We start from the raw sequence: 228,484 nt of genomic DNA, 5'->3' as shown, positions 1-228,484 counted from the left end.
CTCGAGCTGAACACGAACGTCCATGCCTACGTCAAGAACGACCACCTCGGCTTCACGATCCCGTATGTCCACAAGGGCAGGAGCCATTCCTACGTCCCCGACTTCCTCGTCAGACTGATCAAACATGACGAGGACGACGTCGAGCGAACGCTGATCATCGAGGTGTCTGGCAGCCAGAAGAGCCCCGGCCCGACCCAGCAGAAGGCGACTACCGCTCGGGACTCGTGGTGCGTCGCGGTCAACAACCACGGCGGCTTCGGACGCTGGGGCTACATCGAAATGACAGACCCCAACAGCTTCAAGGTCCGCATCGCCGAAGCGATCCAAGCTCTGTACGACGACCAGCCGATCATCGGCGATCCCGACCTCCTCGACTTCGACGAGACGCACGCAGATAGGAGCGCTCGTGGCGCGTAACACTTCCAAGGGCCCCACACCGGTCAGCTCGATCACGCATGACGAGAAGCGAGTCAACAACCCAACTGCCGAGATCGCTGAGCAGTTCGGAGGCGCGACACTCGAAGAAGTCCGGCAGGTCCGCTATGCCCGCGACGAGTCCCTCGACCCGCAACTCGTCTGGCGAGGCAAGTATCCCAAGGCTGACGAGATTGAGGGTTACGACTCCGACCTGGTGACTGATGCGCCCCCGATCTACATTCAGGAGAAGATCGATCCCCGCGTCCTGATCGAGAACCTGCGACGCACCGCTGCGCGCTCCGAGGATGAGCCTGAGCTCACACTCTTCGACTCGTTCGATGGGCTGGACGACCTTCAGCAGATCGAGTTCTACGAGCACGATGCCAACTGGTCGAACCGGATGATCCTCGGCGACAGCCTCCAGGTCATGTCCTCGCTTGCCGAGCGAGAGAAGCTCCGCGGCAAGGTGCAGATGGTTTACATCGACCCTCCGTATGGCATTAAGTTCGGGTCCAACTGGCAGGTGTCGACCCGTAACCGGACTGTTCGCGACGGCAAACTGGAAGACGCAGTCCGCGAAGCTGAGCAGATCAAGGCGTTCCGAGATACATGGGAACTGGGGATCCACTCCTACCTGGCGCACCTCCGCGACCGTCTTATCACGGCTCGGGAACTCCTCGCAGAGTCAGGGTCCTGCTTTGTCCAGATCGGGGACGAGAACGTCCACCTTGTGCGATCCCTTATGGACGAAGTATTTGGTTCCGAGAACTTCGTGAGCCAGATCGTCTTCAAGACGACCACAGGTGCCGGGAGTTTCGCGGGCGGAACGAACGTTCTTGCGAGTGTTGCGGATCACATCGTTTGGTTCGCCAAGGACCTTGAGAGAATCAAGTACCGCCCACTGTTCGGCGCTAAGGGAGCCGGCGGGGCCGGTGCCTCTGGATACTCGAGGATTGAGCTCGCGGACGGAACGCGCCGTACAGCGACCTCTGACGAGTTGCACTCTCCGCCCCGTGGATCGCGGATCTTCGCTCCGGACAACCTCGTCTCGCAAACGACTCGTGTCGGGCAGACAACGGTCTTCCCCGTCGAACTGAATGGGCAGCGCTTTATGCCTCGCAACGGCGGATGGAAGACTAACCGCGGGGGGATGGATCGTCTGGCGGCAGCGCGGCGCCTGATCGCCGCCGGTAACACGCTTCGGTATGTTCGCTACCTCGACGATTTCGCGGCCTTTCCGCTCGCAAACGTCTGGGACGACACCACCACTGCTGGTTTCGCGTCCGACAAACTCTATGTGGTTCAGACCAACACTAAGGTGATCGAGCGGTGTGTGCTGATGTGCACGGACCCTGGGGATCTGGTCCTCGACCCGACCTGTGGATCGGGCACCAGCGCCTACGTGGCGGAGCAATGGGGGCGTCGATGGATCACCATCGACACCTCGCGGGTGTCACTTGCCCTCGCTCGACAGCGCATCATGGGCTCGCGTTACCCGTGGTACCTCTTGGCGGACTCGGCCGAAGGCCACAAGAAGGAGCAGAGCCTGACGGCACAGACGCTTCCTCGGGCTGAGTTTGGCAACGACATTCGGCAGGGCTTCGTCTACGACCGAGTTCCTCATGTGATGTTGAAGTCGATCGCGAACAACCCGGACATCAGAGAGGGAATGAGCCGAGCTGAGGTCGACGCAGCTATCAAGAGGCACGCGGACTTTGAACCCCTTTACGACAAGCCGTTCGAGGACACGAAGAAGGTCCGGGTCGCCGGGCCGTTCACTGTCGAGTCTCTGAGCCCCCACCGTGCGCTGTCGTTCAAGGACTGGGACGAGCCCGTCTCCGCGACTGAGGCGGCAAAGGACGCTGACGCTCCCAACTTCGAGCAGTCGATCCTGGACAACCTGTCCAAGGCGGGGATCCAGAACGGCACCAAGGCAGAGCGAATCAAGTTCGCGGCGTTCGAGAACTACGCAGGCGCGTACATCCAGGCGATCGGCGAGCAGGTCCCGAGCGGCGATCACGCCAAGCCGTCGCGGGTCGGCATAGCAGTGGGCCCGCAGTACGGAACGGTCAGCGCGGCGTACGTGAAGAACGCCGCCAAGGAAGCGATCCAGGCCGAGAACGTCGATCTCCTCTGCATCCTCGGCTTCGCTTTCGACCCGAACGTCACCAACGTGACGGAGACGGACGGCGTCACTGTCGAGGCATCCGCTGATGGGTTCGCACAGGTCGAGGGCGCACGGCTACTCGGCAAGCTTCCGGTCCTGATGGTCCGGATGAACGCGGACCTGCTGATGGGGGAGGAGCTCAAGAAGACCGGTGCCGGCAACCTCTTCACGGTCTTCGGCGAACCCGACATCGACATCTCGAAGACCTCGGATGGCTATGTCGTCGATCTGAAGGGCGTCGACATCTATGACCCGACTACGGGTGAAGTTCGGAGCAACGACACCAGTCAGATCGCTCTCTGGATGATCGACACCGATTACAATGGCGAGTCGTTCTTCGTCCGGCACTGCTACTTCTCGGGCGGCAACGACCCGTACAAGCGGCTGAAGACGGCCTTGAAGGCAGACATCGACCAAGACGCCTGGGAGTCGATGTACCAGACGGTTTCGCGACCGTTCCCCGCGCCCGAAGACGACAACAAGATTGCAGTCAAGGTGATCAACGACTACGGCGACGAAGTGATGAAGGTCTTCGAGGTATGAAGCTTACCCATGTACGCATCAAGGACTTTCGCAGTTTCGTGGGCGAGCATGATTTCGACTTGACATCGGGAGTGAACTACTTCGTCGGTCCCAACAACAGCGGGAAGTCGAACTTGCTCAGAGCCATTGAGTTGGTGCTGGACCCTGATGCGGAGTACGTGGCGGAGCGCGATCGACCTGCGTCGACCGTGGGTATCGGCCAACCCCGAGTCACACGAATCACTCTCACCTTCCATGTCGGGACGACTGCGCCAGAGTCCACTTTGCTTCGGCGGGCAAAGAAGTACGAACTTGCGGTGAAGAAGAAAGGGAAGGCCGGCAAGACCTACGCCGATGATCGCCAGGTAAAGATTATCGCGTCATTTGCGGGCGGTGTACGCCAGACGACGTTCGGGGCGCGGGGTGCAGGAGCGGCGTCGTTACCGGCAGAGAGCGACGAGCACAAGAAGTTGGAAGAGCAACTGCGAAGCGTCGTTCGTTTCGCTGTGATTCACAGCGGTGAGGATCTGGAGTCCCTGCTCAGGGGAAAGTTTCGAGAGATCTTGCAATTGGTGATTGGGGACCACCTCGGCAACGCCTTGGCCGAGGCCGAAGAGGCGCGGAGCAAGTACCTTGAACATCTGCAGACCAAATTGCTCGAGCCGCTACGGACGCAGGTTCGTGACCGCGTCTCTGTCATCTTTCCGGAAGTTACGCTTGCCGAACTCGTCCCCGATGTCCCAACAGTTGAACGAACGCTCTCCTCCGTGGACGTTCGGTTGGGCGACGTCATCACAACAGGGCTTTCTGACAAAGGAACGGGTTTGCGCGGCGGAGTTCTAGTTGCCATGCTTCAGTATCTCGCTGAGCAGAGTCGGCGGTCTCTTGTGCTGGCGGTGGAAGAACCTGAAGCTTTTCTGCATCCTGGTGCGCAAGAGGCGATCCGGGATGAGCTTGGCGCCCTGGCGAGACGCTCAGATGTGACGCTCCTGGTCAACACTCATTCGCCGTACGTCATCTCGCGAGATGCTGAAGCGCTGGTGACAGAGGTGGGCAAGGCGACCGACGGTGGATCGAGCCGTATCCGCACTGCCGTAGGAGACAGCAGTCATGCTCAGGTGCTCGGCTCTCTCTATCGCGACGCAGGTATGGCCGCTGTCCTCGACCGATCGCTGACCATCCCGACCGGCCGCAAGGGCGTCGTCATCACGGAGGGATACACCGACGGCGAGTTCATTCGGGTCGCGTGTGATGCGGCGGGTCGGCAGGAGCTGATGAACGGCCTCCACGTCATTGACGCGGGCGGTGCCAAACGGATCATCGTCCAGGCTGTGCTTGCTCGTGCGGCGACCGATCTGCCGGTCGTGGCGTTACTCGACTTCGACGACGAAGGCAAGCGTGCGCAGAGTCAGCTTGAGGCGTTTGGGTGGTCGAAGAATCGGGAAATCGTGAGCCTCGGGACGTGGACCGGCAAATGCAAGCATAACCACCAGGTCGAGATTGAAGACCTGATTCCCCAGAGCATCGCAGCGAAGCTTATCGACCAACTCGGCGAGTCCATCGCGGTCACGGCGAAGAGACAGTGCGACGGAGTGTGGCACTACGAGTTCAGTGAGGCGTGGAAGCAGCGGGCGGTCGAAGAGTTGCCAAGGCTCATGAAGGCCTCGGACAGCGCGGACCTGGTCTGGCTCGCTGAGCAGTTGAACGAGCGACTTGAGAAGGTTCAGGCGTCGAAGGAGTCGGCGGCCCAGCATCTTGCATCCAAGGAGGCGACGTGACGGCATACACGGCCGCTCAGGCCGAGGCGATCGCGTGTCTGGATGAGCCTCTCCAGATCATTGCCTGCGCTGGCTCCGGGAAAACGCAGGTGATTTCGCAGCGCCTCGCCGAGATCCTCACGCAGCCAGGCGTTGAGCCGCGCAACATCGTGGCTTTCACCTTCACCGAGAGGGCCGCCGCAGAGCTCAAGGAGCGCATCCATACCGTGCTGGACGCCGAAGGCGTCAGCACCCAGGGCATCGCCGAGATGTACGTCGGCACGATGCATGGCTACGCGCTGGACCTCGTCCAGCGGCTGGTTCCCGAGACCTTCAAGTTCTCCGTACTCACGGATATCACCAGCCGGCTACTCATCGATCGCAATAGCAAGAAATCGGGTCTCACGACCTGCCCTACGCTCTCGCCGGGCACGCCGTACCTCAGGAGATTTCTGCACTCGAAGCTCTACATGCAAGCGACCAGCGTGCTGCGCGAGGACACGGTGGACGAAGACCTCGTGCCAGCTGGCGTGCACGCGGCATTCGCGGCGTACATGCAACTGCTCTACAAGAACGCCTTCTTCGACTTCACCGAGATGATCAACCTCGCGGTGCAACTTCTCGAAGCTGACCCCGAAGACGACGAGGCCGCCGATGTCGTTCAGCGACACATCCGCGACGACATCCGTTACGTGATCGTCGACGAGTACCAGGACGTCAACCCGCTCCAGGAGCGGCTGGTGCACGGCCTGACCGGGTTCGGTGCCAACCTCTGTGTCGTCGGTGATGATGACCAGACGATCTACCAGTGGCGCGGCAGCGAGGTCAGCAACATCGTGACCTTTCAGGACCGTTACGACGGCGTACGCCAGGTAACCCTCGACGACAACTTCCGCTCCACGCGCGGTGTTGTCGAGGTCGGACGGTCCGTGGCGGAGCGCATCCCGACCGGGGAACGGCTGCCCAAAGCGATGGTTGCCAGCGGACACCAGAGGTACGAGCGCGGCGACTTGCTCGCACTTGAGTTCGCTGATCCTGAAGCCGAAGCAGCCTGGATCTGCGACCGCATCCAGGCGATGCGCGGGCTCGCATTCCAAGATACTGGTTCCTCCGAGCCGCGTGGCCTGTCGCGGTCGGACTTCGCAGTGCTCTTCCGCTCCGTTGCTCAGGACGCTGGCCCGCTGGTCGAGGAGATGCGGAAGCGCGACATCCCATACATGGTGAAGGGTCTCAACCGGCTCTTCGAGAGCCCCGAAATCAAAGCCATCGTAGGCATCTTCAGCTACATGAACTCGGAGATCGCCGAGGCTGACCTTCGGCAGCTCTTCGAAGACGGCCAGCTGATCCCGAAGGACGGGAACTGGGCGGCCGCCGTTGCGGTGCTCGATGACGGCCGAGACTTCGACCGAGGTCAGCGGTGGGGCATCTACAACATCCAGCGTCTCTACCTCGAGTTCCTCGAGGCGCTTGGCATCCGAGAGGAGACTGTGCCCGGTGACCCGGTGCGAGCTGAACTCGTCTTCTACCAGCTCGGCAAGTTCAGTCAGGCCATCTCGGACTTCGAGGCCATCTACTTCAACACCGAACCCGCTCAGAAGTACAAGGCCTTTGCCGACTGGCTCACGCACCAGGCGCCCGACTATTACGCAGATGCGGATGCCGACGTCGGCTACGCGTCGCCTGACGCCGTCGTACTGACCACTGTCCACCAGGCCAAGGGCATGCAATGGGCGGCGGTCTTCGTGCCGTGCCTCCGGGCCAACCGGTTCCCAGGCAAGCGCCACGGTGGCCTCGGCCTCTTCCACGTCATACCCCAAGAGGCCGTGACGAGTCCTGACCGTTACCGAGGCACCGTCGAGGACGAGACTCGGCTCTTCTACGTCGCGGTCACTCGCGCCCAGAAGTACCTCTTCACCACCTTCTCGCCGCACCCCACCAACCGGCTCTACAAGAAGCGGTCGATCTTCTTCGACCACTGCTCGAGCCAACAGTGGTTCCTCACCCGGGAGACGCCGGTCAACGGGGACAAGCTGGAGCCGCACGCGAGGCATGAGACGCCCAACGTCACGCTCTCGTTCTCAGAGCTCAAGTACCTCTTCGAGTGCTCATATCAGTTCAAGCTGCGGTTCCTCTACGGCTTCAACCCGCCGCTTCATGAGGCGCTCGGCTTCGGGAAGGGCCTCCATGACGCGCTCGCTGAGGCACACAAACGGGCCCTCGAAGGCGACATCCTAAAGCCGTCTGCCGCCGAGGACCTCGTTGATCGGCACCTCCACGCACCGTATGCCTATCCCGAGCTTCGCGAGACGTTGCGAAACGCGGCGATCAAGGCGGTCAGCCGATACCTCACCGAGCATGGAGACGACCTCGAGCGCACTCTCCACAGCGAGAAGCAGATCCAGGTCCACGTCGCCCCAGGCATCACCGTTGATGGGCGGATCGATCTTGTCCGCCGCCTCGACACTGACGAGACCGCGATCGTTGACTTCAAGTCCACCGCTCGTGCCCAGGATGAGGACGTCACCCGTGACCAGCTCCATGTGTACGCCGTCGGCTACCAGGAGCTCACCGGGGAGAAGGCGGACCTCGTCGAAGTGCTCAACCTGGACGAAGAAGGGAAGACGATCCGCGAGCTCGTCGACGACCCGCTGCTCACCGAAGTCCGTGGCCGGATCAAGCAGGCTGGAGACGCGCTCCGCGAGAACGACCTGCCTCGACTGCCGGTCTGGGAGGAGAAGTGCTCCAAATGCGACCTCGCGGAGCTGTGCCGGGAGGTCCCGGCCGCAGAGCAGAAGGCTCGCCGAATTTCGGTAGGTCGCTGACCAAACACGCAGGAGACAGTAAGTTGTCGGTGGTCTCTGGCAGTCTCACCACGTCACCCCAACGTACGTTGCATGAGGACACATGGCCGACTTGATTCCCGGCATTGGCGCCGGTTCCCTGCTCTACTCCCAACTCTTGGCAGACGACCGCTCGACCAGGATCGGGGCGATCCACCGCATCGACTACAACGAAGCGGTGGTCCTCACCCACGATCGCTGGAAGTACGACGCTGGCGGCATTCCGCAGTTCTCCTTCTTGCTCGCGACCGCTCAGGACCTCAACACGCCTCAGGTCGACGACGACGAGGTCCTGCTGCTGCGTGTCGAGGGCACCGCGTCGCTGAGCATGGAGAACGACCTTCACGCGGTCCGCGAGGAGTCGCTCCGCACCGCGCTGGCGAAGAACAACGACCCGCTGCCATCGGCTGTGCTCGACGTCGACATGGACCCGTTCACGCGTAACCGGGTCTCTTTCACCGGCCTGCGCTGCCGGATCCTCGGCACGTTCTACGAGGACGAGGTGGAGGGCACGAAGGTGCTCGAGTTCGGCGCCGACGTCGACAACTTCTACGCCACGTCGACCTACCGTGTGCTGAAGCCGGTTGGCGAGGGGCTGTCGACGGTTGCCTCGTACCTCAAGCCCCCGCCCCCAGGGCGCGAACAGAAGCGGGTCCGCATCGGCGCCGTTCGCTACTCCGCCACCCGGAGGCGGGCGAAGACCTCGAAGCAGGCCGACGCCGCGGTCGCGGTCAACATCCATGACTTCATAGGGAACAAGACCGCGCTGCTCGGTATGACCCGCATGGGCAAGTCCAACACCGCGAAGACCATTATCGCCCGCACCTTCGTCGTCTCCGAGCAGCGCCGCAACGCTGGCAAGCCACCGGTCGGGCAACTGATCTTCGACCCTCAGGGTGAGTACGCGAATCCCAACACCCAGGACGGCACCGAGATCGCAGCCATCGGGCCGACGCACGTCCGGATCTTCAAGTTCGGTGCAGACGGGTCTGAGCCTCACGTCAAGCCGCTGAACATCAACTTCTACTCCGAGAATCAGATCGACGCAGTACAGAGCCTCATCGCTGACGCGCTCGCCACTGACGAGGCCGGCTACATCAAGGACTTCGCGGGCACGACATACGGTGATGTGAAGGGCGACCAGTCGGCCACGACGCACGCCCAGCGCGCCCGGCTCGCCCTGTATGGCGCGCTCATGCGCGCCGGGTTCGACGTGCCCGATGGCTTCCGCGCTCGCATCAACATGAAGTCCGCCTTCCAGCAGACGATTGTGGCCGAGCTGGGACGCAATCCGTTCCAGCAGGCTGGCCCGACCGCCAACCTTGTGTCGATCGGTGCGAAGGACATCGAAGATGTCGTCGATGCCATCGTGCAACTCAAGGAGGGCGGTGATGCGGCGGCCGCAGACTTTGCCAAGAATGTCCGCTGGTCGAGTGTCGAGCCGATCTTCACTACGAAGAGCCAAGGCCGAAACGTCCGGGGTTGGAAGAACCTGAACCCGCTGCGCCCGTTCCACAGCCCTCATACCCAGAACGACCCTGCGATCGAGATTTACGACGAGCTCGTCGCCGGGCGCATCGTTATCGTCGACCTGCACGTCGGTGCAGCGTCGATCACCAAGGCCTTGAGTGAGTCGATCACTGCCCGGTTGCTTGAGAAGCAGACCGAGATCTTCACCTCCGGCAAGGATGCGCCTGCGATCCAGGTCATGCTTGAGGAGGCCCACAACCTGTTCGACTCAGACCGTTACAAGAACGACCGCGATGTGTGGGTGCGCCTTGCCAAGGAGGCGAGCAAGCTCAACCTCGGCATGACATACGCGACCCAGGAGGTCTCCGGCGTGGCTCACCAGGTCAAGGCGAACACCGCGAATTGGGTCGTCGCCCATCTGAACAACACGAAGGAGGTCAAGGAGCTCGCCCAGTTCTACGACTTCCGTTCCTTCTCCGAAGCGATCATCGCCTCGGAGGACCGTGGCTACGTACGCCTCAAGACCCTCTCCTCGCCCTACATCGTGCCGGTCCAGATCGACCGCTACGACCAGGAGCTGGTCAACGAGGCGCGTAAGGCCGCAGGTGACCCGCCGCTCGACGTAGGCCTCTTCTGATGCCTTACGAGACTGTTGTCGGTACCTACGAGACGGCCTCTCGCCTTGGCCATTCCACTGCGGCGGTGCGAGCAATCGCCGACCAGCGCACCTTCCACGTGCCGGCGGAGGCGCTCCGAGACCTCGATGAGGTTGAGAAGCGCATCCGGCGCCGGACCGACTTCGTGTTCCCTGAGCCGGAACGCTCTCTTACGTCGGCGATCGCAGTCGACGGCTCGTACGTCGTGGAGCCCATCCGAGACGGTTTGCCCTCGGTCCTTTACGGCTTCGCCCAAGCGGCGGCCGCGTATGTCGACCTCGTCATCATGGAGACGCAGAGGGCGGAGCGTTTCGTCGACCCCTACGAGATCGACAGAGCCGTCAACTCGGCCCTGGTGACGCTCGACCTGCCGGTCGCTGGCGCCTACACCCGGCCCGGCGTCGACATCGCGACCTCGTGGCGGGAGGCCATCGACCAACTCTTCCGAATCAAGAAGATCGAGATGAACCGCCTCGATCAGACCCTGCTCGACCTCCTCTTCCTGCTTAAGGGCAAGCCAGGCGAACCCGCGCCACGCCTCCCAGTGAACTGCCCGACCCCGGATTGCCAGAAGGACGTCCCGGTTCCGCCTGCTGGCTCGGAGTGCGACGCCTGCGGCGAGCACCTCTTCCCGACTGACGTCCTCCGCATTCATGAGGAAGTCGGTGAGGAAGGGACCAACCAATCTGCGCTGAGCCGCCTGATGTCAGTGGTTGAACTCCTGATCCTCGTCGGCCTCGCGACGCTGCTCTGGAGCCAGTCGCGGCAGCAGATCCTGCCGCAGACCCTTTTCATCGTCGACGGCCCGCTCGCGATGTACGGCCCGCCAGCGAAGCTGCGCGGATGGTCGCTCGACTACTTCCAAGAGATGGCCAAGACCTCCCCGATGAACGCGCCGTACGTCTGTGGGCTGGAGAAGACAGGTGCCGTGGTCGACTACGCCCGTCAGCTGGCCCGCCACGACGTTCTCAAGCCCGGGGACCTGCTCGTCTGCGATGAGGACATCATCGCTCGGGTCACGAACAGCGCGAACGCGCGCTCCTACGGGAAGGAGACGTACTGGGGCCGGAAGTTCGTCTACCGAGCCCTGGACGGCCGTGTGGTCGTCCCTACCGTGATGCCTCCAGTTGGCGCTCCGTATGATTCCAGCGGCGGCATGCCGGATCCCAAGGACTACCCCACGCTGCCCGCGATCCTCGATGTGATCGACCGGACCGGCTCGTCGATGTATCTCGACGGCATCATCCCTGTGGCCGCGGCGCACGGCAAGGCCGCATTCCCGATCGGCGTTGGAACCGACGTCCTTCGGCTGGTAGCCACGCAGCGTCTTGGACTCGGTCCCAAGACTCCGAATCCGGTACCTTCTACGCCGTGATGAATGCGGTTGACAGCGAGGTTTCACAGGCCCCCGAACCGCGTCTAACCGCGATCGGGGAACGGCCTCGCAAGATCACCTCGGACGCTCTAGAGATCACGCATCCACTAGCGGAGGGTCGGTATCAGAGTCCCCTTCGCTACCCCGGGGCGAAGAGTGCCTTGGCCCCGATCATCGGCGAGCTGATCCATGCGGCGACCGTGTCGTCGGAGGTGCAGCGCGTTGACCTCTTCGTCGAGCCATTCGCGGGCGGCGCCTCGACAACGCTGCGGCTAGTCGGGGCGGGCATCGTCGAGCGCGCTCTTCTTGCAGACGCCGATCCTCTGGTCGCAGCGTTTTGGCGGGTAGCTGCCAGCAGGACTGCGGAACTGATCGACCGCGTGTCTGACGAGCACGCTCGCTACATCTCTGCCGGAGGCGTTACTGCCTTGGATCGCTGGGACTACTGGCGAGCATGGGATTCCAAGCCCGGGAGCTCACGGGCTGAGAACGACCTTGAGTTGGCCACGAAATGCATGTTCCTGAACAGGACGACCTTCTCGGGGATCCTGCACGGTCAGGCGGGGCCGATCGGCGGCCGCGCCCAGACATCTGCGTATGGAATCGGCTGTCGGTTCACCCTTGACCCACTTGTCGAGCGGCTCGAGTACATCGGCCATCTCTACGACACGGGACGGATCGTGGACGTCTGGTGTTCTGACTGGCGTGAGACGCTCGGAGGAGTTGCCACGCACTACAAGACGCTGCTCCCGAACCGGGTGGTCGCCTACCTCGACCCGCCGTATCTTTCGAAGTCCGGGAAGCTCTACCGTCGCTCGTTCGACCGCACGAACAAGCACGCCGCAGACCTCGACTGGATGTCGATGTTCCAGCACGAGAACCTTGCGGAATACCTCCGCCACAAGATGCAGTTCCGCTGGATCCTTTCCTACGACTTCGATGACCGACTGCTGCAGGACGATGCCCTGTACGCATCCAAGTGCATGCGTCCGGACGACGACGCGCGTGCGCTGCTAGACGTTAAGGCGTGGAGGATCGTGAGGAGGTCCGTGATCCTGAACTACACCGCGTCGTCGAAGACCGGTCGCGGTCCGGCACAGGAGCTTCTGCTCACGACGCTGCCAGCGGGCACGGTACCGTCGAATGACCGCCTTCGGGTTGTCGACTGACCAAGGAGCTCGGCGGGCATGCGAGCGGCTCACGTACGGCCTGGCGGCCAGGTCGGTCTTGGACATCCGGAAGGACTGCTCGACGTGCCACAGGTCGTGGTAGCTGCCGATGACCTCGGCGGCGGGCATGAGGCCGGGCCCACCGGCGTACCCACGAACTCCGAACACGAACCCCCTCGATCATCCAGCACCGACACGACCGCGGCCATCGTCATGAAAGACCGGGCTAACGCAACACGTTTGATCCCAGCGTCGCGGTGACGCTGCGGAGACCAGACGGTTGAGGGGCCGTTGCTCTGAGAGACGATCGGGCAGCCGGTGCAGGTGGACAAGAGCTATCCTGCTGGAGACAACACAACAGCGGGTCTGTGCGCCGATCTGCCCTACGGCTGCCCTACCGGGTGATCCTGAGGTCTCGTGAAATGAGAGAAACCCCAGGTCTCCCTGGGGTTTCTCTCTGTGCGCGAGGGGGGACTTGAACCCCCACCCACTAATACGTGGACTAGCACCTCAAGCTAGCGCGTCTGCCTATTCCGCCACCCGCGCGCAACAGAAAGAACATTATCAGGACGGGGCCGGGGTGCCGAATCGGGGGAGGCTGTGTCGGCCCCGGGATCAGGCTTCGTTCTTGCGGTCGCTGTGACCGAGTGGCTTGCCGGGCGCGATGAGGTCGCGTACGCGGCGTTTCAGGTCGGTGATCTCCGGGAAGCCGCCGTCGCGTTTGCGGTTCCACACGCTGGTCTCGCGGCCGTCGAGGGTGACGTCGATGCGGAAGACGCCGCCCTTGGCGGGGGCCAGGGCCACCTCGCCGACCTCCTCGGCGAAGGTCTGCAGCAGCTCGCCTGCGTACCACTGGGCGCGCAGGAGCCAGTTGCACTGGGTGCAGTACGTGATGGTGATGCGTGGGTTCACGGCACTACTGCACCACACGGCTGGTTTCGACGGGGTCGACCGCTGAGGCTTCAGGCCCGGAGCAGGGCGCGGGCGGGGTGGTTGCTGGTGACCATCCAGACGCGTTTGTCGTAGACGAAACGGCGCAGCCGGCCGGGGTTGTCGACGGTCCAGACGAGGACCTTGATGTTGCGGCGGTGGGCCCAGCGGAGCAGCCACACGTCGGCGAGGCGCTGCTCGACGACGACCAGGTTGGAGCGGCAGCGACGGATGCGGCCCTCGGGGAAGAACTCGGAGAGCTTCAGTCGGAGCAGCTTGAACGGGTGGTGACGGAAGTCGACGCCACCGAGGGAGAGACCGACCAACGTCGAGGGGGAGCGGAGGTCGGCCCAGTCGCGCAGGACGCGTACGGACTCGTCGACCATCGTGGTCACGATGAAGCTCTCGTTCATCACCTCGAGGGCGATCTCGGCGGCATCGACCTCGTGCGGGAGTCCGAGGTGGCGCGTCGGCGAGGCGAACTTGAGGTCGATGTGGGCGTGCTTGCCGTGGGCGGCGAGCAGCTCGAGGGCCTCCCGGTAGCGCACCAGGCGGAACGGTGCGAGCCTCGACAGCGCTGCGTACGTCCTGCCCGCGATCTTGACCTTGCGGCCGATCCGGTCACGGATGTGGCCGTCGTGGTGGAGGACGAACTCGCCGTCGCGGGTGCGGTGCACGTCGAACTCGACGTAGTCGACCTCCATCCGCACGGCCTCCAGAAGTGACTCCCAGGAGTTGTCACGGTGCCCCGACTGGCGCGCCGCGGCGCGGTGAGCGGACAGGAGGGCACGCTTCTGCATGCGCCCATGGAAACCCACGCATCCGACCACAACGAAATCCTTTGCCATCGCATAGGTGGACGTCAGGCGGCTGTTTGTCGTCACCGGTCGATACGGTGGCTGTATGACCAGCGCCGAGACCGAGGTCGTCGACCTCTGCCGTGACCTGATCCGGATCGACACCAGCAACTACGGCAACGACCCGGGACCGGGGGAGCGGAAGGCGGCCGAGTACGTCGCGGCCCAGCTCGACGAGGTCGGGATCTCCTCCGAGATCTACGAGTCCGAGTCGGGCCGGGCCTCGGTCGTCGCCCAGTGGGGCGGCTCGGCCGGCGACGGCCTGCTGCTCCACGGCCACCTCGACGTCGTCCCGGCCGCGGCCGAGGACTGGCGGATCGACCCGTTCTCCGGTGAGATCGTCGACGGGTACGTCTGGGGCCGGGGCGCGGTCGACATGAAGGACTTCGACGCGATGCTGCTGGCAGTGGTCCGGGAGCGCCAGCGCACCGGACGGATCCCCGAGCGTCCGATCACCCTCGCCTTCACCGCCGACGAGGAGGCGGGCGGGATGAAGGGCGCCCACGTGCTCGTCGAGGACCACCCCGACCTGCTCGCCCACTGCACCGAGGCGGTCGGCGAGGTCGGCGGCTTCTCGACCACGGTGAAGGGACGCCGTCTCTATCTGATCGAGGCGGCCGAGAAGGGCATGGCCTGGATGAAGCTGACCGCCCGCGGCACCGCCGGGCACGGCTCGATGATCAACCGTGACAACCCGATCACCCGGCTCTCCGGCGCGATCGCGCGCATCGGCGCCCACGAGTGGCCGGTGCAGCTGACCCCGACGATGCAGACGCTGCTCGCCGCGGTCGGCGAGATCGCGGGGGAGGAGCCGACCCCGGAGAACGCCGAGCGCCTGGTCGAGGAGTTCGGCCCGGCCGCCCGGATGATCGGCGCCACCCTGCGCAACGTCACCAACCCGACGATGACCAGCGCCGGCTACAAGGTCAACGTCATCCCCACCGAGGCCACCGCCCACGTCGACGGCCGCTTCCTGCCCGGCTTCGAGGACGACTTCTTCGAGACGCTGCGCAAGCTGTGCGGCGAGGGGATCGACATCGAGTTCGACCAGAACCAGATGCCCTGGGAGACCCCCTACGACGGTGCGCTCGTCGCCGCCATGGAGCGCTCGCTGGTCGCCGAGGATCCCGATGCGCTCGTCGCTCCCTATCTGATGAGTGCCGGCACGGACGCCAAGCACTTCAAGCGGCTCGGGATGAGGACGTACGGCTTTGCTCCCCTACGGCTCCCCGAGGACCTCGACTTCACTGCGCTGTTCCATGGCGTCGACGAGCGGGTGCCGGTCGACGCGCTCCAGTTCGGGGCGCGCGTCATGGACCGCTTCCTGGACCAGATCTGACTGTCGGCGACGGTCAGGGGACGAGGGAGGTGAGGGTCGCCTCGCTCAGGGCGGCGACCTCGGCGTGGCCGGTGCGGTGGGCCCAGGCTGCGACCGAGATGGCGTCGCGGACCTGGAGCCGGTGCCAGGCGTCGGGCTCGCGCGGGTCGGAGCCGTAGCCCTCGAGGAACGCCTTCTCGAAGGTGTCGTTGCGGGGGAAGTCCTGCGCGGAGAGGCGGGAGAGGTCGTAGAGGGCGGGGCGGAAGCCGAAGCGGCCGGAGTCGATCACGCGCAGGGTGCCGGCGTCGATGACCCAGCTGGTCGGCTGCCAGTCGCCGTGGGTGGGGACGAGCACCGTCGTCGGGGTCGGCCACGAGGCGATCTCGGCGCGGAGGCGCTCGGTGAGATCGGCCTCCAGACCGGCCACGTCGAGCCAGCCGAGGGCGCGCTCGTCGAGCTCGGGCTCGTAGTCCTCGTCCTCGACGCTCGCCTGTCGGTGGAAGGTCGCCAGCAGCTCGCCCGCCTGACGGTAGACCTCGGGGTCGTGGATCGCGTCCGAGGTGCTCGCCGGCTCGCCGTCGAGGTGGGTCATCACGATGATGCGGGCATCCAGGTCGGCCTCGACGAGGCTCGGCGCGCGGCCGGCGTCGGTCCACGGGGCCAGCCAGCTGCGGAAGGCCGCGAGCTCGCGGTCGAGGTGGCGCACGCCTTCTCCTGCGGTCTTCACCAGGAAACGGTCGTCGCCGGCTGAGAGCACGAGAGCGGTGGTGCCGGCGCGGTGCAGATCGCTGCGGTCGGCGACCAGCTCGGCTCCGGGGAGCCACTGGTCGAGGAGGTCGCGCTGGGCGGGGGTCAGGGTGTCGAGTGCCGAGATCACGGGCGGATCCTGCCAGCGTGAGGAAGGTTCACGACACCGTGTCGCGGGCAGATATCCGTGTTGTTGGCGCCTTGTGGGCGCCGCTTGGCTCAGATCGGCAGGACGACCTCGGCGTTGAACGTCTCGACCACCGGCTCACCGGCGATGTTCGGCCCGATGCTGGTCAGGGTCGCGTTGCCGATCGGGCCGATCCGCATCCAGGTCGCGGGCGGCGCGTTGAGGACCTCGCGTACGAACCAGGCGACCACGAACGCGTGGGTGACCAGCACGACCTCCTCGTCGTGGTGCTCGAACCAGAGCTTGTGCCAGGCAGCGGTGAGATCCGTGCCGTCGAGGTCGCGCTCCGCCTCCGGGACGTCGTGGAACCACTCCCAGCGGTGGGTCGGGTAGTCGCTGCTGCGCTCCGAAGACGGCACCGGGGTGCGGTCGGCGAGGAGGTCGGAGACGGTCGCGCCGGCGCCGAGGTTCTCGGTGAGGATGGAGGCCGTCTCGGTCGTACGCCGGCTGGGGCCGTGCAGCACCTGGCGGACGGGACGGAACGCGAGTCGGTTGGCGAGCGCCTGGACCTGGCGGCGGCCGAGCTCGGAGAGGCCGGGGTCGGCCCCCGCCAGGTCCATGCGCTCGCCGGCGGCTTCGCCGTGGCGTACGAGATGGATCACCCGCAGGACCCTAATCTCTGGACGCGCGAGGAGCGCGGAGACGCGCTCAGACCGTCAGCCGCTGGCGGATGATCTTGCGGCGAAGCGTCACCCGGCGGGTGCCGTCGGCGGTGATCCGCACCCGGTCGAGCTCCCAGCCGCCATGCTCGGCGCGCTCGACGAGGAGCTTGGTGACGATGTTGCGGGAGAACTCACGCGAGAAGGTCACCTTGTCGTACTCCCACATCACTCCCGGGCGGGGCGGACGGCGTTCGGCTCGGGCCAAGGCAGCACTCCTTCTGCTGGACTACTCAGGAGAACCAGTGTGCCGGAAGAGATGTTCCCGCGCGGGCAGTTAGACCGCGGAGACGTCGTCCAGTGCGAGCGCGATCTCGGGAGGCAGGGTCAGGTCGGCGACCTGGAGGGCCTCCTTGAGCTGGGCGGCCGTACGTGCCCCCAGGATCGGCGCGGTGACGCCCGGCCGGTCGCGTACCCAGGCCAGCGCGACCTGCAGCGGTGTCCACTCCAGACCCTCGGCGGCCTTGGCGACGGCGGTGACGATCCCGCGGGAGCGCTCGTCGTCGAAGGCGTCCACCCGGGCCGAGAAGCCCGGGTCGGCGCCACGGGAGTTCGACGGGATGCCGGTGCGGTACTTCCCGGTCAGCACGCCACCGCCGAGCGGCGACCAGGCCAGCAGGCCCATCCCCATCGCCTCGGCGGCGGGCAGGATCTCGTACTCGACGTCGCGGGCCAGCAGGGAGTACTCCACCTGCGTCGAGGCCAGCGTCGCGCGACCCGGGACCGACCGCTGCCAGGTCGCCGCCTGGGCGGTCTGCCATCCGGTGTAGTTGGAGACCCCGACGTACGCCGCGCGGCCGCTGCTCAGCGCCATGTCGAGCGCGGTGAGCGTCTCCTCGAGCGGCACCTCGGGGGACCAGACGTGCACCTGCCAGAGATCGACGTGGTCCACGCCGAGCCGCTTCAGGGAGGCGTCGAGGCCGGTGAGGAGGCCTCCACGGGAGGTGTCGACCCCGCGGTTGCCGCCGCGCCAGGTGATCCCGCCCTTGGTCGCCAGCACGATGTCGTCACGGGCCACGACGTTCTCGGCCAGAAGTGAGCCGACCAGCTTCTCGGAGGCGCCGTCGCCGTAGCCGGCGGCCGTGTCGAGGAGCGTGCCGCCGGCCTCGGTGAAGCCGGCCAGCTGCTCACGGGCCTCGTGCTCATCGGTCACGCTGCCCCAGGTCATGGTGCCCAGGGCGAGAGACGAGACTCGCAGCCCAGTGGCTCCGAGGAGTCGGCTCTGCATGAGGACAATCTATCGGTGCCCTGCGCGACGCCCCGGCCGGACACGCTGGCGTGACGGCGGACACACCGAGAGGGAGGCAGCGGTCGGGTGCTGCGTACATGCCCCTTAGAGTTTCCGCCCGTGGATTATCTGCAGGCGATCGCACTGGGCATCATTCAGGCACTCACCGAGTTCCTGCCGATCTCGTCGAGCGCACACCTGCGCATCTTCCCCGAGCTGCTCGGCTGGGGCGACCCCGGCGCGGCGTTCACCGCCGTGATCCAGATCGGCACCGAGCTGGCAGTGGTCGCCTACTTGGGCCGGCACATCTGGAGCATCATCTCCACCTGGGCCCGCAGCCTGTTCAAGCCGGAGCTCCGCAGCCACACCGACGCCCGGATGGGCTGGTTCATCATCGTCGGGTCGATCCCGATCGTGGTCATGGGGATCCTGTTCCAGGACATCATCGAGAAGGACCTGCGCAGCCTCTACATCGTCGGCACGATGCTGGTCGTGATGGGCATCGTGCTCGGGATCGCCGACCGGATCGGAGCCAACCGCAAGCGCTTCGACGACCTGTCCTGGCGCGACGCGATCCTGATGGGCTGCGCCCAGGCCTGTGCGCTGATCCCCGGCGTCTCCCGCTCGGGCGCGACGATCTCGATGGGCCGCGCGCTCGGCTACGAGCGAGCCACGGCGACGGAGTACGCCTTCCTGCTGGCGCTCCCGGCGGTCTTCGGAGCCGGTCTGTTCGAGATGAAGGACATCGCCCACGAGGACAACCTCTACGGCTGGGGTCCCACGATCGTGGCCACGATCGTCTCGTTCGTCCTCGGCTACGCGGTGATCGCGTGGCTGCTGAAGTACCTCTCGCGCAACACCTACACCCCGTTCGTGATCTACCGCGTCGTCCTCGGTGTCGCCGTTCTGGTTCTCGTCGGCGTGGGTGTGCTCACCGAGTGGTGATCGTGACAAACTCAGGCATGTGTCTGAGTCTGGCAAGAAGCCTGCCGTAACACCCGCTGCGATCGAGGAAGCCGCTGCGCGCACGATCGCCACGCGCACGGCCGTCGAGCGCTCGGTCAGACTCTCGGAGAGGTACGCCGCCGAGGTCCTGCTCAAGCGCGAGGACCTGCAGCTGGGGCGCTCCTACAAGGTCCGCGGTGCCTACAACCTGATGAGCTCGCTGACGCCCGAGGAGCTCGAGCGGGGCGTCGTGTGCGCGTCTGCCGGGAATCACGCCCAAGGTGTCGCGATCTCGTGCGCCCGCCTCGGCGTGCCCGGCCACATCGTGGTGCCGACCAACACGCCCAAGCAGAAGCGCGACCGGATCACCGCCCTCGGCGGCTCGCACGTGACGCTCACCCTGCACGGCTCGACCTACGACGAGGCCTCGGCCTACGCCTACGAGCTCGGGCGCGGGCTCGGAGCCACCTACGTCTCCGCCTTCGACGACCCGCGCACGATCGCCGGGCAGGGCACCGTCGGCTACGAGCTGACCTCCCAGATCACCGAGCCGCTGGACGTGCTGCTGCTGCCGGTCGGCGGCGGCGGGCTCGCCTCGGGTGTGGCGACCTGGGTGCGCGAGGTCTGGCCGCAGACGCGGATCATCGGGGTGGAGCCCGCCGGCGCCGCCTCGATGGCGGCCGCGATCGAGGCCGGTGGGCCGGTCCGGCTGGACACGCTCGACACCTTCGTGGACGGCGCCGCCGTCGCGACCGCGGGGAAGGTGACGTACCCGATCGTCAAGGAGTACGTCGACGAGCTCGTCACCGTGCCGGTCGGCGCGATCTGCGTGGAGATGCTCGAGCTCTACCAGACCGAGGGGATCATCGCCGAGCCCGCCGGAGCGCTCGCGGTGGCCGCCCTGGGGCAGATCGACCTGCGCGGCGCCTCGCGCGTCGGGGCCGTCCTCTCCGGTGGCAACAACGACGTCTCCCGCTACGCCGACGTGCTCGAGCGGGCGCTGATCCACCAGGGGCTGCGCCACTACTTCCTGGTCTCGTTCCCGCAGGCTCCCGGCGCGCTGCGCGGCTTCCTCGACGACGTCCTGGCCGACGGTGAGGACATCGTCGTCTTCGAGTACGTCAAGAAGTCCAACCGCGAGCACGGGCCCGCGCTGATCGGCATCGACCTCGACTCCGCCGACGGGCTCGACGGACTGCTCGAGCGGATGGGTGCCAGCGACCTGCTCATCGAGCGGATCGAGCCCGACTCCCCGCTGTTCACCTTCCTGCACTGATGGGCATGTCCACCAAGGTCGCCGTCGCCGGCGTGACGGTCGCCGTCGGATTGCTCTCGGCGTGCTCCGGCGAGGCCGTCGATGCCGGCGGCGAGCCCGGCCGGATCACCCACCGCGCGGTCGCCGCGGTCGCGCTCGAGCACCTCCCGACCGACACCTCCAGCCGGGCCGCGTCCTACACCTCCGAGTCGACGCCTCCCGAGCAGGTCTCGGTCGACCTCCGCTACGGCGCCGACGGGGAGTATGACGGCGACCTGGTGAGCGTCGCGGTCTCGGCTCGTCCGCCCGAGGACGGTCGCGGGTGCCGGAGCGAGCTCGGGCAGCACTGCGTCGACCTGCCGACCGATGTCAAGGGCGCCGAGATGCAGCTCCGCTGGACCGAGGAGGAGCCCGAGGAGGACCCCGGCGACGTCGGGGTGGTGCTGCTGCGCGACGGCGGTGAGACCGCCACGATCGGCTACTCCGGTCCCACGATCACCGGCGACCCGCGCAAGCTCGACCTGCCGATCGACGTCGAGAAGCTGGTCGCCGTCGTCGAGGACCCGCGCCTGCGCTACCAGGCGACCTCCGAGACGCTCGCGCTCGGCGAGGAGCTCGACGACTGGAAGGGCGGCGAGCCCGACCCCGACGCGTACGAGCTGGTGCACAACACCGACCACGGCATCGCCCAGGCCTACGTCGGGGGCCGGGGTGGCTATGGCTACTACAAGGGGGTCATCCGGTCGCCGCTGCGCGAGAGATTCGGGCCCGACGCCATCGGCGGGCGGCTGCTGCAGCGCTCCTCACCCGGCTTCACGGGCATGCCCGACGCCGACATCGACGTCCTCGCCGCGCCCTCTCCTCCCGCCTGGATGACCCGGGAACCCTGCTCGGCGCCCGCGCTGCGCGCGCACTGTGTCACCACGAAGGGCAAGCGTGGCCCGCTGGTCTTCGCCTGGAAGCCCGCCCTGGGCGACGACGTGGGCTGGGCCTGGATGATCTCGATGCGCAAGGACGAGGTCGTCGCGGTCCGTTACCGGGGTCCGCGGATGCCGGCCGGCTACGACGACGCCGCGGCGCTCACCGAGTGGTATCAGGGTGAGCAGCTCGACGCGCAGGGCGGCGAGGCCGAGTCGGAGTTCGCCGACGACCTGTCCTTGTGGTGCGACCGGGAGCACCTCGACGCTCGCCCGGTCAAACAGCTCGACTAGAACCAGCCGGACTTCCGGAAGAAGATCCACAGCCCAGCCACGACGGCGACCATGAGGAGCAGCGAGAACGGGTAGCCGAAGGTCCACGACAGCTCGGGCATATGGGTGAAGTTCATCCCGTAGATCCCGGCGATCAGCGTCGGCACCACGACCAGCGCGGCACCGGCGGAGATGCGGCGCATGTCCTCGTTCTGCTGCAGCGAGAGCTGGGCGAGGTGGGCCTCGAAGGCGGAGGAGAGCAGCGTCTCCAGGTTCTCGATCGACTCCACGATCGAGGAGAGATGGTCGAGTACGTCGCGGAAGTAGGGGCGCAGGTCGGGGTCGATGTCACCCTCGCCGTTGGCGAAGCGGCGCACCGGCTCCCGCAGTGGCATCACCGCGCGGCGTACCTCTGCCAGCTCGCGACGCAGACGGTAGATCCGGGCCGAGTCGTGGGTGCGCTCGTCGGAGAAGACCGAGGTCTCGACCTCGTCGACGTCCTTGGTGAGCTCGTTGGCGACGTCCACGTAGCCGTCGACGATGTAGTCGACGACCGCGTAGACCGCCGAGTAGGAACCCTCGGTGAGAAGCTGCTCGTCACTGGTCTCCAGCAGCTCGCGGGCGGGCGCGAGCCGGGAGCCACGACCGTGGCGGACCGTGATCACGTAGTCGGGACCGATGAAGAAGGCGACCTCACCGGTCTCGACCGCATCCTCGGCGTCGACGTACCAGAGCGTCTTGACGACCAGGAACATCCCGCCCTCGTAGCGCTCCAGCTTGGGCCGCTGGTGGGCGGTGAGCGCATCCTCGACGGCGAGAGGGTGCAGCCCGAAGGCCTCGGCGACCTCGTCGAGCTCGTACTGGCTGGGCTGGTAGAGCCCGAGCCAGACGAAGTCGCCCTCGTCCTTCACACCGCTGCGCAGCGTCGCGTAGTCGTGGGGCGCGCAGTCGATCCGGTCGCGCGCGCCGGCGCGGTAGAGAGCGCTGTCGACGATCACGTTGTCAGGTTAGGCCATGCTGCCCCGCATTGCTGGCCGGCTCCACCGGGGCGGATAGGGTCGCCAATCGTGGCGACGATGATCCTGGTGAGGCACGGCCGTACGACGGCGAACGCATCCGGCACGCTGGCCGGCCGGCTTCCCGGGGTGAGGCTGGACGAGCGCGGCCTGGAGCAGGCTCAGAAGGCGGGGGAGCGGATCTCCCCGGTGCCGCTGGCGTTGGCGGTCACCAGCCCGATGGAGCGCTGCCAGCAGACCCTGTCGGTGATCCTGGACGGGCGCTCGGAGCTTCCCGCGGTCGTCGTCGAGGACGGCGTCGCCGAGTGCGACTACGGCGAGTGGCAGGGGGAGAAGATCACCACGCTGGCGCGCCGCAAGCTGTGGAAGACCGTCCAGGCCCAGCCCTCCGCGGTCACCTTCCCCGGCGGTGAGTCGATGCCGGCGATGCAGGCGCGAGCAGTCGAGGCCGTACGCCGCCACGACGCCGCCGTCACGGCCGCGCACGGCGACGCGGCGGTCTGGCTGTGCGTGAGCCACGGCGACCTGATCAAGTCGATCCTGGCCGACGCGCTCGGCATGCACCTGGACCTCTTTCAGCGGCTGCACGTCGACCCGGCCTCCATCTCCGTGGTCCGCTACGGCGATGGACGGCCGACCGTACTGGCGACCAACACGAATGCCGGCGATCTGTCCTGGCTCGCGCCGCAGAAGGGCCGGAAGGGCTCGAAGAAGCGGAACGATGCCATTCTGGGCGGCGGTGCGGGGCCGACGGATGCTGTTTCGGACTAGCGTCTTGTCTGTTATGCGGGGTTGTGTGGGTCGAACAGGTGGAGGTTGGGTTTGCGTGCCATATCGGCGAGGTCGGCGATCTCGATGACCTCGCGTCCAGCGGCTTCAAGTGTCTCGGCGCCAATGCAGTCGACGAAGATCGACGGTTCGCGCCACGCGTACACGATGCGAGGGATGCCTTCGTCGAGTATGTGCTGTGTGCAAGTGACTGGTCGTGAGGCGCGGGTGCTGCAGGGCTCGAGAGACGTGTAGATCGTTGCCTCAGACAGCAATGCTCGGTCCTCAGCCGACACGTCGGCGAGCGCTGCTTCCTCGGCGTGTTCGTGAGGATTTCCCTTGCGAGACCAGCCCTGTCCGATGACTCGTCCATCGGCCGTTGCGATGAGGGAGCCGACGGCGAATGCGGTGGCCGATGGTGGACAGCGGTCGGCGAGCGAAATGGCACGCAGTAAGAGGTCGCTGTCTAAGCCGGTGGGATTGCTCATGGGTGCTGGGGAAGGTAGCGCAGGAGCACGCAGTCGCCGATCTGGCGAGCTTCGGCGAGCTGCATCCGGTGGCTGGGATCCTGTGGGAATGCAGAGGGGTTAACGAATCGCGGCGCCGCCGAGTCGCCGACGAAGAACGGGGCGAAGACGAGGTGGAGCTCGTCGGCGAGGCCGGCGGTGAGGAACATGGTGTGGATCGTCCCGCCACCTTCGACCATCAGGCGTTGTACGCCGCGGGCAGCCAGGTCGCCCACGACCGCTTGAGGGGTCACCGTGTCACCGACACCCACCACGGTTGCTGAGTCAGCGAGTCGATCAGCGAGAGCGGCTGCCTCGGTGTCGGTCGTGTAGACGATCTTGTCGACCTCGCCGGTTGCGAAGAACTTCGCGTTTGGGTCGAGGTCGCCGGAGGTGGTGATGGTGACCTTGATCGGTGTCGCTGTGAGGCCGTCGGCCTCGCGCTTCTCGCGCCGTTCGTCGGAGCGGACCATGAGGCGTGGGTTGTCGGCGCGGATGGTGTTGGCCCCGACGAGGATCGCGTCGACCCCCGCCCGGACCTCATCGACTCGGTCGAAGTCCTCGTCGTTGGACAACAGCAGCCGCTCCGAGGTGGCGTCGTCGATGTAGCCATCGAGGGACGCAGCGACGGAGAGTAGGACGTAGGGGCGAGTCACAACTGGGTTCCAATCTCGTTCATCGCACGCTCGGTGATCGCGGTGAACTGGGTAGGGGTTACGCACTCGGTGAGTTCGGCGACGAGCCCAGTGCCCGTCCCGTTTACAGCGCAGAGGGCTTCTAACGTACGTGCAGCAGTGCCGCCGGTCGGACCGTAGGGCAGGACTGGTATACCGAGTGCTTGGGCGATGCTGACCTCGGCCGCGGTGCCTGATGCTCCGCCGACGACGATCATCAGGTCAGCGCCATGGACGACGTTCTCCCGACCGAACCGGGCGGTGCTCATCGCGAACCCTGCGGGTCGGAACTGATCGGCGACGTAGGTGACCACCTCGATCCCGATGCCTACGGGGCCGTGGTTCACAGCGATGCCTGAGAAAGCTACGAGTCGGGCGAGCGCGGCGACGGTCGCGTCGAGCAGTTGGTCGTCACATCCCGGCGCGCGGCTGCCGCTGATGACGACGCACGGCGGGCTCGAGGCGGGTTCCGCACCCTCGATGAGCATTCTCTCGAGTTCAGCCGGTGTGACGTTCAGAAGCTTGGCGAGCTGCGGGCGGAAGGTGGCCAGGGGAGTAGCCTCGCCTGCTTCCCATCGCGCGATCGTGGAGCGGTCCACCTCCATCGCGTACGCCAGTCGCTCCTGGGAGAAGCCGGCGAGCTTGCGTTGACGCACGAGGTCGTTACGCCGTGCCATGCACCCTCCCAAGCCGGATCGAACCTTCTGTACGCACGTGCTGTGTGGCCTCTCTGCAGAGATGCGGCAACAGTGCGACATCGGTGCCATGTCCTCAGCGTCCAGCCTCGCGTTGACTGGATCTCAGTAATCGAACTGCCCTGATCACCAGCCAGAATCCGGAGGCGCGCGTCGACATGGACAAAGCTAGCGCAATCCCATCATCGTCGGCGCGGACCACGCCCGCGGTCTACAAGACCGTGTACGGGAGCTTCTGGCACTACGAGGCTGTCGGACGGCGAAGGAGCAGCTATCTGCGCACCGCATGCGGGCGGCGTCTCGGCCGTTGGCATGTCGAACCCGCGCAGCCGGCCGCAGCGATCCCGAGCGAGGACATCTGCGCCGGGTGTCTTCGAAAGCTGACGTCTTAGCAGAGCCGCCCTGCGACTCACCCCGCCGTATCCACGGAGATCCACGACCAACGACGCCGGTTGGCGTCGTCGGGTCCGCCGTGCAGCAACACCCCATCACCTGCTGATCTCGAGGAGCACCACGATGAGCGTCGCCACACTTCCACCCCCGATCACCACGGCGCCCCGCACCGGGGCCGCCGAGGAACTTGAAGACCTTCTTCGCTCGCACGGCCCGGACCGGGACCGTCGCTGGCGGAAGTGGGCCCACCAGCTCGCCGGCGCTACGACAACCACACCGGCTGACCTCGTCGACCTGTGGAAGACGGTGGTCGACTTCGATCCGGTGTTGCGTGAGCACCTCGCCGACCCGATCGACCTTGGTCCGGACACCGTGCTGGTTGCCGGCAGCGGCAAAGAGACCCTGAAGACCTTCAACGTGTCCACAGCCGCCGCTCTCCTGGCGTCCTCAGCCGGTGCCCGCGTCGTGAAAGGGATCTCCGCCTCCGTGTCGGCCGTCAGCGGCTCCGCTGACGTTCTCGGAACCCTCGGGATCGAGCCGGTGAAGAGCGTCGGAGAGCTCAGGTGCGTCGTCGCTGAGGTGGGCATCGCGTTCGTGCCGTACGCGATGTTCTGTCCCGGGTATGCCGCCGAGTACGACGACGTCTTCACCGAGGTGAACCCGTTCAGCTTCATGATGCCGATCGCCGTGCTTGCTGTTCGTGCCGGCTCCTTCGTTTACGGCATCGCTGATCCGCGCGTCGGTCTGTCGGCGCATGCCATCAGCGCGTGCCGACCCGATCTGCCTCACGGAAGCGTGGTCATGACCGAGCCCCGGCCGGGCGGGATCATCGACGAGAGCGTGCCGTACGGACGGGCGCGCCACGCGCTCGCGGGTGACGGATCGGTGAGCGTCCGGGGGAGGACGTACCCGGACGCGCCACCGCACTGGGTTCGGGCCGTAGCGCACGGAAACGACCATGATGCCAACGCCGCCCGTCTGGCCGCCTCCCTCGCACCTCGCAACTCGGGTCCGAGCTGCGAGCTCGTCGAGGCGAACGCCGCTCTCATCTGGTGGGAGTCCACAGGCCGTCTCAGCAGCCTCGCCGATGCGCACCACCACGTTCGCGAGGCGCGGATCTCCGGACGTGCCCAGAGTCTGCTGATCACGCTCCAGGAAAGGGGCCTGTGATGACCGCCGCCACGTCGCCCATCAACTCGACGGTCCAGCCGATCTCACGGCCGGTGCATGATCGTCTGGGACCGCTCGCCCGCCGATTCTCCCACGAGGACGGCGCCGCCGGTGTCCTTCCCGCAGACCTCACTGATCTCGAGGTCGTCACAGGGTTCGGGCCGACCAACGCTCCCACGGCCGGAACGTTGTCGGTCATGATCGGGATCATCGAGCTGCAGCAGCGACTCGACGTCCCGATGACGGTGATCGTCTCCGAGCTCGGGGCATGGAACTCCCGCAACGTCGCCTGGGCAGACCTGCTCCGGGTGCGCGACCAGATGCTGGCCTTCCTTCGGGCCATCGGGTTCGACGAGAACCGCGGAGAGCTGCGAACCCATCTGCACGAGGGAAACCTCACCCGTGCCGGTCGGATCGCCCGCTATCTGACCCCCGCGGACCTGGCCGAGAATTGCGAAGACCTCAACGACCTCTACGACTTCCATGGGTTGCTCGGTAGCGAGGTCGGCCTGACGATCGACTCGCTCTATACCGTCGCCGACATCCTCGGACCCGCCGAGAACGGTGCACGCAACATCTTGATGGTCTCCGGTATGGAGGAGGCCTACTTCACCCAGCTCGCGCGCATCGTCCTCGAGCGGCAGCGCACCGCGGGAGATCTCAGTCTCGGCTGGGAGGCCGACGTCGGAGCGGTCTACTTCCGAGTCATTGAAGGACTCGGGGGTTATCCGAAAATGTCCAAGAGCATCCCCGCATCGTCCATCCACCTCGGTATGAACGCTGATGATTTCAGAGCCAGGATCCTTAGCGATGCCCCAGCGGACCAGCCAGCCCTGTTCTCGGCAATCGACCTGGCCAGCGGATGGAGTGACGAACAGATCCGCGAAGCGCGCGCTTCCTACGATGCGCGCGACGCCGATCCGGGCGCCTGGGCGCGGGTGAAGTCGAATTACCTGGACACCTTCGTCGAGTACGCGGACCAGTGGAAGCGCTGCGCACGATGAGCGCCGCAGCCATGGCGAGCGACCCGCTCGCCCACCCCCGCCAACGCAACCGGACCCGACTCCTCAACGACGGTTCCGGCAGGCCCAGTGTCTTGAAGGAATACACGCACATGTGCGGCGAGGACGTCCGAACACTGTCCAAGATCGAACGTCGGCTCCGCTCTGCCGGCGTGCCGATGCCCGAGATGCTCGACTGGTCAGCAGAGCCGCCCGCCACGGTCCACGCATACGTCAACGGCGAGCACCGCACCGACCCCACCTCGGAGATGATCGATGCCGCAGCCGAGGTCTTCGCGAAGCAGCTCAAGGTGCTACCTCGTACGAGTGCACCCTGGGTTCCTCGTCGCCCGGTCGGGCTGCCCGCGCGGAGCCGAGAAGCGGCACACGTCGCTCGTTCGAGTTCCCTGAGGGACGCCATTGTCGGGTCGTGGTACCGGATCAGCGAGCTCGCAGCCTCCCAGCCTTGGACCACGACCCATGGCGACTGGCGAGCCGACAACCTTCTCTATGGCGAGAACGCGGTCCTGGCCGTCCTGGACTGGGAGATCCTCATCTCCGTGCCCGTCGCCGAGGCGGTCGGCTATGCGGCAGCATCGCTGACCCACAGCTGGCGCCCGGACCTGCGCAAGCCTCTCGATCCCAGCACCGTGGTCACGTTCATCCATAGCGCCGAGAGGCATCACGCACTGGCGCCCGGCGAGACCGGGCACGCGCGCCTTGCCGCGCTCCATGTGGCTGCCGTACGCCTGGCCGAGGATGAGGCCGACGGGATCGACGCCCCCACCCTCTCCGAACTCACCCGACACCTGGGAGCCCGACGATGACGATGCCCAACGTGCTGCAGATCCCGTCACACATGACCTACGCCAAGGCGCTCGGCCCCGCCCACACGGCCCCTGAGGTGGCTAGCCCGACTCTTCGGATCGCCGACCTCCTCGCCCAACCACGGTGGGACTTCGACATCGTTCACCTCCACTCGCTGGAGTTGGTGACCCTCGATGAGTTGATCCGGCTGCGCCAGCGCGCGGTCGCTGAGGGCGTACGTCTTGTGGCTACGATCCACGACCTCGTGCCCAACATCGAGGCCAGCGTCGGTGACTTCCTGGTCAAGGTCGCCTATATCGCGTCCGAGGCCGATCACGTGTTCACCCTCACTCCACAGGCGGCCGACCAGATCGCAGCGCTAGCACCTCACGCCGAGCCCGCCGAAGCCTTACCCCATGGCGCCGCCGTCGCGATCGATTCGATTCCGGCCGTTCCAGTCAGCGGCGACGGTGGGCTCGCCGTGTTCGGTGCGTTTCGCCCCTACCGCGAGCTCGAGATCTTGGTGCGGGCGTGGCAGTGCCTGGGGGAGGAGCGCCCCAAACTTCGAGTGCTCCTTCGATCGGTCACCCGGGCCGACCAAGAACGAGACGCCGCGCTGCTCGACCTGCTCGAAGAGACCGCACGCACTGATCGACGACTCCACCTGACTGTCGCGCACACCATGCTCGGCGACGACGACTTGGTGGACTGGCTCACCGGCGCGTCCGCACTCGTACTGCCCTACTCCCACATCACCCACTCCGGGCAGCTCGAGCTCGCCCGAGACCTCGGCCTCCCCGTCATCGCGCCCGACATCGCGAGCCTGCACGGCCAGCTCACCGCGGGCCCACGAAAGGACCTGCCCGTGGTCTGGTTTGCACCCGACACGCTCACCATCGACGCCTTCCCGACATGCCTGTGCCACGCCAGCGAACTCGCCCTCGACACCGCCGACCGCAGCAGCGCGATCGCAACGGAGGACCAGGACCATGTGAGGGCGGTTCGACTGGGCGAGCGCACCGAGATCACCGAACGTCACGCCGAGGTCTACGCGGACCTCCTGACCAAGACCGGAGAGCGAGTATGACCACAGAGTCGAACCTGACCGCCCCTAGACTCCACCCCATGTCGCAGACAGACGCCAAGGTCTCCCTGACCGGAATCAAGCCGACAGGCGAGCCACACCTCGGGAACTACATCGGCGCGATCCGACCTGCGCTCGAGCTGACCAAGCAGCACGAGTCGATCTACTTCATCGCCGACTATCACGCACTGACCAGCATCAGGGACCCCGAGCTCCTGCGCCACTACACCCGCTCGGTCGCCGCGACCTGGCTCGCCGCCGGCCTCGACCCGACCGAGACCCTCATCTACCGCCAGTCCGATGTGCCCGAGATCTTCGAGATGCACTGGGTGATGTCCTGCATCACCGCCAAGGGCCTGATGAACCGCGCCCACGCCTACAAGGCTGCCCGGGATCAGAACGCCGCAGCCGGACGCGACGAGCTCGACGCCGGCATCAACATGGGCCTGTACAACTACCCGGTCCTCATGGCCGTCGACATCCTCATCATGGGCTCCGACATCGTCCCGGTCGGCAAGGACCAGATGCAGCACGTCGAGTACGCAGCCGACATCGCCGGCACGTTCAACCACCTCTACGGCAAGGCCTACACCCTCAAGATCCCAGAAGCCTCCGTGCCAGCTGAGGACTCCGGGCGTACGCTGCCTGGCCTCGACGGTCGCAAGATGAGCAAGTCCTACGGCAACACCATCCCGCTCTTCCTGCCCGAGGCGAAGCTCCGGAAGATGGTCCGCAAGATCCCCACCGACAGCACGCCGGTTGAGGAACCCAAGGACCCCGAGACCTCCCACGTCTTCCAGATCCTCGCTCAGTTCGCCACCCCGGCAGAGACGGAAGAGACTCGACGGCGACTGACGGCCGGCGGGTATGGGTGGGGACAGCTCAAGAACGACCTCGCCGACATCCTTGAACGCGAGCTCGGTCCGATGAGGAAGCGCTACGACACCCTCATGGAGCCCGGAAGCGACCTCGACGGCATCCTGCACAACGGAGCCGAGGAAGCCAGAAAGCGCGCCCGCCCCGTCCTGGACGGCGTACGTGCCGCAATCGGCATCTGACGGAAGCTACGAGCCATCCCGGTCGACCGCGTGTGGCGGTGCGTGTTGCCATTCGACTCCGACAGGAGACAGTGATCATGATCGATGCAGTGATCTTTGACCTCTTCGGAACACTCGTCGACGCGCCCACACACGGCCACCGAACCGGCGCCGTTGCCGAACTCGCCCGCGCCGCGCATAGACCTGAGGACGTCGTCGACGCCTATCTGTCGAACTCTTGGACCGCACGTCATGATGGCACGCTGGCGACCGTTGGAGATCTGGCCGAGCACTGCGTTGTCCACACCGGGAGCTGCGCAACGGTCGACGGCGTTGCCCAGACTTGGCGCGCTCTCGCCACAGCACGTCTGGTGCCTGACCCGACGGTGATCGCAGCGCTGCAGGCATTGCGTGACGTCGGTGTCGAAGTCGGGCTGATCTCTGACGCCGGCGCTGAGGTCGCAGAGGCATGGCCGGACAGCCCGTTGGCCGGGCTTGTTGATCACGCGGTCTTCTCGTGCACCTCTCACGCGATAAAGCCAGCTCCCGATCTCTACCTAAGAGCGCTCTCGGCCCTTGGCGCGGAGTCAGCAACGAGCTTGTATGTGGGCGATGGTGGGGGAGACGAGCTCCACGGCGCCGAGACACTCGGTATCAGCGCCATCAAGGTGATGCGCCGCGGTGGCGACCGCGCCCTCGCATACGGTGAATCCAACCTGTGGGCCGGCCCCGTTATCGCAGGTGTTGAAGAGCTTCCAGGTCTCGTGCGAGTCGGCGCATGAACTGCATCGACAACGCCACCTAAACATCTGAAGCCGTATTCACAGCAGGGGCCACAGCACGGCTCCGACCTCGGCCATGTGGTAGCCGGCTACGAGATCATCGACAATCTGCTTAGCTGTCTGCGCAGGTTGGCTACGGCGCTTGGACATCTGTTCGACAGCGCGGACACCGAGCCGGGGATCAAGATGCAGGATCTGAGCTACGAAATCGGGCGCTGTAACGACCTTCACGCCGATTGCATTCAACGGCCCACATGTTTTGAAGCCCGCCTGTCTGTCATCCGTCACCAGAAACGATGCTCCAGTCGTGACTGCGGCGTGGGCAACGTGGCCGTCGTCGGGATCCGCCAGGCCGTACGGGTAACTCTGGTCGCGGGCGGCAACGACGGTTGACCGCGGAAACGCCCGTTTCATCTCTGTTATCAGGTGTTGTCGCCTCCGGGGGTCATCGGCCTTCCCCTGCCTTGCCCAGATACGCCCGAGGACGTCATTGAGTTCGTCGAGGATGCCGCTGCTCCAGACGGGACGAAAGCCGCCTTCGGCGGCGAGCTGCAACAGAAAGTCGCGCTGACCGCCAGGGATGAGCGTGCAGGTGTCAAGGACGGCAGCTGGCCTGTGGATGTCTGCAGGGCCGGTCACCGTGATCGCCGCTCCTGACGGAGCTCGGCGAGAACTGCAGCAGCCTCAGCAGGGTCGATTTCGCCGAACTCAGCCGACGACTCGGCGATGAAGGCGCTTTGGCGCTCGTAAAGCAGGTCCTGCGGCGTTGGCACGTCCCGCAGAAGGGTGTCCTCGGCCATTCTCTCGGCCTGCTTGAGGATGAGCTCGGTAGCCCCGGGCTCATCGTCGGGTGGGTAGCCGTGCTTGAGCAACAATCGCTTGATCCGCGTGCGAAGCTTCGCTCGGACCGTCTCTTTCATCTGCCAGTCGGTCTTGGCGTCGTTGCGGACGATGTCGGTCAGGTTGTGCGCGATCGATCGGAGCGTGGCGTCGGCCATCGCCTGACGCGCGGACTCGTTGGTCAGCATCGCGTCGTAGAAAGCCAGCTCGTTCTCGGTGAGGCCCGTCTCCTCCCCACGCTGACGCTGCTCCTGGATGGCCTTTGCGATCTCGACGATCTCGGCGATGACCTGCGCCGCGTCGATGGTGCGGTTCTGATAGCGGTTGAGAGCGTCTGACAGCATCTCCGAGAATCGGCGCCCGGCAACCACATTGCTGCGCTCGATGACCTTGACCTCATTCGAGATCAGCCGCCGCACCGCCTCGAGCTGCAGGTTCTTCTGATCGGACTCCTCGAACTTCCGGCGGAAATCGTCGTCGATCACCGAGATGTCGGGCTTCTCCAGCCCGGCCTCGGCGAAGATGTCGATCACCCCGGTGCCGGACATGTGCTCGCTGACGATCTGCCGCACCGCGACGTCGAGGGTAGCCTCGCCGTCGACGCCGCGGTCCACGGCTTCGATCTTCGCGATCGACTGCCTCACTGCGTCGAAGAACGCGACATCGTCGCGGATGGCGGTCGCCTCCTGAGACGTGGGAACGAGGGAGAACAATCGCTTGAGGCGCCCCGTGTGGGCCATGAACCGCTTCTTGAGTGACGGTCGTTCAGCCTTGTCGGTGTCGAACTCGTCAGGCGCGACATCATCGCCGCCTTCGCCAGCGCCGCGTTCGGACTCGAGCAGATGGTCCACGGTTGCCGTCACGGCGTAGACGAACGCCCGGGCGTCGCCGCTGTCGAGGATGGTCACCCAGTCGATGTCGTGGAGTAGGTCGGAGACGACGGCGTGCTCGGTCAAGAGCTCGGGGATCGCCGACTGCCGGACATCTTCGCCGATCGCGCGGTCCTGCTTGTCGCGGTCGGTGTAGGTGGCGAGTGCATCCTTGAGGTTTTCGGCGATCCCGATGTAATCGACGATGAGACCGGACGGCTTGTCCTTGAAGGTTCGGTTGACCCTGGTGATCGCCTGCATCAGGCCGGCCGAGCGCATCGGTTTGTCGACGTACATCGTGTGCATGGGCGGGGAGTCGAAGCCCGTGAGCCACATGTCCCGCACGATCACGAGCTCGAGCGGATCGGCCGGGTCGGAGGCTCGCGCCTTCATCGCGCGACGCTCGGCTTTGTTGCGGATATGGGGTTGGAACGCTGCGGGATCGGTGGCGTTGCCGGTGATGATCACCTTCAAGACGCCGGCCTTGTCGTCGTCGCTGTGCCAACCGGGCCGCAGGGCGATGATCTCGTCGTACAGCTCGACGGCGATACGACGTGACATCGTCACGATCATCGCCTTGCCGGAAAGGACGTCTCGGCGAGCTTCCCAGTGAGTCACGATGTCGACAGCGAGATCCCTGATCCGTTTCTTGGAGCCGACGATCGCTTCGACCTTCGCCCACTTGCTCTTGGTGCGCTCACTGATCTCGTCCTCGGCGCCTTGGATGGCGTCCTCGAACTGGTCGTCGATCTCCTCCTTCACATCCTCCGGCAGCTCGACGCGGACCAAGCGGGGCTCGTAAAAAACCTTGACGGTGACGCCGTCCTCGATCGCCTGGGTCATGTCGTAGACATCGATGTACTCACCGAAGATCTCGGCCGTCGAACGGTCCTTCTCGTCGATCGGGGTGCCGGTGAACCCGATGAACGACGCCCCGGGCAGCGCGTCGCGCACGTTGCGGGCGAACCCGTCGATGACGTCGTAGTTCGACCGGTGTGCCTCATCGACCATGACCACGATGTTCGTGCGGTCCGTGAGCAGGGGGAAGGCCCGGCCGGCCTCGCGGTCCTCCTTGGACAGGCCGAACTTCTGCAGCGTGGTGAAGATGATCCCGCCCGACTCCCGCCCAGCCAAGAGCTCCTTCAGATGAGCACGCGACTCGGCCTTGACCGGCGCCTCGGGGAGTGGTGAGCCAGGCTTCGACGACGCGAACGTCTCCTCGAAGAGCTGGTCGTCGAGGTCGTTGCGGTCGGTAAGTACGACGACCGTCGGGTTTTCCATCGCCGGTTCGCTCATCACCTTGCCCGCGTAGTACGCCATCTCCAGCGATTTGCCCGAGCCTTGGGTGTGCCACACGACGCCGATCCGCCCGTCGAGCTCAGCCGGTTCGACGGTCTGGTTGACCGCCTTCATAACTGCCCAGTACTGGTGATACTTCGCGACCGCCTTGCGCGTGTCGACCCCATCGCCGAACGTGGCGATGAAGTGCCGCACCATGTCGAAGAAGACCTCCGAGCGGAACATCCCGCGTGTGAGCACCTCGATCTGAGGGATCCGCAACCCATCGGCGTCCCTCGGGTCGCGGACGGTGCCGTCGATCGTCTTCCACGCCGCCCAGTGGTTCCAAGGTGCCGAGAACGACCCCGCCAGGGCCTCGATGCCGTCGGAGACGACAGCGACCTGGTTCCACTTGAACACGTCTGGAATCTGATTGCGATAGGTCTGGAGTTGACGATAAGCACCGTTGACCTTCGCGTATGCCTTCCCGGGCCGCTTCAGTTCGAAGATCGCCATCGGCAGGCCGTTGACGAACAACAGCACGTCCGGCCGGCGTGTTCGCTTCGGCCCTTCGATCGAGTATTGGTTGATCGCAGTCCTGTCGTTCGCAAGTGGATCGTCCCAGTCGACCAACCGCGCGCGGTCGTAGCGAAGCTGCCCGTCGGCGTCGCGAAACTCGACGGGCACGCCCTGGATCAGGTAGCGATAGGCGTTCCAGTTCTCCGACTCGATCAACGGAGAATCGATGCGCAGTACTGTCGCGACGACGTCGTCCAGTGCTGGTGCGGGCAGCGTTGGGTTGAGTCGCATCACGGCGGAGCGAAGTCGACCGACCAAGACGACGTCACGGTAGTCCGATCGCTCCGCCCTCGACTCGCCTGGTGCGATGTCGGGGCCATAGACGTGAGACCAGCCGAGCTCCTCCAGGATCTCCAGCACCCAGCGCTCGAGATCGTCCTCCGTCGGGCCCACCATCACGCCACCGCCAGGTTCTCGGAGACTCGCACCTTGCCGGACATCAGTAGGGGGCGGAGCTCGTCGCGAGTACGAGTGAGGTCGGCTGCCGCTAACTCGTCCGCCCATGCGGACTCCAGGAGGCTTTGGGCCGCGCGAAGCGACGGGTGGTCCTCCGGTGGTGCTGGGAACACAAGGTTCTCGACCACGTCGATGGGCAGGTTGGCGACAGTAGTCCCGCGGATCGAGCCGTTGAACCTGGCGCGTGCCTCATCGGTGAAGAGGTAAGCCCAGAGCGGAAGGCGCATCCAGCGCATCTCTGGCGTGAAGTCGACCAGGTAGGTGTGGTGGGTGAAAAGCGCCTCCCGAACGTCCCCAGGCACGAGCATCGGCCAGCCGATGATCTCCTGCCGCCACGTTTGCTCGGTATTGGTGATGATGAGATCGCCAGCGCGGGCGACGTGGCGTGGTTTGTAGTCACCGACGTAGAACTTCCACCCGTCCCTCTTTAGCCATCCGAAGTTCGCGGCGCTCCCCATGTTCACCATCGGGATGCCGGTGTCAGCAAGTCCGGCACCCTTGTAGGACAAGCCGCGTCGCGCTTCAGCGACATCGCCAACCCGCACCTGCGCATCAGCCGGTGCGTCTATGAGTGTTGCCTTCGCGAGGCCAACCGCTGCGCTGCTCATGGACCTATGGTTCTCGATCAGGTCGTCTAGGGCGCCGAGAACCGAGGAGATCCGCCGCTGCTCGTCCACGTCTGGGACAGAGACCGGAATCTGTGCTAGGTAGTTCCGGTTTAGTGAGGGCTGGGCGCTGCCGCTGTTGTATGCAGTGAAGTCAATGAGGTCGAGGGTGTGGAACACCCACCGCGGGTCATTGTCCTTGAAGTCCGTCACGTAGAGGCATGTGTTCAAAGGCCAATAGTCCTGTGCGACGTAGACCGCCTTCCCAATGGATGCACCACTGCGCCCAATCGTCACTCCCGGCCCCGGGGCCTTTGCTTCGTCATGCCAACCGGTGACGCCAAACGAACCGATGACCGGGACCGTGCCGGAGCGCCGCGTCTGCGTCGGGAGGTCGTGGCCCCGCTGCAGCGAAACAATGTCACTCAGCGGGCGGGTCCCCCAGTCACTCATCCGCCACCGCCAGCGAGTCGAGCGCACCAAGGACATCCGTCTGCAGGTCATCGCGTTTCTTGAAGCCGTCGCGGATCTCCGCGGCAATCCGGGCGATCTTGGCGTCGAGTGGCTCGCTGTCGTCCTCGACTTCCTCGCTGCCGACGTAGCGGCCGGGGGTGAGGACGTAGCCGTGTTCGGCAATCTCGGACGTGGTGACGGCGCGGCAGAAGCCGGGGATGTCGCCGTACTCCTGGCCCCGGCTGGTCTCAGTGCCGCGCCAGGCGTGATAGGTGTCAGCAATCTTCAGGACGTCAGCCTCGGAGAAGGCACGCAGGGTGCGGGTCTCCATGAAGCCGATCTGGCGGGCGTCGATGAATAGGGTCTCGTGCTGGCGCGGTCGGGTCTTCATGCCGTTGGGGACACCGGCCTTGTTCTTGGTGAGGAACCAGAGACAGACCGGAATAGCCGTTCCATAGAAGAGCTGTGGAGGCAGCGCGACGATGCACTCGACAACATCGGCGTCGACCATCGCCTTGCGGATCTCGCCCTCGCCGTTCTGCTGGGACGAGAGCGAGCCATTCGCCAGCACCGTCCCGACTGCGCCGGTCGGGGAACAGTGGTGCAGGAAGTGCTGGAGCCAGGCGTAGTTGGCGTTCTGGACCGGCGGGACGCCGTACCTCCACCGCACGTCCTGCCTCAGCCGGTCGCCGCCCCACTTGCTGTCGTTGAAAGGTGGGTTCGCGATCACGAAGTCAGCACGGAGATCGGCGTGGGTGTCGGCATGGAACGTGTCGCCCCACTGGGGCCCGAGGTTCCCCTCGATGCCGCGGAGGGCGAGGTTCATCTTGGCCAGTCGCCAGGTGGTCGGGTTGGATTCCTGGCCGAAGACCGACAGATCGTTGCGGTTACCGCCGTGGGCGGCGAGGAACTTGTCGGCTTGGACGAACATGCCGCCGGAGCCGCACGCGGGGTCGAGCACGCGGCCGTGGTAGGGCTGCAGCATCTCGACGAGGAGCTGCACGACTGAGCGCGGTGTGTAGAACTCGCCAGCCTTCTTGCCCTCCTTGGAGGCGAACTGGCTGAGGAAGTACTCATAGACCCGCCCCAGCACATCAAGGCCCTTGTACTCCTCGGCAGCGAGGTCTTGGCGGGAGAAGGTGTCGATCAGACCGCCGACGTTCTCCTGGCTCAGCTCGCGCTGTGTGTAGTTCTTCGGCAAGACGCCTTTCAGCGTCGGATTCTCCCGTTCGATCGCTCCCATTGCCTCATCGACCCGCTTGCCGATGTCGGGCTGCTTGGCTGCCTTGCGCAGGTCCTCCCACCGATGTCCCTCGGGGATCCAGAACACACCCTCGGCGGTGTATTCGTCGCGGTCCTCCAGCACCGACATCTTCGCGGCCTCGGTCGGCATGAAGTAGTCCGAGTCCGGGTCGTTGACCAGCCGCGTGAGTTCGTCGTGGCGGACCTTGAACGTGTCGGATACGTACTTGAGGAAGATCAGACCTAGGACGACGTGCTTGTACTGCGCTGAATCCATCTTGCCGCGCAACTCGTCGGCGGCGTCCCACAGCGTCGCCTCGAGGCTCTTCGCCGGCTTGGCCTTCTTCTTGGGCGGCACTGCTCTCCTTCTCATGGGTTCGGGCTGGTGCGATGCATCGGCCCGCATCGGTAAACGCGATCAACATTAGCCGCCCAAGTGCATGTTCGTGGCCATGTGGGCGATGGCCACGACGATCGCCTCGGATGGGTAGATAAGGTTTGACCATGCCTGTGATGCACGCCTTCGACCCGCCCGAGCGATTCGTCGTCGGGACCGTCGGCGAGCCCGGTGCGCGTACGTTCTTCCTCCAGGCGCGTGAAGGAGCCCGGGTCGTCTCCGTGGCCCTGGAGAAGCAGCAGGTCACGGTGCTGGCCGAGCGGCTCGACGAGCTCCTCGACGAGGTGATGAAGTCGGCGCCCGCCGTGGTGCCTGCGATGGCGCCCTACGAGCTCGACGACAACGGCCCGCTGGAGCAGCCGATCGAGGAGGAGTTCCGGGCGGGCACGATGACGCTGGCCTGGGATCCCGACGAGGACAAGGTCGTCCTCGAGGTCTTCCCGATCAGCGAGGCCGAGATCGTCGCCGAGGTCGACGAGACCGGCCAGCTGGTCGACGAGGACGCCGTCGCGGCCATCGAGCTGGAGGAGCCGGAGCCCGACGAGGTGCTCCTGGTCCGCATCGCCGCGCGCAACGCCCGTGCCTTCGTCAAGCGGGCCGAGGCGGTGCTGGGCGCCGGACGTCCCAACTGCCCGTTCTGCGGCAACCCGATCGACCCCGAGGGGCACCTGTGCGTCCGGGCGAACGGGTTCAAGCGGCGCGACCCGGTCTGACCCCATGTCGGTGACCGAGTCGCTCATCGGGTCCGATGATGAGCTGGTTCTCGTCGGGCGGCTGACCACAGCCTCGAACGCGACCTTCCTGGCGACCATCGGCGGGACCGAGGTCGTCTACAAGCCGATCGCGGGCGAGCGGCCGCTGTGGGACTTCCCCGACGGACGGCTGGCGCACCGCGAGGTCGCCGCCTACGTCGTCTCCGAGGCCCTCGGCTGGTCCGTGGTGCCCGAGACCTGGCTGCGTGATGGCCCGCACGGTCTCGGGATGGTGCAGCGCTGGGTCACCGCCGACGAGACCGTCGAGCCGGTGACGATCGTGCCGGAGGGTTCGGTGCCGCCGGGCTACCGTCATGTCTTCGACGGCTACGACGCGCTCGACCGGGCCGTCTCGCTCGCCCACGAGGACACGCCCGCACTGCGCCGGATGGCGGTCTTCGACGCGATCACCAACAACGCCGACCGCAAGGGCGGGCACGTGCTGCCGGTGGCCTCCGGCCACCGGTTCGGCTGTGACCACGGACTGACCTTCCACGACGAGCCGAAGCTACGCACCATCCTGTGGGGATGGCAGGGGCTGGGCTTCACCGAGGAGGAGCTCGCCGGTGTCCGGACGGTGCTCGCGGGGCTGTCGGGTCCGCTGGGGCGGGGGCTGGCTGCGTACCTCTCGGGTCGGGATCTCGAGGCGCTCGGTCTGCGCTGCGAGGAGCTCCTCGCCGGGGGGGTCTTCCCCCAGCCCGAGCACGACCGACATGTCATCCCGTGGCCGCCCTTCTGAGACTCGTGGGTGGCGCCAAGTAGGCTGCACCCATGCGCGCATGGTCTGCACCCGAAGTCCCAGAACTGTCCGTCAAAGGGCCCGAGGTGCGCCTCTACGACCATCAGCGGGACGAGGTCGTCTCGACACAGGGTCAGGGACGCCGTTCGCTGTACGTGTGTGGCATCACGCCCTACGACGCGACCCACATGGGCCACGCCAACACCTACGTCGCCTTCGACCTGCTCCACCGGGCGTGGCTGAACGCGGGCTACGAGGTCGGCTTCACCCAGAACGTCACCGACGTCGACGACCCGCTGCTCGAGCGGGCCGACAAGGTCGGGATCGAGTGGGAGGCCCTCGCCGAGCGCGAGACCGAGCTCTTCCGCCAGGACATGGAGGCGCTGCGGGTCGTGCCCCCGCAGAACTACATCGGCGCGGTCGAGTCGATCCCGCTGGTGCTCTCGCTGATCGGCGAGCTCGAGGAGGCCGGCGCGATCTACAAGGTCGACGACGACGTCTACGCCTCGGTGGCCGTCGACGAGGAGTTCGGCGCCGAGTCGCGGATGTCGCGCTCGGAGATGCTGGAGATCTTCGGGGAGCGCGGTGGCGACCCCGAGCGGGCCGGCAAGAAGGACCCGCTCGACCCGCTGCTGTGGCGCGCCGAGCGTCCCGGTGAGCCGTCCTGGCCCTCGCCCTACGGTCCCGGTCGTCCCGGGTGGCACATCGAGTGCACCGCGATCGCCCTGGAGCACCTCGGCGCCGGGTTCACCGTCCAGGCCGGCGGCTCCGACCTGGTCTTCCCGCACCACGAGATGTCCGGCTCGCACGCCCGCTCGGCGGGTCAGCGGTTCGCCGAGATCTACACCCACGGCGGGATGGTGGCCTATGACGGCCACAAGATGTCCAAGTCGCGCGGCAACCTCGTCTTCGTCTCCGCCCTGCGCAACTCCGAGATCGACCCGATGGCGATCCGGCTGGTCCTCCTGGGCCACCACTACCGCGACGACTGGGAGTGGACCGACGCCAAGCTCTTCGACGCCGTCGACAAGATCGCCGAGTGGCGCAAGGCGGTCGCCCTCGGTCGCGGCGCCCCCGCGGCCCCGGTCGTCGAGACCGTCCTGGGCGCCCTGGCCGACAACCTGGATGCGCCGCGCGCCGTCCAGGCCGTCGACGCCTGGGTCGCGGCCACGCTGGGCGAGGGCGGTCTCGCCGAGACCTCCGACGCCCTCGCCGGCGAGACGATCGCGAAGGTCGTCGACGCGGCGCTGGGCATCAAGCTCTGACCGCTGGCCCCAGGAGCCACATGCGTCACACTGCTCAGGCTTTTCCTGCGCCCGGTTCTAGGACTCGTCGGTGCGACGCTTGAGGTAGCGCTCGAACTCCCGGGCGATCGCGTCGCCGGAGGCCTCGGGGAGGTCGGCGGTGTCGCGGGCCTCCTCCAGGGAGCGTACGTAGTCGGAGACGTCCTCGTCCTCCTCGGCGAGGTCGTTGACGCCGCGCTCCCAGGCTCGGGCGTCCTCGGGGAGGTCACCGAGAGGGATGGAGCACTGCAGGAGGTCCTCGAGCTTGTTGATGATCGCGAGGGTGGCCTTGGGGCAGGGCGGGGCGGCGACGTAGTGGGGGACCGCGGCCCAGTAGGAGACCGCGGGGATGTCGGCCTGGACACAGGCCTCCTGGATCACCCCGACGATGCCGGTCGGGCCCTCGTACGACGGCGAGTCGAGCTTGAGCCGGTCGACGATGTCGGGCTCGGTGGCGGTGCCCGATACCGGGATGGGGCGGGTGTGGGGCGCGTCGGCGAGAAGGGCACCGAGGGTCACCACGAGCTGGCCGCCGAGGTCGTCGACGCACTCCAGGATCTCGCTGACGAACTGCTTCCAGCGCATGTTGGGCTCGATGCCGCGCACCAGGATGATGTCGCGGTCCAGGTCGGGCGGGGAGCAGACGGCGACCTGGGTGGTGGGCCAGGTGATCGTGCGGAAGCCGTTCTCGTCGGTGCCGGTGACCGGCCGGTTGACCTGGTAGTCGTAGAAGTCCTCGGGGTCGATCTCGGCCACGACGCGCGCGCCCCAGACGTCCATCAGATGGTCAACGGTGCCGGAGGCGGCATCGGCCGCGTCGTTCCATCCCTCGAACGCGGCGATCACCACAGGATCGACCAGGTCGCGGGTCTCTTCGATCTCGATCACATCTCCACCCTAGTCATGTGCACCAGCCCGACGGTGTCGTTCACCCGGCGTACACCTTATGAATTCCCACCTGGTGGACTGCCGGTGTCAGGATTCGGAATGAAATGGCGTCGCCCGCACACCTACGCCGTAGCGTGTTTCGGGCAAGGCCGAGCAATCCGCCGGGAGAGGAAACAAGAGTGAGTCTGCGCCCTGATGTCACCGAGACCCTGACCGCCGCCCTCAAGGAGCGGATCATGGTGCTCGACGGTGCGATGGGCACTGCGATCCAGCGTGACCGTCCCGACGAGGCCGGCTATCGCGGCGAGCGGTTCAAGGACTGGCCGACCGACCTGATCGGCAACAACGACCTGCTCAACCTGACCCAGCCGCAGATCATCGAGGGCATCCACCGCGAATACCTCGAGGCCGGCGCCGACATCATCGAGACCAACACGTTCAACGCCAACGCGGTCTCGCTGAGCGACTACGACCTGGCCGACCTCGCCTACGAGATCAACTTCGAGGCGGCGCGCCTGGCTCGTGCGGCCGCGGACATCTACTCGACCCCCGAGAAGCCTCGCTACGTCGCCGGCGCGCTCGGCCCGACGACGCGTACGGCCTCCATCAGCCCGGACGTGAACGACCCCGGCGCCCGCAACGTCACCTACGAGCAGCTCCGCGACGCCTACGCCGACGCGACCCGCGCGCTCCTCGAGGGCGGCTCGGACCTGATCTTCATCGAGACCATCTTCGACACCCTCAACGCCAAGGCGGCGATCTTCGCCGTCCAGCAGGTCTTCGAGGAGTACGGCCGTCGTTGGCCCGTCGTCATCTCCGGAACGATCACGGACGCCAGTGGCCGGACCCTGTCCGGGCAGGTCACCGAGGCGTTCTGGGATTCCGTACGCCACGCCGACCCGCTCCTCGTCGGCCTCAATTGCGCGCTCGGCGCGCAGGAGATGCGCCCCTACATCGCCGAGCTCTCCCGGGTCGCGGACGCGTTCGTCTCCTGCTACCCCAACGCCGGGCTGCCGAACGCTTTCGGCGAGTACGACGAGGGGCCCTCCGACACGGCGGGTCATGTCCACGAGTTCGCCACCGCCGGGTTCGTGAACCTGGTCGGCGGCTGCTGCGGCACCACGCCGGCCCACATCGCCGAGATCGCCAAGCAGGTCGAGGGGGTCGCGCCGCGCAACGTCCCGACCGTCGAGCCCGCGCTGCGGCTCTCCGGCCTGGAGCCGTTCACCGTGACCGAGGAGAGCCTCTTCGTCAACGTCGGGGAGCGCACCAACATCACCGGGTCGGCGAAGTTCCGCAACCTGATCAAGTCCGGCGACTACGACACCGCGCTCTCGGTGGCCGCGCAGCAGGTCGAGAACGGCGCCCAGGTCATCGACGTCAACATGGACGAGGGCATGATCGACGGGGTCGCCGCGATGACCCGGTTCCTGACCCTGGTCGCCTCCGAGCCCGACATCTCCCGGGTCCCGATCATGATCGACTCCTCCAAGTGGGAGGTCATCGAGGCCGGTCTGAAGCTCGTCCAGGGCAAGCCGATCGTCAACTCGATCTCGCTCAAGGAGGGCGTGGAGTCCTTTGTCGAGCACGCCCGCGCGTGCAAGCGCTACGGTGCCGCCGCGGTCGTGATGGCCTTCGACGAGGACGGCCAGGCCGACTCCTACGAGCGCCGGATCGCGGTGTGCGAGCGGGCCTATCGGATCCTGGTCGACGAGGTCGGCTTCGATCCCGACGACATCATCTTCGACCCCAACGTGTTCGCGGTCGCGACCGGCATCGAGGAGCACGCGACGTACGGCGCCGACTTCATCGAGGCCGTCCGCTGGATCAAGCAGAACCTCCCCGGGGCGAAGGTCTCCGGCGGCATCTCGAACGTGAGCTTCTCCTTCCGCGGCAACAACCCCGTGCGCGAGGCGATCCACGCGGTCTTCCTCTACCACGCGATCGAGGCGGGCCTGGACATGGGCATCGTCAACGCCGGTGCGTTGGTGCCCTACTCCGAGGTCGACCCGGAGCTGCGGGATCGGATCGAGGACGTGGTGCTCAACCGGCGCGCCGACGCGGCCGAGCGGCTGCTGGAGATCGCCTCGAAGTACAACAAGGACTCGCCCGAGGCGGAGGCCAAGGCCGAGGCCTGGCGCGAGCTGCCGGTCGGCGAGCGGATCACGCACGCACTGGTCAAAGGCCTGGACGCCTACGTCGAGGCCGACACCGAGGAGCTCCGCGCCGAGATCTCGGCGCGCGGCGGTCGCCCGATCGAGGTCATCGAGGGGCCGCTGATGGACGGCATGAACGTCGTCGGTGACCTGTTCGGCGCAGGCAAGATGTTCCTGCCACAGGTGGTCAAGAGCGCCCGGGTGATGAAGAAGGCGGTCGCCTACCTGATCCCGTTCATCGAGGCCGAGAAGAAGCCCGGCGACGCGGAGACGACCAACGGCACGATCATCATGGCCACGGTCAAGGGCGACGTCCACGACATCGGCAAGAACATCGTCGGCGTGGTGCTGCAGTGCAACAACTACGAGGTGATCGACCTCGGCGTGATGGTCCCGGCGCAGAAGATCCTCGACGCCGCCAAGGAGCACGACGCCGACATCATCGGTCTCTCCGGCCTCATCACCCCGAGCCTGGACGAGATGGTCGGCTTCGCCACCGAGATGCAGCGCGTCGGGCTCGACCTGCCGCTGCTCATCGGCGGCGCGACCACCTCGAGGGCGCACACCGCGGTCAAGATCGACAAGGCCTACGACGGCCCGGTCGTCTGGGTCAAGGACGCCTCCCGGTCGGTGCCGACCGCGGCTGCCCTCCTCGATGCCGGTCGGCGCGAGAAGCTGATGGCCGAGGTCAAGGTCGACTACGACTCGCTGCGCGCTCGGCATGCCGAGCGGAGCGAGCGGGCGTCCCTGACGTACGTCCAGGCGAAGGCCAACAAGCCTGAGATCGACTTCGCCACGCTGCCGGTAGCCCCGGCCCAGCCCGGCGTGCACACGCTCGCCGACTACCCGATCGCCGAGCTGCGCGACTACATCGACTGGCAGCCGTTCTTCAACGCCTGGGAGATGAAGGGGCGCTTCCCCGACATCCTCAACAACCCGGCGACCGGCGAGGCCGCGCGCAAGCTCTTCGACGACGCGCAGGAGATGCTCGACAAGATCATCGAGGAGAAATGGCTCGAGGCGCGTGGCGTCTTCGGGCTCTTCCCGGCGAACTCGACCGGTGAGGACGTGGTCGTCTACACCGACGACTCGCGCACCGAGGAGCGGGCCACGCTGTTCCAGCTGCGCCAGCAGGGTCAGCACCGCGAGGGTGTCGCCAACAAGTCGATGGCCGACTTCGTCGCGCCGGTGGGTGCGGGCGCGGACCACGTCGGGGCCTTCGCGGTCACCGCCGGGATCGGCCTTCCCGAGCGGGTCCAGGCGTTCAAGGACGACATCGACGACTACTCCGCGATCATGCTGGAAGCCCTTGCCGACCGCCTCGCCGAGGCGTTCGCGGAGCGGCTCCACCAGCGCGTACGCACCGAGTTCTGGGGCTACGCGGCTGACGAGGGCGGCGACGGCCAGCTGCCCAACGAGGACCTGATCGCGGAGAAGTATTCCGGCATCCGTCCCGCTCCGGGCTACCCGGCCTGCCCCGACCACACCGAGAAGCAGACCATCTGGTCGCTCCTCGATGTCGAGGCGAACACCGGCATCGAGCTCACCGAGTCGATGGCGATGTGGCCCGGTGCGTCGGTCTCTGGCCTCTACTACGCCCACCCCGACTCGCAGTACTTCGTCGTCGGCCGCCTCGGCCAGGACCAGGTCGCCGACTACGCCCGCCGCAAGGGCTGGACGATGGTCGAGGCAGAGCGCTGGCTCTCGCCGAACCTGGGCTACGACCCGGAGGACTGATTCTCCACGGCGAACGAAAATTCATTCGGCGACGCGGAGTCGAATGAATTTTCGTTCGGGTCCTGCGGGTGAATGAACTTTCACTCGGCTCCGATGCGCGAATGAATTTTCATTCGCTCCCAGGGGACGAATGAAAATTCGTTCGCCCCGGTGGCGGCACCGTTCGATCGGCTCCCGTCATCGACCGGTCGGCCCGCCGTCGATGGGCCCGCCGTCGATGGGCCCGCCGTCGAGCCAGGCCGGGGGAACCCGGCCGAGGCTGGCGACGTTCCAGAAGGCCGTACGCCGCGTCAGGATCGTGACGAGGTGGTAGCCGTCCGGGTGCCGGGTGAGCACGCCCGCCACCGGGTCGTGCTCGGGATCCAGCACGAGCGGGATGACGTGAGCCCAGGTCTCGGTGGCGGGATGCCAGTAGACGCCGACGGTGGAGGTGTCCCAGGAGCCGAGTGACGCGTTGGCCCGGGCGACCGCCGGCCGGAGCCGGGCCAGGAGCTCCGCAGGCTCCATGCCGGCGCGGTCGGCGTGGTCGTAGGCGATGTGGAGGCCGCCGACGGACGTGATCCGGGCAGCACCGTCGAAGGCCGGTGGCACCCAGCCCTCCAGCGCTGTGCGGCAGCGCTGACAGTCGTCGTCACGGCTCCAGTCGGCGAACTCGACGTCGTCGACGGCCAGATCCTCGCCGCGGCTGGTGATGAGGACCAGCCGCAGCCCGTCCTGGTCGGGCAGGGGCAGCGGGTTGTGCTCCAGCCCGTCGCGGAAGTGCAGCAGCGCGGAGGCCTCGTTGACTCCGATCCGATGGACGACCGCGCTGCGCAGTCCCTGCAGCTGCGCCTTCGGTGACTCCTGGCGGAGCAGCGCCGGATCGACCAGGTCGGCGAGCCACTCGACCAGGTCGGCGGTGAGCAGCCGCTCGGCCTCAGCCGGCAGCACGGGGGAGAAGGTCGGAGCGCATGCGGGACACCGTAGCCGCAGGACACCGGCTCGCCCGCCCCGGCGTGGATAGGCTCGAGCGGTGCGACACGACGAACAGTGGGCCAGGGAACGGTTCGCCGACGCCCGGGTGGCGCGGCTGGCGACGGTCTCGGCCGACGGTGCGCCGCGGATCGTGCCGACCGTGTTCGCCCTGGCAGACGAGGAGATCCTCACCGCGGTCGACCACAAACCGAAGTCGACCACCCGGCTGCGTCGCCTGCAGGACATCGCGGCGCACCCGGCGGTGTCGCTCCTGGCCGACGCCTACGACGACGACTGGTCGCAGCTGTGGTGGGCCCGTGCCGACGGCGTCGCGCGGGTGCATGAGACGTACGACCTCGGTCCGCTGGTCGCGAAATACGCCGACTACCGCGAACGACCGCCGGCCGGGCCGGTGATCGTCATCGAGGTCACGCGGTGGTCGGGCTGGTCGGCGACCTGAGCCCGAGGAGTCAGCGCGACTGGCGCCGGAAGGGGCGCAGGATCTCCCCGCTGGGGGACGGACCGCGAGAGCGCATCGCCGGGGCAGCCCCAGCCCAGGGGGTGCGTACGTCCAGGACGGTGGCCCACTGCGACGCGGTCGGGCGGAGCCCGGGAGGGCCGGCCGCCTGGTCCATCAACCGGGTGAGCGGGCCGACCAGGATGCCGGCCTGGCCGGCGAAGGTCAGGTCGGGGCGCATCCCCGGGGCGGCGTTGCGGTCGCCGGTGAGGACGCGGGCGATGGTGAGGGCCAGCTTGAAGCGGTCGCTGTCCGCGGTCGGCGGGTGGCCGACGTTGCTGGGGTCCTCCCAGCCGCGGGTGTCGGCCGGCGGCAGCACGCCGTCCTCGCCGGCCGGCCGGATCCCGTCGCAGTCGAGCAGCATCACCCGGGGCACGGGTGAGACCGACCAGGCGATGTTGCGCGGCGAGAGATCGCCGAGGACGAGGCCCTGACGGTGCAGCGCGTCCATCACCGCGGCCAGGGCCCGCATCAGCAGCACCCGCTCGTAGACCCCGGGACTGGCGACATCGCCGGCGTCCACCAGCAGCCCCAGTTCCGCCAGCGACGTGGCGGGACCGAACCCGGCCAGGAACGGCTCGTGGATCCGCTGCATCAGGAAGCCCGCCGTACGCAGCCCGTCGAGCACGACCGTGTGCGGCCAGGCGGCGAAGTGGTCCACCAGCAGACCCTCGCTCTCGACGAACCCGCGAATGCGCACCAGCTCCGCCAGAGCACGGCCGTCCACGAGACCCAGCTCTCGGGTGCGGTAGAGCTTCGCGACCGTCCCGGGGTGGTCGGCCAGCTCTATGATGCGGCCCTGCGAGCCCTCGGCGATATGGCGTCCAAGACTCAGGTCGCTGAGCTGGATTTCGTTCACGGAACCTCCGGCACCAGTCGTGGGTAGGCAGATCGTACGTGGCTGAGCGATCCCGTGCCGAGTCGACGGCTCAACTGGTGGCACCCCGCTGGTGACAGGATGGTCCCGGGACCGACGAAGACCGACGTGGGAGGGCGTGTGACACGACCGGAGGGACGACTTCAGCTCGCGGCCTGGGCGGAGAAGAACATCGCCCGGCTCGCCGACGACGCGTGCGCGCAGGTCGCCGACCGGATCGCGACCTACTACCGCGACCGGGAGAGCGGCCTGGTCTCGCTCGACGAGCTGCGGCAGTCCTTCGCTCACAACCTCCGTTCCGTGGTGGCGGCGATCGGTGACCCGCACGCCGAGCTCGACCTGGAGGCCTCGGACCGCATCGGCAGGCGGCGGGCGAAGCAGGGGGTGCCGCTGCCGGAGGTGCTGCGGGCCTACCGGATCTGCTTCGCGGCGCTCTGGGAGGCGTTGGTCGAGCATGTGCAGCAGACCCGGCAGCCGGCGCTGACCGATGCCCTGATCGCCACCGCCGGTGTCATCTGGCGCTTCACCGACGAGCACGCCGTCGTGCTGACCGAGGCCTACCGGGCGGCCACGGCCGAGCTCATGCTGGCCGAGCAGCGGCGACGCTCGGCGGTCGTCGAGGCCGTGCTCACCGGACGTCCGGGTCCTGAGTCGGGCCCTTGGGAGGCCGCTGCACTGCTCGGCTTCCCGGCCGACGCACTGCTGATCGTGGTCGCCGCCGAGACGCACGGGCTCGCCAAGGAGAGCCTGGTCAACGTCGAGCAGCGGCTTGCCGAGAAGGGGTTCGTCTCCGGATGGCGGCTGACCCCGGCCCAGCAGCTCGGCATCGTCTCCTTCCCGGCGGAGCGCGAGGAGGAGGTCCTGGAGACGCTGCGCGGCTTCACCGCCGCCCGCACCGGGGTGAGCCCGCCCTACGCCTCGCTGCCCGAGACTCCGCGCGCACTCCGCCTGGCCCGGGCGGCGCTGGCCGGGCTGGAGCCGGGCAGCGCCGGCCTGCGTACCTTCGACCACAGCCCCCTCGCCGCGCTGGTCGTCTACGAGCCCGCCGAGGGACGCCGGCTCGCCGAGAACGTGCTCGGCGAGGTGCTGCGCCAGCCGGCCGAGGACCGCGACCTGCTGCTCGAGACACTCGACATGTACCTGGAGCAGTCCGGGTCCGCCGACCGAGCCGCGACCTTGCTCTACTGCCACCCCAACACCGTGCGCAACCGGCTGCGCCGGATCCAGGAGCTGACCGGCCGGTCCCTGACCGAGCCGATGGACGTCGCCGAGCTGGCGGCTGCCGCCTATGCGCTCCGGGTGGCCTCGGCGACCGAGCTGTGGGCGCCCAACGCGCGGAAGCGGACCGGCGTCAGCCCACAGCGATCCCGGCCACCAGGTTGATCGTGCTCGCCAGCACCACCGCACCGAAGACGTACGAGAGCAAGGTGTGTCTCAGCACGACGGCACGGATCACGGAGCTGGTCACTGACGTGTCGGAGACCTGGTAGGTCATCCCGAGGTTGTAGCTGAAGTAGAAGAAGTCGCGGTAGGCCGGCGCCTCGTCGGCGTTGAAGTCGATGCCGCCGGCGGTGCCGGAGTAGTAGAGGTGCGCGTAGCGCGCGGCGTACATCAGGTGCAGGCTCGCCCAGGCCAGGAAGACGCCGACGAGCGCGATCGCGGCGGCGACGCGGCCCTGGGCCGAGTCACCGACGACCAGCAGCATCACGATCCCGAGCAGCCCGCACAGCGAGATGGCGACCACGACGAGCTCCTCTGCCGTCGGCCGGAAGTCCTCACGCTGGGTGTTGGTACGGGTCGTGTCCGCGTCCAGCGACCACAGCGAGACCCAGCCGGAGGCGACGAACACCGCGTGGGTCACGGCGACACCGAGCAGGGTGCCGATCTGCGCGTCGACGAGGAGTACGCCGGCCACGGCTGCCACCGCTCCGGCCAGCAGCGAGCCGGCCAGCCGCACCCCGGCGGCCGAGGGGAGGCGCGTCTGGGAGCTCGTCCGACTCACGCCTGCAGGTTACCTGTCGTCGTCGCCCGCCACAGCGACCGGTGTGTGAGTCGACAGCGATCCTGGTCAGCGACGACGTGGGCGGATACCGCGGCGTACCGTGGTGCTGTCAGGACCGGCAGAGAGAACGAGAAGAGGACAGGTGCCCTTCACCCGGATCGAGGAGTCGACGACCCGTGACGAGAACGGGGTCGAGTTCGGCGGTGGGCGGCAGGCCCACGCGCCGGGCGAGGCGACCGTGGCCGACGCCATGGTCCACCGGCCGAAGCTGCTCCCCGCGACCGCGACCGGGCGCGACGTACGCGAGCTCTTCCTCGACGACCACGTCCACGCCGCGCTGGTCTGCGACGGGGAGAGGCTGCTGACCGTCATCGAACGGCAGGACCTCACCGAGGCACGAGACGACGAGCCGGCGACGGCGCTCGGGACGCTGTCGGGAAGGACCGTCGACCCGGGCGCCGACCTGTGGTCGACCTGGACCTGGATGACGGGTGCCGGCGTCCGCCGGCTGGCGGTGGTCGAGGACGGACGCTGCGTCGGCCTGCTCTGCCTGAAGCGCAGCGGCCGGGGCTTCTGCTGCGACGCCGGCGTCTGGGCGCGGGTCCAGGAGCTGTCCGGCAGAGGTTGCGTCCCCCGGTCGTGACCGAGCCTGCCACAAGCCGCGACCCGCAGGACCTGGCACAGGTCGTACGGCTCGGCGCCGCCCAGCGCCCGGCCGGGCTGCACCGCGCCCTGGTCGCCGAGGCCCTGGTGGCCGCGGGCTGGGGCGCGAACCAGTTCACGCCGCTCTCGGTGGTCTACCGGCTCGAGGCGGGCTGGTCGACGATGGCGGTGGTCCTGGTGTTCACGACCTACCTTGCCGGCCTGGTGCCGGCGCTGCTCCTCGGCTGCCGGACCGCCGACAGGTTCGGCCACCGCCGGGTCGTACGTCTCGCCCTGGCCGTCACCACAGCCGGGAGCCTCCTGCTGGCGCTGGCCGAGGCGTCCCTCGTGGCGGTCTTCGTGAGCCGCTTGGCGACCGGGGTCGCGGCCGGGCTGATCGTCTCGGCCGGAGCCGCCTGGCTCCGCGCGCTCTCACCCGGCGACGACCGCGGCACCCGCTTCGCGGTGTACGCCACCGGCGCCGGCTTCGCCTGCGGCCCGTTGGTCGCCGGCACCCTGGCCGCCTGGCTCCCGGCGCCGTCCGTGGTGCCGTGCCTGGTCCACGGCGGCTTCGCGCTGCTGGTGCTCGCGCTCACCGCGCGCATCCCGGAGATGTGCTCGATCCCCGGACCGCCGCCCGCCGCGCCGCCCGGCGACCGCTGGTCGGCCATCACCCACCCGCGTTTCGTGGGGATCGTGCTGCCGGCCAGTCCGGCGATCTTCGCGGCCGTGACGGTGTCCTACGTGGTGCTGCCGCCGTTCGTGCTCGACCGCGTGCGGGACCACGCGCCGCTGTTCAGCGGCCTGGTCGCGGCGCTCACGCTGCTGGTCGGGCTGGCGGTGCAGCCGCTGGCGGCCCGGATCGACCGGCCCGGAAGCGCTCGCGCGACCCTGGTCGCAATGGGCACCGTCGTCGTCGGTCTGCTGCTCGGCGCGCTCGCCATCGAGGAGGTCTCACCCCTGCTGGTGCTGGGCGCGGCAGTCTTCCTCGGTGCGGGCTACGGCCTGACCCTGGAGTCCGGCCTGGCCGAGATCGGTCGGCTGGCGTCTCCCGGCGCGCTGCCGACGGTGTCGGCGCTGTTCCAGGGGGTGGCCCACAGCGGGTTCCTCGCGCCGCTGCTGCTGGCGGTCATGGCCAGGTCCGCGTCCTATCCTGAACTGCTGGGGGGCCTTGCCCTGATCGGCTTCATACTGCTCATCGGGGCAGCCGTGCGCGCGGCCCGGCACGCCCACCAGGACCCCTTCCGACCCGACCCCACACCACAGGAGCTGACATGGGACGAGTGACAGTTGGACGACCCGTGCTGCGGGTCCGCGACGGCGTCATCTCGCGACGGCCGGACAAGCTGGCCGCGGAGGAGCCGATGGAGATCAGGGTCAACGGCCGGCCGCTGACCGTCACGATGCGCACGCCCGGAGGCGACTTCGACCTGGCCGTCGGCTTCCTGGTCAGCGAGGGCGTCGTGCACTCCGCCGACGAGGTCGCCAGCGTCCGCTACTGCGCCGGTGCCACCGCCGACGGCGGCAACACCTACAACGTGGTCGACGTCGGCCTGGCCGCGCACGTCCCGCCGCCCGACGCCTCGCTGGAGCGCAGCTTCTACACGACCTCCTCGTGCGGACTGTGCGGGAAGGCGTCCCTCGAGGCGGTGAGTACGTCCTCGGCCTGGTCGGTCGCCGAGGACACCCTGCGCGTGACGCCGGAGCTCCTCGCCGTGCTGCCGGAGCGGCTGCGGGAGGCGCAGAGCGTCTTCGACAGCACCGGCGGCCTGCACGCGGCCGGGCTGTTCGACGCCGAGGGCAACCTGCTCTGCGTACGCGAGGACGTGGGCCGCCACAACGCCGTCGACAAGGTGATCGGGCACGCGCTGCGCGAGGGCATGGTGCCGCTGCGCAACAGCATGCTGATGGTGAGCGGGCGCGCCTCGTTCGAGCTCGTCCAGAAGGCCGTGATGGCCGGCATCCCGCTGCTCGCCGCGGTCTCGGCGCCCTCCTCGCTCGCGGTCGACCTGGCCGACGACAACGGCCTGACCCTGGTCGGCTTCCTGCGGGGCTCCTCGATGAACATCTACGCAGGCACCGACCGCATCGAGCCCGTTGCCGTCGGCTGAGGTCAGCGGCTCGGCGTGACCCGCACCTTGACGTTCTTCATCAGCGGCTGGTCGCTCTGGACGCTGTAGTCGCTCGCCCCGATCAGCACGTTCATCTCCGGCATGTAGCCCGCGGCGCTGCCGCGCGGCAGGTCGTAGCGCAGCGCGCGGTAGCCACGGAGCGACCGGACGCTGCCGTCCTTGGAGGTGGCGACGATGTCGACCAGCGAGCCCTCCGCGATCCCGCGCGAGCGCATGTCGTCCTCGTGCATCAGGATCAACGTACGCAGGTTCTTGATGCCCCGGTAGCGGTCGTCGTCGGAGTAGATCGTGGTGTTCCACTGGTCGTGGGAGCGCATCGTCTGGAGCACGAGTACGTCATCGTCGGCCGGGATCACGTCGGGCAGCGGCGTCGCGGAGAACTCCGCCAGGCCGGACGGCGTGTTGAAGACCAGGTCGCGGGCGGGCTGCTTGAGCCGGAAGCCCAGCGGGAGCCGGACCCGGCGGTTGAAGTCCTCGAAGCCGATCAGGGCCTTGGCCATCACGTCGCGGATCCGGTCGTAGTCCTCGACCCAGTCCTCCCACGGGCTGGCACTCGCGGGCAGGGTCGCCCGCGCCAACCCGGCGATGATCGCGGGCTCCGAGAGAAGGTGGGGCGAGGCGGGCCGCTTCATCCCGCGGGAGAGGTGGACCATGCTCATCGAGTCCTCGACCGAGGTCTCCTGGAGACCGCCGGCCTGGTGGTCCTTCTCGGTGCGGCCCAGGCAGGGGAGGATCAGCGCCTTGCGGCCGTGGACCAGGTGGCTGCGGTTGAGCTTGGTGCTCACCTGGACGGTCAGCTCGCAGTTTCGCAGGCCGCTGGTGGTGTAGGCGGTGTCGGGAGCGGCCATGACGAAGTTGCCGCCCATGCCGACGAACACCTTGACGTCACCCTCGTCCATGGCTCGGATGACGCCCACGGTGTCGAGGCCGCGCTCGCGCGGCGGGGTGATGCCGCAGACCTCGCCGAGGCGGTCGAGGAACGCGCCGGTCGGCTTGTGGTCGATGCCGCAGGTGCGGTTGCCCTGCACGTTGCTGTGGCCGCGTACGGGGGAGGGGCCGGCACCCTCGCGGCCGAGGTTGCCGCGAAGGAGAAGGACGTTGACGATCTCCCGCACGGTGTCGACGCCGTGCTCGTGCTGGGTGACGCCGAGGCACCAGCTGATCAGCGTACGGTCGGAGGCGGAGTAGACCGCCGCGGCCCTGCGGATGTCGGCCTCGCTCAGCCCGGCCTGGCGGGTGAGGTCGTCCCAGGAGGTCGACTCGACCAGCGACCGGTAGGCCTCGAAGCCCGAGGTGTAGCGCTCGATGAACTCGAGGTCGAGCGCCTTCGGGTCGGTGCGGTGCTCCTCGAGCAGTGCCTTCGCCATCCCGCGCAGCAGCGCCAGGTCGCCACCCGGGCGGACCTGCAGGTTGAGGGTGCTGGTGCGGGTGGCCTTGAAGAGCGCCATGTCGACGAACTCATGCGGGATGATCGCCTCGCGTGCGGCCGCCTCCACCAGCGGGTTGATGTGCACGATCTGGGCGCCGCGGTCGTAGGCCTCGGTCAGCGCGGTCAGCATCCGGGGCGCGTTGGAGGCCGCGTTGACGCCCAGGACGAAGAGCGCCTCGGCGGTCTCCCAGTCCTTGAGGTCCGCGGTGCCCTTGCCGGTGCCGAGCGCGGCGGTGAGGGCGCGCCCCGAGGCCTCGTGACACATGTTGGAGCAGTCGGGCAGGTTGTTGGTGCCGAACTCGCGCGCCCAGAGCTGGTAGAGGAAGGTGGCCTCGTTGCCGAGCCGGCCCGAGGTGTAGAAGGCCGCCTCGTCGGGCGAGCCGAGAGCCCGCAGCGACGAGCCGACCAGCTCGAACGCGTCCGCCCAGGAGATCGGCAGATAGCGGTCGCTCGCCTCGTCGTAGACCATCGGCTCGGTGAGCCGGCCCTGGTCCTCGAGGTCGAAGTCGGACCAGGTCTCCAGCTCGGTGACCGTGTGGGCTGCGAAGAAGTCGCGGTCCACGCGCTTGCTCGTCATCTCCCAGACGACGTGCTTCATCCCGTTCTCGCACAGGTCGAGCTTGAGACCCTTCAGATCGTCGGGCCAGGCGCAGCCGGGACAGTCGAACCCGTCGTTCTCGTGGTTCATCTTGAACATCGCCCGGGTCCCGGAGGCGATGGCGTGCTCGCGGGAGAGCACCTTCATGACCGAGGTCGCCGCGCCCCACCCGGCCGCCGGGTGGTGGTAGTCGCGTCGCTTCCACTCACCCGTGGGCACGGGCCCCTCGCCGGAGGTGTCCTGGTCGACCATCTCGCGCTCCTGTGCATGTCGTCACCGCTCGGCGAGCCGGCCGGCCGCCTCCCTGTCGACGCTAACCGCGTGGAGGCCCCGTCGCGAGCGGCAACGCACCTGGCGGCGCGATCGTGTCGGCGCCGACAGCGCGAGTGGTTGTCGGCGACAACCCGGGCCTCGCGCGGCTCGAGTCGAGGCGGCTCGAATTGAGTACGGCGGCTCAGGCGCAGCCCATGGGGCTGCGACCAGACTGCTGCCATGTCCCTGCTGCGTCACCACCTGTTCGCGCCCGCCACGTCGGCCTTCCTGGGCGTCCTGAGCCTGGCCACGGTGCTCTGCTTCCACTTCCCCGAGCTGCTGACCAGCCGTGAGTTCCGCGCGATCTACACCGAGGACTTCGCGCGTACGCTGCTGCTGATCGGCCTGGCGGCGGCCTTCTTCGTCGGCACGATCGCGGTGCTGCGCGACCAGCACAAGCGGATGGCGTTCATCGGCGTCGGCACGGCGACCGTGGCCGTGCTGCTCGGCGGCACCGAGGTCCCGTTCGACGGCCCGGTGAAGGACACGCCGTTCTCCCTCGGCCTCGACTGGTTCGTGCTCGCCCTGTTCTTCTCCGCACTGGTCTTCATCCCGCTCGAGCACGCCTTCGCCCGCCGCCCGGTGCCGGTCTTCCGGCCGGGGTGGCGCACCGATGCGTGCTACTTCTTCATGAGCCACGTCCTCGTCCAGCTCATCCTGATCCTGGTCACCACCTCGACCTCGCTGGTGGTCGCGTCGGTGAAGGTGCCGGTCGTACAGGCTTGGATCGACGGCCTGCCGTTCCTCGCGGCCTTCCTGCTCGCCGTCTTCCTCGCCGACCTCGCCCAGGCGGTGCTGCACCGCTGCTACCACCGGATCATGGTGCTGTGGCGCTTCCACGCGGTGCACCACTCCAGCCCCGAGCTCGACTGGCTGGCAGGCTCGCGGGTGCACTTCGTCGAGACCGTGCTGACCCGCAGCATCGTGCTGCTGCCGCTGCTGTTCCTCGGCTTCTCGACCTCGGTCGTCAACGCGTACGCCGTCCTGGTCGGGATCCAGGCGGTGGTCGCGCACGCCAACCTCGGCATCCGTTTCGGCCTTCTCGAGTATCTGATCGTGCTGCCCCGCTACCACCACTGGCACCACGCCCGGCACCTCGACTACTGGGACCGCAACTACGCCATCCACCTGCCGGTGATCGACATGCTGATGGGCTCCTTCAAGCTGCCCCGCGACGGCAGCTGGCCCGAGGAGTACGGCGTCCTCAAGCGCGAGACCGTCCCGGTCGGGATCATCGCCCAGCACGTCGCCCCGTTCCGCGGCCACCGGACCTACGACGAGTACGTCCACTGATGCCGCCGGGCCGATCTCGGGCAAGGCCGTGTGGCAAGATTCCCGCCATGAAGCCTGCGGCTGTTCTCTGGGACATGGACGGCACCCTGGTCGACACCGAGCCCTACTGGATCGAGGCCGAGTACGCCATCGCCGAGCGGTTCGGAGCGACCTGGTCCGAGGAGCAGGCGATGGAGCTCGTCGGCAACGCGTTGATCGAGTCGGCGCGGCTGGTCAAGGTGGGGATGGGGCTGCCGCACGAGCCGGAGGAGATCGTCGAGATGCTCCTCGACGGCGTGGTCGAGCGGGTGGAGCGTGAGGTGCCGTGGCGGCCGGGTGCGCGCGAGCTGCTCACCGACCTGGTCGAGCAGGGTGTGCCGTGCGCGCTGGTGACGATGTCGTACGCCCGCTTCGTCGCCCCGATCCTCGAGCAGCTGCCCGAGGGCGCTTTCAAGGTGATCGTCACCGGGGACATGGTCGCCAACGGCAAGCCGCATCCCGAGCCCTACCTCACCGCGGCCGCGGCTCTCGGGGTCGGTGCCGCCGACACGGTCGCCATCGAGGACTCCAACACCGGCGCCCGCTCCGCCGAGGCCGCCGGCTGCACCGTCCTGGTCATCGAGAACCACGTCCCGGTCGCCCCCGGCGAACGCCGGGTCTTCCGCGACACGCTCGAGGGAATGACGTACGCCGACCTGGCTGCCCTCTGAGCCCGCGGGGTCATCTAGGGTGCCTTTCGTGGGCCACATCCAGATCACTCCGTCCATCCTCAACGCCGACTTCGCAGCCCTCGGGGCCGAGGTCGCCCGGATCCCCAGCGCCGACTGGATCCATGTCGACGTGATGGACAACCACTTCGTGCCCAACCTGACCTTCGGGCCGACGATGGTCGAGGCGATCGCGCGGTCGACGTCGGTGCCGCTCGACGCCCACCTGATGATCGAGAACGCCGACCGCGAGGCCCCGGCCTACGTCGAGGCCGGCTGCGGCTCGGTGACGTTCCACGTCGAGGCCACCAAGGCGCCGGTGCGGCTGGCCCGAGAGATCCGCGCCAAGGGCGCTCGCGCCTCGATGGCGTTGAAGCCGGCGACCCCGATCGAGCCCTACGAGGACATGCTCGCCGAGCTCGACATGGTGCTGCTGATGACCGTCGAACCCGGCTTCGGCGGGCAGAAGTTCCTCGACCTGGTGCTGCCGAAGATCCGCCGGGCGCGGGCGATGATGGACAAGGCCGGCGTCGAGACCTGGCTGCAGGTCGACGGCGGAGTGTCGTTGGAGACGATCGAGCGCTGCGCCGAGGCGGGCGCCGACGTCTTCGTCGCCGGCTCCGCGGTCTACTCGGCCGACGATCCCGACGCGATGGTCAACGCGCTGCGGGAGAAGGCCGTCTCAGCTGTCGACGCCTGATCGGGCGTCGTGGCGCACGTGTGGCACACTGGTTCCAGACGAGCTTGTGCTCGCGTGCTCTGGGGTCGGTGAAATTCCGAGCCGGCGGTGACTGGACGAAAGTTCAGAAGTCCGCGACCCGATGACAGCCAGTCATCGGTTGACCAGGTGCCAGAAGGAAACTTCTCAGTCCTGGACCGACGGTTAAAGTCCGGATGGGAAGACGCACGCAGCCCGATTCGTCGTGACCGCCCTGATTGGAAAGGGTGCGACGCGATGTATCGAGCCTGACCCCGGAGTCCGCGAGACGGACCAGAGGGGATCAGATGAAGTGCTTGGACCAGCGTGACCCGGAGCCGGGGGCGATGCGTCGCGCCCTGGACCTGGCCGCTGCGATCGGCGCCCCGGGACCTGCCACCTACCCGAACCCACGGGTGGGCTGCGTACTCCTGGGGTCGGACGGGTCGATGATCGCCGAGGGGTTCCACCGCGGGCCCGGGACCGCGCACGCCGAGGTCGACGCGCTGGCCAAGGCCGGGGAGGCTGCCCGCGGCGCGACCGCCGTGGTCACTCTCGAGCCGTGCAACCACACCGGCCGCACCGGCCCCTGCTCGCAGGCGCTGATCGAGGCAGGTGTGGCCCGCGTCGTCTACGCCCAGGCCGATCCCAACCCGGTCGCCGCCGGCGGCGCCGCGACGCTGAAGCAGGCGGGTGTCGAGGTCGAGCAGGGCCTGTACGCCGCGGAGTCCCGTGACCTCAACCGGGTCTGGACCCGGGCGGCCGAGCTCCAGCGCCCCTACGTCACCTGGAAGTTCGCCACCACGCTCGACGGGCGCAGCGCTGCCGCCGACGGCACCTCGCGCTGGGTCTCCTCGCGCGCCGCGCGCCTCGACACCCACAAGCTGCGGGCGCTGAGCGACACGATGCTGGTCGGCACCAACACCGTCGCCGTCGACGACCCCGCGCTGACGGTTCGCGATCTGGAGGACCGGCCGGTCGGCGTACAGCCGCTCCGGGTCGTCATGGGGTCGCGCGATCTTCCTGCCGAGCGTCGGATCTTCGACGATCAGGCCCCGTCGCTTCATCTCCGCACCCGCGACCCGCGCGAGGCCCTGGCCGCGCTGTGGGAGCGCGAGCGTCGTCATGTCTTTCTCGAGGGCGGGCCGACGCTGGCCGCGGCCTTCCTCGAGGCGGCACTCGTGGACGAGATCGTCGTCTACGTCGCCCCGTTCCTGCTCGGCGCCGGCCGCTCGGCCGTCGCCGACCTCGGGATCACCACCATCTCCGATGCCTTCCGGCCGCGAGTGCGTTCCGTCGACGTGCTCGCACCAGCCGCGCCGGGCGAGGAGCCGAACGTGCGCTTCATCTTGGAACCGCAGAAAGGGGAGCAGTGATGTTCACCGGGATTGTTGAGGAGCTCGGCACCGTCGCCGGGATCGAGGACCAGGGCGACGCCGTACGCCTGACCATCTCCGCCACCACGGTGCTGTCGGACGCCGAGCTGGGCGCCTCCATCGCGGTCAACGGCTGCTGCCTGACCGTCGCCACGTTGGGCGAGGGCGAGTGGACGGCCGATGTGATGCTGGAGACGCTCAAGCGGACGAGCCTGCACGCGTTGGCGGTCGGCGACCAGGTCAACCTGGAGCGCGCGGTCACTCCCGCGACCCGGCTGGGCGGTCACATCGTCCAGGGGCACGTCGACGGCGTCGGCCGCATCGTCTCGCGCGAGCCGAGCGAGCACTGGGAGGTCGTCACGATCTCACTGCCTCCCGAGCTGGTGCGCTACGTAGTCGAGAAGGGCTCGATCGCGGTCGACGGGATCAGCCTCACCGTCGTCTCCGTGACCGATGACGCGTTCACGGTCAGCCTCATCCCCGAGACCCTGGCGCGTACGTCGCTGGGGTTCCGGGCCGTCGGCGACGAGGTCAACCTCGAGACCGACATCATCGCCAAGCACGTCGAGAAGCTCCTGGAAGGGGTTCGGCCGTGAATATCGAGCACAGCACAGAGCAGTACGTAGGGGTCCGACTCGATCCGGTCGAGAACGCGATCGCCGATCTGGCGGCCGGGAAGCCGGTCGTGGTCGTCGACGACGAGGACCGGGAGAACGAGGGAGACCTGATCTTCTCGGCCGAGCTGGCGACTCCGGAGGTGATGGCGTTCGCGATCCGCTGGTCCTCCGGCGTGATCTGCGTGGCGCTGCCGGGGGAGCGGCTCGACGCCCTCGAGCTGCCCCCGATGACTCGTGTCAACGAGGACCGCAAGCAGACCGCTTACGCGGTGTCGGTCGATGCCCGTGAGGGCGTCTCGACAGGCATCTCGGCGGCCGACCGGGCGCTCACGACCCGGCTGCTCGCCGGTCCGCACTCCGTGGCCGGTGACCTGACCCGGCCGGGCCATGTCTTCCCGCTGCGCGCCCGCGACGGGGGAGTCCTCGTGCGGGTCGGTCACACCGAGGCGGCCGTCGACCTGACCCGGCTGGCGGGTCTGGAGCCCGCCGGTGCCCTGGTCGAGCTGGTCAACGACGACGGGACCATGCAGCGCGCCCCGCAGCTGCGGGAGTTCGCCGACGAGCACGGTCTCGCGATGATCTCGATCGCCGACCTGGTCACCTACCGGCGGCGTACGGAGGTGCTGGTCGAGCGTCGCGCGGTGACGCGGCTGCCCACCGAGTTCGGTGAGTTCACCGCCTACGGCTACCGCACCACCGACGACGGGGTCGAGCACGTCGCGCTCGTCCACGGCGACATCTCCGGGTGCGATCCGGTCCTCGCCCGGGTGCACTCGGAGTGCCTGACCGGCGACGTGTTCGGGTCGCAGCGCTGTGACTGCGGGCCGCAGCTTCGTGAGGCGCTCGGGCGGATCGCGGAGGCCGGCTGCGGGGTGGTCGTCTACCTGCGCGGGCACGAGGGCCGCGGGATCGGGCTGCTCGCCAAGCTGCAGGCCTACCAGCTGCAGGACGGTGGCCGCGACACGGTCGACGCCAACCTCGATCTTGGCCTGCCGGCCGACGCCCGGCACTACGGCGCCGCCTCGCAGATCCTGCGCGACCTCAAGATCGACTCGGTGCGCCTGCTGACCAACAACCCCGAGAAGGTCAGCCACCTCGAGACGTACGGTGTCGAGGTCGCCGAGCGGGTGCCGCTCACCCCGCGGCCCAACGAGCACAACCTCGCCTACCTGCTGACCAAGCGTGACCGGATGGGTCACGCGCTGCCCGATCTGTCTGAGGAGAACCGATGAGTGGCAAGGGAGCCCCGACCCCCGAGGTCGTCGACGCGAGCGACCTGCGGGTCGCCGTGGTGGCCGCGCGCTGGCACGACGAGGTCATGAACGGCCTGCTGAACGGCGCGGAGCGGGCACTGAAGGACGCCTCGGTCGGCGGCTTGACCGTCGTCCGGGTGCCGGGCGCGTTCGAGCTCCCGGTCGCCGCGGCCGCGCTCGCCAAGTCGGGCTACGACGCCATCGTCGCGCTCGGTGTCGTCATCCGTGGCGGCACCCCGCACTTCGACTACGTCTGCTCGGCCGCCACCGATGGCCTGAACCGGGTCGCGATCGACCACATCATCCCGGTCGGTTTCGGCCTGCTGACCTGTGACAACGAAGAGCAGGCGCTCGACCGGGCCGGGCTCGAGGGGTCCGCGGAGGACAAGGGCTATGAGGCCGCCGCGGCGGCCATGGAGACCGCGCTCACGCTGCGCGACTGCGTACGTCACTACTGACGACGCGTCATGGCGGGCTCAGGCGGTGCGCGTCGCGACCAGATCACCCTGGCGGCGGCGCGCACCCGGGTCCTGTCGGGCCGATGCCTGGCCCACGACGAGCCCGTGCGGGGCGAGCAGCTCTCCCAGCGCCTCGGCGGACCAGTAGTAGGCGGTGTGCACCGCGTGGTCGAAGGCCTCGCCGGGTGTGCCGTCGAAGAACCCGATCAGCGCTGACCCGCCGGGTTCGAGCACGCGGGCGAACTCGCTCAGGATCTCGGGGAGCTCGGTGGGCGGGGTGTGGATGATCGAGTACCACGCCAGGATCCCTCCGACCGAGCTGTCCTCGAGCGGGAGCGCGGCGAGGTCCGCTCGCTCGAAGCCGACGTCTGGATACCGCGCTCGTGCGGCGGCGACGAACTCGGCCGAGGCATCCAGACCTACCACCTCGCGTACGCCGCCGGTGGTGAGCTCCTGGCTCCAGAGCCCGGGACCGCAGCCGGCGTCCAGGAGACGGCCGGTCGTGGAGTCCCGCCAGGTGGTGATCGCGTCGCGGTCGCGCTCGGCGAGCTTGTCGATCGTTCCGAACAGGTCGATGTATTCAGCTGCGCGGCCGTCGTAGGCGGCGCCGATCTCGGTCATGGTCATCGGGGGTTGAGGGTAACGGCTTCGGGTGCGGTTCGCTGGCCGCCATCGTATGGGGGATCTGGATGTGTGTCGGGACTGCTGCACGGATAGGTGACATCTGATCCTGCAGCAGTCCCTTTGCCATCGTGTAGGCGGGATGTGCTCCCAGCCACCGAGGAGCCAGATTGAGCGGCGGCGAGAGGGAGAGGATGTGGGGGTTGGTGCCTTCGCGCAGGTACGGCAGCGCCTTGCTGGCCAGCAGGTAGGTGCCGCGCAGCTGGATCTGAGTCATCAGGTCGAACCGCTTGACGGGTAGGTCCTCGGTTCCGTCGACCGCGAGGGCCGATGCGTTGTTCACGACGATGTCGGTGCCACCGAATCGCGACCGTGCCGACCTCGGACCCGCGCACGCCGCCCAAAACGCGGGGTCGGTGAAGACGGTCCAGGCCCGGCTCGGTCACGCCACGGCGGGGGGAGACCTTGGGGGGTTCTGCGTTGGCTGGAGCTGGCCGGGTTGCGGACTCTGTGCGGACCGATGGCCCCTCTGGTCAGCGTTCTGCCTGATCAGAGGCCAGGTGGCGGACGGGCTGGCCTGTAAGCCGGGTTCCGTTCCCGTGGGCGTGTTTATTGGTGGTCGCTGACGGTATATGACGGTTGACCTGCGAAAACGCGAATCTCGAAAGCGGTTGTCGACGATCGGTGATGACTCTCGTCCGGACAGTAGACGGACAGTAGACGGGCCGGAGCAAGGGCAGGTGTCAGGGTGCGAGGTAGGTGCGCAGATGAGCCATCGTGGTGTCGAGCAGGTCGGGGAGCGGGGCGTCCGCGCAGCGAGCGCCGCGTCGCGGGGGCGGGGCTAGTGGTGTCGAGGTGGTAGCTGATGTCGCGCACGGTCATCCCGCCGGCGTAGAGGCTGATGATCATCTCGTCGAGCCCGCCCAAGCGGCGACTGCCCTTGGGGACCAGCCGCGGGGTGAACGACCCCTCGCGATCACGCGGGACCGCGAGGTCGACGTCGTCGACCTGGGTCGCGACCGTCTTCGGCGTGGTGCCGTTGCGGGAGTTGGTGAACGCCGCGGCCTCCGGGGCGCCCTTCTCATAGCCCAGGTGATCGGCTAGCTCGGTGTGCAGGCCGCGCTCGAGGGTGGCCTTGATCAACTCGGGGATGAACCCGCCGTCGCCGGTCAGGTCGATCTCGCCGGCATCGATCTGGGCGAACAGCCCGTCCAACGCACCCGAAGCAGCCAGCTCCGCGGCCGCGGCACGACCCGGGCCAGCGGCCCGAGCAGCACGCTTCGCTGCAGTCTTGCTCGGCTTCTCAGTCACGTCAGTCCCAGTGGGCTCAGTAGTCACAGCGGTCATGATGGTCCTTTCTCGGGACCGACCCCTTACACAGACCATCTGACACGCCCCAAGCTGCGCCACGCGGTCGAGTGCGGGTTCAACCGGCTCAAACAGTGGCGGGCGGTGGCCACCAGGTACGACAAGCTCCAGGTCAGGTCGACGCCACCGTCACGATCGCCATCAACGACTTCTGGCTGACCAGCCTGGCCAGGCACGCACGCACTGACCGTCCCTGACGCCTTCCTGCGTCCCCGACTGGCATGCTGGTGGCGTGGAGTACTACGCCGATGCTGAGGGTGGCGACTACGTCCAGGACCCCGATCACGCCGAGGTGTTGTCCCTGATCAAGCGCCTGAACACAACCACCAACACCTTCGTCGTGCTCTACCCGACCGACCACGACCTGGAGTGGTTTATCTCGGTCGCGACCAGCCGCGGCCCCTTCGGCGGCTACGAAGTCGAACGCTACGACCCCACCACCGGCGAAAAGGCCAAGACCACCTCCGCCGCCCCAGGCCAGATCGCCACCGACGTCCTGGCCTGGGTCACCCAACGCTGAAGACTTCCGAAACAGCCCCTAGTTGGCGTTGAGCGGATTTGCGACTGACTGAAGTGCACGAGATCGACTTCGTTTCAGATGTTGATGATGCGGCGCCGCGGGTGACAACGGAGCAGCTTCGCCACGACACTCGAATCGAGCGGACACAGGCTCGGTTGCAGCGATTGCGGGAGGTGATGGACGAGTGACAACTGTTGGCGACCTCTTGGACGATCTCAGTGACGCCGTCGCGGGCAGACCGACTACCTACACCACAGCCTCTGCAGCCAACGACGTCTATGAGGCCATGTTTTCGGGCTGGTCGTGCGAGCCGCGGCGCTGCCGGCGGACGGGTGCGATACGAGGATGTGCATGGGGGACTCGCTGGGGGAAGGCTTGTCTTCCGTACAAGTCCGGGGATGCTGTACTCCGTCACCCACCCATATACCCATGCAGTGGTGGGGTCTGTTGCACGGCTCGATGAAGGGCGGGTTCCTCGGCGGAGTGGTGCGGAGGACATTCGGCATCCGCAGGATCTGCTTCGGGTCACGGCCGGCCTTCCGGGCGGCGTCGTCGATGATCTTGTTGCCACACGCGACAGCACCCTCGGGTAGCCACAGTAGGGACGGCAGCCAGCCGTCGCCCTTGGTCCCCACGATGCGTTGCATCCGAAAGCTTGTACGCCCCTACCCAGATCGGGATCTCGTGAGCCGCGGTCCCCGCTGTGCGCCGGCGACACGCTGGAACTGACCGTCGACGCTCAATGGGCCGGGCGTCCTGATATCCCACAGTCCGCGGATGATGTCGAGCGCCTCGTCCAGACCGGTGACGACATCGGCCGGGCTCAGCAGGGGAGCCCCATCGCGGCCATCGGTCGGAGTAGCCACCTGATCCGATGCGGCCCGCCCGCCGCTGAGCTGGTTGACCCGCTTCCAAGCTCGGTAAGTGCGGTTCGAGGATGCCCGAGAAGCGAAAGAAGTACACCGGATCCCGCCCGTTGCGGTCATCGGCTTCGTCCGGTATGAATACCTAATAACATTTAGAGAATGATAGGTCGCCTGCGAGCGGCTGTGTGGAGGACCAGATGGCGCGCATGGACGGGAAAGTTGTCATCGTCACCGGGGGCGCTCGTGGTCTTGGCGCGGCAGCTTGCCGGGCCTTGACCTCGGAAGGCGCAGCCGTCGTAGTGACGGACGTGCTTGACGAGATCGGTAGCAAGACGGTGGCGGAGATCGAGGCAGCCGGTGGCACTGCCCGCTATCAGTCGCTCGACGTACGCGACGCGGACGCGTGGAGCACTGTCGTCCGGCAGACCGTAGACAAGTTCGGCGCCATCGATGCGCTCGTCAACAATGCGGGCGTGATCCTGCCGAAGACGATCGAGGAGGCGACGGTCGAGGAGTTCAGGAGTGTCATGGACGTCAACCTGTACGGCGCCTTCCTCGGGATCCAGGCCGTCCTGCCGACTCTCAAGTCCCGGGGCGGCGGCGCGATCGTCAATGTCTCTTCCAACTCCACAGAGATGATTGTGCCGACGTCGACGTACTACGCGGCCAGCAAAGCGGCGCTGGCGAATCTCACGAAGACGACGGCCATTCATGCCGCGCTCAAGGGCTACGGAATTCGTGCCAACTCGATCCACCCCGGCCCACACGCTACGGAGATGATCGAGAGCGTCGCGCACCTGCCGCACATAGCGGCGATGCGTGACGCGGTGCCATTGGGGCGGTTCGGCGACCCCGCGGACTTCGGTCAGCTCGTGGTCTTCCTGGCTTCGGACGAGAGCAGCTACATCACCGCGTCGGAGTTCTTCATCGACGGCGGCATGACCCGCGTCTCCTTTGCGAGCCCTCGCGACTGAGACGGGCGAGGTGAGCTTGCCTGCGACACGAGATCGCCGCCCTCTTCGGATGGAAACGCGCCTCTACGTCGCGGCGCCAGAGGCGTTCTCGACGACGGCACGAGCCGCGACTGCTCGAACGGGCACCCCTGCCGAGCGGACCGACCGTCAGGGTCCTATCCCCGGCACTGGTAGCGTGACGGGTCCGCGCGGAACGCGGTAGGGCTGGTGCCGGCCCAGCGCTTGAATGCCGTGGCGAAGGCAGTCGGCTCGGCATAGCCAAGGCGACGGGCGAGGTCTGTGATCGAGACATTGCTGCTGGCCAGCGCCTCCCTAGCGACCGCGAAGCGGGCTTGGTCGCGCAGTTCCCGAAAACTCATGTTGGCCGATAGGAGGCGTCGCTGAAGTGTGCGCTTCGACATGTTGAGCAAGGCAGCGAGCTCGGTCAGTCCGGTGGCCATGGGTGACGTGCGGGTCATGGCGGCAGTCACGCTTGCCTTCCAATCGACGTCGAGCCGGAACTGACGCGACAAGCGCCGCGCTTCCTCGAGGTAGGTCTGGAACTGCAGTTCATCACCATGAGGCAGGGGCCGGGTCGACATCGTCGTCGACCACTTGAGTTGCAGCGCCTCGGCGCCGTACTGGATCGGCGCCCGGATCTTCGCACTCAGCTGCGCGTCGAGGTCTGAGAGAGGCACCGTGATCTGCGTGTAGGGGAACGGGCCCTCCCAGAGTTCCTCCTGCGCGCCGATCGTTGCAGCGAGATCGCGGTGGACCGAGAACTCGACAAGGTCGCGCGGCGTCTGTGCGTAGTCGAGCTGGAGCCCTGCGACCACCCCGTCGCTTTCGATCGCAGTCATCTCGCAGAACGAGTAGTAGAGATCGACATTCTCCGCAACGGCGCGCGTCCAATCTCGGATTGTCGGGGCGGTCATCATCGCGAAGCCGTTCGACCGAAGCGTCGGTAAGCGGTAGCGGAAGCCGAGTTCGGCCCAGTGTCCCCGCCGGTTTGCCGTCAGCCGGGCGAACGCGGACTGGAACGCGAGTTCCTGCCCCCCGGTGAGCAAGCCGCCCGCCGTGCTGAGGGCCGAGGGCTCGATCTGGGCCTCGCGGATCGCAGGCTGCGGATCTATGCCGTTCTCGACAAGGAGATCATGCATGAGCCGAACGCTCATGTTCGGAAAGCGCACGTTCTTGTACGTGGCAGGCACATGTTGGCTACCCTCCCGGTTCTCTCGCGAGTGACGCTAGTGGTGGTCTGTGCGCGGGACAAGCGTGAACTTGTCGCGAATTCACAGCCAGTTGACGAGAACTCGAAGGCGCAGGCCCGTCCTGTTTCTGTAGCGTAGGTCACATCTTAATAGTTTTAATGATTGCCAAGAAGCACTCTTGGCAATGCCCGGAGACGACGGAGCTGGCATGAGCATCGATGTACGAGCGAGCGGTGGCATCAGGGAGGCATTCGTGGGCGTCGACGTAGGTGGGACGCACACCGACGTACAGGTGGTCTACGGCACCGATGAGGCGCGTGGCAAGGCGTTGACCACGTACGACGACTTCAGTGTCGGTGTCCTCAACGCGGTGGAGGCCGCCGCGGAGAATCTCGGCATCGCGCGTGAGGATCTTCTCAACTCGACTCGGCTGCTGGTCAATGCGACCACCGTCGTCACCAATGCCATCACGCAGCTCAAGGGTGCGAAGGTGGGGGTGCTGGTTACCGCGGGCTTCCGAGACGAGTTCCGCTTCGCCGGCGGGACGCGGTTGCGGCAGGTCGACGACCACATGCAGACCAACGTCCCTGACATCGTCGCGCGGCGCGACATCTTCGAGATCGAGGAGCGCATTGACGCATTGGGGCGTGAGCTGGTCCCACTCTCGGAGGACGAGGTTCTGGAAGCCGCCCGGGTCCTGGTGGAGGAGCGCGGCGTGACCGGGATCGCGGTGTGCTTCTTGTCCAGCTACGCGAACCCGGCGCACGAGGAGCGTGCGGTCGAGCTGATCGAACAGCGGTACCCCGACCTGTTCGTCATCGCATCGAGCAAGGCGGGCTCACTGCGTGGGGAATATCCGCGGTGGATGACGGCCGTGTTGAGCGCGTTCGTCCATGAGGATGCGCGGATCTTCCTGCGCACGCTCGGCAGGAAGCTCAAGGATGCGGGGCTCGCCGGCCAGGCGGTGTTCTTCCAGGGCCTTGGCGGCGGTATCAGCCAGGCCCGGGCCGAGCAGGTTCCACTCGCGTTGCTGGGCGCCGGACCCGCGGGCGGTGCCGCGGGCGCCCGCGACCTCGCGCGTCGCCTCGGTCATGACAGGGTCCTGCTCGGTGACATGGGGGGTACGAGCTTCGACACCGGGCTGGTCTTCGACGGTGACATCCAGATTGAGAAGAACATCCGCATCGGCCGGTTCAGAACCGCGTTGCCCCTGGTCGACGTCGTGTCCGTGGGGGCCGGCGGCGGCAGCATCGCGTCGATCAGCGAGCGCGGGGTGCCTCAGGTTGGCCCGAGAAGTGCCGGGTCGACGCCGGGACCCGCTTCTTACGGGTTCGGCGGCATCGAGCCGACGGTGACCGATGCGATGGTGGCGATGAACCTGATCGACCCGAAGAACTACCTGAGTGGGAAGCTCACCCTTCACCCAGAACTTGCCGAGAGTGCGCTCTCCTCAGCGATCGCCGAGCCGATGGGTTGGACAGCGGAGGAGTCCGCTGCGGCGGTGCACGACCTCGTGGTCGCGAACAGCGCGAACGCGATGCGTGAGGTCAGCGTCTCTCGTGGCCATGATCCGAGAGATTTCGTGTTCTACGCCTATGGCGGCACCCTGCCATGGTTCGCAGCGCAGATCGCGCGATCCCTCGACATCAGCACCGTCGTCATTCCACACAACAGCTCGGTCTTCTGCGCCCGCGGACTCCTGGTGTCGGACTTCGTGATCCGGCAGGACCGCACGGTGCAGTCCATGCTCCTCGGACAGGACGAGATTGATCGCGTCAATGCGGTTTCGGAGGAGCTGACCTCGTTATGCCGCTCGATGATGGCAGCCGAGGGCTTCGCGGAGGACGAGATCGAGATCACGCACAGCGGGGACTTCCAGTTCGCCGGTCAGGTGCACGCGCTGGATATGACGCTCCCGAGCGACAGCCTCAGCCAGGATGACGTGCCCGCCCTGCAGCGCAGGTTCACCGAGGTCTACGAGCGCACGTACGGCAAGGGCACGGCCTGGCCGATCCCCCCTCAGATGCTCAACTGCACGGTGACGGCTCGTGGGCGCCTCCCACATCCGCAGATCAAGCAGGCGCTGTTGGATCCTCGGTCTCCGGACGAGATGGTCAAGCATCGTCGCGAGGTCTTTCTTCCCGCGGAGCGCCGGCGAGTGGAGATCCCGGTGTACGACGAGGCGCTGTTCACGCACGGCAGCCAGATTGAGGGCCCGGCGCTGGTGGAGTCCATCGACACAACGCTGCTGGTTCCGAGCGGTGTCGTCGCGGAACGCGACGAGCTCATGAACTTCGTCCTCACCCTTCCCAAGGAGTCCTGAGATGACCACCACGACCGAACACGACCCGGTAGCTGTCGAGATCCACCGCAAGGCCCTCGAGAACATCGTCAACGAGATGGCGATCACGCTCACTCGGACATCCGGATCCCCGGTCGTCTACGAGGTGCAGGACTTCGCGACCGCGCTCCTCGACCGTGCCGGTGAGCACCTGGCGATGTCCTCGACGCTCGTCTTCCATGCCGGGTCCTCGCTGATGGGCACGCGGCTGGTCATCGAGACCCTCGGGGATGGGGAGGTGCGCAAGGGGGATGGCTGGATCCTCAACGACCCGTTCGAGGGCGGCGCGCTGCACCAGGCCGACGTCGCGATCATCACGCCCACGTTCTACGGTGACGAGCACATCGGTTGGGCGTTCTCGAACGTCCACGTGGCTGACATCGGCGGCTCCGGGGTGTCGGGGTTCGCGCCGAGTGCCACCTCGGTGTACGAGGAGGGGCTGCGCTTCCCGGCCACGCGCATCATCGAGAACGGCGTACTGGACCCGAACTGGGAGCGGTACATCGCGAACAACGTGCGCGTCGCGCCCCTGGTGCTGAACGACCTCCGCAGCATGATGGCCGCGAGCAACGTGGCTCAGGAGAAGCTGAGCGCGGTCGTCGACAGGTACGGCTCTGAGAGGTTTCGGGAGTACTGCGAGATCAACAAGTCCCTCACCGAGGACACGCTGCGGTCTCGGATCGAGCTTATCCCCGACGGCACGTACCACTGCCGGGAGATGGTCGAGTACGACGGTCAGGGCACCGATGAGGTGCTCGACGTGACTCTCGCCCTCACCATCGAGGGATCTCAGATGAGACTGGACTTCGAGGGCGATGACCAGATCACGGCGCTGATCAACGGCACCACGGGCGTTGCCCATGGCTGGGCAATGGTCGCACTCCTGACGACGCTCGCCTACGGAGACGTGCCCTTCAACGCCGGGATGTGGCGTCCGATCACAATCGGGCTCGGGCGATCGGGGACGATCGTCAACGCGGAGCCGCCGGCGCCGGTGAGCGGCGCTCACGGAACGGCGGGCCTCGCCATCCTGCGTGCCATCAAGGGAGCGCTGAACCAGGCCTTCTCGCTGAGCACGGACGCGACGATCCGGTCTCGTGTCGGAGCTGTAGGCGACACATCTGGACCGCTGACACCGCTCGCCGGGGTCGGCCGAGGGGGCATCCCGGTGGTCGTCTTCTTCATGGACGCAGTCGCGGGGATCGGGGGTGGCGCGCAGAGCAGTTTCGACGGGCAGGACCTCTACGGCTCATCGACGACTCTCGGTGTGAGCCTCGCGAGTATCGAGACCAATGAGGGCAACAACCCCGCGCTGTATCTGTGGCGGCGCCTCGTCAAGAACTCTGGCGGGCCTGGGCTCTACCGCGGCGGGCAGTCGCTGGAAACAGCGTTCTCGCTCTACGACACCGACTTGGTGCAGGGGGCGCTGACGATGGCGGTCGCCCAAGAGCCGGCGAACGGGGTCGGCGGAGGACTCCCGGGCGGCAACGGGCTCGTCAAGGCGATCCACGGCACGAACGTCCAGGAGCGGCTCGCTGCCCGGCAGCAGACCTTGGAGGCCACGATCGAGGGCACCACACCTGACTATCCGTCGAACGTCGGCCACTTCGTCGCACGCCTCGGGGACGTGGTGATCATGCGCGGCGGCGGCGGGGCTGGGCTGGGCGATCCGCTACTCCGCGACCCCGAGCTCGTCGCCCGCGACGTCGCCGACCTCTACATCACGCGGCAGAACGCCAGCGCCGGGTACGGAGTCGCGCTCACGGACGCCGGAAGCGTCGACGTAGCCGCGACAGCGTCGCTGCGGGAGAAGATCCGGCGCGAGCGGATCGATGGCGAACCCTCGCTCCCGCAGCGCGCCCCCGTGGACGCCGGTATCGCCATGGTGGAGAACGCCGAGGGCTGGTCCTGCGCCAGCTGCGACAGCCAGCTGGCGGTGCTCGGCGAGAACTGGCGAGCTGGCGCGGTACGACGGACGACGCCGGCCTTCGAACGGCTTGCGGAGCTCGACATGTGGACTCGTCCGCGTAAGGAGGCTGAGTCGATCCGCCTCACCGAGTACTTCTGCCCGTCCTGTGCTGCGGCGCTCGGCACGGACCTGCACCAGGCGGACGCCGAGCCGACGCCAGCCGTGTCCAGCGGAGTCTGACCAGGTCGCCGAAATCGTCAGGTCAGTACCGAGTCGATATCTATTGATATATTATAGAGATAGAGTAGGGTGCTGGTCGTGAGTACTACGACCTCGGCGATTGCTGAGCTGGCCGCGACTGGCAAGCCGATCGGCGTGGGCATCATCGGTCTAGGTGCGGCGGACAGCTGGGCCGCGACGAGCCACAAGCCCGCTCTCGAGGCGGTCGACGGCTACGAGTTGCGGGCGCTGTCGGCGAGCTCGTCGGAGTCGGCGAGCCGATGGGGCGAGGTTCATGGGATCTCGCGTACCTTCGGCACCGCCGACGATCTGGCTGCCTGCGACGAGGTGGACCTCGTGATCGTCGCAGTGAAGGTTCCGCACCACCTCGAACTCGTCACGAGCGTGCTGGAGGCCGGGAAGCCCGTGCTGTGCGAGTGGCCGCTGGGCAACGGTCTCGCTGAGGCGGAGCAGATGGCGGCGCTGGCTCGGGAGCAATCTGTGCCCACCGCAGTCGGGCTCCAGGCCCGGTCGCACCCCGCGGTGCGTTATCTCGGCTCGCTGGTGGACGATGGCTACGTCGGCGAGGTGCTGTCCACGACGGTGGTCGGCTCCGGCGGCACCTGGGGCGGCCAGATCGTCCCGAGGAACCGGTACACGCTCGACGTCACCAAGGGCGCGAGTCTGCTGACCATCCCGTTCGGCCACACGCTGGACGGCTTCGCCTCCGCGCTCGGTGAGCCCCAGGATCTGCAGATCAGACAGGCACGGCGGCGGACGGCGAGTCGGGACGCCGAGACGGGGGAGATGGTGCCGATGACGGTGCCGGACCAGATCGTCGCCTCGGGCACGCTTCCGGGCGGGGCTGTGGCGACATTCCACTACCGCGGAGGAATGAGCAGGGCGACCAACTTCCGGTGGGAGATCAACGGCGCCGAGGGTGACATCGTCGTGACGGCGTCCACCGGGCACCTCCAGTTGGCAACTCCAACGGTCGAGGGCGCTCGCGGAGCGGAGAAGTACCTGTCCCCGCTGCCGGTGCCGGCGGAGTTCATACAGGTGCCCACACTCGACCCGGTGGCCCAAGCACCGGCGTACGCCGTCGCCCACGCCTACCAACAGCTCCTTGCTGATCTCCGTGAGGGAACTTCGCTGGTGCCGGACTTCACCCACGCCGTGCAGCGCCATCGCAGCATCGCGGTCGCCGCACACTGACGGCCGTGGATGACGGGTAAAGATCCGTTCGAGTAGCGCCAACATCGCGCTCGCCAACTGCACGTCGCGACCGGAGCCAATCGTCGATGACTACCGATATGCGACGCCCGCCCGCCGTTCGACCCAGTGCCGTTGGGCAGAGTCACTCGCGGGAATGATTCGGCCTTTAACTCAGATCTCCAGATTCTCCGCCAAGAAATCGCCAACTGCCGCTACTGAGTCGGTCGCCTCTTGTGCATACCCGACCAAGAATTGTGGGACGTGGTCCATCCCCGCGAGCTCCTCCTCAACGACGGTGACGCCTACCGCTCTCGCGCGCTCTGTGAACATCTGGCCCCCGCCCTTGAGGGCTTCGTCCGTGCCGAACGACACGAATACGGGTGGCAATCCCGTGAGGTCGCTTCGCAGTACGTTGACCTCCGGATCGCTGGCACTCATCCCCTTCGGGAGGAAGGCAGCAACGTTCTCCGCGATGCCTTCACGACTGGCGATCGGATCGACCTCGCGGTTGGCGTCGAACGAGTCGGACAGCGCCTCGAGGTCGTAATAGGGCGAGAGGGCAACGACCGCACCTGCCTGCTCGCGCCCACTACGAGCGCGTACGACGGCGGCCCGGGTGGCCAGCAGGCCACCGGCCGAGTCTCCCACCAGGCCGATCGATCCTGGGGTGAAACCCTGCGTCTCAAGCCAGTCGAAAGCCGTGAGCGTGTCCTCGAGCGCTGCCGGATAGAGATGCTCCGGCGCCAGCCGGTAGTCGATGATCAGGGTGCGGCGATGCGCGGCTCGTGCGATGTGACCCGCGAGCTTGCGATGGCTGGTCGGGCTGCCGCCGATGAATCCGCCCCCGTGGAGGAACAGCAGCGCCGAGTTTTCCACGGCATCCGCAGGGATTGCCCAGATCGCCGGAACACCGTCGACGTCGACCGATTCATAGCTCACCCCGGGTGCCTCGGTCGCATAGCGCCCCCACCCTTCGTAGAGATCCCGGATGAACGCCATGCCGGCTTCGCCGCTCGCGGCCAGTCGTTCGTTCCAGCTGCGGTAGAGATCCTTCAGGGCGGACCGGTCACCAGCCAGGACGGGCTGCTCTTTGATCGTCGTCACGTCTGTGCCTCTTCCAGAAGTCGATCAGCGCGGGCGCTGTCGCTCACAGTGATGTTGTCGATTGAGCAGGTGTTGCGTGAGAACTCGCGGTGGCCGAGTTTGGGGGCGGCGGGATCCAGGGTCGAGATCCCGCACTCCCGCGAGCTCCCGACCGGAAGGGGTCTGCCGTCAAACCGGCCAGTGATTCGCGGCGTCAGCATTTGTTGACTTTCGTTTCGTCGCGCCAGATATCCAGGATCGACGGAGTGACCTTGATGAGCTGTTGCGGGTCGGACACGAGATGGTTCATGACCACCCTGGCGTCAGCGACGATCCTGGCGACAACGCCGTCGCGGGGAACAACCCCCGACCCGCACCACAGAGCCGCGGTTGAGACGATGTCGTTGAGGAGACTCGTGAGGTAGTAGTTCGACTGGTCGATCCGGTTGATGTGGGATTGGTTGAAGGTCCCAGCTTCCGCAGCATCCCATGCGTCTTGGTATGCCTTGAGGCAGAAGGCGCGAGCGGCCTGGTAGGCCGCTTCGATGCGGCCGAACTCGTAGAGGAAGTGCGCGTCCTTGTCGAGGTCGGCAACTGCGCCGCGGCGCTTGTTCTTCGTCGCCTTGGCGGCTTCCTCGAGCGCCCGCTTCGCCAGCCCGAGCGCGACCCCGACGTGCGAAAGGATAGAGGGGGTCCAGAATTCCTGAGCGAAGGGCGTACCTGGGATCCTCGTCTCAGGATGGGCAAACCACTTGTCTTCGAGTACGTGCTCAAGGATCTTTAGGTGCCCGGACCCGGTGCTTGCGAGCCCGGAGGCGTACCAGTCATTGAGCCATTCGACGTTCTTCACGTCAATGTAAGCCATGAGGACGACCGGATTGCCGTCACCGTCGAGCACCTTCTCGTCATGGTCATCGACAAGGAAGAGCAAGCTGATGACTCGGGTCGTGTGCAGAGTCGCCGAACCGAACGGCATTGGGTCCGTCTTGACGAGGTAACCCCCATCGACCTTCTTGGCAGTGCCCGGGGGCATGCCATTGGCGAAGCCGCAGGCAAGGCCATCACCATCGGGCCCAATTATTTCGAGGTAGGAATCCTTGTCAAGCAGCACACCGGCGATGGTTGTTCCGGAGGCTGACACGCCGAATGTCCACCCGGCGGAGGCATCCTGCCGAGCGATCTCCTCGATGATGTTGATCAGGACTACGTTGTCGATGCCGTCACCACCGAGTTCGACTGGCAACTGAGCCCTATACAGGCCGGCGTCCTTCCAGGCCTGGACGACCCTGCTCGTGACACTGGCGTCTCTGTATGACTCCTCACGCTCGGACTCGACCAGTGGCTGCAGTGATCTGGTCACTTCGACCCACTTGGCGATCTGCTCTGCCTGGCTCTCGGCTCTTGTGGTGGGCGGGGCGCCTGTCGTTGTGGTCATGGGTCGTGGTCCTTCGTGCTCGAGGGTTGTGCCAATCCGGAGATTCTGCCATCGAGTGAGGTGCATCACTACTCACCATGTGAGGCTAGGTCCGGTGCCGTATCATGTCAAGGATTATCGAATTTATAACCTTGTGCGGGTCGGTCTATATCGCTTGGCGTCGAACAAAGGCGGCGACAGCGGTCGGCGACGGGGGCGGCCGGAGCACTTCGAGGCGCCCTGCTCTCCGCTGGCGACGCCAGCGGAGACATCTCCGGAAAGGCCATCGCCGTCGGCGGTGGTCCGGGGCGGCCTCCAGCCGCACTACGAACGGCCGAGGCCGATCGCCTCGAGATCAGCGCGGCACGACGAAGCCACCGTTCGGGCGCAAGGTCTGGCCCGTGTAGAAGCGGCTCGCCTCGGTCGCGAGGAACAACGCGGTCATGGCTATGTCGTCCGGCTCACCGACGAGTCCTAGCGGAGAGAGCGACGCATAGCCTTCCCGCGTCTGTCGCCACTTCTCCGCGTCGATGGTTCCATCCACGTCCATGGCATTTCGGCGAATCATCGGAGTGTCGACATAGCCGGCCGCGATCGCGTTGACCCTGATGTGGTCGGCGCCGACGTCCAGCGCGAGGCAGCGAGTCAGCTCAAGGACCGCCGCCTTGGAGGCCAGGTAGGCGAACTGCGTGGGGAGCGGCTTGTCGAGACCTCCTGTCGTGAGGTTGACGATCGTTCCCCCGACTCCCCTCGAACGCAACTGGGCCACAACGGCCTGGCAGGTGTAGAGCGTGCCCTTGTAGTTGACGTCCATGACGCGGTCGAGGTCAGCCTCGCTCGGACGGGAAGGAAGGACGTCGATGAAGATGCCCGCGGCGTTGCAGAGCACATCGACGCCACCCCAGCTTTCTCCCACGTTCGAGATCGCCAACTCAACCGTGGCCCGGTCGCTGACGTCGAGTACGGCGCTCGATGCGACACCGCCGAGACTCGTGATGGTCGACACGACCTCGTCGAGACCGTCGGGCCTGACATCCGAGCACACCACCTTCGCGCCGGCGCGGGCGTAAAGCACGGCGACGGCACGGCCGATCCCGCTCGCGGCGCCAGTGACGAATGCTGTCTTGCCTGTCAGGTCGATGGGAAAGATGTCGTTGCTCATGAGTACCTCTCCATGGTCAGCAGATCGCGGCGTGGATTGGGCTCGCACGTCCGCGGGCTACGGGCAGTGGCGCGATGGCGAGAAGAACTCTGAGACCTGGTCGCGCGAGAACTCGTCGGCCATCAAGTCCCACGGTCCGATCTCATCCTGATAATGATTAAGCGCCAATCGCGGCGCCCGAACTCAGCGTCGACGACGGGCATCGGCAGGCGACATCGAGTGAGGACTTCTGGCCCGGTTGAGCGTGATGGTGGCGACGCCATCGTCGATGGCCAGGGGTGACGACGTTCTCCTCGCTGTCGACTTCGGCCGCCGAGCTCACTGCGTGCGATCCGCCAGACCGAGGCGCGAGCGGAGCGTGACGCCAGTCACTTCGACCTCCGGGACTCTGCCGCGGCGCCGCAGCTCTGGCATCACGAGTCTGGTGAAGTCCTCGAACGACCCGGGGACGTCGGATGGCATGATCGCGAACCCGTCGCAGCCGTAGGAGTCAAACCACTCCTCGAGGGTGTCGGCCACCTGCGTCGGTGTACCGATGAACCGGTTGCCGGCGGTCATGGACCTTGCCTTGACGATGTCACGCAACGTGGCGTCCGCCCCGAAGGCGGCGCGGCCGGCCTTGACGAACGCCTCGATGATGCCGCGCGTGCCGGTGACACGGTCGAAGTTGGCGTCGTCCCAGGGCTCGTCCATCGGGATGTCGGAGAAGTCGAAGTTCGCCTGCTCGGCGAGGAAGACGAGCTGCTCGATCGGGTCGGACAACGCGTTGAAGAAGTCGTTCTTCTGGCGGGCGATCTCCTCCGTCTCGCCGACGATGCACATCACTGCGGGCAGGATCTTCGCGGCATCCTTCGGACGCCCCGCCTGCTCGGTCACTGCCTGCTGCGCGGCGTAGTGCTTCTGTGCTGCCTCGGCGCTGTGGGCAGTGGTGAAGACGAGGTCGGCCCAGCGCCCGGCGAACTGGCGTCCTCGCCCGGACTGACCGGCCTGGAGGAGCACCGGCCAACCCTGTGGAGTGCGCGGCACGGTCAATGGACCACGGGACCGGAGGAACTTGCCGTCGTAGTCGATGCGGCGGACGCTGGCCGGATCGGCGAACCGACCCGTCTCGCGGTCGAGCTCGACGGCACCTTCCGCCCAGGACTCCCACAGCTGTGTGGTGATCTCGAGGAACTCGTCGGCCCGGTCGTAACGCTGATCGGCCTGCAGGTAATCGGTCCCGAAGTTCTCCGCCTCGTCCTCGTTGAGCGAGGTGACGATGTTCCACACCACCCGGCCGCGTGACAGGTGGTCGAGCGTCGCAAACATCCGCGCCACGTGGTATGGCATGCCGTAGGTGGTCGAGTACGTTGCCCCGAGCCCGATCCGGTTCGTGTGGCCGGCGAGCAGGCCGAGCAGCGCGACCAGGTCGAGCTTGACGACCCGTGAACCGCGCTCGACGGCCGGTTCGGTGGAGCCACCGTACGCCGCTGGCATGGCCAGTCGGTCATCGAAGAAGAGCACGTCGAATCCGCCGTGCTCCAGTTCTCGCGCCAGATCGATGTAGTACTCGGGCGTTAGGAATCCGGGGTCGGTAGAAGGGTGCATCCACGCGCCCAGCGAGGTCTTCGTTGTAGATGCCGAGGCGAAGGCGGCGAAGATCATGTGGTCATCCCGGCGCGACATGGGCGGTCCTTACTTTCCGATGATGGCTAACGTCACACATTACATCATAATCTTTGTCAGGATGCGAGGGACGGATCAGGAATGGTGAGTGGGATGTGGCCTGAAAGTCAGGGCAGCCGCTCCGCGCACATTACTCGGGAAAGAGCGCGTCAGATCCAGCATCGAGGTCAAGGCATCCTGGGTCTCGGGGGAGGGCAAATAGGTCGAGCTGTGTGAGATCGCCGGCGAAACGAGTGCGATCTCCTTCGGTCCTCCTCGGCCAGGACCAAGCCATGTTAGGGTTATAATCATTTCTATCACAAGTCGGGAGGTCGAATGAAGGTCGTCGTGGACAGGTCGAAATGCGTGAGCCTCGGTATCTGTGAGGGTCTGGCACCTGAGATCTTCGTGCTTAACGACGAAGGCGAGCTCGAGGTCGATGACCAGGCTGACGTCGATCCGGCTGACATCGAACTCGTGCGCAGTGCTGTCAGCGGTTGTCCGGTCAGCGCGCTCTCGGTGGCCGACGACTGATCCCGTGGCTGATCCCCATCGCCCCCTCGCCGATCTCCTGGTCGTCGACATCGGGCAGTACCTCGCAGGACCGCTGGCCGCGCGCCTGCTCGCGGACCTGGGTGCTCGGGTTGTGCGGATCGAGCATCCCGAAGGGCCGCGGTACGACGGCCAGGCGAATCACCATCTGCTGGCTTCTCGTAGTGAGACGTTGCGCCTCGATCTGACAGACCCGGCCGGCCTGGCCACGGCGCACGACCTGGTGGCTGCGAGCGATGTTCTCATCGAGAACAGTCGGCCGGGTGCGCTGGATCGGTTTCGCCTCGGACCAGAACAGACCGCGGCCGCCTGGCCCAGCCTGGTTCACTGCTCGCTGCCAGGATTCGGCCGGGACGATCCACGGGCATCGATGCCCGGCTGGGAGGGGCCGGTCCTGGCGGCTGCGGGTGCGTACCCGCAGCGCTCCGCCGAGATGCTCGAGGGAGAGTGGTGGCCGCAAGCGGAGCCACCGTTCTCGCCATTGCCGCTCGCCTCGGTGTTCGCCGCCGTCATCGGCGCGACAGGGGCCGTGGCCGCGTTGCTAGACCGCCAGCGATCCGGCCGGGGCCAGCACGTCGAGGCAGCGCTCCACGACGGGTTCTTCGAGGCCATCGGCTCGAGGGCCACCCGATACGAGCGCAACCCTCCCCACTGGTTCTTCATGGGGTCCGGGATCTATGAGTGCTCCGACGGCCGGCGGTTGAGTCTGATCACCGTATGGCATCGGCACCTGCGCTGGTTCCTCCAGGCTGCCGGCTGGAGTGGAGAGCAGATCGCTGCCGAGGCGTCGTACGATGTCCTGCGCGACGACCCGTCCGCGCGCGCTCGCTTGCGCGATTCACTCGTGACGATGCTTCGGTCACGGCCTGCCGCGGAATGGGAGGCTCTGGCGCAGTCGGCAGGCGTCCCGGTCAGCATCGTGCGCAGGCCGGGGGAGTGGCCGATCGCGCCGGTTCTTGGGGCCGCTGTTCGTGTGCACGCTCGCAAGCTGGTGAACGGACATTCGGCGAGCTCCCCAGACAGCCGCTGCAAAGGCGCGGGCCCCCTTGCGGGTTACCGAGTGCTGGACCTCACTCGAGTGCTGGCCGGTCCGACCGCCTCGAGAGTGTTGGCGGAGCTCGGCGCCGAGGTCGTCAAGGCGGACGTGCTCCCGGAGAGGACCCAGGCAGGCCATCGTGAACCGTTCTTCCACGAGGTGGTGAACCGCGGCAAGCACATTGCCGAGGTCGACCTCGACGCGCCGGGCGGTCGCGACCGCATGGATGCCCTTCTCTTATGGACGGACGTCGTCGTGTCGACTTTCACAAGGCCGGCTCTGCGTCGCCTGCGCCTCGACCCCGAAGACCTGGCCGGCAGATATCCGACTCTGCTCAGCGCGCACATCAGCACCTACGGTGAGGGCGGGCCATGGTCCGACCTTCGCGGCTACGCAGAGATCGCCAATGCCAGTTCCGGGCTGACGGTCGCCTGCGTCGGCGAGATGATCCCGAGCGGTTCTGCGCCGAACGTTGACATCCCGCGCATGCCGTTCACCGACCACCTGGCCGGCTGGTTGGGAGCGTTCGGAGTCATTGCCGCGCTGGTCGGCGCCAGCCGGGGGCGACCGAGTGGCCGTGTTCACACATCGTTGGTCGACGCGGCCTGTTTGGCGCAACTGCCCTTCTTGGCCGACGGGTGGAAGTCGTGGCGTGATCGCGAGTTCAGTGACATGCCCGGCTGGTCGGCGAGCCATCGGATGTACAAATGCACCGACGCCTGGGTCTTCGTGGGCATGGGCACGAGCACATGGCAGCGGCTCATCGACTCGCTCCCCACCGACATGGGTTCGTGGGCCGCATCCCAACCGGCGGCGACCGTCATCGATCGGGTGGTGAGTTGCGGCGGAGCCGCCAGCATTCCGGGTCAACTCGACCGGATTCTCGACGTCGACGGCGTTGCCGACCAGCGCGGCCTGAGAGTCGCCCACTCCTCGGATACCCATGGGCTCGTGTTGCAGCTGGGCACGCCGCTGCTGCTCTCACGCACGCCGGTGCGTGCCGGTGAGCCGCCCGACCATGGCGATGACTGGTTCCAGGATGAGCTGGGGATCACCGCTCGGCAGTCGCGGGCCAAGGCGCCGCTACCCACAGAGGAAGGTCCTTGACGTGGAGCTGTGGACGACCCTGCTGGAACGACCCGACCGGGTCAGTGAGCTGGCGGCCAGTCGTGAGGCGGAGGGTTGGGACGGAGTCGCTGTTGCAGACACCCAGTACTACCTGCCCGACCCCTACGTCATGCTGGCCGCGGCCGCTTCGGCCACCTCGCGCCTGAAGCTGAGCACGTCGACCACGAATCCGTTGACGCGCCACCCCAGTGTGACGGCAGCGGCGATGGCCACCTTGCAGGCGCAGTCCGGCGGAAGGGCGGTGCTCGGCATCGGTCGCGGAGACTCTTCCGCGTTCTACGTCGGCAAATCGCCCGCGACCGCTCGGGAGTTCACCGCCGCGCTCCGGTTGCTGCGCGACCTCCTGCACGGCCACGCAGTCCGTCTGCCATCCGTGGAGTCAGTTGCGGCGGTCGTAGCGGCGCACGAAGACACAGCGGGTCTGCGATGGATTGATCGGCAGCTTCCGCCCGTGCCGATCGACGTGTACGGGAGCGGGCCGCGGACCGTCGCGATCGCCGCACGCTACGCCGACCGACTCACGGTCGCCGTCGGCGCCGAGCTAGACCGATTGTCCGCCGTACGCCGGACGCTGCTGGCTTCCGAGCTTGCCGCGGGCAAGGCGCGGCCGACGATGGGGGCGGTGATTCTGGTCTCTCCGCATCCCGACAAGCGGATCGCGCGTGACCTGATCAGGGGTTTCGTCGCATCGCACGCCCGGTTCAGTGCCATGTCCGGTCAGGACCGGGCAGATGTCCCCGGGCGTGATCGTTCCGTGGTCGTCGATGTGGCAAGGTCCTATGACATGGCGCGCCACGGCGACTCGGGGTCATCCGCGACAGCGGGACTTTCGGACGAGTTCGTGGACCGATTCGCGGTGGTCGGTGATCCGCAGGCGTGTGCGCGGCGGGTAGCCGACCTGGCGAGCTTGGGATTCGGTCACGCGCTTCTCATGCCACCGGGAATCGACAACGACCCTGTGCAACGAGCGGTCACGCTAGACCTGCTGAACAACGAGGTCTTGCCGCGGGTGAAGGAGCTCTTGACCGTTTAGGGTGGGCGAGCGATTCGATCAGGGACGGACGGGACGTCCGCCCCTGATCGAACCGTGGCCGACAGAGCTGGGTCGGGATCGTCTCAGTCGATGGTCGTCTCTGTGTTCAGCTTCTCGAGAAGCTTGTCCCAGTCCTCGACCACGGCGCTTCCGGCGTTGAACGCCTCGAGCGCTTTGGCGAAGGACTCAGGGGTTCCGACGGGAACTCCGAGCTCGTTCTCGACGAAGCCCTTCCACTCCTCCACGATCGCGGCGTCGGCCTTGACCTCATCCTCCGGGGCGGACACATTGGACGGGGCAGCCAAGGCGACATCCTGTGTTGAGTCGCGCCAGGCGCGGATCGCTTCGTTCAGCGGCGCAGGATCGATCAGCTTGTGCCCTGCCCCTTCGGCGGCCTCGGCGTACTGCTTGTACGTTTCCAAGGTGTTCTTCAGGAACTCGACCACGGCCTCGTTGCGCGCCTGGATCATCGCGTCGCGCACGTCGTCGGGCAGGGAATCCCAGACTTCCTTGGACACGGCGTAGTAGGCACCGGATGTCGGTGCGTTCTCGGTGAACGATGAGTATGGCGCGACCTCGAGGAGGCCGAGGCCAAGGACCGTGGTCGCCGCGTTGACGGCGCAGTCGATGACGCCGCGCTGCAGCCCCTCGTACTGCTCGGTCGGGTCCAGGAAGACACCGGTCATGCCGAGTGCCGCGTTCTCGCCCTTGGCTACGTCGTTGGCGACCCGGACTTGTCGGCCCTTCAGGTCGGCGGGGTCGGAGAACGCCTCCGAGCAGTGCAGAACTGCGGGGCCGCTGAACATCGGGAGCATCGGCACGAAGCCCTGCGACGCCGTCTCTTTGGCGACAGCTCCGCCCTGGTCGTAGTGCTCCACCATGGCCGGAATGCCGGCGATGTTCACAGCCGGATATCCGAGTTCCACTGTGTTCGCCTGAACGACCTTGTCGTCCCAGTTCGAGATCGGCAGCTGGTCGGGGAAGTATCCGTTGCTGATGAACGTGGCGTCGGTCAGGCCGCTCTGCAGGGCAGACAATGCCTCGTCTGCCGGGTGCAGGGTGCCGTTGCCGTGGAGCTTGAACGTCACCTTCCGGTTGGTGAGCTCGGTGACGCGATCCATCCACATGGTTCGGTACCTTCCGGCGGTGGAGGCATCAGCCTGGATGTCGCTGAAGGTGAGCTCGATCGGCTCCATGCCGTCGATGGAGGCGCCGGTGTTTCGGGCGGCGCCCCCTTGACACGCGGTGAGTACCGCGATGGCGCTGAGCCCTGCGATGACCGCAGCCAGGGGCTTCGTTATGTGGGCCACTTGCTTCTCCTTTGGGCGGCAGGCCACTCGCCGCGATGAGGTGGCGATGGCTGACTATTGGCCAGTACTAATAAAGATTAATAACATAACGACCTGCTGGGTCGAGCGTCAAGCAGTTCTCCCTGGGTATCTGAGGGGCGGCGCCGCGGCTTCGTCGGCACCGTCGGGAGGGGCGGCGGCTCAACTGGCTTATCTAATAAACCTTTGTAGATACAGGACCTGAGTTGTGTTAACGTCGTGACGCCCGTCACGTCTCCCGTAGGCGGATGATCGACATGAGGTTCAGATGACAGACGAGCAGAGCCCGGACAGCGGTCCCGAAGCTGCACCACGCGAGTTGGCGACGCACTCCACCGCCGCCGAGACCAAGGCAAGACCCGGTTGGCTGAGGGTGCTGCAGGTGATAGACGTCATGAGCATCGCCTGCGCAGCCGTGGGAGGCGTCGTTCTTGTGGCAATGATGTGCACGGTGATCGCCGATGTCACGAGACGTACGTTGTCCAACAACCCTTTGGATGGAACGCTGGACCTGACGCAGTTTGCCTACATGCCGACGGTGATCGCGCTGGGACTGGGCTACGCGTTGCTACGCAGCGACCACATCCGTGTGAATCTGCTGACCGGGTCCGCCGGGCCGCGCACCCAACGGATCCTCGAGGTGCTGGGGATGGCCTTCACGCTAGGCACGGCTGCCTTCCTCATGCAGTTCGGGGCGCAGAAGGCGCAGATGGCCCAGCAGTTCGACGAGAGCTCGGTGGGTGTCGACTGGCTTCCCATCTGGCCATATCGCTGGGTCGTCGTTGTCGGCCTGGCCGTGCTTGGCTTCCAAGCAATAGCGCAGCTCGTGCGCGCGGTCGCAGAACCCGACTTCACGCCGTCCGACGAAGGCGACGTCGCATCCGCCATCGAGGACGAGGAACCCCTATTGGACAACGTCGACGGCAGGATCGCCGTCTCGCTGGAGGTTCGGCCGCGATGACTGTCACTCAAACCGACCTCCGCCAGGCGCCAGCCCCTGTTGCGTCCGATGAGCGGCGTTCGCGCAACGCTCGACGCTCCACCGCGGGCATTCTCGTCGCGGCTGCCGCAGCCTGCTTCTTCCTGGTCTACCCGTTCGTCGTCCCGACGAGCTCCCTCCTGGTCGGGTTCTTCGTCATCTTCCTCATGATCAGCCTGATGCTGCTCAAGATCCCGATCGCTATTGCAATGACGGTTGCCTCGTTCCCCGGGCTCTACCTGCTCGCCGGTCAACGGGCGCTCGAAGGCAGCCTGCAAGAGATCGCCTTCTCCTCCTTCGCTTCATGGTCGCTCAGTGTGATCCCGATGTTCGTGCTCATGGGCATCGTGCTGGGCAAGAGCGGCCTGATGTCGGGGGCCTACGACATGGCGAGGAAGTGGCTGGGCTGGATGCCCGGGGGGCTCGCTGTCTCCACCAACATCGCCGGCGCTGGGATGGCGGCCACGAGCGGTAGCTCGATCGGCAACGCCTACGCGATCGGACGGGTTGCCATCCCCGAGCTCATCAAGTCCGGTTACCGGCCCAGTCTCACTCTCGGGTCGGTGGCGATGGCGGGAACCCTCGGACAGGTCATCCCCCCGAGCGTTCTGCTTGTCATCTACGCCGGCGTAGCCGAGACCCCTGTCGGTCCGCAGCTACTCGCCGGCGTCGTACCGGGAATTGCGCTGGCGGTTCTGTTCACCGTGGTGATCCTCGCCTGGGCGATGATCAGTCCGGACGCGGCACCACGCGGTGCGTCGTACCCGTTGAGGGAGCGCTTGGCATCCCTGGTCAACCTGATCCCGATGCTCATCATCGTGTCCGTGGTCATAGGTGGCATCTACGTTGGCGTGTTCACTGCGACAGAGGCGGGTGCGTGTGGCGCGGCCGTGACGGTGGTACTCGGCCTGGCAGCGCTGATCGTCAAAGCGCGACGCGCGCGGGCCAACGGCGAGCCCGTCAAGACGCACCGCGTCCTGGCGAAGTTCCTCTCGACATCGCTCATCGAAGCCACCTCCGCGGTCGCAGCAGTCTTTCTGCTGCTTATCGGGGTGAACCTGCTGACGCGTGTGATGACGCTCAGCGGGCTCGCTGAATGGGTGGCCGACGGAGTCGTCGGCATGAACCTCACCAGGCTGACGTTCCTCCTGATCCTGATTCCCGTCTATCTCGTCCTCGGGTTCTTCCTGGATACGCTGGGTATGATGCTGCTCACCATCCCGGTGTTCATCGGCCCACTAGTGGCGCTCGATGTCAACCTCATCTGGTTCGGGGTGTTCCTCATCGTGCTCGCTGAGATCGATCTGGTAGCGCCACCGCTGGGTGTGCTCAACTTCGTCGTTCTCGCCCTCGGACAGGCCAGCACGAAGGGGATGGGCGTCAAGCTCACCATCGGGGACGTGTTCAAGGGGGTCACGCCGTTCATCGGTGCCTGCGTGGTCTTCCTCGTAGCGCTCATCGTGTGGCCGGAACTGGCGACCTGGTTGCCAGACGTGTCATCGGCGAAGTAGGCCACGGATGCGCCGAAGGCCGATCCCGATACGCGCGCGGGCGGCGGTGTACCGCGGCCCAGAGAAAATAGACCTGGAGACGTTTCCGGTGCCGGAGATCGGGCCTGCGGACCTCTTGCTCGAGGTCGTGCTGTGTGGCGTGGATGGGTCCGAGCTGGCGATGTTCAGCGGTCACCACGAGTATCTCAATGCCAGGGTGCCGGTCATCTTCGGCGACGAGATCGTCGGCCGCGTCGTTGCAGTGGGAGCGTCGGCAGCGGAGCGGCGCGGGCTCGTGCTGGGTGATCGGGTTGTCGTCGAGGCCAGATGGCCATGCGAGGAAGGCTGTCACACCTGCCAACAAGGGCAGTACTACCTCTGCGAGCGGCGCGGGCTCCAGAACGGCTACGGCACGCTGTCGGCCGGCAACCCACCGCACTTGTGGGGTGGTTACGCGTCCCATGTCTTCGTGCCACCCGAGGCGCTGGTCTACCGGGTGCCGGATGTCCTCTCGGACCGCACGGCTCTCATCGCGTGCTCGCCGCTCGCAAACGGGCTACGCTGGGTCCGCGAGGCGGGGGTTCGGAAGGCCACGCACGTGGTCGTCATCGGCCCCGGTCCGCAGGGGCTCAGCTGTGCATTGGCGGCTGTCGCCCTAGGTCGGTGCGTCACGCTCGTCGGCTTGGAGACCGATGTCGAACGCCTCCGCACCGCCGAGACCATGGGCGCGGCTACGTACGTGACGTCGAGGACGGACACCCCCGATCTGCTCCAACACGCGGCCGACGAGATCGTGGCCGCGCACGGCCCCGTCGATGCCGTCATCGAGGTTTCCGGTTCACCCGGTGGGAAGGACCTTGCCATGTGCGTCGTGCGCGCCCTGGGGACCATCGTCAGCGTGGCGTCACCGAACCCTTCGGTGCGGCCGTTCGACTGGCGAACGCTGATGTGGAAGGAGATCACGGTCAAGGGACGCATCTCCCACCCAAACACCGTGTCGGAGGCATTCGGGCTCGCTCGCCGCCTGGCGGCCGAAGGCATCGACGTCGGCGAATGGGTCACGCACGTGTTTCCGCTGGACAAGGTTCCCGAAGCGATCCGGACCGCGGCATACAAATCGGCTGCACGTCCCATCAAGGTCGCGCTGGACCCGATGGCCTGAGTCGACCCTTCGGCTGTCACTTTCAATGAATCCATCGCATCGGTGAGGAGAAAGCATGTCCCATTCCTTAGAAGAGCTCTCGAGTCTTGCTGAGATCAGACAGCTGCAGGCCCGGTACTGCAGGGGCATCGACAGGGCGGATGCCGAGCTGGTGCGGAGTGTCTATTGGGCGGATGCCGTCGACGACCACGGGGCCTTCCGTGGCGGGCCCGAAGAGTACGTCGCCTGGGTGATCCCGGTCGTCCGCGAACGCTTCGCCGCACTCCAGCACACGCTGGGACAGAGCCACATCGAGTTGGACGGTGACTTGGCCAGATGCGAGACCTACTTCGTGCAGCGATCCCTGCGTCATGACGGGAACTGCTACGACGCCACCGGTCGCTACCTCGATCGTCTGGAGCGGCGGGATGGTGAGTGGCGGATTCTGGAGCGGCTCACTGTCATGGAATGGTTCAGCCCTCCGGTCCCCACAAACCCCGAGCATGCTGCGGAGGCCGGGTTTGCGAAAGGTTGCCAAGATCGCACGGACCCGTCGTACGGCGCCGCCGATGAGCCACTGGTCAAGCCCATAGACGATCGGCCGTTTAAGACATAATCATTGACAAGATTGCGAATTTATCTGTAGGGTGAATCGTGCGGCTGTCAAGGCCCGCGACGCGATCAACCCTTCAGCAGGAGTGTGGATGTCCGCCTGGTACGAGATCGATCAGAAGCTGCAAGACCCGCAGTGGTACACGACCACTGAGCACCTCTCGGTCTTCAAGTGGCTGCGCGACAAGGATCCGGTCCACTGGGTCGAGGACGACAAGTACGGCAAGCATTACTGGTTCCTCACGCGGCACGAGGACGTACGAAACTACCTCCTGAACCCGAAGGCGCTGAGTTCGCGCTGGGACACCCGGGTTCCGAAGACGCCAAAGCGCTACACGCCAGAAGAGCGGTTCGAGATGGGCTTCGACGTGAGTATGGCCCGGAACGACCCGCCGACCCACGACATCTACCGCAAGCCGGTCAACAAGCACTTCAGCCTTCCCGCGATGAACAAGCTGAAGGCCGATGTAGGAGGCATCGTCGACGAGATCATCGGCGAGGTGGCCGAGCGATCCGAATGTGACGCCGTCGAGAACATCGCCGGTGAGATGCCAGTCAAGGTGATCCTGCGGATGCTCGGCGTGCCAGAGGACGACTGGCCGTTGCTGCGCGAGGCTGCATGGCGCTGGCTGGCGCCGGCAGACCCGCGGTTCACCATCGACGGCGACATCCTGAAGACCCACCGTCAGGGCCACTCGACGCTGCTGGACTACTGCGAGAGGCTGGCGCTCGCGCGCCGCAAGGAGCCCCAAGACGACTTCGCGACGGTGCTCGGCGGGATGAAGGTCGACGGTGACCCGCTGAGCATCCATGAGATGCGCAGCTACTTCACGATTCTCATCGGTGGCGGCCTGGAGACAACGCGCAACGCCGCGTCGGTTGGTCTGTGGCTGTTCTTGAACAACCCCGACCAGCGACGGCTCCTGCTCGAGGATCCGTCGCTCGCCAACAGTGCTGCTGAGGAGGTCCTACGCTGGGTTACGCCGCCGCGCAGCCGGCTGCGGATCGCGATGGAGGACATCGACCTTCATGGCAAGGAGATCCGTACCGGGGACTGGGTCGTCGCGTCCCTGACATCTGCGAATCGAGACGAGCGCGCCTTCGTGAACCCTGATTCCTTCGACATCTCCCGCGACCCGAATCCTCACCTGAGCTTCGGCGAGGGCATCCATCTGTGTCTCGGCAGGTATCTCGCGCGCATGGAGCTAGCGTCCTTCTTCCCCAAGGTGCTGGCGGCGTTCCCGGACCTCGAGCCGGTTGGCGAGCCGACCTGGATCCCGGACAACAATGTCGCCGGGTTCAGTGAGTTCAAGGTCCGCTACACCCCCCGCGTTGCGGCAACGGTCTGAGGGAGACTGCTATGGGAAAGGTTCGGTTCGTGGCTCAAGGCGGCATGGAGCATTCCGTGGACGCTCGCGAGGGTGAGTCGCTCATGCAGCTCGCCGTACAGGCCGGTGTGCCCGGGATCGAGGGCGAGTGTGGTGGTGAGATGTCCTGTGCCACCTGCCATGTGTGGATCGGTGACGACTGGGCGGGAGAGCTGAGGCAGCCGGTGGGGGACGAGACCGACCTGCTCGAGGCCGACGACCACTTCACGGAGGCCAGCAGGCTCGGGTGTCAGATCAAGTTCAAGGACAAGCTCGACGGGCTCGTCGCCCGTATCCCGGGTTAGTGGATGACTATGAAGTATGACGTACTCATCGTCGGTGCCGGCCACGGCGGTTCGCAGTTGGCGGCAGCGCTGGTGGCCGGCGGGTACGAAGGCACCGTCGGTCTGGTCGGCGACGAGGTTGCCGCACCGTACGAACGGCCGCCGCTCACCAAGGGCTACCTGGCCGGTGGCGTGCTGTCCGCTGATCTGGCCTTCCGGAGTGAAGACTGGTGGGCAGCCTCCGGGATCGAGCGCATGCTTGGATCGCGCGTCGTCTCTGTCGACAGCCAGGCGCACACTGTTGCGCTCGAGGACGGCGGCCTCATCGGCTACGGCACGTTGGTGTGGGCGGCTGGCGGCGAGGCACGGCGCCTCACTGTGCCCGGCGCTGACCTGCACGGCGTGCACGTGATCCGGACGCTGGCCGACGCCGAGCACGTGAAGCGGAGCCTCGACGGAGCGCGTCGCGCCGTCATCGTCGGCGGTGGCTACATAGGGCTGGAGGCCGCGGCTTCACTTCGGTTGAAGGGTGTCGAGGTCACCGTGGTGGAGACGCTCGACCGTCTGCTCATGCGAGTTACGGGTGACGAGATTTCCAGCTATATCCAGGCGCGACATGCTCGCGAGGGTGTCGATGTGCTCCTCGGCGAGACCGTGACGGAAATGGCAGGGGCGAACGGTCAGGTCACCGGCGTCAGGTTGGCGTCCGGTCGCGTGCTCGAAGCCGATCTGGTCATCGTAGGGATCGGACTGATTCCGAACGTCGGGCCGCTCGAGCAGGCTGGCGCGGAGGTTGGGAACGGCGTTCATGTCGACGACTACTGCCGAACCACGCTTCACGATGTCTATGCCCTCGGGGACTGCGCAAGCTTCGTGTCAGAGTTCGCCGCTTCCCAACGAATACGTCTCGAATCCGTGCAGAACGCCAACGATCAGGCCAAGCTCGTCGCGAGCGCGATCCTGGGTGATCCGAAAACCTACGGCGCTGTTCCGTGGTTCTGGTCGCATCAGTACGACGACCGCCTTCAGACAGTGGGCGTATTGGCCGGTTACGACGAAACCGTGGTGCGCGGCGATGCCACCAGCGGCAAGTTCAGCGTGGTGTACCTCCGGAGTGGCGCCGTTGCGGCGGTCGATTGTGTCAACAATGTGCGGGACTACGCGCAAGCCAAGAGGATCCTCGGACGTACGGCACCAGCTGACCGGTCGCGCCTCGCCGACCCCGAGGAGCCGTTCAAAGCGATCTTCGCTTCGTCGGCGTCGGGCCACGCTCGTTCTGAGTTGGCGGCAGACCGAGTTGCTCAGTGAGAATTGTCGCAGAGATCGGTGAGTCGGCCGTGAAGGGCATCCGATTCCTTTCGTGTAAAGTATAGTTAGTTATAAGCACACATAGGCGAGCCTGACCGGCTCTCGGAGGGAATCGGATCATGACCCAGGTGAACCGGCCGCAGCCACCAGTTCGAATTCAGTCGTCGCGAGTCGCCGAGTCCATCGCCGCGGACCTTCGTCAGCGGATCCTTCGCGGCACATATCCCGAGGGACCCCTGCCTAAGCAGGATGATCTGATCCTCGAGTACGGCGTGAGCGGACCCTCGTTGCGTGAGGCACTCAGGATCCTCGAGGCCGAGGGTCTCATCACCGTGCGCCGGGGGAAGGTGGGTGGCGCGTACATTCATCCGCCCAACTGGTCGTCCGCCGCGTACGCGCTTGGCCTTGCGATGCAGGGTCAGAGTGTGCGCGTGCACGACCTGGCGATGGCGATCAGAGAGCTGGAGCCGCGTTGTGCGGAGTCCTGTGCCGAGCGGGAGGACCGGCTCGAGACGGTGGTTCCGGCGCTCGAGAAGAACATCGAGGCGTCAGAGGACGCGCTTGGTGACGGTGCCCACTTCACCGAGGTCTCGAGAACCTTCCACGACGTGTTCGTCGACCTTGCCGCGAATCAGACGCTGCGGCTCGTCGTGCGCAGCCTGGTCGCGGTCTGGACGATCCAGGAGCAGGCCTGGGCGGACGCCATGGAAGGCGAAGGTCGTTATCCCGACATCGAGCAGCAGAAGGCCGTCCTCAAGGCGCATCGTGCCATCACGCGGCTAGTCGCCCGAGGTGACAGGAACAAGGTCGGCAAGATCGCCACCGAACACCTGGCCGCGACCCAGCCGCGCGTGCTGCAGTTCTGCGGAGATCGCACCATCGACGCGTCGTCGGCAACGGCCATGCGAGGATTCCGCGGCCTGAAGTAGCAGCCTCTCGGCTCCGCTTGCCGTTCAGGGAGGATGCCGTCGCCCGAGCACGTGCCTACGTACTATTGATGTGCGTATGTAGTAGCTACGGGTTACTCGGATCGAGTTCGCCCAGGTAGTCGTCGGTCCCCATGTGGGATGGGATGAACGCCGTCATCCATTCGAGAACCGCTCGCCCGGATGCATCGAGAAGCGCAGCCTGGGCTGCGAATTGAGTGCCCCACCCGACTGTCGGGTGGTCATCGAGAAACCAGAGGAGCACGATCCGCCGCCCTCCGTTGTTTGCGGATTCCTGGAGGTCGCGGAGCGCCGGCCGCATTGTCGGCGTCTCGGCTGCGCCTTGGAAGACCATGGCGAGTCGCGCACTTCCTTCAGTCATGGCGAGCCGGCTGGGCAGGTATTCAGATGAGAGCCACTCGATGGTGTCGTCTCGGTCCTCAGCCTGGGGCACGTCGATCAGTTGAACGACGAGTCCGCCAGGGGGGTCCATCAACGCGAACACGTCCTGCGGAACCCGTTCGTCCCGGTAGACCGAGGCGCGGTGCTCCGCAAAGGTGGTGAAGACGAGCTGGCGTCGGGAGAACGAGCGCCCCTCGCGAGCCATCTGTGGGCCAACCACTCCCGACCACGCCAGATAGTCGTTCAGGTGGTCGGGGGCGATCCAGTAGGTCCCGGCGTATCGCCCGGATCCTGGCGGGTCGAACACTCCTCCTGTCCGCGAGTACTGCAGGCCGCGAAGAGTCGCTGGCGCCACCCAACGGCGTCCGGCAAACACCCACGGAGCCATCATCGCGCCATGGAAGAAGTGGTCGTCCTCGTACCAGCGGTTGTACTCCCGTCCCCAGCCGGGTTCCGGATCGGCGATGTTGAGCAGCATCGCGCCCACACGGACCTCCACCGGGCCGAACGAGTCCGGGGGAGTGTCGGCACTCTCGCTGAGAGTCATCGCGCACCTCGGGCGTTCGCCAGATGTTCCGCACTGGTGGAGCGGACGAAGTTGAGATCGCCTCCGATGGTCACGAAGGAGGTGCCGTCGAACCCGAATCCGCCGGGCGCGCCGAGCCTCACTCCGTGCCTGTCGGCCTTGTCGTGGAGGTCCTGCCAGATCTCGATCAGACGGTCACGGCCAGTGGCCATATCGGTTCCCATGTCCTGGGCGAGATCCCCCAGGCCGTAGAACGCGAAGTCGACGCCTTCTGTCTTGACGATGCGCTCGAAGTTCTCGACCCCGGCGAGCGTCTCGATCAGGGGAATGAAGAGCAGCTCGCGGTTGGCTCGGTCGGCGTGCTCGGCCCACGCGCCGTTGGTCCAGCCCGCCGCGGGAACCATCGGGCAGAAGCCGCGGCCGCCTGGACGGTACTGGGTTGCCGCGAAGCACGCCGCGGCCTGCTCGGCCGTTTCGATCTTGGGGACCAGGATGGCGTCCGCCCCGAGGTCGGCGACCTGCTGGACCAGGGACGGGTCTGCGCGCAGGATGCGAACCACTGCGACGGTGCCCGTTGCCTGTGCCGCGCGAATGTGCCCGAGGATGTCGCGGATGCCGAGAGCACCGTGCTCGCCATCGATGAGCACGAAGTCGTAACCGACCTCACCGAAGATCGCAGTGGTGGACGGGTCGGCCGAGGTGGCCCAGACGCCGATTGCCTGCTCCCCGCGATCGTTCAGTTCGACGAACCGGGCACGAGCTCCTGTGAACACGTCATCTCCTTCGCTGCGGCGTTGGACTTATGAACATAGTACATTCTAATCTTTAAGTAGATAACACATCTAGAAGGATTCGAGCCCAGTCAGAGAGGTTGAACCGAGCATGCCCCTGTTCGTCATCAAGACCAACGCCGTTGCCGGCCGTGAGGACGAGTTCAATGATTGGTACGACCGTCAGCACCTTCCTGACGTACTCGACGTTCCCGGCTTCGTAGCGGCTCGCCGCTACCGGCGGTCGACGGCACAGTTTCCGGGTGGTAAGGACGAGACTCAGGAGTTCGAGTACCTGGCGCTTTACGAGATCGAGGGTGACCCTGACGTCGCTCTGAAGAACCTCATGAAGGCCGTTCGCGACGATGGGATGGACATCAGCCCTGCCAAGGCCGCCGAGCAGGATGTTGTCGTCTACGACGAGATCGGTGATTGGCAGCGGGTCTGACGGCCCGACGCCGTTGGGGACGCGCGCGCTGCTCTCGCTGCTGCGTGGTCATGCGGCGGATCGTGCCGGTGGTCGCCCGGCCGAACTCGGGGCTGCTCAGCGTGCCGGCGGCGCGGGCGATGTTGAACGTCATCACCGCGAGCACCAGCCAGGCGGCGTTGGCGTTGAACTTCCCGAACGGTAGGTGCGCCAGCGCGGAGTCCTTCAGGTCGGCGCGGACCTGCTCGATGATCGCGTAGCCACGGTGGGTCTTGTCGACCCCGACGGTGTCGGCGACCTCGGCCCGGGAGATCCCCCGCGTTCGTGAACACCCGGCCCATCCCGCGATGCCGCAATATCGCCATGTCATCGATCGAGTCCGCGCCCGCGGCCACTCCCGCGACCTTCAGCCCGGCGTTCGCGCCCTTGTCCGTGGGCACGGAGAGGTGACCGTCGGCCAGATCCCGTAGGCCCGCAGACTCCGCCAGGACCAGCGCCGGACCAGCGGCTGCACCCGCGTCCCGACCCCTTGGCCGCTCTGACGTTTCGCTATCACACAGCGCCCTCGCGGCGCGAGCCCACGAGGGTGACAAGGAGCGTAGCGGGGCTGTCGGAACGGTTCTCCCACGCGTGTGACTGCCCGCGCAGCACGACGGTGTCACCCGTGCGGATGGTGGTCTCCTCCTCATCGAGCAGTAGAACCAGTTCGCCCTCGAGCAGAGTCTGCACGTCGATCGAGTCAGTCGAGTGGAACCCGGGCCGCTGGTCGGTGAAGTCGATGACCCCGCGGGCCTCAGTCACTTCCGTGTGCGCCGGGAAGGTGAACTTGAACACCAGGACCTCACCCGGCGCGATGTGGCCGATGTCGGGCAGGGGTCCGGGCGGAGTCACTGGGCCAGGTATCGACTCGTTGGGCGCGACCCGCCACAGGTTCCACACCGCCGCGATGGGGATGCTGTTGTCGGCCGTAAGCTCGTTGCGCGATTCGAGGCGAGACCGCCCGTCGGCGTCGTCGGTCGTGATGATTCGCTCTGCCATGTTCCTTACGCCACCTTCTCGGCTGGGCTCTGGAGTCGTCCCATACTCGGCCTGTGGCGACCGCCACACCAGGTCAGATGGTGCCCTGTGCCCGCCGAAAGGTGCCTACCGTGTGCTCCATGCGGACGATGCCGGCGGACAGCGCCCGGGAGACCAGGCTTGCGCGGTTGGTGACGTCGAACTTGGCGAGCAGCGCGGTGATGTAGTGCTTGACAGTGTTCTCGGACAGGAAGAGCTGCTCGGCGATATCGCGGTTCCGCAGTCCGTGGGCAACGAGCTCGAGGATCTCCAGCTCCCGGGCCGAGAGCGCGGGCGCGGATGGTGCCGTCTCCTCTACGGCTGCGGCGCGGATCGACCGATCGATCGTGCGCTGCAGGGCACCGGGCACGAGGGATTCCTCGGAGAACGTCGAGAGGTTGCACCTTATGACGGAGAGAACCTCTCTCTCGATGCGGTCCAGGATCTGCGCGACACGTGCGGGGTCGGACGCTGCGCGCCGCCACACGCATGCGAGGACGACCTCTGCCAGCATGATCCGGCTCTCGACGAAGTTCACGATCTGAGTGGTCAGCGGGCTCGCCTGGGTGACCATGTCGCCGAAGAGCCGCCGGTGCTGCGTCGGGTCCGGTATGCCCTCCTCGACGATCCCGGCCAGGGACTCGACCTCCGAAGCGACCCAGCTGCGGTAGTCGGCCTCGGGAAGGCTGTTCGCGGCAGAGCCGGGGAACTCCTGAGAGAATCGCCGCATCGTCTCCGTCACGATCTCTTCGGCGACTTCCCGGATGACCGCGGCCGCCTCGACCGAGGCCTGCTGGTCGCTGTGCAGGCCGACCTTCGTCACCGCGGCCTCTTCGCGCCACTGCTCGTAGGCGGCCGGTGGCTGGAACGGCTCGTAGCGCAAATCCGGAAACCCCCGCTTGTCAGTGTGTGGTTCTTCGGCCGATGCGCGGTTGGCGCTCATGACCATCCTTGTGTGCGTTGTGGTGCTGCTCGGTGAAGGTAGGCACCTTCTAGCCCGTTGTAGGAGCACCAGCGGGCCTGGCGCCAGCGGCTGTAACTGTTAAATGATAATATAGATCGGTTCAGATCGCGCGTCGCGATCGAGATATCGATCCCAGACGGCCAGAGTCCGCTGCCCAGCGCGGCGACACCAGAGGAGCGGGAGATGGAACATCTCATCACGGACCGAGTCGGATACATCGGGCTGGGAAACATGGGCGGTCCGATCGCAATGCACCTCGCACGGGAGGGAGTCGACCTCACCGTCTTCGACTTGTCGTCGTCGGCCGTGGATTCGCTCCTTGCCGAAGGCGCCGCTGCTGCAGGCTCGGCTCGTGAGCTCGCAGAGCAGACGGACGTCGTGGCGTTGTGCGTCTGGGACGATCAGCAGGTCCTCGATGTCGTACTTGGTACCGACGGAGTCCTCGTCGGCTTGTCCGCAGGCAAAGCGGTGATCGTGCAGTCGACGGTGCTGCCGGCGACGATCGAGACTGTCGCCGCAACAGCACGGGAAAGGGGCGTCCACCTCATCGATGCCCCCGTCAGCGGAAACATGGCAGACCGGGCCGGAGGAACATTGACCGTCCTCGCCGGAGGCGATGCTGAAGCGTTCGCGCGGTGCCGACCGGTCCTCGAGGTCATCGGCGACCCGGTGATCCATCTCGGTGGACCGGGTGCGGGCGAGGTGACGAAGCTGATCAACAACACGCTGATGCAGGCCAGCCGGAACGTGGCGATCGAACTCCTCGACCTCGCTCAGGCGTTCGGGATCAGCGAGGAATCACTCATTGATGCCATCAACGAAGGCAGCGGTGGTTCGTGGGTGTTGGCGAACTGGGAGATGTTCGATGAACTGCTGCTCACGGGGCGGGGCGTACAAGCGAATCAGACCCGCGAGGCGCTCGAGGCCGCGTCGAGCATCGGCATCGAGATGCCCCTCACGAGCTCCATCCTCGCCACCGCAGTCGACACCGCTCACCGCCGCCTCGAACAGTTGCGTTCCAGCGGCCGTGCCAAGTCTTAGTCATCCGCGTTCATGCCCTGCGACTACCGAAGGAACCTGAGCCATGGAATACATGCAGTACCTGAACGACATACCCGAACAGCTGATGGGTGCCATGACGTGGCGCACCGACAATATCCACGTGATCGCCACCTGGTTGCTTGCGTGGCTCACCGGATTCCTGCTGTACACGCACGCCGGCAAGGTGGCGAAGCGCCAAGGTGTGGAGCCCTACCCCATCTGGATCCACTGCTACATGATCTCGATTGACCTCATCGGCACCATCACGTTCGTGAGCCTCGCCTTTGCGCATGACTTCTTCTGGTTCTTCGTCGTTCAGAGCATCGCCCTTCCCATCTGGATGGTCATGGAGGCGAGGTTCATCTACGCGGGAGTCAAGAACCACCAAGCCCGCCATATGGACTGGGGGACCCTTGTCAGGGGGCAGCTCAGCGAGAACAAGGCCTGGTTCTACGCGTTGGGCACCTTCGTTGTTTCCTTCTTCGTCAACATGTACGCGTTGTCCATGATCGGAGGAATGGGCAATGCAGCCATCTGGATCATCTACCCGTTCACCAACTACGTGTACGCCCTGTGGACGTGGCGGTTCTGGGACTCCCGCTCGGCGGAGACCGGAACGCGGCAATACAACTCGATAGGACTGCAGGTCGTCATCACGGCCGCCTGCACTGTGTCGTGGCTTCCTGGGCTGAGCTGGTACTGGGCGGTGTCGCAGTACTTCCACCAGCCGTGGTACATCCTCGGTGGCCTCGCTGTGACGTGCGTGTCCGGCTACAACCTGTACCGCTGCATCAAACTGCCGCGATATGAGGTTTCGAGCGAGATGACCAGTCCGACTACGTAGCACCTGCCGCGCGGTCCGATGTCGGATGAGAGGCCCAGCCCGCAAGCCTGGTCAGGGCGACGGGGTCACGTCATATCGTGGAGGGTGTGCCCTGGACGGTGTCGGAGCTCTGCGGTCCGAGATCGAACTGCACCGCCACCCGCGACTCCGTGTGCGGCTCCAGATACTGGCGATACAGCGCCATGTGGCGGTCGTGCGCCACGTAGGCGCGGTAACCGTCGAGGTCGTCGAAGTCCAGGTTCATGGCAAGGTTGTAGTTGGCGGGCAGGTAACCGATGTTCCGGCCGCACGCCGCGTTCCGCACGTATGGGATCTCGGCGACGGCCGCGTAGATCTCCCTGGTGATCTCGTCCACGAGATCGTCGGAGACGTCGTCGTGGAACTTCCACAAGGAACAGTGACGGATCATGTACTTCCTCCATTGCCTGTCGCAGTTGCTGACATTGCCGCTTACTGGGCTCGTCGGAAAGCCGGCATGACTTCGTCAGCGAACAGCCGCAGCTGTCGCTCGATCCGGGCGTTGTCGCCGGTCGACCAGTGATGGTTGACGACGAGCGTGTCGACGTCGACGCTCTCCTGGAGCTCCTTGATCTGTTGGATCACCTCATCGGCAGTGCCCACCAGGGCGTATCCGTTCGCGGCTTCCTCGAGGCTCGGCGTGCGACCTTCCAGGATCGCGAAATCGACGGCCGAGGCGGCCAGTCCCGGTCCGAGGGCGAGCTTGCCGCGGCGGTTCTCCAAGAACCCAGGAAGCCATTCGGTCTCGAGCTCATCGCGATTGCGCGCGATGCACACGCTCCGCTGGAGCCAAAGCCTGCTCTTTCGGCCTGCATTCGCTGCCGCTTCGGTGTAGTAGTCGATCGCAGGCCGGTACTCGTCGATGCTCTGGACCAGGCCACCGATGATGCCGTCGGCAAGCCTGCCCGCGCGGCGCGACCCGATCTTCCCCTTGGTGCCGACGATGATCAGCGGCCGATCCTGCACAGTGCGCGGTGCAACCGACACGCCCTCGAATGAGAAGTGCTTCCCGTGATAGCTCGCGAGCTCGTTGTCCCAGACCGTGTTGAGCACCTCGAGCGCCTCCCGTGTCAGGCTCCCGCGGTCTGCGGGCTCCAGGCCGGTTGCCTGGAGCTCGAGCTCGCGGTAGCCGGAACCGACGCCGAGGAAGGCCCGTCCGTTCGAGATCTGGTCGAGCGTCGCGATCCCCTCGGCGACGTCGAGCGGATGGTAGGCGGGGAGCACCAGGATGCCGGGCCCCAGCATGATCCGGTCCGTACGCGCCGCAACCGCGGCAAGGAGCGTGAACACCGCCGACGGGTTCCCTTGGACGAACCGGTGCTGTCCCACCATGCCGATATCGAACCCGAGCTCCTCGAGCAGCAATCCACGCTGCAGGACGTCCGGATAGACGTTTTCGGGACCAGGGATCTGGAGGAGCTCACTGGCGAACTTGACCATGTTGTGCCTTCCCTCCTGGCGCCAGGCGGCGCGCGAGCGACCGTGCCATACCGGGAATCGGGCTGGGGCCACGCCGCGTTATGCTTTAATCGTTGCTATGATAGTAGAGATCAGCCATCGACGGGGCAAGCCTCGTGTCGGTGGTCCCGAGGCGGGGCAGTGATCGGCGCGCCGAGCGATCTGGCTCCGTCGGCCGAGGTCGCTCTCGGATTTCACGTCGCGCTCGAGGCCAAGGACTTCGAGGCATTTGCGGACCTGTGGACGCCGGATGCGGTCAACGAACTCCCGTTCCACTCTCCGGTGTCGCCGCCTGCCCTTGACGGACGCGAGGCGATCGTCGCCGATTACCGGGCGATGATCACCAAGCGGAAGGACCTGCAGTTCACCATCCACAGCGTGATCGTGGACGAGTCCGCCGAGCACGTCGTAGTGGAGTTCTCGGGACGCAGCATCATCGGCGAGACGGGCACGGTGTACAAGCAGGACTACATCGGAGTCTTCACGGTAGAGGGGACCCGGCTCAGCCGACTGCGGTTGTACGCCGATCCGCAGCGTGCCGCTGCCGCGCTGAAGGCGATCCGATGACACGGGATAGCGATGCCGGGCCTGCCTCCGAACCGCAGACCAGCGTCGAGTCTGACGGCATGGCGTGGGCCTTGAAGGTGAGCTTCCGTCGCTATCTGCGTACGGCCCTCGGGGTGGAGCACGCCGCTGCTGGTGCCGGCTACCTAGCCGACGGTCGGTTCTACTTCCCAATCGCCCATTCGGACTTCGACGTGGAGGCGGTCATGGGCTCGATAAGCGCCGAAGGCGAGATCACCTTCCATGGCCACGGCGGACTCATCGATCTGACGCTGGCCCGTCCGACCGTTGCCCTGTGTGCTGGTTCGGGCACCGTCTCGGTGATGGCAAACGGCACGCCCACCGAGCTGGCGGACGTCCGTCTCATGGAGGTGACCCGAGGCGACGACGTCGTCGCCTTCGCCTTCAATACCCGGCTTCGCGCCGCTGCCACACATCTCTTCGATGACGTGTATCCCCCGGGGACGATGTTCGATCACCTCGAGATCCGCCTTGCACGTCCGCACTAGTTCTCGGCCGCCGAAGGCTCAGATCAGTCGAGGGATCCACCGAACCGCTCGGTGAGCTTCCGGGAGGTCGCAACGAGCGCATCTCTCGCCCGCTCGATGAACCCCAGGCTCGCGTCCTTCGGGAAGTTGTAGAGCGTCAGGTGCAAGAGCGGCCCGTTCGCCCCGATGACCGGAGCGGTGATGGTACGGACGGTGCTCGCAGTCTGCTCATCCAGCCGGGCCGGGTCGTCCAAGCCATTCATCAGGCGACCGGCGTCGACAAACTTCCGCTCAAGGCTCGGCGTGCGTCCGTACTCCGCCATGGCCTCGACGATCGCCTCCGCCTCGCTGCCTCCCTCGCTCTGGAACGTCACCGTCCAGCCGCGAGCCTGGATGCCTTCCAGTGCACGGTTGAATGACGCGAGGTCCTCCTTCGCAAGATCCACCGGGTAGGAGTCGTACCACTCCTGGCGGATCTCCTCGGACCCCCATGCCGCGATCGTGCTGCCGAAGGGCGGGAAGAACGGCAGCACCGCCCCGACCGGGTCGATCCCGTCCGCGTGACCGGCCGTGGCCACGATCACCAGGTGATCGTCGTCCTTGGCGATCACCCGGCATTCCAGGCCGACATCAGCGGCGAGCCGCTCGATGTCCTCGCGTGCCGCGTCGGCCATGCGCACGGGCTCGGTGAGTCGGCCCCGAGCCGCGAGAACGAGCGAGCGCGGCGCGAACGTGCCGTACCCGCCCTGGAAGAACAGTAGGGGCAGGGTCGGGGTCTGAACCTCGAGGTCCAGGACCTTGCCGATGACGATCAGGTGGTCGCCGGCTTCGTGGATGTCGCCGAGCTCGCAATCGATCCACGCAACCGCGCCGTCGAGGATGGGCGAGCCCGTGTGTTCCGCGGGCCGCCACTCGACTCCGTCGAAGCGGTCGGCTCCCTTGGTTGCGAACGTGCGGCACAGCTCTTCGTGGCCGCCCGCCAGAACGTTGACGCAGAACCTTCCGGCATCCCGGATGCCGGGAAAGGTTGACGAGCCACGATCGGGCAGGAAGGCAACGAGCGGTGGATCGATCGACACGGACGTGAACGATCCCACTGCCATGCCGGTCGGTGACCCATTGCCCCCGATCGCGGTGACAACCGCCACTCCGGTCGGGAAATGCCCCAGCACGTCACGGTAGTACCTGGATGTGATCTGACGATTCTGTGCCTCGGTCGTCACTGCGATTGCTCCTCCTGTCGGGCCGGCTGCGGGCATCTGCCCTCACCCGACTCACTCGGGTTCCAGGCGGCCCACTGTACAACATAGATTATGAAAGATTAAGATGTTAAGGCAGTCAGGTGAAGCGCTTCGCGGACAGCTCGATGGCAGCGGGCGGTCCGCACAGATCCAGTGTCGGAGCCAACAAGGAGGAGATATGTCTCAAGCCGTCCTCGTGGGGGTGGAGGCGGCATGACGTTCGTCGGGCTCGCCCTTCCGCAACTGGGAGACATTGCGGACATCGAGGTCATCGAGGAGTTCTCGCGCTCCGCCCAACGGTTGGGCTTCGACTCGCTGTGGGCGCAGGAGCACTTCCTGTTCGCCTCCGGAGATGGATCCAAGTACCCGGAGCGGTCCGGGGGTGCTCAGCGAAGTGTGTACGAGACCGTGTACTCGCCGATCGAGCTGTTGTCGGCAGTGACCGCCTGGGCGCCCGGCATGGGAATTGGCACCAGCATTCTCGTCGCTGGCTACCACCAGCCCGCACCTCTCGCGAACCGACTGGCGACCCTCGACCACCTTTCCGGAGGCCGGCTCATTGCTGGCTTCGGCCTCGGCTGGTCGGACGAGGAGCACCGAGCAGCAGGCACCAACCCGCGTACGCGCGGCGAGCGCATGGACGACTTCGCGATGGCTCTCCGCGCGTGCTGGGGAGAGGACCCCGTGTCACACTCAGGCCCGTTTTTCGACGTTCCTGAAGGCATCATGCGGCCCAAGCCGGTTCGATCGATCCCGCTCATGTCGGGAATGTGGTCGGAAGCCGGGTTGCGCCGGACCGCCCGGCACTTCGACCTGTGGAACCCGGGTGGACCGTCAACGTCTCTTGACGAGGCCGAGGCGAGCCTGGCGCGCATGAACGAGTGGCGACCCGACGGGATGGACCCCCTAGGCATGGTCTATCGCATCGCGACGGAGACGACCGCCGGCGTCAAGCTCGGCGTGAAGGGAGTGAAGGACGTCGTCGCAGACGTGAGGGAGCGGGGCATCGAAGGCGTCATCATCGATACGAACTTCGACACCAGCATCACCAGCCGAGGGGAGTGGCTGGACCTGCTGGAGCGTCTTGCCCCGACCACCGAGCCGACGACAGGGTGAGGACGTGACATTGGGCGAGCAAGCGATGCTGGACGGCGCCATGCCCAGCCGGAGACCCCAGCGCTCAGGGAGTCGCTGTGGCCGCAGCCCCGGATTCCAGCAGAGTGTCGGCGTCCATACCCAGCTCGGCCAGGACATCGCTCGTGTGCTCGCCGGGGGCCGGTGACGTCAGCAGTTCGGGGGGCGCCAGGTCGTGGTTCGACATACGTGGTACGACGCCGGGCTGGATGCCGTCCGGTGTCTCGATCAGGCTGCCGCGCTCCTTCACGTGCGGATCGGCGGGTGCCTCGCGAAGGGAGAGTATGGGCGCGACACAGGCGTCGGTCCCGTCGAACTTCTTCATCCACTCTTCTTGGGTCCGCTCCGCGACACGCCCGGCGATGAGTGCGTAGAGCTGAGGCCAACGTGATCGGTCGTACTGCGACGCGACCGGAAAGTCGACATTCAGACCGCGGATCAGCCCTGCGAAGAACTTCGGCTCGAGAGCGCCGACCGAGACATGACGGCCGTCGGAGGTTTCGTAGACGGTATAGAACGGGCAGCCGCCATCCAGCAGGTTCGAAGAGCGCTGGTCCGTCCACCGGCCCGCATTGCCGAGCGCCTGTACGACGGAGGTCAGGTGGCTGGCGCCGTCCACGATCGCCACGTCCACCACCTGTCCCTTCGCGGTCAGTTGCGACTCGCGGAGGGCCGCGAGCACCCCGATCACGAGAAAGGTGCCGCCTCCGCCGAAATCGCCGATCAGGTTGAGAGGGATCTGGGGGCCGCGGTCGTCTCCGATCGCGTGAAGGGCTCCCGTGACGGCAATGTAGGAGATGTCGTGGCCCGCCGCCATCCGATACGGGCCTGTCTGGCCCCAGCCGGTCATCCGTCCATAGACGAGGCGTGGGTTGAGCTCCAGTGCGTCATCGGGTCCGAAGCCGAGGCGTTCCATGACGCCGGGGCGGAAGCCCTCGATCAGAATGTCGCTTCGGCGGATCACCTCCGCTGCCACTTCCTTGCCGCCGCCGGTGCGGAGGTCAAGAGCGATCGACCGTTTGCCACGGTTCAGGAGGTTGAAACGCGGGTCCATGGTGATCTCGTCACCCGTGGCCGGCCGGTCGATGCGGATGACGTCGGCGCCGAGATCGGCCAGCACCATCGCAGCGTAGGGCGCTGGCCCCTGGCCAGCGAACTCGACGACTCGAACTCCGTCCAGCGGTCCCTTGCTGTTACTCGTCACGTTCTCGTTGCTCCAATTCTTGTCGGGGTGGTGCCGTCGCTTCAGTGCGTCAGTCGAGCGGCTGACCGCCGAGGCGCTCCCGGAGCGTGGTCCCATCAGACGCGTGATCGGCCACCAGCTGCTGGGCGAGCTCGAGTAGTACTGAGCGTCGAGAACGCCCCTGTCGGTCCGGTTGCGCATCCAAGACGTCAGGGATCCCGGGTTACGGGTTCCTCCTCATCAGCGCGGCCGTCCGTCGATGAGCTCGTTGCGCCGCAGCTCGATCAGATCCTCGTGCGGAGGATGCGTCAGGATGTAAGGCCGGTGATTGTCGATGCCGTCGAGCACGATCTCGCCGACGGCATCGCTGTCGATGATCTCGTAGGGCATGCTGGCCCGGTTGGGCAGCCGACCGCCGACATCAGCGGTCTCGACGAGATTGTTGCCGGACGTGCCGACGTAGTCGCTCCACGGTTTGACGGAGGTCGACTCGGTCGCCTCGGACTCGGGACGGAGACGTGCGCTGCTGGTGATCCGGGTCTTGATCGGGCCCGGGTACAGCACGCTCACGCCGATGCCTTGGGTCTGGAGCTCGGCACGGACTGCGACGGAGAAAGCGTCGACGGCACCTTTGGACGCCGAATAGGCGGAGTGTCCGGCGAAGGGATGAATGGCCGCGGTGGAGGCCGTGTTGACGATGTGCCGTTCCCCCGACCCGTTGAGCATGCGGCGGACGAATGCCATGTGCCCGTTGACGACTCCCCAGAAGTTGACATCCATGATCCAGCGGAAGTCCTGATCGCTGGTGTCCCACGATGCACGGAACGGTCGAAGGGTGACTCCGGCGTTGTTGACCAGCACCGAGACGGGGCCGAACTCGTTTTCTGCTCGGTCAGCCATCGCTTCGACGGCGTCCCTGTCGCGGACGTCCACGCCAAGGCCGATCGCTCGGTGGCCCGACTCCACGATCTCCTTGGCGACGGCGTCCGCCGCGTCATCCTCGACGTCGGCGACAACGACGCCCAGTCCGCGAGCGGCGAGTGCCATCGCGATCGATCGACCGATGCCGCTGCCCGCTCCAGTGACGACAGCCGCGCCCCGGAAGCCACGCCTTCCCGTCGTGTTCACCATGGCATGCTCGTTCCGCCGTTGGGACGCAGCACGGTCCCGGTGACGAAGCGTGCCGCATCGGATGCCAGGTAGAGCACGGCGTACGCCTGGTCGAACTCGTCGCCGACGAACCCGAGCGGCGTGCGCGTCGCCGTGGCTTGGAGCGTCCGCTCGCGGTCGACCTCGTCGTTGTCGTGATGGCGGCGGGTGATCCCCGTCTCCACCCAGCCCGCGGCCACTGCGTTCACGCGCACTCCCTGGGGCGCGAGCTCGAGTGCGAGCGACCTGGTGTATTGGTGCGCAGCGGCCTTCGACGAGGTGTACGCGCTCACGGTGTCCATTGGCTTGTCGACGCCTCCGGTGGTGATGTTCACGATCACGCCCCGCCCCTTACTGACCATATGACGTGCCGCGGCCTGCGAACCGTGGCTCACTCCGAGAAAGTTCACGTGCCATACCCGCAGCAGCTCCTCGTCGGAGACCTGCGACGGGGGAGCATCGCCGATGATCCCTGCGTTGTTGACCCAGATGTCGAGCGCGCCGGCCGCGTCGGCCACGAGGTCGGCGACCCGTGCGGTCTCCTCCGCGTCCGAGACGTCGAGCGCAGCGCTCTCTGCTGCCCAGCCATGGCTCCGGATCTCCTCGACGGTCGCCTTCGTGCCGGCTTCGTCGATGTCGGTCACCCAGACGCGCGCGCCTGCGCTCGCGAGCACGATTGCGATGCCCCGCCCGATGCCGCGTCCAGCTCCGGTGACGACCGCGGAACGCCCGGCGAGGGAGAAGGGTTGCTCAAGCAGAGGCATGCATCGTCTCCATCGACTTGACCGGAACGTGGGATCGCACGAACCGTGCTATGGCCTGGATCGACGCGTCTGACTCCGGTGCCCGACCCGCCATGAGCTGGAAGACGTGTTGCATCTCGGGGACGACCTCGAGCTCGTGCGCCACGCCCGCGTCAGCAAGCTTCTGGGCGAACATCTTGACGCCGTCGACGAGCAGTTCGGCGCCACCCACGCTGAGGAAATGGGGTGGCAGTCCACGCGCGTCCGCACGGAGTGCGGTGACGTATGGATGAGTGCGCTGCGCCTCGTCGGAGATGAACATGGCGACATTGGCCTGGATGCCTGCACGACCGCGAGCGCCGGCGAGCTGATCGTTCTGGACGTTGGTGTGGAAGCTCTCGCCCAGTCCTTCGGTGTCGTAGTACGCCGACAGCGTGACGACTGCGCCCGGAACGGCGCTCCCGTTGTCGCGCAGCTGCTGGGCCAGCGCCGTTGAGAGCGCGCCACCGGCAGAGTCGCCCGCGACGACGATGCGCGACGGCGCGATGCCGCCCTCGACGAGCCAGTCGAAGGCGGTGCGTACATCCTCGAGGGGCGCGGGGAATCGGTGCTCGGGAGCCAACCGGTAGTCGGGGACAAACGCAGCGGCCCCGATGGCCCTGGCGAAGTGGGCTGCCAGCTTCCGGTGGCTGATGGAGCCGCCTCCGATGTATCCGCCGCCGTGGATGTAGAGGATGGCGGAGGACGGGTCCGCATCTGTCGGAACTGCTCGGATACCGGGCACGGGTGAGTCGACGGACTCGAACCACACGCCCGGCGCCTCCGCGGTGACGGCGCCCCACTCACTGAAGATGCTGCGGAGGAAACCGATCGGCTCGTTCTGGTTGACCGCGCGGCGCTCGTTCCAGGAGGTGAAGAGGCGGGTCAGGCTCTCGGACTCGCTGCTTGCCATGGCTGTCTCCTCTCGTGGTTCAGGTGGTGGGTTGGCGCCAGGAGTTGAGGATGGGGATGGCGGATTGGACGAGGCCGATGTGATCGGCCGCGAGGTGGTTGCGAGCGACGGTCATGTCGCGGGTGAGGCGGCCGAGGACGCTAGGGTTGCGAAAGGTTTGGGTCGCTCCCCAGAGGCTGGCGAAGTTGATGACGTCGGTGCCGATGGTGTGGACCCAGGTGGTGACCTGGCGGATCCGGGCGGTGAGTTCGGCGGGGACTTCGCCGTGGGTGTGGGCGGCTTCCTCGGCTTCACGGAGAATGGCGTGGGCGTAGGCGCGGATGGAGTGGTACTTGGCGTCGGCCTCGGCGAGCTCTTTCAGGAACACTGGGTGGTGGTCCACGCCGTCGGGGTAACCTTGGCGGGTCTTGCCGGTGACGATCCGGGAGACCTCTTCGAGGGAGCGTTTCATCAGGCCGAGCACGACGCCGATGTGGCCGGCGAACCCGATCGCGGCACGGTCGAGCTCGGAGCCGACGACGGGCTGGGAGGGGTCGGTCCAGAAGGTCGAACGCAGTGTGTAGTTCTCGTCGAGGAACTGCTCGGGTAGGGCGTAGTCGTAGCTGCCGGTGCCGACCAGGCCCATCACGTCCCAGTTGCCGAGCATCTCGATCTTCTCCATCGGGGCGAAGAAGGCTCGGATGTCGGGGGCGTTCTCGTTCAGCATCTTCTGGGTGCCGTCGGGGTTGAGGACCCGCACGGTGACGGCCAGGTGGCTGCAGAACTTCGAGCCGCTGGCGAAATGGAGTCGTTCGGCGCCGCCGATCAGCCCGCCTTCGGTCTCGGTGGCGGTGCCCAGTGGGGCGGCATAGCCTGCGCAGATCGCCTTCTGCGGACCCCCGAACAGCTCGTCCCGCCCTTTCTGGGGCATGAAGAACGAGGCGTTCCGGGTGCCGATCGAGGTGGCCATCAGCACCCAGCCGGTGGAGCCGTCGGCGCGGGAGATCTCCTCGATCACCTTCAGGCCGGTGACGATGTCGACCTGCCCGCCGCCGTACTCGCGGGGTGCGAACATCCAGAACAGGCCCTGGTCGGCCAGCGCCTGGCCGGCGACGTCGGTGACGTCGGTGGCCTTCTCTCCGGCCTCGGCCTCGGCCTCGATGATCCCGGCGATCGACCTCGCCCGCTCCAGGAAGTCCACTTCGGTGCTGACCTCCGGGGTATCGATGAGCGTCACCTGTCGCCACCCTCTCTCACGTCATCTGACACAAGCCCGCGGGGCGTTCCCGCTGGCCCGATCGAAATTACCGCCTAGATTTCATCCATGTAAATACTTACACAGATAAAAATGAAACTGTCATCGCTTCGCCGACGTCATGTAAACGTGGGGGTGACGACGACGTTCATCGCCTTCGCCCCTTTGACGCGTCCTTGCAATGTCTGTAGGGCCTCCTCGAAGCGATCGAATCCGAAGACATGCGTGCGCATCTTCCGGAGTTGCACCCGTCCGGAGACCAACATCTCGGCCGCCGTGCGATAGGCCGCGATGCTGGTGTTGGCCGCGCCGATCACGCTGATGTTGCGAGACGTGATGCGGCCGATGGGGAAGCCGTCCATCGTGGGGGTCTTCATTCCGACGTTCACCAAGGTCCCGCCGGCCCGCAACGCATCGATCCCCTGCTGTGTTGTCCGGGTGGTTCGCGGCGCGGTGTCCACGACGAGATCGACCCCATCGCCGCGGGTGTGCTGCCGCACGACCTCGAGTAGGTCTTCTGTCTCGACGTCCACTACTGCGTCCGCACCGAACTCGAGGGCGAGATCGAGCTTGTGTCGATCCGTGGAGAGCCCGGTCGCGATGATCGTGCCCGCTCCTGCGGCCCGGAGCGCAGCGACGCAGGCGAGCCCGCGCTGCCCGGTGCCGATGACCATGACCGACTGACCGAGCTTCAGGTTGGGCGTGAGGATCGACCATTGGATTGCTCCGCCCAACGGATTCCACAGGGTCGCGTCGAGCGGGTCGAAGTCTGCGGGGAAGGGGTACAGGACCGTATCTGGGTCAATGTAGACGTGGGTGCTGTATCCCCCCCAAAGACCTGGCTCGATCCTCATGGGCACGAAGCCGTAGATGGCAGGCGAGAAGCGCTGTCCGTTGCACATGTGGTGGCGGCCATCGCTGCACGAGACGCATCTGCCGCACGGGATGACCGGGTTGACAGCGACCCGGTCGCCGACGTTGAGGTTCTCGCGATGCTTGGTCTTCGGCCCGAGGTCCTCGATGACGCCGACGATCTCGTGGCCGTTGATGCGGGGGTAGCGGTCGGGGTCATCCGGTGGAAATGTTGGGTCCTTGCCCAGGAACGACTCGACGTCACTGCCGCAGATCCCATTCGCCTCCACTCGCAGGAGGGCGGCCCCTGGTGGGAGCACAGGGAAGGGGATCTCTTGGAACTCCTGCTTCTCGGGACCGATCTGCACTAGTGCAGTTGCTGAGCTGACCACCTTGACTCCTCGCTGGCGCCGCCGCCAAACTATACAATGAATGTGAGTATAGCGCTTCGCGAGCCACGTGGACAGGACGTACAGCAATGACCAGCGGAAACAAGGCGGCTCGCCTGCGGGCGCTGTTCGAGTCTCCCGACACGAGCCTGATGCCGTTCGGTGTCCTGCCGCTCCATGCCCGGATGGCCCAGCAGGCTGGGTTCAAGGCCTTCGAGGTCTCCGGAGGACTCTCGTCGTGGTGGCTCACCGCGATGGCGGACGTCGGGTATCTGACGATGACCGAAGTCGTGGACCATGCGGCCAAGGTTGCCCGAGCCGTTGACATCCCCGTCTTCTGTGATGCCGACACCGGCTATGGCGGCCCCGTGAACGTGCAGCGTACGACGCGATCCTTCATTGACGCGGGTGTCGCCGGGATCCACCTGGAGGACCAGGCTGAGCCGAAGAAGGCTGGTGGGCGCGCGGGAATTCGCCTGGTGTCGGATGTGGAGGCGATCGGCCGACTGACAGCAGCCGTGGAGGAGCGCGAAAGGGTCGATCCCGACTTCGTCGTCGTCGCTCGTACGGACGGCTATGGCGCCATCGGTGGCGGCCTCGACGAGGCGATCCGGCGCGGTTTGCTCTACCGTGCCGAGACGGATGTCGACGTCATCTTCTACGAAGGGCTCGACTCCTGGCGAGATGTCGAGACCGTGCTCCGGGAGACGCCTGGGCCCGCCTATGCGATCCCCAGCAGGAAGGCCGGTCCGACGCCCTCCGTAGCGCGGCTGACCGCCATGGGGCAGGCCATTCAGATCATCCCGTTCATCCTGCCGGGTGTGCACGAGGTCTGGCAGCTCCTTCGCGCTGTGGCAGCGAGTGGTGAGCTGGCGCCAATCGAGGACTACCGCGCCCACATGGACACGTTCAAGGGCACCGAAGGCTGGGTCGGTTGGGGCGAGGAACTGCTGGCTCTGTCCTACGAGCAGGTGAGCCGGCTGGAGGCGCGGGTCATGCCGGAGCCCAGGAACGCGCTGGCGGAACGGCCCGCGTCGACTGAGGGCGGGGAGTGCCGGTGAAGGCGGTCGTCGTCGGGTTTCAAGCCGGCCTCACGCGCCGCATACGGTGTGGGCCAGATCACGAACCGGTCTGAGGTATTGATCTTTACAAAGATTAGAAAGATCTTCTACGCTGGTGATCCGTCAATGAGCGCCGCGGCCGTTCGGCTCGCGGTCAGGTAGGAAGAGGCACGATGTTGAGCTACTCGGAGTCGGCGGAGGTCACTGACCTCCGCAAGACCCTGCGATCGCTGATGCGTGAGTCGATTCCGCCGGAGTTCTTGGGTGCATTCACCGATGACCCGGCGGACCTAGAGATCGCGGAAAGCTTCTGTCAGGTGCTCGGTCGACAGCGGTTGCTGGCGATGGCCTGGCCTCAGGAGTTCGGTGGGGGAGGTGCCGGAACCTGGGAGCAGACGGCACTGCGCGAGGAGATGTGGGCTCACCACGAGCCGCGAGGCGCCCAGTACATGGGAATCAACTGGGTGGGCCCTGTGATCATGCGTCACGGTACGACCGCGCAGCACGAGCGTTTCCTTCCCCCGATCGCAGCCGGCGAGGTCATCTGGTGCCAAGGGTTCAGCGAGCCGGGCGCGGGCTCGGACCTCCCGGCACTGCGGACCTCGGCCAAGCGGGTTCCTGGCGGATGGATGATCAACGGACAGAAGATCTGGACCTCCTACGCGCGGATGGCGCAGTGGTGCTTCCTGCTCGCCCGCACCGGCTCCGTCGATGATCGCAAGGAAGGGATCACAGTCTTCCTGCTGAAGATGGACCAGCCAGGTGTCGACGCCCGTCCGGTGCCGAGCATGCTCGGCAACCATCACCTGAACGAGGTGTATTTCACCGACGCATTCGTGCCGGACGACCAGGTGCTGGGAGAGGTCGGCGAGGGGTGGACGATCATCACCGACGTGTTGGCGTTCGAACGCGTCGGCATCGCTCGTTACGCCCGCTGCGAACGCTTGCTCTCCTGGGCTCCGCAGGCACTGGGGGACCGGTGGGCCGACATCCCGGCCTCGCTGCGGGTGCGATGGGCGATGGCCCTCGTGCATGCGCGGCAGTCCAGGTTGATGGCCTACAAGGTCGTCGATCACCAGGAGCGCGGTGGACTGGATCCCGCTGATGCTGCAGCGTACCGGGTCGCGGTGACGACCCTGGACCAGGAGGTCGCCGAGGTGCTGATGGATCTGGTGGGTCAGTCGGCGGTGGGAGACGACCACCAGTCCCGGCGGTTCGAGCACGCCGTGGAGGATCACTGGCGCTACGCCCAGGCGGCAACGGTGTCGTCGGGAACGACGGAGATGCAGAAGCAACTGCTGGCAAGGAGCCTGGTGCGGTGATGATGAGCCAGATTTCAACCGATGCGGCCACGCTGGGGCAGTTCGTGACCGAGGCGCTGGCCGGCGCCGGCGGGCTGGACGTGTTCCGTGCAGCCGAGAAAGAGCCCGGAGCTCGAGCGGAGGCGGTCGAGAAGATCCTGACTCCGTTCGGGGTCTGGGATCTGGATCCGCACGCGGATGCCGCCGAGTTCGAAGCGGCCGCCACGGTGGCCCGCGCGGCTGGCAGCTTCGCGGTGCCTTATCCCGTATGTGAACGACTGGCCAGCGCCGACCGGTCACGAAGCCTCTTGCTGGTCGCCGGAGAGGGAAGCAATCTCGGAGCTCATGCTGACCTCGACCTGGCGTGGACAGCGGTGGATCCGCACGGCCACCGCTATGAGGTCAAGCAGGCAGCTTCGGCGCCACTGGGAACGCGGCTCGGCGCTTTCGCGACCCGTGTCGACATCCGTTCCCACGACGACCCGACAAGCGCCGATGGGCGCGCTGAGGCTGCGGCGCTGATGACGCTGCAGGGCTGGTGGCTGCTCGGTCTGCTGGAGCGGTGCGTTGCAGATACTTCGCAGTACGTCCAGGAGCGAGAGCAGTTCGGGCGCAGGCTGGCGGCTTTCCAGGCGGTGGGCTTCTCCATTGCCGAGATCAGTGTCGAGGTGCACAAGCTCGAGGAGCTTGCCAAGTACACCCTGTGGTCACAGTGGGCGAGCACCGAGGCGAGTACCGCCCTGGTGGACGCTCTGGCGCTCAGGGCAGCCAGCCTCGAGGCGGCCGAGCGCGTTCTCCGGGGCACGCACCAGTTGCACGGCGCCATGGGCTTTTGCGACGAAACGGATGTCTCGGTCCTGTCCCGGGCCAGCCACCTCGTTCGCAGGCTTCCCATCGGGGTGGAACAGACGTTCGAGCTCCTCACGGATGCCGTCGCGGACCATGGTCTGGCTGGCCCCTTTGCCGATCCGGCCGAGCTTGCCTGAGGGATCATGTGGAGACTGGACAGATCCGTAGAGAAGAGGATGGGACGTCGGCTGTGAGTTGGACGACCGAGTCTCTGAGAGACTGGATTTTCGCGCGGCCCCAAGAGCTCGACGGCTTCAGGGTGTGCGCTGAGGACGACCTGGGCGCGCACGTCCAGCGCGGCACGTCATTGCTGGCGTACCTGCACAACGCCGGGATCAACCAGCAGGGGTGGCCCGAGTCATCCGGTGGATCGGGCGGCAGCGCGGTGGACCGCGCTGTGCTCTACGACGAGCTGACCCGTGCCGGGCTGGTACTCCCGGAGCCGGTGGCGGCACTGGAGGTCCTCGGGCCAGCGCTGGTGCGATTCGCACCGCAGCTCGCGTCCCGCCACCTGCCCCGATTGCTCTCGGGTGAGGAGATCTGGTGCCAGGGATTCTCCGAGCCTGAGGCCGGCAGCGACCTCGCAAGCGTCCGAACGACGGCGACCAGACGAGGCGATTCGTGGGTGCTCCAGGGTCAGAAGGTGTGGACCTCGTTCGGCCACCTCGCCCATTGGTGTGCGGTCCTCGCCCGGACGGGTTCACGAGAGAGCCGGCATCGCGGTCTCACCTTGTTCTGGGTCGATCTGTCGAGTCCGGGCGTCACCGTGCGTCCGTTGCAGGCGCTCACGGGCGACGCGGACTTCTCCGAAGTGTTCCTCGATGACGTGGCGGTCGCGTCCGACCACATCATCGGGGACATCGGTGGTGGGTGGTCGGTGGCCATGTACCTCCTGCAGTACGAACGAGGGATGTGGGCCTGGCAGCGCCAGGCGATCCTCCATCAGATGCTGCAGATCCGGGTTCTTGGTCGTGAGCTGAGCGCCGCTCAGCTCGCCGAGCTCGGCAATGCCTACGCACTGCTCGCCAGCCTGCGTCTCAAGTGCGCGGCGACGATCGATCGACTGGCGAGGGAGGAGCCGTTGGGTCCGGAAGTGAGCGTCGACAAGATCTTGCTCAGCCAGACAGAACGGGCGGTGCACGACCTCTGCCGAAGCGTTGACCAAGCAGGGTTCCTGCTGAGTGACGGCGCTGATGCCCACCACCTCCGTAGCGACTGGTTCTACAGCCGCGCGGCCTCTGTCTACGGTGGTGCAGTCGAGGTCCAGAAGAACATCCTCGCCACTCGTATTCTGGGCTTACCCCGAGAGGCGGCATCGTGACTGACATCAACGAATCTGAGCTACGAGGTGCCGCCTCAGCGATGTTGGCCGGTGGACCATCGGCAGTCACCGCCGAGCAGCTCATCGAGACCGGGTGGGTCGACCTCCTGGAGGATGACGAGCGCGCCGCTGTGGCGTCGTTGTTCGAGGAGGCCGGCCGGACCACGGTCAAGACCGGTGCGCTCGTTCATGTTGCGGCGCACGCACTGGGCATATCGGGCGACGACACCTCCGCGTTGTGCACTCTCGATCGCGGGCACAAGCGACCGGCTTCCCCGGACTGGAACATCAGCGGGATCCTGACCGAGGGGCCGCCCGAGCGGCGCGTCATCGTGTGGTCATCCGAGGTCGCCGACCCGTTCGTCGCCGTTGTCGACCTTCACTCCATCGACTCGCAGCCGACGGAGGGAGCCGACCCGACGCTGGGCTGGCACCTGCTCAAGGACCGCCGCGCGCGCACGGTGCAGCTGATCGAACAGCCGCAGGCTCTTCGTACGGTGGTGGCGCTGAGCCGCGCGGTCCATTACGAACGGCTGGGTGCCGCCGAAGCGATGCTCGACATCGCGGTGGCCCATGTCAGCGAGAGGCACCAGTTCGGTCGCCCGATCGGGTCATACCAGGCCGTGCAGCACCGACTCGTCGACGTGCACGTGGCCGTGCGAGCGGCACACGCAGCTCTCGGACGTGTCTGGGATCACCCCGGTGCCATCGAGCTCATGGTTGCTGCCCTCAAGACCCAGGAGGCGGTGGACCTGGCAATCCAGCACACCTTGCAGGTCTGCGGCGGCATGGGCTTCACCGAGGAGTTCCCGTTGGGCAGCAAGATCCGACGTGTGCTGAAGCTCGGCGCGATTGTCCCCGATCCTGTGGCGCTTGCCGCAGCATTGGGGGAGCAACTCACAGGTGGTGAGCAACTGCCACGGCTTGTTGACCTTCGGATCGTTGAGGATAGGAGCGGCCAATGACTGCAGCCAACGTGAGCTTGCAGGGTTCGAGAGCAGTGCAGGTGGTTGACGCCTGGATCCAGCCGTGGAACGACGTGGTCGTCGACGCGCTGCCACCCCAGACGGCCAATGTGGTCAAACGGTACGGCGAAGAGCGGCTCATGGTCGGCGTACCGATCGAGACGATGCTTGACGAGCTGCGGGCCTCGCCCGTCGATCTCGCCCTCGTGTCGGGCGGTCCCGCGACTCCGATGTCGGAGGTTCTCAGGTGCCTCGAGCTCGCCCCGGACCTGTTGGTCGGCGTGGCCTGGACCGATCCCTCCGCGGGCGTCATGAAGGCGGTCCGTGAGCTCGAGCAACTGGTGAAGGACTACCCCATCTGCGGCTTCAAGCTGGAGCCGTTCTACCTGCGTCGGGACCCGACGGACCGGATCTTCTACCCCCTGTACGCCAAGTGCGAGGAGCTCGGACTCACCTTGCACACCCAGGTCGGAGGCACCGGACCGTTGTTCCCGTCGCGGACGGGACAGCCGTTGTACATCGACGACGTCGCGCTGGACTTCCCCGACCTGCGCATCGTGTGCGGCCACGTCGGGTCGCCGTGGGTGGACGAGATGATCCACGTCGCCTGGAAGCACGACAACGTCTACATCGACACATCGGCCCGGCTGCCGCGGCACCTCGAGCCGGCGTTCGCGAAGTACTTGCGGTCGTACGGCCAGGACAAGTGCATCTTCGCGACCGACTGGCCGCTGCTCGACTACACCAGCACTCTGAAGCAGGTAGACGACCTCGAGCTGCCGCCGCACGTTGCCGACAAGTTCTTGGCGGGCAACGCTGTACGCGCCTTCGGATTGGATCGATTCGGGATCGAGGTTGCGCCGCGTGACTGATACTACGGACATCTTCCGGTTGGATGGGCGCAAGGTCATCCTGACCGGTGCCTCCGTCGGCATCGGCCGCAGGATGGCAGAAGTGCTCGTGGGTGCGGGGGCCACCGTGACCGCGATCGCCCGCCGTGAACCACTTCTCAGGGAGCTCAGCGAGAGTCTCGGCGGCCGCATCCACACACTGAGTGCGGACCTGTCGGACCCTGCACAGGCGCGTGACGCGGCTCGCGGCGCGATCGACGTCATGGGTGGCATCGACGTGCTGGTGAACAACGCCGCCTACATCGCAGGTGGCGTGCGCGCCGAGGACGAGTCGCTCGAGGACATCCAACGGACGCTCGACGTGAACCTCGTGGCACCGATCGTGATGGCACAGACCGTCTACCCGCTCATGCGCGAGCAGGGTGCCGGATCCATCGTCAGTGTCTCCTCGATGGTGGCATCGGTGGGTATCGGCCGACTACCGCAAGCGGTCTACAGCGCGTCAAAAGGTGGTCTCAACGCGATCACCCGCGAGTGGGCCGCCCAATGGAGCCGCTTCGGGATCCGCGTGAACGCCCTGGCACCGGGATTCATCGAGACCGAGATGACCTCCGAGATCATCCAGGTGCCGAAGATCCACGATTGGATCACGTCCAACACGCTCCTGTCCCGTCCGGGCCGCCCCGATGACTTCGATGGCGCACTCCTCTTCCTGGCATCCGATGCCAGCTCCTACGTCACCGGCCAGGTCATCACGGTCGACGGCGGCTGGACTGCCCGATGACGCCCGACACCACGTCTGGAACACGAAGGAGAGAGCAGTGAGCGACGTTGACCAGCACAACCGGCTCGAGCTGGGCCTGCGTGGCATGACAGCAGTTGTGATCGGAAGCGGGCCCGGAATCGGTGCCGCGACGATCGAGCTGCTCGTCGCTGCCGGTTGCAGGGTCGTTGCTGCGGACCTCGACCTGCAAATCGCCCGAAAGGCAGCCGCTGGCTATGGCGACAGTGTCGTGCCGGCGGCTGTCGACGTGACAAATCGCGAGTCCGTCAGGGATCTCTTCGCGGAGGTCACCTCGAACGAGGGTGCGCCGAGCACCGTCGTCGATGTCGTCGGGATCGCACGCCCGAAGTCCGTGGCGGATACGACGGACGAGGACTGGGACGTGATGCAGCAGCTGAACCTGCGTCAGCAGTTCGTCGTCTCGCAGGAGGCTGCGCGCGTCCTCGCGCGCCCAGGCTCCTATGTCGCGGTGGCGTCGATCAACGGCGTGGTGTCCTCACCGATGAACGCCGCCTACGGAGCCGGTAAGGCAGGACTGGTGTCGCTGGTGCGGTCGCTCGCTCTGGAGCTCGCGCCGGACGACATCCGCATCAACGCGGTCGCACCGGGGATCGTGGGCACCCCTCGGCTGAACGCCTTCTTCGAGTCTTCGGGCAAGCGCGGCGCCTTCGAGGATGCCGTTCCCATGGGACGTCTGGCCACCCCGGCAGACATCGCAGGGGCAATCGTGTGGCTGGCATCCCCGTTGGCGGCGTACGTCACCGGTCAGGTCATCTCGGTGGACGGCGGGGCCACGGTGAAATACCCCTTGGCACTCATGGCATGACCGCGCCCAGCCTTCTCAACACATCGATCGACGCCGAAGGGACGGACCATGGATGCATTGCCAGCTGATGGCGTGGACACGATTCCGAAGGCCGCGGCCTGGGCGGCCGAGCGCTACGGATCAGCACCAGCGCTGGTATCGGACAGCGAGAGCCTCGACTTCAACGCCTACGTAGAACAAGCACGTCGAGTCGCGAGTGCCTTGATCGCGGTGGGTGTCCAGAAGGGCGACAAGGTCGCCATCCAGGCGCCGAACTCGGTGCGCTTCGCGCTGTGTGCCCTCGGTATCCAGCTCGCTGGGGCATGCCTGGTTCCGATCAACACGCGGTTCAAGCCGCGCGAGGTCGCTCAAGTTCTGGCGGACTGCGATGCGCGACTGCTCTTCACCGTCGACGACTTCCTCGGTGTCTCCTACGCCGAGGGTCTGCTGAAGCTGCACGCCGAAGATCCGGAGGCGCTCCACGTCGTACCGCCGATCGTGCTCCTCGACGACCAGCGTCCGGACTTCGACGAGTTCCTGGCCGGCACGGCCGCCCATGCCGCCTGGGAGTCCCGTGTCGCATCGATCGAGCCGGACGACATCGCCACGGTGCTGTTCACCTCGGGCACGACGGGCCGCCCTAAGGGTGCGACGCTGACGCACGGGGCTCTGGTCCGGTCCTACTGGGTCTGGAGTGGTCTCACGGGTCTGCGGGAGGGGGATCGGTTCCTCGTCAGCAATCCCTTCTTCCACGCTTTCGGGCTGATGGTCGGGTTGCTGTCGGCGATGATGCAGGGGGCTGTCGTCTACCCGATGGCTGTGTTCAACGCCGAGAAGGCACTGGAACTGATCGAACGCGAGCGGATCACCTATTATCCCGGTCCTCCCACTGTCTTCCGGGAGATGCTGAACTCACCCGAGCTCGCTACTCGGGACCTCAGTTCGCTGCGCACCTGTGTCACGGGCGCTACCTCGATCCCGCCCACCCTCATCGACGAGCTGTTCGATGTGCTCGGCTACGACGAGGTCTTCATCCCCTACGGCTTCACGGAAGGGACGGGGATCGCGACGATCACGCGCTCCGGCGACCCCCGCGACGTCATCAAGACGACTGCCGGACGGGCGCTCCCCGGTGTCGAGCTCGAGGTTCGACGGGCCGACGGGTCGCGCGCGGACGTGAATGAGGTCGGCGAGATCGTTCTGCGCGGTTTCAACGTCATGCCGGGATATCTCGACCCCGGGACTGGTCAGACCCGCCACGAGGACTCCGAGCGTTGGCTGGCGAGCGGTGACCTCGGCAGGCTGGACGAGCGGGGCAACCTAGCCGTCGTCGGGCGGATCAAGGATCTGGTGATCGTCGGTGGCTTCAACGTCTACCCGGCCGAGGTGGAAGCCTGTCTCACCGCTCACCCTGCGGTTGACGCCGCGTCAGTGGTGGGGCTTCCCGATGAGCGGCTCGGAGAAGTGCCGTTCGCGTTCGTCGTACCCGCTACCCCGGAGGATGTCGACGAGGCGGAGCTTCACGCATGGTGTCGCGAGCGGCTCGCCAACTTCAAGGTGCCGCGTCAGTTCTGCATTGTGTCGAGACTTCCCATGAACGCCAGCGGCAAGGTGCTGAAGAAGGAGCTCCAGAACCAGGCATCGCGATGGGGCGAGACGGGTCAAGTGACGGAGAGCCGATGATGAACAAACGACCAGGCAAGACCGAAGCCCCCGCCCGCCCCCTCGACGGTGTCACTGTCGTCGAGGTAGGGGTCTGGCACGCCGGCCCAGGCGCCGGCGCGATCCTGGGTGACCTCGGTGCCGACGTCATCAAGATCGAGAGCCTCGATGGCGATCCGGAGCGCTTCGAGGCCGGCTCGGCCGTCCTGAAGTCGCAAGCGATCGACACCGAAGACTGGTCCTTGATGTTCGAGCTCTCGAACCGTAACAAGCGGGGACTGGCGCTCGATCTGTCCTCGAGGGAGGGGCGAGACATCGTCATGCGCCTCGCGGAGGGTGCCGACGTCTTTCTCACCAACCTGCGCCCGGCGAGCACCCGGAAGCTCGGAATCGACTACGAGTCGTTGAAGAAGGTGAATCGCGGCCTGGTTCATGTGAACGTGACGGGATTCGGCTCTCGCGGACCTCTGGCCGAACAGGGCGCATTCGACACGCTCGGCCAAGCCATGGCGGGAATGTTCCACGTCACCGGACACGACGTACCGCAGCCGCTGCCGGTCGTCGTACTCGATCAGCTCACAGCGCAGACAGCGGCTCAGGCAACGGTGACCGCACTTCTTGCTCGAGAACGGCAAGGCGGTGAGGGCCAGGACGTCCACGTTTCCCTCTACGGCTCCGGCGCCCTGCTCTGGTCCGCCCAGCTCTTGTGGCAGAGCGCGCTCGGAACCGCGCCGATCGTGACCTACGACCGGATGCAGAAGTCGCCGCTGATGGCGGTGTACCGGTGCCAGGACGACCGCTGGATCGTCGGCACGAACCCCGGACGGAAGCTGTGGCCGGCCTTCTGCGACGCGATCGGCGCGCCCCAGCTCTCCGATCACGAGTGGGACGTGGAGGATCGCGCTTCGCAAATGGCGATGTACGCCGTCATCGATCCGCTTCTGCTGGCTCGGCCGGCTGAGGCGTGGATCAAGGAGCTGCGAAGCCGCGGCCTGCTTTACGCGCCCGTCCAGGACTTCGCACAGGTGCTCGACGATCCTCAGGCTGCGGCCAACGGTTACGTCGTCGATGCCACGCACCCGAGGTTGGGGGAGCTGAAGCTGCCCGGTTCGCCCGTGGTGTTCGGAAGGCAGGAGACGGCAGGCTGGAAGCCGGCGCCCGGTCATGGTGAGCACACCGACGAGATCCTGCAGGGTCTCGGTCTTGGCGCCGAGGAAATCGCAGATCTGCGCGCGCGCAAGGTCATTGCCTGAGACTGGCCATGATGTCGGCCCGACCCGGTACGGGTCGGGCCGACATCATTTGCTTCGTCAGGCTCTGTTGACGATCGTTTGAGGAAGTTCCGTCATCAGGCGCTCGGCTTCCTCGAGCACGGCCGAAACCACAGTGGCTACGGAGTCGACGGACTCGATCAGCCCTTGGGCTTGACTAGCCCACCACAGGCCGTCCTCCAGGTCGCCGTCGCGCAGCACCCGCTCACGACCGCGGCGGCCGGACGCGAGGTCCGCGACGTCGTCGAACGTGGCGCCGGGGCGCTGCGACAGTTCCGCGATCTTCTCCGAGATGGAGTTCCTGGCCACCCGTGCGGTGTTGCGGAACTCGCGGAACACCACGACAGTGTCGCGTTCGCTGTTGGCGGCGATCTGGGCCTTGACGTGGGGATGGATCTCAGCCTCCGTGGTCGCCATGAACCGGGTGCCCATGTTGACTGCTGAAGCACCGAGTGCAAGGGCTGCGACGAGTCCCGCTCCGGTTGCGATGCCGCCGGAGGCGATGACGGGTATGTCGAGCGCCTTCGCGGCTGCGGGGATCAGGACCAGTCCGCCGACGTCGTCGCTGCCGGGGTGGCCAGCACACTCGAAGCCGTCGATGCTCACCGCATCCACGCCCTTGCGCTGTGCAGAGAGGGCGTGGCGCACGCTCGTCGCCTTGTGGATGACCCGCACCCCAGCGGCGTGGAAGTCAGGCAGATGAGGCGACGGATCGGAGCCGGCGGTCTCGACCACCTTGATGCCGGACTCGATGATCGCGGCCCGGTACTCGTCGTACGGAATCGGGTCGATGGTGGGGAGGATCGTCAGGTTGACACCGAAAGGCTTGTCGGTCTGCTCCCGGGTTCGGGCGATCTCATCAGAGAGTGCCTCAGGCGTCGGCTGGGTGAGAGCGGTCAGGAACCCGAGGGCTCCGGTGTTCGCCACGGCCGCGATGAGCCGTGCCGTGCCGACGCCGGTCATCCCCCCGCAGACCAGGGGATGATCGATCCCGAACTCTGTCGTGAAATGTGTGCGGAGAATGTTCTTGTCCTTCAGTCGAATGGGGGCTTGCGCCCGCCTGGTAGCGGGGATCGGATCGCTGGCGCAATCACTCAGGTCCGTGGTCATCCGAGCCCACGCGCACGGCGTGTTCCGGTTCGTCAGCTCTGGTCGTCCACACCGAGCCGGTGTCAACCGAGTCGAGGATTCGGGTTGCGCGGATGATCTCGGCGAGACGCGGCACGGCACGCCCCAAGGCGATAGCGCCGCCGGCCGCAGCCACGAACCCGACAGTCTTGATGTGACGCATGTTCACTGCCTCCCCGCATTTTCGTCGGGCTGCGCGGACTCCAGCGTGCGCCCGAACCTCCACGTGCCCCTACGCAGCAGCCTGGTCATGAGCGTGTAGATGATCGCACCGTCCGACCACTGCGTGATCACTCGACCGGAGGGACTCTTGTAGTAGTTGTTGGCGCCCTCGAACGACGTCCCCTCCAAGCGGCGCTGAAGCCAGGCGTTGAACATCTTCACCGGCCTCTCCTTGACTTCGATCCGCGTCGCGCCCCGCCTGCCCAGCGCGCGAGCGGCCGCCCCGATGTACGACGCCTGGGCTTCCAGGTGGGTGACGATGGCCCCGCCGTTCGTGTTGGGTCCGTACATGATGAAGAAGTTGGGGAAGCCCGGAACCATGATGCCGAGCATCGCTTCGGGCTCCTCGCCCCAGGCATCGGCGAGCTTGGTTCCGTGGGGGCCGACAACATCGAAGTTGGTGTGGAAGTCGGTGTGGAAGCCGGTGGCCAGCACCAGGGACTCGATCTTGTGCTCGACACCACGTTTGTCGACCACGCCATCGCGGGTGACGCGCTCCACGGCATGCGGAACGAGGGTGAGGTTGTCCTTGAGCATTGCGGGGTACAGGCCGTCGGCGAGCACGGGCCGCTTGCCGCCGAACGGATAGCTGGGCGTGACAGCTTCTGCCAGGTCAGGGCGGTCGGCAAAGACCGTGCCGATGTACTTGCGGGCGGCCGACTCCGCTGCCTCGTTCTGCGGCGTGCCGGGACGCCAGGCTGCGTTTCGGTACTGGGACTTCTCTCGCCGGTAGAGCATGAGGTAGCGAGAGATGCGCTGAGCGATGCTCGAGTTCAGCGCCCATCGCTCCTCGTCGGTGTAGGGCCGAGCGCCCTTGGGGAGCACCCAGCCCGGTTCCCGCTGGAACATCAGCAGTTCGGCACCCATGTCTGCCAGCCCTGGCACCACTTGCGCCGCAGTGGAGCCGGACCCGACCACGGCGATCTTGCGTCCCTCGATCGGTAGGTCGCTCTCCCAGCGGGCGGTATGGACGACCCTGCCGCCGAACTCTTCCAGACCCGGCCAGTCGGGGTACTTCGGCTGGCTGAGGAACCCGACCGCGCTGACCACGATCTGGTGTCGGCTGATGCTGCCGTCGGTGAGTGTGATCTCCCAGCACTGCGCGGTGTCGATCCACTCGACGCGCTCGACGGTGACGCCCAGGCGTAGCGACTCGCTCAGGCCGAACCGCTCGGTCACCCGTTGTAGGTAGTCGAGGAGCTCGGCCTGGCGGACGTGCGTACGCGACCATCGCCACGGCGCATAGGAGAAGGAGTAGAGAACGGATGGGGTGTCGACCTCAGCGCCCGGATAGGTGTTGTCCCACCACGTACCCCCGACGCTCGATGACTTCTCGAACAGCGTCACCTGGCAGCCCTGCTTGCGCAGCGCGATTGCCGCTGCGATGCCGGAGAAGCCGCCTCCGATCACGGCAGCGGTCACCACAGGTGTGCCTTGTCCGTGTTCGCCCATGAAGTTCCTCTCGCCGAATACTTGTCATCTTAGAAAAGATTGCGCGTCTAGAGTATTGTCCCCATGCGTACCGTCGTCAACCGCTGGTCGTCGCGAGAGGAAGTCCCATGACTCTTCCGAAACCTACTTCGGTGCGCTCTTCGGAGGTGCCGGACCACGTCCGTAAGGCTCGGGAGGCGCTGGATCGCGACATGGGGGCCCGGCCATTGGCACAAGGTGTGGTCGCGCGGGAGTGCACCCTCAATGGTCGCCCGGTCATCGACCTCGCGCCCTCGCGACCAGTCAACCGCACCATCCTCTACCTGCACGGCGGTGGCTTCCGCATGGGCTCGGCGCGTGGCTTCACACCCTACTGCTCCCACCTTGCGCGGGAGCTGTCGGCGCGGGTGGTCGTAGTCGACTACCGGCTGGCTCCCGAGAATCCCTTCCCGGCCGGCCTCCTGGACGCCTTGGCCGTGTACGAGTCGCTTCGGAGGGAGGTCCCCCGTGCTGGGGATCGGGAGCTCATCGTTGCCGGAGACTCTGCAGGTGGGGGAGTGGCTGCGGGCCTGCTGCTGGAGGTCGGCAAGCGGGGTGACAGCCCGGATGCTGCGCTGCTGCTCTGTCCTTGGGTGGATCTCCGCGTGGTTGCGCAGTCGTACGACGAATGTGCGACGACCGACATTCTCTACTCGCGTGCCCAGGCCGAGGAGGGTGTGGCTATGTATCTGCAAGGTCATGCCCCCACCGACCCCTTGGCCTCGCCCCTCCTTGCCGACTGGTCAGGACAGCCGCCTATGGCGATCCAGACGAGCGTGCTCGAGGTCCTTCGTGACGACGCGCGGGGTCTGGCCGAGCGGGCACGCCGAGCAGGGGTCACTGTGAGCTTTCGCGAATTTCCCGAGCAGCAGCACGTCTGGCACTACGGCTTCCCCGATGACCCAGCTGCGAAGGACGCATTCGACCATCTACGGGAGTTTCTGGACGAGAAGAGGCGGGCATGATCGGCGTTGGACTGGTCGGTCGCTCAGTTGGTGCCGGCGTCCATCTTCGACGTCGTTGACCGCACCGTAACAATCAGGCCGGCCCTTGATCTATACAATGATTGTGATCATAGGTTAGCCTGTTCGGCGACAGTCGCGCGAAAGGACCACCCCGATGCCGCACCAGAACAGCAAACAGCGATGACCCTCTTGTGGGCCGCAATGAGCGTTGGCGCAACGTACGGACTGGTCGCCCTGGCGTTCAACGTCGTACTCTCGAACTCGGGCGTGTTCAACTTTGCACTGCCGCAGTTCGTGATGCTCGGTAGCTTCCTCGGGTATCAGCTGCTCTCGGTGGCAGAGGTACCGGTGCTCCTCGCGATTGCGGTCTGTGCGGTGGCGGGCGCCCTCCTGGGGCTTGTCGAGGAGTACGTCGCCATTCGGCCACTGGGTGCCGCGAGCGGACATGCGGCGCTCATCACGACGGTGGGCGCCGCCGTCGTACTCCAGGGGGCCGCGATGGTGATATGGGGAACGACGCCACGCTCGGTGAGCTTCCCGGGATCGACGAAGGCTGTCGACCTGCTCGGCGGTCGGGTCGGTGTGCTCGACCTGGTGCTGATCGGGCTCTGCATCGGGATGGCGCTGGCATTTCACTGGGCCTCGCGCCGTACCCGACTCGGCCTGTACGGCCGGGTGGCGACATCAGATGAGGAGGCGGCCCGACTTCGCGGCGTGAACGTCCGCCTGGTGCGGACTGTCAGTCTGATGGTCGCGGGCACGTTCGGATGCCTCATCGGGCCGCTGGTGGGATCGCAGTCGAACGCAAACGTCGACATGGGCAATACCTTGGTCGTACTGGCCTTCGTCGCGCTCGCTCTGGGTGGCTTCGGAAGCTACATCGGCTCCATGTTGGCCGGGTTCGTCATCGGCGGCGTACAGATCTCCGTGACCCGGTACTGGGGCTCGGAGGCGGCCCTGCCGGTTCTCTACGCTCTCCTGTTGGTGCTCCTGCTCGTGAAGCCGACCGGGCTGTTCGGTGACAAGCGGCTGAGGATGATCTGACGTGGCCCGTGATCGCTCCACCGCCATCGGCGGCGTCCTCCGGTCGCTCCGCCACCGATCCTGGTCGATCGGCCCGCTCTTCGTTGCCGTGATCGCGTTGGTGCCCGTGTTGTCCGGCGACATCTACCACCAGCGGCAGCTGATGCTCATCGCCGTGTACACCTTGATCGTCAGCGGACTCAACATCAGCTTTGGCTATGGCGGAGAGCTCGCCCTCGGGCAGGTCGCGATGTTTGCCACCGGCGCCTATGTCACGGGTTATCTGGCCAATGACGGTCACAGCGACATCGTCCTCGCTCTGGCGTCCTCGATCATCGCTGCCGGCATGCTCGGGGTCATCTCGGGGGTGCCCGGCATCCGACTGAGCGGCTGGTCACTCGCCATGACCTCGTTCTTCCTCGTGCTGCTGATCCCGAAGGTCGCCGAGTTGATGCGCGACCAGACCGGGGGTCTGCTCGGTCTGCCGGTCATCGAGACACCCACCGTGCTCGGGGTTGAGCTGAACGCCACCGGCCTCTACGTTTTCACAGCAGCAGTGGTCTTCGTGTGGCTGGTCGTCGCCCGCAACATGATCGTGTCCCGGTTCGGGGCCCGGCTGCGGGTGCTGCGGGAGAGCCCGCTTCTCACGCAGTCACTCGGCGCGTCGACCTATCGGACCCGGATGTCGGCCTACCTGATCGGAAGTCTTCCCGCGGGCGCGGCAGGTTGCATCTTCGCCTACCTGAACAGCTACATCTCCCCGGACGCTTTCACGCTGAGCCTGATGATCGCGCTGCTCGCGGCCTCGGTCGTGGGCGGATCCGACAGCGTCTGGGGTGCGCCGGTCGGAGCAGCCATCCTCGTGCTCGGTCCGCTCCAGACAAGTGGGTTCGAAAGGTATTCGGTGCTTCTCTACGGCATCTTCCTTCTCGTGGTCGGCGTGCTCTTCTCTTCCGGGTTGGCCGGCCTGGGGCGCAAGATCGTCGGTCGCTTGGCGCCGCCGCAGACCGTCTCCGCCCGCGTTGACCCGGCGGGTGGCGAAGATCAGGTGCACACGATTGCCGGCGGGACTCTGGAGGTTCGTGGCGTCAGTCGGGCGTTTGGCGGAGTCCATGCGATCAGCGGCGTCGATTTCGACGCTCATCCTGGCCAGGTCACCGCGATCATGGGAGCCAACGGCGCGGGTAAGACCACACTGCTCAACGTGATCTCCGGCTTCATCGCAACGGACGGGGGCGCCATCGCCATCGATGGCAAGCGTGTCGACGGGATGCCCGCCCACCGCGTGGCGAACCTCGGTGTCAAGCGCACTTTTCAGACGCCACTGATCCCGAGCGACATGACCGCTCTGGAGATCGCCGAGTCCGGGCGGCTTGCGGTTGGCCGGGTCGGCATCCTCGCGACCCTGTTGCGACTGCCGTCGTTCCGGCGCGTACGCGACCACGACCGTCAGGCCGCCATCGAGGCATTGGACTTCGCCGGCCTCAGGCAGTTTGCGAACGAGGAGGCCAAGCAGCTTCCCCTCGGGACACGTCGCCTGCTCGAGGTCGTCCGGGCCGTTGCAAGCCGACCTCGCGTGCTCTTGCTGGACGAGCCCGCTGCCGGGCTCGATGACGTCAGCCTGGCCGAGCTCCGGATGCTGATCGACCGGGCTCGTGGCGCCGGGGCCACGATCATCCTGGTGGAGCACAACGTCAGATTCCTTCTCGACACTGCGGACCGGGTCTTCGTCATGGAGCGAGGCGAGGTGATCGCCTCCGGGACGCCACAAGAGGTGCGCGGCGACGCCGCGGTGCTGGCGGCGTACTTCGGCAAGACAGCCGTGGATGACGTTGCCGCGCCCCAGAACATGCTGAATGGCAGCTCGGAAGGGGTGCACCGATGAGTCCGAGTTCGAAGGCGCTGGTCGTCGAATCCCTGCAGGTGGGGTACGGCGATCTCACCGTCGTGTGGGACGCGAGCCTGGCTGTCGACCGCGGAGAGGTCTGTGTCCTGAGGGGACGCAACGGCGCTGGCAAGACCACGCTGATGTCCGGCATCGCGGGGCTCCTGCCGGCCACGTCTGGATCGGTGCATCTGGACGGTAGGTCGGTCTCGTCGTGGCCCGCACACAAGCGGGCCAAGCATGGGATCGGCCTGGTACAGGCAGGCAAGCGAGTGTTCCGCGAGCTCAGCGTGCGCGACAATCTCTCCCTGGGCGCGATGACCCGCGCATCAGGCCGGGCGAACGTCAACGCCGCGATCCTTTCGATGTACGACCGGTTTCCGCTCCTCGGCGAACGTTGTTCGGACCGGGCCGGTTCGCTCAGTGGCGGGCAGCAGCAATTGCTCGCCATCGCCCAGGCTCTTGCTGCGCAGCCCAAGGTCTTGCTGCTCGATGAGCCCTCGTCCGGGCTCTCGCCCAGGGCGATCGGCGAGGTACGGGACGTGATCGCCTCCGTGAAGGACGACGGTCTGGCAGTGCTCCTGGTCGAGGAACTGGCCGATGACGTGTACGCCGAGCTCGCGGACACGGTCCTGATGCTCGACCAGGGCCGCGTGGTCCACTCGGGAGCTGCCGGAAGTCTCTCCCGGGACGACATCATGGCGGCCCTTGATCTTGCCCAGCCTTAATCTATTGAAATATTGAATTGATGACCTAGGGCGGCTAGGTTGCGGAAGACAGAGAGGCGTTCGATGCTCGAGTCGCGACCCAAGAGGATTCGCAGGGCAGCTCTGGCCATGAGCATGGTCAGCGTCTTCGGCGCGCTGGCCGCCTGCGGCGACGGAGGTGCGTCGCACTCCGAAGGCCTTCACTATGTGGCGGTGCTGCCCCTCAGCGGGCCGCTCGCCTCCATCGGCGAAGCGGACAAGGCGGCGGTGGAGGCGGCGGTCGACGTCGCCAACGCCAACGGTGGCACGAACGGCGAGCCGATCGAGCTGTCCTTCGTCGACAGCACCGGCACCGCCACCGAGGCGGTCAGCGCCTTGCAGAAGAAGTTGAGCTCCGGGGACCAGGTCGACTTCGTGCATGCCGGCGCGACCAGCACCGAGGCCATGCCGATGCAGCCGATTCTCACCAAGGCGCAGGTGCCGTCGTGCACCACGGCATCGGCAGAGGCGCTCGACGACCCGGAGAAGCACCCGTACGCCTTCGGTGACTCGGCGTTGTCGCGCTACGTCGCCGAAGCGATGGTCGCCAGCCTCAAGGAGCTCGACTACACGAAGGCGGCCGGCGTTTATCCGAGCACGGAGCTTGGCGTCGCAGCCAAGGAGGCCGCGATCGCGGCAACCGAGAAAGCTGGGATCGACTTCGAGACCGTGGACGCTGATCCAGCCGCAACGGACCTGACCTCGCAGTACGAGCAGCTGAAGGCAGGCAACCCCGAGGTGCTCGTGGTCGACGGCTTCGGGCCGATTGCCGGTGTGATGCTCAAGACCCGGGCGAAGATGGCGTGGGACGTCCCGGTGGTGGGTGACGACACCTTCGCCGTGAACAACCTCGGGGAGCTCGTCGACGAGACGGCGCTTTCTGGTGTGTACCTCAGCACCCAGGCGCTTAACGTCACAGGCACGCCGGTGACCGAGTCGTCGGACTTCAAGGAGTACCAGGATGCCCTCGCGAAGCACGTCGACGAACCGACATTCGCAGCCGAGGTCTACGGCGACCAGTACGCCTGCGTCATGCTCGCGGTCGCGGCCGTGGAGAAGGCCGGCAGCATCGAGCCGGAGGCGCTCAAGGATGCGATGGAGAGCTTCAAGTCGGCCGACGACGTACCTCGCTGGTTCGTCACCAAGGAGATCGGATTCTCCGCCGAGAACCATTTCCCGGCCTACCGGCCCGAGGACTACGTCACTGTCAAGGCAGGTCCTCGCGTCAACGGCCTGCTCGTGCCCAAGGAGTGATTCCGCTGTAGCTGAACGCCGAACATCTCAAAGTCTTGTTTCCGGGTAAGGAGAGCCATGACTGCCGTCGACGACACTGCCGTACCGCCCCCGTTCCCTCAACGCCGCGACGATCCGTTTCGACCGCCTCCCGCGTACGAGGAATGGCGTGAGGAGACGCCCGCGAAGAAGGTGACCCTCCAGAATGGAACGACAGCCTGGGTCGTCCTGCGGCACAAGGAGGCCCGCGAGGTCTTCGAGAGCCCTCATGTCTCCCGCGACCCGAGCGCGGATCACTTCCCCCAGGTGCGGGCGGGGCAGACCTTCGATCGCCCCAATCTTCTCGTCAATCACACGGATCCGCCGCTCCATGGCAAGTTTCGCAAGATGCTGGCCCCCTGGTTCTCACTGAAGCGCATCAACAGTCTGCGACCTGGAATCCAGCAGATCGTCGACAACGCCCTCGACCGCCTCCTCACGCTGGGCAAGCCGGCGAACCTCCACAAGGAGTTCAGCCTCGTCGTTCCCTCGACGGTGATCTGCCAGCTGCTTGGTATCGACTACAGCTATCACCACGACTTCGAACGCCTGGCCCGGGTGACAACCTCGGCCAGTGCGGATGCCGCCACGTTCAATGCGGCCGCCAAAGAGATGTTCGCCCTCGTCGAAAGAATCGTCGACGAGGGGATCGAAAATCCCGAAGACGGCGTCTTGAACATGCTGACGACTGCGATGCAGGCAGGGGAGATTACCCGGGAACAGTGCGTCGCCAATTCGTTCGTGCTGATCGTCGGCGGACACGAGACGACTGCGCACACGATCTCGATGGGCCTGGTTCAGCTGTTTAGGGAGCCGGACAAGCGGGAGTACCTGCGACAGAATCCTGAGGCGATTCCGGTCGCGATTGACGAGATGCTCCGCATGCACAGCATCGCCGACGGGGCGACCGCGCGCGTCACCACTGCCGAGCTGGATCTCGGCGGTGTCACGATTCCGGCGGGCGAAGGCATCATCCCGGTCCTGTCGCCGGCGAACTTCGACCCGCGCGCCTGGGAGAACGGGTACACGTTCAAGCCGGATCGCGGTGACAGTACCCATGTCGGCCTCGGTGCGGGCATCCACGCATGCGCCGGCCAGAACCTGGCCCGCGCGGAGCTCGAGATCGTCTTCGAGACGATCCTGAGCCGCGCGCCGTCGCTTCAACTCGCCGTCCCCGAGAGTGAGGTCGACTTCGTGAGGGACGGCTTCACCTTCGGAGTCCGCACCATGCCTGTCACCTGGTAACCAAGCCTCGGCAAGAGCCTGCCTCGCGTACGAGGTGCGCACGGGCACGATCGCCATCAACGGGCGCACTGTGCCAAACGGATGAAGGTTACAAAGACAAACAGAGGGGTTTCCGTTCATGACTGACACTGGAGCGCGCACTCGGCTCGAAGACATCGAGGCGATCCGTATCCTCAAAGCTCGCTACTTCCGCTGCCTCGACACCAAGGACTGGGAGGGGTTTGGACGCCTCTTCGCCGAGGATGCTCAGATCGGTCCGCTCGACAACGGCTTTCCCGACTATCTGATGGACCTTCGGCCTGCCGAAGCTCAGAAGCCCTTGCAGTCCTCGGGTGTCGACGCGTTTGTGGCCCGCGTCGCAGCCAACATCGGACCGCTCATCACGACTCACCACGGTCACCAGCCCGAGATCGAGTTCACGGGTGCTGACGCGGCGACGGGCATCTGGGCGATGGAAGACGTACTGGTGTGGCCGGAGCACGGCTACCGACTCCGTGGCACTGGTCATTACCACGAGACCTACCGGCGGGTGGACGAGGACTGGAAGTTCTCCTCATTGAGGTTGACCCGCCTCTACGCGTACGTCGAGAAGTTCGACGTCAGTATGAGAGGCAAGTGATCGTGCGGTGCGCGAAACGACGATGAGATCTCAGGTTCCGCCGGGTGGAGCCGACGAGCGCCCGCTGCGCGTGCTGGTTACCGGGGTGAAGCCGGATGGGATCGGCGGCGCCATCTGTCGCAAGCTCATGGCTGATGCGCTCGTGCAGGGACGGACATCCCGTCTGACGATGTCGGCGACACAGGAGACACCGGAGCTTGCCGTGTTCGCGGACGAGCTCCGCGATGGTGGGGCCTCGGTGCTCGTCTCTGTGGGGGATCTGTCCTCCGCCGTTTTCCCGGTGACTCTCGCTCAAGAGGCGATCGCGTTCGCCGACGGTCTCGACATCTTGGTGTCGAACGCCGGGAACACTCGTCTTGGGATTCTCAATGAGACCTCTCTGGACGATTGGGAGTCCCTCTTCGCTGTGCACGCACGCGCCGCTTGGCTGCTCGCTTCCACGGCACTCCCGGCGCTCCGCGAATCGGGCGGATCGTTTGTCGCGACCGCGTCCACGAGCGGCGTTCACCCGCATCCGGGGTTGTCTGCATATTCGCCGGCGAAGGCCGCTCTCATCATGCTTGTCAAGACCCTCGCTCTGGAATGGGGCCCGGTGGGTGTGCGGGTGAATGCGGTCTCTCCCGGACCGATCCACACGCCGATGTGGGGCGAAGCGCGCAAGGGCGTGGCTCCCGAGGACCTTGCGAGACTCGCCAAGGAGCGCGCCGACGCGCTTCCGCTCCGCGCGGTCGGCGAGCCGAAGGACATCGCTGAGGCGGTCGCCTTCCTCGCCGGGCCGTCCGCGAAGTTCATCACTGGTGTGAACCTTTGCGTCGACGGTGGGCTGACGCTTGTCGCCAACGAGAGCGTGCCGATGCGGCACCGGCAGCACGTCTGAGCCAAGAGACCAAGGACCTCTCGTGCCGGGGGCGTCGTCCTCTCTTCAGCGTTCACCCTGCCGGCCTCCCCGGGTGCCTCGAGGGCTTCGTTCGAGCCGCGCGAGGACCGCATAGACAGCTGTGACGATGAAGACGATGCGCCAGTTCACCCCGGCAGGTGACGTATCGGGATCTCGCGTCCTTCGAGGAAGGCCACGACGGCGTCGACGGTGCCCTGGTACCAGACCTGGTACGTCTCCTCCGTGAAGCCCGCGGAGTGGGGGCTGAGGAGTGCGTTGTCGAGTTTGGTCAACGGGTCATCTGGGTGAAGCGGCTCCCTCTCGAACACGTCGAGCGCGGCTGCGCGCAGTCGGCCAAGTCGGAGCGCATCCACGAGAGCCACCTCGTCGACGAGCGCTCCGCGTGAGGTGTTGACGAGCACTGCCGTCGGCTTCATGAGGGCGAGGGCACGAGCGTCGATCAGGTGCCGTGTCGATTCCGACGCGACGATGTGGAGCGTCACAACATCGCTGAGTTGGAGCAGATCGTCCAGCTCGACCTTGGTCGCACCTGCCTCCACGCACGCCATCTCGGCCAGGTGCGGACTCCACGCCAGCACAGACATGCCGAACGCGTGCGCGTACCGAGCGATGTACCGGCCGACTCCTCCGAGGCCAACTATGCCGATGGTGCGGCCGTAGAGCGACGGGAACGGCATGGTCTGCCAGGTGCCGTCGCGCACTGCTCGGTCCTCCGCCACGATCCCACGTGACGCTGCCAGCAACAGTCCCCAGGCCAGTTCCGCTGTTGCCGCTCTCGCCAGCCCGCCGCTGGGTGTCGCCGCGATCTCGATCCCGCGCTCCCGGGCGGCATCGAAGTCGATGACGCGGTTCCGCTCCGAGGTGGCGACGTACATCTTCAGCCGGGGTAGTCGGTCCATGAGTGCCGCCGTCAGCGGCAGTCGCTCCCGCATAGCGCAGATGACGTCATAGCCCGCCAGTTGTGCGACCACGTCGTCGTCGTCGAAAGGCGCGGTGAAGAAATCGAGCTCTGCCAGTGCGCGCACTCGGGACCAGTCGGCCATGCGCTCGGCAACGCCGAGGTAGTCGTGGATGACCGCAACCTTCATCCCGCTGTCGCCCTCGAAGCTCACCAGTCGACCATGAGACGGCGCACACCGTAGATGAACCCGTCGTTATGCATCTCCACCGCGTCGTCCTCGGCCAGGCGAAGGGTCGGGATACGTGTCAGCAGCTGGTGGAAGGCTAGGTAGAGCTCCTCCCGTGCGAGATTCTGTCCGACGCACATGTGCGGACCCGCGCCGAAACTGAGGTGATCCCGACTGTTGCGGTCGAGGTTCAGCTCGTACGGACGGTCCCAGAACCGCGGGTCAAAGTTCGGCGCACTGATGTTGACGATGACACCTTCACCGTTCTTGATCTCTTGGCCGCCGATGACCATGTCGGCCTTGGCGACGCGGGAGAGCGTCCCGTCCACGAGGGAATGCATCCGGATCATGTCCTCGACCATCCCGGGGATCAGGTCGGGACTCGCAGCGACGCGATCACGGATGTCCTGCTGGGCGAACAGTTGGAGCATGCCCATCGAGATGGTGTTTGCTGTCGTCTCGTGACCGGCGATGATGATCATGAACACCTGCCCGAGGATCTGCCTGTGCTCGATCTCGCCGTTGGCCAAGTGCTCGGTGACGAGCCGCCCGATCAGCCCCTCGCGCGGCTCGCTCTCCTGCTCGGTGATGATGCGGTCCAAGATCCCATACAGCTCGCCAGCCGCTGCTGCCAGCTCCTCGGGGCTCGACGCCGCTGACGCCGTGACACTGGCGAGCCTCTGGACGTCCGCGCTATACCGGTAGTCGACGCCGAGCAGCGCGCAGATGACCCTGGTCGGGATCACGAGGCTCACCTCGTGATGCAGATCGACCGGTCCTCCCGTCGCGAGGATCGCGTCGATCGTCTCGGTGAGGATTCGCTCGAGCTCAGGCCGCAGCTCGGCCACGCGCTTCGCCGTGAACTGACGGGCCAGCATCCGGCGATACTTCCCGTGGATCGGTGGATCCATGTGCCGGAGCATGGTGTCGTTGGCTCTCGACGTGATTCCCTTGCGCACCTTCGGGAAGTGCGGGTGCTCTGCATCCACGGAGATGTCAGGATGGAGCAGTGCTTCACGCGCCGCCTCGTGCCGGACCACCACCCATGCGCGCTGGTCGCTGTGCAATTGCGCCTTCACGACTGCGTCCTGCTCGCGCCAGATCTCGTACTCAGGCGGTGGCCGCATCGGGTCTTCCCGCAATTGCGGGAACCATGGGAGTTCTACGCTTATCCGATCGGTCGACATGGAACGTCCTTCGTAGTTGTCACTGAGTCCTCGACACCAGGCTACTCATATTGGCATTCATTGCAAAGATAAACAAGTAGCGGCATTGAGGCACCTGGCATCAGAACCGAGCGCCGCGCTTGCGCGTGAGCAGTCGTTCGGACGAAGTCTGGGCTGATGCTTGTCTTCCACTGGGTGCGCGTTCTATGGTGGCATTCATTACAAAGATAACGAAGTAGCCCGCAAGGAGCACTGCTTCTATCGGACGAAGAGGATCATCATGACGCGGAACGCCCTTGTGACGGGTGCGGGACAGGGAATCGGGTTCGGGATCGCCGAACGACTCGCGGAGGACGGGTTCCACGTGTATGTCACGGACTATGACGAACGGCTTGCCAAGGAGGCCGCCGACAAGGTGGCCGGCACTCCTCTTGTGCTCGACGTGACGGACCCGGACTCCATCGCTTCCGCTTCCACTGTGGTCCCAGCCCTGGGAGTGCTCGTCAACTGTGCTGGCGTCTACCCTTCGATGCCGCTGATGGAAGTCAGCCGCGAGGACTTTGATCGGGTTCTCCGGGTCAACGTCCACGGTGTCCTGAGCTGCATGCAGGCGTTCCACGCTCAGCTCAGAGCCGACGGCGCGGGCGCGATCGTGAACGTCACCTCCATGTCGGCGCACGTCGCGGCGCCGGGCCTGGCGGCGTATGCGACCTCGAAGGCCGCGGCGACGATGCTCACTCAACAGGCGGCTCTCGAGTTCGCAGGTGACAGCATCCGGGTCAACGCGGTGGCTCCGGGCAGCATTCAGACGGAGGGGACGAACCGGGCGGTGAAGCCGGGGGAAGACCCCGATCCCACCCCAAACATCCCGCTGGGACGACTGGGAATCCCGGCGGACGTCGCCAAGGCGGTGAGCTTCTTGTCGTCCGATGACTCGGGGTACGTCACGGGTCAGACGATCCTGGTGGACGGAGGCCTCGTCGGCAACACGTTCGCGCTCTTCCGACTCGCCCAAGCAGCTGCCCGATGACGGGCCGGACGGCCGTTGGCCGGTCGACGAGGAGGTCGTCATGAGGATTGCGGTCGACCAGGCGAAGTGTGTGAGCCTCGGCATCTGCGAAGGGCTCGCGCCCGACCTCTTCGTGATCAACGACGAGGGTGAGCTCGAGGTCGATGAGAGCGCCGAGATCCGTCCCGCTGACATCGAGCAGGTTCGCAGTGCTGTCAGCGGTTGTCCCGTCAACGCGCTCTCATTGATCGGATGAACCACACGCGAGGTGCTCCGCCACCATCGACGTGCCGTCAGGCGGGTCCTCGTGGTGCGAGCGCGGACGCATATCCCTGACCGCTGCGTGGGCGGATCATCGAGCCCACCAAGACCGACAAGGTCGCCTCGGTGAGATCGACCTGGATACAGGAGTGAGGCATGCAAAGGAAACTGTGGCTACGCGCGACAGCCTTGACATTGGGGGGCTGCCTGGCGGTGAGCGGGTGTGCGGGCGTGGGGGCCGGAGGGGCGAGCGCGGATTCGCTGGCGGAGATGGAGCCGATTGAGCTCATCTACAGCGAGTCCAACGTGGACACCGCCGCCCATGTGCAAGCGATGCAGACGTTCATGGACGAGGTCACCGATAAGACCGACGGCAAGATCACGTTCAAGTCCTACTACGCCGAGTCCCTTCACCCACTCGAAGAAGCGATCAGCTCGATCCAGTCCGGGCTGACGGACATCACGTTCGTGTCGGCATCGAACGCCCCGGACCAGCTCCCGGTCGGCGTCTGGGAGGCCGAGCTGACTCAGAGCGTGATCGCTCCTGAATTCCCGCAGACGCTCGTCGAGGGCACACCGGTGCAGTTCGCGGCCTACCAGTCCGGGCCCGTTCAGGACGAGTTGGCGAAGTACGACGCGACATCGTTGGCCACGTGGGGCACTGCGCCCAACAACCTCCTGTGCAAGCCCGAGGTCGGCTCCGCGGACGACGCCTCGGGCAACATCGTCCGCACGCCCGGGCCACCGTTCTCAGAAGAGGTGTCGGAGCTCGGGATGTCGAACGTCTTCCTGCCAGTCGCCGACGTCTACGAAGCGCTACAGCGTGGCGTCATCGACTGTTTCATGAACGTGGTGAGTCCGTTCATGACGCTGTCCGTGTGGGACCAGGCGAAGTACTACGTGCCGGCGAACTTCGCCACCTCGGTCGGCTCGCAGCTCCTGATGAGCAAGTCGACGCTCGAGTCGCTGCCGCTCGAGGTGCAGCAGATCATCTTCGATGCCCGCATCAACCTGCTCGGAACCATCGTCGAGAAGACGGTGGCATCCAACGTCAGGTGGGCTGAGGAAGCGCCAGCGAAGGGTGTCGAGTTCGTCGACCCCACAGAGTTCAACAAGACGATCGAGTCCGCGCGTGAGACGTACACCGAGGAAGCCCTGGCGAACCCTCCCGACGGGGTCGACGATGCCGAGGCGTTCAGCGACGAGCTGTCCTCCTTGGTTGCGGACTGGAGGAAGACCGGCGGCAAGAATCTGAAGGTCGAGTCCGGCAGCCCAACGACCGAGAAGGACTGGATCGATCTCTACAAGTCAACCGAGTCCATCGACTGGGATGCCTATCGCGAGGCACTCCGGGAGTATCTCGCCCCCTTCCGGCCGGAATGACCACCACATCGAGCCCCATTGCCGGGCGGCAAGCTGTCTTCGACATGGACACCCTCGCGCTCTCTGTGGAGCGCGCACCGGATCCCATCGCGGAGCCGGGGGGACTCGTCGCAAGCGTGAGCCTGGCCGGCGTTTGCGGTAGCGATGTGCATCGCCTCGATGGTGATGTGCGCGATGCCACCGGAAGGATCTCCTTCGGCCACGAGGCAGTCGGGCTGATCCAGGAACTCGGCGACGGTACGAACGTCGACTGGGCCGGTATGCCAATCTCGATCGGCGATCGCATCGTGTGGTACGCCGGAACGTCCCCGTGCGGGGAGTGTCACTCGTGCCGCGTGTCCGGCAAGCCTTGCGACAATCGGCAGTGGCCGCTTCCGGCGGCGGTTCCCAATGCTGCCGGCTATCGAGATGTGGCAAGCCTTTCCCGGCGGGTGCCGTTCTTCCGTGTAGGCGGTCCCGTGACCGACGAGGAGCTCGTCGCCTTCGGCTGTGCCTTGCCGACCGCCTTGTCCGGCGCCCAAAGACTTGGACTGCTGGAGACGGGGCAGAGCGTGGTGGTGCAGGGCAGCGGCCCGGTCGGGATCGCAGCCGCCATGGTCGCCTCGATGAGTCCGGTAGCCCACGTGATCGTGATCGGCGCGCCGACCAGCAGATTGGAGCTCGCACGCGCCTTCGGTGCGACCACGACGCTCGATCTCGCGGCCACCACTGCCGAAGAAAGACGAGCCCGCGTGCTCGAGCTGACGGCAGGCCGTGGAGCAGACGTCGTGATCGAGGCAGCGGGAGTCCCAGAGGCATTCACCGAGGGAGTGGCGCTCTTGGCGCGCCACGGTCGATACCTGCTGTCGGGCCTGTACTCGGGCTCGCGCGAGGTGCCCTTCGACCCGGTGCCGATCACCGCCAAGGCTGCCCGCGTGATCGGCAACCTCGGAGCTCTCCCCGAGGCCGGGCTGAAGGCGATGCAGTTCGTCCAGGCTCATCGAGACCGCTTTCCGTTCCGCGACGTCGTGACGCACCGGTTCGATCTCGACGACGTGCAGGGCGCACTTTCCGCGATGCGTGTCGGAACCGCGCTCAAGGCTGTCGTCGCGCCGTCGTACCGGAAGGTGACGCATGCGGATCACGGTTGAGTATCCGGTCGACGGACCAGGGCATCATCCAGAGTTGCACGATGCCTCGTCCGTCAAGCGGCTGGCCGTGGCAGCCGACGAGGCCGGTGCCTACGCTGTCGCGTTCACTGAGCACCCGGCTCCGTCGCTCAAGTGGTTGCGAGGCGGGGGGCACCAGACGTTCGACCCGATCGCCGCGCTGTCGTTCTGCGCGGCCGTGACCACGAGTGTGCGCATGATGACGTATCTGCTCGTGCTGCCGCACCGGAACGCGTTGGCTGCCGCGAAGTCGCTCGCGTCCCTCGACCGGCTCGCCGACGGGCGACTCGTCGTGGTGGCCGGTGCGGGATACCTCCGTTCGGAGTTCCGGTCTCTCGGCGTGGAGATGGACGACCGCAACGCGATCTTTGACGAAGCGCTGACCGTGATGCGTGGAGTCTGGACCCAGGTCCCGTTCGACCACGAAGGTCGGTTCGCGCGCGCTGTCCAGGTTGCACAGCTGCCATCGCCGGTACAGGACGGTGGACCCCCGATCCTGATCGGCGGGAACAGCGCTCGGGCACGTCGCCGGGCCGCGGGGCAACAAGGATGGAGTCCAATGTTGGTATCGCCCCCGGTCACCACGACAGCACGCACCCCGGGGATCGCGGGCATCGACGAGCTCGGCGGGCTGATCCGCGAGCTCAGGGAAGAGACCCTGCGGATCCAGGGTCCGGGAGTCGAGCCGGACGTCCAGGTCGAGACGTGGGAGAGCGACGTGCTGCGCGAAGGTGGCGACCTCGCGAAGCACGCCGAGCATCTGCGCGCCCTCGAGGAGGCGGGTGTGTCGTCGTTCGTTGTGCGCCTGCCCGCGACCGGCCTGTCGGACGCGGTTCGTGGGCTGGAGCGCTACCTGGATCGGTTTGCGACGAATGTGTGATGTCGGCCGGTAGCCGGTAGCGGCACTGCCGATCGGCCCGTCTGCGCCGCATCGGTCGATTGGGGACCAGTTGCGGGCCGGCTCGGTCGATGGCAGACATTCCTGTCCCGAACGCCTGTCGCAGGGACAGGCTTGCATCACTTCACGTGCGTGCAAGGCTGGGGGAGTGGCCAACCCACTCGTCAGTGCGACGTCTCCATACCTGATCCAGCACGCTCAGAACCCCGTGGATTGGTGGTAGTGGGGGTCGTGACGCGATCGAGGAAGGGAAGCGTCGAGAAAGTTCCTGTCCTGTTGAGCCACGGCTATGCCGAGTGTCACTGGTGTCAAGTTGTCAAGCCCCGGGTTTTGTGGAGACTGGCACAACGACGCCCGCCGTCGGACTCACCGTGCGACGCTTACTGACCGCCTACGACCACTGGCACACCTTGGAATTTGTCATCTAGCCGCTGGCCGCACACGTCCGCCACGCCGTCCGCTCATGGGCCCGGCTGGTGCGGTCGGTGGTGACGCGGGCTTGGTACTTCGATGCGGCGCATTTGATGGCGCGGTCGCTTGTCCGGGTCCTGCGGGCGGGGAGGAGGGTGGCCAGCACGGCTGTGCCGATCCGGCCGACCGAGTCGACGGCGGTGTGGTCGATGGCGGTGTGTTCGTGCTGGTGAGCGGCCAGGATGAGGAGATCGCGGGCGGTCGTGGTGTTGACCCGCATCGGGAAGTCCGCGCCGGTGGCGGCGACCTGGCCCGTCAACGCTTTGATCGGCAGGTTGCGGTCCCCGAGCAGCAGCATCCCGGCGTGCTAGTGCCCGAGCAGCCCGAGAGCCCAGGTGGTCTCCCCGATGCTGGTGGTCCCGAACACGGCACCGATCAGATGCCGTGTTCCGCACGCGACCAGCGCGACCACACGCGCATCGGGGTATCCAGACTCACCGTTCGGGCCGGCTTTCGGCTTGGGATAGACGCGTTTGATCTTGTCCTCGTCGGGCAGCATCAGGTGGGTGCCGTCGACCGTGCACACCAGCAGGCCACGGAACCAGGCCCCGGCCCCGCGGGTGACACCCGGCCCGGGCAGCCGAGGTCACGGCCGCGGCAGTCGTCGCCGCACACAACGGAGAGCTTCGCCGTTGGCTTCGAAAGGAGTGCGCAGACCCGCAACGGGAAATCGAGCAGGCCTGGCTGCAGTCCATCGCACTCCTGCCGAGGAGAGCGAAGTATCGATCGGCATGCTCGTCGTTCCGGCCGACGTTCTCGCGTCTGCCGCGGAATCAGCAGTCAAGAGTGCCCTCGAAGGCGTGACTGCCCGAAACCTCGAAGAGTGAGGTCCGGACGCCTCGCCGAGGCTCGCCATCCTGACCGCTGTCCAGGCGCGAAGCTCCGATGCCGCCGTCGCAGCGATATGTGACGACGTCGCTTCGTCCCGACTCCGTGGTGCTCAACGGGACGACCGGTTCAAGACGGACCTTCGCCAAGCACCTCGGGCCACCAAGGCGGCTGGATAGGTGTCGGTCGCGACAATCGAACTCTCGTGCTCCTGGTCGCCAGAGCTTGTCGTCAACGCTGCGGCCTTCCTTCCAAGTGCTGCACCGACGGACATCGACGGATGACGACGGATCCGAAAATTCAACGCTCACCTGGGGGTACGCCACTACTGAAGTTGTCGGCACGCATGCTACGCATTTGAGTATAAATGCGGTGATGACCTGGGGATTTGATGGTCATTGATGGTTGTCGACGGAGGTGTTCGGGTGCATGGCGGGGTGAAGTTCTACAAGGCCTCGGCGGCCAACGCGCGCCGCTACGTGGAGGCGGACCGATCTGCGGCGGACGACTACTACCTCGGTGAGGGCAGCGGCCTCGTGGTGCGTTACCGCGTCCACGGCAAAATGGTCGGGTCGGCCCGCGCCATGGATGGCCCGACGTACGAGCGGTGGGTCGCTGGCTACGACGTCGAGACTGGCAAGGCAAAGGGGCGTCTGCGGACCGACGCGCATGGGGTCAAGTTCCTCGAGGTTGCCGTGAACGGACCGAAGACGTGGTCGCTGGCGGCCGCGGTGCATCCCGAGGTGAGCGTCGCGTACGACGGCGCGCAGGAGCGTGCGGTCAAGCAGATCCTGGCGTGGGTAGGGGAGCACGCGACCACGCGTGTCGGGCCGAGAGGGCGGCAGGTGCACGTGCCGGTGGAGGGGATGGAGGCGGCGGTGATCCGTCACTACACCTCGCGGGCCGGTGATCCCCACCGGCATCTGCACCTGCAGTTCAACACCCGAGTGAGGGCACTGGGGCGGTGGCGTGGGCTGCACACCGTCGGTCTGCGCGACAGCATCGAGGCGATCAACGGGATCGGACATGCCGCTGTCCAGGCCGACCTCGGATTCAGGTCGGTGCTCGCGAGCCTCGCCTACCACCTCGACCCGGAGTCCGGCGAGATCGTCGAGCTGGAGCCGTACGTGGGTGCGTTCAGTGCCAGGTCGAAGCAGATCGAGCAGAACATGGATCGGTACGAGGCTTCGTGGCGAGCAGATCATCCGGGTGAGGAGCCCGGGCCGGCGTTGCGGCGCGCGTGGGATCGCAGGGCGTGGGCCGATGCGCGTCCTGACAAGGTCATGCCGACCTCGGGTGCCGAACTGGAGCAGCACTGGCGCGAGCAGCTCGCCGAACTGGGGTTCAAGCCGCCGAGGAGATCGGCGAAGCTACGGCCGCAGCGCATCGGGAGGCTGGACCGGGACCGACTGGTCGCGGACGCCGTGAGTCTGCTGGGAGCACGCCGATCGGCCTGGAACGCCGCCGACGCTCGTGGCGAGGTCGAGCGGCTGGTCACTGCCACCGACGTGGTCGCCGAGGCCTCTGTTCGACAGGAGCTTGCCGAGGACCTCACTGCGCGGGTGGTGGCGGCGTCGGTGCCGTTGCTCGGTCGCGATGACGTACCGGAACACGTACGTGCCTTGACCTCGCCACGAGTGCTGGCAGTCGAGTACGACCTTGTCGACCGCCTTGCCCGACGAGCGGATGCTGGTGGGAAGCCGGCCGCCTCCCGCCGAGTGCCGGCTTCGTTTGCCCGTCTCGATCCGGAGCAGGCCGTTGCTGCCGCTCAAGTGGCGGGCTCGGGTGCGCTGTTGGTGGTCGAGGGGGCGGCAGGCGCCGGTAAGACAGCCACGCTGGCGGCCGCAAACGCCCTCGTTCGTGCTCAAGGGAGTCGCATGATGGTCGTGACGCCGACCCGGAAGGCGGCCCAAGTCGCGTCGGCGCAGATCGACGCCTCCGCGGCTCCGGTTGCCTGGCTGCTGCACCAGCACGGCTACCGATGGGACGCGAAGGGTCGGTGGGGTCGGATCCACACTGAGCCTGCGGCATCGGCTCGACTCGCCGCCGGCGACCTGCTGGTCGTGGACGAGGCGGGCATGCTCGACCAGGACAGCGCTGATGCACTCCTGGCGTTGGCCGACGATACTGGCGCCCGGGTCGCGCTCGTCGGCGATCGTCATCAGTTGCCGGCGGTCGGCCGCGGGGGAGTGCTCGACCTCGCCTGTCGGTATGCGCCCAGCAGCCATCTCGCCATGGATGGCGTACGCCGGTTCACCGACCCGCGCTACGCCCGGCTCACTCTGCAGATGCGCCGTGGTGAGGCTCCCGGTGAGGTCTTCGACGAGCTGGCGGGCCGTGGCGAGATCGTGGTCCATGCCAGCGAGGTCGAGCGTCTCGCTGCGCTGGCCGGGATCGCCCAGTGCGGCGACGCAGTGGTGGCCGACACTCGCGAGCAGGTGGCCAAGATCAACGGTCTGGTCCACGACCTCCGCCGGATCACCGGCGAGGTCTCCGACGGCGTGGTGACAGCGGGCGGCGAGCGGATCGGGATCGGCGATGTCGTCGCAACCCGCCACAACGACTCGACTACCGGCGTCGCCAACCGCGAGACTTGGACCGTCACGTCCGTCGACCGCAGAGGGCTTCAGGTGTCTGGGCCTCCCGGTCGCCGCCGACTCCCGCGGGAGTACGTGGCGGAGCATGTCGAACTTGCGTACGCCACCACAGTCCACGGGATCCAGGGCGTCACTGTCTCGACCGCGCACGTGCTGGTCGGGCACCACACCAGCGGCTCATCGGCGTACGTGGGCATGACCCGAGGTCGCGACCACAACATCGCCCACCTCGTGGCCGAGGATCTCGACGAGGCACGCCAGCAGTGGATCGAGGTCTTCGGTCGCGACCGCGCCGACCTCGGACCCGCGCACGCCGCCCAACGCGCAGCGGAAGACATCGAGCGCTACGGATCGCGCGCGATGGCACGCTATGTCCGTACGCCTGTTCGTGATCCCCGCACATCGAGATCGCCCGGGCCGCGGCAGGGGGTTTGGCCAGACGATCGCCGCACCACGTCCCAGCCGTCAGGACCGGCCATCGGGATGTAGCCCGGTTGGAAACGTCGACAGCAAGGTGTATCTGTCGACGAAATCAGTCAGGCATCGCAGGTCAGAGGATGTCGCCGCGCTGCCACGTCCGGCTCCCTGGGAGCCAGATGGCGTCAGCCGCGGCGCCGTCGAGCACTGGATCGATGAAGGAGACAATGAGGTCACGAGCCTCCTGGACCGTCCGGTAGGCGGAGCAGTACGGCACGGACTTGGTCATCTTGGCGTACGCCGCGCCCCAGGTGGTCGGTGTCGTGAAGTGGGTGATCGGCGCCATCTGCCGCAGGCGGGTCTCGTGGGCGATGGCGGTGTGCAGCGCGGCTCCGGACGCTTCCTGGGTGGTGGCGAGAACGACGAGGTCGACGAGGTCCTTCTCCCTGCTGGAGGGACGTCCGTTGTAGGTCGCCATGGTGGCGCAGACCTTGTCGGCGACCTGGTCGACGACGGGGTAGAGACGGTAGGGGGAGCTGGGCAGCCGAGGGAGGCTGAGGCCGCTGGCTGGCGCCGTCGTGGTGACTGGTGCGGTGACGCCGACGCCGATGGCGAGGTCGATGTTGATCTGGGACTTCCGCTGGGCGCCGATGTAGACCTCGAAGTGGACGCGGTAGCCGTCCGTGTAGGGCTGCTCCTCCCCGCCGATGGATTGCTCGTGGCCGGTGTAGACGAACCGGAAGTGGTCGCCCAGATCCACCTCGGCCAGCCGCCGCAGGTCGGCGAGCGCTTGGTCGAGCGTGAATCCTTCGCGGTAGAGATCGATGTCAAGGGTCGAGCGGGTCGACGGAACCCGAGCGAGCATCCCTGTGCCGCCTTTGAGGATCCACTCCGAGTCGTATCCCTCCGAGAACACCCTGCTGAGGAACCGGCGGAAGTACTCCAACCGGATGCGCTCATTGATGGTGAGTGACGGGTCGGTTTTGGCGGCAGCACGTGCGGCGTCCTTGATCGCGGCTTCAACACCGTTGGGTGAGGAGTATGGCTTGAGGTCAGCCAATGTTCTCGACCTTCCTCGCCGTCTCGGCCAGGGTGGCGTACGCCGCTGATCTAGCGATCCGCTGGATGAGTGAATCGGGATCCAGGCGGGCGCTCTCCAGCAGACGGCGACACAGACTCGCCCCGTCACCGCGGCGTAGGCCGTTACTATCGGCCAGGGGCGCGAGCAGGTCGCCGAGGACGTTGACGTCGATCGTGGTCTTACGAGCGGCGTCACCCAGGACGTCGGCGACGAGGCTGCGGTCGGTGTGCGCCTCGACGAGGTCGGCGATGGTCCGTTCGACGGTGGTGACCGGCAGCCCTGCCCTGATCGTGACGTCCCGATCGGAGAGGGAACGTTGGCGATACCGCAGCTCCCCCCGTTGCGTCTGCCTGCGCCTGCTGGTGGTGAACTCGTGTTGGTCGGCCGGCAGATCCCCCAGCGCGTGGAGATGAGCAGCCGATGGGCCGGACACGACCACCCCTTCCGGGCCGTCGCTGAGACGCTCAGCCGCGAGTCTTTCCGGATCGGTGCTTAGCCAGGCGGCACGTAGGTCCTCGAAGTCGTCGCTCGGAACGCCTGCGTGCTTGTAGACGCCGTGCGCGAGACGTACGAGATGGCCAGCAGACGCGAGTCGGGACAGGTCGAGTCGGGTCACTCCGTGCATCCTGGCCTGGGCTGCGGTGACCAGTCCCCATTGGGACGACGTCACCTCAGCCACGGTCACCGCCGCTTGACTTGCCTTCATGCTTGAAAAGTATCTCGCTGAGAGATACTTTTCAAGCGCAATGTGAATAGTTGACCGTGTTCGAACAACGCGGAAGCAACCGGGTCTATCCCCAAGGTCGACCGTTGACGGCATCGGGTCGACGGTTCGGGCGAGTCGGCGGCGGAGGTTCCTGGGGGAGTGGACGGTAGCCGCGGATGCGCACGTTCGCTGTGGTGAACGGATCGCGCGGGCGCAGGAAGGCGCTCGTGTTGATCTCGATCGAGTGCGGTTGGGTTGCGTCCTTGATGGCCGGCTTCCAGGCCGAGCGGATGGGTGCCGGCAGGTTGAGGTTGTCCCAGAGGTCGATGAGGAGCGCGCCGTCGAGCCAGCGGATCATCTGCTGCGGAAGGCACCGGCGGATCAGGATCTCGTACGCCCGGGCGCGGTCGGTTCGGTCGCGGAGGTCCCACTCGTTCTGCTCAGTGAGGTTGATCAGGTCCGGGATCTTGAGGGTGGCGAAGCAGTCCGGTGGACCGACCGCCCAGAGCATGTTCGGGAACCAGAACGCCTGGACGCCGCGTACGTGCCGCTCCTTGAAGTCGACGTGCGGGCGCAGCGAGAACTCGAGGTCCATGGCGTTGAGGATGCGCTCGGCCACCTTCAGCGCCGGTGACTTCGCGCCACGCTCGTAGGCCGAGAGCGTTGCCTGGGACGTGCCGGCTCGCTCGGCGAGCTCTGCCTGACTGAGACCGGCAACTCGTCGGGCCACCTGGAGAATCCTCGTCCCGTCGATACCTACGACCATATCCGATCGGACCTCGACATCCGATCGGATCTAAAACCACCCCTCGCTGGGGGTCCCTGCACACCTACCTGCCGCACATCCGTGGTCGCTGCCAAACGGGCAGCGGAAATCGACTGCAGGAGATGAACATGACCGAGAACCAGATCCCGTTCTCCGAGCGAGACGCCGAGGAGCTCCTCACCCTCGCCGAGGCTGCCGAGATCCTCAGGACGTCGACCAACACCTTGCGCTGGTGGCGCCAGCGCAAGTCCGGTCCGGCCTTCTTCAAGATGGGCCGCCGGCTGGTCACCACCGTGGGGGACCTGCGCACGTTCATGCGCGAGCAGCGGCGTGCCGCGCGGCCGCTCATCCGATAATCCAGGGGTCGTTGCCTCGAACACCCGTTCGGGGCAACGACTTACCCTGAAGAGCATGGACACGACAGACCCTACGAGGAGAGCCGGTGAGTGATGGCAACGATCCGTAAGCACACCGCGAGGTGGACGACCAAGGAAGGCGAGGTCAAGACCAAGGTCCGCTGGCGTGCTGTCTATGTCGACCGAGCCGGCGAGGAGCACGTCAAGCACTTCGACCGCAAGGCTGAGGGCCAGGACTGGATCGACGAGCAGACAGCCGGCCTGGTCCGAGGCGACTGGGTCAATCCGGAGCTCGGCAAGCAGGCCTTCAAGGCGTACGCCGAAGCCTGGCGGGCGCGACAGGTCCATGCCGAGTCGACCAGGACGACCTTCGAGATTGCCCTCAACGCCCACATCTATCCGAAGATCGGCGACTGGCGGATCGACTCGATCCGCCAGGCCGACGTCCAGGAGCTCGTCGCCAAGTGGTCGGCCACCGCGGCGCCCACCACCGTGCACCTGCGCTACGGAGTGCTAGCCATCGTTCTCAAGGCAGCGGCCAAGGAGCGGGTCCTCGCGGGCTCGCCGTGTGAGGGCGCGCGGCTGCCCCGCCTGGACCCCAAGTCGGCCCTGGTGCCGATCACCACCGACGTCGTCAAGGAGCTGAGCGAGACGATCTACCCGCGCTACAAGAACCTGATCACCGTTCTGGCTGGCACCGGGATGCGTCGCGGCGAGCTCCTCGGGCTGACGGTGGACAGGGTCTCGAAGGACTTCAACACCATCCGCGTCGACCGCCAGCTGCGTACGACGGAACCGACTTGGAAACCGCCGAAGACCCCGTCGAGCGTGCGGACCATGGCCGTGCCCGACGTCGTTCTCGAGGCCATCGATGACCAGAAGAAGACCTACGGCATCCACAAGAGCGGTCTGATCTTCACCAACTCCTCGGGCAACCCGATCGGCAAGAGCACCCTGTGGATGGCCTGGAACACCGCGGCCAAGAAGGTCAAGACCGACGCCACGCCACACGACCTGCGGCACTACTTCGCCTCGATGCACATCCGCGCCGGCACCTCGATCAAGGCGCTCCAAGCCCTCCTCGGGCACAAGAACGCCGCCGAGACCTGGGACACCTACGGGCACCTGATCGGCGACGAGGACGAGACTGTCAGGTCTGTCCTCCAGGCGGCACTCGGCGCCGGGCCGGTGCTCAAATCGGTGCCCGGTTCAAACCCTGCTTTACCTCTAGACCGGACAGTAACCGGACAGTAGAGCACCTCGAAAAGTAAAACGCCTGGTCAAGCCTGTGAAAACGGACGGGCTGGCCTGTAAGCCGGGTTCTGTAATCGGCGACCATCCATCTCGGACCATCGTTGCCGATGGCCTCCAGCAACCTACCCGCATGCTCGGGCGGACAGCCCTCGAGCGCATGCTGTCTGGTCTTGCTCCGGGTGGGGTTTACCTAGCTCCTCGTGTCACCACGAGGACTGGTGGGCTCTTACCCCACCGTTTCACCCTTACCGCTACCTGGAGGGTAGCGGCGGTCTGTTCTCTGTGGCACTGTCCCGCGGGTCACCCCGGGTGGCCGTTAGCCACCACCCTGTCCTGTGGAGCCCGGACTTTCCTCGACGTATCTCTACGACGCGATCGCCCGGCCAGCCCGTCCGCATGAAAAGTCTAGTGGGCGGCGGGCTCGATGTGGGCATCCGGACCGGGGAAGACGAGCGACTCGTGGTCGCTGTCGCTCCAGCGTACGAGGTAGGGCGGGCTGCCGTCGGGGTGGCTGACCTCGATGATCTCGGCCTCCCGAACGTGGTCCCCGACGTGCTGGCCCGCCACGACGAGGTGGTCACCTACTGATGCGTGCATGCGCGTTCACCTCTTCACCGTCACTGACGGTGCGGCTGCTTACCCGCATAATCACGGCGCCGAGTTGCGGCACGAGTTTCCTGAGGGGGTCGGGGATCTAGGCCGTCGGTCGTCGCCGAGTCGGCGACGTGATGGCCGGATCGCCGTAGGAGCTGTGCAGATCGCGCCGACGCTGCGTACTGTTCGGTGGCCGGTGAGAAGATCACATCAGGAACAGGGCCAGCAAGCCGATGTGGTGGGGTGCCTGTGCTCGCGGGTGTGCGGCAGCAGGAGTTCGCGCTCGGCGCCGGCTCTATCGATCCAGCGGCCACTGGGTAGCGGTGTCGATCCGTGATCCTCGTCGGCGGGTCGTACTCGGGCCCCGGACTCGCGCCTTCGGCAGCGAACCACCTGAGAGGTAGGTGTTCCCTGGACGCTTGACACGTGTAACCGTTGGGGTTAGGTTGGCGATTCGAGGCACTTACACGTGTAATCACTTGATGTCCGATGACTTGTTCTCGGCACCATCTAGCGACAGGACGTACATGTTGTTCGCAAGTCGGCTTGGGGCAGGGCGGCGCCGCTTGGGGTGGAGCGGTTCTCCTCCTTGGGACTGGCCTTCCGGCCACTCGTTGGGCGTCCGCTACGGCTGCTCCGACCGTGACCGAGGTCGTGGCGGAGCACGCAGTCGTGATCCTCGGCGCCGAGTGGGCGACCCGAGGACGATCAGTCTCGAGGTTGCCACGCGTGCGTTCCCATCGCCGACCGTGCCGGTCGAGGTGACCTTTCCGGTGGGGTACGACTCCACCCCTAAGCGCCGGTGGCCGGTCGCCGACTACCTGGGGGGTGCGGGTTGGGACTAGACCACTTTCCGGACTCGGTTCGACGGCGTGTCCCTGACCAAGGATTTCCCCTCGCTCATCGTCGCTCCGAAGGGGGCTGCGGCGCTCAGTATCTCCGGCGCCGTCGACACCCAGTTTCTCACCGGCGCAGCCGTGGTCTTCGCCAGCCCCCGGGGGCGGATGACCGAGCCGCCTGACGCGATCTGCCGGTCTCGCGCCACCCAGGAGATCCGGTGGCGAGGCCATAACCCGCTAGACCTCGCTCGAGGCGGGATCGTCCTCCCGGATCCCGCACCATGCACGAACGTCTCACGCGGCTCGGAATCGAGAACACGTGGAAGGCGTGCGACGGGGGCTGCCACACGGCGGCGAAGTTCCAGCAGGAAGTTCGCGACTTGACCGCGGGTCTCGGAAATCCACACCAGACGCAGCAATACATCCTCGATGCCGACACGCCGATGGTCAGCAAGCTGGTCCATATCCGTCGCCGAACGCAGTGGTCATGGCGACACACTCAAAAGCCCGTATCTCATTAGCCCAGGAGAAGATGATGCCACGCCCATTCGCCCGAGCCCTCAGGTCGACGCTCGCGATCCTGACGCTGCTCGCCGGCGGTGTCGCTGCCGCCGTGCCGGTCGCGAACGCCGACGACCCCCAGCCCCCGGCTGGGACGATCTCGGTCCCCGGCGCCACAATCGTCGGAGAGCGGTGGCTGACCCAGCGCACGCTGGAGCTGACGGTGGACACGCCGTCCTTCCTTGTTCCGGCGAAGGTGGAGGTCACGTTTCCGGTGGGCTACGACTCCCAGCCGACCCGGGACTGGCCGGTCAGCTACTTCCTGGTCGGGACAAACATGGACCAGACGGGTTTCCGTGTGGACCTGCGCGGGGAGGAGCTCAGCGAGTCCTACCCCGCCATCGTCGTCACGCCCAGCGCCAGTCCGCTCGACCCGACCGCCGACGCCGCGGGTGTCGACGCTCCCGGAGGAAACGTCGGGTACTGGAGCGACTGGTACAACAACGGGTCGGGCGGCCCACCGATGTACGAGACGTTCGTCACCAAGCAGCTCGTCCCGCTCATCGACGCGAACTTCAACGCCCTCGCGAACCGGGAGGGCCGGGCGGTCTTCGGTGGCTCGATGGGTGGGTACGGCGCCCTGATGCTCGCGGCCCGGCATCCCGACCTCTTCAGCTCGGCCTCGAGCCTGTCCGGCGCGGTCGACACCAACTGGGTCCCTGGGGCCACGGTGCTGTCGGCCAGCCCGTCTCTGGTCGCGTCGCCTCCGGACTCGATCTACGGCCCGCGCGACACCCAGGAGGTCCGCTGGCGTGGACACAATCCGGTCGATCTCGCCGGGAACCTGAGCACCGTCGACGTTCAGCTCTACACCGGCAACGGAGTTCCGTCCGCGGACGAGTTGGCCAGCAACGCGCTCACCTCTGCCGGGTGTGTCGTCGAGGCCGGTATCGTCAAGCCGGAAACGGACAGCCTGCATGCGAAGCTGCTGGCGCTGGAGATCCCGCACACCTACTCGGCAGCCGACTGGGGCTGCCACACTCCGCTGATGTTCTACCCACAGGTCGTCGCCACGCTGAACCGCTTCGCCGAGAATTTCGCTGAGGATGTGCCGGTGCAGTCGTCGTTCGACTTTCGTGCGATCGAGTCGCAATTTGGAGTCTTTGGCTGGGCCGTCGAGGCTGACCCGGCCCGTGCTTTGGAGTTCCTCGCGCTCCAAGATGTAAGCGTCCGCGGTTTCACTATCACCGGTAGCGGGCTGACCCAGATCACCACGGCACCGCTCTTCCGCGGTGCTCGCCCGATCACCGTGGTCGTCAACGGTGACCCATCTGTGGTGCGACCCGACGACTCCGGGCGCCTCACCGTGCCGGTCGACCTCGGCCCTGCGAACCAGGACCAGCAATATACGCTCGGCGGCACCACGGCGAAGCGAACCGCCTTCGTGCAGTTCATTCGCTCCTGACGTCAGCGGCCGTCATCGCACAGGTGGGCCGTCTAGCTCCTTCGACGATCTGTTGTTGAAGGTGCCCGGTACCAGCCCCAGACGCCGGCAGGACCGTTACCGCGGTATCGGCAGTGGCGGCAAGCGCAACCCGATGACGGAGTGCCGACATGCCTGTTGGCCCGTCGCTGGAACCACTTCTGAACACGCTGCCGTCGACCGCGCTACTGGCCGGTGGTGACGTCCCGTGCGGACGCGAGAAGGGTCGCGCTGGCAGGCATGAGCTTGATGAGTCAGGCCGGCTCGGCTGTTCTCACTGGCATCACGACGCGGCATCCAGTTGTGTGGACGATCGGGGGACTACGGTCATCGGCTTGCCGGGAAGCGGCGGGTGCTCATCTTCGATGCCCATGGCCATCGCCACCCGGTATGCGAGGAGCGTCGCTTCCTGGGTGAGGTCCAGACGCACGCTGCTCAGGGAAGGCACCGAGAGGCTTGCACCGGGGGTGTCGTCCACGCCGATGACGCCCAGGTCCCCAGGTACATCCAGGTCCAGGGAGCGGGCAGCGTGGAGCGCGGCCAGTCCTGACAAGTCGCTCCACGCACACACGCCCAGAGGCTCGCCGGACATCCGGTACCAGGAACGGATCCTGCTGACGACGGCCTGAAGATCCTGGGCCTCCACGGCCATTGGAGCGCGGTGGAAACCGTGGGAGCGACAGACGTCCTCGAATGCTTGGAGGCGCACCTGGAGGAAGGGCCGTGAGTTGGGGGCTGGTAGAGCGAGGTAGGCAAGTCGGCGGTACCCCTGCTCCAAGAGATGTTCCACCTGCAAACGCACTACCTCGACTTGGTCGATCGCCGTGCTATGCGGTTCTCCCGGCTGGTCCAGCCACGACAACCTCAACTCTGGGATGCCTGCACGTTCCACGGTGGCTGCATCGGCAGCGTCGAGGGGTTCCAGAGTGATGACTGCGGCTGCAGTGACTCTGCTGAGAAGCTGTGCGAGATTGCCCTCCCACTCCGGCCCCTCGTGCCGAAGACAAACCAGGCCATGTTGTCCGACGAGAGTCCCGAGCACTGAGAACAGGTCAGCGAACTGTCCCGCCCCCCATGCGGGCACCAGTACCAGGACCACCTCGCCGTGGCCAGCGCGAAGCGCTCGGGCAGCGGGGGAGGGTTGGTAGCCCAGCTGTCGCGCTACCGCGAGCACTCTCTGCCGCGTGGCGTCAGTGATGCGGACGTCGTTGCGGCCGTTCAGCACGTAGCTGACGGTGGCTCTGGACACCTTGGCGGCCTTGGCTACGTCCGCGCTGGTTGGTCGTGCACCGCTCATGTTCGGCTCTCCTATCTATTGACACGTGTAAGCCTAGTGCATACATTGTGTGACGAAGAGCACTTACACGTGTCACCAATCGGTGGGCCTCTCCGGCATTACCCCAAAAGGGCAAACCGTGTCCGGATCACTAGGCCTTTCCGTGTCGGTCTTGAGAACCATCGCGCCCGCTGTTCCGTTTCTAGCAACTTGGAGAAAATCTCATGTTGACCACTCCCAGCCACAGGGCGGCCCGTCGGGTCCTTGTCGGTGTGGCTGCCCTCTCGCTGTGCGGCGGCTTGGCCGCTTGCAGCAGCACGCCGTCGACCGGGAACCCGGCCGAGGGCGGCACCTTCACGTTCGGGGCAGTGGCGGCACCGCCCACGCTCAACCCGGCTACGGGTGACCCTTCGTACAACCCGATCTACCAGTGGGCGTACGAGCCGCTGGTTGTTCTCGAGCCGGACGGCTCCTTCTCGCCGGGCCTGGCCACCGAGTTCGGCTACACCGACCACGAGAACAAGGTCTATGAGATGACGCTGCGTGAGGGGGTCGAGTTCAGCGACGGTGCCAAGCTCGACGCCGAGGCCGTCAAGACATACCTGGAGTACGAGAAGAAGCAGAAGACCACGCTCGGGCAGCTGGTCTCCTCGATCGAGACGATCGACGTACTTTCGCCGAAGAGGCTTCGGCTCACGCTCAACCGCAGCGACCCCGGTCTGACGTTCTACTTCGCCCAGGCCTTCGGCGCGGGAAACATCGCGAGCCCGAAGGCCGTGGCCAAGCCTGAGTCGCTCAACACCACGACCGCGGGCGCAGGGCCCTACATGGTCGACCCGAAGCAGTCGGTAGCCGGCGAGCGATACACCTACGTTCCGAACCCTCACTACTACGCCCCGGAAAGGATCGAGTTCGACAAGGTGGTGGTCGAGGTCATCAGCAACCCCTCCTCGATGATCCAGGCGATCCAAGCTGGCAAGGTCCAGGCCGCGCAGGGTGACCCCACGACGCAGAAGGCTGCGGAGGATGCCGGTGTCGAGGTGGTCTCGGCGCCGCAGGCAATGACCGGGCTCAACCTGATGGACCGCGGCGGCAGCGTGAACAAGCCGCTGGCCGACCCAAAGGTGCGGCGGGCGCTGAATCTGGCGGTGGACCGGAAGGCGATCGCCCAAGGTCTGTACGGCGACGCGGATCTGGCTCTGTCCCAATTCGCGCTCCCCGGTACCGACGGCTACGACCCCGCAGTGGAGAAGGATCTTGCCTACGACCCCGAGGAGGCCGAGCGCCTCCTGGCCGAGGCGGGATATCCGAACGGGTTCACCATCAAGGCCGTCACGGTTCCGCTTATGGGCCTCGACAAGGTCGTGGAGGTGATCGGTGGCGACCTCGCGAAGGTCGGGGTGACGGTGAAGATCATCTCCAAGCCGACCGTCAATGACTTCTTCACCGAGATGGTCTCCGGTGAGGTGCCAACCGCAGCGCTCGGCTACGGGCTCTACAACGCCAACTCGCTCTACGCCGGGTACGTCGCCGAGCAGGGGCCGTTCAACCCCTTCCACACCACGGATGCCGAGCTCACCAAGCTCTACACCGAGTACTTCGCGACCCCGACCAGCGAGTCAGGCGCCCTCGAGAAGGCCATCAACCGCCGCCTGGTCGACCAAGGCTGGGCACTGCCGGTGGTGGGAGCGCCGCTGTCCTGGTACGTGGCCGAGGGCTACGGGGGCATCGAGGCGACGACCCAGAACGGCGCGGTGCCACACTTCACCGAGCTCCGCGCCGGGGACTGAGGAGTCTTTCTCATGAGACGGTTGGTCTTACGCCGACTAGCGATGTCGGTCCCGCTGCTGCTCGTCGTATCAGCGGTCACCTTCATCATGATCGCGTTCCTCCCCGGCGACGCCGCCCGCGTCGTCGCGGGCAAGCAGGCGACCGCCGCGCAGGTAGCGCAGGTACGTGAGCAGCTCGGGCTCGACCGGCCATTGTGGGAGCAGTACGTCACCTGGCTCGGCGGCGCTCTCCATGGGGACCTGGGCACGTCGCTGGTCAACAAGCAGTCGGTCACCGAGCAGCTGGTCAGCCGCCTGGAACCGACGCTGTCGCTGATCACCTGCGCGACGCTACTGGCCGCCGTAGTCGGCATCGCCTTCGGCATCCTCGGCGCGCGTGGGGGAGCATTGGGCCGCCTCGTCGATGGGCTGTCGGTCCTCGGCCTGGCTGTGCCCACCTTCTGGCTGGCGTTGATCCTGGTCGTGGTGTTCGCGGTGCGGCTCGGGCTGCTGCCACCGCTGGGTTACACCTCTTTCCAGGATTCGCCCACGGGTTGGTTGCTGGGGTTGGTCCTGCCGGCGTTGACGCTGGCAGTTCCTGCGACCGCGGCCATCGCCAAGCAGGCCCGGGACGCTGTCGCTGACGCCATGGCGCGTCCCTTCGTACGCACCTTGCGGGCAGCCGGGGTGCCCGAGCGATCCATCATCCTGCGACACGCACTCAAAAACGCCGCCGTCCCGGTGCTGACCGTCGTCGGCCTCGCCTTCATCGGAGCGCTTTCCGGAGCGATCGCGATCGAGTACGTCTTCGCGTTCCCCGGGCTCGGCGGTACCGCCGTGGAGGCCACTGCCGCCGGCGACCTTCCGCTGATCCAGGGCGTGGTGATCTTCCTGACGGTGATCGTCATCGTGGTGAACCTCCTGGTCGACATCGCCTATGGCTACTTCAACCCGAAGGTGAGGGTCGGATGAGCACCATCCAGATCGTTCTCCGCCGCCCGGTGGCGGGCCTGTCCGTGGTCTTCCTTCTCCTCCTGGCGCTGTGCGGGCTGCTCGCGCCACTCCTGGCTCCTCAGTCGCCCCAAGCACAAGACGTCGTCCAGGCCCTGCAGGGACCCTCGGCCGCGCACTGGCTCGGGACCGACACCCTGGGCCGAGACGTGCTCAGCCGCTTGCTCTACGGCATCGCGCCCACCTTCGTGGGTGCGGCGCAGGCGGTGCTGGTCTTCCTCCTGCTTGGCGTGCCTTTGGGTGTACTGGCCGGATACCTCGGCGGTCGCGCCGACGCCGTCATCAACCGCGTCGCCGAGCTCGTGCTCTCGATCCCGCCGATCATCATCGTCCTCGTTGTGCTCGTGGTCTTCACCGGCAGCACCAGCGCCGCCATGATCTGCCTCGGGTCGCTTGGCGCCCCCGGACTGATCCGCGTCGTGCGGGCTGCGGCGGCCACGGTCCGCGAGGAGCTGTACGTGACCGCAGCCCGGGTCTCGGGGGTGACGGACACCCGCATCATGTGGACCCACGTCCTGCGTCGGGTGCGCGGCCCGATCCTGGTGCAGGCCTCGCTCTTCCTCGGGATCGCGCTGGCCTTCCAAGCCGCACTCGGGTTCCTCGGGCTCACCTCGGAAGGCCACAGGCCGACCTGGGGCAGCATGGTGGGTGAGGCCTCGACCGTCGTCCTGCAAGCCTCGTGGCTCCTCGTCCCCCCAGGTGTCGCGATCACCCTGGCAGTGCTCTCCTTCGGGTTCCTCGGCGACCTGCTGCGCGACCTGTCCTCCGACGATGACACCCATCACACCTCCCGGAGGCGTCTGCGCCCAGCGGCGACGCAGCGTGATCTAGTGGGGTTCGACACCGAAGCTTTCAGGAGGCGGGATGCACTGCTCAGCATTTCCGGCCTGACGGTGGCCACCAGGGCCGGGATCCCGCTGGTCACCGACGTTTCCTTCGACGTCGAGCCCGGCGAGACCGTTGGGCTCGTCGGTGAGTCGGGTTGTGGCAAGAGCGTGACCGCCCTGGCCGTGCTCGGGCTGATGCCGACGACGCTCGAGCAACGCGCCGGGTCCGTGACCTTCGATGGCATCGACCTGACAGATGGTGGCAAACGCGCCTACGCCGCCGTGCGGGGCACCGGCGTCGCCTACATCTCCCAGGAGCCCATGGCTGCCCTGGACCCGACCCACACCGTGGGAAGCCACCTCGACGAGGTGATCTCGCTCCACGACGACCTCACCCGCAGTCAACGCCGGGCCCGTGCCCTCGAGCTGCTCGAGCAGGTCCGGATCAACGAACCCGAACGCATCTTGGCGATGTACCCGCACCAGGTCTCCGGCGGCATGGCCCAGCGCATCAGCATCGCCCTCGCGCTTGCTGGCAGACCCCGGCTGCTGGTGGCTGACGAGCCCACGACCGCGCTCGACGTCACCGTGCAGGCCGAGATCCTCGGCCTGCTCCGCGACCTCCAAGACAGCACCGGGCTGGCGATCTTGCTGATCACCCATGATTGGGGCGTCGTGGCCGACGTATGTTCGCGAGCCGTCGTGATGTACGCCGGCCAGGTCGTCGAGACCGCCCCCGTGGCCACGATCTTCGATGCCCCGGCGCATCCCTACACACGAGCGCTGCTCGCCTCGGAGGTCTCGGCCGAGCACGAGGGCACTCGGCTGCCGACGCTGCCGGGGCGGGTACCGGCGGCAGGTAGCTGGCCCCGAGGGTGCCGGTTCGCCGACCGTTGCTCCCTGGCGCTCGACGCCTGCCGCGCCGAGCCGGTCGCGCTCGTCGACACCGGCGCCGGTGCTGGTGCCCGGTGCATCCGCACCGACGCTGTGGACGGCACGAGCCAGGCAGCAGCCGCCGAGCATCCACAACCTGATCCACGCCGCGTCGTGCCCCTGATGAGAGGAAGCCGAGCATGAGCTCACCTCAGCACGTCCTGACCGCCGAGCATCTCCGAGTCGGCTTCCGACGTCGCCGCCGCGATCCCTTGTTCTGGGCCCTCGACGACGTGTCACTCGCCGTACCTCGCGGCAAGACCCACGGCCTGGTCGGGGAGTCCGGGTCGGGCAAGTCGACGCTCGCCAAGGCCGCCCTGGGATTGCTCCCGGTGAACGAGGGGAGGATCAGGATCGCCGACGTCGAGGTCACCGGCACCAGGTCGCCGGACCGCCGGCGACTTGCACGCCACATGCAGGCCGTCTTCCAAGACGCGACCGGATCACTCAACCCGTCCCACACCGTCGGGCGAAGCCTCGCCGAACCCCTACTGGCCCAAGGCCGCCACGATCGCTCCGAGGTCGCCGATGCCGTCCGGACCGGCCTCGAACGGGTCGGTCTGGACGCGAGCGCGGCCTCGCGACTTCCACGCCACTTCTCGGGAGGCCAGCGCCAGCGCATCTGCATCGCTCGCGCGCTGATGACCGAACCCGAGCTGCTCGTCTGTGACGAGGCGGTCAGCGCCCTCGACCTGTCGGTGCGGGCACAGGTCCTCAACCTCCTCATGGATCTGCAGGACGAGTCGGGGCTGTCCTACCTCTTCATCTCCCACGACATGAACGTCGTCGAGCGGATGTGCCACGACGTCACCGTCCTCTACCGCGGACAGGTCATGGAGACAGGACCGACCTCGGCCGTGACCAAGACCCCGGCGCACCCCTACACGCGGGCACTGCTGCTCGCCGCTCCGGTGGCCGACCCCACACGGCAGGTGGCACGCCGACAGCTGGCTGTCAGCCAGGCGACGTCGGCTGCGCCTGCAGTGATCGACCAGGCGGCCGGCTGCCCGTATGCCGTTCGTTGTCCCTTCGCCCGTGCCGAGTGCGCCACCTCCCGACCCACTTTGCGCCCCGTCGGCAGCGGAGTCTCTGTCGCCTGCCACCGCTACCCCGAGTGGCGAACTGAAGCCGCCCCCATCAACAAGGAGCAGTCTTGACGCACACCACCATCTCCGGCGACTTCGAGGAGCGGTTCGCGCCACTCGTCAAGCGACTCGACGAGCAGCTCGCATCGACGCCGTACGGCGGTGCCGCACTGGTCGTCTATCAGGACGGCGCCCCGGTGGTCGATGTCTGGGGCGGCTACGCCGACATCACGACCGGCCGTCCCTGGGTCCGGGACACGCCTGTCCTCATGTACTCCAGCAGCAAGAGCATCGCGGCGATCGTGACGCTCCGTCTCGCGGAGCAGGGTGTTATCGACCTCGATGCCCCCGTTGCCACCTACTGGCCCGAGTTCGGTAGGCACGGCAAGGAACGGGTGACCGTTCGAGAGGTGATGGCACACCGCGCAGGGTTGCCATATATCGACGCGGACCTGAGCCGCGAGGAGGTGCTGGCCGTTGGCCCCCTGGTCGAGGCGCTGGCCGACCAGCGACCGGCATGGGAGCCGGGCACGGCCCACGCCTACCACGCGCTCACCGTCGGTGCCATCCTGGGCGAGATCGTGCGGAGGGCAACCGACAAGACCCTCGGCACCGTGCTGCGCGAGGACCTGACCCTGCCGCTCGACCTCGACCTGTGGATCGGCCTGCCTGAAGACATCCAGGGCCGGGCTGCGATGATCCTCCCCGCAGAACCCGCCGGAGCGTCCAGCGACCTGCTCGACGCCGTACGGGCTGTGCTCGCGGAGGACGACCGGGTGTGGCGGACGCTGAGCCTCAACGATGCGCTGCCCCTGCCGGCAACCGGCGTCACCATGAAGAACGCCTACAACGACCCGGCGGTCCGCGCCGCGGAGTTGCCTGCAGGCAACGCGGTGGGGACCGCCCGCAGCCTCGCCGCGCTGCACGCCGGACTCATCGGCGCGGTCCCCGGGCACGGGCTCGACACCCCACTCCTGACCGAACTGACCATCGCCGACGCCACCCGCCCCCTGAGCTGGGGCGCCCCGGTTTTCGGTGCCTTCGGCGAGCCGTACCCGGTCTGGGGCAGCGGCTTCCTGGTCCCCAGTGAGGTTCGCCCCATGCTCGGACCGAGCAGCTTCGGGCATGACGGCGCGGCGGGTGCGCTGTGCTTCGCTGACCCGGAGCACCGGATCGGGTTCGCCTATCTGCCCAGCGTCATGGGTTCTATGCCGGATCTGCGGTCGAACGTCCTGGTGGACGAGCTGAGGTCGTGTCTGAGCTGAAGACACGCCGCTCCACGGACACGAACCAATAGATAGGAGTACGACATCCTCACCATCGACACCCATTGGGTATGGGACAGTTGGTACGCAGAGCACGAAGGCCTGCACCACGCCTTCTTCCTTCATGCCCCGCGCGCTTTGGGAGACCCGCATGCTCGCCACCATCAAGCGCGTGTCGGTCACGCCACGTCCCCAGACCTGACCAGCTGGGTCGTGCACGAACCAGCACTCGAACCCAGCCTCCACCCCTCGTGGGACGACCAGGCGATCTGGACCGGGTGCGTGGTCCGCGGTCCCGGTGACCAGTGGCTCATGTACTACACAGGCATCAGCCGGGCCGACAACGCGGAGGTCCAGCGGATCGGCATTGCCACCTCGACCGACCTGCACACCTGGACCCGGCTAGGGGACGCCCCTGTGTCGGAGGCCGATCCCCGCTGGTACGAGACCGACCCGACCCGAACCGTTGACGGCGTCGCCTGGCGCGACCCCTGGGTGTTCAAGGCAGAGGACGGCCGTTGGCACATGCTCATCACTGCGTCCGCAGCCGGCCAGCCGGCCGAGACCGGCGGGGTCATTGGCCATGCCGTCAGCGATGACATGGTCGGCTGGACCGCGTTGCCTCCTCTGACCGTGCCAGGCGGGCGTCGCTGCCTCGAGGTTCCCCAGGTCGCCCACATCGACGGTCAGCACGTTCTGGTGTTCTCCGCTCCCCGCGCGGAGACCGAGAACGACCCGTTGCCACTCGGTGACGTGTGGGCCGCGCCCGCGGCCGGACCGCTCGGGCCCTACGACATCGAAGCCGCCTGGCCGGTCGACGACACGGGGCTCTACGCGGGCCGGCTCGTCGAAGGAAGTCCGGGGGAGTGGGCGCTCATGGGCTTCATCAATGTGCAGGATGACGACTTCCTCGGAGCGATCGCGGATCCACGACCTCTCGAACGGCACACGGTGCGTGTCGCCGCGCCGGACGACATGCCTCATCAAACTGTGCTGGATCGATAAACCACAGCTCCGGCACGCCGGCCCTGGGGCTGTTTCTCAATGTCGCGGTGAACGGGCGGAGGGTGCTGCTGCTCAGCGAGAGGCAGCCGCATCCCAAAAAGCCTGTCAACTCTGACTCGAGCTGCTCGACCTCGCGGCGTCGGGCTCCCAGACGGGCGTGCCAGAGCCGGACGATGCGCGCCCAGTCACGTCGGCTTGGCATCCGGTCGCTGGGCAGTGCGGCGAACAGCTCCGCGACTTCCTCCGGGGGTATCCCGAAGCGTCGCGAATCTGAGTAGGCCCTGTTCTCGTAGAAGCACACGGCGCTGGTCGCGATCCCTGCGAGTGCGGAGAGCTTGCCGATCGTGAGAAGTGTCGTTGGTCTTAAGGTGCTCGTCAGCCATTGACTTGAACTTCACTTCAACTTCTAGCGTCGCCGCAGAACATCTGAGCCCCAGATGGACGCAGGCATCCACAACAAAGGCAGGCGGTCCGGTTGGGCCTCGCTCGCGCAACGGGAGGTCGTCGGCGTTGTGACGGTGCTCGCGGCTGGCGTCGCGCTGTACGCTATGAACCTGTACTTCACCGCGGGCGCTGATGCCGTCGATGGTGGAGGCGATCGGGGGGCCAGCGTTACTACGCCCGGGCGGCGACGGGCTGCCTCATCGCCGCCGTGGTCGCGACCATGCTCGTGAGTTGGTCGCTCGATCGGTACGGCGCGCGCCATTCGTACCTGCTTGCCTTTGCCCTGTTCGGGCTCGGCACGCTGGTCAGCGCCTTGAGCCCCACCATGCTGGTGTTCGTCGGCGGGCAGGCTTTCCAAGGAGCGGGCGAGGGCCTGTTGATCGGTCTGGGATTCGCGGTGATTCGCTCGACGCTTCCCGCCGAAGGTGAGGCAGATTCCGCGGCGCGCAGGGTGATCCTCGGGCCGGCCGCGCTGTCCGCCGTCGGGATTGCGGCCGCGGCTCGCAGTGGAGCGGCGGCGAAGTAGCTGTGAAAGTGGCGGTCGTGGACGGACTCGGTCGTGGACGTCCCTGTCAGGCTGGCGCCGAACTTCCGATGCCGGATCGCCCCGAGTGCGTCGTCATCGGAAGTCACACCTCTCCGCGGGTCAGGCCTTCCCGAGGATGAAGTCCGAGGCCCGCTCGCCGATCATGTAGCACGGCGCGTTGGTGTTGCCACCGGTGATGCTCGGCATGATCGAAGCGTCGGCTACGCGCAGGCCCTCGATGCCGCGTACCTTGAGGTCGGGTCCGACCACGGCGCGCTCGTCGACGCCCATCCGGCAAGTGCCGACGGCGTGCATGACCGACACCGCCCGTCGCCGGATCGCGTCCGTCATGTTGCCGCGCGGCGCGTCCGCCCCGGGGTAGACCTCTTCCTTGACGCTGCCTCCGAAGGCAGGGCTGGCCATGATGGCGCGGATCATCTCGGTGCCTTCGGCCAGGACCTTGATGTCGTCGGGGTCGGTCAGGTAGCCGTAGTCGATCAACGGAGCGACGGTCGGGTCGGCGGACGCCAGCCGAAGCGTGCCGCGACTCTTGGGGTAGATCAGCGTAGAGAAGACGCTCAGCGCGGGGCGGGGGTCGGGCTTCTGCTTGCCGTGGTCACCGGCGCCCGGGTCGGGGTAGCTCCAGGGCAGCGCGTGGAGCTGGATGTCGGGCACGTCGGTGGCCAGGGAGCTGCGCACGAAGCCGACGGACTCGAAGATCGAGTGGTTCAGGAACGTCTCCTGGCCCATCAGGTTCTTCGCCATCCCCTTGGCGAAGTACCCCGGTGTGGACTTCATCTGCACGCTCGAGACGTTGAAGGACAACGGGTGGAAGAGGTGGTCGTGCAGGTTGTCGCCGACCGGAAGGTCCGCGATGCAGTCGATGCCGAAGCTGGCGAGGTGGTCGGCCGGTCCGATGCCCGAGAGCATCAGGAGTTGCGGGCTGTTGACGAAGCCGCCGGAGACGATGACCTCCTTGCCGGCACGGATCGTGCGGCGGGCACCGCCACGCCCCAGGTCGACGACCTGCACGCCGACGGCGCGGTTGCCCTCGAGGAGGATCTTCGTGGCGAGGACCTCGGTCTGGACCTCGAGCGTGCGGGGGGCCAGGTCGTGGACGTAGCCCCGCGTGGAGGAGTAGCGCACGCCGTCCTTGACGTTCTCCTGCATGCGGGCGATGCCCTCCTGCTCCGCCCCGTTGTAGTCGTCGAGGATCTTGACCCCGAGGGTGTCGGCGGTGGCCTGGATGAACTGGACGGTGGCTTCCTGAGGGGACTGGTTGCGGGTGATCTTGATCGGTCCGCCGTCTCCGCGGTACTCGTTCTCCCCGTCCTCGAAGTCCTCGGATCGCTTATAGGCGGCATTGACCTCGTCGGCGGACCACCCGGTGTTGCCCTCGGCGGCCCAGGAGTCGAAGTTCGCTCGGTTGCCGCGCACGTAGACCATGCCGTTGACGGAGCTCGACCCGCCCATCACGCGGCCGCGGGTGACGAGCATCTCGCGGCCACCTGCACCGACTTGAGGCGTCGACCTGTACCCCCAGTCGAACGCCTTCTCGAGGCGCTCCTCGAAGTGCATCGGTGCCACCATGCCGGGCTTCCTTGTGAAGTAGCCATGCATGCCCTCGTTGTCGGACCTGCCGGCCTCCAGCATGATCACACTTGCGCCGGACTGGGCGAGGCGGCCGGCGACGGCCGCGCCGGAACTTCCGGAGCCCACCACGATGTAGTCGGCCTCATTGCTGTAGATCGGGCGCTTGGCCATGTCAGGCTCCATTCCGGGTGCGGGACTTTCGTGCGGCGTGGTGGGGCGACGACGGCCGTCAGGCCTTAACAGTGACGCCAGGAGTTATTATTGAGACACGGCTGTCAAAAAAGCAAGACGATCAGGCCGCCTGTGAGGCGGGGTCCTGCTGGGGCCGACGGTGCGTGATCACCAGACCGGAGACGTCGTTGCCACAGGCATCAGCCGCCATCGAGGCGACGGCAGCCGCTTCGGCGTGGCCGACGATCACGATGGGGAGGCCCGGGTAGTCGGCGGCCGTGGCGTCGACCGTACGTAGCACGTCGGCGACGGCGAAGGTGACCATGTCCTCGGTGACGTCCACCTCGCAGGTGACCGTGACGGCGCCGGCGAGCACCATGTTGTCTACGGCGGCGTCGCACTGGCGCAGTGCGCTGGAGGGGGAGACCAGGACGACCAGGAGGCGAGGCGCATCGGCCTCGTCGCGGATGTCGCGGATCACGTGCACCCCGGCGAGGTGGGTGGTGGCGAGCGTTGCAGTCATTACGATTCACCTTTCCTTGTCGGGCCGGAGGGTGAGCGGGTTGAAGCTCCGGCCTGACTCGTAGTCTGTGATGGTCGTCACTGGCAGGCATGGTGGGGAGTACGTAGACCGCTACGTAGGTCCGAGACGGCCTGCAGGCCGTGATGGCCGAGCGTCCACCATCGGCGGGCGCGCTTGCGTGCGCTGGTGCGGCCGTGTGAGATGGGTGCATGGTCGTGGGGCGTGCGGAGACCAATCCGCTGGTGGGAAGAAGGCGCGAGCTCGACACCATCAAGCGACTTCTCGAGGGCCACCGGCTTGTCACGCTGACGGGTGTCGGGGGCGCAGGCAAGACTCGGTTGGCGCGGCGCGTCACCTCGGACCTGTCGCGGGTCTACAAGGAAGCCGCGTGGATCGTCGAGCTGGCCGACGTTACCGATCCCGACCTGCTCGGGCACGGCGTCGCCCGCGCCATCGGTCTCCAGGTGAAGTCCGCGGACTTCGACCCTGCGCTGATCACCGAGTTTCTCGCCGGCCGGCGCGCGCTGCTGACCATCGACAACTGCGAGCACCTCACCGACGCGTGTGCCGAGCTGGTGGAGGACATCCTCGACTCATGCCCAGGGGTCCGGGTGCTGACGACGAGTCAGCGGGCGCTCGGTGTCCGCGCGGAGAGCCTTTTCGTGGTGCCGCCGCTGACGATGCCGTCACCCGGTGTCGAGGTTCCGGTCGAGGGGCTGGGACAGTACGAATCGATCAGTCTCTTCGTCGAGAGGGCCGCGGCCATCGAGCCCGGTTTCTCACTGACTGCGGGGAACGCCCCCGCCATCGTCGAGCTCTGCCGCGCCCTGGAGGGCATCCCGCTCGCGCTGGAGCTCGCCGCCGCGCGGATCCGCGTCCTCTCGCCTCAGGCGATGCTCGAGCGTCTCGAGGATCGCTACCAGCTGCTCAACCGCGGCTTCCGTGGCAAGGTCCCGGACCGCCAGCGCTCGCTGGAGGCATCGGTCAACTGGACCCACGATCTCTGCACCGACGACGAGCGCCGGCTGTGGGCCGAGTTGTCGGTGTTCCGCGGCGGCTTCGGGTTCGATGCCGCCGAGGCGGTCGCCGGCGGCTGGCTCGGGGATGCCTTTCTTGACGTCCTCGACTCTCTCGTCGAGCGTTCCGTCGTACGACGGGACGACCTCGGCCAAGGCGCCCGGTTCAGGATGCTCGAGACCCTCCGTCTGTACGGCGCGCGCGAGCTCGAGCGTGCCGGGATGACGGCGGAGGTGCGGCGCCGCCACCGTGACCACTTCCTCGGCTGGGCTCTGCACTTCGGTGAGACCTGGACGGGCCCGGACCAGGTGGCGCTCCTCGGTGAGATGCATGCCGACCACGCGAACATCCGCGCGGCCCTTCGCGACGCGATCGAGACCGGCGACACACGTGACGCACTGCGCCTGGTCGGTTCGCTCGAACAGTTCTGGATCACCGGGGGTTTCGTCAGCGAGGCACGCCGATGGCTCGACCAGGCGTTGGCCGGCGCCGATTCGATCGAGCGCGGTCCGACGCTCTCGGCCGGTCTCCGCGTCGGAGTGTGGTTCGCGCTGATGCAGGTCGACTTCGCCTCGGCCGAGGCCATCATGCAGGGGCTGCGCCTGCTCGCCCAGGAGCCGGTCGCCGAGGACGATCCGGTCACGCCCGCGGAGATCGCGCTGGCCGAGGGTGTGCTGGCTGGATGGAACGGCGACACCGAGCGCGGCGTCGACCTCATCGAGGCCGCGGTGGCGCGCTTCGCCGACGTCGGTGACCTTTCGACCCGCTGCTTCGGACTCGTAATCGGCGGCATGCTGGCCGGCTTCATCGGTCAGGCGGAGCGCGGCCGAGCGGCCCTGCTCGAGGCGGTCGCGCTGACGGAGGAGCGCTCCGAGCTCTACATGCGTTCGTTTGGGTTGGCCATCCTCGGCGTGCTGGCGCTGGCGGACGGTGACCGCGACGCAGCCACCTCGACGCTGCGCGAGGTGCTTGCGATGAAGCGCGAGCTCGGTGACCAGCTAGGGACCGCGCTGACCCTCGAGTTCCTCGCCTGGGTGTCGGTCGCCGAGGGGCGCGGCGAGCGCGCGGCGACGCTGATGGGCTCTGCGACGTCGATCTGGAACACCCTGGGGATCGTGCTCAACGCGCTGCCGCACTTCGCCGAACGGCGCGAGCAGTGCGAGCAGGCCACCCGGTCGGCGCTCAGGCCCGAGGACTACGACAGGGCGACGGCGGCCGGCGCGGCGATGGATCGAGCGGTCGCGATCGCCTACGCGCTCGAGGAGACGTCAGTGGCGCAGAAGCCGGCGGTGACCCGCCCCCGTCATGCCGGACGGGCGAGCTCGCCGCTCACCCGCCGCGAGCAGCAGGTGGCCGTCCTGGTGCACGAGGGCCTCAGCAACCAGCAGATCGCTGAGCGCCTCGTGCTTTCCACGCGGACCGCCGAGGCCCACGTCGAGAACATCCTGCGCAAGCTGGGCTTCACCTCGCGCACTGCGATCGCGTCGTGGGTGGCCGAGCATCAGGACGAAGTCTCCGACTGATCCTTCCTGGTGGCTGCCGTGCTCCGCGAGTGCCTGCAGGAGGCCCTCGACGAGGTCCCCGCGCGCGACCGCTGAGACCTCTTTGACGGAGACCACTCATCACGCTATTGTGAGACGACAAGATTCAATAATCATTGCATTCGAGGAGCCCAGATGAGTGCCCAGCCGCACGAGGTCGTCGCCGTGTTCTACGAGGCAGCCGCCGGGCGCGATGCCGCGGCGCTCGACGCCCTCCTCGAGCAGTCCTTCCACGAGGACGCCGTCATGCACTGGCCCGAGGGCCTGCCATACGGCGGTCGCGTCGAGGGCAAGGCCGTGCTCCGCAAGGTGTTCGCTGGCCTGGCCACGCCCGACCCTGCCATGGGCCCCGACCGCCTCGCGGTCACCTCGATCGTGGATGGCGGCGACCAGGTCGTTGCGCAGGTGACCTTCGACTTCCTCGCGAACGGCAGGGCCATCCCGAGCGGTGCGCTCGAGCTCTGGACCTTCGAGGACGGCCTCGTCAAGGAGTGCCGTGCCTACTACTGGGACACCGCCGCGTGTCAGGACCTGCTGCGCTGACGGCTGTTGCCTGATCGCGAAACCTTACAAGGAGAACCATGCCTACAGCTGTCATCGTCGATGCCGTCCGCTCGCCGCTGGGTCGCGGCAAGCCCGCCAAGGACGGGAAGCCCGGCGGCGTCCTGTCGTCGCTGCACCCGGCCGAGCTGCTCGGTCAGGTGATGCGCCAGCTCATCGAGCGCACCGGCATCGACCCCGTGCTCGTCGATGACGTGATCACCGGCTGCGTCAGCCAGGTCGGCGAGCAGTCCGGCCCGGTCGGCCGCTGGGCGTGGCTCGCCGCCGGCCTGCCGGAGTCGGTGCCGTCGGTCGCGGTGCACCGGGCCTGTGGCTCGAGCCAGCAGGCGGTCGAGTTCGCGGCCCAGGGCGTCATCGCCGGGGTTCACGACATCGTCGTCGCCTCGGGGGTGGAGTCGATGAGCCGGATCCCGATGGGTGCCGCTCGCATCGGGATGGACCCGTTCGGTCCGAGCGTGGCCGAGCGCTACGCGCCGGGTCTGGTGCCGCAGGGTGTCTCCGCCGAGATCATCGCCCACGAGTACGGGCTGTCGCGCGCGCGTCTAGACGCGTTCTCGGCTAGTTCGCACGAGCTGGCGGTCGCATCGGACGCCAGTGCGGAGATGGTCTCGGTCACGCTGCCGGATGGCACCGTGGTGACCGCCGACGAGACGCCGCGCCCGAGCACCACGGTCGAGGGTCTCGCGGGTCTGCCGACGGTCTTCTCCACCGACGAGCACCGCGCCCGTTTCCCCGAGATCGCAGAGTGGAAGATCACCGCCGGGAACTCCTCGCAGCTGACTGACGGTGCCGCGGCCATCCTGATCATGTCCGAGGAGCGCGCCGCACAGCTGGGCCTGACTCCGCGGGCCCGGATCCACACCATGGCGGTCGCCGGCGACGACCCGATCCGGATGCTGACCGGCCCGATCCCCGCGACCGAGAAGGCGCTTAAGCGCTCGGGCCTGGCCATCGACGAGATCGACCACTACGAGGTCAACGAGGCGTTCGCCCCGGTCCCGCTGGCGTGGGCCGACCATTTCGGTGCCGACGAGTCGCGGCTCAACCCGCGCGGTGGCGCGATCGCCCTGGGCCACCCCCTCGGCGGTTCCGGGGCCCGCCTCATGACCACGATGCTCAACGGCCTCGAGGCGACCGGCGGCCGCTACGGCCTGCAGACCATGTGTGAGGCCGGCGGTATGGCCAACGCCACCATCATCGAGCGAATCTGAGGAGTCTGACCGTGTTCGAGCTGACCGACGAGCAGCAGGAGCTGCGCGACCTCGCCCGCAAGGTGGCTCGCGACCAGTACGCCCCGCTCGCCCGCGAGATGGACGCGCAGCGGGCCCACCTCCCGGTGGCGGAGCGTAAGAAGATCGCCGACCTGGGCCTGCTTGCCCTGCCGCTGCCGGAGGAGTACGGCGGTGGCGGTCGTCCGCTGATCGACGCCCTCATCGTCCAGGAGGAGTTCGCCAAGGCCAACCCCCTCGCGGCGTGGCCGATCTTCGAGGCGTCCGCGGGTCCCGCTCGGGTGATCCACCTGTTCGGCACCGAGGAGCAGAAGGCGAAGTTCCTTCCGCCGGTCGCCGCCGGCGAGAAGACCATCGCGATCAGCATCTCCGAGCCCGATGCCGGATCCGCTGCGACCGATGCGACCACGAAGGCCAGAATCGAGGGTGACGCGGTCGTCATCAACGGAGCCAAGCGCTGGTGCTCCGGTGCCGGGATCTCCGAGCAGTACCTGGTCTATGTCCGGTTCAGCGAGCAGCCCGGTGGTAAGGGCATGGGCGCGGTCCTCGTGGACAAGGAAACGCCCGGACTAACGTTCGGGCCGCAGGAGGAGCTGATGGGTCACCGGGGCATCGGGTCGGCCGACATGTTCTTCGACAACGTCCGGGTCCCGGTGGAGAACGTGATCATCCCTGAGGGTGGCTTCAACAAGCTGTTCACGGCCTTCTCGGTCGAGCGCCTCGGCAACAGCACGATGTGCCTCGCTATCGGCCAGGAAGCGCTGGACCGCACCGCGAAGTACGTCCAGGAGCGGCAGCAGTTCGGCAAGGACATCATCGAGTTCCAGACCATCCAGGCCGCCCTGGCCGACATGGTCGTCCAGGTCGACGCGGCACGCCTGCTCATCTACCGCGCCGCCGAACAGGCCGGAACGGGCGCCCCGAAGCAGCTCGACGCCTCGATCGCCAAGTGCTACGCGAACGAGATGGTCAAGCGGGTCACCGACGCGGCCATCCAGCTGCACGGCGGCTACGGCTACTCCGAGGAGTACGAGATCGCCCGGATGCACCGCGACGCCGTGGGCTGGGCGATCGCGGGTGGCACGCCGACGATGCAGAGGATGCGGATCGCGTCCGAGTACCTCGGGCGCCGATTCGACCAGCGAGCCTGACGTGGAGCTCGCGAAGCGTCCAGGGTACGACGCCGACCACGCCGACTTCGCGCAGTCGGTCCGCCGCTTCCTCGCCGACCATGTCGTCGGGCAGCTCGACGGGTGGCGTGCCGGCGGCGGCTTGGACCGCGGGGTGTTCGCGGCCGCGGGCGAGCAGGGCTTCCTCGGCACCACGGTGCCCGAGGACCTCGGCGGCGCCGGCCTCGACGACCCGCGCTTCGCCGCGGTGCTGGTGGAGGAGATCGCGGCGACTGGGGCGGCTGGTCTCGCCCTGGTCGCCGCCCGGCACGTCGGAGTCGTGATGCCGGCGCTCGCTGCCGTCGGGGCACCTCAGGTGGCCGGGATGGTCGCGGGGGAGCTGATCGGGTGCGTGGCCGCGCTCTCCGCCGAAGGCCGCGCGAATGGCGTACCGGGAGCGGGCGTGGCTGATGTCTTCGTGCTCGTCGACACGGACCGTCCCGACCGGTTCGTCGTCGCGGGACGCGACGAGCTGGACGTCGTCCCCGGCCGGATGCTCGGCGGGGCCGAGGGCGCGGTCGCCGACGTGGTGGTGCCCTCCGCGCTCCGTGATCGGCCACGGCACGACGCTCCCGGCCTCCTGGCTGCGCTCGACCTGTGGGGCGCGGTGGTCAGTGTGGGCGCGGCCCGCGCGGCCTTCGACCTCACCGTGGACTACGTGCAGGAACGGGTGGTCTTCGGTCGCAAGCTGGCGACCTTCGAGAACACCCGGTTCCGGCTCGCCGAGGTGGGCGCGGAGCTGACCGCCGCCCGCGGCCTGGTCGACAGCGCGCTGGCCGAGCTGGCGGGAGGGTCGATCTCGGCGGCGCTGGCCGCCGCGGTTCGCATCGTCGCCGCCAGCGTCCATGACCACGCTGTCGACCAGGGCCTGCAGCTTCACGGCGGCTATGGGTACATGAGGGAGTACCCGATCGCGCACGCCTTCGGCGACGCGCGCTTCGTCCGTGTCGCCTCCGCGACGAGCGAGCCGCGCGCGGTGCTGGCCGCGGCGCTCGGACTCTGAGACGCGGGCCGATGCCGACGCTGGGAGGGTTGGTCCTTCAGAACGGCCGCCGGGTGCCCGACCGCGAAGCGCTGGTCGACGGGGAGAAGCGCTGGAGCTGGGGGCGGCTGGCGCAGGACGCTAGCCGGATGGCCGCGCTGCTCCGGGCAGAGGGCGTGGCAAGGGGCGACCGGGTCGCAATCGTGGCGGCGAACTCGTCGTCGTACGTGATCGCGGAGCTGGGCACGTTGCTGGCGGGCGGCGTCGTCGTACCCGTCAATGCTCGGCTCGCGTCGCCCGAGGTGGCGTACGTCCTGGGCGACTCCGCGCCGCGTGTCGTGGCCTCGGACGCGGGATGCCGCGCGGTCGTCGATCAGGCGCTCTCCGGGCTCGCGGATCCGCCGGCCCACTTCGATCTCGTGGAGCTGGTCGCCGGTGCCGCCGGCCTGGAGCCGGCCGTCGGCGACGAGTGCGAGGAGCACGACGACGCGTTCATCACGTACACCTCCGGTACAACGGGTCGCCCCAAGGGCGTCCTGATCGACCACCACCGCGCGATCTGGGCGGCGCTGTCGCAGATCGTGTCGCTCGGAATGCGCGACGGGGAGCGTTACCTGCACCTCTCACCGCTGTACCACTCTGGCGGTGTCGTCTTCCTCAACGCGGTCACCGTCGTCGGCGGGACCAGCGTGCTGGTGCCGGGTTTCGACCCCGTGCCGGTGCTGCGCACCATGGCACGCGAGCGCGTAAGCGCCTTCCTCGGCGTACCGACGATGTACCAGCAGCTGCTGCGCGCTCCCGAGATCGACGACTGTGACCTGTCGGCGCTGCGGATCGCCGTCTTCGGCGCGGCCACGATGCCGGCCGGCACGATCCGCGAGCTGCTCGACCGCTTCCCCGGCCTGGCACTGACTCAGCTCTGCGGGCAGACCGAGGCCGGCCCCACCGGCCTGTTCTCCACCCTCGACCAGCTCCGTGACCGTCCCGACTCGACCGGCCACCAGTCGCAGCCCTTCCTCGAGCACCGCGTCGTAGACGCTTCAGACGAGGTCATCGGAGCCGGTGGGGTCGGCGAGCTCAACTTCCGCGGGGAGGCCGTGATGAAGGGCTACTGGAACGCACCAGAGGCGACCGCCGAGACCCTGCGCGACGGCTGGCTCCGCACCGGAGACCTGTTCCGCGTCGACCCCGACGGAGCCTTCGTCCTCGTCGACCGGCTGAAGGACCTGATCATCACCGGCGGCCAGAACGTCTACTCCGCCGAGGTCGAGCAGGCCGTCCTGAGCCACCCCGATGTCGTCGACTGTGCGGTCATCAGCGAGCCGCACGAGGAGTACGGCGAGACGGTCGTGGCCGTCGTCACCCTCCGGGTCGGCGCCGGCCTGGACATCGAGGGGCTGCGTTCTCACTGCACGCCTCTGCTCGCGCGCTACAAGGTCCCACGCCGGCTCGTCGTCCGTGACGACATTCCGCGCAACGCGGGCGGGAAGCTGCAGAAGCACCTGCTGCGCGGGTCGTGACTCAAGCGACACGGGCGGCGTCGCGGGTTGGCGGAAGAGATGCAGAGAGATGTGATCGAAGGGTCGGGCCGTCCCGTCAGGGGCCGGACTCACTCGTCGGCCGAGGCGCCGAGATCGCGACCATCGACGGATCGCTGGCGGCCGCCCGGGCCAAGCAACGCATCCGCGAAGGCACGTCCGTCGGTCTCGCGGTCGTGATCCTCGCCTCGATCGTGGCGACCTACCTTCCCCTCGGTTGGGGCATGTGGACAACGGCATCGGGCTGCTTCAACATGCCGTGGTTCTACCTGTCAGGACTCTACGTGACCGGCATCGCGCTCTTCGGCGTGTGGCTGGTCGCAACAGTGCCGCCAACCACGCGTCACGAGGTCCGCCACGACGCGGTCGCTGCTCGTCGCTAATCGGAGTCCAGCCTCGCTCGCCGCACGTCCGCCCCGGGCGTGGGGCGGGCGCTTCCATATCAGGAGGCGAGGAAGTCCAGCAGGTGGTGGTCGAGCGCGGCCGGGGCCTCGAACATCGGGTAGTGCCCGCAGTCGGGGATCGTGACCAGGCGGGCGTCGGCCAGTTGCTCGGAGAGCCACCGCGCGCCCTTCGCGGAGTGCACCGGGTCGTCCTCGCCGATCACCTGCAGCACGGGTTGGGTGACCGCGGGGATGTCGGCGACCAGGTCGGTGTCGAGCATGGAGCGGTAGCAGGCGATGGCTGCCCACGAGGGCATCTGCATTGATTGGCTCGTCATCCAGTCGAGGACAGTGGGCGAGGGGTTGGTCCCGAACCCGCTCCGGATCGTCGTACGACGGGCGGCGAAGCGGTCCCGTACCTCGAGGTCGACCATCGCCGCGATCGTCGGCTCCGCCGGGGCGCCGAACGGGAACTCGAGGCTGCGGCTCGCCCGCACCGCGTTGGAGCCGACGAGGACCAGCCGCTGCACGCGGGCGGGGGCGACCGCGGCGGTCCGGAAGCAGACCTGGCCGCCGAAGGACCAGCCCACGAGCGAGCAGGTCTCGATGGACAGGGGGTCGAGCACGGCCAGCAGGTCGTCGCTGAGCCGCGCGACGTCGTAGCCGGTGAGGGGCTTGTCGGAGCGGCCGTGGCCGCGCTGGTCGATGGCGACGACGCGGTGGCCGGCGTCGGTGAGGACGCGGACCTGGCGGTCCCAGGCCTCATGGGTCATGCCGAAGCCCGGCACGAGGACGACGGCTGGCCGGTCCTTCGGACCGAGGTCCTGGGCAAAGACGTGGACACCGGGCTCCACCTCGATGAGCGTCACGCCTGCACCGCCGGGGCGATCCGCTGCTCGAGCTTGCCGAGCGACATCGTGCCGGTGGCGGTGCTGCACCGCCGGCCGCGGGCGTCGGTGACGACGACCTCGATGGTCTGGATGGTGCGGCCGCCGTGCAGGGCGGTGGCCTCCATGCGCAGGGGCTCGATCGCCGGTGCGTGGTAGTGCACGGTGAGGGCAGCGGTGACGGGCATGCTGCCCGTCGGGGCTATCCTGGCGCCCATCACGCCCATGATCTGGTCGACCGCGAGCGCGACGATGCCGCCATTGACGGCGCCGTTCGGGTTGAGGGGGAAGGGCGTGCCGTCAAACGCGAAGGTCGCGGTCGTTGGGCCCATCGTCACGCAGCGCAGGCCTGCCGAGGCGAAGGCCGGGTAGGCGTCGGCCCAGGCGCGCCACTCCTCGTCCGTGGCCTCGTGGCGCGGGATGGCGCGTATTTGGGTGGTGGTGTTCATGGCTGCTCCCCGCCGCGGTTGCTTATTGATCCTTACCGTCGCAATAATAGCGGAACAACGGCCCGGGTGGGCCGGACGAAGGAGAACGCGATGAGCGACGGCTACCAGACCCTGCGGGTCTCGACCGACGAGGACGGTGTCTGCGAGATCGTGCTCTCGCGGCCCGAGCTGATGAACCGATTCGACCCCGAGCTCCACCACGAGCTCACTCGAGTGCTGCGCGACATCGCTGCCGACCGGTCTGTGCGCGCGGTCGTCCTGGCCTCGACGGGCAAGGCGTTCTCCGCTGGCGGTGACTTCGAGCTGATGGAGGCGGCCCACAAGGACGCCGACGTACGTCGCGGCATCATCGGCGACGCGCGCCACCTGCTTGATGCCTTCCTCGCCCTGCCGCAGCCGATCGTGGTTGCCGTCCAGGGTGCCGCCATCGGCCTTGGTGCCACCGTCGCGATGCTCTGCGACGCGGTCGTCGCCTCGCGCAACGCCGTCCTCGCCGACACCCACGTCGCGATCGGCCTGGTCGCCGGCGACGGCGGCTGCCTGGTCTGGCCACAGGCGATGGGCATGACCCGCGCCCGCCGCCACCTGTTGACCGGCGACCCGCTGGACGCCGACACCGCGCTCCGACTCGGCGTCGTCACCGACCTGGTCGACGGTCCGGAGGAGGCGCATCCCGCCGCCACCGAGATCGCCGGCCGAATGGCGCGGCTTGCACCGCTCGCCGTGCAGGGAACGAAGCGCGCCCTGAACCAGGTCTCTCGCCAGCGCGCCGACGAGGTCGTCGACCTCGCCCTCGCGTTCGAGGAGCAGACGCTGGCCAGCGAGGACCTGCTCGAGGGTGTCGCGTCCTTCAAGGAGCGCCGCAGCCCACGCTTCGCCGGCCGCTGAGGCCTGCCCGCACGTACCGGTAGGGACGCGCGGGCAGGCTCGACTCAGAGGCCGAGCTGCTGCGCCACGATCACCTTCATGATCTCGCTGGACCCTGCGTAGATCCGGCTGACGCGGCCGTCCAGGTAGGCGTTGCCGATCTTCGAGTCGCTCACGTACGCCGAACCTGGATCGGTCACGGACAGGCAGCGCTCGACGACCCGCCCCTGCAGCTCGGTCGCGAACAGCTTGACCAGGGCAGCGTCGGCGACGCCCAGCCGGTCGGCGACGTGCTCGGTGATCGCCTGGTCGATGAGCGCCTGACCGGCGGCGACGTCGGTCGCGCAGGCGGCCAGCGTGAACTTCGTGTCCTGGCCGACGCCGGTCCCGCCGATGTCGGTCGCCGTCCAGTCCATGGCGGCGACGGCTGCGGCCTGTGAGTTCACCGCGATGGAGAGTCGCTCGTGCGCGAGGTTCGAGGTGAGGTAGCGGAAGCCCTCGTTCTCCGCTCCGAGTCGGGCGCTCACCGGGATCCGCATGTCGGTGAACGAGAGCTCGGCGAGGTCCTGGGCGGCCAGTCCGAGCTTGTCGAGCTTGCGGCCGCGGGCGAAGCCGGTGGTGGTTGTGTCGACGAGCAGGAGGCTGATCCCGTCGCGGCCGGCGGCCGGGTCGGTCTTGACGGCGAGGATGACCAGGTCGGCGGAGGCGCCGTTGGAGATGAAGGTCTTGGCTCCGTTGACGACGTAGTAGTCGCCGTCGCGCTCGGCGCGGGTCGCGATCGCCTTGAGGTCGGAGCCGGCGCCCGGCTCGGACATGCCGAGGGCCACGACGACGTCGCCGGAGCACATGCGGGGCAGCCACTGGCGCCGCTGCGCGTCAGAGGCGTGGTGCAGCAGGTAGGGCACGCAGATGTCGGTGTGGACACGCAACCCGCCGATGGCGAGGCCGAGTCGCTGGATCTCTTCGGTTACCACGACGCTGTGGCGGAAGTCGGTGCCGGGTGTGCCGCCGTACTCCTCGGGGACGCCGATGCCGAGGACGCCGAGCGCGCCGACGCCCTTCCAAAACCGGGACGACGGTCGGCCCGCCGCGATCCAGTCGGGGTACTCGGGCACGACCTCCTCCTCGAGGAAGGTGCGCACGGTCGCGCGGAAGGTCTCGTGCTCGGGCTCGAAGACGGTACGGGTCAGCATGGCGTTCCTCCTGTCGGGCGGGAGTGCCGGTTGACGCACTCTCCGCACCTCCCTAGTATTGAGACAAGCAGGTTCATAAACAAGTCTTACGACCGCGCGGTCCTGCGGCGGTGGTTGCGGAAGGGAAGCGATGTCCAGCTCAGGCGGTGAGCCCCGAGTGTTCGCCGAGCGCCATGGAAGGGTCGCGCTGCTGCAGCTGAATCGCCCCGACCAGCTCAACGCCCTGTCGCCGGCGATGATGGACGAGCTGCTCTTCGTGCTCCGCGAGGCCGACGCCGACCCGGAGGTGGGTGCCGTCGTGATCGCCGGCCACGAGCGGGCCTTCGTCGCCGGCGCCGACATCAAGGGTATGCGCCAGCGCACGCTCGCCGACGTGCTGGCTGCGCCGGCGAGCCGGTTCTGGATGCGTCTGACCGAGATCGAGGTGCCGCTCGTCGCGGCCGTCTCGGGGGCGGCGCTCGGTGGCGGCTGCGAGCTCGCACTGGCCTGCGACCTGGTCGTGGCGTCGGAGACGGCGACCTTCTCCCAGGCGGAGATCAAGGTGGGGATCATGCCCGGTGGTGGCGGGACCCAGCGTCTTGCTCGAACGATCGGCAAGCACCGGGCGATGGAGATGGTGCTCACCGGGCGTCCCGTTACGGCGGTGGAGGCGTACGCCCTCGGCTTCGTCAACCGCGTCGTCGACCCGGCGTCCTGGCGCGACGAGGCGCTCACCCTCGCGCAGGAGGTCGCGGCGGGCCCGCCGATCGCGGTCCGGCTCGCGAAGCGCGCCGTGCTGTCGGCCGAGGAGGGACCGCTCGCCCTCGGGATGCTCGCCGAACGAAAGCTGATGGAGCTGGCGTTTGCCAGCGACGACCGCGTGGAGGGCATGACGGCGTTCGTCGAGCGCCGGCCGCCGCAGTGGTCGGGACGATGACTCAGGAGGAAGTGGTCATGAACGCACGCGGTTTCACCGAGGAGCAGGAAGAGTTCGCGGCGGCCGTTCGCCAGTTCGCGGCGAAGGAGTGCGGCACCCGCGAGCAGCGCGCTGTGCTGACCGACGACAACCGCGAGCAGCACCACGACTCGATCTACGCGAAGATCGCGGCCTCGGGCTACCTCGGTGTCTCGATCCCGGAGGAGTACGGCGGCAGCGGCGGGGGCATCCTCGAGCAGGTCATCCTGTTCGAGGAGCTGTGGCGGGGCATGGTCCCGGTCCACGGGGCGGGCACGTCGCACACCGTCGCCGGCGTTTACAAGCGCTATGCCTCCGAGCAGCAGAAGAAGGACGTCCTCGGCGCGATCTGCGCGGGCGAGGTGATGTCGATCAGCATCTCCGAGCCCGGGGCCGGCTCGGATGCCGCCGCGATCTCCTGCAAGGCCGTCCGGGACGGCGACGTCTACCGGATCAACGGCCAGAAGACCTGGTGCTCCGACGCGCAGTTCGCCTCGAAGATCCTGCTCGTCGCCCGGACCGGTCGTGGCCATCGCCCGCACGACGGACTGACGATGTTCGAGATCCCGACCTCGACCCCCGGCCTGGACATCCGGCCGATCCGCACGATGGGCGGCGGTGCCGAGGTGAACGACCTCTTCTTCACCGACGTCGAGGTGCCGGTGACGGCCGTCGTCGGGGAGGAGGGCGGTGCCTGGAGGCAGGTGATGGCCGGCCTCAACGGCGAGCGGATCGTCTGTGCCGCGCAGGGCCTGGGCATGGCCCAGCGCTCCTTCGACGACCTGCTGGGCTACCTGCGCGAGCGGGAGCAGTTCGGCGCGCCGATCGGCTCCTTCCAGGCGGTCCGTCACCGTGTTGCCGACCTGGCGATCGAGATCGAGGCGTCGCGTGCGTTGACCTATGACACTGCGCGCCGCGTCGCGGCCAACGAGGGTGCGCCGGAGGAGCTGGTCCGGGCGACCTCGATGGCGAAGGTCAAGGTCACCGAGACCGCCAAGCGTGTCGCGCTCGAGGGAGTCCAGTTGATGGGCGGCTACGGCTACACGCTCGAGTTCGACATGGAGCGGCACCTGCGCCTGGCCATTCCGGCAACCATCTATGCCGGCACCAACGAGATCCAGCGCGACATCATCTCGTCGACCTTCGGACTCCGGCCTGGGCGTTCTTGACGTCCTCTGGCTGCTCCTCGGCGCACGCCGACGCCGGATCCGGGACTTTGGAGACAAAAAAGGCCGATCGTCTCAAAAAAGTCTCCGCCGAGGGTAACGAGAGTCACATTCTCGTGTAATATTGAGCCACGCAGTCGCAGAAATGCGTGGGGGAGTTGGGGTCCAAGCCCGTCGGACCCATTCCCTTGAAGCCCGCCGACGCCGCAGCCTTGCGCGTCGGGTGGCGTACTCATATCGAAAGGATCGCGCGATGTCCGTCTTCGTCTCATCCGACGAGATGTATGAAGTCTTCACCCCGTTCTTGCGGGGTCTGACCACTGACCCGGTTGTCGGCAAGAAGTTCTCTTCGGCCAACACGTCGTTCCGGGTCATCCACGAGGACCCGGACGGCGTCTTCCTGCTCGATGCCACGGTGGACCCGCCGGTTCTCTACGTCGGCGCAGAGGCGGACGGTCGCGAGGCTGAGGTCGACCTGACCATGGCGGCCGAGGATGGCCACAAGTTCTGGCTGGGCCAGCTCAACCTGCCGGTCGCCCTGGCCCGCCGCAAGATCAAGGTGAGCGGTGGTGTCGCGAAACTGATGGGCCTGGTGCCGGCACTGCAGCCTGCCTACGCCCTGTATCGGGAGCACCTGGCTTCTCTTGGTCGAGAGGCGTGACGTCTCAAAAATGTCGCGGCGCGAACATTGACACCCCTTCGCGCCCAGCCGTAACATTTTGAGACGGGATGCCTAAAAAATTCAGTCCTTACTGTCCCGCGAGCCGCTGACTGACCGCGCTGACCATGGAAGAGGCATGACGATGACCACCAAGACGGCTCCGGAGATCCGGATCTTTGACTACGACACCTACGCCGAGGGCGACCCGACGACCTTCGGCTTACCCCTGGAGCAGTACCGCCACCTCCGTGATGAGGAGCCCTGCTATCTCCAGGAGTTCGATGACCCGATGCTGATCGACCGGGCGTGGGTGGTCAGCCGCAACGAGGACATCTGGGAAGTCGACCGCAACACCGAGCTGTACGCGGCCGACCGCGGTTTCGTGAACATCTGGCGGGTCGTGCCGATCGACCCGATGAACGGCGGCATGCCGGCGATGCTGACCACTGACGGCGAGCGCCACCGCGGCCAGCGCCATGTGCTGGCCAAGGGCTTCACGCCGGGCTTCGTGCGCAAGCTGGAGGGGAAGTTCCGGCGGTATGCCAAGGAAGTCGTCGATGACGCTCTGGAGAAGGGCACGTTCAACTTCGTGCACACCATCGCGCACAACATGCCAATGGAGGCGCTGGGCGACGTGCTCGGTGTGCCCAAGGAGGACCGGCCCAAGTTCTTCGGCTGGGTGGACAAGTTCGCCGCCCCGTTCGACACCCGGATCACGGCGTCGTTCGACGAGGTCATGGAGGCCATCGGCAACTTGATGGTCTACGCCGAGGAGCTCGCTGAGTTCAAGCGCACGAACCCGGCCGACGATGTGATGTCGCGGCTGGTCGCCTCTGGTGAGGGTGGCGACCCGTTGATGTCGGCCGAGGAGATCATGGGCAATGTCGCGCTGCTGGCCAGCGGTGCCGCGGAGAGCACCCGGACGGCCATGTCGCACGGCATGCACGAGCTGATGCGAAACGAGGAGGCGATGGCCTGGATGCGGGCGCACCAGGACAACCTGCCGCCGACGGTGATCCAGGAGATGGTGCGTATCGCATCGCCGTTCACCCACCTGGTCCGCACGGCCACCCGCGATCACGAGCTGCACGGCAAGCAGATAAAAGAAGGCGACATCGTCGCGATGTTGTTCGCCGCCGGCAACTTCGATGAGCGGGCCTTCGACCGGCCCGAGGAGTTCCGGCCGGACCGGATCGAGAACCCGCACGTCAGCTTCGGTCGCGGCGCGCACAAGTGCCTCGGCCAGCACGTCGCGGCGCTCGAGATGAAGGTCCTGTTCGAGGAGCTCTTCCAGCGGACCTCGAGCATCGAGCCGGCCGGTCCCATCACCTACGTGCGTGACGCCTACTCGCGTGGCGTCTACGAGCTGCCCGTCACCGTCACCCCGGCCTGAGTTACAGGCTGACCCGGATCCACCAGGAGTACCCCATGAAGATCACCGTGGACACCAGCATCTGTGAGGTGCACGGCGACTGCGTCGTCGCCGCGCCCGACATCTTCGACATCGGGGAGGACGACGACGTCGTCCAGGTCCTCGATGCGGAGCCGGGTGAGGAGCATCGTGCGACCATCGTCCAGGCGGCCAAGATGTGCCCGGTCGCCGCGATCCGGATCGAAGGCTGACCGTCGTGGAGGACGTGGTCGTCGTCGGCGGCGGCCTGGCCGGCTTCCGGTTTGCGCAGGGCCTGCGCGAGGCCGGGTACGACGGGCGGGTCACCATCGTCTCCGACGAGCGGCACCTGCCCTACGACCGGCCACCGCTGTCCAAGCAGCTGCTCGCCGGGACGTGCACCGAGGAGCAGTGCGCCCTCCCGGGCGACGCGCCGGACGTGTCGTGGGTGCTCGGGCGCCGGGCCGAGCGGCTCGACCGTGGGCGTCAGGTCGTCGTCTTGGACGACGGCACCGAGGTCGCGTACGACGGCCTGTTGATCGCGAGTGGCCGCCGGGCGCGCCCCTGGGAGGGCCCCGTGCCCGCCTCCGGCGTGCACACCATGCGGGACCTCGCTGACACCGCCGCGTTCCGGTCCGAGATCGGACCCGATGCGAAGGTCGTCATCGTCGGTGCCGGCTTCATCGGCTGCGAGGTGGCGGCAACGCTCCGCAAGGAGGGTGTCGACGTCACCGTCGTCGGCGTCGCACCGCACCCGATGCCCGTCATGGGTCCGGAGGTCGGTGCTCGTGCCATGCGCATCCACGAGGCCCAGGGCGTGCGGTTCCGACTCGGTCGGGGGGTTGCGGGCTTCGAGGGGGAGGAACGGGTGACCGGAGTCCGCCTCGACGACGGCGAGCTGCTCGAGGCCACGGTCGTGCTGGTCGCGATCGGCTCGCTCCCCAACTCGGAGTGGTTCGCGGACGCAGGCTTCTCGATGGACCAGGGGGTCGTCGTCTGCGACGCGACCTGCACGGTCCTCGACGGTGATGGTCAGCCGGTTGCGGGGGTCCTCGCTGCTGGTGACATCGCTGCCTGGCCACACCACCACGGCGAGGGTGCGGTCTGCATCGAGCACTGGTCGAACGCCCGCGACATGGCCGACCTGGCGGCGCGCAACCTGCTGCTGCCCGTGGGAGAGCGGGCGGCGATGGCGGCGACGGCGTCGGTCCCGACCTTCTGGTCGGATCAGTACGACGTGAAGATCAAGTCGGCCGGATTCCTGCGCGCGGCCGACACCTGGACGATCGTCGAGGAGGACGTCGAGAAGCCGTCGCTGCTGGCTGAAGGCCGGCGGGGCGGCGAGCTCGTGGGTGCGATCGCGTTCAACATGAACCGCAGCATCATCGGCTACCAGCGACAGCTCGTGGCGCCATAGCTCCGCCGGTCTGTGTTCCGAAGGGCCTGTCGGCGATGCCGACAGGCCCTTCGTCGTTCGGGTGCAGCTTCGACGATCTCAGGTGTGGGGCTGCTTCGTGGCCGACTTCTTGGTGGTGGCCTTCTTTGCTGGTTTGGCCTTCGGGGCTTGGAGCGAGCGGATCAGGTCGGCCGCGATATCGGTGATCTCCTCGGGGCTGTGCTTCTCGTTGGGGCGGTACCAGCGCGACACCCAGATGCAGGAGCCGAGGAGGAGTCGGGCGGTGATGACGGGGTTGGCGGGATTGAGCAGCCCGGCGTCCATGTTCTCCTTGACGACGTCGACCCAGATCTTCTCGAACTCGCGGCTCCACTTGTGCCAGCGCTCGAAGACCTCGGGGGGCAGGTCGCCGCCGCCGAAGAAGACCGGCATGTGGCGGCGCATTCGGATGGCGGCGTCGACCTGCAGGCGGACCAGGCCCACGAGCCGTTCGTCGGGCGCGTCGATCTCGTTGAGCATCGCCTTGGCGTTCTGGCTGAGCTCGCCGGTGCTGCGTTCGAAGAGGATGCCGATCAGGTGTTCTTTGGTGGGCACCGTGCGGTAGAGCGTGGCGCGGCTGACGGAGAGCTTCTCGGCGGTGTCGAGGATGGAGACGGCTTCGAGGCCGCCCTCGGCGAAGAGTTCGGCGACGGCGTCGGCGACCGCGTCGGGGTCGATGTCCAGGCGCGGCCGTCCGCGGGGGCGGGGCGTCTTCGGGGTCGGCTCTGCGGTCATGTTGGCTCCCTGGCGTGGGTGACGGGCTGCCGCGCGGCCACCCGTGAGAGCACACATTACCGACCGATCCAATCTCAAAACAACCTCACGACAACACGGCGGGCAATCCAGGCCCTTGTATTGAGACACACATTCTCATAACCTAAACACCATGAGTGTTCCCCGTCACATATCGCCGGTCTCCGAAGCGCCGCGGGCGCCCTTCGCCGAGCAGCCCGCACGCGCCGTCGTCGAGGTCCGCAACCCCGCGGACGATACGGTCGCGGGAACCGTCCCGAACCTGTCCGGGGCCGAGGTCGCCGAGCTCGCGGCCCGGCTGAGGGCTGCCCAGCCTGCGTGGGAGGCGCTCGGTCCCGAGGGCCGCAAGAAGCACCTGCTCGCGTGGCTGAACTGGATCGTCGACAACAAGGAGCGCATCCTCGGGCTGGTCCACCGTGAGGCCGGGAAGAGCTGGGGCGATGCCCAGATCGAGCTGCTGGTCGCGGTCGAGGTCATCAACTACTACGCGAAGAACGGTGCTCGCTTCCTTGCCGACGAGACGCCGTCGCCGCACAATCTCACCGCGATCACCAAGAAGCTGCGCGTGATCCGCCGTCCGCATCAGCTGGTCGGCATCATCACGCCGTGGAACTACCCGCTCGCCATGCCGATGATGGACGTGCCCGGCGCGCTCATGGCCGGTGCCGCGGTCCTCACGAAGCCGTCCGAGGTGACCCCCCTGGCCTGGGCCGAGGTCGTCCGCGGCTGGGAGGAGATCGGTGCGCCGCCGGTCCTCGGCGTCGCGACCGGTCTTGGTGAGACCGGCGCCGCGGTCGTCGACCAGGTCGACATGGTCCAGTTCACCGGGTCGACCGCGACCGGTCGCCGGATCGGCATCCGTGCCGCAGAGCGCCTGATCCCCGCGAGCCTGGAGCTGGGTGGCAAGGACGCGATGATCGTGCTTTCCGACGCTGATCTGGACCGCGCGGTGGAGGGTGCGGTGTGGGGCGGTCTGTTCAATGCCGGCCAGTCGTGCATCGCGGTCGAGCGGGTCTACGTCGAGGCGCCGGTCTATGACGAGTTCGTCGAGCGCCTCGTCGACGCGGTCGGCAGGCTCCGGGTCGGCCATGACGCGCAGGGCGCCTTCGAGGCCGACTACGGCGCGATGGCCAACGAGCAGCAGATCGCCATCGTCGAGCGCCACGTCGCCGACGCCCTGGAGAAGGGCGCGACCGCGCTGACCGGCGGTCAGCGGCACGCCGAGGGCCTGTTCTACCCCCCAACCGTCCTCGTCGACGTGGACCACTCGATGTTGGCGATGACGGAAGAGACCTTCGGGCCGCTGCTGCCCGTGATGAAGGTCGAGGACGAGGACGAGGCTGTGCGCCTGGCCAACGACTCGCCGTACGGACTCGCGGGCAGCGTGTGGACCACCGACGCGGCCCGCGGCTTGCGGGTCGGCCGTCGGGTCGAGACCGGCGGCATGAACATCAACAACGCGATGACGAACGTCTTCCAGTTCCCGCTGCCGATGGGCGGCTGGAAGTCCTCGGGACTCGGCCACCGCTTCGGCGGGGCCAACGGCATCCGGAAGTACTGCCGCCAGCAGGCCTTCGTGAGCGAGAAGGTGCATCTCAAGCGGGAGATCCACTGGTACCCGAACACGGCCAAGAAGGCGGCATTCACCGACAAGGCGCTCCGCCTGATCGGCATGCACGACTGGCGTCGACGCCTCGGCAAGCCCGCGAAGTGAACCCTGGACCAGGAGGATTGACCATGAACGACACCTTCACCCCGCTCGCCGCCGGCACGGTGCCGGAGGCCTTCCAGCGCACCGTCGCGCAGTACGGCGACAAGGTCGCGCTGCGCACCATCGACGGCAGCGTGAGCCTCACCTGGGCCGAGCTGGACGCGCGCGTACGACGCCTCGCCGCCGGACTGGCGGCGGCCGGGCTCGGCAAGGGCGAGACGATCGCGATGCTGCTGCCCAACACTCCCGAGTGCCATCAGGTCGACTTCGCGGCCGTGCATCTCGGCGCCGTTCCGTTCGCGATCTTCAACAGCTCGCCGGCCGAGCAGATCGCGCACCAGCTCTCCAACGCGGACGCCCGCTTCGTCGTCACCGAACAGGTCTTCCTGCCCAAGGTGCTCGAGGCCGTGGGGCAGCTGGACGGTCAGGTCGAGACCGTGATCCTCGTCGACGGCGAGGCCGAGGGCACCATCAGCCTGGCCGCGATCGAGGCCGGAGCCGACGCCGGGTTCGACTTCGAGTCGGCCTGGCGTGCGGTCACCCCCGAGGACCTGGTGACCCTGATCTACACCTCCGGCACGACGGGACCGCCGAAGGGAGCACAGTGGTCGCACCGTACCGTGATGGCCGAGCAGCGCGCCCTCGACGCGGCCCTTCCCATGCCGGTCGACGGAATCATCTCGTTCTTGCCCATGGCCCACGCGGGTGGCCGGATCACGGCCCACTACATGTCGCTGGGGTACGGCGCCACGATCACGGCCTGCCCCGACATGAAGGAGGTGCCGGTCGCGCTGGCCTCCAGCCACCCGGATGCGTTCTTCTCGGTGCCCCGGCTGTGGGAGAAGCTGCAGGTCGGGATCGAGGCCATGATCGCCGCTCAGCCGGACGAGCAGCGTGTCGCGCTCCAGGAGGTCGTCGACCTCGGCCTCGAGCGGGTCCGTGCGATCGAGGCCGGCAGCGGCGTACCGGCCGATGAGGCCGCGGCGCTCGTGGAGCGGCACGACGCGATCGTGGCCCGGATCTCGCCGCTGCTCGCGCGACTCGGGCTCGACAACATCAAGGCCGCCTTCGTCGGCGGTGCCCCCTCCAGCCCCGAGCTGTCGCAGTTCTTCCGTGCGGTCGGCGTCCCGATGCTCGAGGCTTACGGTCTGACCGAGGGATCGCTCAACGTCTTCAACCGGGTCGAGGACTACAAGACCGGCACCGCGGGCAAGCCGCTACCCGGGGTCGAGGTCCGACTCGCCGAGGACGGCGAGCTGCTGTGTCGCGCCGAGCTCAACTTCGCGGGCTACCGCAAGCAGCCCGAGGCGACGGCCGGGGCGCTGGATGCCGACGGCTGGCTGCACACCGGGGACATCGCGACCATCGACGAGCACGGATTCGTCAAGATCGTCGACCGCAAGAAGGAGATCATCATCACGTCGACGGGCAAGAACATGTCACCCGCCAACATCGAGTCCGCCGTTCGCGGTGAGAGCTCGCTGATCGGCCAGGTCGTCGCCATCGGCAACGAGCGCAGCTATGTCACCGCGCTCATCACGCTCGACCCCGAGGCCGCTCCGGTGCACGCCAAGAACCTCGGCCTGGAGGGTCTCCCGCTCGACGAACTCGTCGCCTCACCGGCGCTGCTGGCCGAGGTCGAGGGCATCGTCGACCGCGCCAACAAGCGCCTCCACGGCAGCGAGCAGATCAAGAAGTTCACCGTCCTCGGCTCGGCCTGGCTCCCGGACACCGACGAGCTGACGCCCACAGCCAAGCTCAAGCGCCGGGTGATCCACGTTAAGTACGCCGACCAGATCAACGGGATGTACAGCCTGTGACCGGAGGTTCCACAGGCCCCCTCGCGGGCCTGAAGATCGTCGAGCTCGCCGGCATCGGGCCGGGCCCGTACGCCGCCATGCTGCTCGCCGACATGGGTGCGGAGGTGGTCCGGGTCGAGCGCCCGAGCCGCCAGGGCAGCTCGGTCCCGCCGGAGCAGGACGTGCTCCGCCGCAACCGACGGTCGGTGATCCTGGACCTGCAGGACCCTCGCGGCGTGCAGGCCGCCCTGCAGCTGGTCGCACAGGCCGACGTACTGCTCGAGGGGTTCCGGCCCGGCGTCACCGAGCGCCTCGGCCTCGGTCCCGATGACTGCTGGGCGGTCAACCCGCGCCTGGTCTACGGCCGGATGACCGGCTGGGGTCAGGAGGGGCCGCTCGCGGCCGCCGCCGGCCACGACATCGGCTACATCGCCGTCACCGGTGCCCTGCACGCGATGGGTCGTGCCGACGGGCCGCCCATACCACCGGTCAACCTCGTCGGCGACTTCGGCGGTGGCTCGATGTTCTTGGTCACCGGCGTGCTCGCCGCGTGCTGGGAGGCCGCCCGCTCGGGCCGCGGCCAGGTCGTCGACGCCGCGATCGTCGACGGCGCCAGCTCGCTGACCGGCCTGCTGCACGGCATGCTCGCCACCGGCCTGTGGCGCGACCGCCGCGGTGCGAACATGCTCGACGGCGGCATGCCCTGGTACGACACGTACGCCACCTCCGACGGCCAGTGGATGGCCGTCGGCGCGCTGGAGCCGCAGTTCTACGACGAGCTGGTGCGCCTGCTCGAGCTGGATCCGGCCGTCGCCGACCGCACCGACCCCGCCCGCTGGCCGCAGATCCGCGAGGCGCTGGCGTCGGCCTTCGCCTCCCGCACCCGCGAGGAGTGGGCTGAGGTCTTCGAGGGCACCGACGCCTGCGTGGCTCCGGTGCTATCACTGCGCGAGGCCGCCGGCCACCCGCACCTCGACAAGCGTGCGACCTTCGTTGAGGTCGGCGGCGTCGTCCAGCCTGCTCCGGCGCCGCGGTTCAGCCGCACGACCTCCGGTCACCCGGTCCCGCCGCCGGCCCTCGGCAAAGACACCCGCGACGTCCTCACCGCGTGGGGCGTCGCGGATGTCGACGGCCTCCTCGACAGCGGGATCGCCGTTCAGTCCTGATGCTGCCGCCTCCCTGGCTCGGGCGTTGCCGCAACCTTTCCATGCGGCAACGCCCTTCGGGTTGGCGGCCTACTGGGTTGGACCAGATGTCACCAGAAGCGCGGCGTCCGCTTCTCCACGAAGGCCAGCTTGGCCTCCGCGTAGTGCGGGTGCTGCTGGGCACGCCCTTGCGCGACCGCCTCGGCGTCGAGCTGGGTCGCGAGATCGACCGACTGGGCGGCGCGCAGCAACTGGCGGATCGAGCCGACCGAAGCGGAGAGGGCAGCGATCTCGGAGGCGAGCGCGGTGGCCCGCGATAGTAGGTCGTCGACGGGGACCACTTCATTGACCAGGCTCCACTCCAGAGCCTGCTCAGCGGTGACCTTGCGGCCGAGCAGCGCGATCTCGCTGGCCCGCGTGGCACCGACGATGCGGGGGAGGAGCCAGGTGGCGCCGGCGTCGGGCACCAGACCGACCTTCACGAAGGACATGCTGAATGACGCCTTCGTCGAGGCGAGCCGGAAGTCGGCGTTGAGCGCGAGCGAGAAGCCTGCGCCGGCGGCCGGGCCGTTGACGGCGGCGACCACCGGGGTGTCCATCGAGGCGAGCTGCTCGACGAGCGGGATGTAGAGGCGGCGGATGACGTCCTCGACATCGCTCGGCCCGGCGTTCAGGTCCGCGCCGGCGCAGAACGCCTTGCCGGCGCCGGTCAGCACGATCGCGCGGACGTCGTCCTCGGTCTCGAGCTTCTCCATCTGCTCGCGCAGGTCGGCGACCAGCGCGTGGTTGAGCGCGTTGTAACGCTCGGGCCGGTTGAGCGTCACCACGGCGTACCCGTCGTGACGTCGGCAGAGCAGGTGGTCGGTGGACTCCATGGGTGGCCTCCGTGAGTGGTGGTGGTCGTCGTCGTTGACCCGACGGTTCTCGTCTACCTATATTAGAGATGCATAGACTCAAAAAGGAAAGGTGTGTCCAGATGGACCTCGTAGGATCTTCGGCCGTCGTCACGGGCGGCGCGTCCGGGCTCGGGCTCGCAACAGTGAGGCGGCTCCTCGACGCAGGTGCCGAGCGCATCGTCATCGCCGACCTCCCGTCCTCCGATGGCAAGGCTGTGGCCGAGTCGCTCGGCGACCGGGTCGTCTTCGCGCCCGCCGACGTCCGCAATGCCGACGCCATGAACGAGGCCTACGACGCGGCCGAGGCCGCCGCCCCGCTGCGTGCCGTCGTGCACTGCGCGGGCCGCGGGGGTGCGGTGCGTCTGGTCAACCGGGATGGCACGCCAGGTGACATCGAGCTCTATTCCGAGGTTGTGGGCATCAATCTGATCGGCACCTTCAACGTGCTGCGCCTCGCCGCCGCGCGGATGGCGAAGAACGAGCCCGTCGACGGCGACCGCGGGGTTTGCATCCTCACCGCGTCGGTCGCCGCATTCGAGGGCCAGATCGGGCAGATCCCCTACGCCTCGGCCAAGGCGGGCATCGTCGGCATGACCATCGTCGCGGCGCGCGACCTCGCGGGCAAGCAGATCCGTGTCTGCACGATCGCCCCCGGCACCTTCGACACTCCACTGCTCAACCGGCTCAGCGACGACGTCCGCGACTCGCTGGCCAAGATCGTGCCGCACCCGAGCCGACTCGGACAGCCCGACGAGTACGCCAAGCTCGCCCTGAGCATCATCGACAACGGCATGCTCAACGGCGAGACGATCCGGCTCGACGGCGCAATCCGGATGTCGCCGCGATGAGCGACGCCGTCCTGCTCGAGGTCGACAACGGGATCGCGACCATCACCCTCAATCGCCCGGAAGTGCGCAACGCGATCGACCTGCCCACCTCGCTGGCGATCGCCGGGGTGCTCGACGAGGTCGACGAGTGCTCCGACATCGCAGTGGTCGTGCTGACCGGCGCCGGCACGACCTTCTGTGCCGGTATGGACCTCAAGGCGTTCGCCGCGACGGGGGAGCGTCCTATCCATGAGCGCCGGGGTGCCTTCGGCATCGTGCGGCGTCCGTGCGACAAGCCGCTGATCGCCGCGATCGAGGGCAATGCCCTCGGTGGCGGTCTCGAGATCGCACTCGCCTGCGACCTCGTGGTTGCGACCGAGAGCTCGCGCCTCGGCCTGCCCGAGGTCAAGCGTGGCCTGGTTGCGGCGGCCGGCGGCGTGCTCCGTCTGCCGCGCCGGATCCCACAGGCCGTCGCCCTGGAGCTGATCATGACCGGCGAGCCGCTGACAGCGGTCCAGGCGAAGGAGTGGGGCCTGGTCAACCGCGTTGCCCCAGACGGGAAGGCGCTGGCGGTGGCCCGCGAGCTGGCGGCAGCGATCAGTGCCAACGCGCCACTCGCCGTACGCGCGGCCAAGCGGATCGTCGTCGAGTCGGTCGGCTGGACCCTCGACGAGGGCTTCGACCGTCAGGCGACGTACACGGACCCGGTGCGCTCCTCCGCGGACGCCGCTGAGGGGGCGCGCGCCTTCGTGGAGAAGCGCCCGCCGGTGTGGACGGGCGCTTGAGGAGTCCGTTTGTCAAGGCGGTGGCCGGTCGCAGCTGCGCGACCGGCCACCGTGCCTTTTGAGCGTGCGGTTTGACGAGAGGAGTCTCTCGGGAGATATTATTGAGACACAGACGTTCAATAAGATTTCCAGAAGGGGACTCACGTGACCCAGCTCATCAACCGAGCCGAGGATGACTCGGCCCCGGACCGGGACCGCCTTGCCGCGGCTCTCGAGGACGCGAACATCCCCACCCTGCTGCTGGTGCTGGCGCACCTGACCGGTGAGGAGAAGTGGCTTTCGGGGAAGTATCGGCCGCAGCGCGGACCCGTGCTGGACGACAACGACTCGGGCTCCCTCCCGGAGGACGTCCAGGCCGAGATCCGCTCCGCCGCGCTGCGCGCGATCCTGGACGCCGAGTCCGGTCTGATCGCGGAGCGCCCGTTGACGCCCGAGCAGGTGACCCGGATGCTCGAGGTCGCGCTCGTCGAGGAGATCCCGGACGAGTACGGGGAGCTGCTCGCCGAGGAGCTCGGTGTCCTCTCCCGTGACGTCGAGGTCCCGCATCCGCTGCCGGAGGGCTTCGAGGTCCTCATCATCGGAGCCGGCCTGTCCGGCATCGCGCTGGCGATCAAGCTCAAGGGCGCCGGCGTGCCGTTCACGGTCATCGAGAAGAACCACGAGATCGGCGGCACCTGGTGGGAGAACGTCTACCCGGGCTGCGGCGTGGACACCCCCAGCCACCTGTACTCCTTCTCGTTCGAGCCGAACGGTGAGTGGAGCCGCTTCTTCGCCAAGCGCCCGGAGGTGCACAGCTACCTGGCGCGCCTCGTCGACGATTACGGCATCCGCGAGCACATTGTCTTCGGCCACGAGGTCGAGCGCGCCGACTTCGACGCCGCGACGACGACCTGGAAGCTCGACGTCGTCGACGGCAGCGGCGTGCGGACGTCGTATACGGCGCCGATGCTGGCCACCGGCGTCGGCATGGTCAATCGGCCCTCGATCCCGAGCATCCCGGGGGCGGGCACCTTCGCCGGCCCGATCATGCACACGGCGCAGTGGGACCCCGAGGTCGAGTACGCCGGCAAGACCGTCGCCGTGATCGGCACCGGCGCCAGCGCCATGCAGCTGGTGCCCTCGATCGCCGGCGTCGCGAAGAAGGTTGTCGTCTTCCAGCGCTCCAAGCAGTGGGCCGTCCCGCACCCGAACTACCACCGCGACGTGCCCGAGGGCGTCCGCTACCTGATGGGGCGCCTGCCGCTCTACGCCCGCTGGTACCGGCTGCGCGCGTTCTGGAACTTCAGCGACCGCCTGCACTCCTCGCTGCGGATCGACCCCGAGTGGACCAAGCCCGAGCTGTCGATCAACGACCAGAACGAGCGCCACCGCATCTTCCTGACCAAGTACATCAAGGACCAGCTCGGCGACCGCACGGATCTGCACGACGCCTGCATCCCCGAGTACCCGCCGTACGGCAAGCGCCCGCTGCTCGACAACGGCTGGTTCCGCACCATCCAGCGTGACGACGTCGACCTGGTCACGACCAACGTCGAGCAGATCGCCCCCGAGGGCGTGATCACCACCGACGGCACGCTCCACGAGGCCGACATCGTCGTGTGGGCGACTGGCTTCAAGGCACTGCAGTTCCTGTGGCCGATGGAGATCCACGGGGTCTCCGGCAAGAGCCTGGCCGAGCAGTGGGGCGACCACGACGCCCGCGCCTACCTCGGCGTGACGGTGCCCGACTTCCCGAACATGTTCATCCTCAATGGACCGAACACCAACGCCGGCCACGGTGGCAGCGCCATCCTCGCCTGCGAGTTCCAGGTCCGCTACATCATGCAGGCGATCGCCCGCCTCGCGGCCGGCGGGGTGGCCGGCCTCGAGGTCGACGAGGACGTCTTCTGGGCCTACAACAAGGAACTCGACGCCGAGCTCGACAAGTGCATTTGGTCGCACCCCGGGATGACCACCTGGTACCGCAACGAGGCCGGCCGGATCGTCGTCAGCAGCCCGTGGACCTACCTCGACTCCTGGAGTCGGATGCGGCACTTCGACGCGGCTGACTATCGCGAGATCAGAGCGGCCGACGCCTCCTCGTAGTCGCGACTCGATCGCTTGCGCTCGGATCCCTCGGGGATCCGGGCGCAGGGTTTCCTTGTGGACCCGGACGACTCGTCGCACGGAACGTACGTCAACCGCAAGGCCCTGTGGGGGTGGACCGCGACTCCGTGCCCTTGACTGGGGACGTCGCAAACATTAAATTGAGACGCGCAGGTTCAGAATTTGCTCCTGGTGGATGGATAGCAGACCGGGAGCCAGATGCTCGAAGCAAACAAGGAGCAGCGATGAGCTACAACCTCCCGACCGAGAACTCGCTGCGCGGGCCGTTCCAGCCCATGCGGTTCGAGGCCACGGTTGACGAGTGCATCGTCACCCACGGCGAGATCCCGAAGGACCTCGCCGGCGGTTTCTACCGGGTCGGTCCGACCTGGAAGCGTCCCACCAAGCAGGGCACCAACCCGCTGCTCAGCATGGACGGCATGGTCCAGGCGATCACGTTCGAGGACGGTGTCGCCAACTTCAAGAACCGGTGGGTCCGCACTCCCAAGTACGTGCTCGAGGCCGCGCGCAAGCAGGGCATGTTCGAGTGGGAAGACGGCGGCTTCGGTGACTGGCGCGACACCGCGTACGGCGAGGTCAAGCGGGACGCCGGCAACCAGGGCGTCTCGCGTGGCGTCTCGAACATCAACATCTTCCCGTTCCAGGGCGAGATGCTCGCCTCGAGCGAGCAGGGCGGCCCGCCGATCGCGATCGACCCGATCACCCTCGAGACCAAGGGCATCGTGCCGTGGTCCCCGAAGCTGACGTCGGGCCTGCACACGCCGGCGGCGTACGGCGACGCGACGTTCTCGGCCCACCCGAAGTGGGACCCGGACACGGGCGTCCTCTACGGCTGGACCTACAGCGACGAGGCGCCGTACGTGGTCATGCACTACGTGAACCCCGACGGCACGGTCGACACCCGCGAGCTGTGGGACGCGCCCTACAACACCGTCGCCCATGACATCTGGCTGACGCCGGAGTGGGTCGTGATGCCCTTCCAGCCGTTCCTGGTCGACAAGAAGCGGATCAAGCAGGACAAGAACGTCTGGGAGTGGAACCCCGAGCTGCCCATCGTGATTGCGCTCATCCCGCGCCACGACATGCACGGCGAGATCCGTTGGATCACGACCGATCTTCCGGCGCAGTACATCATGCACACGATGTCGGCCAACGTGATCGGCAACGAGCTCCAGCTCGACGGCCCGATCTTCAACCGGCCGCCGTTCCCCTTCGAGCAGGACTTCCAGGAAGGTGACGACATCGCGCTGTTCTTCTCCATCGCCAAGAGCAACCTCGGCCGCTGGGTGATCGACCTGGAGACCGGCAAGGCGAAGGCCGAGCAGCTGTCGGACCGGCCTTCGGAGCTGCCCAAGGTCGACGAGCGTTTCTACGGCAAAGGCTACGAGTGGGGCTACTCCGTGGGGGGTGTCGTCAAGCGCGGCGGCATGAAGATGAACAACCTTACCGTCACCAACATGAAGACGCTCTCGGAGTCGACCTACCAGATCCGGGACAACGAGCCGGCCGCGGTGCTAGAGGCTACCTTCGCGCCACGCAAGATCGACTCGCCCGAGGGCGACGGCTACATCATCGTCCCGGTCTCATGGTGGGCCGAGAAGCGCGGTGAGTACCAGATCTTCGACACCGACGACGTGAGCGCGGGGCCGATCTGCCGCATCGAGCTGCCCTTCCAGATGGGCTGGACGCCCCACGGTCACTGGATGGACTTCCGCTGACCGAGAGCAGTGGGTATGACGCCGGCGGCGCCACCCGGGGATCGGGTGGCGCCGCCGGATTCCATCGCGGACCACGCGATGGCGGGACGCCGACGACCGCAGGGCGCGGGATCGGCAGGCAAGACGGAGGTCGCCTCATGGAACCATCGCAATTCATCCACCACAAGGTGCAAGTGGGTCTGTGGGCCTGCGGCATCGGCTTCGGCGTGCTGTTCTTCCTAGGGCTCATGCCATTCGCGGGCTTCATCCCGCCGCCCTCCCCCGAGCTGTCTGGGGCCGAGTTGATGGCCGAATACGGCCCGAGGCTCAACTGGGTCAAGCTCGGCATCGTCACCGGCCTGCTGGGCAGCGCCCTCTTGGTGCCGTGGTCGGCCCTCGTCTCGATCCAGATCGCGCGGGCGGAGGAGGGCCGGCGGGTTCCGGTCCTGGCTGTCGTGTCGCTGTGCGCCGGCTGTGTCAACGCGGTCGCCTTCATCCTCCCCTTCATCTTCTGGGCTGGCGCCTACTACCGGGTGGACCGCTCACCAGAGCTGGTCCAGCTGATCAGCGATATGACGTGGTTGGAGTTTCTGCTGTTCTTCCCGGCGTTCAGCATGCAGCTGATCTGCCTGGGCATCGCCGGCCTGACCCAACGGCAGGGTCCACAGGTCTTCCCGCGGTGGTTCTGCTACCTCAACATCTGGATGGCCGTGGTCGGCTCCACCGGTGTGCTGTCCATCTTCTTCTTCGGCGGGCCGTTCGCTTGGAACGGCGCGATCGGGTTCTACCTGCCCGTCGGCTCCTACGTGCCGTTCCTCATCGTCACCTACGTGCAGTTCTACCGAACGCTCAAGGCGGAGAAGCGGTACTACGAGGATCTGGGGCAGACGTCCTCCGCGGCGCCGGCCGCCGTATGAGCGATCGCGTGACGGCACCGCCGACGAGACTGATCGGACCCGACGACGACCACGCCCTGCGTGAGGCCGTCCGACGGATCGCCGTCGCGTACGGGCCGGACTACTTCCAGGCGCAGGTCGACGCGGGCGGCAATGCCCAGGAGTTGTGGGCAGCGCTCGGCGCCGGCGGCTACCTCGGCGTCCACCTGCCCGAGGAGTACGGCGGCGGGGGAGGCGGCCTTCGCCAGCTCGCGATGGTCGTCGAGGAGACCGCCATGGCCGGTGTCCCCGCCATGTCGATCCTCTTCTCGCCAGGCGTCATCGGCACCGTGCTCGACCGGAGCGCGACCGACGAACAGAAGGCCCGCTGGCTGCCGGCCATGGCAACCGGCCGGGAGCGGTGGTCGTTCGCGCTCACCGAGCCGGATGCGGGCTCGAACGCACACCGCATCTCAACCGTCGCGGCGAGGGATGGCGACGCCTATGTGCTGCGCGGCCAGAAGGTCTACATCACCGGCGTGGAGAGCGCGTCGAAGGTCATGGTGGTCGCCCGTACGGGCACCGATGAGCTGACCGGTCGGGCGCGCCTCTCCGTCCTCGTCGTCGACGCCGATGCGCCGGGGCTGGAGCGGACCAGGATCTCGACCGTTATGAACCAGCCTGAGCAGAGCTGGCAGCTGCACTTCGACAACGTTCGGGTGCCGGTGGGAGACCGTGTGGGCGAGGAGGGGCGGGGCCTTGCGGTCGCCTTCACCGGTCTCAACACCGAGCGGATCCTGGCGAGCTCGATCTGTACGGGGATCGGCCGCTACGCCCTCCGCAAGGCGGTTGAGTATGCGCGGTCCCGTCAGGTCTGGGACGTCCCGATCGGCGCGCACCAGGCGGTCGCCCACCCGCTCGCTGCAGCCCATGTGCACATGACGGCGGCCGTGGAGATGACCGACAAGGCGTGCCTGCGCTACGACTCCGGTGTCGAAGTCGGAGAGCTCGCCAACATTGCCAAGTACCTCGGCGCCGAGTCCGGGTTGAGGGCGCTTGATGCGGCGATCGGGGTCCATGGCGGGAACGGGGTCTCGAAGGAGTACCAGCTGGCGACGTACTTCTGGATCGTCCGGATGCTCAACATGGGCCCGGTCTCCAAGGAGATGATCCTCAACTTCGTCGCCGAGCACAGCTTGTCTCTGCCGCGGTCGTACTGACGAGAACCGGCGAGGCTCGCTCTATGCAGTGCGGTGAGGGATGGCGTCCCGGGCTGAGCGGGCAGCCGTGCTCCGGCATGGCCGGAGCACGGCTGATCAGCTGGTCAGTGCGTCGAGTCGGCTGCGCAGCTCGGCGACCTCGGCTGCCAGGGACGGGTTCTGCTCGCTCGGAGCCAGATCGTCCTTGTCGACGGACTTCAGCAGCATCGTGAAGTTGGGCAGGAACCAGACCAGGAAGCCCGGCGATCAGAAACCCGACCATGAACAGCACACCCATCACGGGGCCGGGATGAACGGCTCGGTTGCTGGAGGCGTCGCCGTAAGCGTGGCGAGGGCGGCGATCAGTGCGCGATGCTGGGAGACCACGTCGTGCAGCTCGGTGACGAACTGCTTGCGCACCTCGGCGGGGTGGCCGACCGGTGGCTCACCGGCGATCCAGCGCTAGGTGAACGAGCCGAGGAAGTCGGTGAAGGGGCGGAGCACCGCCTCGTCGTACAGGTGCTCCTTGGACTCGTAGATCCGGACCATCGTGGTTCCGCGGACCTGGGCTCGTTCTGCGATCTCGCGTGTCGTGGTCGTGGCGAAGCCCTTCTCGGCGACGAGACCTGCCGCGGCGCCGAGGATCAGCTCGCGAACCTGCGCAGAGGTGCGGTGGAGACGCACGAGGCATGACCTTGATGACCGCTCAGCGTTCGGTCAGTACTGACGGTAGAGCGAAGGTGCGCAGCACGCGCTCCAGCTCGCCCGGGCCGACCTCGCCGGCGTCATGGAGCAGGGCGAATGTCAGGATCCCCTGGATCCAGCGCCCCGCCTCCTCGACCGTGGTGCCCGGGCGCAGGCGCCCGGCGGCGAGGGCGCGCTCGAGGACCGGACGCGCGGTCTCGCGGATCAGCTCCTCGATCGGGTGCGAGTGCCCGAAGAGCTTCTCGACCTGCTCCGGCGTCAGGGCGGCGTTGAGCTCGTTGAGCTCGGTGTGCGTCGACGCCGTGGCGACGGCCCTGACCAGGAAGGCCAACAACGCCTCGTCGATGTCCTCGGGGTCGTCGCGTCCGGCGGCGGTCAGGCTCTCCTTGAGCTCTTCGCAGCACTGGATGATGGCGAGCTCGATGAGCTGGTCTCGGCTGGAGACTGTGTTATAGACGGTCTGGCGCACGACGCCGGCCGCGCGGGCCACGTCGGCCATCGTGGTCCGGCGGACGCCGTGCTGTGCGAAGGCCTCACGGGCGGCGCGGACCAGGGCGGCGGTCGCGGCTTGCATGTGCAGATCGTAGTCGGGCACCGAGATCAGCCGGCGAGGTAGAAGCCAAGTGTCAGGCAGCAGACGACCAGGCAGTAGACCTCGATCAGGATCCGGAGTGGCAGCGGGGCATCCTTGAGCTCCATGAAGTAGAGCCCGACGAAGCGGACCTTCACGAACGCCAGAACCATCACGATCAGACTCGCCGACTTTGCGCCCTCGACGAACCCGTGGTCGGTGCCGAGCGCCCAGGAAACCACGGTGGCGAGGACCAGGAGGATCCAGACCACCGTGGCTGAGGACCGAAAACCCGAGGACAGCGTGCGTATGTCTGAGTGCGGTGCCGCCGTCGCGACGGGAGTGGTGTTCATCGAACTCACCTCACGAGGAAGATCAGAGGGAACAGGACCAGCCACAGTAGGTCGACCATGTGCCAGAAGCAGGCCCCGCCCTCGAAGAGTGCGAACTGCCCCTTCGACAGCTCCGGCTTGCGGGCCATCGTGAAGAGCGCCACCAAGACGACCAGGCCGAGGAGTAGGTGAAAGGCGTGCAGCCCGGTCAGCACGAAGTAGTACATGAAGAAGTCGCTGCTTTGCGGGGTGATGCCATGGGCGATCTTCTCGCTGTACTCGAATCCTTTGACAACGAGAAAGGATGCGCCACAGATCCATGCCGCGGCGATGAACAGCGGGGCCTTGGCACGCAGTGCTGCGTTGGGGGTGTTGATGATGCGCATGGCCAAGACGACGAACAGCGAGCTCACCAGGAGCAGCACCGTGTTGACGGCGCCGAAGTTCTGGTTCAGCTGCGCCTGGTCATGTGCGAACCCCGCCGCGTCACTGATGCGAGAGTTGAGGAACACGCAGAAGAAGACGGCGAAGACGCACATGTCGCCGAAGATGAAGATCCATACGCCCTCTTCGCCGGGTATGCGCCGGGGGCGGGTCGCCGCCAACGCGGTGGTTGGCGCGACCTCGAGATCGGTCTCGGTCATGAGGACTCCTGGTGTCAGAAGACAGCGTCGGCGGTGGTGCTGATCGGGGCGCCGGTGGTGCTGGCCGCGATCTTTTCGGCCTCCTGGGCGCGCAGGGACCGGAAGATCAGCCACGATTGGACCGAGATCCACACGCCGAACAAGGACAGCGGGGACCAGAAGACGAGGAGACCGTTCCAGGAGAGCAGCCCGGCCTTCGGGACGAATGCGAAGGCGCCCGCCTCGAACATAATGGTGATCCACAGGGACAGGTAGCCCCACCAGCGCGGGAACGGGTTGTGCGGGATCAGCTGTGTGGCTGGGCGCAACGCAATCACCGTCACGCCAACCCACATGAAGATGAAGAACTGGTCCGTCGTCACCAGGATCAGCAGGGCGATCTCGTGAGTCATTGCGGTGATCTCAGGGTTTCGGTCGGCGTTGAATGCCGCCGCCCCCCAAAAGACTGGCGGCAGAACCAGGAACAATGACATCAGCGCACCACTGACCAGGGAGAGGGTGCTCCAGATCTTGGCGCCCCCGGTCTCGACCCGTGCCATCTGGACGGCCACGACTGTGAGGATCGGCATCATGAAGGCGCCCACCCAGCCGTCGATGACTGCGCCCCACCTGATCTTGACGCTGTTCTCGCGATAGAACTCGGCCACCTGGGAAGCGGACCAGGTCGCGTCTGGTGGTGGCACCATGCCGATCAAGAAGATGAGGGCGACGCCATAGACGATGGCGAGGCCGATGCCCCACCAGAGGATGGCTCGCTGGCTCTTCTCGGAGAAGAGGGATGCGGCAGCGGACATGGCGTACTCCTCGAAAACGCGGTGTGAATGTGGCGCGCTTCACATTAGCAACGGCTGCGACAGCTGTACAGACATTGTCGCGATGTCGCGTCTCAAAAACTTGGGACGGGGGCGATCCGTGTCCGCAAGTGAGGCTTGTCACAGTGGTGAGGGTCGACTAACGTGCTTATTTAGAGACAGTTCATCTCGAAACAATCAACAGGAGTGTCGATGAGAGTGATGCGTGGTAGGCGCCGGGTCTGGGCGGTGGTGATCTCGGTTCTGGCGGCCTCGGGGGCGCTGACCCCTGCAGCATGGGCTTCCGATTCCGTGGGTGATCAGCCTTTCGCGACGAGCGAGTACCGGCTGCCGGAGCCCGTCTCGGGGCCATGTGAGATCGAGTTCGATGACGATGGTCGCGCCTGGATCGAGGAGGTGACCGGCAACGCCATCACGCGCTTCGACCCGTCCTCGAAGCAGTTCACGCGCTTTCCGGTGGACCAGCCACTGAGCGTACCGGGGGGTATGGAGATCGGTCCGGACGGAGGGTTGTGGTTCGCGCAGGTCTCACGCAATCTGATCACCCGACTCGATCCCGCGGACGGCTCGATGGAGAGCTCCACCATCCCTGCGGCGCTCCGCATCACGGCTCCGCTCCAAGCGGGCACGGCCCTTGCTAGTGATGTGACCACCGGCAAGGACGGCGCAATGTGGTTCACCATGTCCGGGGTTGCTGCGCTGGGGCGAGTCGACATCGAGACGCGCGAGGTCGAGGTGATCCCGCTGCCGACACCGCTGTCGACGACCACCCTCATCACCCAGATCATCCAGCCCGGCCCTGGGAACCTGCTGGTGGTGTCGCTCGGTGCTGCGAACAAGATCGCGACGATCGACGTGTTCACACGCCAGATCAAGGAGTACGTGGTGCCCACGGCTGCCTCGCTGCCCCAGGGGGTCACGACGGATCGACATGGCAGGGTCTGGTTCACCGAATCGCTCGGCCAGAAGTTCGGCTGGCTCGACATCGCAACTGGGAAGATCAAGGAGTTCAGCATCCTGGAGCTGCGTGGCCTCGGTGACCTGTCCCTCGGAAACCCGCTGCCGTTCCCGGGTCCGATCCGAGAGGGTTCGGACGGAAAGATCTACATCGCCCAGGGCGGCTTCGAGGGCGGGAACAAGATCGGCCAGTTCGACCCCTCGACGGGGGCGTACCGGGAGTTCGTGGTGCCCACTCCGATGGCCGGCATCTGCGACCTCAACAGCACCCAGGACGGCGCGATCTGGTTCGGTGAGTTCACGGGCAACGCGATCGGAAGGCTGGACATCGGATGATCACCAATCCAAGCGGGCGCGTCCGAGCGGTCTTGGCCGCGGTTGTGGCTGGGATCATCGGAGTGTTCGCGATGGCGACCCCGGCGCATGCCGGACCCATTGAAGACGCCAAGGTGGCGATCGCCGAAGGCGACGGCGCCGAGGCGGCGAAAATCATTGCGGCCCATGGGTATGCGGATCAGCCCGAGGTTCTGGCTGACATCATCTACGGCGCCGGGGTCCTGGCGGTGGCGGCAGACAACGGCGACGCCTACTCGATAGCGGTCGCAGATGCCTTCGTCAAGGGTGGAGTCACCTTCGGGACTGCGAACACGGCGTTCCGTCATGCGGCGACACTGGTGATTACGAACGCGCCTCACGACGACCAGCTGCTCGCTGAGCTGGGGCCAGGTGGAGCGGCTATTGTTCGAACCGAGTTGGCCTATTTCAACGTGTACCTGCCGTCGCTGCCGGCCACCTAGCTCAGCCAGCACGATTCTCGGGCGTCGGCTCCTCGCGTCGTTCTGTATGACGCGTGGAGCCGACGCCCTCGTCGTTTGCTCCTCGCGTCGTTCTTCCGGGTCCGCCAAGACTCATGCCCCACCACCAAGGCCACGATGCCCGATTCGGCCAGTTCGTCGTTCCCAACTCACGCCTGCGGGGGTGTTCGCTGCGGTGCAACTGCCGCGGATTCACCGAAGCATCCAGGCGAGGAGGACACCATGACGACTCTGATTCAGTTGTGGCGCTGACGATGCTGCTTGCGGGCATCCTGGTGATGGCGGGCTACGACGCGATCGGACAGGATCACGAGATCTCGAAACAGACTTCGCTCGAGATCGTGGAGATTGATGACGCTCGTCTCAAGTTCGAGATCAACGCCACCGGTCTCCGGCAATCTACCCGCGCACTCGGGCGGACCGCCCTCGAACGTACGCTGTCTGGTCTTGCTCCGGGTGGGGTTTACCTAGCTCCTCGTGTCACCACGAGGACTGGTGGGCTCTTACCCCACCGTTTCACCCTTACCGCTACCTGGAGGGTAGCGGCGGTCTGTTCTCTGTGGCACTGTCCCGCGGGTCACCCCGGGTGGCCGTTAGCCACCACCCTGTCCTGTGGAGCCCGGACTTTCCTCGACGTATCTCTACGACGCGATCGCCCGGCCAGCCCGTCCGCACAAAAGTCTATTGCGAGGCGGGCTCGATGTGGGCATCCGGACCGGGGAAGACGAGCGACTCGTGGTCGCTGTCGCTCCAGCGTACGAGGTAGGGCGGGCTGCCGTCGGGGTGGCTGACCTCGATGATCTCGGCCTCCCGAACGTGGTCCCCGACGTGCTGGCCCGCCACGACGAGGTGGTCACCTACTGATGCGTGCATGCGCGTTCACCTCCTCACCGTCACCATGGTGCTCTCGTGCGGGTGCGGATGGAATACCATGTGGGGGTATCACGTTCGGAGGGTGTGATGACCGAGAACGAAGAGTTCGAGTACGTAGCCCCGGCTGTTGTCTTCCCGGGCCAGACCTCGTACGAGGCGGCCTTCCGGACGGCCCACGACCTGCTCTCGCGGCGCTTCCCGGTGGAGGCGCTGGAGATCCTGGAGCCGGCGCTCGCCGACGACCCCGACAACATCGGGCTGCGCAGCATGCGTGCGTGGGCCTACATGCTGCGGGCGCAGCTCGCCAAGGCCGAGGCCGAGCTCCGTTGGCTCGTCGAGCGCGACCCGAGCGACGCCTGGAGCCAGCACTCCCTCGGTCGTGTCCTGGAGCGCCAGGACCGGCTCGAGGACGCGCTCGGCCCGCTGCGCCTGGCGGCTGTGATGAGCGACGACTACGACCATCACGCAGCCGTCTACCGCGTACGCAACAGGCTGGCGCAGCGCGAGGGGTGACCCGCGTGGCGCGCCGCCCACGGCGGTGGCAGGGTGGGGGCATGGAACCTGACACCACGACCCTCAACGCCGAGCAGGTCGCCCAGGAGCAGCTCGACGGCTGGACGTTCGACACCAGCGGCGAGGCCGACAGCATCGTCGCCCGTGTGGAGACCGGTGACTTCATCACCGGTCTCGCGCTGGTCAACGCGATCGGGGCGAAGGCCGAGGAGGCCAACCACCACCCCGACATCGACCTGCGCTACCCGTACGTCGAGATCCGGCTCTCCAGCCACGACGCCGGTGGCGTGACCAGCCGTGACATCGCGCTGGCGAAGGTGATCAACGGGCTCGCGGCCGAGTCCTCGCTCTGAGACCGGCTACGCCAGGCGCGTCATCTCGACGCTGACCTCGACGGCCGGCTCCTCGGGCCCCGAGTAGATCCCGCCCAGCGGCTTGACGTCGGTGTGGTCGCGACCCGTGGCCACACCGACGTAGGCGTCGCCGGGCTCGGTGCCGGTGGCCGGGTCGATCCCGTGCCAGCCGTTGTCCCACCACTCCACCCAGGAGTGGGCGCCGCCGGGGTAGACGTAGCCGGAGACGTAGCGCGCCGGGATCCCGACCGTACGCAGCGCGCCGAGCAGCTGGTGGGCGGCATCCGGTGCCGACCCTTCGGCAATCGCCCGGGCGATCTCGACCGCGGCCTCACCCGGGAGCCCCGCGGAAGCAGCGATGGCCTTGGCCCGAGTCGCGAGCTCCTCGTCGGGCGCCACCACAGACGTCAGGCCGAGGAACTCGATGAACCGGTCCGCGACCCCGGGCAGCGCGGCCTCCTCCCAGGTGAGCACCGGCGCGGCGCTGGGCTTCCGGTCGACCCGGACGGTGCTGGTCGCGGAGACCTTCAGCGCCCGATGAGCCTCGAGCACCTCGATCGCGGTGACCTCGTTGCCGAAGTAGTCCTTGTACTCATAGGTCCACGGCTTCGGCGAGACGTCGATCCGGTGGTGGACCACGATCTGGTCGGGCGTGGTCAGGGGAGTCAGTCGCGCCTGGTTGTAGGAGGCGACCGCCGGGCCGTCGTAGGTGAACGTCGTGGTGTGCACGATCCGGAACTGCATGCTCATCTCGATCAGACTCCTCAGACCGGCTGCCAGGCCAGCGCCTCGGCACCGGCGAAGTAGCGCTTGGTGACGGCTTCGGTGGCCTCCGCGCAGGTGACCTGGAGCCGCTCCATCTCGGCGGGCAGGTCGGCCAGGAGATCGTGGAGCGAGCGATACTCCAGCGACGCGCGCATCCGGCCGATCAGCCGGTGGGCCTCGTCGGAGAAGCCGGCCCGTCGGCTCGTTCCCTCCAGCGTGTCCAGCGCCCCCTCGGCCCGCTGCAGCGCGTGCACCACCGAGCGTGGGAAGATCCGGTCCAGCAGCAGGAACTCCGCGGCCGCCTGCTCGGTCTCGACCCCCTTGTTGACCCGCAGGAACGCGTCGTACGCCCCGCACGCGCGCAGCGTCGAGTTCCACTGCGACGCGCCGCCGGCGCTCGTCAAGGAGGTGGTCGCGACCAGCCGCGAGGTCATGTCGGCACGCTCGACGTAGCGCCCGAGCATCAGGAACTGCCAGGACTCGTCGCGCATCATCGTGGCGTCGGCGGTGCCGTTGATCTGGGCCACCCGGTCACGCACCCAGCCGAAGATGAATGGCGCCCGCATGTGCTTGAACTGCCCGGCCGGGATGGCGCGGTAGGTCGTGTTGAGCGCCTCCCACAACGGCACCGACAGGGTCTCCCGGGCCCCGCGGGCCGACTCCCGGGCCGCCCCGAGCGCATAGGCCATCGAGGTCGGCGCGGTGGTGTCGTACGCCAGCATGTCCAGCATCTGAGGCAACCCGACCTTCTCGGTGTCGGGGATCTCGATGCCCATCACCGCCAGCAGCGAGCGGCAGGCCGTCTCCTCGTCGGTGGCGGCGTCCTCGAGGATGTGCTGGGTCTGCACGTCGAGTATCCGTGCGGTGTCCTCGGCGCGCTCGACGTAGCGTCCGATCCAGAACATCGACTCCGCGATCCGCGAAAGCATCACGCCACCCCCTGTGACTGACTCATCGGTGTCGTTCCGGCGAGCACCCAGGTGTCCTTCGAGCCGCCGCCACGGGAGCTGTTCACGATCAGCTCGCCCTCTGCGAGCGCCACCCGAGTCAGGCCACCGGGAAGAACCCAGACCTTGTCGCCATCATTGACCGCGAACGGCCTCAGGTCCACATGCCGCGCCCCGAGATCTCCGTCGATGAAGGTCGGGACCGTCGAGAGCTGCACCACCGGCTGCGCGATCCAGGAGCGCGGATCCTCCAGGATCTTGCCGCGCAGCACCTCCAGCTCGCGCGCCGAGGCCGCCGGCCCGATCACGATCCCCTTGCCGCCCGAGCCGTCGACGGGCTTGAGCACGAGCTCGTCGAGCCGGTCGAGCACCTCCTCGCGGGACTCGGGATCACCCATCCGCCAGGTGTCGACGTTCTTGATGATCGGATCCTCCGCCAGGTAGTAGCGGATGATGTCGGGCATGTAGGTGTAGACGAGCTTGTCGTCGGCGACGCCGTTGCCGACCGCGTTGGCCAGGGTCACGTTGCCCATCCGGGCGGCGTCGATCAGCCCCACGCAGCCGAGCATCGAGTCGGGCCGGAAGTGCACCGGATCGAGGAACTCGTCGTCGATGCGCCGGTAGATCACGTGCACCGGGGCCAGCCCCTTGGTCGTACGCATCAGCACCTGCCCGTTGCGGCAGACCAGGTCGCGCCCCTCGACGAGCTCGACCCCCATCGTCCGCGCTAGCAGCGCATGCTCGAAGTAGGCGCCGTTGTAGACGCCGGGAGTCAGGACGACCACGGTGGGGTCGGCGACACCCGCGGGAGCGGCCGCACGCAGCGCCGCCAGGAGCTTCTGCGGGTAGTTGGCCACCGGCCGGATCCGGTGCTCCGCGATCGCCTCCGGAAGCGCGGCCGAGATCGCCCGACGGTTGGTCATGACGTACGAGACGCCCGACGGGACCCGGACGTTGTCCTCCAGGACGCGGAACTCGCCGGCGTTGTCGCGGACCAGGTCGATGCCCGAGACCTGCACGCGTACGCCGTTGGGCGGGTGCACCCCCGCGGCAGCGCGGTGGTAGTGGCTGGAGGTCGTGATCACCTCACGTGGGATCACCCCGTCGTCGAAGACCTTGCCCTCGTCGTAGACGTCGGCGAGGAAGAGCTCCAGCGCCTTGACCCGCTGCTGGACGCCCTTGTCGATCGTCGCCCAGCTGTCGCGCTCGATGACCCGCGGCACGATGTCGAGCGGGAAGGCCCGCTCCTCGCCGCCTATGTCGAAGGTGACGCCCTGGTCGAGATAGCTGGCCTGCATCGCCTCGACCCGGCTGATGAGCTCCGATGCGCTGAGCCGGCGCAGCGAGTCGCCGAGGCGTTGGTACGGAGGCCGGAGCTCGCTGCCGACGAACATCTCGTCATAGGCCGGATCCCGAGTCTCGTAGGCGTCGAACATCTGGCTCATGGTGGCAACCTACTGAAATCCGTGTAACAGCGCTGTTGCCCACGCGAACATCTCGCACAACGGTAGGTTGGCAGCATGAGCGACGAGCACGCGGGCGAGTACTACTACTGCCTCAAGCACAAGACCGTCGAGCCCTACCAGGGCTGCAAGGCCAAGGACCGCCTCGGCCCCTACGCCTCCCACGCCGAGGCTGCCCGGGCTCTGGAGCACGTCCAGGAGAACAACGAGCAGTGGGACAAGGAAGACAGGGCCTGGGAGGGCGACGCAGGCAACGAGGACAAGTAGAACCAGGCTCCGGGTGACCCTCAGCGCGGGGTGACCCGGAGCAGGACGTCCTCGCCGTCACCGTTGTCGGTGGTGACGAGGAGGTCCCCGTCGGCGGCCAACGAGACCGTACGCAGTCGCCCGTAGTCGCGCATGACCTCGGGCGCTCGTTCCTCGGTGAGCTTCCCGGACTCGTCGAAGGAGAGGATCAGCAGCTCCTGGTCCTTGAGCACGGCGACCGCGAGCGCCCCACCGTAGGCGCCCCACCGGTCCTGGACCGGGATGAAGGTGCCGCCGCCGGTGGCGACGGTCGGGTTGCCGGAGCTCCACGCCGCCTCGATCTGCTTCCCGGGCAGGTCCTGGTCGGTCATCGGCACCGACTCGTCGTAGCCGGCGCCCGGGTTCCAGCCGTAGTCGCCGCCCAGCGTGATCTCGTTGACCTCGTCGTCGCGGTCGGGGCCGTGCTCGACCGACCAGATCGTGCCGTCGGCGCGCTGCGCCAGCCCCTGCACGTTGCGATGTCCGAAGCTCGTGATGAATCGTCGGGGTCCTTCGTCACCCGCCCACGGGTTGCCCGGCCACGGCTCGCCGGTCTCCGGGTCGAGCCGCAGCGTCTTGCCGCCCAGGGAGTCGAGGTTGCGTGGGTTCTCCTCGTTCGCGGCGTCGCCGGTGCCGACCCACAACGCACCGTCGGAGGTGACCAGCAGCCGGCAGCCACCGTGCCTCCCCGAGGTCGTGGGGAAGCCGTCGATCAGGGTTCGCTCCCGGGTGGCCCGGGTCAGTCCGGCGTCGAGGGTCCAGGAGATGACACGTACGTCCTCACCTCCGTTCCACCCCTGGCAGGTGTAGATCCGCCGGTTGTCGGCGAAGTCCGGGTCGATCTCGAGACCCATCAGACCGGTCTCGCCGGAGACCCAGATGTCGTTGTCCTCGAGCGGGATCTCCCGCCGCTCGCCGCCGTCGATCAGCGACAGCACCGCCCGCTCGCGCTCGGTGACCAGGAGCCGGTCCTCGCCGATGTCGGCGACGTCCCAGGGGTGGTCGAGCTCGTCGTTGACCACCTCGACGTCGAGGTCGGGCACCCGGTCGGAGGTGGGCAGGACCGCCGAGGGAGTGGACGAGGTGCTCGGGGGAGCGCTCGCGGAACCGGACGGGTTCAGCGGCGGTGGGGTCGTCGCCGGAGAGGGATCTCCGGCGCACGCGGCGGTCGAGAGCCCGAGAGTGACCACGGAGGCGAGGGCGATGGCTGCGCGCATGGTGTCGACGCTACTGGCCCACTGGGCCCTAGGGTGGGCGGTTGTGACGAACGCCTTCACCACGATGCGGGAGCATCCCTCGGCCGTGCTGCTCGTCGGACAGCTGGTCGCCGTCCTGGCCTACCCGTTCCTCGACGGCTCGACCGCCGGCCGCGCCGGCATCGGCGTGCTCCAGTTGTTGCTGCTGGTCGTCGCCGTCGCGGCCGTACGCCTGACCCCGGCGCTGTCCTGGGTGGCGATCCTGTTCGGTGCGCCGGCGACGATCTTCGCGGTCTGGGAGGCGGTCGCGCCGAACGAGGGCTGGGTCGTGCTGGTCTCGGCGCTCTTCCACGTGCCGTTCTACCTGTTCGTCTCCTACGCGATGATCCGCTACCTCTTCCACGACGACGTAGTGACCCGCGACGAGCTCTACGCCACCGGCGCCGCGTTCACCGTCGTCGCCTGGGCCTTCGCCTATCTGTTCGCGGCCGTGCAGGTGATCTGGCCGGACTCGTTCGACACCCAGCGCTCCTGGTTCGAGCTCCTCTATCTCTCCTTCACGACCCTGACCTCGCTCGGCCTCTCCGACATCGTCCCCGTCCAACCCCACGCCCGCTCGGTCGTCATGGTCGAGCAGGTCGCCGGCGTCTTCTACGTCGCTCTCGTGGTCGCCCGCCTGGTCGGCCTCGCCCGTCCGGGCGGCCGCTGAGCCTTCGTCAAGACGATGTCCTGAGCCTGTCGAAGGGTATGCAGCCGAAGGCACACATCCCTCGCGGAACTCCGCACGGGATGTGTGCCTCGACCTGCATACCTTGACGAAGGATCAGCGGTCAGAAGGTGTGCTCGGGACCCGGGAAGGTGGAGCCCTTGACGTCGGAGATGTAGGCCTCGGTGCCCTCGGCGAGGACCGACTTCACGTCGGCGTACTGCTTCACGAAGCGGGCCATCTTGCCGCCGCGCATGCCGAAGGCGTCCTGCCAGACCAGCACCTGGCCGTCGCAGTCGGGGCCGGCGCCGATGCCGATCGTGGGGATGTCGAGCTCCTTGGTGATCTGCGCGGCGACGTCGCCGGGGACCATCTCCATGACGACCGCGAACGCGCCGGCCTCCTGGACGGCCTTGGCGTCGTCGATGATCCGGTCGGAGCCCTCGCCACGGCCCTGGACGCGGTAGCCGCCGAGCACGTGCTCGGACTGCGGGGTGAAGCCGATGTGGGCGATGACCGGGATGCCACCCTCGGTCAGCTTCTTGATCACCGGGGCCATCTCGGCGCCGCCCTCGAGCTTCACGCAGTGGGCGCCGCCCTCCTTCATGAACCGCACCGCGGTCAGGTAGCCCTGCTCGGGCGATGCCTGGTAGGAGCCGAAGGGCAGGTCGCCGACGACCATCGCCCGCTTCGCGCTGCGCGAGACGGCGCGGGTCAGGGGCAGCAGCTCGTCCACGGTCACCGGAAGCGACGTCTCGTTGCCGAGGACGTTGTTGGAGGCGGAGTCACCGACGAGCAGCAGGTCGACCCCGGCCTCGTCGAAGATCTGGGCGGTGTACATGTCGTAGGAGGTGAGCATCGTGATCTTGTCGCCACGCTGCTTCATCTCGCGAAGATGATGCGTGCGCACCTTGCGTACGGGCTTGGCCGGGGCGTTCCCGGCAGCTCCGGTCCCGTAAGGAGCGGTCTCCTCGGCAGAGGGGTTCGTGCTCATCATCGAGCCTTTCTGGTGTCATCTCGCAGCTCCCTGATGGAGTCCACGGACTACCTCCAGCGTAGGTCCAGATGCACCGGTCCGCGCTGTGGTGGTGATCACAGCCGGTCGAACGGGGCGGCATAGCGGAACGGGCCCCGAAGACCTGGTTCGTACGCCGCCAGCGGCCGTGCCTGAAAGTAGTCACCCCACGCGGGATCGGGCGCCTCGATCCCGAGCGAGGAGGCGGGCACGAAGCCGAAGCGGCCGTAGTAGGCCGGCGAGCCGAGCAGCACCACGACCGGCTCGCCCAACGCGTCGGCGGCGCCGAGCACGGCGTGCATCAGGGCGGAGCCGATCCCGTCGCGCTGCCGGGCGGGGGAGACGCTCACCGGCCCGATCCCGAGGGCAGGTCGCCCGGCGAGCTCCCCGCGGGTGGCCACGACATGGCCGACGATCTCGCCGTCCGCCTCGGCGACCAGGGAGAGCTCCGGGACCCACCCCGGGTCCTCGCGCAGCCAACCCACCAGCGTCGCCTCCCCTGGCACGCCGTCGGGCTCGACCGGTGGGGCGGAGTGCTCCACGCTGGAGAAGGCGGCGGCGGTGACCGCACGGATGTCGGCCACGTCCTCGGGGCGTTCACGTCGGATCAGCACGGTCCGACGTTAAACCGAACGACATCCCCGGCGCTCCTGGTTATCGTCGCGCCCATGCGAGTGCGAGTGCGGGAGGCGACGACGGCCGACCTCGACGCGGTGATCCACGTCGGGATGACGACGTGGCGGGCGACCTACCCGCCGATCACCGGCGAGGCGTACGTCGAGGAGGGCATCGCCAAGTGGTGGGCTCCCGAGGCGGTGCTTCCCGGGATCGAGAACCGCAGGGTCCTGGTCGCCGAGGACGACGCAGTGGTCGGCATGGCCGCCTTCACACCGTTCGAGGACCACCTGATGCTGTGGAAGCTCTACGTCCTCCCCGACGCCCAGGGCTCCGGCTCCGGCGGCGCGCTGCTGGCCGAGGTGATCGCCCGAGCCGGCGACCTGCCCGTACGCCTCACCCACCTCTTCGGCAACGACCGCGCCCACGCCGTGTACAAGCGTCTCGGCTTCATCGAGACCGGCAAGGTCGTCAGTCCCGTCGACGGAGGTCCGGAGGAGGTCGTGATGGAGCGGCCAGCGGGTCCCTTTCACGCACGGCCATAGACTCCCGCGCCATGAAGGTCCTGATCACCGGCGGTGCCGGCTATCTCGGCTCGGTCACCGCGAAAGCGCTGGAGTCGGCGGGCCACACGCCTGTCCTCCTGGACTCGCTGCTCGTGGGCCCGCGGAAGTACGCCGAGGGGCGGATCTTCTATGAAGGTGACATCGCCGATCGTGCACTGCTGCGAAAGATCATCGACGAGCACCCCGACATCGACGCGACGATCCATATGGCCGCGCGGATCGTGGTGCCAGAGTCAGTTGCGCTGCCCTATGAGTAACACCGCGACAACGTCGCCAAGTCGCTCGAGCTCTTCGACGAGCTGACCTCGCTCGGCAAGACTCGGCTGGTCTTCTCCTCCATGGCCTCGCTCTATGCGCTGAAGCCGGAGCTGGAGGTGCGCGAGGGCGACCCGGTCGCGCCGACCTCTCCCTATGCACGCACGAAGCGGATGATGGAGCAGGTCCTGGAGGACATGGCTGCCGCCAGCGACCTGCGCGCGATCATCCTGCGCTACTTCAACCCGATTGGTGCCGACCCGGACCTGGAGTCCGGCTCACCTGCGTGACGCCACCCACGTCGTCCCGATCCTCGCGCAGGCCGCGCTCGGTGAGCGCGAGTCGTTCACCATCACCGGAGTCGACCACCCCACCCGCGACGGCAAGGGCGTACGTGACTACCTGCACGTCTGGGACCTGGCCAAGGCCCACGTACGCGCGGTCGAGAAATTCGACTCGGTCCTGGAGACGACCGGTGAGACCAGCACGTACATCAACATCGGTGCCGGCGACGGCGTCACCGTCCGCGAGATGATCGCTGCCGTCGAGCGTGTCGTCGGGCGTCCGATTCCGACCGACGAGGCCCCGTCGCGCCCTGGTGACGCGGTCGGCGCCTTCGCCAACGCCGACAAGGCCCTCGAGCTGTTGGCCGCGAGCGGCCACCGATTGCTTCGAGACTGCCGCGACACGCCGACACTCGGGCGTGTCGCGGCAGATCTGGTGCCGGTTGAGGCCGCTACCGCCGCTCCAGAATCCCGGATGCGACCGGAGCCGTTGCCGTGGATGATCAACGCCGTGAACGAGACAGACGCTGGTTGGTTTGCCGAGAAGCCCACGCTCGTCGGAAGCACGCTCGTCCTGCGGCCGTTTGCCGAGGGCGATGTCGAGACGATGGCGCGGATCCTCGCCGACCCCGAGGTGCTGAGGCTGACCGGCTCGGTTCACAGCGCAGACGAGAGCGAGGCCGGGACCGGCGTTCCCGACGAGCATCTGCGTGAGTGGTACGCGACCCGCAACCAGCAGCCGGATCGACTCGATCTCGTCATCGTCGACCAGGCGACGGAGGCGGTCGTCGGCGAGGCGGTCATCAACGAGGTCGACACGGGCAACCGCTCGGCGAGCTTCCGTATCCTCATCGGACCCGCCGGCCGCGACCGAGGCCTGGGCACCGAAGCCACGCGCCTGATCGTCGACCACGCCTTCCATACGACGGTGCTGAACCGGATCGAGCTGTGCGTCTACGCGTTCAACCCCAGGGCGAGGCGGACGTATGAGAAGGTCGGGTTCAGCGTCGAGGGTATCCAGCGCGAGGCACTCCGGTACGACGGCGGCTACGTCGACGCAGTCGTCATGTCCCGACTGCGTTCGGAGCACCTCGGAGGTTGAGGCGCGATCTCGGACCGGTCGTACGGCGATCAGGTTGTCACGGCGGGCATCGGTGGCCGGGCAGCCGGTCGGACCTAGACTCGGGGCGTGGACTTCTACTCCGCCTACTCCCATGGCTTCGCGCGGGTCGCGGCGTGCACCATCCCGATCTCGGTCGCCGACCCGGCGGCCAACGCGCGCGAGGTGATCGCGCAGGCCCGCGAGTGCAGCCAGGAGGGGGTGGCGGTCGCGGTGTTCCCGGAGCTGTGCCTCTCGGGCTACTCGATCGACGACCTCGTCCTTCAGCGCACCCTCCTCGACGCCGTCCACGCCGCGATCAGCGCGATCGTGGTGGCCTCCGAGGAGCTGCTGCCGGTGATCGTCGTCGGCGCCCCGCTGCGCCACGGCGACCGGGTGCTCAACACCGCTGTCGTGATCCACGGCGGCGAGGTGCTCGGCGTGGTGCCGAAGACCTACCTGCCGACCTACCGCGAGTTCTACGAGAAGAGGTGGTACGGCACCGGCGACGGCGCCGACGGCACCATCATGCTCGGCGGCGAGGAGGTGCCGCTCAGCAACGAGCTGCTCTTCCGCTGCACCGACATCAAGGATCTCGTCTTCCACGTCGAGATCTGCGAGGACATGTGGGTCCCGGTGCCGCCGAGCGCCAAGGCGGCGCTGGCCGGGGCGACCGTGCTGCTCAACCTCTCCGCCAGCCCGATCACGGTCGGCCGCTCCGACTCCCGCCGCCTGCTGGTGCAGTCGGCCTCCGCGCGGTGCCTGGCCGCCTACGTCTACACCGCCGCCGGCCAGGGCGAGTCGACGACCGACCTGTCCTGGGACGGGCAGACGATGGCGTACGAGCTCGGCGAGCTGCTGGGGGAGACCGAGCGGTTCCCGGACGGTCCGCGGCGCACGGTGGTCGACGTCGACCTGGAGCGGATCCGCGCCGAGCGGATCCGGCAGGGCACCTTCGACGACAACCGCCGTGCCGAGGGGACGTTCCACTCCGAGATCGAGTTCGAGCTCGCTCCGCCGCTGACCGGCGACGGTCTGCGCCGCAAGGTCGACCGATTCCCGTTCGTCCCCGACGACCCCGAGAAGCTCGCGCTGGAGTGCTACGAGGCCTACAACATCCAGGTCTCCGGGCTCGAGAAGCGGCTCCAGTCGATCGGCCCGGACACCAAGATCGTCATCGGCGTCTCCGGCGGCCTCGACTCCACCCATGCGCTGATCGTCGCCGCCAAGGCGATGGAGCGGCTCGGCCGGCCGGCCTCCGACATCCTGGCGTTCACGATGCCCGGGTTCGCGACCTCCGACGACACCAAGTCGAACGCGATCCATCTGATGGAGGCGCTCGGGACGACCTACGAGACGCTCGACATCCGTCCCACCGCGACCCAGATGCTCAAGGAGATCGGCCACCCGGCCGGCGACGGCGAGCCGGTCTACGACGTGACGTTCGAGAACGTGCAGGCGGGGCTGCGCACGGACTTCCTGTTCCGCATCGCCAACCAGCGCGGCGGCATCGTGCTCGGCACCGGCGACCTCTCCGAGCTCGCGCTCGGCTGGGCGACCTACGGCGTCGGCGACCAGATGTCGCACTACAACGTCAACGCCGGCGTGCCGAAGACCCTGATCCAGCACCTGATCCGCTGGGTGATCACGACCGAGCAGTTCGACGGCACCGCCGACGAAGTGCTCCAGGAGATCCTCGACCAGGAGATCTCGCCCGAGCTCGTTCCGGGGGAGGAGCTGCAGTCGACGGAGCAGAAGATCGGGCCGTACGCCCTGCAGGACTTCACCCTCTTCCACACCGTCCGCAACGGCTTCACGCCCTCGAAGATCGCCTTCCTGGCCTGGAACGCCTGGCACGACGTCGAGGCCGGCGAGTGGCCGCCGGGGTTCCCGGAGGAGAAGCGGACGGCGTACGAGATGAAGGAGATCCGCGCCTGGCTCGAGGTCTTCGTGAAGCGCTTCTTCGCCAACCAGTTCAAGCGCTCGGCGCTGCCGAACGGTCCCAAGGTCTCCAACGGCGGCACCATGTCGCCGCGCGGTGACTGGCGGATGCCCTCGGACGCGTCGCCGGCAGCCTGGCTCGCCGAGATCGAGGCCCGGGTTCCCGTGGAGTAGGGACGCACCCGGAGGGTGAAGGCAATAGCTTCATCCCTGTCGAATTAAGCAAATACCTTCAGTCGCCGAAAATGAAGGTATGATCTTCATATGGAAACCGTGGCAACGGTGATCGGAGACCTCGTCGGCTCGCGCACCACGTCCGACCGCGCGAAGGTCCACGAGGTGTTCGCCGATGCCGTCGAGGAGGTCAACCGGCAGTGGCGCCCGGTCGATCCGCTGCGGATCACCGTCGGAGACGAGTACCAAGGCGCCTTCGAGACCGTCGGTGCCGCGATCCAGGCCACGTTCCGGCTGCGGATCGCGCTCGACCCCGTGGTCGGCGTACGCCACGGCATCAGCTGGGGTGCCACCCGGGTGCTCCGCGACGACCCCCGGGTCGAGGACGGGCCGGGGTGGTGGTCGGCGCGGGCGGCGATCGAGAGGGCGGAGGAGGCCGAGAACAAGGCGGCCTCGCGCAGCGTACGGACCTGGTATCAGCCCGCGGAGGAGGCGGGTGGGCCGGATCCGGCCGCGATCAACGCCGCGCTGGTCGCGCGCGACGAGCTCTTCCATCGCCTGGATCGGTCCTCGGTGTCGGTGCTTTCTGGCATGCTCTCCGGCATGTCTCAGAAGGCCATCGCCGCCGAGCTCGACATCACCCCCTCGGCGGTCTCCCAGCGCATCCGCCGCGACGGCATCGCCGTGATCGTGCGCGCCGACGAGCTGTTGGGGGACATCGGATGAGCTGGATAGCGCTGCTGCTGATCGGGGTCGGGACGGTCGACTTCGCCCACGCGATCATCGACCCGCTCCGGCGGATCCGCTGGGTGCCTGAGGCGGTCGGTGCGGCGGTCGTGATCGCCTTCGGGCTGCTCTCGGCCCTGTTCGGAGGCGACCTCGCCGCGGTGATCGTCATCGCCGGGATCGCGGTGCTGTGGGGCTTCCTGGCCCACTCGCCCCAGGGCTCGGACAAGAACCCCCGTCCGGGGATCCCGCTGGCCCTGTTGAGCGGGGCGATCTTCGTCGGGATCCTGCTGGCTCCGGTGGCCGGCGAGGTCGGCGGCCCGGTGGCCGCCTGGGCGGCGCAGGCGCCCTGGGCCTGGGTCGAGGCGGCGCGACCCGAGGCCGTGCTGCTCGCCTTCGGTGGCCTGCTGGTCCAGGTCTCGACCGGCAACGTCGTGGTGCAGCTCGTCCTCGACGTCGCCAAGGTGGCCAACCCGCTCGACGGCGTCGCCGGCAACAACCTCAAGGGTGGCAGGATCCTGGGGCCGCTCGAGCGGCTGACGATCTTCGGGCTCGGTCTCACCGGCAGCCTCGCCGCGGCCGGCCTGGTGGTCGCGGCCAAGAGCCTGGTCCGGTGGCCGGAGCTGCAGTCGTTCCGTGACGAGAGCGAGGGTCCGAGCATCAACGACGTGACCGAATACTTCTTGGTCGGCAGCTTCGTCTCCTGGATGACCTCGCTGGTGACCCTCGCCCTGGTCATCACCTAGATTGCGGTGTCATGACTGTGGGTAAGGCTCTTGGGCTCGTGGTGGCCGCGGTGCTCCTTCTGGCCGGAGGAGCGCTGGCGATGACCGGCATGGGCTATCTCGGCGGAGGCGGCACGAGCACCACCTGGTCGGTCGTCGGAGCGGCGCTGGCGGGGTTCGGGGTGGCGCTGGTGATCTCGATCTTCAGAGGTCCCCGACACTGACCTCGACACTGACCCCGGCACGGGGGTCTCGGCCGTAACCTCGGACCGTTAGTGTTCACGCATGGGCAAGCAACAGGACTTCGTGCTCCGGGCACTCGAAGAGCGGGACGTACGTTTCGTGCGGCTGTGGTTCACCGACGTGCTCGGTTATCTGAAGTCGGTCGCGGTGGCGCCGGCCGAGCTGGAGAGCGCCTTCGCCGAGGGCATCGGATTCGACGGCAGCGCGATCGAGGGATTCGCGCGGGTGACGGAGGCCGACATGCTGGCGCTGCCGGACCCGAGCACCTTCCAGATCCTCCCGTGGCGCCAGGACGGTCCGTCCACGGGCCGGATGTTCTGCGACATCGTGATGCCCGACGGGTCCCCGTCCTACGCGGACCCGCGCTACGTGCTCAAGCGCACCCTGTCCAACGCCGCGGAGAAGGGCTTCACCTTCTACACGCACCCCGAGATCGAGTTCTACCTCTTCAAGGACAACCCACGTGACGGCAGCGAGCCGACCCCGGTCGACTCCAGTGGCTACTTCGACCACACCGCTCAGTCGATGGGCGCCGACTTCCGGCGTGAGGCGATCACGATGCTCGAAGCCATGGGCATCAGCGTCGAGTACAGCCACCACGAAGGTGGGCCGGGCCAGAACGAGATCGACCTGCGCTACGCCGACGCGCTGAGCACGGCCGACAACATCATGACCTTCCGTACGGTCATCCGCGAGGTCGCGCTGAGCCAGGGCATCTGGGCGAGCTTCATGCCCAAGCCCTTCACCGACCACCCGGGCTCGGGCATGCACACCCACCTGAGCCTGTTCGAGGGCGACGCCAACGCCTTCTACGAGCCGGGCGCCGAATACCAGCTCTCCAAGACCGGCCGCAGCTTCATCGGCGGCGTGCTCCGCCACGCGGGCGAGATCACCGCGGTGACCAACCAGTGGGTCAACTCCTACAAGCGCCTGATCGGCGGGGGAGAGGCGCCGGCTCACGTCGCCTGGGGCCACAACAACCGCTCGGCGCTGGTCCGGGTGCCGATGTACAAGCCGCTCAAGGGCCAGTCGACCCGCATCGAGGTCCGGAGCCTCGACGCCGCCTGCAACCCCTACCTGGCGTTCGCCGTGATCCTGGCGGCGGGTATGAAGGGCATCGAGGAGGGCTACGAGCTCCCGCGCGAGGCCGAGGACGACGTGTGGGCACTGACCGAGCGCGAGCGCAAGAGCCTCGGCATCGAGCCGCTGCCGGAGAACCTCGACGAGGCGATCGGGATGGCGGAGGACTCCGAGCTGCTCGCCGAGACCCTCGGGGAGCACGTCTTCGACTTCTTCCTGCGCAACAAGCGTGCCGAGTGGGCCGCCTACCGCGAGCAGGTGACCGCTTACGAGCGCTCCCGGATGCTGCCCGTCATCTGAGCCGGCAAACTGGTTGTCAAGGAAACTCGAGCCCGATTCCACACTTCCGATCCGGTGCTGCCACACTGGATCGAACGGGAGAGTGGGAGTGATGTCGTTGAGTCTTCCCCGAGTGCTTGTGATTCAGCACGAGGAGACAGTTCCGCCGGCGTTGTTCGGTCATTGGCTGGCTGAGGCGGGCATGTGCGTCGACGTCTGCCGGGCGTACGCCGAACCGATCCCGCAGCTCTCGTCGCTGGACGCCTCCTACTCGGGGCTGCTCGTGATGGGCGGCTCGATGGACGCCGACTCCGACGCCGAACACCCCTGGCTGAAGGTCACCCGCGAGCGGATCGCGCAGGCCGCCGGCGCCGGCATCCCGACGCTCGGGATCTGTCTGGGTCACCAGCTCGCGGCGATGGCTCTCGGGGGCTCCGTGGAGCGCAGCCCGTTCGGTCTCACCGTGGGCGTGCACCAGGTGACCTGGGAGCCCGAGGTGCTCTTCGACCCGCTGATGCGTCTGCTGGCGGGCGACGATCGCGCCCTGCACTGGCACCGTGACGTCGTCGGCGAGCTGCCCGAGGGCACGGTCAAGCTGGCCAGCTCGATCGACGGGCAGGTGCAGGCGGCACGGTTCGCCCCGACGGTGTGGGGCGTGCAGTTCCACCCCGAGGTCGACGCCGCCGCGGTGGCCGTCTGGGCGCGCGAGTCCGTCGACGAGCTCGAGCAGATCGGCCGCAGCGTCGAGGACGTGATCGCGACCGCAACGTTCGCCGAGAACGAGCTCATCAAGACCTGGCAGCCACTGGCCTTCGGTTTCGCGCGGCTGGTCCGCGAGCGGGTCGCCGCCGTCGCTCCCGGCCGCGCCCGCGGCGACGTCGTCCCGACCCCTAGGCCCTGGAGCGCCTGACACCGACCCGGGTGACAGAATCTGGGCCATGACGTTGCCAGGCAAGGGCGAGCTGCTCCGGCTCGGCTTCAACGACCCGGACACGGCCCTGGAGGATCTGGCAGCTCTCGGTGACGGCACCCAGGAGCTGTTGGCGATCCTCGGTCAGGCCGCCGACCCCGACGCGGCGCTCGACGGTCTGGTCGTGCTCGCCGACTCTCAGGGCGACGGCTTCGTCGAGGAGCTCGCCGGCGACGAGGGCACCGCGATGCGGCTGGTCTCCGTGCTCGGCGCCTCACCGGCGCTGACCGACCACCTCGCTCGCCATCCCGCTCATTGGCGGGAGCTGGCCGACCCGACCCTCGGCACGACCAGGCCCGCGGCGTACGTCTTCCGTGCCTCGCTGCTCGAGGCGGTCGGCGCCGACCCGGCTGATGCGAGCCCGGTGGCCACGGCCCCGGACGCGGAGGCGGTCGATGCGCTGCGGGTGGAGTACCGCCGCTGGCTGCTCCGGCTCGCCGCCCGCGACCTGGCCCACCAGCTCCCGGTCGACGATGTCGCCGCCGAGCTCTCCGATCTTGCCTGCGCGACCCTCGAGGCCGCGCTGGCGGTGGCCCGCGCGCGGGTGGGCGCCGATGCCGAGAAGGTCCGGCTGGCGGTCATCGCGATGGGCAAGTGCGGTGGCCACGAGCTCAACTACGTCTCCGACGTCGACGTGATCTTCGTCCACCACGCCGCCGACGGGGTCGGCGACGACGTCTCGCTGCGGGTCGCCACCCGGCTCGCCAGCAACCTGATCCAGGTCTGCTCGGCCCACACCGGCGAGGGCACCATCTGGCCGGTCGACGCCGCGCTACGCCCCGAGGGCAAGGCGGGTGCGCTCTCGCGCACCATCACCGGCCATGTCGGCTACTACGAGCGCTGGGCGAGCACCTGGGAGTTCCAGGCGCTGCTCAAGGCGCGCCCGGCCGCGGGTGACCTCGAGCTCGGCCGGGCCTACGTCGACGCCGTCAACCCGTTCGTGTGGAAGGCCGCCGAGCGTGACGGCTTCGTCGCCGACACCCAGAAGATGCGCCGCCGGGTCATCGCCCACATCCCGTCCAACCAGGCCGACCGCGAGCTCAAGCTCGGCGCCGGCGGGCTGCGCGACGTGGAGTTCGCCGTGCAGCTGCTGCAGCTGGTCCACGGCCGCGCCGACACCGGGATCCGCCAGCCGACCACGCTCTCCGCGCTGTCGGCGCTGACCCGCGCCGGCTACGTCGGCCGCGAGGACGGCGAGGCCATGCACGAGGCGTATGCGTTCCTGCGCCGGATGGAGCACCGGCTCCAGCTCTACCGGCTCCGCCGCACCCACGTCGTCCCCGACGACGAGGAGGCACTGCGCCGGCTGGCACGCTCGCTCGGCTACCTGCGCGACCCGGTGGTGCGGCTGGAGAAGGAGTGGGGACACCAGCGGATCGAGGTGCGCCGCCTCCACGAGAAGCTCTTCTACCGCCCGCTCCTGGACGCCGTCGCCCGGATCCCGTCAGGTCAGGCCCATCTGTCCGCGAAGGCCGCCGAGGCGCGGCTGACCGCCCTGGGCTACGCCGACCCCAAGGCCGCGCTGCGGCACCTGGAGGCGCTCACCACGGGCGTCTCCCGGCGTGCCGCACTGCAGCGAGCGCTGCTCCCGGTGATGCTGCAGTGGCTCTCCGAGGGCGCCGACCCCGACGCCGGGCTCTTCGGGTTCCGCCGGATCTCCGACGCCCTCGGCGCCACGCCCTGGTATCTGCGCTCCCTGCGCGACGAGGGCCTGGTCGCGCAACGCTTCGCCACGATCCTGTCCACCTCGCGCTACACCACGGCGCTGCTCGAGCGTGAGCCCGAGGCGTTGCGCCTGCTCGGCCACGATCTCGCGCCGCTCTCGGCCGAGGCGCTGACCGACGAGATGGTCGCCCGCGCCGCCCGCCGGCGCACCACCACCTCCGCCGAGGAGGCCGTACGCCACATCCGGGCGATCCGCCGGCGCGAGCTGTTCCGGATCTCGGCCGCCGAGCTCCTCGGCGAGACCGAGATCGACACCGTCGGTGCTGCCCTTTCCCGGCTGACCGATGCCACCTTGGAGGCCTCGCTGCGCACGGTCGTGGCCGAGGAGGTCGCCCGCCGCGAGATCGAGGAGCCGCCCACCCGGATCGCCATCATCGCGATGGGCCGCTACGGCGGGTTCGAGCTCTCCTACGCCTCCGACGCCGATGTGCTCTTCGTCCATCAGCCCGTCGAAGGCGCCGACCCGGCCGAGGCGACCCGGTTCGCGCTCAAGGTGATCGCCGACCTCCGCCGCCTGCTCGCCCTGCCCGGTGCCGACCCGCCGCTCGAGCTGGATGCCGACCTGCGCCCCGAGGGGCGGCAGGGCGCGTTGGTGCGGACGCTGCCTGCGTACGCCTCCTACTACGCGAAGTGGTCCGGCATCTGGGAGTCGCAGGCGCTGCTGCGCGCCGACGCGGTCGTCGGCGACCCGCGGGTCCGCGAGGCGTTCACCGAGATGATCGACCCGCTGCGCTACCCCGAGGGCGGGCTGAGCGAGGACGACATCATCGAGGTGCGCCGGATCAAGGGCCGTGTCGACCACGAGCGGCTCCCGCGCGGCGCCGACCCCAACACCCATCTCAAGCTCGGCCGCGGTGGGCTCGCCGACATCGAGTGGACCGTCCAGCTGCTGCAGCTGCGCCATGCGTACGCCGTCCCCGGGCTGCGCACTCCACGCACCGTCGAGGCGCTGCGGGCCGCCCGCGACGCCTCGCTGATCGAGGCCGACGATGCCGAGACGCTCATCGAGGCGTGGCGGATGGTGAGCCGCGTCCGCAACGCGGTCACGCTCGCGCGCGGCCGTCCGGCGGACTCGCTGCCCGCGGGACCGGTCGAGCTGCACGCCGTCGCGACCATCCTCGGCTATCCGGACGGCGCCACCGACGAGCTGGTCAACGACTACCTGCGGATGACCCGCCTGGCCCACGGCGTGGTCGAGCGCGTCTTCTGGGAGTGACCTCGAGCGGATCGCGGGGGTAGGGGCTGCTGCCCCTACCCCCGCGAAAGTCTCTACAGGTTGTTGTTGCGCGGCGGCAGCCAACCCGGGGGGCGCTGCTGCCGGGGCTGCTGCGGCTGGGCCGGCGGCTCGTTGCTCGCCTCGTCGCTGGGCTGCCTGCCCTGCGGCCTGAAGAAGTCCGGCTTCGGCTCCGGGACGCCGTTGGAGGCCTGCTGGGCGTAGGGCCGGGGCGTCCAGCGTCCGTTCTGCGGGCGCAGCTGCGCCGGACGCTGGGAGCGCTGGGCGAACATGCCGCCGATGCCCCCGCCGGCCGGTTGATTCGCCTGCGGGCTGCCGGACGCTGCCGGCTGCCGCGTCGGGAGCGGCCGCAGCGGCTGTTGCGACACGGCGGGCTGCTGGCCGGTGATCGGCTGCGGGCCGGTGTTGTACCGCTGCGGACCGGTGTTGTACTGCGGCGCCATGGCCGGCCGCTGCGGCATCATCGGGTGTGACCCGGAGTCGGTGGTCGCCCGCTCGCCCGGGGTCCAGGGGCCGTCGAGATCGTCGTCGATGCCCGCGAACATGGTGCCGAAGCCGATCACGATCAGCATGCCCGCCGAGATCGCGAAGATCGGCATCGCCAGATAGACCGGGTCCGCGCCGCTGACGTGGCCGAGCTTGTCGTCGGAGGAGGTGTGGATCTCCAGGGCGAGCATGCCGGTGTAGTGCATGACGCACACGCCGATGCCCATGATGACGGCGGCAGCCACCCGCATCAGGCGTGTGGTGACGTTGAAGGCGAAGAAGAGCGCGAGAGCCGACGCGACCAGCGCGATGACGACGGAGGCCACGACCACCGCCGGCTTCCAGACCATCTTGGCGCTCATGTCCATCGCGTACATGCCGGTGTAGTGCATCGCGCACACGCCGGCGCCGGTCACCAGGCCACCGACGATGTAGCCCGTCTTTCCGGGCATGGCCGTCGCGATGAGCATGCCGACCATCGCGGCGACGACGGCGGCGGCCAGAGAGATCAGCGTGATGCCGATGTCGAGGGCGTACGCCACGTGGCTGTCGAAGGCGAGCATGCCGATGAAGTGCATGGACCAGATCGCGCCACCGCCGATCGAGGTCGCCGCGCCGAACAGCCAGAGCCAGGACCCGGTGCCTTCGCCCCGGCGGCGGGCGCGGTTCGCACACGTCAGGCCGACCCACGATCCGAGTACTGAGATGATGAATGACATCCCGACCAGAGGCTGGCTGAAGGCCCCGATCGTGACTTCCTCAATGCTGGTCACGCTGTTTGACTTCCTCTCGTTCCTCGCCTGACGGGGTGTGGGGGATCGGCGGGGTAGATATGGAAACATGCATAGATGCCCCAAGGGGTATCCGTAATGCATCCGTAACGGGACATGGTTCCCCTGTAGTCCGGGTCACAATAGAGGAACAGGTCCCCTATTTCCATGCGGGGGTATGGTGTCTCCGCTATGCCCGATGATGTATATGTGCTCGAGCTCGACGACATGCAGCAGTCGGCTGTCGATCTGGGGGATCCGACCCGCCTCGTGTTCGACTACATGAGGCGTATCGGCGATGTTATCGACCGACTGCCTCCGGGGCCAGTGCGTGTATTGCATGTCGGTGGTGCCGCGATGACACTGCCGCGCTATGTCCACGCGACCCGGCCGCGTTCCTCGCAGATCGTGCTCGAGCCGTCGGTGGAGGTCATCGAGCGCGTACGCAGCGAGGCGCCGCTCCCGCCGCGCAGCGGCATCAAGGTGCGTCCCGTCGACGGGAAGAGCGGCATCGGCGGCGTACGCGACGGCTTCGCCGACATCGTGATCCTCGATGCGTTCGACGGCGGCCTCACCCCCGGGGAGCTGACCTCGGCCGCCTTCGTCGAGGACGTACGCCGTGTGCTGGCGCCCGGCGGGCTCTTCGTCGCCAACCTCGTCGACCGGGCGCCGTTCACGCAGGCACGTGACTTCGTCGCGGTGGCCCGTGACCTCGGTGACGTGGTCGTCGGTGTCGAGCCCGCCACGTTGAAGGGCCGCCGCTCGGGCAACCTGGTCATCGCCTGTGGCACGGTGCCGGACTCGCCGTTCGGGTCGCCGTCTCCGATGGAGTACCGCATCTTCACCGGTCGTGCCGTCGCGGACTCCTTCGGCGGCGGCACCCGCCGCTAGGCTGACGGGCATGTCGATCGAGCTGGCCCGCGCCCACCTGGACCGATTCGGCCGCGGTGGGGAGATCATCGAGTCGGAGGAGTCGAAGGCGACCGTCGAGCTCGCCGCGGTGGCCCTCGGTGTCTCGCCGGCGGAGATCGCCAAGACGATCAGCCTCTACACCGAGGACCGCTCCGCCGCGATCCTCGTCGTCGCCTCCGGCGACGCGAAGATCGCCAACGCGAAGTTCAAGGCCCACTTCGGCACCAAGGCGCGGATGCTCGCGGCCGAGGACGTCGAGCCGATGACCGGCCATGCGATCGGCGGGGTCTGCCCGTTCGGCAACCCGCCGTCGGCCGAGGTCTGGCTCGACGCCTCGCTCAAGCGCTTCGACACGGTCTACCCGGCCGCGGGCGGCGCCAACACCACCATCGCGCTCACCCTCGGTGACCTGGAGACGATCAGCGGGGCGCGGGGCTGGGTCGACGTCACCAAGCTTCCCGAGACCGAGCCCGCCCAGTAAATGGGGGACGGCCCCGCCCTGCCGAAGCAGGAGCGGGGCCGCCTTGAAAGCCGGAGTCAGACCGGACGGACGTTCTCGGCCTGCGGGCCCTTCGGGCCCTGGGTGACGTCGAACTCGACGCGCTGGTTCTCGTCCAGGGTCTTGTAGCCCTGGGTCTGGATCGCGGAGAAGTGCACGAAGACGTCGTCGCCCCCGTTGTCCTGGGCGATGAAGCCGAAGCCCTTGTCGCCGTTGAACCACTTCACGGTTCCCTGAGTCATGAATCTAATCCTTGTGTACACAGGGCGACTCCGTGCCGCCCTTTGGGCGTTGAATCCACGAGTCCTGATTTCTGCTTCTGCGGAAGACCAAGTGCTGCACGAACGGTCACCGAGAGCAACCGCGAAGCGCATGGGGACGCCTCCTTCAACGCCGACAAGCCTACATGTCACAGGCCGACTTCGGGTATCCCCGTTAATTCGGCGTTTCAACCGCCGGTTCCACCGTAAACCTAGGCGCACGGCGGGCTGCCCGGTTTGACAACCCCGAGCATCGCCTCGACAAGATCGGGGTACCGGCGATCTACCAACCAGACAAGGGGCTCACGTGGACCAGCCATGGTGGCGCGAAGCAGTCGCGTATCAGATCTACCCACGCTCGTTCGCGGACTCGAACGGCGACGGGCTCGGTGACCTGCAGGGGATCACCGACCACCTGGACTACCTCGCCGCGCTGGGCGTCGACGCGGTCTGGATCTGCCCCTTCTACACCTCGCCGCAGAACGACCACGGCTACGACGTCGCCGACTACTGCGACGTCGACCCGATCTTCGGCACCCTCGAGGACGCCGACCACCTGATCGCGCGAGCGCACGAGCTCGCGCTGAAGGTGATCGTCGACCTGGTGCCCAACCACACCTCCTCGGCGCACCCGTGGTTCGTCGAGGCGCTCGCCGATGTCCCGGGCTCGCCCGCTCGCGACCGCTACATCTTCCGCGACGGCCGCGGCGAGGCGGGGGAGGAGCCGCCGACCAACTGGCGCTCGGTCTTCGGTGGCCCGGCGTGGACGCGGGTCGAGGACGGGCAGTGGTATCTGCACCTCTTCGACGACGACCAGCCCGACCTCAACTGGCACAACCCCGAGGTCGTCGCCGAGTTCACCCAGATCCTCACCTTCTGGCTCGACCGCGGCGTCGACGGGTTCCGGGTCGACATCGCCCACGGCCTCTTCAAGGACCTGCGCGACCAGGTCGTCCCCGAGGGGCTCGCGCTCACTTCGGACGCCGCGGTCATGTATCAGCGGGGCATCACCGACGCGCCGATGTGGGACAACCCGGGCGTCCACGAGATCTACCGTGCCTGGCGCAAGCTGATCGACTCCTTCGACGGTGACCGGATGATGGTCGCCGAGGCGTGGACCCCCGGCCCGGCGGAGCTGCGACGCTACGTACGGGCCGACGAGTTCAACCAGGCCTTCAACTTCTCCTGGCTGCAGGCGCCCTGGTCGGCCGAGGCGTTCAGCGAGGTCATCGAGTCGACGCTGAAGGCGCTCGGTCCTTCCCGCGCGGCGCCCACGTGGGTCCTCTCCAACCACGATGTCGTACGCCACCGCTCTCGCTACGGCGACGGACTGCAGGCTCTCCACCGGGCGAGGGCGGCGACCCTGACCATGCTGGCGCTGCCGGGGTCGGCGTACCTCTATCAGGGGGAGGAGCTGGGCCTGCCGCAGGTCTACCTGCCGCCGGAGTATCAGGAGGATCCGTGGTCGGAGACCGGCGAGGGTGGTCGTGACGGATGCCGGGTGCCGCTGCCGTGGAGCGGGTTCGAGCCGCCCTTCGGGTTCAGCGCCGTGCCCGACGAGGAGCTGCCCACCCAGCCGTGGCTCCCGCAGCCGGCCGAGTGGGTGGACCTCACCGTGGCCGCGCAGAACGGGGTCAGGGACTCCACGCTGGAGTTCTACCGGGCGGCGCTGGCGGCGCGACGGGTCTACGCGCTCGGCGCGGACGAGGACGTGGAGATGCTGGACGCGCCCGAGGGCGTGGTCTCGTTCCGGCGCGGCGGGGTCGGTGGCTCCGACGCTGTGCCCGGCCTGGGGGCAAGGACCGACCTGATCGTCGTCCTCAACTGCGGGATGGAGCCGACGCCGCTGCCGGAGGGCGAGATCGTGATGTACAGCGGCGATCCTGTCGTGGGCGATCTGGCCACCGACGCGGCGGTCTGGATCATCGCTCCAGCGGTCAGATGAACTGATGGTGGCGGCGCCCGTGGTGCCCATGGTGGTGCCCGTGGTGACGCCCCTTGCGGAAGACGAGGGCTCCGACCGCGATCGCGGCGAAGACCCACCACGGCACGCCCATCACCATCAGGCCGATCGCCACGAGCAGGAAGCAGGCGACGAGCGGGAACGCGCGTGGGCGCCCTCGGCGCGGCCGCCGGACGACCTGTGGCGGCTGCGGCGCGGTCCTCGGAAGGTCGGTGAAGAGCATCTCCAGGTCGGCTCGCACCTTGGCGGACCAGACCGCATCCAGGCGCTCGTAGTAGTCGTCGTCGGAGAGCCGGCCGGTCGAGTAGTGCTCGGCGAGCCTCGCCGACGCCTCCTCCCGATCGGCCTCGCCCACCCGCAGGTTGTCGAAGTTGCTCATGTCGTCTCCCTTGTGAAAGCTGCATCGACTGTCGGCGTAGTGTCCCGATATATCGCGAGGGTACGCCTGAAGAGATGCGGTCGCAAGGGGCTTTCGTCTGGCCTCAGCTGAGCAGCACGACGACCAGCAGGATCGCCGGCACCGTGGCCAGCGTGCTGACGAAGATGACGTCACGGGCCAGCAGCACGGCCCGGTTGTAGCGCTGCGCGACGACGAACACGTTCTGCGCGGTCGGCAGCGCCGAGAGCACCGTCACCGCCAGCAGGGCCTCGGCGTCGAGCCCGAGCAGGAACCGCCCGATGACGTACGCCGCCACCGGCTGCACCACCTGCTTGGTCGCGACCACGGCGGCCAGGTCGAGCGGCGGCACGCCGCGACCCGGGAGCGGGCCGAGCCGGAGCGCGACCCCGTAGGCGATCAGCATCGACGGGACCGCCATGCCGGCGACCAGGTCCAGCGGATCGGAGACCGCGGTCGGCAGGTCGAGATCGGTGACGGAGAGTGCCACCCCGATGAGGGAGGCGACGGTGATCGGGTTGGTCAGCGGACGGCGCAGCACCGCCCAGAACGAGAGTCTCGTCGCGCTCGCGTCGGCGTCCAGGATCACCAGCGCCAACGGCTGGAGCACGAGCATCTGCAGCAGGAGCGTCGGCGCGACCAGGACCGGGTCGCCCAGGACGTACGACGCGATCGGGAGGCCGAGGTTGCCGGCGTTGGCGTAGCAGCCACACAGCGTCGCGACCACCGTGGTGCCCAGGTCGCGGCGGCGCAGGCGGGCGACGGTGACGATCAACGTGGCCGAGACCAGTACCGCGCCGGCGACGGCGACCAGGTTGCCGGAGAAGACGAACCCGAGGTCGCTGTCGTCCATCACCGTGATCAGCAGGGCCGGGCTGGCGACGTAGAACGCGAGCGTCGAGAGCGTGCGCTGGCCGTGCTGGTCGAGGATCCTGAGCTGGGCGAGGAGGGCGCCGAGGGCGAGGAGGGCGCCGAGGGCGATGAGGACGCTGATCGTGGCGAAGCCGGTGAAGACCCCCGCCATCTACTGCTCGCGCCGCAGGTCGAGCGGGCCGTGGGCTAAGGGCAGTGGAGGGGATGACGGCATGGTAAAGAGCCTAGGCTCCGGCGGCGACGGACTGTGCACGGTTCGAGCTGCTGAGACCGGTGCCCCGACGGTCAGAGGTCGAGGTGGTCGGTGATCGCCTGCGCCCAGCGTTCGTATCCCGCCGGCGAGGCGTGGAACCCGTCGGCGGCGAAGAAGGACGGCTCGGCGGGGCCGAGGTCCGCCGAGCTGACCCACTGCACCGACGTACGTCCGGCGCAGACCAGCCGCGCGGCCACGTCGAGCGCCTCCCCGCGCTCGGTGAGGTAGCGCCGCAGGGTGCGGGGGAGTGACGGGAACGCGCCGAACTCCGGGATCCCCGGGAGTACGGTGTGCGCGGCGTGCCGCTCGAGGGTCTCGACGATCGCGGTCAGGTCCCGGGTCCAGGCCTCGACCGAGCGGCGCGCGAGGATGTCGTTCACGCCGACCAGGAGGACGGCGAGGTCCCACTCGCCGGTGACCTTGGTGAGGATGCCGTGGCGGATCCGCTCGCTGGTCGCGCCGTACTTACCCATCGCCCGCCACTCGACCGGACGCTCGGTCCGCTGCGCGATCGCGCGCGCCATCGAACCCGCGAAGGCGAGGTCGTGGGTGGGTGCGCCACGACCCGAGGCGGACGAGTCGCCGATCACCAGCAGACGCAGCGGGACGGCTCCGCTCGCGGCCTCCGGGCCGGGCACGAACCCCTTCGTCGGACCCTCCGGACGGGGCTCCTTGCCGATGGCCCGGTGGACGTACGCGGCCTGTGCGGCGACCAGTGGGAGCAGCAGTGGATTCATCGTCTCTCCCGATCGGTCTTGTCGTGACGTACGTGCTCTTCCGTCGTTCTACAGCGCGTGCTCCGGCGGGTCTCCGACGTTGGCTGAACGGTGGGCGAATCTCCCCGGAAGGTTTGACACAGAGGCTCCTCATCCCGGTCACCGTTGGGGTACAAGACATGGGAATCAAAGACACATGACCCGACTCACGGCGTGCCAGCCCTAGCATCACGCCCAGCTGTGAGCGCTTGACCACAACCCTCCCCTCACTCGAAGGAATGCGACGCCATGTCCGACTTCATCAGCGGCATCTTCAACCGCCACAAGAACGAGCAGCCAAAGGCCGGGGAGGGAGAGGCGACCGACCTCTCCGCCCCTGTCTTCGGCGAGAATCTGGCCACCACCGACGTCCCCGCCCCGACCACCGCGTACGTCACCGACTCCGGTATCGGTGAGGCCGTGCAGCCTGTCCGTGAGGCTGTTTCGGAGACCGTCGCGGAGCCTGTCATCGAGCCCCTCGCCGAGCCCGTTGCCGAGGCCGTCGCGGTGCCCGTTGCCGAGCCTGTTGCCGACGCCGCGGTCATCGACCCGCTCTCCGACCCCGAGCACGTCGTCACCGACTCCGAGGAGACCCCGGCAGCCGAGGTGGCCGAGCTCGCCGCCGAGGACACCGACGTCGCCGCCGACGTCGTCGGCGAGGTCGCCGAGACCGCGGCCGTCGAGCCTGTCGAGTCTGTCGACGAGGATGCGGCCGATGAGGTCGAGACGGAGGGCACGTACGAGGCGCCGCTCGAGGGCGCCGACGCCGACGCCCCTGCTGTCGAGGCCACCGACGAGGTCGAGGAGGCGGCTGTCGAGGAGGCCGTTGTCGACGAGGCCCCGGTCGAGGCCGAGGTGGTCGAAGCCACCGCCGACGAGGTCGTTGCCGAGGAGGCCACCGAGACCGGTGAGGGGACCGAGGTCGAGGTCGACGCCGAGGCGAGCGTCGTCGAGCCCGAGGGTGTCGCGCCGGCCGAGGAGGTCGCTGTCGAGGGGGCGACCGAGGTCGAGGACGCCGTGGTGACTGCGGAGGACGGCGAGGTGTCCGAGGTCGTGGAGACCGTCGAGTCGGAGGACGTGGCCGGGTCGGTCGAGCCGGACGCCGAGGCGACCGAGGAGGCCGTCCGTGAGGTCGAGGACGAGGTGACCGACGTCGAGGCGACCGAGGCCTTCGAGCCGGTCGTGGCCGACGCCGAGGAGACGGTCGTCGAGCCCGAGGCTGAGGTGATCGACGAGGAGGTCGCCGTCGAGGCGCCGGTGGAGACCGAGGACGGCGTCGTCGCTCCGGAGCCCGGTGAGGCGACCGAGGTCGAGGTCGTCGCCGAGGACGCCGACGCGACGGTCGAGGCAGCCGACGAGGCTGCTGAGGAGGTCGCTGCTGAGGTGACCGAGCCGGTCGAGGCCGACGCGGAGCTCGCCGACGCCGTCGAGGACGAGGCGCCGGTGGAGACCGAGGACGTCTTCGTCGCTCCCGAGACAGGTGAGGCGACCGAGGTCGAGGTCGACGCCGAGGACGCGATCGATGAAGCCGCCGAGGTGACCGACGAGATCGAGCCGGCCGCCGAGCCGACCGACGTTGTCGAGGAATCCGCCACGGAGACCGAGGTCGACACCGAGGAGACCGAGGCGCCCGTCGTCGAGACCGACGAGGCCGTCATCGAGGAGACGGAGCCGGTCGAGGAGCCCGCCGCCGTCGAGGAGATCGTGTCCGAGGCGCCCGCGCCCGGCTTCGCGCCGGAGCCGGTCGTCGAGCCGGAGCCGACCGCCGACTCCACGCTGACCGGTGTGCTGCGCGCTGCGCGCGAGGAGCGCGGCAAGTCGACGGTGAGCGAGGGCCTCGTCGAGCGCCTGGTCCACCACATCGTGGCCAAGATCGACGGCGTGCACGCCATCGACGACGAGGGCACCGTGGTCGACATCGTCGCCGACGTCGCCAAGATCACGGTGTCCTACGTGATCGCGTACGGCACCCCGGTCAAGGCCAACGCCGTCGCCATCCGCACCCAGGTGATCGAGGCGGTCGAGGACTACTTCGACATCGACGTCGAGGCCGTGGACGTCAACGTGAGCGACTTCCACATCGCCTGACCCTGCCGACGGAGCCTCGGCCCGGGTGAGCAGATCATCCGGGCCGAGGCACCGTAGTGGCTACTGAGCACGCCTGCGAGCATCGGCCCTGTCGAGGGCTGCGCCGATCGCACGCATCTGCTCGTCCTGTCGCCCGCCCGTCGTGGCGAGCGGGATCTCGGCGATGAACCGCCGCTCGCTCTCCGGGATCCGCGCGGCTACGAGATCGGGGTCCGTCGCCGCTGTTCCGTACAGCCGCGGTCCGTCGAGTGCGAACACGTCCATCATCACGAGCCGGCCGTCAGCCGTGCGCATCACGTTGGTCGGGTTGAAGTCGAGTGGTCCTGGCCATGGCTGCTCCCGCCTCAGCCGCTCGTGGATCCGGAGCGCCACCTCGAGGATTCCGCCGTCGGACTCCTGGACCGTTCGTACGAACCCCGTCGCCTCCTCCTCGGGAACCCGCTCGAGCAGCTCGAGGATCTGCAGGTCCCCGCCGCCTGGGAGCCTGCGATGGCCGAACAGCGCCGGCACCTGTCCGGTGGGAGCCGCCTCACGGTAGAAGGCGGTGTTGTACGTCCCTGCCGGATCGAACGGGCTGATCCGGGCTGCTGCGCGTCCGTCCGGTGAGCTCAGGGCTATGGCCCAG

At 67.1% G+C, this 228,484-nt stretch carries 210 protein-coding genes, 1 tRNA gene, 2 other RNA genes, 4 pseudogenes and 1 riboswitch (2 of these 218 running past the window's edge); of the genes and pseudogenes, 133 read left to right on the top strand and 84 right to left on the bottom strand.

From position 1 onward, the window contains the following. The 7 genes from ACIA03_RS08355 to ACIA03_RS08325 form a co-directional block, all read left to right on the top strand. Positions 1-417, top strand: partial view of a BPTD_3080 family restriction endonuclease gene (locus ACIA03_RS08355; protein WP_396981106.1) — the end only. The gene continues 2,652 nt to the left of window position 1, outside the view; the window shows 417 of its 3,069 coding nt (coding positions 2,653-3,069); its start codon lies off the left edge, out of view; the stop codon is at positions 415-417. After that, complete coding sequence (locus tag ACIA03_RS08350) at positions 407-3,127, top strand: site-specific DNA-methyltransferase (protein WP_396981104.1); 2,721 nt, start codon at positions 407-409, stop codon at positions 3,125-3,127. Before ACIA03_RS08355 ends, ACIA03_RS08350 begins: the two co-directional genes overlap by 11 nt. After that, positions 3,124-4,884, top strand: coding sequence for an ATP-dependent nuclease (locus ACIA03_RS08345; RefSeq protein WP_396981102.1), 1,761 nt, complete (start codon positions 3,124-3,126; stop codon positions 4,882-4,884). Before ACIA03_RS08350 ends, ACIA03_RS08345 begins: the two co-directional genes overlap by 4 nt. Next, on the top strand, positions 4,881-7,685 hold the full coding sequence (locus ACIA03_RS08340; protein WP_396981101.1) for an ATP-dependent helicase: 2,805 nt from the start codon (positions 4,881-4,883) through the stop codon (positions 7,683-7,685). Before ACIA03_RS08345 ends, ACIA03_RS08340 begins: the two co-directional genes overlap by 4 nt. A gap of 427 nt (positions 7,686-8,112) precedes the next feature. Then, on the top strand, positions 8,113-9,810 hold the full coding sequence (locus ACIA03_RS08335; RefSeq protein ID WP_396981099.1) for a helicase HerA domain-containing protein: 1,698 nt from the start codon (positions 8,113-8,115) through the stop codon (positions 9,808-9,810). Next, entirely contained in the window at positions 9,810-11,204 is a 1,395-nt protein-coding gene (locus ACIA03_RS08330; RefSeq protein WP_396981097.1) for a hypothetical protein, read from the top strand. The genes ACIA03_RS08335 and ACIA03_RS08330 overlap by 1 nt, the downstream gene beginning before the upstream one ends. Then, the gene (locus tag ACIA03_RS08325) at positions 11,204-12,373 is read left to right on the top strand and encodes a DNA adenine methylase (protein ID WP_396981802.1); all 1,170 of its coding nucleotides are present in this window, start codon (positions 11,204-11,206) and stop codon (positions 12,371-12,373) included. The genes ACIA03_RS08330 and ACIA03_RS08325 overlap by 1 nt, the downstream gene beginning before the upstream one ends. 460 nt (positions 12,374-12,833) lie before the next feature. Here ACIA03_RS08325 and ACIA03_RS08320 read toward each other — a convergent pair. The 3 genes from ACIA03_RS08320 to ACIA03_RS08310 form a co-directional block, all read right to left on the bottom strand. Beyond that, positions 12,834-12,919: transfer RNA gene (locus ACIA03_RS08320), tRNA-Leu, on the bottom strand. A gap of 69 nt (positions 12,920-12,988) precedes the next feature. Continuing rightward, entirely contained in the window at positions 12,989-13,285 is a 297-nt protein-coding gene (locus tag ACIA03_RS08315; protein WP_396981094.1) for a SelT/SelW/SelH family protein, read from the bottom strand. Between the two features lie 50 nt (positions 13,286-13,335). Next, the gene (locus tag ACIA03_RS08310; RefSeq protein WP_396981092.1) at positions 13,336-14,103 is read right to left on the bottom strand and encodes a glycerophosphodiester phosphodiesterase; all 768 of its coding nucleotides are present in this window, start codon (positions 14,101-14,103) and stop codon (positions 13,336-13,338) included. Positions 14,104-14,206: 103 nt separating this feature from the next. Here ACIA03_RS08310 and ACIA03_RS08305 point away from each other — a divergent pair, with 103 nt between their 5' ends. Further along, positions 14,207-15,499, top strand: a complete 1,293-nt coding sequence (locus tag ACIA03_RS08305) for a M20/M25/M40 family metallo-hydrolase (RefSeq protein ID WP_396981090.1) — start codon at positions 14,207-14,209, stop codon at positions 15,497-15,499. A gap of 13 nt (positions 15,500-15,512) precedes the next feature. On the opposite strand, the gene ACIA03_RS08300 is transcribed toward ACIA03_RS08305, so the two are convergent. The 4 genes from ACIA03_RS08300 to ACIA03_RS08285 all read right to left on the bottom strand — a co-directional run bounded on the left by ACIA03_RS08300 (position 15,513) and on the right by ACIA03_RS08285 (position 18,299). After that, entirely contained in the window at positions 15,513-16,355 is an 843-nt protein-coding gene (locus ACIA03_RS08300) for a phosphotransferase family protein (protein WP_396981087.1), read from the bottom strand. Between the two features lie 89 nt (positions 16,356-16,444). Continuing rightward, positions 16,445-17,014, bottom strand: a complete 570-nt coding sequence (locus ACIA03_RS08295; protein WP_396981085.1) for a histidine phosphatase family protein — start codon at positions 17,012-17,014, stop codon at positions 16,445-16,447. A 46-nt stretch (positions 17,015-17,060) separates the two neighbouring features. Next, positions 17,061-17,240 (bottom strand): DUF5703 family protein, encoded by a 180-nt coding sequence (locus ACIA03_RS08290; RefSeq protein ID WP_040756208.1) that lies wholly within the window; start codon positions 17,238-17,240, stop codon positions 17,061-17,063. A gap of 108 nt (positions 17,241-17,348) precedes the next feature. Then, positions 17,349-18,299, bottom strand: a complete 951-nt coding sequence (locus ACIA03_RS08285) for an aldo/keto reductase (RefSeq protein WP_396981083.1) — start codon at positions 18,297-18,299, stop codon at positions 17,349-17,351. Positions 18,300-18,419: 120 nt separating this feature from the next. Here ACIA03_RS08285 and ACIA03_RS08280 point away from each other — a divergent pair, with 120 nt between their 5' ends. From ACIA03_RS08280 to ACIA03_RS08270, 3 genes are read left to right on the top strand one after another with little or no spacing between them, the layout of a single operon-like run. After that, positions 18,420-19,244: an undecaprenyl-diphosphate phosphatase gene (locus ACIA03_RS08280; protein ID WP_396981081.1), complete on the top strand. Its 825-nt coding sequence runs from the start codon at positions 18,420-18,422 to the stop codon at positions 19,242-19,244. A gap of 19 nt (positions 19,245-19,263) precedes the next feature. Further along, positions 19,264-20,520, top strand: coding sequence for a threonine ammonia-lyase IlvA (ilvA, locus tag ACIA03_RS08275; RefSeq protein ID WP_396981079.1), 1,257 nt, complete (start codon positions 19,264-19,266; stop codon positions 20,518-20,520). Between the two features lie 5 nt (positions 20,521-20,525). Continuing rightward, positions 20,526-21,710 carry a hypothetical protein gene (locus tag ACIA03_RS08270; protein ID WP_396981077.1) on the top strand — a complete coding sequence of 395 codons (1,185 nt, stop codon included), beginning with the start codon at positions 20,526-20,528 and terminating at the stop codon, positions 21,708-21,710. On the opposite strand, the gene corA is transcribed toward ACIA03_RS08270, so the two are convergent. Continuing rightward, positions 21,707-22,687: a magnesium/cobalt transporter CorA gene (gene corA, locus ACIA03_RS08265; RefSeq protein ID WP_396981075.1), complete on the bottom strand. Its 981-nt coding sequence runs from the start codon at positions 22,685-22,687 to the stop codon at positions 21,707-21,709. The genes ACIA03_RS08270 and corA overlap by 4 nt on opposite strands. A 69-nt stretch (positions 22,688-22,756) precedes the next feature. Here corA and ACIA03_RS08260 point away from each other — a divergent pair, with 69 nt between their 5' ends. Continuing rightward, the gene (locus tag ACIA03_RS08260; protein WP_396981073.1) at positions 22,757-23,476 is read left to right on the top strand and encodes a histidine phosphatase family protein; all 720 of its coding nucleotides are present in this window, start codon (positions 22,757-22,759) and stop codon (positions 23,474-23,476) included. 11 nt (positions 23,477-23,487) lie between these two features. Here ACIA03_RS08260 and ACIA03_RS08255 read toward each other — a convergent pair whose 3' ends face one another. Genes ACIA03_RS08255 through ACIA03_RS08245 form a run of 3 tightly spaced genes read right to left on the bottom strand, consistent with a single transcriptional unit; the run spans position 23,488 to position 25,330 of the window. Continuing rightward, the gene (locus ACIA03_RS08255) at positions 23,488-23,961 is read right to left on the bottom strand and encodes a dCMP deaminase (protein ID WP_396981071.1); all 474 of its coding nucleotides are present in this window, start codon (positions 23,959-23,961) and stop codon (positions 23,488-23,490) included. Continuing rightward, a complete protein-coding gene (locus ACIA03_RS08250) occupies positions 23,958-24,635 on the bottom strand; it encodes a RibD family protein (protein WP_396981069.1) in 678 nt (225 codons plus the stop codon). The genes ACIA03_RS08255 and ACIA03_RS08250 overlap by 4 nt, the downstream gene beginning before the upstream one ends. Beyond that, positions 24,632-25,330 carry a multiprotein-bridging factor 1 family protein gene (locus tag ACIA03_RS08245; protein WP_396981799.1) on the bottom strand — a complete coding sequence of 233 codons (699 nt, stop codon included), beginning with the start codon at positions 25,328-25,330 and terminating at the stop codon, positions 24,632-24,634. The genes ACIA03_RS08250 and ACIA03_RS08245 overlap by 4 nt, the downstream gene beginning before the upstream one ends. Positions 25,331-25,864: 534 nt before the next feature. Here ACIA03_RS08245 and ACIA03_RS08240 point away from each other — a divergent pair. The 6 genes from ACIA03_RS08240 (at position 25,865) to ACIA03_RS08215 (ending at position 31,622) form a co-directional block, all read left to right on the top strand. Beyond that, a complete protein-coding gene (locus ACIA03_RS08240) occupies positions 25,865-26,911 on the top strand; it encodes a hypothetical protein (protein WP_396981067.1) in 1,047 nt (348 codons plus the stop codon). Continuing rightward, complete coding sequence (locus ACIA03_RS08235) at positions 26,911-27,915, top strand: hypothetical protein (protein ID WP_396981065.1); 1,005 nt, start codon at positions 26,911-26,913, stop codon at positions 27,913-27,915. The genes ACIA03_RS08240 and ACIA03_RS08235 overlap by 1 nt, the downstream gene beginning before the upstream one ends. After that, complete coding sequence (locus ACIA03_RS08230) at positions 27,912-28,739, top strand: phosphotransferase (protein WP_396981064.1); 828 nt, start codon at positions 27,912-27,914, stop codon at positions 28,737-28,739. The genes ACIA03_RS08235 and ACIA03_RS08230 overlap by 4 nt, the downstream gene beginning before the upstream one ends. Next, positions 28,736-29,806 carry a hypothetical protein gene (locus ACIA03_RS08225; RefSeq protein ID WP_396981062.1) on the top strand — a complete coding sequence of 357 codons (1,071 nt, stop codon included), beginning with the start codon at positions 28,736-28,738 and terminating at the stop codon, positions 29,804-29,806. The genes ACIA03_RS08230 and ACIA03_RS08225 overlap by 4 nt, the downstream gene beginning before the upstream one ends. Before the next feature lie 38 nt (positions 29,807-29,844). Then, positions 29,845-30,861 (top strand): tryptophan--tRNA ligase, encoded by a 1,017-nt coding sequence (locus ACIA03_RS08220; RefSeq protein WP_396981060.1) that lies wholly within the window; start codon positions 29,845-29,847, stop codon positions 30,859-30,861. A gap of 77 nt (positions 30,862-30,938) precedes the next feature. Then, positions 30,939-31,622, top strand: a complete 684-nt coding sequence (locus ACIA03_RS08215; RefSeq protein WP_396981058.1) for an HAD family hydrolase — start codon at positions 30,939-30,941, stop codon at positions 31,620-31,622. A gap of 39 nt (positions 31,623-31,661) precedes the next feature. Here the strand turns inward: ACIA03_RS08215 and ACIA03_RS08210 are convergent, their stop codons facing one another. From ACIA03_RS08210 to ACIA03_RS08195, 4 genes are read right to left on the bottom strand one after another with little or no spacing between them, the layout of a single operon-like run. Further along, the gene (locus tag ACIA03_RS08210) at positions 31,662-32,261 is read right to left on the bottom strand and encodes a PIN domain-containing protein (RefSeq protein WP_396981056.1); all 600 of its coding nucleotides are present in this window, start codon (positions 32,259-32,261) and stop codon (positions 31,662-31,664) included. Beyond that, positions 32,258-35,584 carry a type I restriction endonuclease subunit R gene (locus ACIA03_RS08205; RefSeq protein WP_396981054.1) on the bottom strand — a complete coding sequence of 1,109 codons (3,327 nt, stop codon included), beginning with the start codon at positions 35,582-35,584 and terminating at the stop codon, positions 32,258-32,260. The genes ACIA03_RS08210 and ACIA03_RS08205 overlap by 4 nt, the downstream gene beginning before the upstream one ends. Continuing rightward, positions 35,584-36,702 carry a restriction endonuclease subunit S gene (locus tag ACIA03_RS08200; protein ID WP_396981052.1) on the bottom strand — a complete coding sequence of 373 codons (1,119 nt, stop codon included), beginning with the start codon at positions 36,700-36,702 and terminating at the stop codon, positions 35,584-35,586. The genes ACIA03_RS08205 and ACIA03_RS08200 overlap by 1 nt, the downstream gene beginning before the upstream one ends. Next, on the bottom strand, positions 36,695-38,302 hold the full coding sequence (locus ACIA03_RS08195; protein ID WP_396981050.1) for a type I restriction-modification system subunit M: 1,608 nt from the start codon (positions 38,300-38,302) through the stop codon (positions 36,695-36,697). The genes ACIA03_RS08200 and ACIA03_RS08195 overlap by 8 nt, the downstream gene beginning before the upstream one ends. Before the next feature lie 146 nt (positions 38,303-38,448). On the opposite strand from ACIA03_RS08195, the gene ACIA03_RS08190 reads away from it, so the two are divergent. Genes ACIA03_RS08190 through mshC form a run of 3 tightly spaced genes read left to right on the top strand, consistent with a single transcriptional unit; the run spans position 38,449 to position 41,097 of the window. Continuing rightward, entirely contained in the window at positions 38,449-39,054 is a 606-nt protein-coding gene (locus tag ACIA03_RS08190; protein WP_396981048.1) for a DUF3090 domain-containing protein, read from the top strand. Between the two features lie 4 nt (positions 39,055-39,058). Further along, the gene (locus ACIA03_RS08185; protein ID WP_396981046.1) at positions 39,059-39,832 is read left to right on the top strand and encodes an SCO1664 family protein; all 774 of its coding nucleotides are present in this window, start codon (positions 39,059-39,061) and stop codon (positions 39,830-39,832) included. A 32-nt stretch (positions 39,833-39,864) separates the two neighbouring features. Continuing rightward, a complete protein-coding gene (gene mshC, locus ACIA03_RS08180; protein ID WP_396981044.1) occupies positions 39,865-41,097 on the top strand; it encodes a cysteine--1-D-myo-inosityl 2-amino-2-deoxy-alpha-D-glucopyranoside ligase in 1,233 nt (410 codons plus the stop codon). Positions 41,098-41,154: 57 nt separating this feature from the next. Here the strand turns inward: mshC and ACIA03_RS08175 are convergent, their stop codons facing one another. After that, positions 41,155-42,003: a PAC2 family protein gene (locus tag ACIA03_RS08175; protein ID WP_396981042.1), complete on the bottom strand. Its 849-nt coding sequence runs from the start codon at positions 42,001-42,003 to the stop codon at positions 41,155-41,157. A 236-nt stretch (positions 42,004-42,239) separates the two neighbouring features. Here ACIA03_RS08175 and metH point away from each other — a divergent pair, with 236 nt between their 5' ends. Then, the gene (metH, locus tag ACIA03_RS08170) at positions 42,240-45,896 is read left to right on the top strand and encodes a methionine synthase (RefSeq protein ID WP_396981797.1); all 3,657 of its coding nucleotides are present in this window, start codon (positions 42,240-42,242) and stop codon (positions 45,894-45,896) included. A gap of 177 nt (positions 45,897-46,073) precedes the next feature. Here the strand turns inward: metH and ACIA03_RS08165 are convergent, their stop codons facing one another. Further along, positions 46,074-46,826 (bottom strand): hypothetical protein, encoded by a 753-nt coding sequence (locus tag ACIA03_RS08165; protein WP_396981040.1) that lies wholly within the window; start codon positions 46,824-46,826, stop codon positions 46,074-46,076. Positions 46,827-46,908: 82 nt separating this feature from the next. On the opposite strand from ACIA03_RS08165, the gene ACIA03_RS08160 reads away from it, so the two are divergent. Beyond that, positions 46,909-47,310 carry a TIGR03668 family PPOX class F420-dependent oxidoreductase gene (locus ACIA03_RS08160; RefSeq protein ID WP_396981038.1) on the top strand — a complete coding sequence of 134 codons (402 nt, stop codon included), beginning with the start codon at positions 46,909-46,911 and terminating at the stop codon, positions 47,308-47,310. Positions 47,311-47,320: 10 nt separating this feature from the next. On the opposite strand, the gene ACIA03_RS08155 is transcribed toward ACIA03_RS08160, so the two are convergent. Further along, on the bottom strand, positions 47,321-48,226 hold the full coding sequence (locus tag ACIA03_RS08155) for a hypothetical protein (RefSeq protein WP_396981036.1): 906 nt from the start codon (positions 48,224-48,226) through the stop codon (positions 47,321-47,323). A gap of 138 nt (positions 48,227-48,364) precedes the next feature. On the opposite strand from ACIA03_RS08155, the gene ACIA03_RS08150 reads away from it, so the two are divergent. Continuing rightward, entirely contained in the window at positions 48,365-49,627 is a 1,263-nt protein-coding gene (locus ACIA03_RS08150) for a PucR family transcriptional regulator (RefSeq protein ID WP_396981034.1), read from the top strand. Here ACIA03_RS08150 and ACIA03_RS08145 read toward each other — a convergent pair. Continuing rightward, positions 49,596-50,246, bottom strand: coding sequence for a DUF1345 domain-containing protein (locus tag ACIA03_RS08145; RefSeq protein ID WP_396981032.1), 651 nt, complete (start codon positions 50,244-50,246; stop codon positions 49,596-49,598). The genes ACIA03_RS08150 and ACIA03_RS08145 overlap by 32 nt on opposite strands. A gap of 142 nt (positions 50,247-50,388) precedes the next feature. Here ACIA03_RS08145 and ACIA03_RS08140 point away from each other — a divergent pair, with 142 nt between their 5' ends. From ACIA03_RS08140 to fdhD, 3 genes are read left to right on the top strand one after another with little or no spacing between them, the layout of a single operon-like run. Then, positions 50,389-50,889 (top strand): hypothetical protein, encoded by a 501-nt coding sequence (locus ACIA03_RS08140; protein WP_396981030.1) that lies wholly within the window; start codon positions 50,389-50,391, stop codon positions 50,887-50,889. After that, on the top strand, positions 50,886-52,175 hold the full coding sequence (locus ACIA03_RS08135; RefSeq protein ID WP_396981028.1) for an MFS transporter: 1,290 nt from the start codon (positions 50,886-50,888) through the stop codon (positions 52,173-52,175). Before ACIA03_RS08140 ends, ACIA03_RS08135 begins: the two co-directional genes overlap by 4 nt. After that, a complete protein-coding gene (gene fdhD, locus ACIA03_RS08130; protein ID WP_396981026.1) occupies positions 52,163-52,999 on the top strand; it encodes a formate dehydrogenase accessory sulfurtransferase FdhD in 837 nt (278 codons plus the stop codon). The genes ACIA03_RS08135 and fdhD overlap by 13 nt, the downstream gene beginning before the upstream one ends. Positions 53,000-53,001: 2 nt before the next feature. Here the strand turns inward: fdhD and ACIA03_RS08125 are convergent, their stop codons facing one another. Further along, entirely contained in the window at positions 53,002-55,299 is a 2,298-nt protein-coding gene (locus ACIA03_RS08125) for an FdhF/YdeP family oxidoreductase (RefSeq protein WP_396981024.1), read from the bottom strand. Between the two features lie 240 nt (positions 55,300-55,539). Between ACIA03_RS08125 and ACIA03_RS08120 the strand changes: the two genes are divergently transcribed. The 7 genes from ACIA03_RS08120 to ribH all read left to right on the top strand — a co-directional run bounded on the left by ACIA03_RS08120 (position 55,540) and on the right by ribH (position 61,739). Beyond that, the gene (locus tag ACIA03_RS08120) at positions 55,540-56,652 is read left to right on the top strand and encodes a sterol desaturase family protein (protein WP_396981022.1); all 1,113 of its coding nucleotides are present in this window, start codon (positions 55,540-55,542) and stop codon (positions 56,650-56,652) included. A gap of 47 nt (positions 56,653-56,699) precedes the next feature. Continuing rightward, the gene (locus tag ACIA03_RS08115) at positions 56,700-57,341 is read left to right on the top strand and encodes an HAD family hydrolase (protein WP_396981020.1); all 642 of its coding nucleotides are present in this window, start codon (positions 56,700-56,702) and stop codon (positions 57,339-57,341) included. 28 nt (positions 57,342-57,369) lie between these two features. Continuing rightward, positions 57,370-58,038 carry a ribulose-phosphate 3-epimerase gene (gene rpe / locus ACIA03_RS08110; RefSeq protein ID WP_141793668.1) on the top strand — a complete coding sequence of 223 codons (669 nt, stop codon included), beginning with the start codon at positions 57,370-57,372 and terminating at the stop codon, positions 58,036-58,038. 50 nt (positions 58,039-58,088) lie between these two features. Further along, a riboswitch (FMN riboswitch) is annotated at positions 58,089-58,250 on the top strand. A 93-nt stretch (positions 58,251-58,343) separates the two neighbouring features. Further along, positions 58,344-59,411: a bifunctional diaminohydroxyphosphoribosylaminopyrimidine deaminase/5-amino-6-(5-phosphoribosylamino)uracil reductase RibD gene (ribD, locus tag ACIA03_RS08105; RefSeq protein ID WP_396981018.1), complete on the top strand. Its 1,068-nt coding sequence runs from the start codon at positions 58,344-58,346 to the stop codon at positions 59,409-59,411. Then, on the top strand, positions 59,411-60,007 hold the full coding sequence (locus ACIA03_RS08100; RefSeq protein WP_396981016.1) for a riboflavin synthase: 597 nt from the start codon (positions 59,411-59,413) through the stop codon (positions 60,005-60,007). Before ribD ends, ACIA03_RS08100 begins: the two co-directional genes overlap by 1 nt. Next, positions 60,004-61,260 (top strand): bifunctional 3,4-dihydroxy-2-butanone-4-phosphate synthase/GTP cyclohydrolase II, encoded by a 1,257-nt coding sequence (locus ACIA03_RS08095; protein ID WP_396981014.1) that lies wholly within the window; start codon positions 60,004-60,006, stop codon positions 61,258-61,260. The genes ACIA03_RS08100 and ACIA03_RS08095 overlap by 4 nt, the downstream gene beginning before the upstream one ends. After that, a complete protein-coding gene (gene ribH, locus ACIA03_RS08090; protein WP_396981012.1) occupies positions 61,257-61,739 on the top strand; it encodes a 6,7-dimethyl-8-ribityllumazine synthase in 483 nt (160 codons plus the stop codon). Before ACIA03_RS08095 ends, ribH begins: the two co-directional genes overlap by 4 nt. Positions 61,740-61,757: 18 nt before the next feature. On the opposite strand, the gene ACIA03_RS08085 is transcribed toward ribH, so the two are convergent. The 3 genes and pseudogenes from ACIA03_RS08085 to ACIA03_RS08075 all read right to left on the bottom strand — a co-directional run. Continuing rightward, on the bottom strand, positions 61,758-62,366 hold the full coding sequence (locus ACIA03_RS08085) for a class I SAM-dependent methyltransferase (RefSeq protein WP_396981010.1): 609 nt from the start codon (positions 62,364-62,366) through the stop codon (positions 61,758-61,760). Then, positions 62,320-62,727: pseudogene (locus tag ACIA03_RS08080) on the bottom strand (hypothetical protein); the annotation flags it as partial. The pseudogene ACIA03_RS08080 and the gene ACIA03_RS08085, both read right to left, overlap by 47 nt. Positions 62,728-63,203: 476 nt before the next feature. Then, a pseudogene (locus ACIA03_RS08075) lies at positions 63,204-63,707 on the bottom strand (transposase); the annotation flags it as partial. A gap of 253 nt (positions 63,708-63,960) precedes the next feature. Between ACIA03_RS08075 and ACIA03_RS08070 the strand changes: the two are divergent. Both ACIA03_RS08070 and ACIA03_RS08065 read left to right on the top strand, forming a co-directional pair. Continuing rightward, positions 63,961-64,248 (top strand): hypothetical protein, encoded by a 288-nt coding sequence (locus ACIA03_RS08070; protein ID WP_396981008.1) that lies wholly within the window; start codon positions 63,961-63,963, stop codon positions 64,246-64,248. A gap of 1,063 nt (positions 64,249-65,311) precedes the next feature. Next, complete coding sequence (locus ACIA03_RS08065; RefSeq protein WP_396981006.1) at positions 65,312-66,088, top strand: SDR family NAD(P)-dependent oxidoreductase; 777 nt, start codon at positions 65,312-65,314, stop codon at positions 66,086-66,088. Between the two features lie 155 nt (positions 66,089-66,243). On the opposite strand, the gene ACIA03_RS08060 is transcribed toward ACIA03_RS08065, so the two are convergent. Continuing rightward, positions 66,244-67,278, bottom strand: a complete 1,035-nt coding sequence (locus ACIA03_RS08060) for a helix-turn-helix domain-containing protein (RefSeq protein ID WP_396981004.1) — start codon at positions 67,276-67,278, stop codon at positions 66,244-66,246. A gap of 253 nt (positions 67,279-67,531) precedes the next feature. Here ACIA03_RS08060 and ACIA03_RS08055 point away from each other — a divergent pair, with 253 nt between their 5' ends. The 3 genes from ACIA03_RS08055 to ACIA03_RS08045 all read left to right on the top strand — a co-directional run bounded on the left by ACIA03_RS08055 (position 67,532) and on the right by ACIA03_RS08045 (position 72,962). Beyond that, positions 67,532-69,601 (top strand): hydantoinase/oxoprolinase family protein, encoded by a 2,070-nt coding sequence (locus ACIA03_RS08055; protein WP_396981002.1) that lies wholly within the window; start codon positions 67,532-67,534, stop codon positions 69,599-69,601. 1 nt (position 69,602) lies between these two features. Further along, positions 69,603-71,768, top strand: coding sequence for a hydantoinase B/oxoprolinase family protein (locus ACIA03_RS08050; protein ID WP_396981000.1), 2,166 nt, complete (start codon positions 69,603-69,605; stop codon positions 71,766-71,768). 78 nt (positions 71,769-71,846) lie between these two features. Further along, positions 71,847-72,962: a Gfo/Idh/MocA family protein gene (locus tag ACIA03_RS08045; RefSeq protein WP_396980998.1), complete on the top strand. Its 1,116-nt coding sequence runs from the start codon at positions 71,847-71,849 to the stop codon at positions 72,960-72,962. A gap of 171 nt (positions 72,963-73,133) precedes the next feature. Here the strand turns inward: ACIA03_RS08045 and ACIA03_RS08040 are convergent, their stop codons facing one another. From ACIA03_RS08040 to ACIA03_RS08025, 4 genes are all read right to left on the bottom strand, one after another. Further along, the gene (locus tag ACIA03_RS08040) at positions 73,134-74,066 is read right to left on the bottom strand and encodes an alpha/beta hydrolase (protein WP_396980995.1); all 933 of its coding nucleotides are present in this window, start codon (positions 74,064-74,066) and stop codon (positions 73,134-73,136) included. A gap of 193 nt (positions 74,067-74,259) precedes the next feature. After that, complete coding sequence (locus tag ACIA03_RS08035; protein ID WP_396980993.1) at positions 74,260-75,480, bottom strand: acyl-CoA dehydrogenase family protein; 1,221 nt, start codon at positions 75,478-75,480, stop codon at positions 74,260-74,262. Between the two features lie 334 nt (positions 75,481-75,814). Continuing rightward, positions 75,815-76,621: an SDR family NAD(P)-dependent oxidoreductase gene (locus ACIA03_RS08030; RefSeq protein ID WP_396980991.1), complete on the bottom strand. Its 807-nt coding sequence runs from the start codon at positions 76,619-76,621 to the stop codon at positions 75,815-75,817. 318 nt (positions 76,622-76,939) lie between these two features. Continuing rightward, the gene (locus ACIA03_RS08025; protein WP_396980989.1) at positions 76,940-78,286 is read right to left on the bottom strand and encodes an NtaA/DmoA family FMN-dependent monooxygenase; all 1,347 of its coding nucleotides are present in this window, start codon (positions 78,284-78,286) and stop codon (positions 76,940-76,942) included. Between the two features lie 315 nt (positions 78,287-78,601). Between ACIA03_RS08025 and ACIA03_RS08020 the strand changes: the two genes are divergently transcribed. Genes ACIA03_RS08020 through ACIA03_RS08010 form a run of 3 tightly spaced genes read left to right on the top strand, consistent with a single transcriptional unit; the run spans position 78,602 to position 82,014 of the window. Continuing rightward, entirely contained in the window at positions 78,602-78,799 is a 198-nt protein-coding gene (locus tag ACIA03_RS08020) for a ferredoxin (RefSeq protein WP_396980987.1), read from the top strand. Positions 78,800-78,803: 4 nt separating this feature from the next. Beyond that, positions 78,804-80,960 carry a CoA transferase gene (locus ACIA03_RS08015; RefSeq protein ID WP_396980985.1) on the top strand — a complete coding sequence of 719 codons (2,157 nt, stop codon included), beginning with the start codon at positions 78,804-78,806 and terminating at the stop codon, positions 80,958-80,960. 1 nt (position 80,961) lies between these two features. Next, entirely contained in the window at positions 80,962-82,014 is a 1,053-nt protein-coding gene (locus ACIA03_RS08010; protein WP_396980983.1) for an LLM class flavin-dependent oxidoreductase, read from the top strand. 83 nt (positions 82,015-82,097) lie between these two features. Here ACIA03_RS08010 and dctP read toward each other — a convergent pair whose 3' ends face one another. Continuing rightward, positions 82,098-83,324: a TRAP transporter substrate-binding protein DctP gene (gene dctP / locus ACIA03_RS08005; RefSeq protein WP_396980981.1), complete on the bottom strand. Its 1,227-nt coding sequence runs from the start codon at positions 83,322-83,324 to the stop codon at positions 82,098-82,100. A gap of 286 nt (positions 83,325-83,610) precedes the next feature. Between dctP and ACIA03_RS08000 the strand changes: the two genes are divergently transcribed. The 8 genes from ACIA03_RS08000 to ACIA03_RS07965 all read left to right on the top strand — a co-directional run bounded on the left by ACIA03_RS08000 (position 83,611) and on the right by ACIA03_RS07965 (position 91,452). Further along, a complete protein-coding gene (locus tag ACIA03_RS08000; protein ID WP_396980979.1) occupies positions 83,611-84,303 on the top strand; it encodes a TRAP transporter small permease subunit in 693 nt (230 codons plus the stop codon). Continuing rightward, positions 84,300-85,832: a TRAP transporter large permease gene (locus ACIA03_RS07995; RefSeq protein ID WP_396980977.1), complete on the top strand. Its 1,533-nt coding sequence runs from the start codon at positions 84,300-84,302 to the stop codon at positions 85,830-85,832. The genes ACIA03_RS08000 and ACIA03_RS07995 overlap by 4 nt, the downstream gene beginning before the upstream one ends. Positions 85,833-85,920: 88 nt before the next feature. Continuing rightward, a complete protein-coding gene (locus ACIA03_RS07990; protein ID WP_396980975.1) occupies positions 85,921-86,973 on the top strand; it encodes a zinc-binding dehydrogenase in 1,053 nt (350 codons plus the stop codon). 55 nt (positions 86,974-87,028) lie between these two features. Next, positions 87,029-87,568: a nuclear transport factor 2 family protein gene (locus ACIA03_RS07985; RefSeq protein ID WP_396980973.1), complete on the top strand. Its 540-nt coding sequence runs from the start codon at positions 87,029-87,031 to the stop codon at positions 87,566-87,568. A gap of 88 nt (positions 87,569-87,656) precedes the next feature. Further along, complete coding sequence (locus ACIA03_RS07980; protein WP_396980971.1) at positions 87,657-88,913, top strand: cytochrome P450; 1,257 nt, start codon at positions 87,657-87,659, stop codon at positions 88,911-88,913. Positions 88,914-88,969: 56 nt separating this feature from the next. Continuing rightward, positions 88,970-89,236 carry a 2Fe-2S iron-sulfur cluster-binding protein gene (locus ACIA03_RS07975; RefSeq protein WP_396980969.1) on the top strand — a complete coding sequence of 89 codons (267 nt, stop codon included), beginning with the start codon at positions 88,970-88,972 and terminating at the stop codon, positions 89,234-89,236. Positions 89,237-89,245: 9 nt separating this feature from the next. Then, entirely contained in the window at positions 89,246-90,523 is a 1,278-nt protein-coding gene (locus ACIA03_RS07970) for an NAD(P)/FAD-dependent oxidoreductase (RefSeq protein WP_396980967.1), read from the top strand. Between the two features lie 119 nt (positions 90,524-90,642). Further along, positions 90,643-91,452, top strand: coding sequence for a FadR/GntR family transcriptional regulator (locus tag ACIA03_RS07965; RefSeq protein ID WP_396980965.1), 810 nt, complete (start codon positions 90,643-90,645; stop codon positions 91,450-91,452). A gap of 85 nt (positions 91,453-91,537) precedes the next feature. Here the strand turns inward: ACIA03_RS07965 and ACIA03_RS07960 are convergent, their stop codons facing one another. Next, a complete protein-coding gene (locus ACIA03_RS07960; RefSeq protein ID WP_396980963.1) occupies positions 91,538-92,398 on the bottom strand; it encodes a hypothetical protein in 861 nt (286 codons plus the stop codon). After that, positions 92,395-93,150: an HpcH/HpaI aldolase/citrate lyase family protein gene (locus tag ACIA03_RS07955; RefSeq protein WP_396980961.1), complete on the bottom strand. Its 756-nt coding sequence runs from the start codon at positions 93,148-93,150 to the stop codon at positions 92,395-92,397. The genes ACIA03_RS07960 and ACIA03_RS07955 overlap by 4 nt, the downstream gene beginning before the upstream one ends. A gap of 109 nt (positions 93,151-93,259) precedes the next feature. Here ACIA03_RS07955 and ACIA03_RS07950 point away from each other — a divergent pair, with 109 nt between their 5' ends. After that, on the top strand, positions 93,260-93,595 hold the full coding sequence (locus ACIA03_RS07950) for a hypothetical protein (RefSeq protein ID WP_396980959.1): 336 nt from the start codon (positions 93,260-93,262) through the stop codon (positions 93,593-93,595). A 40-nt stretch (positions 93,596-93,635) separates the two neighbouring features. Here the strand turns inward: ACIA03_RS07950 and ACIA03_RS07945 are convergent. The 3 genes and pseudogenes from ACIA03_RS07945 to ACIA03_RS07935 form a co-directional block, all read right to left on the bottom strand. Beyond that, positions 93,636-93,866, bottom strand: a pseudogene (locus tag ACIA03_RS07945) (IS1380 family transposase); the annotation flags it as partial. A 260-nt stretch (positions 93,867-94,126) separates the two neighbouring features. Beyond that, positions 94,127-94,612: a cupin domain-containing protein gene (locus ACIA03_RS07940; RefSeq protein WP_396980957.1), complete on the bottom strand. Its 486-nt coding sequence runs from the start codon at positions 94,610-94,612 to the stop codon at positions 94,127-94,129. A gap of 73 nt (positions 94,613-94,685) precedes the next feature. Next, positions 94,686-95,573 carry a LuxR C-terminal-related transcriptional regulator gene (locus tag ACIA03_RS07935; RefSeq protein ID WP_396980955.1) on the bottom strand — a complete coding sequence of 296 codons (888 nt, stop codon included), beginning with the start codon at positions 95,571-95,573 and terminating at the stop codon, positions 94,686-94,688. 204 nt (positions 95,574-95,777) lie between these two features. On the opposite strand from ACIA03_RS07935, the gene ACIA03_RS07930 reads away from it, so the two are divergent. Both ACIA03_RS07930 and ACIA03_RS07925 read left to right on the top strand, forming a co-directional pair. After that, positions 95,778-96,635, top strand: coding sequence for an NAD(P)-dependent oxidoreductase (locus ACIA03_RS07930; RefSeq protein ID WP_396980953.1), 858 nt, complete (start codon positions 95,778-95,780; stop codon positions 96,633-96,635). A 43-nt stretch (positions 96,636-96,678) separates the two neighbouring features. Beyond that, a complete protein-coding gene (locus tag ACIA03_RS07925) occupies positions 96,679-97,479 on the top strand; it encodes a hypothetical protein (RefSeq protein WP_396980951.1) in 801 nt (266 codons plus the stop codon). A gap of 70 nt (positions 97,480-97,549) precedes the next feature. Here the strand turns inward: ACIA03_RS07925 and ACIA03_RS07920 are convergent, their stop codons facing one another. Together ACIA03_RS07920 and ACIA03_RS07915 are read right to left on the bottom strand one after the other, a co-directional pair. Continuing rightward, positions 97,550-97,888, bottom strand: coding sequence for a Dabb family protein (locus ACIA03_RS07920; RefSeq protein ID WP_396980949.1), 339 nt, complete (start codon positions 97,886-97,888; stop codon positions 97,550-97,552). Between the two features lie 41 nt (positions 97,889-97,929). Continuing rightward, complete coding sequence (locus ACIA03_RS07915) at positions 97,930-99,009, bottom strand: LLM class flavin-dependent oxidoreductase (protein ID WP_396980947.1); 1,080 nt, start codon at positions 99,007-99,009, stop codon at positions 97,930-97,932. Positions 99,010-99,096: 87 nt separating this feature from the next. Here ACIA03_RS07915 and ACIA03_RS07910 point away from each other — a divergent pair, with 87 nt between their 5' ends. Further along, a complete protein-coding gene (locus ACIA03_RS07910) occupies positions 99,097-99,522 on the top strand; it encodes a nuclear transport factor 2 family protein (protein WP_396980945.1) in 426 nt (141 codons plus the stop codon). Next, complete coding sequence (locus ACIA03_RS07905) at positions 99,519-100,028, top strand: HtaA domain-containing protein (protein ID WP_396980943.1); 510 nt, start codon at positions 99,519-99,521, stop codon at positions 100,026-100,028. The genes ACIA03_RS07910 and ACIA03_RS07905 overlap by 4 nt, the downstream gene beginning before the upstream one ends. Before the next feature lie 23 nt (positions 100,029-100,051). Here ACIA03_RS07905 and ACIA03_RS07900 read toward each other — a convergent pair whose 3' ends face one another. Continuing rightward, complete coding sequence (locus tag ACIA03_RS07900) at positions 100,052-101,230, bottom strand: flavin reductase family protein (protein ID WP_396980941.1); 1,179 nt, start codon at positions 101,228-101,230, stop codon at positions 100,052-100,054. Positions 101,231-101,461: 231 nt separating this feature from the next. Here ACIA03_RS07900 and ACIA03_RS07895 point away from each other — a divergent pair, with 231 nt between their 5' ends. Further along, on the top strand, positions 101,462-102,364 hold the full coding sequence (locus ACIA03_RS07895) for a TIGR03619 family F420-dependent LLM class oxidoreductase (protein ID WP_396980939.1): 903 nt from the start codon (positions 101,462-101,464) through the stop codon (positions 102,362-102,364). Positions 102,365-102,428: 64 nt separating this feature from the next. Here the strand turns inward: ACIA03_RS07895 and ACIA03_RS07890 are convergent, their stop codons facing one another. The 6 genes from ACIA03_RS07890 to ACIA03_RS07865 all read right to left on the bottom strand — a co-directional run bounded on the left by ACIA03_RS07890 (position 102,429) and on the right by ACIA03_RS07865 (position 108,785). Then, the gene (locus tag ACIA03_RS07890; protein WP_396980937.1) at positions 102,429-103,586 is read right to left on the bottom strand and encodes a CaiB/BaiF CoA transferase family protein; all 1,158 of its coding nucleotides are present in this window, start codon (positions 103,584-103,586) and stop codon (positions 102,429-102,431) included. Positions 103,587-103,805: 219 nt separating this feature from the next. After that, the gene (locus ACIA03_RS07885; protein WP_396980935.1) at positions 103,806-104,696 is read right to left on the bottom strand and encodes an SDR family NAD(P)-dependent oxidoreductase; all 891 of its coding nucleotides are present in this window, start codon (positions 104,694-104,696) and stop codon (positions 103,806-103,808) included. Further along, positions 104,690-105,478, bottom strand: a complete 789-nt coding sequence (locus ACIA03_RS07880; protein ID WP_396980932.1) for an SDR family NAD(P)-dependent oxidoreductase — start codon at positions 105,476-105,478, stop codon at positions 104,690-104,692. The genes ACIA03_RS07885 and ACIA03_RS07880 overlap by 7 nt, the downstream gene beginning before the upstream one ends. Further along, the gene (locus ACIA03_RS07875; protein ID WP_396980930.1) at positions 105,465-106,409 is read right to left on the bottom strand and encodes an alpha/beta hydrolase; all 945 of its coding nucleotides are present in this window, start codon (positions 106,407-106,409) and stop codon (positions 105,465-105,467) included. The genes ACIA03_RS07880 and ACIA03_RS07875 overlap by 14 nt, the downstream gene beginning before the upstream one ends. 19 nt (positions 106,410-106,428) lie before the next feature. Next, the gene (locus tag ACIA03_RS07870; RefSeq protein ID WP_396980928.1) at positions 106,429-107,625 is read right to left on the bottom strand and encodes an acyl-CoA dehydrogenase family protein; all 1,197 of its coding nucleotides are present in this window, start codon (positions 107,623-107,625) and stop codon (positions 106,429-106,431) included. Between the two features lie 137 nt (positions 107,626-107,762). Beyond that, positions 107,763-108,785, bottom strand: a complete 1,023-nt coding sequence (locus ACIA03_RS07865; protein ID WP_396981795.1) for a zinc-binding dehydrogenase — start codon at positions 108,783-108,785, stop codon at positions 107,763-107,765. Positions 108,786-108,973: 188 nt separating this feature from the next. Between ACIA03_RS07865 and ACIA03_RS07860 the strand changes: the two genes are divergently transcribed. The 10 genes from ACIA03_RS07860 to ACIA03_RS07815 all read left to right on the top strand — a co-directional run bounded on the left by ACIA03_RS07860 (position 108,974) and on the right by ACIA03_RS07815 (position 119,736). Next, the gene (locus tag ACIA03_RS07860; protein ID WP_396980926.1) at positions 108,974-109,945 is read left to right on the top strand and encodes an oxaloacetate decarboxylase; all 972 of its coding nucleotides are present in this window, start codon (positions 108,974-108,976) and stop codon (positions 109,943-109,945) included. A 173-nt stretch (positions 109,946-110,118) separates the two neighbouring features. After that, positions 110,119-111,267, top strand: a complete 1,149-nt coding sequence (locus tag ACIA03_RS07855; RefSeq protein WP_396980925.1) for an acyl-CoA dehydrogenase family protein — start codon at positions 110,119-110,121, stop codon at positions 111,265-111,267. Continuing rightward, positions 111,267-112,232 (top strand): acyl-CoA dehydrogenase family protein, encoded by a 966-nt coding sequence (locus ACIA03_RS07850; RefSeq protein WP_396981793.1) that lies wholly within the window; start codon positions 111,267-111,269, stop codon positions 112,230-112,232. Before ACIA03_RS07855 ends, ACIA03_RS07850 begins: the two co-directional genes overlap by 1 nt. Before the next feature lie 8 nt (positions 112,233-112,240). Continuing rightward, positions 112,241-113,416 carry an acyl-CoA dehydrogenase family protein gene (locus tag ACIA03_RS07845; RefSeq protein WP_396980923.1) on the top strand — a complete coding sequence of 392 codons (1,176 nt, stop codon included), beginning with the start codon at positions 112,241-112,243 and terminating at the stop codon, positions 113,414-113,416. Further along, positions 113,413-114,381 carry an acyl-CoA dehydrogenase family protein gene (locus ACIA03_RS07840; protein WP_396980921.1) on the top strand — a complete coding sequence of 323 codons (969 nt, stop codon included), beginning with the start codon at positions 113,413-113,415 and terminating at the stop codon, positions 114,379-114,381. The genes ACIA03_RS07845 and ACIA03_RS07840 overlap by 4 nt, the downstream gene beginning before the upstream one ends. Beyond that, the gene (locus tag ACIA03_RS07835; protein ID WP_396980919.1) at positions 114,378-115,253 is read left to right on the top strand and encodes an amidohydrolase family protein; all 876 of its coding nucleotides are present in this window, start codon (positions 114,378-114,380) and stop codon (positions 115,251-115,253) included. The genes ACIA03_RS07840 and ACIA03_RS07835 overlap by 4 nt, the downstream gene beginning before the upstream one ends. Next, positions 115,246-116,016, top strand: a complete 771-nt coding sequence (locus ACIA03_RS07830; protein ID WP_396980917.1) for an SDR family NAD(P)-dependent oxidoreductase — start codon at positions 115,246-115,248, stop codon at positions 116,014-116,016. The genes ACIA03_RS07835 and ACIA03_RS07830 overlap by 8 nt, the downstream gene beginning before the upstream one ends. A 37-nt stretch (positions 116,017-116,053) precedes the next feature. Then, positions 116,054-116,842 carry an SDR family NAD(P)-dependent oxidoreductase gene (locus ACIA03_RS07825; RefSeq protein WP_396980915.1) on the top strand — a complete coding sequence of 263 codons (789 nt, stop codon included), beginning with the start codon at positions 116,054-116,056 and terminating at the stop codon, positions 116,840-116,842. 72 nt (positions 116,843-116,914) lie between these two features. Continuing rightward, positions 116,915-118,504: an AMP-binding protein gene (locus ACIA03_RS07820; protein WP_396980913.1), complete on the top strand. Its 1,590-nt coding sequence runs from the start codon at positions 116,915-116,917 to the stop codon at positions 118,502-118,504. Beyond that, entirely contained in the window at positions 118,501-119,736 is a 1,236-nt protein-coding gene (locus tag ACIA03_RS07815) for a CaiB/BaiF CoA transferase family protein (RefSeq protein ID WP_396980911.1), read from the top strand. The genes ACIA03_RS07820 and ACIA03_RS07815 overlap by 4 nt, the downstream gene beginning before the upstream one ends. Positions 119,737-119,793: 57 nt before the next feature. Here ACIA03_RS07815 and ACIA03_RS07810 read toward each other — a convergent pair whose 3' ends face one another. The 3 genes from ACIA03_RS07810 to ACIA03_RS07800 all read right to left on the bottom strand — a co-directional run bounded on the left by ACIA03_RS07810 (position 119,794) and on the right by ACIA03_RS07800 (position 122,526). Further along, on the bottom strand, positions 119,794-120,777 hold the full coding sequence (locus ACIA03_RS07810; protein ID WP_396981791.1) for an NAD(P)H-dependent flavin oxidoreductase: 984 nt from the start codon (positions 120,775-120,777) through the stop codon (positions 119,794-119,796). Between the two features lie 67 nt (positions 120,778-120,844). Next, positions 120,845-121,045, bottom strand: coding sequence for a hypothetical protein (locus ACIA03_RS07805; protein WP_396980909.1), 201 nt, complete (start codon positions 121,043-121,045; stop codon positions 120,845-120,847). A 2-nt stretch (positions 121,046-121,047) separates the two neighbouring features. Beyond that, positions 121,048-122,526 carry a flavin-containing monooxygenase gene (locus tag ACIA03_RS07800; RefSeq protein ID WP_396980907.1) on the bottom strand — a complete coding sequence of 493 codons (1,479 nt, stop codon included), beginning with the start codon at positions 122,524-122,526 and terminating at the stop codon, positions 121,048-121,050. A gap of 137 nt (positions 122,527-122,663) precedes the next feature. Between ACIA03_RS07800 and ACIA03_RS07795 the strand changes: the two genes are divergently transcribed. The 8 genes from ACIA03_RS07795 to ACIA03_RS07760 all read left to right on the top strand — a co-directional run bounded on the left by ACIA03_RS07795 (position 122,664) and on the right by ACIA03_RS07760 (position 131,206). Further along, entirely contained in the window at positions 122,664-123,539 is an 876-nt protein-coding gene (locus ACIA03_RS07795) for an alpha/beta hydrolase (RefSeq protein WP_396980905.1), read from the top strand. 6 nt (positions 123,540-123,545) lie between these two features. After that, complete coding sequence (locus ACIA03_RS07790) at positions 123,546-124,583, top strand: branched-chain amino acid ABC transporter permease (RefSeq protein WP_396980903.1); 1,038 nt, start codon at positions 123,546-123,548, stop codon at positions 124,581-124,583. A gap of 1 nt (position 124,584) precedes the next feature. Next, positions 124,585-126,447, top strand: a complete 1,863-nt coding sequence (locus tag ACIA03_RS07785; RefSeq protein ID WP_396980901.1) for an ATP-binding cassette domain-containing protein — start codon at positions 124,585-124,587, stop codon at positions 126,445-126,447. Continuing rightward, positions 126,444-127,175: an ABC transporter ATP-binding protein gene (locus ACIA03_RS07780; RefSeq protein WP_396980899.1), complete on the top strand. Its 732-nt coding sequence runs from the start codon at positions 126,444-126,446 to the stop codon at positions 127,173-127,175. The genes ACIA03_RS07785 and ACIA03_RS07780 overlap by 4 nt, the downstream gene beginning before the upstream one ends. Before the next feature lie 108 nt (positions 127,176-127,283). Beyond that, positions 127,284-128,447 (top strand): ABC transporter substrate-binding protein, encoded by a 1,164-nt coding sequence (locus ACIA03_RS07775; protein WP_396980897.1) that lies wholly within the window; start codon positions 127,284-127,286, stop codon positions 128,445-128,447. A gap of 57 nt (positions 128,448-128,504) precedes the next feature. Further along, on the top strand, positions 128,505-129,710 hold the full coding sequence (locus ACIA03_RS07770; protein WP_396980895.1) for a cytochrome P450: 1,206 nt from the start codon (positions 128,505-128,507) through the stop codon (positions 129,708-129,710). Positions 129,711-129,828: 118 nt separating this feature from the next. Continuing rightward, the gene (locus ACIA03_RS07765; protein ID WP_396980893.1) at positions 129,829-130,329 is read left to right on the top strand and encodes a nuclear transport factor 2 family protein; all 501 of its coding nucleotides are present in this window, start codon (positions 129,829-129,831) and stop codon (positions 130,327-130,329) included. Positions 130,330-130,336: 7 nt separating this feature from the next. Then, positions 130,337-131,206, top strand: a complete 870-nt coding sequence (locus ACIA03_RS07760; RefSeq protein WP_396980891.1) for an SDR family NAD(P)-dependent oxidoreductase — start codon at positions 130,337-130,339, stop codon at positions 131,204-131,206. Positions 131,207-131,352: 146 nt separating this feature from the next. Here ACIA03_RS07760 and ACIA03_RS07755 read toward each other — a convergent pair whose 3' ends face one another. Then, entirely contained in the window at positions 131,353-132,339 is a 987-nt protein-coding gene (locus ACIA03_RS07755) for a D-2-hydroxyacid dehydrogenase family protein (RefSeq protein ID WP_396980890.1), read from the bottom strand. Next, entirely contained in the window at positions 132,336-133,541 is a 1,206-nt protein-coding gene (locus ACIA03_RS07750; protein ID WP_396980888.1) for a cytochrome P450, read from the bottom strand. Before ACIA03_RS07750 ends, ACIA03_RS07755 begins: the two co-directional genes overlap by 4 nt. Before the next feature lie 259 nt (positions 133,542-133,800). Here ACIA03_RS07750 and ACIA03_RS07745 point away from each other — a divergent pair, with 259 nt between their 5' ends. The 5 genes from ACIA03_RS07745 (at position 133,801) to ACIA03_RS07725 (ending at position 138,201) form a co-directional block, all read left to right on the top strand. Then, positions 133,801-134,550 carry an SDR family NAD(P)-dependent oxidoreductase gene (locus tag ACIA03_RS07745; RefSeq protein ID WP_396980886.1) on the top strand — a complete coding sequence of 250 codons (750 nt, stop codon included), beginning with the start codon at positions 133,801-133,803 and terminating at the stop codon, positions 134,548-134,550. Between the two features lie 40 nt (positions 134,551-134,590). Continuing rightward, positions 134,591-134,785, top strand: coding sequence for a ferredoxin (locus ACIA03_RS07740; RefSeq protein WP_396980884.1), 195 nt, complete (start codon positions 134,591-134,593; stop codon positions 134,783-134,785). A gap of 275 nt (positions 134,786-135,060) precedes the next feature. Further along, positions 135,061-136,173: a hypothetical protein gene (locus ACIA03_RS07735; protein WP_396980882.1), complete on the top strand. Its 1,113-nt coding sequence runs from the start codon at positions 135,061-135,063 to the stop codon at positions 136,171-136,173. Positions 136,174-136,217: 44 nt separating this feature from the next. Beyond that, positions 136,218-137,303, top strand: coding sequence for a zinc-binding dehydrogenase (locus ACIA03_RS07730; protein ID WP_396980880.1), 1,086 nt, complete (start codon positions 136,218-136,220; stop codon positions 137,301-137,303). After that, the gene (locus ACIA03_RS07725; protein WP_396980878.1) at positions 137,287-138,201 is read left to right on the top strand and encodes a TIGR03619 family F420-dependent LLM class oxidoreductase; all 915 of its coding nucleotides are present in this window, start codon (positions 137,287-137,289) and stop codon (positions 138,199-138,201) included. The genes ACIA03_RS07730 and ACIA03_RS07725 overlap by 17 nt, the downstream gene beginning before the upstream one ends. Before the next feature lie 442 nt (positions 138,202-138,643). Here ACIA03_RS07725 and ACIA03_RS07720 read toward each other — a convergent pair whose 3' ends face one another. Continuing rightward, the gene (locus tag ACIA03_RS07720) at positions 138,644-138,988 is read right to left on the bottom strand and encodes a hypothetical protein (protein WP_396980876.1); all 345 of its coding nucleotides are present in this window, start codon (positions 138,986-138,988) and stop codon (positions 138,644-138,646) included. Positions 138,989-138,997: 9 nt separating this feature from the next. Then, on the bottom strand, positions 138,998-139,216 hold the full coding sequence (locus ACIA03_RS07715) for a hypothetical protein (protein ID WP_396980875.1): 219 nt from the start codon (positions 139,214-139,216) through the stop codon (positions 138,998-139,000). A gap of 739 nt (positions 139,217-139,955) precedes the next feature. Here ACIA03_RS07715 and mobF point away from each other — a divergent pair. Next, positions 139,956-142,604, top strand: coding sequence for a MobF family relaxase (mobF, locus tag ACIA03_RS07710; protein WP_396980873.1), 2,649 nt, complete (start codon positions 139,956-139,958; stop codon positions 142,602-142,604). 61 nt (positions 142,605-142,665) lie between these two features. Here mobF and ACIA03_RS07705 read toward each other — a convergent pair whose 3' ends face one another. The 3 genes from ACIA03_RS07705 to ACIA03_RS07695 form a co-directional block, all read right to left on the bottom strand. Further along, the gene (locus ACIA03_RS07705) at positions 142,666-143,592 is read right to left on the bottom strand and encodes a nucleotidyl transferase AbiEii/AbiGii toxin family protein (RefSeq protein ID WP_396980871.1); all 927 of its coding nucleotides are present in this window, start codon (positions 143,590-143,592) and stop codon (positions 142,666-142,668) included. Further along, complete coding sequence (locus ACIA03_RS07700) at positions 143,585-144,319, bottom strand: type IV toxin-antitoxin system AbiEi family antitoxin domain-containing protein (protein WP_396980869.1); 735 nt, start codon at positions 144,317-144,319, stop codon at positions 143,585-143,587. Before ACIA03_RS07700 ends, ACIA03_RS07705 begins: the two co-directional genes overlap by 8 nt. A gap of 85 nt (positions 144,320-144,404) precedes the next feature. Beyond that, a complete protein-coding gene (locus ACIA03_RS07695) occupies positions 144,405-145,049 on the bottom strand; it encodes a helix-turn-helix domain-containing protein (RefSeq protein WP_396980867.1) in 645 nt (214 codons plus the stop codon). A gap of 164 nt (positions 145,050-145,213) precedes the next feature. On the opposite strand from ACIA03_RS07695, the gene ACIA03_RS07690 reads away from it, so the two are divergent. Both ACIA03_RS07690 and ACIA03_RS07685 read left to right on the top strand, forming a co-directional pair. Continuing rightward, the gene (locus tag ACIA03_RS07690; protein ID WP_396980865.1) at positions 145,214-145,441 is read left to right on the top strand and encodes a helix-turn-helix domain-containing protein; all 228 of its coding nucleotides are present in this window, start codon (positions 145,214-145,216) and stop codon (positions 145,439-145,441) included. A gap of 93 nt (positions 145,442-145,534) precedes the next feature. Beyond that, positions 145,535-146,695, top strand: a complete 1,161-nt coding sequence (locus ACIA03_RS07685) for a tyrosine-type recombinase/integrase (RefSeq protein WP_396980863.1) — start codon at positions 145,535-145,537, stop codon at positions 146,693-146,695. A 41-nt stretch (positions 146,696-146,736) separates the two neighbouring features. Here the strand turns inward: ACIA03_RS07685 and rnpB (ACIA03_RS07680) are convergent. Beyond that, positions 146,737-147,086, bottom strand: an RNA gene (rnpB, locus tag ACIA03_RS07680) — RNase P RNA component class A. Between the two features lie 14 nt (positions 147,087-147,100). Then, entirely contained in the window at positions 147,101-147,292 is a 192-nt protein-coding gene (locus ACIA03_RS07675) for a DUF1918 domain-containing protein (RefSeq protein ID WP_160022122.1), read from the bottom strand. Positions 147,293-148,663: 1,371 nt separating this feature from the next. Here ACIA03_RS07675 and ACIA03_RS07670 point away from each other — a divergent pair. Beyond that, the gene (locus tag ACIA03_RS07670; protein WP_396980860.1) at positions 148,664-150,094 is read left to right on the top strand and encodes an alpha/beta hydrolase; all 1,431 of its coding nucleotides are present in this window, start codon (positions 148,664-148,666) and stop codon (positions 150,092-150,094) included. A gap of 301 nt (positions 150,095-150,395) precedes the next feature. Here the strand turns inward: ACIA03_RS07670 and ACIA03_RS07665 are convergent, their stop codons facing one another. Beyond that, positions 150,396-151,409, bottom strand: coding sequence for a LacI family DNA-binding transcriptional regulator (locus tag ACIA03_RS07665; RefSeq protein ID WP_396980858.1), 1,014 nt, complete (start codon positions 151,407-151,409; stop codon positions 150,396-150,398). A gap of 203 nt (positions 151,410-151,612) precedes the next feature. On the opposite strand from ACIA03_RS07665, the gene ACIA03_RS07660 reads away from it, so the two are divergent. From ACIA03_RS07660 to ACIA03_RS07635, 6 genes are read left to right on the top strand one after another with little or no spacing between them, the layout of a single operon-like run. After that, a complete protein-coding gene (locus tag ACIA03_RS07660; RefSeq protein WP_396980856.1) occupies positions 151,613-153,178 on the top strand; it encodes an ABC transporter substrate-binding protein in 1,566 nt (521 codons plus the stop codon). Positions 153,179-153,190: 12 nt separating this feature from the next. Further along, positions 153,191-154,129 (top strand): ABC transporter permease, encoded by a 939-nt coding sequence (locus ACIA03_RS07655; RefSeq protein ID WP_396980854.1) that lies wholly within the window; start codon positions 153,191-153,193, stop codon positions 154,127-154,129. Continuing rightward, positions 154,126-156,072 carry a dipeptide/oligopeptide/nickel ABC transporter permease/ATP-binding protein gene (locus tag ACIA03_RS07650; protein WP_396980852.1) on the top strand — a complete coding sequence of 649 codons (1,947 nt, stop codon included), beginning with the start codon at positions 154,126-154,128 and terminating at the stop codon, positions 156,070-156,072. Before ACIA03_RS07655 ends, ACIA03_RS07650 begins: the two co-directional genes overlap by 4 nt. Then, positions 156,069-157,085 (top strand): oligopeptide/dipeptide ABC transporter ATP-binding protein, encoded by a 1,017-nt coding sequence (locus ACIA03_RS07645; RefSeq protein ID WP_396980850.1) that lies wholly within the window; start codon positions 156,069-156,071, stop codon positions 157,083-157,085. The genes ACIA03_RS07650 and ACIA03_RS07645 overlap by 4 nt, the downstream gene beginning before the upstream one ends. Beyond that, positions 157,082-158,278 (top strand): serine hydrolase domain-containing protein, encoded by a 1,197-nt coding sequence (locus tag ACIA03_RS07640; RefSeq protein WP_396980848.1) that lies wholly within the window; start codon positions 157,082-157,084, stop codon positions 158,276-158,278. Before ACIA03_RS07645 ends, ACIA03_RS07640 begins: the two co-directional genes overlap by 4 nt. A gap of 45 nt (positions 158,279-158,323) precedes the next feature. Next, the gene (locus ACIA03_RS07635) at positions 158,324-159,283 is read left to right on the top strand and encodes a family 43 glycosylhydrolase (protein WP_396981789.1); all 960 of its coding nucleotides are present in this window, start codon (positions 158,324-158,326) and stop codon (positions 159,281-159,283) included. On the opposite strand, the gene ACIA03_RS07630 is transcribed toward ACIA03_RS07635, so the two are convergent. Then, a complete protein-coding gene (locus ACIA03_RS07630) occupies positions 159,165-159,584 on the bottom strand; it encodes a MerR family DNA-binding protein (protein ID WP_396980846.1) in 420 nt (139 codons plus the stop codon). The genes ACIA03_RS07635 and ACIA03_RS07630 overlap by 119 nt on opposite strands. A 351-nt stretch (positions 159,585-159,935) precedes the next feature. Here ACIA03_RS07630 and ACIA03_RS07625 point away from each other — a divergent pair, with 351 nt between their 5' ends. Next, entirely contained in the window at positions 159,936-160,253 is a 318-nt protein-coding gene (locus ACIA03_RS07625) for a hypothetical protein (protein ID WP_396980845.1), read from the top strand. A gap of 120 nt (positions 160,254-160,373) precedes the next feature. Here ACIA03_RS07625 and ACIA03_RS07620 read toward each other — a convergent pair whose 3' ends face one another. Continuing rightward, positions 160,374-162,017 (bottom strand): GMC family oxidoreductase, encoded by a 1,644-nt coding sequence (locus tag ACIA03_RS07620; protein WP_396980843.1) that lies wholly within the window; start codon positions 162,015-162,017, stop codon positions 160,374-160,376. 121 nt (positions 162,018-162,138) lie between these two features. Next, positions 162,139-162,540 carry a hypothetical protein gene (locus tag ACIA03_RS07615; protein ID WP_396980841.1) on the bottom strand — a complete coding sequence of 134 codons (402 nt, stop codon included), beginning with the start codon at positions 162,538-162,540 and terminating at the stop codon, positions 162,139-162,141. 209 nt (positions 162,541-162,749) lie between these two features. On the opposite strand from ACIA03_RS07615, the gene ACIA03_RS07610 reads away from it, so the two are divergent. The 7 genes from ACIA03_RS07610 to ACIA03_RS07580 all read left to right on the top strand — a co-directional run bounded on the left by ACIA03_RS07610 (position 162,750) and on the right by ACIA03_RS07580 (position 170,960). Further along, entirely contained in the window at positions 162,750-165,080 is a 2,331-nt protein-coding gene (locus ACIA03_RS07610; RefSeq protein ID WP_396980839.1) for an ATP-binding protein, read from the top strand. A gap of 153 nt (positions 165,081-165,233) precedes the next feature. Then, positions 165,234-165,641: a nuclear transport factor 2 family protein gene (locus ACIA03_RS07605; RefSeq protein ID WP_396980837.1), complete on the top strand. Its 408-nt coding sequence runs from the start codon at positions 165,234-165,236 to the stop codon at positions 165,639-165,641. Between the two features lie 38 nt (positions 165,642-165,679). After that, a complete protein-coding gene (locus ACIA03_RS07600) occupies positions 165,680-166,870 on the top strand; it encodes a thiolase family protein (RefSeq protein ID WP_396980834.1) in 1,191 nt (396 codons plus the stop codon). Positions 166,871-166,881: 11 nt separating this feature from the next. After that, positions 166,882-168,039 (top strand): acyl-CoA dehydrogenase family protein, encoded by a 1,158-nt coding sequence (locus ACIA03_RS07595; RefSeq protein ID WP_396980832.1) that lies wholly within the window; start codon positions 166,882-166,884, stop codon positions 168,037-168,039. Position 168,040: 1 nt separating this feature from the next. Continuing rightward, positions 168,041-169,060 (top strand): acyl-CoA dehydrogenase family protein, encoded by a 1,020-nt coding sequence (locus ACIA03_RS07590; protein ID WP_396980830.1) that lies wholly within the window; start codon positions 168,041-168,043, stop codon positions 169,058-169,060. Positions 169,061-169,071: 11 nt separating this feature from the next. Beyond that, complete coding sequence (locus ACIA03_RS07585) at positions 169,072-170,559, top strand: class I adenylate-forming enzyme family protein (protein WP_396980828.1); 1,488 nt, start codon at positions 169,072-169,074, stop codon at positions 170,557-170,559. Between the two features lie 194 nt (positions 170,560-170,753). After that, positions 170,754-170,960 (top strand): hypothetical protein, encoded by a 207-nt coding sequence (locus ACIA03_RS07580; RefSeq protein ID WP_396980826.1) that lies wholly within the window; start codon positions 170,754-170,756, stop codon positions 170,958-170,960. A 59-nt stretch (positions 170,961-171,019) separates the two neighbouring features. Here ACIA03_RS07580 and ACIA03_RS07575 read toward each other — a convergent pair whose 3' ends face one another. Both ACIA03_RS07575 and ACIA03_RS07570 read right to left on the bottom strand, forming a co-directional pair. Continuing rightward, positions 171,020-171,829, bottom strand: coding sequence for an alpha/beta fold hydrolase (locus ACIA03_RS07575; RefSeq protein ID WP_396980825.1), 810 nt, complete (start codon positions 171,827-171,829; stop codon positions 171,020-171,022). Continuing rightward, entirely contained in the window at positions 171,826-172,296 is a 471-nt protein-coding gene (locus ACIA03_RS07570) for a PaaI family thioesterase (protein ID WP_396980823.1), read from the bottom strand. Before ACIA03_RS07570 ends, ACIA03_RS07575 begins: the two co-directional genes overlap by 4 nt. Positions 172,297-172,386: 90 nt before the next feature. Between ACIA03_RS07570 and ACIA03_RS07565 the strand changes: the two genes are divergently transcribed. Beyond that, positions 172,387-173,184 (top strand): enoyl-CoA hydratase/isomerase family protein, encoded by a 798-nt coding sequence (locus ACIA03_RS07565; RefSeq protein ID WP_396980821.1) that lies wholly within the window; start codon positions 172,387-172,389, stop codon positions 173,182-173,184. 44 nt (positions 173,185-173,228) lie between these two features. Here ACIA03_RS07565 and ACIA03_RS07560 read toward each other — a convergent pair whose 3' ends face one another. Beyond that, complete coding sequence (locus tag ACIA03_RS07560; protein ID WP_396980819.1) at positions 173,229-174,356, bottom strand: acyl-CoA dehydrogenase family protein; 1,128 nt, start codon at positions 174,354-174,356, stop codon at positions 173,229-173,231. 130 nt (positions 174,357-174,486) lie between these two features. Here ACIA03_RS07560 and ACIA03_RS07555 point away from each other — a divergent pair, with 130 nt between their 5' ends. The 6 genes from ACIA03_RS07555 to ACIA03_RS07530 all read left to right on the top strand — a co-directional run bounded on the left by ACIA03_RS07555 (position 174,487) and on the right by ACIA03_RS07530 (position 179,924). Further along, positions 174,487-175,272 carry an enoyl-CoA hydratase/isomerase family protein gene (locus ACIA03_RS07555; protein WP_396980817.1) on the top strand — a complete coding sequence of 262 codons (786 nt, stop codon included), beginning with the start codon at positions 174,487-174,489 and terminating at the stop codon, positions 175,270-175,272. A 17-nt stretch (positions 175,273-175,289) separates the two neighbouring features. Beyond that, positions 175,290-176,459 (top strand): acyl-CoA dehydrogenase family protein, encoded by a 1,170-nt coding sequence (locus ACIA03_RS07550; protein WP_396980815.1) that lies wholly within the window; start codon positions 175,290-175,292, stop codon positions 176,457-176,459. A 250-nt stretch (positions 176,460-176,709) separates the two neighbouring features. Further along, positions 176,710-177,117 carry a hypothetical protein gene (locus tag ACIA03_RS07545; protein WP_396980813.1) on the top strand — a complete coding sequence of 136 codons (408 nt, stop codon included), beginning with the start codon at positions 176,710-176,712 and terminating at the stop codon, positions 177,115-177,117. A 136-nt stretch (positions 177,118-177,253) separates the two neighbouring features. Beyond that, entirely contained in the window at positions 177,254-178,510 is a 1,257-nt protein-coding gene (locus tag ACIA03_RS07540; RefSeq protein WP_396980811.1) for a cytochrome P450, read from the top strand. A 35-nt stretch (positions 178,511-178,545) separates the two neighbouring features. Then, complete coding sequence (locus ACIA03_RS07535) at positions 178,546-178,740, top strand: ferredoxin (RefSeq protein WP_396980809.1); 195 nt, start codon at positions 178,546-178,548, stop codon at positions 178,738-178,740. A 5-nt stretch (positions 178,741-178,745) separates the two neighbouring features. Beyond that, positions 178,746-179,924: an NAD(P)/FAD-dependent oxidoreductase gene (locus ACIA03_RS07530; RefSeq protein ID WP_396980807.1), complete on the top strand. Its 1,179-nt coding sequence runs from the start codon at positions 178,746-178,748 to the stop codon at positions 179,922-179,924. Between the two features lie 78 nt (positions 179,925-180,002). Here ACIA03_RS07530 and ACIA03_RS07525 read toward each other — a convergent pair whose 3' ends face one another. Further along, entirely contained in the window at positions 180,003-180,677 is a 675-nt protein-coding gene (locus tag ACIA03_RS07525) for a TetR/AcrR family transcriptional regulator (protein ID WP_396980805.1), read from the bottom strand. A gap of 151 nt (positions 180,678-180,828) precedes the next feature. Between ACIA03_RS07525 and ACIA03_RS07520 the strand changes: the two genes are divergently transcribed. From ACIA03_RS07520 to ACIA03_RS07510, 3 genes are read left to right on the top strand one after another with little or no spacing between them, the layout of a single operon-like run. Next, positions 180,829-182,409 (top strand): aldehyde dehydrogenase family protein, encoded by a 1,581-nt coding sequence (locus tag ACIA03_RS07520; RefSeq protein WP_396980803.1) that lies wholly within the window; start codon positions 180,829-180,831, stop codon positions 182,407-182,409. A gap of 23 nt (positions 182,410-182,432) precedes the next feature. Continuing rightward, positions 182,433-184,226, top strand: a complete 1,794-nt coding sequence (locus ACIA03_RS07515; RefSeq protein ID WP_396980801.1) for an AMP-dependent synthetase/ligase — start codon at positions 182,433-182,435, stop codon at positions 184,224-184,226. Next, a complete protein-coding gene (locus ACIA03_RS07510; protein WP_396980799.1) occupies positions 184,223-185,371 on the top strand; it encodes a CaiB/BaiF CoA transferase family protein in 1,149 nt (382 codons plus the stop codon). Before ACIA03_RS07515 ends, ACIA03_RS07510 begins: the two co-directional genes overlap by 4 nt. 89 nt (positions 185,372-185,460) lie before the next feature. Here ACIA03_RS07510 and ACIA03_RS07505 read toward each other — a convergent pair whose 3' ends face one another. Then, a complete protein-coding gene (locus ACIA03_RS07505; protein WP_396980797.1) occupies positions 185,461-186,225 on the bottom strand; it encodes an enoyl-CoA hydratase/isomerase family protein in 765 nt (254 codons plus the stop codon). 101 nt (positions 186,226-186,326) lie between these two features. On the opposite strand from ACIA03_RS07505, the gene ACIA03_RS07500 reads away from it, so the two are divergent. The 6 genes from ACIA03_RS07500 (at position 186,327) to ACIA03_RS07475 (ending at position 193,756) form a co-directional block, all read left to right on the top strand. Continuing rightward, positions 186,327-187,094, top strand: coding sequence for an SDR family NAD(P)-dependent oxidoreductase (locus ACIA03_RS07500; RefSeq protein ID WP_396980795.1), 768 nt, complete (start codon positions 186,327-186,329; stop codon positions 187,092-187,094). After that, positions 187,091-187,858, top strand: coding sequence for a crotonase/enoyl-CoA hydratase family protein (locus ACIA03_RS07495; protein ID WP_396980793.1), 768 nt, complete (start codon positions 187,091-187,093; stop codon positions 187,856-187,858). The genes ACIA03_RS07500 and ACIA03_RS07495 overlap by 4 nt, the downstream gene beginning before the upstream one ends. A gap of 144 nt (positions 187,859-188,002) precedes the next feature. Continuing rightward, positions 188,003-189,943, top strand: coding sequence for a flavin-containing monooxygenase (locus ACIA03_RS07490; RefSeq protein ID WP_396980791.1), 1,941 nt, complete (start codon positions 188,003-188,005; stop codon positions 189,941-189,943). 245 nt (positions 189,944-190,188) lie between these two features. Beyond that, on the top strand, positions 190,189-191,682 hold the full coding sequence (locus tag ACIA03_RS07485; RefSeq protein WP_396980789.1) for a carotenoid oxygenase family protein: 1,494 nt from the start codon (positions 190,189-190,191) through the stop codon (positions 191,680-191,682). Between the two features lie 137 nt (positions 191,683-191,819). Then, positions 191,820-192,578 carry a hypothetical protein gene (locus ACIA03_RS07480; protein WP_396980787.1) on the top strand — a complete coding sequence of 253 codons (759 nt, stop codon included), beginning with the start codon at positions 191,820-191,822 and terminating at the stop codon, positions 192,576-192,578. Positions 192,579-192,586: 8 nt separating this feature from the next. After that, positions 192,587-193,756, top strand: coding sequence for an acyl-CoA dehydrogenase family protein (locus tag ACIA03_RS07475; RefSeq protein WP_396980785.1), 1,170 nt, complete (start codon positions 192,587-192,589; stop codon positions 193,754-193,756). Positions 193,757-194,032: 276 nt separating this feature from the next. Here ACIA03_RS07475 and ACIA03_RS07470 read toward each other — a convergent pair whose 3' ends face one another. From ACIA03_RS07470 to ACIA03_RS07445, 6 genes are read right to left on the bottom strand one after another with little or no spacing between them, the layout of a single operon-like run. Then, positions 194,033-194,155, bottom strand: coding sequence for a hypothetical protein (locus ACIA03_RS07470; protein WP_396980784.1), 123 nt, complete (start codon positions 194,153-194,155; stop codon positions 194,033-194,035). 42 nt (positions 194,156-194,197) lie between these two features. Continuing rightward, on the bottom strand, positions 194,198-194,419 hold the full coding sequence (locus ACIA03_RS07465; RefSeq protein WP_396980783.1) for a TetR/AcrR family transcriptional regulator: 222 nt from the start codon (positions 194,417-194,419) through the stop codon (positions 194,198-194,200). Positions 194,420-194,441: 22 nt separating this feature from the next. Then, a complete protein-coding gene (locus ACIA03_RS07460) occupies positions 194,442-195,014 on the bottom strand; it encodes a TetR family transcriptional regulator (protein ID WP_396980782.1) in 573 nt (190 codons plus the stop codon). A 26-nt stretch (positions 195,015-195,040) separates the two neighbouring features. Further along, positions 195,041-195,364 (bottom strand): cytochrome C oxidase subunit IV family protein, encoded by a 324-nt coding sequence (locus ACIA03_RS07455; protein WP_396980780.1) that lies wholly within the window; start codon positions 195,362-195,364, stop codon positions 195,041-195,043. A 5-nt stretch (positions 195,365-195,369) separates the two neighbouring features. Beyond that, positions 195,370-195,987, bottom strand: a complete 618-nt coding sequence (locus ACIA03_RS07450; RefSeq protein WP_396980778.1) for a cytochrome c oxidase subunit 3 — start codon at positions 195,985-195,987, stop codon at positions 195,370-195,372. A 14-nt stretch (positions 195,988-196,001) separates the two neighbouring features. Then, positions 196,002-196,781, bottom strand: a complete 780-nt coding sequence (locus ACIA03_RS07445) for a hypothetical protein (RefSeq protein WP_396980776.1) — start codon at positions 196,779-196,781, stop codon at positions 196,002-196,004. A gap of 309 nt (positions 196,782-197,090) precedes the next feature. Between ACIA03_RS07445 and ACIA03_RS07440 the strand changes: the two genes are divergently transcribed. Both ACIA03_RS07440 and ACIA03_RS07435 read left to right on the top strand, forming a co-directional pair. Then, positions 197,091-198,092, top strand: a complete 1,002-nt coding sequence (locus ACIA03_RS07440; protein WP_396980774.1) for a hypothetical protein — start codon at positions 197,091-197,093, stop codon at positions 198,090-198,092. Next, complete coding sequence (locus ACIA03_RS07435; RefSeq protein WP_396980772.1) at positions 198,089-198,553, top strand: hypothetical protein; 465 nt, start codon at positions 198,089-198,091, stop codon at positions 198,551-198,553. Before ACIA03_RS07440 ends, ACIA03_RS07435 begins: the two co-directional genes overlap by 4 nt. 324 nt (positions 198,554-198,877) lie before the next feature. Here the strand turns inward: ACIA03_RS07435 and rnpB (ACIA03_RS07430) are convergent. Continuing rightward, positions 198,878-199,239, bottom strand: an RNA gene (rnpB, locus tag ACIA03_RS07430) — RNase P RNA component class A. Between the two features lie 13 nt (positions 199,240-199,252). Further along, on the bottom strand, positions 199,253-199,444 hold the full coding sequence (locus ACIA03_RS07425; protein WP_396980770.1) for a DUF1918 domain-containing protein: 192 nt from the start codon (positions 199,442-199,444) through the stop codon (positions 199,253-199,255). 87 nt (positions 199,445-199,531) lie between these two features. Here ACIA03_RS07425 and ACIA03_RS07420 point away from each other — a divergent pair, with 87 nt between their 5' ends. Together ACIA03_RS07420 and ACIA03_RS07415 are read left to right on the top strand one after the other, a co-directional pair. Next, the gene (locus tag ACIA03_RS07420; protein WP_396980768.1) at positions 199,532-199,957 is read left to right on the top strand and encodes a tetratricopeptide repeat protein; all 426 of its coding nucleotides are present in this window, start codon (positions 199,532-199,534) and stop codon (positions 199,955-199,957) included. 41 nt (positions 199,958-199,998) lie between these two features. Further along, positions 199,999-200,310 (top strand): 4a-hydroxytetrahydrobiopterin dehydratase, encoded by a 312-nt coding sequence (locus tag ACIA03_RS07415; protein WP_396980766.1) that lies wholly within the window; start codon positions 199,999-200,001, stop codon positions 200,308-200,310. Between the two features lie 6 nt (positions 200,311-200,316). Here the strand turns inward: ACIA03_RS07415 and ACIA03_RS07410 are convergent, their stop codons facing one another. The 3 genes from ACIA03_RS07410 to ACIA03_RS07400 are packed head-to-tail and all read right to left on the bottom strand — an operon-like array spanning position 200,317 to position 203,467. Continuing rightward, positions 200,317-201,060, bottom strand: coding sequence for a transglutaminase N-terminal domain-containing protein (locus tag ACIA03_RS07410; protein WP_396980764.1), 744 nt, complete (start codon positions 201,058-201,060; stop codon positions 200,317-200,319). Between the two features lie 14 nt (positions 201,061-201,074). Further along, positions 201,075-202,004 (bottom strand): alpha-E domain-containing protein, encoded by a 930-nt coding sequence (locus tag ACIA03_RS07405; protein ID WP_396980762.1) that lies wholly within the window; start codon positions 202,002-202,004, stop codon positions 201,075-201,077. Beyond that, entirely contained in the window at positions 202,004-203,467 is a 1,464-nt protein-coding gene (locus tag ACIA03_RS07400) for a circularly permuted type 2 ATP-grasp protein (RefSeq protein ID WP_396980760.1), read from the bottom strand. The genes ACIA03_RS07405 and ACIA03_RS07400 overlap by 1 nt, the downstream gene beginning before the upstream one ends. 75 nt (positions 203,468-203,542) lie before the next feature. Between ACIA03_RS07400 and ACIA03_RS07395 the strand changes: the two genes are divergently transcribed. Then, complete coding sequence (locus ACIA03_RS07395) at positions 203,543-203,752, top strand: hypothetical protein (protein ID WP_141794218.1); 210 nt, start codon at positions 203,543-203,545, stop codon at positions 203,750-203,752. Between the two features lie 20 nt (positions 203,753-203,772). Here ACIA03_RS07395 and ACIA03_RS07390 read toward each other — a convergent pair whose 3' ends face one another. Beyond that, positions 203,773-204,987, bottom strand: a complete 1,215-nt coding sequence (locus ACIA03_RS07390; RefSeq protein ID WP_396980758.1) for a PQQ-dependent sugar dehydrogenase — start codon at positions 204,985-204,987, stop codon at positions 203,773-203,775. Between the two features lie 43 nt (positions 204,988-205,030). On the opposite strand from ACIA03_RS07390, the gene ACIA03_RS07385 reads away from it, so the two are divergent. After that, complete coding sequence (locus tag ACIA03_RS07385) at positions 205,031-205,675, top strand: ion channel (protein ID WP_396980756.1); 645 nt, start codon at positions 205,031-205,033, stop codon at positions 205,673-205,675. 121 nt (positions 205,676-205,796) lie between these two features. Here ACIA03_RS07385 and panB read toward each other — a convergent pair whose 3' ends face one another. Both panB and ACIA03_RS07375 read right to left on the bottom strand, forming a co-directional pair. Further along, positions 205,797-206,669: a 3-methyl-2-oxobutanoate hydroxymethyltransferase gene (gene panB, locus ACIA03_RS07380; protein WP_396980754.1), complete on the bottom strand. Its 873-nt coding sequence runs from the start codon at positions 206,667-206,669 to the stop codon at positions 205,797-205,799. A 95-nt stretch (positions 206,670-206,764) separates the two neighbouring features. Next, positions 206,765-207,301 carry a GNAT family N-acetyltransferase gene (locus ACIA03_RS07375; protein ID WP_396980752.1) on the bottom strand — a complete coding sequence of 179 codons (537 nt, stop codon included), beginning with the start codon at positions 207,299-207,301 and terminating at the stop codon, positions 206,765-206,767. A gap of 54 nt (positions 207,302-207,355) precedes the next feature. On the opposite strand from ACIA03_RS07375, the gene ACIA03_RS07370 reads away from it, so the two are divergent. The 10 genes and pseudogenes from ACIA03_RS07370 (at position 207,356) to ACIA03_RS07325 (ending at position 218,585) form a co-directional block, all read left to right on the top strand. After that, positions 207,356-207,847, top strand: a complete 492-nt coding sequence (locus ACIA03_RS07370; protein WP_396980750.1) for a GNAT family N-acetyltransferase — start codon at positions 207,356-207,358, stop codon at positions 207,845-207,847. Positions 207,848-207,858: 11 nt separating this feature from the next. Further along, positions 207,859-208,413 (top strand): annotated as a pseudogene (locus ACIA03_RS07365) (NAD-dependent epimerase/dehydratase family protein). Then, positions 208,376-209,509 carry a GNAT family N-acetyltransferase gene (locus ACIA03_RS07360; RefSeq protein ID WP_396980748.1) on the top strand — a complete coding sequence of 378 codons (1,134 nt, stop codon included), beginning with the start codon at positions 208,376-208,378 and terminating at the stop codon, positions 209,507-209,509. The pseudogene ACIA03_RS07365 and the gene ACIA03_RS07360 overlap by 38 nt, the downstream one beginning before the upstream one ends. 87 nt (positions 209,510-209,596) lie before the next feature. Next, positions 209,597-211,621, top strand: coding sequence for an NAD(+) synthase (locus tag ACIA03_RS07355; protein ID WP_396980746.1), 2,025 nt, complete (start codon positions 209,597-209,599; stop codon positions 211,619-211,621). A gap of 90 nt (positions 211,622-211,711) precedes the next feature. After that, the gene (locus tag ACIA03_RS07350) at positions 211,712-212,347 is read left to right on the top strand and encodes a SatD family protein (protein WP_396980744.1); all 636 of its coding nucleotides are present in this window, start codon (positions 211,712-211,714) and stop codon (positions 212,345-212,347) included. Then, positions 212,344-213,093 carry a hypothetical protein gene (locus ACIA03_RS07345; protein ID WP_396980742.1) on the top strand — a complete coding sequence of 250 codons (750 nt, stop codon included), beginning with the start codon at positions 212,344-212,346 and terminating at the stop codon, positions 213,091-213,093. Before ACIA03_RS07350 ends, ACIA03_RS07345 begins: the two co-directional genes overlap by 4 nt. A gap of 11 nt (positions 213,094-213,104) precedes the next feature. Next, a complete protein-coding gene (locus ACIA03_RS07340) occupies positions 213,105-213,296 on the top strand; it encodes a hypothetical protein (protein WP_396980740.1) in 192 nt (63 codons plus the stop codon). Between the two features lie 61 nt (positions 213,297-213,357). Further along, positions 213,358-214,695 carry a type I glutamate--ammonia ligase gene (gene glnA / locus ACIA03_RS07335; protein ID WP_396980738.1) on the top strand — a complete coding sequence of 446 codons (1,338 nt, stop codon included), beginning with the start codon at positions 213,358-213,360 and terminating at the stop codon, positions 214,693-214,695. Positions 214,696-214,807: 112 nt separating this feature from the next. Further along, positions 214,808-215,584 (top strand): type 1 glutamine amidotransferase, encoded by a 777-nt coding sequence (locus ACIA03_RS07330; protein WP_396980736.1) that lies wholly within the window; start codon positions 214,808-214,810, stop codon positions 215,582-215,584. Between the two features lie 28 nt (positions 215,585-215,612). Next, entirely contained in the window at positions 215,613-218,585 is a 2,973-nt protein-coding gene (locus ACIA03_RS07325; protein WP_396980734.1) for a bifunctional [glutamine synthetase] adenylyltransferase/[glutamine synthetase]-adenylyl-L-tyrosine phosphorylase, read from the top strand. A gap of 53 nt (positions 218,586-218,638) precedes the next feature. Here ACIA03_RS07325 and ACIA03_RS07320 read toward each other — a convergent pair whose 3' ends face one another. Continuing rightward, positions 218,639-219,862, bottom strand: coding sequence for an MHYT domain-containing protein (locus ACIA03_RS07320; RefSeq protein ID WP_396980732.1), 1,224 nt, complete (start codon positions 219,860-219,862; stop codon positions 218,639-218,641). Positions 219,863-220,051: 189 nt separating this feature from the next. On the opposite strand from ACIA03_RS07320, the gene ACIA03_RS07315 reads away from it, so the two are divergent. Further along, a complete protein-coding gene (locus ACIA03_RS07315; protein ID WP_396980730.1) occupies positions 220,052-220,750 on the top strand; it encodes a spermidine synthase in 699 nt (232 codons plus the stop codon). 10 nt (positions 220,751-220,760) lie between these two features. Then, positions 220,761-221,252 (top strand): YbaK/EbsC family protein, encoded by a 492-nt coding sequence (locus ACIA03_RS07310; RefSeq protein ID WP_396980729.1) that lies wholly within the window; start codon positions 220,761-220,763, stop codon positions 221,250-221,252. Positions 221,253-221,308: 56 nt separating this feature from the next. On the opposite strand, the gene ACIA03_RS07305 is transcribed toward ACIA03_RS07310, so the two are convergent. Further along, on the bottom strand, positions 221,309-221,512 hold the full coding sequence (locus ACIA03_RS07305) for a cold-shock protein (RefSeq protein ID WP_008357755.1): 204 nt from the start codon (positions 221,510-221,512) through the stop codon (positions 221,309-221,311). Positions 221,513-221,837: 325 nt separating this feature from the next. Between ACIA03_RS07305 and ACIA03_RS07300 the strand changes: the two genes are divergently transcribed. Next, the gene (locus ACIA03_RS07300; RefSeq protein WP_396980725.1) at positions 221,838-223,475 is read left to right on the top strand and encodes a glycoside hydrolase family 13 protein; all 1,638 of its coding nucleotides are present in this window, start codon (positions 221,838-221,840) and stop codon (positions 223,473-223,475) included. Here ACIA03_RS07300 and ACIA03_RS07295 read toward each other — a convergent pair. The 3 genes from ACIA03_RS07295 to ACIA03_RS07285 all read right to left on the bottom strand — a co-directional run bounded on the left by ACIA03_RS07295 (position 223,468) and on the right by ACIA03_RS07285 (position 225,753). Then, positions 223,468-223,872, bottom strand: a complete 405-nt coding sequence (locus ACIA03_RS07295; RefSeq protein WP_396980723.1) for a DUF1707 domain-containing protein — start codon at positions 223,870-223,872, stop codon at positions 223,468-223,470. The two genes, ACIA03_RS07300 and ACIA03_RS07295, sit on opposite strands and share 8 nt — an antisense overlap. Before the next feature lie 103 nt (positions 223,873-223,975). Next, entirely contained in the window at positions 223,976-224,914 is a 939-nt protein-coding gene (locus tag ACIA03_RS07290; protein ID WP_396980721.1) for an AEC family transporter, read from the bottom strand. Positions 224,915-225,048: 134 nt separating this feature from the next. Beyond that, positions 225,049-225,753, bottom strand: coding sequence for an SGNH/GDSL hydrolase family protein (locus ACIA03_RS07285; RefSeq protein ID WP_396980719.1), 705 nt, complete (start codon positions 225,751-225,753; stop codon positions 225,049-225,051). Between the two features lie 267 nt (positions 225,754-226,020). Here ACIA03_RS07285 and ACIA03_RS07280 point away from each other — a divergent pair, with 267 nt between their 5' ends. Further along, positions 226,021-227,859 carry a hypothetical protein gene (locus tag ACIA03_RS07280; RefSeq protein WP_396980717.1) on the top strand — a complete coding sequence of 613 codons (1,839 nt, stop codon included), beginning with the start codon at positions 226,021-226,023 and terminating at the stop codon, positions 227,857-227,859. Between the two features lie 60 nt (positions 227,860-227,919). On the opposite strand, the gene ACIA03_RS07275 is transcribed toward ACIA03_RS07280, so the two are convergent. After that, positions 227,920-228,484: the 3' portion of a hypothetical protein gene (locus ACIA03_RS07275; protein WP_396980715.1), read on the bottom strand. 119 nt of this gene lie beyond the right edge of the window; the window shows 565 of its 684 coding nt (coding positions 120-684); its start codon lies off the right edge, out of view; its stop codon occupies positions 227,920-227,922.

The organism is Nocardioides sp. NPDC051685 (assembly GCF_044453405.1).
GTDB lineage: Bacteria > Actinomycetota > Actinomycetes > Propionibacteriales > Nocardioidaceae > Nocardioides.
This window is presented reverse-complemented; position numbering and strand designations above follow the sequence as displayed.

What these genes read in the sequence shown, in the direction of transcription:
- ACIA03_RS08050 (WP_396981000.1), top strand. Translation starts at nt 69,603, where the DNA reads ATGACCACCACGACCGAACACGACCCGGTAGCTGTCGAGATCCACCGC.
- ACIA03_RS07405 (WP_396980762.1), bottom strand. Translation starts at nt 202,004, where the DNA reads ATGCTTTCGCGGATCGCGGAGTCGATGTTCTGGATCGGACGCTACGTC.
- ACIA03_RS07290 (WP_396980721.1), bottom strand. Translation starts at nt 224,914, where the DNA reads ATGGCGGGGGTCTTCACCGGCTTCGCCACGATCAGCGTCCTCATCGCC.
- ACIA03_RS07285 (WP_396980719.1), bottom strand. Translation starts at nt 225,753, where the DNA reads ATGAATCCACTGCTGCTCCCACTGGTCGCCGCACAGGCCGCGTACGTC.
- ACIA03_RS08120 (WP_396981022.1), top strand. Translation starts at nt 55,540, where the DNA reads ATGTCCCTGCTGCGTCACCACCTGTTCGCGCCCGCCACGTCGGCCTTC.
- ACIA03_RS08185 (WP_396981046.1), top strand. Translation starts at nt 39,059, where the DNA reads ATGTCGGTGACCGAGTCGCTCATCGGGTCCGATGATGAGCTGGTTCTC.
- ACIA03_RS07690 (WP_396980865.1), top strand. Translation starts at nt 145,214, where the DNA reads ATGACCGAGAACCAGATCCCGTTCTCCGAGCGAGACGCCGAGGAGCTC.
- ACIA03_RS07885 (WP_396980935.1), bottom strand. Translation starts at nt 104,696, where the DNA reads ATGGTGAACACGACGGGAAGGCGTGGCTTCCGGGGCGCGGCTGTCGTC.
- ACIA03_RS07615 (WP_396980841.1), bottom strand. Translation starts at nt 162,540, where the DNA reads ATGACTGCAACGCTCGCCACCACCCACCTCGCCGGGGTGCACGTGATC.
- ACIA03_RS07665 (WP_396980858.1), bottom strand. Translation starts at nt 151,409, where the DNA reads ATGAGCGGTGCACGACCAACCAGCGCGGACGTAGCCAAGGCCGCCAAG.
- ACIA03_RS08310 (WP_396981092.1), bottom strand. Translation starts at nt 14,103, where the DNA reads ATGCAGAAGCGTGCCCTCCTGTCCGCTCACCGCGCCGCGGCGCGCCAG.
- ACIA03_RS07445 (WP_396980776.1), bottom strand. Translation starts at nt 196,781, where the DNA reads ATGTCCGCTGCCGCATCCCTCTTCTCCGAGAAGAGCCAGCGAGCCATC.
- ACIA03_RS07540 (WP_396980811.1), top strand. Translation starts at nt 177,254, where the DNA reads ATGACGATGACCACCAAGACGGCTCCGGAGATCCGGATCTTTGACTAC.
- ACIA03_RS07780 (WP_396980899.1), top strand. Translation starts at nt 126,444, where the DNA reads ATGAGTCCGAGTTCGAAGGCGCTGGTCGTCGAATCCCTGCAGGTGGGG.
- ACIA03_RS07400 (WP_396980760.1), bottom strand. Translation starts at nt 203,467, where the DNA reads ATGAGCCAGATGTTCGACGCCTACGAGACTCGGGATCCGGCCTATGAC.
- ACIA03_RS07345 (WP_396980742.1), top strand. Translation starts at nt 212,344, where the DNA reads ATGAGCTGGATAGCGCTGCTGCTGATCGGGGTCGGGACGGTCGACTTC.
- ACIA03_RS08240 (WP_396981067.1), top strand. Translation starts at nt 25,865, where the DNA reads ATGAGCGTCGCCACACTTCCACCCCCGATCACCACGGCGCCCCGCACC.
- ACIA03_RS07815 (WP_396980911.1), top strand. Translation starts at nt 118,501, where the DNA reads ATGATGAACAAACGACCAGGCAAGACCGAAGCCCCCGCCCGCCCCCTC.
- ACIA03_RS07570 (WP_396980823.1), bottom strand. Translation starts at nt 172,296, where the DNA reads ATGAACACCACCACCCAAATACGCGCCATCCCGCGCCACGAGGCCACG.
- ACIA03_RS07875 (WP_396980930.1), bottom strand. Translation starts at nt 106,409, where the DNA reads ATGGCAAGCAGCGAGTCCGAGAGCCTGACCCGCCTCTTCACCTCCTGG.
- ACIA03_RS08035 (WP_396980993.1), bottom strand. Translation starts at nt 75,480, where the DNA reads ATGACCACAACGACAGGCGCCCCGCCCACCACAAGAGCCGAGAGCCAG.
- ACIA03_RS08000 (WP_396980979.1), top strand. Translation starts at nt 83,611, where the DNA reads ATGACAGACGAGCAGAGCCCGGACAGCGGTCCCGAAGCTGCACCACGC.
- ACIA03_RS07550 (WP_396980815.1), top strand. Translation starts at nt 175,290, where the DNA reads ATGAACGCACGCGGTTTCACCGAGGAGCAGGAAGAGTTCGCGGCGGCC.
- ACIA03_RS07325 (WP_396980734.1), top strand. Translation starts at nt 215,613, where the DNA reads ATGACGTTGCCAGGCAAGGGCGAGCTGCTCCGGCTCGGCTTCAACGAC.
- ACIA03_RS07745 (WP_396980886.1), top strand. Translation starts at nt 133,801, where the DNA reads ATGACGCGGAACGCCCTTGTGACGGGTGCGGGACAGGGAATCGGGTTC.
- ACIA03_RS07850 (WP_396981793.1), top strand. Translation starts at nt 111,267, where the DNA reads ATGATGAGCCAGATTTCAACCGATGCGGCCACGCTGGGGCAGTTCGTG.
- ACIA03_RS07920 (WP_396980949.1), bottom strand. Translation starts at nt 97,888, where the DNA reads ATGATCCGTCACTGTTCCTTGTGGAAGTTCCACGACGACGTCTCCGAC.
- ACIA03_RS07895 (WP_396980939.1), top strand. Translation starts at nt 101,462, where the DNA reads ATGACGTTCGTCGGGCTCGCCCTTCCGCAACTGGGAGACATTGCGGAC.
- ACIA03_RS07545 (WP_396980813.1), top strand. Translation starts at nt 176,710, where the DNA reads ATGTCCGTCTTCGTCTCATCCGACGAGATGTATGAAGTCTTCACCCCG.
- ACIA03_RS07310 (WP_396980729.1), top strand. Translation starts at nt 220,761, where the DNA reads ATGTCGATCGAGCTGGCCCGCGCCCACCTGGACCGATTCGGCCGCGGT.
- ACIA03_RS08290 (WP_040756208.1), bottom strand. Translation starts at nt 17,240, where the DNA reads ATGTGGGAGTACGACAAGGTGACCTTCTCGCGTGAGTTCTCCCGCAAC.
- ACIA03_RS08245 (WP_396981799.1), bottom strand. Translation starts at nt 25,330, where the DNA reads ATGGCACGGCGTAACGACCTCGTGCGTCAACGCAAGCTCGCCGGCTTC.
- ACIA03_RS07280 (WP_396980717.1), top strand. Translation starts at nt 226,021, where the DNA reads ATGTCCGACTTCATCAGCGGCATCTTCAACCGCCACAAGAACGAGCAG.
- ACIA03_RS07520 (WP_396980803.1), top strand. Translation starts at nt 180,829, where the DNA reads ATGAGTGTTCCCCGTCACATATCGCCGGTCTCCGAAGCGCCGCGGGCG.
- ACIA03_RS07720 (WP_396980876.1), bottom strand. Translation starts at nt 138,988, where the DNA reads ATGCTGCTGCTCGGGGACCGCAACCTGCCGATCAAAGCGTTGACGGGC.
- ACIA03_RS08220 (WP_396981060.1), top strand. Translation starts at nt 29,845, where the DNA reads ATGTCGCAGACAGACGCCAAGGTCTCCCTGACCGGAATCAAGCCGACA.
- ACIA03_RS07565 (WP_396980821.1), top strand. Translation starts at nt 172,387, where the DNA reads ATGAGCGACGGCTACCAGACCCTGCGGGTCTCGACCGACGAGGACGGT.
- metH (WP_396981797.1), top strand. Translation starts at nt 42,240, where the DNA reads ATGGTGCTCGACGGTGCGATGGGCACTGCGATCCAGCGTGACCGTCCC.
- ACIA03_RS08305 (WP_396981090.1), top strand. Translation starts at nt 14,207, where the DNA reads ATGACCAGCGCCGAGACCGAGGTCGTCGACCTCTGCCGTGACCTGATC.
- ACIA03_RS07855 (WP_396980925.1), top strand. Translation starts at nt 110,119, where the DNA reads ATGTTGAGCTACTCGGAGTCGGCGGAGGTCACTGACCTCCGCAAGACC.
- ACIA03_RS07675 (WP_160022122.1), bottom strand. Translation starts at nt 147,292, where the DNA reads ATGCACGCATCAGTAGGTGACCACCTCGTCGTGGCGGGCCAGCACGTC.
- ACIA03_RS07315 (WP_396980730.1), top strand. Translation starts at nt 220,052, where the DNA reads ATGCCCGATGATGTATATGTGCTCGAGCTCGACGACATGCAGCAGTCG.
- ACIA03_RS07940 (WP_396980957.1), bottom strand. Translation starts at nt 94,612, where the DNA reads ATGGCAGAGCGAATCATCACGACCGACGACGCCGACGGGCGGTCTCGC.
- ACIA03_RS07765 (WP_396980893.1), top strand. Translation starts at nt 129,829, where the DNA reads ATGACTGACACTGGAGCGCGCACTCGGCTCGAAGACATCGAGGCGATC.
- ACIA03_RS08255 (WP_396981071.1), bottom strand. Translation starts at nt 23,961, where the DNA reads ATGAGCAATCCCACCGGCTTAGACAGCGACCTCTTACTGCGTGCCATT.
- ACIA03_RS07350 (WP_396980744.1), top strand. Translation starts at nt 211,712, where the DNA reads ATGGAAACCGTGGCAACGGTGATCGGAGACCTCGTCGGCTCGCGCACC.
- ACIA03_RS07295 (WP_396980723.1), bottom strand. Translation starts at nt 223,872, where the DNA reads ATGAGCAACTTCGACAACCTGCGGGTGGGCGAGGCCGATCGGGAGGAG.
- ACIA03_RS07685 (WP_396980863.1), top strand. Translation starts at nt 145,535, where the DNA reads ATGGCAACGATCCGTAAGCACACCGCGAGGTGGACGACCAAGGAAGGC.
- ACIA03_RS08345 (WP_396981102.1), top strand. Translation starts at nt 3,124, where the DNA reads ATGAAGCTTACCCATGTACGCATCAAGGACTTTCGCAGTTTCGTGGGC.
- fdhD (WP_396981026.1), top strand. Translation starts at nt 52,163, where the DNA reads ATGGGACGAGTGACAGTTGGACGACCCGTGCTGCGGGTCCGCGACGGC.
- ACIA03_RS07600 (WP_396980834.1), top strand. Translation starts at nt 165,680, where the DNA reads ATGCCTACAGCTGTCATCGTCGATGCCGTCCGCTCGCCGCTGGGTCGC.
- ACIA03_RS08235 (WP_396981065.1), top strand. Translation starts at nt 26,911, where the DNA reads ATGACCGCCGCCACGTCGCCCATCAACTCGACGGTCCAGCCGATCTCA.
- ACIA03_RS07835 (WP_396980919.1), top strand. Translation starts at nt 114,378, where the DNA reads ATGACTGCAGCCAACGTGAGCTTGCAGGGTTCGAGAGCAGTGCAGGTG.
- ACIA03_RS07650 (WP_396980852.1), top strand. Translation starts at nt 154,126, where the DNA reads ATGAGCACCATCCAGATCGTTCTCCGCCGCCCGGTGGCGGGCCTGTCC.
- ACIA03_RS08225 (WP_396981062.1), top strand. Translation starts at nt 28,736, where the DNA reads ATGACGATGCCCAACGTGCTGCAGATCCCGTCACACATGACCTACGCC.
- ACIA03_RS08285 (WP_396981083.1), bottom strand. Translation starts at nt 18,299, where the DNA reads ATGCAGAGCCGACTCCTCGGAGCCACTGGGCTGCGAGTCTCGTCTCTC.
- ACIA03_RS07620 (WP_396980843.1), bottom strand. Translation starts at nt 162,017, where the DNA reads ATGGCCAAGCGCCCGATCTACAGCAATGAGGCCGACTACATCGTGGTG.
- ACIA03_RS07805 (WP_396980909.1), bottom strand. Translation starts at nt 121,045, where the DNA reads ATGCGTCACATCAAGACTGTCGGGTTCGTGGCTGCGGCCGGCGGCGCT.
- ACIA03_RS08025 (WP_396980989.1), bottom strand. Translation starts at nt 78,286, where the DNA reads ATGTCGCGCCGGGATGACCACATGATCTTCGCCGCCTTCGCCTCGGCA.
- ACIA03_RS08200 (WP_396981052.1), bottom strand. Translation starts at nt 36,702, where the DNA reads ATGAGTGACTGGGGGACCCGCCCGCTGAGTGACATTGTTTCGCTGCAG.
- ACIA03_RS07980 (WP_396980971.1), top strand. Translation starts at nt 87,657, where the DNA reads ATGTCCGCCTGGTACGAGATCGATCAGAAGCTGCAAGACCCGCAGTGG.
- ACIA03_RS07460 (WP_396980782.1), bottom strand. Translation starts at nt 195,014, where the DNA reads ATGCAAGCCGCGACCGCCGCCCTGGTCCGCGCCGCCCGTGAGGCCTTC.
- ACIA03_RS07860 (WP_396980926.1), top strand. Translation starts at nt 108,974, where the DNA reads ATGACCAGCGGAAACAAGGCGGCTCGCCTGCGGGCGCTGTTCGAGTCT.
- ACIA03_RS07985 (WP_396980973.1), top strand. Translation starts at nt 87,029, where the DNA reads ATGTCCCATTCCTTAGAAGAGCTCTCGAGTCTTGCTGAGATCAGACAG.
- ACIA03_RS08230 (WP_396981064.1), top strand. Translation starts at nt 27,912, where the DNA reads ATGAGCGCCGCAGCCATGGCGAGCGACCCGCTCGCCCACCCCCGCCAA.
- ACIA03_RS07750 (WP_396980888.1), bottom strand. Translation starts at nt 133,541, where the DNA reads ATGTCGACCGATCGGATAAGCGTAGAACTCCCATGGTTCCCGCAATTG.
- ACIA03_RS07995 (WP_396980977.1), top strand. Translation starts at nt 84,300, where the DNA reads ATGACTGTCACTCAAACCGACCTCCGCCAGGCGCCAGCCCCTGTTGCG.
- ACIA03_RS07455 (WP_396980780.1), bottom strand. Translation starts at nt 195,364, where the DNA reads ATGAACACCACTCCCGTCGCGACGGCGGCACCGCACTCAGACATACGC.
- ACIA03_RS07660 (WP_396980856.1), top strand. Translation starts at nt 151,613, where the DNA reads ATGTTGACCACTCCCAGCCACAGGGCGGCCCGTCGGGTCCTTGTCGGT.
- ACIA03_RS08020 (WP_396980987.1), top strand. Translation starts at nt 78,602, where the DNA reads ATGAAGGTCGTCGTGGACAGGTCGAAATGCGTGAGCCTCGGTATCTGT.
- ACIA03_RS07905 (WP_396980943.1), top strand. Translation starts at nt 99,519, where the DNA reads ATGACACGGGATAGCGATGCCGGGCCTGCCTCCGAACCGCAGACCAGC.
- ACIA03_RS07370 (WP_396980750.1), top strand. Translation starts at nt 207,356, where the DNA reads ATGCGAGTGCGAGTGCGGGAGGCGACGACGGCCGACCTCGACGCGGTG.
- ACIA03_RS07730 (WP_396980880.1), top strand. Translation starts at nt 136,218, where the DNA reads ATGGACACCCTCGCGCTCTCTGTGGAGCGCGCACCGGATCCCATCGCG.
- ACIA03_RS07560 (WP_396980819.1), bottom strand. Translation starts at nt 174,356, where the DNA reads ATGCTGACCCGTACCGTCTTCGAGCCCGAGCACGAGACCTTCCGCGCG.
- ACIA03_RS07395 (WP_141794218.1), top strand. Translation starts at nt 203,543, where the DNA reads ATGAGCGACGAGCACGCGGGCGAGTACTACTACTGCCTCAAGCACAAG.
- ACIA03_RS07960 (WP_396980963.1), bottom strand. Translation starts at nt 92,398, where the DNA reads ATGACTCTCAGCGAGAGTGCCGACACTCCCCCGGACTCGTTCGGCCCG.
- ACIA03_RS07515 (WP_396980801.1), top strand. Translation starts at nt 182,433, where the DNA reads ATGAACGACACCTTCACCCCGCTCGCCGCCGGCACGGTGCCGGAGGCC.
- ACIA03_RS07700 (WP_396980869.1), bottom strand. Translation starts at nt 144,319, where the DNA reads ATGAAGGCAAGTCAAGCGGCGGTGACCGTGGCTGAGGTGACGTCGTCC.
- ACIA03_RS07645 (WP_396980850.1), top strand. Translation starts at nt 156,069, where the DNA reads ATGAGCTCACCTCAGCACGTCCTGACCGCCGAGCATCTCCGAGTCGGC.
- ACIA03_RS07740 (WP_396980884.1), top strand. Translation starts at nt 134,591, where the DNA reads ATGAGGATTGCGGTCGACCAGGCGAAGTGTGTGAGCCTCGGCATCTGC.
- ACIA03_RS07305 (WP_008357755.1), bottom strand. Translation starts at nt 221,512, where the DNA reads ATGACTCAGGGAACCGTGAAGTGGTTCAACGGCGACAAGGGCTTCGGC.
- ACIA03_RS07670 (WP_396980860.1), top strand. Translation starts at nt 148,664, where the DNA reads ATGCCACGCCCATTCGCCCGAGCCCTCAGGTCGACGCTCGCGATCCTG.
- ACIA03_RS07585 (WP_396980828.1), top strand. Translation starts at nt 169,072, where the DNA reads ATGCCGACGCTGGGAGGGTTGGTCCTTCAGAACGGCCGCCGGGTGCCC.
- ACIA03_RS07775 (WP_396980897.1), top strand. Translation starts at nt 127,284, where the DNA reads ATGAGCATGGTCAGCGTCTTCGGCGCGCTGGCCGCCTGCGGCGACGGA.
- ACIA03_RS07735 (WP_396980882.1), top strand. Translation starts at nt 135,061, where the DNA reads ATGGAGCCGATTGAGCTCATCTACAGCGAGTCCAACGTGGACACCGCC.
- ACIA03_RS07925 (WP_396980951.1), top strand. Translation starts at nt 96,679, where the DNA reads ATGGAATACATGCAGTACCTGAACGACATACCCGAACAGCTGATGGGT.
- ACIA03_RS08085 (WP_396981010.1), bottom strand. Translation starts at nt 62,366, where the DNA reads ATGACCATGACCGAGATCGGCGCCGCCTACGACGGCCGCGCAGCTGAA.
- ACIA03_RS07795 (WP_396980905.1), top strand. Translation starts at nt 122,664, where the DNA reads ATGACTCTTCCGAAACCTACTTCGGTGCGCTCTTCGGAGGTGCCGGAC.
- ACIA03_RS08270 (WP_396981077.1), top strand. Translation starts at nt 20,526, where the DNA reads ATGTCCACCAAGGTCGCCGTCGCCGGCGTGACGGTCGCCGTCGGATTG.
- ACIA03_RS08030 (WP_396980991.1), bottom strand. Translation starts at nt 76,621, where the DNA reads ATGAGCAACGACATCTTTCCCATCGACCTGACAGGCAAGACAGCATTC.
- ACIA03_RS07450 (WP_396980778.1), bottom strand. Translation starts at nt 195,987, where the DNA reads ATGACCGAGACCGATCTCGAGGTCGCGCCAACCACCGCGTTGGCGGCG.
- ACIA03_RS07605 (WP_396980837.1), top strand. Translation starts at nt 165,234, where the DNA reads ATGAGTGCCCAGCCGCACGAGGTCGTCGCCGTGTTCTACGAGGCAGCC.
- ACIA03_RS08215 (WP_396981058.1), top strand. Translation starts at nt 30,939, where the DNA reads ATGATCGATGCAGTGATCTTTGACCTCTTCGGAACACTCGTCGACGCG.
- ACIA03_RS08330 (WP_396981097.1), top strand. Translation starts at nt 9,810, where the DNA reads ATGCCTTACGAGACTGTTGTCGGTACCTACGAGACGGCCTCTCGCCTT.
- ACIA03_RS07950 (WP_396980959.1), top strand. Translation starts at nt 93,260, where the DNA reads ATGCCCCTGTTCGTCATCAAGACCAACGCCGTTGCCGGCCGTGAGGAC.
- ACIA03_RS07770 (WP_396980895.1), top strand. Translation starts at nt 128,505, where the DNA reads ATGACTGCCGTCGACGACACTGCCGTACCGCCCCCGTTCCCTCAACGC.
- ACIA03_RS07425 (WP_396980770.1), bottom strand. Translation starts at nt 199,444, where the DNA reads ATGCACGCATCAGTAGGTGACCACCTCGTCGTGGCGGGCCAGCACGTC.
- ACIA03_RS07480 (WP_396980787.1), top strand. Translation starts at nt 191,820, where the DNA reads ATGGAACCATCGCAATTCATCCACCACAAGGTGCAAGTGGGTCTGTGG.
- ACIA03_RS07410 (WP_396980764.1), bottom strand. Translation starts at nt 201,060, where the DNA reads ATGAGCATGCAGTTCCGGATCGTGCACACCACGACGTTCACCTACGAC.
- ACIA03_RS07655 (WP_396980854.1), top strand. Translation starts at nt 153,191, where the DNA reads ATGAGACGGTTGGTCTTACGCCGACTAGCGATGTCGGTCCCGCTGCTG.
- panB (WP_396980754.1), bottom strand. Translation starts at nt 206,669, where the DNA reads ATGATGAGCACGAACCCCTCTGCCGAGGAGACCGCTCCTTACGGGACC.
- ACIA03_RS07525 (WP_396980805.1), bottom strand. Translation starts at nt 180,677, where the DNA reads ATGACCGCAGAGCCGACCCCGAAGACGCCCCGCCCCCGCGGACGGCCG.
- ribD (WP_396981018.1), top strand. Translation starts at nt 58,344, where the DNA reads ATGAAGTGCTTGGACCAGCGTGACCCGGAGCCGGGGGCGATGCGTCGC.
- ACIA03_RS07420 (WP_396980768.1), top strand. Translation starts at nt 199,532, where the DNA reads ATGACCGAGAACGAAGAGTTCGAGTACGTAGCCCCGGCTGTTGTCTTC.
- ACIA03_RS08065 (WP_396981006.1), top strand. Translation starts at nt 65,312, where the DNA reads ATGGCGCGCATGGACGGGAAAGTTGTCATCGTCACCGGGGGCGCTCGT.
- ACIA03_RS07555 (WP_396980817.1), top strand. Translation starts at nt 174,487, where the DNA reads ATGTCCAGCTCAGGCGGTGAGCCCCGAGTGTTCGCCGAGCGCCATGGA.
- ACIA03_RS07535 (WP_396980809.1), top strand. Translation starts at nt 178,546, where the DNA reads ATGAAGATCACCGTGGACACCAGCATCTGTGAGGTGCACGGCGACTGC.
- ACIA03_RS07485 (WP_396980789.1), top strand. Translation starts at nt 190,189, where the DNA reads ATGAGCTACAACCTCCCGACCGAGAACTCGCTGCGCGGGCCGTTCCAG.
- ACIA03_RS07970 (WP_396980967.1), top strand. Translation starts at nt 89,246, where the DNA reads ATGAAGTATGACGTACTCATCGTCGGTGCCGGCCACGGCGGTTCGCAG.
- ACIA03_RS07930 (WP_396980953.1), top strand. Translation starts at nt 95,778, where the DNA reads ATGGAACATCTCATCACGGACCGAGTCGGATACATCGGGCTGGGAAAC.
- ACIA03_RS07505 (WP_396980797.1), bottom strand. Translation starts at nt 186,225, where the DNA reads ATGGAGTCCACCGACCACCTGCTCTGCCGACGTCACGACGGGTACGCC.
- ACIA03_RS08115 (WP_396981020.1), top strand. Translation starts at nt 56,700, where the DNA reads ATGAAGCCTGCGGCTGTTCTCTGGGACATGGACGGCACCCTGGTCGAC.
- ACIA03_RS07965 (WP_396980965.1), top strand. Translation starts at nt 90,643, where the DNA reads ATGACCCAGGTGAACCGGCCGCAGCCACCAGTTCGAATTCAGTCGTCG.
- ACIA03_RS07500 (WP_396980795.1), top strand. Translation starts at nt 186,327, where the DNA reads ATGGACCTCGTAGGATCTTCGGCCGTCGTCACGGGCGGCGCGTCCGGG.
- ACIA03_RS07725 (WP_396980878.1), top strand. Translation starts at nt 137,287, where the DNA reads ATGCGGATCACGGTTGAGTATCCGGTCGACGGACCAGGGCATCATCCA.
- ACIA03_RS07435 (WP_396980772.1), top strand. Translation starts at nt 198,089, where the DNA reads ATGATCACCAATCCAAGCGGGCGCGTCCGAGCGGTCTTGGCCGCGGTT.
- ACIA03_RS07415 (WP_396980766.1), top strand. Translation starts at nt 199,999, where the DNA reads ATGGAACCTGACACCACGACCCTCAACGCCGAGCAGGTCGCCCAGGAG.
- ACIA03_RS08125 (WP_396981024.1), bottom strand. Translation starts at nt 55,299, where the DNA reads ATGGTCGACCAGGACACCTCCGGCGAGGGGCCCGTGCCCACGGGTGAG.
- glnA (WP_396980738.1), top strand. Translation starts at nt 213,358, where the DNA reads ATGGGCAAGCAACAGGACTTCGTGCTCCGGGCACTCGAAGAGCGGGAC.
- mshC (WP_396981044.1), top strand. Translation starts at nt 39,865, where the DNA reads ATGCGCGCATGGTCTGCACCCGAAGTCCCAGAACTGTCCGTCAAAGGG.
- ACIA03_RS08205 (WP_396981054.1), bottom strand. Translation starts at nt 35,584, where the DNA reads ATGGTGGGCCCGACGGAGGACGATCTCGAGCGCTGGGTGCTGGAGATC.
- ACIA03_RS07610 (WP_396980839.1), top strand. Translation starts at nt 162,750, where the DNA reads ATGGTCGTGGGGCGTGCGGAGACCAATCCGCTGGTGGGAAGAAGGCGC.
- ACIA03_RS08325 (WP_396981802.1), top strand. Translation starts at nt 11,204, where the DNA reads ATGAATGCGGTTGACAGCGAGGTTTCACAGGCCCCCGAACCGCGTCTA.
- ACIA03_RS07495 (WP_396980793.1), top strand. Translation starts at nt 187,091, where the DNA reads ATGAGCGACGCCGTCCTGCTCGAGGTCGACAACGGGATCGCGACCATC.
- ACIA03_RS08100 (WP_396981016.1), top strand. Translation starts at nt 59,411, where the DNA reads ATGTTCACCGGGATTGTTGAGGAGCTCGGCACCGTCGCCGGGATCGAG.
- ACIA03_RS07935 (WP_396980955.1), bottom strand. Translation starts at nt 95,573, where the DNA reads ATGAGCGCCAACCGCGCATCGGCCGAAGAACCACACACTGACAAGCGG.
- ACIA03_RS07340 (WP_396980740.1), top strand. Translation starts at nt 213,105, where the DNA reads ATGACTGTGGGTAAGGCTCTTGGGCTCGTGGTGGCCGCGGTGCTCCTT.
- ACIA03_RS07390 (WP_396980758.1), bottom strand. Translation starts at nt 204,987, where the DNA reads ATGCGCGCAGCCATCGCCCTCGCCTCCGTGGTCACTCTCGGGCTCTCG.
- ACIA03_RS08190 (WP_396981048.1), top strand. Translation starts at nt 38,449, where the DNA reads ATGCCTGTGATGCACGCCTTCGACCCGCCCGAGCGATTCGTCGTCGGG.
- ACIA03_RS07880 (WP_396980932.1), bottom strand. Translation starts at nt 105,478, where the DNA reads ATGCCTCTGCTTGAGCAACCCTTCTCCCTCGCCGGGCGTTCCGCGGTC.
- ribH (WP_396981012.1), top strand. Translation starts at nt 61,257, where the DNA reads ATGAGTGGCAAGGGAGCCCCGACCCCCGAGGTCGTCGACGCGAGCGAC.